Annotated in this window: 162 protein-coding genes (1 of these 162 only partly in view); 94 read left to right on the top strand and 68 right to left on the bottom strand. The window is 70.4% G+C overall.

Annotated features, from left to right (window positions below):
• The first annotated feature begins 311 nt into the window (after positions 1-311).
• The 15 genes from ACLJRM_RS06395 to gntA all read left to right on the top strand — a co-directional run bounded on the left by ACLJRM_RS06395 (position 312) and on the right by gntA (position 71565).
• Positions 312-6707 (top strand): SDR family NAD(P)-dependent oxidoreductase, encoded by a 6396-nt coding sequence (locus ACLJRM_RS06395; protein WP_410662557.1) that lies wholly within the window; start codon positions 312-314, stop codon positions 6705-6707.
• Positions 6707-6928 (top strand): hypothetical protein, encoded by a 222-nt coding sequence (locus ACLJRM_RS06390; protein ID WP_101606869.1) that lies wholly within the window; start codon positions 6707-6709, stop codon positions 6926-6928. The genes ACLJRM_RS06395 and ACLJRM_RS06390 overlap by 1 nt, the downstream gene beginning before the upstream one ends.
• Before the next feature lie 11 nt (positions 6929-6939).
• Positions 6940-16764, top strand: a complete 9825-nt coding sequence (locus ACLJRM_RS06385) for an SDR family NAD(P)-dependent oxidoreductase (RefSeq protein WP_410662556.1) — start codon at positions 6940-6942, stop codon at positions 16762-16764.
• 270 nt (positions 16765-17034) lie between these two features.
• Positions 17035-21393 (top strand): type I polyketide synthase, encoded by a 4359-nt coding sequence (locus ACLJRM_RS06380; RefSeq protein ID WP_410662555.1) that lies wholly within the window; start codon positions 17035-17037, stop codon positions 21391-21393.
• A gap of 40 nt (positions 21394-21433) precedes the next feature.
• Positions 21434-43186, top strand: coding sequence for an SDR family NAD(P)-dependent oxidoreductase (locus ACLJRM_RS06375; protein ID WP_410662554.1), 21753 nt, complete (start codon positions 21434-21436; stop codon positions 43184-43186).
• Positions 43187-43219: 33 nt separating this feature from the next.
• Positions 43220-54256, top strand: a complete 11037-nt coding sequence (locus ACLJRM_RS06370; protein ID WP_410662553.1) for an SDR family NAD(P)-dependent oxidoreductase — start codon at positions 43220-43222, stop codon at positions 54254-54256.
• A 30-nt stretch (positions 54257-54286) separates the two neighbouring features.
• Positions 54287-63028, top strand: a complete 8742-nt coding sequence (locus tag ACLJRM_RS06365; RefSeq protein ID WP_410662552.1) for a type I polyketide synthase — start codon at positions 54287-54289, stop codon at positions 63026-63028.
• Positions 63029-63036: 8 nt separating this feature from the next.
• Positions 63037-65973 (top strand): type I polyketide synthase, encoded by a 2937-nt coding sequence (locus ACLJRM_RS06360; protein WP_410662551.1) that lies wholly within the window; start codon positions 63037-63039, stop codon positions 65971-65973.
• Positions 65970-66815: a 3-hydroxyacyl-CoA dehydrogenase family protein gene (locus tag ACLJRM_RS06355; protein WP_101606876.1), complete on the top strand. Its 846-nt coding sequence runs from the start codon at positions 65970-65972 to the stop codon at positions 66813-66815. The genes ACLJRM_RS06360 and ACLJRM_RS06355 overlap by 4 nt, the downstream gene beginning before the upstream one ends.
• A gap of 100 nt (positions 66816-66915) precedes the next feature.
• Complete coding sequence (locus ACLJRM_RS06350; RefSeq protein ID WP_101606877.1) at positions 66916-67167, top strand: acyl carrier protein; 252 nt, start codon at positions 66916-66918, stop codon at positions 67165-67167.
• 13 nt (positions 67168-67180) lie between these two features.
• Positions 67181-68320: an acyl-CoA dehydrogenase family protein gene (locus tag ACLJRM_RS06345; protein WP_410662550.1), complete on the top strand. Its 1140-nt coding sequence runs from the start codon at positions 67181-67183 to the stop codon at positions 68318-68320.
• Positions 68317-69366 carry an HAD-IIIC family phosphatase gene (locus ACLJRM_RS06340; RefSeq protein ID WP_101606879.1) on the top strand — a complete coding sequence of 350 codons (1050 nt, stop codon included), beginning with the start codon at positions 68317-68319 and terminating at the stop codon, positions 69364-69366. The genes ACLJRM_RS06345 and ACLJRM_RS06340 overlap by 4 nt, the downstream gene beginning before the upstream one ends.
• Complete coding sequence (locus tag ACLJRM_RS06335; RefSeq protein WP_410662549.1) at positions 69363-70109, top strand: thioesterase II family protein; 747 nt, start codon at positions 69363-69365, stop codon at positions 70107-70109. The genes ACLJRM_RS06340 and ACLJRM_RS06335 overlap by 4 nt, the downstream gene beginning before the upstream one ends.
• Positions 70106-70864: a 4'-phosphopantetheinyl transferase family protein gene (locus tag ACLJRM_RS06330; RefSeq protein ID WP_410662548.1), complete on the top strand. Its 759-nt coding sequence runs from the start codon at positions 70106-70108 to the stop codon at positions 70862-70864. The genes ACLJRM_RS06335 and ACLJRM_RS06330 overlap by 4 nt, the downstream gene beginning before the upstream one ends.
• A complete protein-coding gene (gntA, locus tag ACLJRM_RS06325) occupies positions 70861-71565 on the top strand; it encodes a guanitoxin biosynthesis heme-dependent pre-guanitoxin N-hydroxylase GntA (protein WP_101606882.1) in 705 nt (234 codons plus the stop codon). Before ACLJRM_RS06330 ends, gntA begins: the two co-directional genes overlap by 4 nt.
• Positions 71566-71714: 149 nt before the next feature.
• Here the strand turns inward: gntA and ACLJRM_RS06320 are convergent, their stop codons facing one another.
• Positions 71715-74105, bottom strand: coding sequence for a BTAD domain-containing putative transcriptional regulator (locus tag ACLJRM_RS06320; RefSeq protein ID WP_410662547.1), 2391 nt, complete (start codon positions 74103-74105; stop codon positions 71715-71717).
• A gap of 226 nt (positions 74106-74331) precedes the next feature.
• Positions 74332-77115: an AAA family ATPase gene (locus tag ACLJRM_RS06315; RefSeq protein ID WP_410662546.1), complete on the bottom strand. Its 2784-nt coding sequence runs from the start codon at positions 77113-77115 to the stop codon at positions 74332-74334.
• A gap of 173 nt (positions 77116-77288) precedes the next feature.
• On the opposite strand from ACLJRM_RS06315, the gene ACLJRM_RS06310 reads away from it, so the two are divergent.
• Entirely contained in the window at positions 77289-77915 is a 627-nt protein-coding gene (locus ACLJRM_RS06310; protein WP_101606886.1) for a TetR/AcrR family transcriptional regulator, read from the top strand.
• A gap of 2 nt (positions 77916-77917) precedes the next feature.
• Here the strand turns inward: ACLJRM_RS06310 and ACLJRM_RS06305 are convergent, their stop codons facing one another.
• From ACLJRM_RS06305 to fabG, 7 genes are all read right to left on the bottom strand, one after another.
• Positions 77918-78307 carry a hypothetical protein gene (locus ACLJRM_RS06305; protein ID WP_101606887.1) on the bottom strand — a complete coding sequence of 130 codons (390 nt, stop codon included), beginning with the start codon at positions 78305-78307 and terminating at the stop codon, positions 77918-77920.
• Between the two features lie 83 nt (positions 78308-78390).
• Positions 78391-79506 (bottom strand): acyl-CoA dehydrogenase family protein, encoded by a 1116-nt coding sequence (locus ACLJRM_RS06300; protein ID WP_410662545.1) that lies wholly within the window; start codon positions 79504-79506, stop codon positions 78391-78393.
• Positions 79503-80684: an acyl-CoA dehydrogenase family protein gene (locus tag ACLJRM_RS06295; RefSeq protein WP_410662544.1), complete on the bottom strand. Its 1182-nt coding sequence runs from the start codon at positions 80682-80684 to the stop codon at positions 79503-79505. The genes ACLJRM_RS06300 and ACLJRM_RS06295 overlap by 4 nt, the downstream gene beginning before the upstream one ends.
• Positions 80681-81904 (bottom strand): acyl-CoA dehydrogenase family protein, encoded by a 1224-nt coding sequence (locus tag ACLJRM_RS06290; protein ID WP_410662543.1) that lies wholly within the window; start codon positions 81902-81904, stop codon positions 80681-80683. Before ACLJRM_RS06290 ends, ACLJRM_RS06295 begins: the two co-directional genes overlap by 4 nt.
• A 2-nt stretch (positions 81905-81906) precedes the next feature.
• On the bottom strand, positions 81907-82932 hold the full coding sequence (locus tag ACLJRM_RS06285; RefSeq protein WP_101606891.1) for a phosphotransferase family protein: 1026 nt from the start codon (positions 82930-82932) through the stop codon (positions 81907-81909).
• Positions 82933-83023: 91 nt separating this feature from the next.
• A complete protein-coding gene (locus ACLJRM_RS06280) occupies positions 83024-83476 on the bottom strand; it encodes a MaoC family dehydratase (RefSeq protein WP_101606892.1) in 453 nt (150 codons plus the stop codon).
• Positions 83477-83479: 3 nt separating this feature from the next.
• The gene (fabG, locus tag ACLJRM_RS06275; RefSeq protein ID WP_101606893.1) at positions 83480-84241 is read right to left on the bottom strand and encodes a 3-oxoacyl-ACP reductase FabG; all 762 of its coding nucleotides are present in this window, start codon (positions 84239-84241) and stop codon (positions 83480-83482) included.
• A gap of 215 nt (positions 84242-84456) precedes the next feature.
• Here fabG and ACLJRM_RS06270 point away from each other — a divergent pair, with 215 nt between their 5' ends.
• A complete protein-coding gene (locus ACLJRM_RS06270; protein ID WP_410662542.1) occupies positions 84457-87765 on the top strand; it encodes a S8 family peptidase in 3309 nt (1102 codons plus the stop codon).
• 453 nt (positions 87766-88218) lie between these two features.
• Here the strand turns inward: ACLJRM_RS06270 and ACLJRM_RS06265 are convergent, their stop codons facing one another.
• Genes ACLJRM_RS06265 through ACLJRM_RS06250 form a run of 4 tightly spaced genes read right to left on the bottom strand, consistent with a single transcriptional unit; the run spans position 88219 to position 91883 of the window.
• On the bottom strand, positions 88219-89310 hold the full coding sequence (locus ACLJRM_RS06265; protein WP_410662541.1) for a thiamine-phosphate kinase: 1092 nt from the start codon (positions 89308-89310) through the stop codon (positions 88219-88221).
• Positions 89294-89890, bottom strand: coding sequence for a dCTP deaminase (gene dcd / locus ACLJRM_RS06260; RefSeq protein ID WP_410662540.1), 597 nt, complete (start codon positions 89888-89890; stop codon positions 89294-89296). Before dcd ends, ACLJRM_RS06265 begins: the two co-directional genes overlap by 17 nt.
• Positions 89881-90597: a hypothetical protein gene (locus ACLJRM_RS06255; RefSeq protein WP_410662539.1), complete on the bottom strand. Its 717-nt coding sequence runs from the start codon at positions 90595-90597 to the stop codon at positions 89881-89883. The genes dcd and ACLJRM_RS06255 overlap by 10 nt, the downstream gene beginning before the upstream one ends.
• On the bottom strand, positions 90597-91883 hold the full coding sequence (locus ACLJRM_RS06250) for a helix-turn-helix transcriptional regulator (protein ID WP_410662843.1): 1287 nt from the start codon (positions 91881-91883) through the stop codon (positions 90597-90599). Before ACLJRM_RS06250 ends, ACLJRM_RS06255 begins: the two co-directional genes overlap by 1 nt.
• A 363-nt stretch (positions 91884-92246) precedes the next feature.
• Here ACLJRM_RS06250 and ACLJRM_RS06245 point away from each other — a divergent pair, with 363 nt between their 5' ends.
• Together ACLJRM_RS06245 and ACLJRM_RS06240 are read left to right on the top strand one after the other, a co-directional pair.
• Complete coding sequence (locus ACLJRM_RS06245; RefSeq protein ID WP_101606899.1) at positions 92247-92579, top strand: hypothetical protein; 333 nt, start codon at positions 92247-92249, stop codon at positions 92577-92579.
• The gene (locus ACLJRM_RS06240) at positions 92576-93232 is read left to right on the top strand and encodes a hypothetical protein (protein ID WP_101606900.1); all 657 of its coding nucleotides are present in this window, start codon (positions 92576-92578) and stop codon (positions 93230-93232) included. The genes ACLJRM_RS06245 and ACLJRM_RS06240 overlap by 4 nt, the downstream gene beginning before the upstream one ends.
• On the opposite strand, the gene ACLJRM_RS06235 is transcribed toward ACLJRM_RS06240, so the two are convergent.
• The gene (locus tag ACLJRM_RS06235; RefSeq protein WP_410662538.1) at positions 93126-93779 is read right to left on the bottom strand and encodes a class I SAM-dependent methyltransferase; all 654 of its coding nucleotides are present in this window, start codon (positions 93777-93779) and stop codon (positions 93126-93128) included. The genes ACLJRM_RS06240 and ACLJRM_RS06235 overlap by 107 nt on opposite strands.
• A gap of 113 nt (positions 93780-93892) precedes the next feature.
• Positions 93893-94570: a DUF998 domain-containing protein gene (locus ACLJRM_RS06230; protein ID WP_410662537.1), complete on the bottom strand. Its 678-nt coding sequence runs from the start codon at positions 94568-94570 to the stop codon at positions 93893-93895.
• A 235-nt stretch (positions 94571-94805) separates the two neighbouring features.
• Between ACLJRM_RS06230 and ACLJRM_RS06225 the strand changes: the two genes are divergently transcribed.
• A complete protein-coding gene (locus ACLJRM_RS06225) occupies positions 94806-97304 on the top strand; it encodes a M14 family zinc carboxypeptidase (RefSeq protein ID WP_233224068.1) in 2499 nt (832 codons plus the stop codon).
• A gap of 104 nt (positions 97305-97408) precedes the next feature.
• On the opposite strand, the gene ACLJRM_RS06220 is transcribed toward ACLJRM_RS06225, so the two are convergent.
• Positions 97409-98488 carry a J domain-containing protein gene (locus tag ACLJRM_RS06220; RefSeq protein ID WP_410604639.1) on the bottom strand — a complete coding sequence of 360 codons (1080 nt, stop codon included), beginning with the start codon at positions 98486-98488 and terminating at the stop codon, positions 97409-97411.
• 151 nt (positions 98489-98639) lie between these two features.
• Here ACLJRM_RS06220 and ACLJRM_RS06215 point away from each other — a divergent pair, with 151 nt between their 5' ends.
• Positions 98640-99506, top strand: coding sequence for an alpha/beta hydrolase family protein (locus ACLJRM_RS06215; RefSeq protein ID WP_369862444.1), 867 nt, complete (start codon positions 98640-98642; stop codon positions 99504-99506).
• Here the strand turns inward: ACLJRM_RS06215 and ACLJRM_RS06210 are convergent.
• Both ACLJRM_RS06210 and ACLJRM_RS06205 read right to left on the bottom strand, forming a co-directional pair.
• On the bottom strand, positions 99503-100402 hold the full coding sequence (locus tag ACLJRM_RS06210; RefSeq protein ID WP_410662536.1) for a hypothetical protein: 900 nt from the start codon (positions 100400-100402) through the stop codon (positions 99503-99505). The genes ACLJRM_RS06215 and ACLJRM_RS06210 overlap by 4 nt on opposite strands.
• Positions 100399-100908: a hypothetical protein gene (locus ACLJRM_RS06205; protein ID WP_410662535.1), complete on the bottom strand. Its 510-nt coding sequence runs from the start codon at positions 100906-100908 to the stop codon at positions 100399-100401. The genes ACLJRM_RS06210 and ACLJRM_RS06205 overlap by 4 nt, the downstream gene beginning before the upstream one ends.
• A 214-nt stretch (positions 100909-101122) precedes the next feature.
• Between ACLJRM_RS06205 and ACLJRM_RS06200 the strand changes: the two genes are divergently transcribed.
• From ACLJRM_RS06200 to ACLJRM_RS06180, 5 genes are all read left to right on the top strand, one after another.
• Positions 101123-102532, top strand: coding sequence for an APC family permease (locus tag ACLJRM_RS06200; RefSeq protein WP_410604635.1), 1410 nt, complete (start codon positions 101123-101125; stop codon positions 102530-102532).
• Positions 102529-103428, top strand: coding sequence for an ROK family protein (locus tag ACLJRM_RS06195; protein WP_410662534.1), 900 nt, complete (start codon positions 102529-102531; stop codon positions 103426-103428). The genes ACLJRM_RS06200 and ACLJRM_RS06195 overlap by 4 nt, the downstream gene beginning before the upstream one ends.
• A 101-nt stretch (positions 103429-103529) precedes the next feature.
• Positions 103530-104102: an NADPH-dependent FMN reductase gene (locus tag ACLJRM_RS06190; protein ID WP_101606909.1), complete on the top strand. Its 573-nt coding sequence runs from the start codon at positions 103530-103532 to the stop codon at positions 104100-104102.
• Positions 104103-104126: 24 nt separating this feature from the next.
• Entirely contained in the window at positions 104127-105107 is a 981-nt protein-coding gene (locus tag ACLJRM_RS06185; RefSeq protein ID WP_410662533.1) for an ATP-binding cassette domain-containing protein, read from the top strand.
• A complete protein-coding gene (locus tag ACLJRM_RS06180; RefSeq protein ID WP_101606911.1) occupies positions 105104-105955 on the top strand; it encodes an ABC transporter permease in 852 nt (283 codons plus the stop codon). The genes ACLJRM_RS06185 and ACLJRM_RS06180 overlap by 4 nt, the downstream gene beginning before the upstream one ends.
• Positions 105956-106145: 190 nt before the next feature.
• Here the strand turns inward: ACLJRM_RS06180 and ACLJRM_RS06175 are convergent, their stop codons facing one another.
• A complete protein-coding gene (locus ACLJRM_RS06175; protein ID WP_410662532.1) occupies positions 106146-109271 on the bottom strand; it encodes an ATP-binding protein in 3126 nt (1041 codons plus the stop codon).
• Between the two features lie 256 nt (positions 109272-109527).
• Here ACLJRM_RS06175 and ACLJRM_RS06170 point away from each other — a divergent pair, with 256 nt between their 5' ends.
• Positions 109528-110802, top strand: a complete 1275-nt coding sequence (locus ACLJRM_RS06170) for a cytochrome P450 (protein WP_168214285.1) — start codon at positions 109528-109530, stop codon at positions 110800-110802.
• 3 nt (positions 110803-110805) lie between these two features.
• On the opposite strand, the gene ACLJRM_RS06165 is transcribed toward ACLJRM_RS06170, so the two are convergent.
• The 3 genes from ACLJRM_RS06165 to ACLJRM_RS06155 all read right to left on the bottom strand — a co-directional run bounded on the left by ACLJRM_RS06165 (position 110806) and on the right by ACLJRM_RS06155 (position 113110).
• Positions 110806-111432 (bottom strand): alpha-ketoglutarate-dependent dioxygenase AlkB, encoded by a 627-nt coding sequence (locus ACLJRM_RS06165; RefSeq protein WP_410662531.1) that lies wholly within the window; start codon positions 111430-111432, stop codon positions 110806-110808.
• A gap of 84 nt (positions 111433-111516) precedes the next feature.
• On the bottom strand, positions 111517-112074 hold the full coding sequence (locus ACLJRM_RS06160) for an HAD family acid phosphatase (RefSeq protein ID WP_410662530.1): 558 nt from the start codon (positions 112072-112074) through the stop codon (positions 111517-111519).
• A gap of 115 nt (positions 112075-112189) precedes the next feature.
• Entirely contained in the window at positions 112190-113110 is a 921-nt protein-coding gene (locus tag ACLJRM_RS06155; RefSeq protein ID WP_410662529.1) for a hypothetical protein, read from the bottom strand.
• 118 nt (positions 113111-113228) lie between these two features.
• Between ACLJRM_RS06155 and ACLJRM_RS06150 the strand changes: the two genes are divergently transcribed.
• Entirely contained in the window at positions 113229-114062 is an 834-nt protein-coding gene (locus ACLJRM_RS06150) for an MBL fold metallo-hydrolase (RefSeq protein WP_410662528.1), read from the top strand.
• Between the two features lie 37 nt (positions 114063-114099).
• Complete coding sequence (locus ACLJRM_RS06145; protein ID WP_410662527.1) at positions 114100-114879, top strand: alpha/beta fold hydrolase; 780 nt, start codon at positions 114100-114102, stop codon at positions 114877-114879.
• Here the strand turns inward: ACLJRM_RS06145 and ACLJRM_RS06140 are convergent.
• Positions 114851-115426, bottom strand: coding sequence for a hypothetical protein (locus ACLJRM_RS06140; RefSeq protein WP_101606918.1), 576 nt, complete (start codon positions 115424-115426; stop codon positions 114851-114853). The genes ACLJRM_RS06145 and ACLJRM_RS06140 overlap by 29 nt on opposite strands.
• A gap of 135 nt (positions 115427-115561) precedes the next feature.
• Between ACLJRM_RS06140 and ACLJRM_RS06135 the strand changes: the two genes are divergently transcribed.
• Positions 115562-116167, top strand: coding sequence for a hypothetical protein (locus ACLJRM_RS06135; RefSeq protein ID WP_101606919.1), 606 nt, complete (start codon positions 115562-115564; stop codon positions 116165-116167).
• A gap of 126 nt (positions 116168-116293) precedes the next feature.
• On the opposite strand, the gene ACLJRM_RS06130 is transcribed toward ACLJRM_RS06135, so the two are convergent.
• On the bottom strand, positions 116294-117229 hold the full coding sequence (locus ACLJRM_RS06130; RefSeq protein WP_410662526.1) for a pseudouridine synthase: 936 nt from the start codon (positions 117227-117229) through the stop codon (positions 116294-116296).
• 194 nt (positions 117230-117423) lie between these two features.
• On the opposite strand from ACLJRM_RS06130, the gene ACLJRM_RS06125 reads away from it, so the two are divergent.
• Positions 117424-118362: a hypothetical protein gene (locus ACLJRM_RS06125; RefSeq protein ID WP_410662525.1), complete on the top strand. Its 939-nt coding sequence runs from the start codon at positions 117424-117426 to the stop codon at positions 118360-118362.
• An 82-nt stretch (positions 118363-118444) separates the two neighbouring features.
• On the opposite strand, the gene ACLJRM_RS06120 is transcribed toward ACLJRM_RS06125, so the two are convergent.
• Positions 118445-118840 (bottom strand): DUF5313 domain-containing protein, encoded by a 396-nt coding sequence (locus ACLJRM_RS06120; protein WP_101606921.1) that lies wholly within the window; start codon positions 118838-118840, stop codon positions 118445-118447.
• 115 nt (positions 118841-118955) lie between these two features.
• Between ACLJRM_RS06120 and ACLJRM_RS06115 the strand changes: the two genes are divergently transcribed.
• Positions 118956-119399, top strand: a complete 444-nt coding sequence (locus ACLJRM_RS06115; protein ID WP_101613097.1) for a MarR family winged helix-turn-helix transcriptional regulator — start codon at positions 118956-118958, stop codon at positions 119397-119399.
• 100 nt (positions 119400-119499) lie between these two features.
• Entirely contained in the window at positions 119500-119931 is a 432-nt protein-coding gene (locus tag ACLJRM_RS06110) for a DUF6292 family protein (protein ID WP_101606922.1), read from the top strand.
• On the opposite strand, the gene ACLJRM_RS06105 is transcribed toward ACLJRM_RS06110, so the two are convergent.
• Together ACLJRM_RS06105 and ACLJRM_RS06100 are read right to left on the bottom strand one after the other, a co-directional pair.
• Positions 119932-120444 (bottom strand): YceI family protein, encoded by a 513-nt coding sequence (locus ACLJRM_RS06105; RefSeq protein ID WP_410662524.1) that lies wholly within the window; start codon positions 120442-120444, stop codon positions 119932-119934.
• Positions 120441-121037, bottom strand: coding sequence for a hypothetical protein (locus ACLJRM_RS06100; RefSeq protein WP_410662523.1), 597 nt, complete (start codon positions 121035-121037; stop codon positions 120441-120443). Before ACLJRM_RS06100 ends, ACLJRM_RS06105 begins: the two co-directional genes overlap by 4 nt.
• A 112-nt stretch (positions 121038-121149) precedes the next feature.
• Between ACLJRM_RS06100 and ACLJRM_RS06095 the strand changes: the two genes are divergently transcribed.
• Positions 121150-123876: an ATP-binding protein gene (locus ACLJRM_RS06095; protein ID WP_410662522.1), complete on the top strand. Its 2727-nt coding sequence runs from the start codon at positions 121150-121152 to the stop codon at positions 123874-123876.
• Here the strand turns inward: ACLJRM_RS06095 and ACLJRM_RS06090 are convergent.
• Positions 123866-124612 carry a thioesterase II family protein gene (locus ACLJRM_RS06090; RefSeq protein ID WP_410662521.1) on the bottom strand — a complete coding sequence of 249 codons (747 nt, stop codon included), beginning with the start codon at positions 124610-124612 and terminating at the stop codon, positions 123866-123868. The genes ACLJRM_RS06095 and ACLJRM_RS06090 overlap by 11 nt on opposite strands.
• A gap of 159 nt (positions 124613-124771) precedes the next feature.
• Here ACLJRM_RS06090 and ACLJRM_RS06085 point away from each other — a divergent pair, with 159 nt between their 5' ends.
• A complete protein-coding gene (locus ACLJRM_RS06085; RefSeq protein WP_410662520.1) occupies positions 124772-125662 on the top strand; it encodes a TIGR03854 family LLM class F420-dependent oxidoreductase in 891 nt (296 codons plus the stop codon).
• Between the two features lie 78 nt (positions 125663-125740).
• Here the strand turns inward: ACLJRM_RS06085 and ACLJRM_RS06080 are convergent, their stop codons facing one another.
• Positions 125741-127261 carry an MDR family MFS transporter gene (locus ACLJRM_RS06080; RefSeq protein WP_410662519.1) on the bottom strand — a complete coding sequence of 507 codons (1521 nt, stop codon included), beginning with the start codon at positions 127259-127261 and terminating at the stop codon, positions 125741-125743.
• 111 nt (positions 127262-127372) lie between these two features.
• Here ACLJRM_RS06080 and ACLJRM_RS06075 point away from each other — a divergent pair, with 111 nt between their 5' ends.
• The 3 genes from ACLJRM_RS06075 to ligD are packed head-to-tail and all read left to right on the top strand — an operon-like array spanning position 127373 to position 130647.
• Positions 127373-128524, top strand: coding sequence for a DUF1015 family protein (locus ACLJRM_RS06075; RefSeq protein ID WP_101613099.1), 1152 nt, complete (start codon positions 127373-127375; stop codon positions 128522-128524).
• A gap of 39 nt (positions 128525-128563) precedes the next feature.
• A complete protein-coding gene (locus ACLJRM_RS06070) occupies positions 128564-129643 on the top strand; it encodes an ATP-dependent DNA ligase (protein WP_199193089.1) in 1080 nt (359 codons plus the stop codon).
• Positions 129640-130647 carry a non-homologous end-joining DNA ligase gene (gene ligD, locus ACLJRM_RS06065; RefSeq protein WP_101606928.1) on the top strand — a complete coding sequence of 336 codons (1008 nt, stop codon included), beginning with the start codon at positions 129640-129642 and terminating at the stop codon, positions 130645-130647. Before ACLJRM_RS06070 ends, ligD begins: the two co-directional genes overlap by 4 nt.
• Before the next feature lie 14 nt (positions 130648-130661).
• On the opposite strand, the gene ACLJRM_RS06060 is transcribed toward ligD, so the two are convergent.
• Both ACLJRM_RS06060 and ACLJRM_RS06055 read right to left on the bottom strand, forming a co-directional pair.
• A complete protein-coding gene (locus tag ACLJRM_RS06060; RefSeq protein ID WP_101613101.1) occupies positions 130662-130928 on the bottom strand; it encodes a hypothetical protein in 267 nt (88 codons plus the stop codon).
• 119 nt (positions 130929-131047) lie between these two features.
• Entirely contained in the window at positions 131048-132064 is a 1017-nt protein-coding gene (locus ACLJRM_RS06055; RefSeq protein ID WP_101606929.1) for a CobW family GTP-binding protein, read from the bottom strand.
• Positions 132065-132452: 388 nt separating this feature from the next.
• Between ACLJRM_RS06055 and ACLJRM_RS06050 the strand changes: the two genes are divergently transcribed.
• From ACLJRM_RS06050 to ACLJRM_RS06035, 4 genes are all read left to right on the top strand, one after another.
• A complete protein-coding gene (locus tag ACLJRM_RS06050) occupies positions 132453-133661 on the top strand; it encodes a nitric oxide synthase oxygenase (RefSeq protein ID WP_410662518.1) in 1209 nt (402 codons plus the stop codon).
• A gap of 88 nt (positions 133662-133749) precedes the next feature.
• Positions 133750-134256, top strand: a complete 507-nt coding sequence (locus tag ACLJRM_RS06045) for a flavodoxin domain-containing protein (protein WP_168214289.1) — start codon at positions 133750-133752, stop codon at positions 134254-134256.
• Between the two features lie 39 nt (positions 134257-134295).
• Complete coding sequence (locus ACLJRM_RS06040; protein WP_101606931.1) at positions 134296-134565, top strand: DUF1905 domain-containing protein; 270 nt, start codon at positions 134296-134298, stop codon at positions 134563-134565.
• On the top strand, positions 134566-135036 hold the full coding sequence (locus tag ACLJRM_RS06035) for a hypothetical protein (RefSeq protein WP_410662517.1): 471 nt from the start codon (positions 134566-134568) through the stop codon (positions 135034-135036).
• 400 nt (positions 135037-135436) lie between these two features.
• Here the strand turns inward: ACLJRM_RS06035 and ACLJRM_RS06030 are convergent, their stop codons facing one another.
• Positions 135437-136924 (bottom strand): sialidase family protein, encoded by a 1488-nt coding sequence (locus ACLJRM_RS06030; protein WP_410662516.1) that lies wholly within the window; start codon positions 136922-136924, stop codon positions 135437-135439.
• 177 nt (positions 136925-137101) lie between these two features.
• Between ACLJRM_RS06030 and ACLJRM_RS06025 the strand changes: the two genes are divergently transcribed.
• Both ACLJRM_RS06025 and ACLJRM_RS06020 read left to right on the top strand, forming a co-directional pair.
• Positions 137102-137695, top strand: a complete 594-nt coding sequence (locus ACLJRM_RS06025; RefSeq protein ID WP_101606934.1) for a hypothetical protein — start codon at positions 137102-137104, stop codon at positions 137693-137695.
• Between the two features lie 48 nt (positions 137696-137743).
• Positions 137744-138304: a hypothetical protein gene (locus tag ACLJRM_RS06020; RefSeq protein ID WP_101606935.1), complete on the top strand. Its 561-nt coding sequence runs from the start codon at positions 137744-137746 to the stop codon at positions 138302-138304.
• Here the strand turns inward: ACLJRM_RS06020 and ACLJRM_RS06015 are convergent.
• Both ACLJRM_RS06015 and ACLJRM_RS06010 read right to left on the bottom strand, forming a co-directional pair.
• Positions 138276-138974, bottom strand: coding sequence for a Crp/Fnr family transcriptional regulator (locus ACLJRM_RS06015; protein ID WP_101606936.1), 699 nt, complete (start codon positions 138972-138974; stop codon positions 138276-138278). The genes ACLJRM_RS06020 and ACLJRM_RS06015 overlap by 29 nt on opposite strands.
• 61 nt (positions 138975-139035) lie before the next feature.
• Positions 139036-140460, bottom strand: coding sequence for a PLP-dependent aminotransferase family protein (locus tag ACLJRM_RS06010; protein ID WP_410662515.1), 1425 nt, complete (start codon positions 140458-140460; stop codon positions 139036-139038).
• On the opposite strand from ACLJRM_RS06010, the gene ACLJRM_RS06005 reads away from it, so the two are divergent.
• Together ACLJRM_RS06005 and ACLJRM_RS06000 are read left to right on the top strand one after the other, a co-directional pair.
• Positions 140459-141355: a DMT family transporter gene (locus tag ACLJRM_RS06005; RefSeq protein ID WP_101606938.1), complete on the top strand. Its 897-nt coding sequence runs from the start codon at positions 140459-140461 to the stop codon at positions 141353-141355. The two genes, ACLJRM_RS06010 and ACLJRM_RS06005, sit on opposite strands and share 2 nt — an antisense overlap.
• Before the next feature lie 62 nt (positions 141356-141417).
• On the top strand, positions 141418-142593 hold the full coding sequence (locus ACLJRM_RS06000) for an MFS transporter (protein WP_410662514.1): 1176 nt from the start codon (positions 141418-141420) through the stop codon (positions 142591-142593).
• Here ACLJRM_RS06000 and ACLJRM_RS05995 read toward each other — a convergent pair.
• Positions 142571-143560: a YeiH family protein gene (locus tag ACLJRM_RS05995; RefSeq protein WP_410662513.1), complete on the bottom strand. Its 990-nt coding sequence runs from the start codon at positions 143558-143560 to the stop codon at positions 142571-142573. The two genes, ACLJRM_RS06000 and ACLJRM_RS05995, sit on opposite strands and share 23 nt — an antisense overlap.
• Before the next feature lie 71 nt (positions 143561-143631).
• Here ACLJRM_RS05995 and ACLJRM_RS05990 point away from each other — a divergent pair, with 71 nt between their 5' ends.
• The 7 genes from ACLJRM_RS05990 to ACLJRM_RS05960 all read left to right on the top strand — a co-directional run bounded on the left by ACLJRM_RS05990 (position 143632) and on the right by ACLJRM_RS05960 (position 158718).
• Positions 143632-144537 (top strand): LysR family transcriptional regulator, encoded by a 906-nt coding sequence (locus ACLJRM_RS05990; RefSeq protein ID WP_101606941.1) that lies wholly within the window; start codon positions 143632-143634, stop codon positions 144535-144537.
• Between the two features lie 462 nt (positions 144538-144999).
• Positions 145000-151476, top strand: a complete 6477-nt coding sequence (locus ACLJRM_RS05985; protein ID WP_410662512.1) for an SDR family oxidoreductase — start codon at positions 145000-145002, stop codon at positions 151474-151476.
• A 36-nt stretch (positions 151477-151512) separates the two neighbouring features.
• The gene (locus tag ACLJRM_RS05980) at positions 151513-155754 is read left to right on the top strand and encodes a beta-ketoacyl synthase N-terminal-like domain-containing protein (protein WP_410662842.1); all 4242 of its coding nucleotides are present in this window, start codon (positions 151513-151515) and stop codon (positions 155752-155754) included.
• Positions 155744-156043, top strand: a complete 300-nt coding sequence (locus ACLJRM_RS05975) for an acyl carrier protein (RefSeq protein ID WP_410662511.1) — start codon at positions 155744-155746, stop codon at positions 156041-156043. Before ACLJRM_RS05980 ends, ACLJRM_RS05975 begins: the two co-directional genes overlap by 11 nt.
• A 2-nt stretch (positions 156044-156045) precedes the next feature.
• On the top strand, positions 156046-156843 hold the full coding sequence (locus ACLJRM_RS05970) for an alpha/beta fold hydrolase (RefSeq protein ID WP_410662510.1): 798 nt from the start codon (positions 156046-156048) through the stop codon (positions 156841-156843).
• Positions 156844-157986 carry a glycosyltransferase gene (locus ACLJRM_RS05965; RefSeq protein ID WP_410662509.1) on the top strand — a complete coding sequence of 381 codons (1143 nt, stop codon included), beginning with the start codon at positions 156844-156846 and terminating at the stop codon, positions 157984-157986.
• Between the two features lie 186 nt (positions 157987-158172).
• Complete coding sequence (locus ACLJRM_RS05960; protein WP_101606947.1) at positions 158173-158718, top strand: bifunctional nuclease family protein; 546 nt, start codon at positions 158173-158175, stop codon at positions 158716-158718.
• An 81-nt stretch (positions 158719-158799) separates the two neighbouring features.
• On the opposite strand, the gene ACLJRM_RS05955 is transcribed toward ACLJRM_RS05960, so the two are convergent.
• The gene (locus tag ACLJRM_RS05955; protein ID WP_410662508.1) at positions 158800-164286 is read right to left on the bottom strand and encodes a carboxyl transferase domain-containing protein; all 5487 of its coding nucleotides are present in this window, start codon (positions 164284-164286) and stop codon (positions 158800-158802) included.
• A 353-nt stretch (positions 164287-164639) separates the two neighbouring features.
• Here ACLJRM_RS05955 and ACLJRM_RS05950 point away from each other — a divergent pair, with 353 nt between their 5' ends.
• A complete protein-coding gene (locus ACLJRM_RS05950; RefSeq protein ID WP_410662507.1) occupies positions 164640-164801 on the top strand; it encodes a hypothetical protein in 162 nt (53 codons plus the stop codon).
• Between the two features lie 191 nt (positions 164802-164992).
• Here the strand turns inward: ACLJRM_RS05950 and ACLJRM_RS05945 are convergent, their stop codons facing one another.
• The 4 genes from ACLJRM_RS05945 to ACLJRM_RS05930 all read right to left on the bottom strand — a co-directional run bounded on the left by ACLJRM_RS05945 (position 164993) and on the right by ACLJRM_RS05930 (position 170613).
• Positions 164993-166165: a DUF222 domain-containing protein gene (locus ACLJRM_RS05945; protein ID WP_410662841.1), complete on the bottom strand. Its 1173-nt coding sequence runs from the start codon at positions 166163-166165 to the stop codon at positions 164993-164995.
• A gap of 196 nt (positions 166166-166361) precedes the next feature.
• Positions 166362-167804, bottom strand: a complete 1443-nt coding sequence (locus ACLJRM_RS05940) for a glycosyltransferase family 39 protein (RefSeq protein WP_410662506.1) — start codon at positions 167802-167804, stop codon at positions 166362-166364.
• A gap of 24 nt (positions 167805-167828) precedes the next feature.
• Positions 167829-169127, bottom strand: coding sequence for a sensor domain-containing diguanylate cyclase (locus ACLJRM_RS05935; RefSeq protein ID WP_369862443.1), 1299 nt, complete (start codon positions 169125-169127; stop codon positions 167829-167831).
• 241 nt (positions 169128-169368) lie between these two features.
• Positions 169369-170613 carry an MFS transporter gene (locus ACLJRM_RS05930; RefSeq protein ID WP_410662505.1) on the bottom strand — a complete coding sequence of 415 codons (1245 nt, stop codon included), beginning with the start codon at positions 170611-170613 and terminating at the stop codon, positions 169369-169371.
• A gap of 127 nt (positions 170614-170740) precedes the next feature.
• Here ACLJRM_RS05930 and ACLJRM_RS05925 point away from each other — a divergent pair, with 127 nt between their 5' ends.
• A complete protein-coding gene (locus ACLJRM_RS05925) occupies positions 170741-171031 on the top strand; it encodes a hypothetical protein (RefSeq protein ID WP_410662504.1) in 291 nt (96 codons plus the stop codon).
• An 18-nt stretch (positions 171032-171049) separates the two neighbouring features.
• Here the strand turns inward: ACLJRM_RS05925 and ACLJRM_RS05920 are convergent, their stop codons facing one another.
• The gene (locus ACLJRM_RS05920; RefSeq protein ID WP_410662503.1) at positions 171050-171988 is read right to left on the bottom strand and encodes a GlxA family transcriptional regulator; all 939 of its coding nucleotides are present in this window, start codon (positions 171986-171988) and stop codon (positions 171050-171052) included.
• A gap of 92 nt (positions 171989-172080) precedes the next feature.
• Here ACLJRM_RS05920 and ACLJRM_RS05915 point away from each other — a divergent pair, with 92 nt between their 5' ends.
• Positions 172081-172497: a DUF6010 family protein gene (locus tag ACLJRM_RS05915; protein WP_410662502.1), complete on the top strand. Its 417-nt coding sequence runs from the start codon at positions 172081-172083 to the stop codon at positions 172495-172497.
• An 84-nt stretch (positions 172498-172581) separates the two neighbouring features.
• Here ACLJRM_RS05915 and ACLJRM_RS05910 read toward each other — a convergent pair whose 3' ends face one another.
• Entirely contained in the window at positions 172582-173466 is an 885-nt protein-coding gene (locus tag ACLJRM_RS05910; protein ID WP_410662501.1) for an NAD(P)-dependent alcohol dehydrogenase, read from the bottom strand.
• Positions 173467-173558: 92 nt separating this feature from the next.
• Between ACLJRM_RS05910 and ACLJRM_RS05905 the strand changes: the two genes are divergently transcribed.
• The 3 genes from ACLJRM_RS05905 to rnhA all read left to right on the top strand — a co-directional run bounded on the left by ACLJRM_RS05905 (position 173559) and on the right by rnhA (position 176099).
• Entirely contained in the window at positions 173559-174263 is a 705-nt protein-coding gene (locus ACLJRM_RS05905; RefSeq protein ID WP_410662500.1) for a TetR/AcrR family transcriptional regulator, read from the top strand.
• A gap of 135 nt (positions 174264-174398) precedes the next feature.
• A complete protein-coding gene (gene dinB / locus ACLJRM_RS05900) occupies positions 174399-175589 on the top strand; it encodes a DNA polymerase IV (protein ID WP_410662499.1) in 1191 nt (396 codons plus the stop codon).
• A gap of 21 nt (positions 175590-175610) precedes the next feature.
• On the top strand, positions 175611-176099 hold the full coding sequence (gene rnhA / locus ACLJRM_RS05895) for a ribonuclease HI (RefSeq protein ID WP_410662498.1): 489 nt from the start codon (positions 175611-175613) through the stop codon (positions 176097-176099).
• Here the strand turns inward: rnhA and ACLJRM_RS05890 are convergent.
• The 4 genes from ACLJRM_RS05890 to ACLJRM_RS05875 all read right to left on the bottom strand — a co-directional run bounded on the left by ACLJRM_RS05890 (position 176096) and on the right by ACLJRM_RS05875 (position 179559).
• Complete coding sequence (locus ACLJRM_RS05890; RefSeq protein ID WP_174720401.1) at positions 176096-176770, bottom strand: hypothetical protein; 675 nt, start codon at positions 176768-176770, stop codon at positions 176096-176098. The genes rnhA and ACLJRM_RS05890 overlap by 4 nt on opposite strands.
• A 196-nt stretch (positions 176771-176966) precedes the next feature.
• A complete protein-coding gene (locus ACLJRM_RS05885) occupies positions 176967-177461 on the bottom strand; it encodes a GerMN domain-containing protein (RefSeq protein WP_101606958.1) in 495 nt (164 codons plus the stop codon).
• Entirely contained in the window at positions 177461-178870 is a 1410-nt protein-coding gene (locus ACLJRM_RS05880) for a sensor histidine kinase (protein WP_101606959.1), read from the bottom strand. The genes ACLJRM_RS05885 and ACLJRM_RS05880 overlap by 1 nt, the downstream gene beginning before the upstream one ends.
• Positions 178867-179559, bottom strand: a complete 693-nt coding sequence (locus ACLJRM_RS05875; protein WP_101606960.1) for a response regulator transcription factor — start codon at positions 179557-179559, stop codon at positions 178867-178869. Before ACLJRM_RS05875 ends, ACLJRM_RS05880 begins: the two co-directional genes overlap by 4 nt.
• Before the next feature lie 110 nt (positions 179560-179669).
• On the opposite strand from ACLJRM_RS05875, the gene ACLJRM_RS05870 reads away from it, so the two are divergent.
• Positions 179670-180617 carry a phosphatase PAP2 family protein gene (locus ACLJRM_RS05870; RefSeq protein ID WP_101606961.1) on the top strand — a complete coding sequence of 316 codons (948 nt, stop codon included), beginning with the start codon at positions 179670-179672 and terminating at the stop codon, positions 180615-180617.
• Positions 180618-180788: 171 nt separating this feature from the next.
• Here the strand turns inward: ACLJRM_RS05870 and ACLJRM_RS05865 are convergent, their stop codons facing one another.
• Positions 180789-182282, bottom strand: a complete 1494-nt coding sequence (locus ACLJRM_RS05865; protein WP_410662497.1) for a diguanylate cyclase — start codon at positions 182280-182282, stop codon at positions 180789-180791.
• A gap of 141 nt (positions 182283-182423) precedes the next feature.
• Here ACLJRM_RS05865 and ACLJRM_RS05860 point away from each other — a divergent pair, with 141 nt between their 5' ends.
• Positions 182424-183644, top strand: coding sequence for a cytochrome P450 family protein (locus tag ACLJRM_RS05860; protein WP_410662496.1), 1221 nt, complete (start codon positions 182424-182426; stop codon positions 183642-183644).
• On the opposite strand, the gene ACLJRM_RS05855 is transcribed toward ACLJRM_RS05860, so the two are convergent.
• Positions 183641-185923 carry a tetratricopeptide repeat protein gene (locus ACLJRM_RS05855; RefSeq protein ID WP_410662495.1) on the bottom strand — a complete coding sequence of 761 codons (2283 nt, stop codon included), beginning with the start codon at positions 185921-185923 and terminating at the stop codon, positions 183641-183643. The genes ACLJRM_RS05860 and ACLJRM_RS05855 overlap by 4 nt on opposite strands.
• A gap of 456 nt (positions 185924-186379) precedes the next feature.
• Here ACLJRM_RS05855 and ACLJRM_RS05850 point away from each other — a divergent pair, with 456 nt between their 5' ends.
• Positions 186380-187315, top strand: a complete 936-nt coding sequence (locus tag ACLJRM_RS05850; RefSeq protein ID WP_101606965.1) for a DMT family transporter — start codon at positions 186380-186382, stop codon at positions 187313-187315.
• Here the strand turns inward: ACLJRM_RS05850 and ACLJRM_RS05845 are convergent.
• Positions 187240-187719: a GNAT family N-acetyltransferase gene (locus tag ACLJRM_RS05845; protein WP_410662494.1), complete on the bottom strand. Its 480-nt coding sequence runs from the start codon at positions 187717-187719 to the stop codon at positions 187240-187242. The genes ACLJRM_RS05850 and ACLJRM_RS05845 overlap by 76 nt on opposite strands.
• A 149-nt stretch (positions 187720-187868) precedes the next feature.
• Between ACLJRM_RS05845 and ACLJRM_RS05840 the strand changes: the two genes are divergently transcribed.
• On the top strand, positions 187869-188069 hold the full coding sequence (locus ACLJRM_RS05840; protein ID WP_101606966.1) for a hypothetical protein: 201 nt from the start codon (positions 187869-187871) through the stop codon (positions 188067-188069).
• A 466-nt stretch (positions 188070-188535) separates the two neighbouring features.
• Here the strand turns inward: ACLJRM_RS05840 and ACLJRM_RS05835 are convergent, their stop codons facing one another.
• Together ACLJRM_RS05835 and ACLJRM_RS05830 are read right to left on the bottom strand one after the other, a co-directional pair.
• On the bottom strand, positions 188536-188895 hold the full coding sequence (locus tag ACLJRM_RS05835; RefSeq protein WP_101606967.1) for a VOC family protein: 360 nt from the start codon (positions 188893-188895) through the stop codon (positions 188536-188538).
• 36 nt (positions 188896-188931) lie between these two features.
• Positions 188932-189543, bottom strand: coding sequence for a TetR/AcrR family transcriptional regulator (locus ACLJRM_RS05830; RefSeq protein ID WP_410662493.1), 612 nt, complete (start codon positions 189541-189543; stop codon positions 188932-188934).
• Between the two features lie 109 nt (positions 189544-189652).
• Here ACLJRM_RS05830 and ACLJRM_RS05825 point away from each other — a divergent pair, with 109 nt between their 5' ends.
• From ACLJRM_RS05825 to ACLJRM_RS05805, 5 genes are all read left to right on the top strand, one after another.
• Positions 189653-190876 carry a lipase family protein gene (locus ACLJRM_RS05825; RefSeq protein ID WP_101606969.1) on the top strand — a complete coding sequence of 408 codons (1224 nt, stop codon included), beginning with the start codon at positions 189653-189655 and terminating at the stop codon, positions 190874-190876.
• A 19-nt stretch (positions 190877-190895) separates the two neighbouring features.
• A complete protein-coding gene (locus tag ACLJRM_RS05820; protein ID WP_410662492.1) occupies positions 190896-191423 on the top strand; it encodes a hypothetical protein in 528 nt (175 codons plus the stop codon).
• A gap of 44 nt (positions 191424-191467) precedes the next feature.
• A complete protein-coding gene (locus ACLJRM_RS05815) occupies positions 191468-191944 on the top strand; it encodes a DIP1984 family protein (protein ID WP_410598143.1) in 477 nt (158 codons plus the stop codon).
• 355 nt (positions 191945-192299) lie between these two features.
• The gene (gene fgd / locus ACLJRM_RS05810) at positions 192300-193304 is read left to right on the top strand and encodes a glucose-6-phosphate dehydrogenase (coenzyme-F420) (RefSeq protein ID WP_101606972.1); all 1005 of its coding nucleotides are present in this window, start codon (positions 192300-192302) and stop codon (positions 193302-193304) included.
• 101 nt (positions 193305-193405) lie between these two features.
• On the top strand, positions 193406-194776 hold the full coding sequence (locus ACLJRM_RS05805) for an LLM class flavin-dependent oxidoreductase (RefSeq protein ID WP_101606973.1): 1371 nt from the start codon (positions 193406-193408) through the stop codon (positions 194774-194776).
• A gap of 22 nt (positions 194777-194798) precedes the next feature.
• On the opposite strand, the gene ACLJRM_RS05800 is transcribed toward ACLJRM_RS05805, so the two are convergent.
• Entirely contained in the window at positions 194799-195212 is a 414-nt protein-coding gene (locus tag ACLJRM_RS05800; protein WP_101606974.1) for an SsgA family sporulation/cell division regulator, read from the bottom strand.
• 538 nt (positions 195213-195750) lie between these two features.
• On the opposite strand from ACLJRM_RS05800, the gene ACLJRM_RS05795 reads away from it, so the two are divergent.
• The 6 genes from ACLJRM_RS05795 (at position 195751) to ACLJRM_RS05770 (ending at position 201447) form a co-directional block, all read left to right on the top strand.
• Positions 195751-196674 carry a tetratricopeptide repeat protein gene (locus ACLJRM_RS05795; RefSeq protein WP_101606975.1) on the top strand — a complete coding sequence of 308 codons (924 nt, stop codon included), beginning with the start codon at positions 195751-195753 and terminating at the stop codon, positions 196672-196674.
• Between the two features lie 60 nt (positions 196675-196734).
• The gene (locus ACLJRM_RS05790; protein ID WP_101606976.1) at positions 196735-197250 is read left to right on the top strand and encodes a winged helix-turn-helix transcriptional regulator; all 516 of its coding nucleotides are present in this window, start codon (positions 196735-196737) and stop codon (positions 197248-197250) included.
• A gap of 48 nt (positions 197251-197298) precedes the next feature.
• On the top strand, positions 197299-197817 hold the full coding sequence (locus ACLJRM_RS05785) for an SRPBCC family protein (protein ID WP_410662491.1): 519 nt from the start codon (positions 197299-197301) through the stop codon (positions 197815-197817).
• Positions 197817-198854: an LLM class flavin-dependent oxidoreductase gene (locus ACLJRM_RS05780; protein WP_101606978.1), complete on the top strand. Its 1038-nt coding sequence runs from the start codon at positions 197817-197819 to the stop codon at positions 198852-198854. Before ACLJRM_RS05785 ends, ACLJRM_RS05780 begins: the two co-directional genes overlap by 1 nt.
• Positions 198855-198997: 143 nt before the next feature.
• Entirely contained in the window at positions 198998-200743 is a 1746-nt protein-coding gene (gene kstD, locus ACLJRM_RS05775; RefSeq protein ID WP_410662490.1) for a 3-oxosteroid 1-dehydrogenase, read from the top strand.
• Between the two features lie 134 nt (positions 200744-200877).
• Entirely contained in the window at positions 200878-201447 is a 570-nt protein-coding gene (locus ACLJRM_RS05770; protein WP_410662489.1) for a TetR/AcrR family transcriptional regulator, read from the top strand.
• A 94-nt stretch (positions 201448-201541) separates the two neighbouring features.
• On the opposite strand, the gene ACLJRM_RS05765 is transcribed toward ACLJRM_RS05770, so the two are convergent.
• Positions 201542-202234, bottom strand: coding sequence for an IclR family transcriptional regulator (locus ACLJRM_RS05765; protein ID WP_101606981.1), 693 nt, complete (start codon positions 202232-202234; stop codon positions 201542-201544).
• A 229-nt stretch (positions 202235-202463) separates the two neighbouring features.
• Here ACLJRM_RS05765 and ACLJRM_RS05760 point away from each other — a divergent pair, with 229 nt between their 5' ends.
• Positions 202464-203858: a serine/threonine-protein kinase gene (locus tag ACLJRM_RS05760; protein WP_101606982.1), complete on the top strand. Its 1395-nt coding sequence runs from the start codon at positions 202464-202466 to the stop codon at positions 203856-203858.
• Here ACLJRM_RS05760 and ACLJRM_RS05755 read toward each other — a convergent pair.
• Positions 203839-204696 (bottom strand): LLM class F420-dependent oxidoreductase, encoded by an 858-nt coding sequence (locus ACLJRM_RS05755; protein ID WP_410662488.1) that lies wholly within the window; start codon positions 204694-204696, stop codon positions 203839-203841. The two genes, ACLJRM_RS05760 and ACLJRM_RS05755, sit on opposite strands and share 20 nt — an antisense overlap.
• Before the next feature lie 26 nt (positions 204697-204722).
• Positions 204723-205913, bottom strand: coding sequence for a cytochrome P450 family protein (locus ACLJRM_RS05750; protein ID WP_101606984.1), 1191 nt, complete (start codon positions 205911-205913; stop codon positions 204723-204725).
• 97 nt (positions 205914-206010) lie between these two features.
• Between ACLJRM_RS05750 and ACLJRM_RS05745 the strand changes: the two genes are divergently transcribed.
• A complete protein-coding gene (locus tag ACLJRM_RS05745) occupies positions 206011-207096 on the top strand; it encodes a TetR/AcrR family transcriptional regulator (RefSeq protein ID WP_410662487.1) in 1086 nt (361 codons plus the stop codon).
• Here the strand turns inward: ACLJRM_RS05745 and ACLJRM_RS05740 are convergent.
• A complete protein-coding gene (locus ACLJRM_RS05740) occupies positions 207093-207617 on the bottom strand; it encodes a GNAT family N-acetyltransferase (protein ID WP_101606986.1) in 525 nt (174 codons plus the stop codon). The two genes, ACLJRM_RS05745 and ACLJRM_RS05740, sit on opposite strands and share 4 nt — an antisense overlap.
• A gap of 78 nt (positions 207618-207695) precedes the next feature.
• Here ACLJRM_RS05740 and ACLJRM_RS05735 point away from each other — a divergent pair, with 78 nt between their 5' ends.
• The 3 genes from ACLJRM_RS05735 to ACLJRM_RS05725 are packed head-to-tail and all read left to right on the top strand — an operon-like array spanning position 207696 to position 209494.
• A complete protein-coding gene (locus ACLJRM_RS05735) occupies positions 207696-208070 on the top strand; it encodes a winged helix-turn-helix transcriptional regulator (RefSeq protein WP_410662486.1) in 375 nt (124 codons plus the stop codon).
• Between the two features lie 32 nt (positions 208071-208102).
• On the top strand, positions 208103-208699 hold the full coding sequence (locus ACLJRM_RS05730) for a TetR/AcrR family transcriptional regulator (protein ID WP_410662485.1): 597 nt from the start codon (positions 208103-208105) through the stop codon (positions 208697-208699).
• Positions 208700-208732: 33 nt separating this feature from the next.
• Positions 208733-209494, top strand: a complete 762-nt coding sequence (locus tag ACLJRM_RS05725; protein WP_410662484.1) for a glucose 1-dehydrogenase — start codon at positions 208733-208735, stop codon at positions 209492-209494.
• Between the two features lie 3 nt (positions 209495-209497).
• Here ACLJRM_RS05725 and ACLJRM_RS05720 read toward each other — a convergent pair whose 3' ends face one another.
• From ACLJRM_RS05720 to ACLJRM_RS05705, 4 genes are read right to left on the bottom strand one after another with little or no spacing between them, the layout of a single operon-like run.
• Positions 209498-210787, bottom strand: coding sequence for an NAD(P)/FAD-dependent oxidoreductase (locus ACLJRM_RS05720; RefSeq protein ID WP_410662483.1), 1290 nt, complete (start codon positions 210785-210787; stop codon positions 209498-209500).
• Between the two features lie 2 nt (positions 210788-210789).
• Positions 210790-211056 carry a DUF4235 domain-containing protein gene (locus tag ACLJRM_RS05715; RefSeq protein ID WP_101606991.1) on the bottom strand — a complete coding sequence of 89 codons (267 nt, stop codon included), beginning with the start codon at positions 211054-211056 and terminating at the stop codon, positions 210790-210792.
• Complete coding sequence (locus tag ACLJRM_RS05710; RefSeq protein ID WP_101606992.1) at positions 211053-211358, bottom strand: DUF3618 domain-containing protein; 306 nt, start codon at positions 211356-211358, stop codon at positions 211053-211055. Before ACLJRM_RS05710 ends, ACLJRM_RS05715 begins: the two co-directional genes overlap by 4 nt.
• A complete protein-coding gene (locus tag ACLJRM_RS05705; RefSeq protein ID WP_410598163.1) occupies positions 211355-211753 on the bottom strand; it encodes a phage holin family protein in 399 nt (132 codons plus the stop codon). Before ACLJRM_RS05705 ends, ACLJRM_RS05710 begins: the two co-directional genes overlap by 4 nt.
• Before the next feature lie 135 nt (positions 211754-211888).
• Between ACLJRM_RS05705 and ACLJRM_RS05700 the strand changes: the two genes are divergently transcribed.
• Together ACLJRM_RS05700 and ACLJRM_RS05695 are read left to right on the top strand one after the other, a co-directional pair.
• Complete coding sequence (locus ACLJRM_RS05700; protein WP_101606994.1) at positions 211889-212350, top strand: SRPBCC family protein; 462 nt, start codon at positions 211889-211891, stop codon at positions 212348-212350.
• 97 nt (positions 212351-212447) lie between these two features.
• On the top strand, positions 212448-212912 hold the full coding sequence (locus ACLJRM_RS05695; RefSeq protein WP_101606995.1) for a hypothetical protein: 465 nt from the start codon (positions 212448-212450) through the stop codon (positions 212910-212912).
• A 532-nt stretch (positions 212913-213444) separates the two neighbouring features.
• Here ACLJRM_RS05695 and ACLJRM_RS05690 read toward each other — a convergent pair.
• The 3 genes from ACLJRM_RS05690 to ACLJRM_RS05680 form a co-directional block, all read right to left on the bottom strand.
• Positions 213445-214233 (bottom strand): SigB/SigF/SigG family RNA polymerase sigma factor, encoded by a 789-nt coding sequence (locus ACLJRM_RS05690; protein ID WP_101606996.1) that lies wholly within the window; start codon positions 214231-214233, stop codon positions 213445-213447.
• Positions 214230-214682 (bottom strand): anti-sigma factor, encoded by a 453-nt coding sequence (locus tag ACLJRM_RS05685; RefSeq protein WP_101606997.1) that lies wholly within the window; start codon positions 214680-214682, stop codon positions 214230-214232. The genes ACLJRM_RS05690 and ACLJRM_RS05685 overlap by 4 nt, the downstream gene beginning before the upstream one ends.
• A gap of 64 nt (positions 214683-214746) precedes the next feature.
• A complete protein-coding gene (locus ACLJRM_RS05680; protein WP_101606998.1) occupies positions 214747-215079 on the bottom strand; it encodes a plasmid stabilization protein in 333 nt (110 codons plus the stop codon).
• A 110-nt stretch (positions 215080-215189) separates the two neighbouring features.
• On the opposite strand from ACLJRM_RS05680, the gene ACLJRM_RS05675 reads away from it, so the two are divergent.
• Both ACLJRM_RS05675 and ACLJRM_RS05670 read left to right on the top strand, forming a co-directional pair.
• Positions 215190-216152 (top strand): TIGR03557 family F420-dependent LLM class oxidoreductase, encoded by a 963-nt coding sequence (locus ACLJRM_RS05675; RefSeq protein ID WP_410662482.1) that lies wholly within the window; start codon positions 215190-215192, stop codon positions 216150-216152.
• A gap of 118 nt (positions 216153-216270) precedes the next feature.
• Positions 216271-216462 (top strand): hypothetical protein, encoded by a 192-nt coding sequence (locus tag ACLJRM_RS05670; protein WP_410662481.1) that lies wholly within the window; start codon positions 216271-216273, stop codon positions 216460-216462.
• Positions 216463-216482: 20 nt separating this feature from the next.
• Here ACLJRM_RS05670 and ACLJRM_RS05665 read toward each other — a convergent pair whose 3' ends face one another.
• Positions 216483-218276: a sigma-54-dependent Fis family transcriptional regulator gene (locus tag ACLJRM_RS05665; RefSeq protein WP_410662840.1), complete on the bottom strand. Its 1794-nt coding sequence runs from the start codon at positions 218274-218276 to the stop codon at positions 216483-216485.
• A gap of 344 nt (positions 218277-218620) precedes the next feature.
• Here ACLJRM_RS05665 and ACLJRM_RS05660 point away from each other — a divergent pair, with 344 nt between their 5' ends.
• The 8 genes from ACLJRM_RS05660 (at position 218621) to groL (ending at position 227425) form a co-directional block, all read left to right on the top strand.
• A complete protein-coding gene (locus tag ACLJRM_RS05660; RefSeq protein ID WP_410598169.1) occupies positions 218621-220270 on the top strand; it encodes a methane monooxygenase in 1650 nt (549 codons plus the stop codon).
• Between the two features lie 69 nt (positions 220271-220339).
• Entirely contained in the window at positions 220340-221380 is a 1041-nt protein-coding gene (locus ACLJRM_RS05655; protein ID WP_410662480.1) for an FAD-binding oxidoreductase, read from the top strand.
• Positions 221377-222546: a toluene hydroxylase gene (locus tag ACLJRM_RS05650; RefSeq protein ID WP_410662479.1), complete on the top strand. Its 1170-nt coding sequence runs from the start codon at positions 221377-221379 to the stop codon at positions 222544-222546. Before ACLJRM_RS05655 ends, ACLJRM_RS05650 begins: the two co-directional genes overlap by 4 nt.
• Positions 222543-222914 (top strand): propane 2-monooxygenase effector subunit MimD, encoded by a 372-nt coding sequence (gene mimD / locus ACLJRM_RS05645; RefSeq protein ID WP_101607005.1) that lies wholly within the window; start codon positions 222543-222545, stop codon positions 222912-222914. Before ACLJRM_RS05650 ends, mimD begins: the two co-directional genes overlap by 4 nt.
• 33 nt (positions 222915-222947) lie before the next feature.
• Entirely contained in the window at positions 222948-223985 is a 1038-nt protein-coding gene (locus ACLJRM_RS05640) for an amidohydrolase family protein (protein ID WP_410662478.1), read from the top strand.
• Complete coding sequence (locus ACLJRM_RS05635; protein ID WP_410662477.1) at positions 223982-224680, top strand: iron-sulfur cluster assembly protein; 699 nt, start codon at positions 223982-223984, stop codon at positions 224678-224680. The genes ACLJRM_RS05640 and ACLJRM_RS05635 overlap by 4 nt, the downstream gene beginning before the upstream one ends.
• Positions 224677-225702 carry an NAD(P)-dependent alcohol dehydrogenase gene (locus ACLJRM_RS05630; protein ID WP_410662476.1) on the top strand — a complete coding sequence of 342 codons (1026 nt, stop codon included), beginning with the start codon at positions 224677-224679 and terminating at the stop codon, positions 225700-225702. The genes ACLJRM_RS05635 and ACLJRM_RS05630 overlap by 4 nt, the downstream gene beginning before the upstream one ends.
• A 31-nt stretch (positions 225703-225733) precedes the next feature.
• A complete protein-coding gene (gene groL, locus ACLJRM_RS05625; RefSeq protein ID WP_101607009.1) occupies positions 225734-227425 on the top strand; it encodes a chaperonin GroEL in 1692 nt (563 codons plus the stop codon).
• Here the strand turns inward: groL and ACLJRM_RS05620 are convergent.
• Both ACLJRM_RS05620 and ACLJRM_RS05615 read right to left on the bottom strand, forming a co-directional pair.
• The gene (locus ACLJRM_RS05620; RefSeq protein WP_101607010.1) at positions 227422-227634 is read right to left on the bottom strand and encodes a helix-turn-helix domain-containing protein; all 213 of its coding nucleotides are present in this window, start codon (positions 227632-227634) and stop codon (positions 227422-227424) included. The two genes, groL and ACLJRM_RS05620, sit on opposite strands and share 4 nt — an antisense overlap.
• Complete coding sequence (locus ACLJRM_RS05615) at positions 227634-228113, bottom strand: DUF2975 domain-containing protein (protein ID WP_410662475.1); 480 nt, start codon at positions 228111-228113, stop codon at positions 227634-227636. Before ACLJRM_RS05615 ends, ACLJRM_RS05620 begins: the two co-directional genes overlap by 1 nt.
• Positions 228114-228507: 394 nt before the next feature.
• Here ACLJRM_RS05615 and ACLJRM_RS05610 point away from each other — a divergent pair, with 394 nt between their 5' ends.
• Together ACLJRM_RS05610 and ACLJRM_RS05605 are read left to right on the top strand one after the other, a co-directional pair.
• Entirely contained in the window at positions 228508-228915 is a 408-nt protein-coding gene (locus ACLJRM_RS05610; protein ID WP_101607012.1) for a VOC family protein, read from the top strand.
• 144 nt (positions 228916-229059) lie between these two features.
• Positions 229060-229413 carry a hypothetical protein gene (locus ACLJRM_RS05605; RefSeq protein WP_233224307.1) on the top strand — a complete coding sequence of 118 codons (354 nt, stop codon included), beginning with the start codon at positions 229060-229062 and terminating at the stop codon, positions 229411-229413.
• Here ACLJRM_RS05605 and ACLJRM_RS05600 read toward each other — a convergent pair.
• Positions 229410-229958 (bottom strand): dihydrofolate reductase family protein, encoded by a 549-nt coding sequence (locus ACLJRM_RS05600; protein WP_410662474.1) that lies wholly within the window; start codon positions 229956-229958, stop codon positions 229410-229412. The two genes, ACLJRM_RS05605 and ACLJRM_RS05600, sit on opposite strands and share 4 nt — an antisense overlap.
• A gap of 90 nt (positions 229959-230048) precedes the next feature.
• On the opposite strand from ACLJRM_RS05600, the gene ACLJRM_RS05595 reads away from it, so the two are divergent.
• Positions 230049-230534: a winged helix-turn-helix transcriptional regulator gene (locus tag ACLJRM_RS05595; protein WP_410662473.1), complete on the top strand. Its 486-nt coding sequence runs from the start codon at positions 230049-230051 to the stop codon at positions 230532-230534.
• Between the two features lie 76 nt (positions 230535-230610).
• Here ACLJRM_RS05595 and ACLJRM_RS05590 read toward each other — a convergent pair whose 3' ends face one another.
• Positions 230611-230686, bottom strand: partial view of an MmcQ/YjbR family DNA-binding protein gene (locus ACLJRM_RS05590; protein ID WP_101607015.1) — the 3' portion only. 275 nt of this gene lie beyond the right edge of the window; the window shows 76 of its 351 coding nt (coding positions 276-351); the start codon falls outside the window, past its right edge; its stop codon occupies positions 230611-230613.

Here is a 230686-nt window from a genome sequence, read left to right as displayed (position 1 = left end):
TTACCTCCGGCACTAGTTCTGGCGTCGCGCGGACGACCCGGCCGGCACGGCGGACGCCGGCGTTCTCGTGCGGCCACGGGTCTGTGCGCTGAAATCGGGGCACTGAAATCCGGTTCGCCGAGAGCCACGTTAACGATTCCGTTCCGGAGCGACGGATACCTTTTCCACCGCTTGCCCACGGCACGGAAACCCGGCGGAGGGGCGGGCGGTTACCCGGCGGTGGAACAGTTCCGTCCCGCTCGCCCGGCCCGCTGTGGATAGCTGGAGCACGACTTCCCTGTGCCAGGCGACCCGAGGTGGCGAGTGCGCGCATGACCGAGCTGGATTCCCTGCGACAGCTGGAGAGCAGGCCGCGCGCCGAGCGGCGCCGCACGCTGCTGGGCCTGGTGCGCCGGGCGACGTCGGCGGTGCTGGACGGGCCGCTCCCGGCCGGCCGCACCTTCGCCGACCTGGGGTTCGATTCGCTGCTGGCGGTGAAGCTGCACGCGTGGCTGAGCGCCGGGACCGGACTCGAACTGCCGGTGACCCTCGCCTACGACCATCCGGGGCCGGAGGCGCTGGCGGACTTCCTCGACGAGCGCCTCTTCGGTGCCGGGCCCGAGGACGCCGCGGACGGTGGCGCGGCCACCGGCGAACCCATCGTGATCGTCGGCATCGGCTGCCGCTTCCCCGGCGGCGCGGACTCGCCCGCCGCTCTCTGGTCCCTTGTGGACGAAGGAAGGGACGTCGTCACGGAATTCCCCCGCGACCGCGGCTGGGACGTCGACGGCCTGTACGACCCCCGGCCGGGCACCCCGGGCAAGACCTACGTGCGTCACGGCGGTTTCCTGCCCGGCGCGGCCGAATTCGACGCGGGGTTCTTCGGCATCTCGCCGCGCGAGGCGCTGGCGATGGACCCGCAGCAGCGCCTCGTGCTGGAGACGGCGTGGGAGGCGCTGGAACGCGCCGGGATCGACGCCGGGACCCTGACCGGCAGCCGCACCGGGGTGTTCGTCGGCGCCGAGCCGCAGGAGTACGGCACCCGCCTGGCGGACGCGCCCGAAGGTCTCGACGGGCTCCTGCTCACCGGCAGCGCGCCGAGCGTCGTTTCCGGCCGGATCGCGTACACCCTCGGCCTGCAAGGGCCCGCGCTGACCGTCGACACCGCGTGTTCCGGCTCGCTGGTCGCCCTCCATCTCGCGGTCCGCGCGCTGCGCAACGGTGAATGCACGCTCGCGCTCGCCGGCGGGGTGGCCGTGCTCGGTACGCCCGGTCCTTTCGTGGCCTTCTCGCATCAGCGCGGCCTGGCGCCGGACGGGCGCTGCAAGCCGTTCTCGGCGGCGGCGGACGGTACGGCGTGGGCCGAAGGCGCCGGGATGTTCGTCCTGGAAAGGCTTTCCGACGCCGAACGCCACGGGCATCCGGTGCTCGCGGTGATCCGCGGCAGCGCGGTCAACTCCGACGGCGCGTCGAACGGGCTCACCGCGCCCAACGGTCCGTCCCAGCAACGGGTGATCCGCGCCGCGCTGGCCGACGCCGGGATCGCCGCGTCCACTGTGGACGCTGTCGAGGCGCACGGCACGGGGACCACCCTCGGCGACCCGATCGAGGCGCAAGCACTGCTTTCGACCTACGGCAAGGACCGGGAAGCCCCGCTGTGGCTGGGTTCGGTGAAGGCCAACATCGGGCACGCGCAGGCGGCCGCCGGAGCGGCCGGGGTGATCAAGATGATCATGGCGCTGCGGCACGACCGGCTGCCCCGCACCCTGCACGGCGCCGACCCGACACCGGCGGTCGACTGGTCCGCAGGCGCGGTTTCGCTGCTGGCCGAGCCGGTGGAATGGCCCCGCGGTGAGGAACCGCGCCGGGCCGCCGTCTCGTCGTTCGGCATCTCCGGCACCAACGCCCATCTGATCCTCGAAGAACCGGCGCCCGCCGCGTCCGAAGCGCCCGCACCCGAGGTGCCGTCGCCGATCGCGGTCGCGTTCTCGGCCGCCGACCCGGACGCGTTGCGTGCCCGAGCGAAGCAGCTCGCCGCCGTCGAAGCGAACCCCTCGGACCTGGTCTTCTCGCTCGCCAAGACCCGGGCGACGCTGGCCGAACGTGCCTTCGTCCTGGCACCGGACGCCACCGGCCTGACCGAGGCCCTGACCGCTTTCGACGAGCGAGTGCTGCGCGGTGGCCCACTCCAGGAGCCCGCCGAACTCGCTTACCTGTTCACCGGACAGGGCGCCCAGCGGATCGCGATGGGCCGGGGACTCTACGACACCTACGACGTCTACGCCGAGGCATTCGACGAGGTCTGTGCCCACGTGGACCTGCAGCTCGATCCTCCGTTGCGGGACGTGGTGTTCGGCGGGGCGGACCCGGCGCTGCTGGACCGCACCGACTACGCGCAGCCCGCGCTGTTCGCCGTCGAGGTCGCCCTGTTCCGGCTGCTGGAGTCCTGGAGCGTCGTCCCGGCCTACCTGTGCGGGCATTCGGTCGGCGAGTTCGCGGCCGCGCACGTCGCGGGCGTCCTGTCGCTGTCCGACGCGGCGATGCTGGTGACCGCTCGCGGCAGGCTCATGCGCGAGCTGCCCGAGGGCGGCGCGATGGTCTCCCTCCGTGCCACGGAAGAAACGGCCCGCGCGCTGCTGACCGGATACGAGAGCAGCGCCGGGATCGCCGCGGTCAACGGCGGGGAAGCCGTCGTGCTGTCCGGCGCGCGTGCGACGCTGGAAGCGGCGATCGCCGGATTCGACGGCAAGGTCAAGTGGCTCAACGTCAGTCATGCCTTCCACTCGCCGTTGATGCGGGACATGCTCGACGACTTCGCCCGGATCGCGCGGCTCGCCGAGTACCACCCCGCGAACCTGCCGATCGTCTCGACGGTCACCGGCGAGATCGGCGGGCACGACGCGGCCGAGTACTGGATCCGCCACGTCGAGGCCACCGTCCGCTTCGCCGACGCGCTGCGCGTGCTGCGGGACAACGGCTGCGGCACCTACCTGGAACTGGGCCCGGACGGCGTGCTCTCGGCGCTGGTCGACGACGGCGTCGCCCGGCCGCTGCTCCGCCGTGACCGGCCCGAGGTGCCCGAAATCCTGACGGCCCTGGGCACCGCCCACGTACGCGGGGTCGACGTCGACTTCGCGGCTCTAGTCCCGGGCGGGCGCCGGATCGCTCTGCCGACCTACCCGTTCCAGCGGTCGCGCTACTGGCTCACCCCCGGTCCGGGGAAGGACGCGCGCGGGCTCGGCCTGCGCGACGCCGGGCACCCGCTCCTCGGGGCGGTGGTCCCGGTCCCCGGCGGCGACACCGTTTTCACCGCCCGGCTCTCGGTGGCCGAGCAGCCGTGGCTGAGCGGGCACCGGGTCGGCGACGACATCCTGTTCCCCGGCACCGGTTTCCTCGAACTGGCCCTGCACGCCGGAGCCGAGACCGGCTGCGGCTGCGTGGAGGAGCTGACCTTGGGCGCGCCGCTCGTCCTCGCGGCCCCGGTCGAAGTGCAGGTGGTGGTGGCCGCCGCGGACGACGACCGCCGTCGCGCGGTCACCGTCCACTCGCGACCGGAGCACGGCGAGGAGTGGACCAGCCACGCCAAGGGCACTCTCGTCCCTGACACCGGTGCCGTCCCGACAGCTGTCGCGTGGCCACCGCCGGGAGAATCCCCCTCCCTGGAAGGCTTCTACGACGACCTGCCCGGATTCGGCTACGAAGGCGTGTTCCGCGGCCTCCAGGCGGTGTGGGTGGACGGCGACGACGTCCACGCCGAAGTCGCGCTTCCCGCCGACGTCGAGGACGGAGGCGGCGGTTTCGGCATCCACCCGGCCCTGCTGGACGCCGGGCTGCACGCGATGTTCTTCCGCGAGTCGGCGGAGTCCGCCGGTGGACTGCCGTTCTCCTGGTCGGACGTCCGCCTGCGGGCGAGCGGTGCGACAGCGCTGCGGCTGCGGATCACCTTCCACGCGGCGGACACCGTGTCGCTGGTCGCCGTCGATCCGTCGGGCGCCGAAGTGCTCAGCGTCGGCTCGCTGACCGTCCGCCGTCCGTCCGAGCGTGGCCGGGAACTCCCCGCCGGGCTGTTCACCGTGGACTGGACGCCGGTCGCGGCCGCGGAACCGGTGGCGTGCACGACGTATCCGGAGGTCGTCCCCGGCAAACCCACCGTGCTGTCGCTGAGGTCCGAAGGTGACCCGGTCACCTCGGCGCACGAGCTCGGCACCCGTGTGCTGGAAGTGCTCCAGGACTGGGTGACGCGGGAAGAGTCCACTTTGGTCGTCCACACGCGACACGCGGCGGGACCCGATGCCGCGGATCCGGCGGCGGCCTCGATCTGGGGCCTGGTGCGCAGCGCCCAGGCCGAACACCAGGGCCGGTTCGTCCTCGTCGACGCTTCGCCCGAGGAGGTCCCGATGGCCGTGGCGACCGGGGAACCGCAGGTCGCGGTGCGCGACGGTGTCCCGCTCGTCCCGCGGATCGCCGAGGCGGGCGCGGGGGTCCTGCTGCCGCCCGCCGGGCCATGGCGGCTCGACAAATCCGGCGAGGGGACCGTCGAAAACCTCGCCCTGACCACGATCGACGAGCCCGGCCTCGGACCGGACGACGTCCGCATCGCCGTCCGGGCGGCTGGGCTGAACTTCCGCGACGTCCTCAACGTCCTGGGCATGTACCCGGGCGAGGCCGGGCCGCTGGGCTGCGAGGTCGCCGGGACCGTGCTGGCCACCGGAGCCGCGGTGACCGATCTGGCACCGGGCGACCGCGTGATGGGCATGGTGCATGGCGGCATCGGCCCGGTCGCCGTCGGCGAGCGCCCGTTCCTGACCCGGATCCCGGACGGCTGGACCGACGAGCAGGCCGCGACCGTGCCGCTGGTCTTCCTGACCGCCTACTACGCTCTCGTCGACCTCGCCGGGCTCAAGGCGGGCGAGTCGATCCTGATCCACTCCGCGGCGGGCGGGGTCGGGATGGCCGCGACCCAGCTCGCACGGCACCTGGGGGCGGAGGTGTTCGGCACCGCGAGCGAGGGCAAACAGCACGTCCTGCGCGCCGCCGGGCTGCCGGACGACCACATCGCGTCCTCGCGGACCCTCGACTTCGCCGCCGAGTTCTTGACGGCCACCGGCGGACGCGGTGTCGACGTCGTGCTCAACTCCCTCGCGGGCGAGTTCGTCGACGCCTCCCTCGGCGTGACCGCGGCCGGCGGCCGGTTCCTCGAAATGGGCAAGACCGACGTCCGCGCGCCCGAAAACGTCGCCTACCGGGCCTTCGACCTGATCGAAGCGGGCCGGGCGCGCACCGCCGAGATCTGGACCGAACTGCTCGCGCTGGTCGACAAGGGCGCGCTCACCCCGCTGCCGGTGCGGACCTGGGAGGTCCGGCACGCGCCGGACGCGTTCCGGTTCGTCAGCCAGGCCCGGCACATCGGCAAGGTCGCGCTGACCGTGCCGCGGGCGCTGGATCCGGACCGGCCGGTGCTCGTCACCGGGGGCACCGGCGGACTCGGGGCGCTCGTCGCCCGGCATCTCGTGACCACGCACGGAGTCCGCAAACTGCTGCTCACCAGCCGCCGCGGCCCGGACGCGCCGGGCGCGGGCGAACTCGACGCCGAGCTGACCGGGCTGGGCGCCGAAGTCCGGATCGCCGCCTGCGACGTCGCGGACCGGGACGCGCTCGCCGCACTGCTGGACGGCGTCGAGCTGACCGGCGTCGTGCACACCGCGGGTGTCCTCGACGACGGCGTGCTCACCGGGCTGACCCCCGAAAGGCTCACGAAAGTGTTGCGCCCCAAGGTGGACGCGGCCTGGCATCTGCACGAGCTGACCCGCGGCCACGACCTCGCGCTGTTCGCGCTCTACTCCTCGGTGTCCGGGATCGTCGGTTCCGCGGGGCAGGCTTCCTACGCGGCCGCGAACACGTTCCTGGACGCGCTGGCCGCTCGACGCCGCGCACAAGGCTTGCCCGCCGTCTCGCTCGCGTGGGGCCTGTGGCGCGAGGGAATGGGCAGCGGATTGGCCGAGAACGACGTCGACCGCATGGCCCGCGAAGGACTTCCGCCGCTGACCGCGGAGTCCGGGCTCGCCCTGTTCGACGCCGCCCTCGACGGCGGGTTCACCGCCGTCCTGCCGATCGAACTGGACCGGGCCGCGCTGCGCGCCCACGCCAGGACCACCGAAGTGGCGCCGGTGCTGCGCGGGCTCGCGAAGGTCGCGACCCGGCGCGTCGCGGGACCCGCGACGACGGGTGGCGCCGGCCTCGGCGAGCGGCTCACGGCACTGCCGGACGAAGAACGTTCGGCCCTGCTGATCGATTTGGTGCGGCACAACGCCGCGGCCGTCCTCGGCCACGAGGCGGGCGGCATGATCGATCCGGCGCGCGCGTTCAAGGACCTCGGGTTCGACTCGCTGACGTCGGTGGAACTGCGTAACCGGATCAACACCGTCACCGGGCTGCGCCTGTCGGCCACCGCGGTGTTCGACCATCCGACCGTCGCCACACTCGCCGGGCACCTGCTGACCGAACTGGCCCCGCCATCGCTCAGCGCGGCCGACGCAGTGCTGGCCGAACTCGACGCGCTCGAGGCGCGCCTGAGCGGGGTCGACGACGACGGCCGCACGGCGGTCGCCGGACGGCTGCGGGCCCTGCTCGACGGCATCACGCCGGGAACGGACGTCGGCGGGCGCCTCGAAGACGCGACCGCGGACGAAGTCGTCGACTTCCTGGCCACCGAACTGGGGATTTCCTGATGGCGGACAAGAAAGCGGTCGCCAAGGTGCTCGCTGACATCGAGCGGCTGAGTGAGCGCTTGAGCGACCTGGACACCGAAGACCGGAAGAAGGTCGCCAAGCCGCTGAAGAAGCTGCTGCTGGCCTACGCGGCCGGAGACAAGGACGACGAGTTCGACGACCTGCTCTTCGACGCCGCTGTCGACAAGGTCTTCGACTTCCTCACCGACGAGATCTTCTGACCAGCGAGGGTGTGATGGCGGACCAAGAGAAGCTTCTCGACCTGCTCAAGCGAGTGACCGGGGATCTGCACCGGACCCGCGAACGGCTGCGCGACGCCGAGGACGGACGGCACGAGCCGGTCGCGATCGTCGGCATGGCCTGCCGGTTCCCCGGCGGGGCCGACACGCCCGCCGCGCTGTGGGACCTGGTCGATTCCGGCCGCGAGGGCATCGGCGAGTTCCCGGCCGACCGCGGCTGGGACACCTCCGGCCTGTTCGACGACGACCCCGACCACCGCGGCACCACCTATGTGCGCACCGGCGGTTTCCTGCCCGGCGCCGCCGGATTCGACGCCGAGTTCTTCGGGATCTCACCGCGCGAGGCGCTGGCGATGGAACCTCAGCAGCGGTTGCTGCTGGAGGTCGGCTGGGAGGCCGTCGAACGGTCCGGTCTCGACCCGGCCGCGCTGCGCGGCAGCCCCACCGGGGTCTACGTCGGTGTTTCCGCGCAGGAATACGGGCCACGGCTTCACAATCCGGGTGACACGGTGGACGGCTACCTGCTCACCGGCACCACCTGCAGTGTCCACTCCGGACGGATCGCCTACCAGCTCGGCCTGGAGGGCCCGGCGGTGTCGATCGACACGGCGTGCTCGTCGTCCCTGGTCGCGGTGCATGCCGCGGTGCGCGGCCTGCGCGCGGGGGAGTGCACCCTGGCGCTGGCCGGCGGCGTCAACCTGATGGCCTCGCCGGGGATCTTCGTCGACTTCGCCCGTCAGCGCGGCCTGGCCCCGGACGGGCGCTGCAAGTCGTTCTCCGACGACGCCGACGGCACCGCCTGGGCCGAAGGCGTCGGAATGCTCGTACTGGAGAAGCTCTCCGATGCCCAGCGCAACGGTCATCGGATCCTCGCCGTAGTACGGGGTTCCGCGGTGAACTCCGACGGCGCGTCCAACGGGCTCACCGCGCCGAACGGCCCGTCGCAGCAACGCGTGATCCGCGCCGCGCTGGCCGACGCTCGACTGTCCACTTCGGACATCGACGCGATCGAGGCGCACGGCACCGGGACCAGACTGGGCGACCCGATCGAGGCCGAGGCGCTGATGGCCACCTACGGCCGCGACCGCGATCGCCCGCTGTTCCTGGGCTCGGTCAAGTCGAACTTCGGCCACGCGCAGGCCGCGGCCGGGGTCGCCGGGATCATCAAGATGGTCGAGGCGATGCGGCACGGCGTCCTGCCGCCGACCCTGAACGTCGGCACGCCCAGTCGCGAGGTCGACTGGTCCGCCGGACCGGTCTCGCTGCTGACCGAAAGCACACCGTGGCCCGAGACCGGCCACCCCCGGTCGGCGGCGGTGTCGTCGTTCGGTATCAGCGGCACCAACGCGCACGTCGTGCTGGAGCAGGCTCCCGCGACGGAAACCGCCGCCGTGCGGGACGCGCCCGCGGTCGTGCCGCTGCTGCTTTCCGCGGCGACCGAATCGGCGCTGGCCGCCCAGGCTTCTCGCCTGCTGTCGGCCGCGGGAACGGCGGAGCCGATCGACGTCGCTTACACGCTGACCACCCGGGCGGCGCTGCCGTACCGGGCCGTCGTCACGGGCACGGACTGGGAGACCCTCTCGGCGGGTCTGTCCGAAGTGGCCGGTGGCGGCGGTGTCACCGGCAAGGTCACCGAAGGCGGACTGGCCTTCCTGTTCACCGGTCAGGGTTCGCAGCGCCCCGGCATGGGAACCGAGCTGTACGCGGCGTTCCCGGTGTTCGCGGCCGCGTACGACGAAGTGCGCGCGTTGCTGCCGGAGCTCGGGGATCTGGGCCGGACGGAATTCGCGCAGCCCGCGATCTTCGCGCTGGAAGTGGCGTTGTTCCGGTTGGTGGAGTCGTGGGGGGTGCGGCCCGATTTCCTGGCGGGGCATTCGATCGGTGAGATCGCCGCGGCCCACGTGGCGGGCGTGCTGTCGCTGGAAGACGCGGCGAAACTCGTCGTCGCGCGCGGCCGGTTGATGCAGGCCCTTCCCGAGGGCGGCGTCATGGTCGCGGTGCAGGCGTCCGAGGACGAACTCGGGGAGTTGCCCGACAGTGTTTCGCTGGCCGCGGTGAACGGTCCGTCGTCGGTGGTGCTGTCCGGCGCCGAGGAACCGACGCTGGCCTTCGCCGCCCGGTTCACGGACCGCAAGACCAAGCGGCTGGAGGTGTCGCACGCGTTCCATTCGGTGCTGATGGAACCGATGCTGGACGACTTCGCCGCGGTGGTGCGGGAGCTGACGTTCTCGGAGCCGCGTATCGCGATGATGTCGCCCGTGACCGACCCGGCCTACTGGGTCGCCCATGTCCGCGAGACCGTGCGGTTCTCCGACGCGGTCCAGAGCTTGACGGCCACCGGGGTCACGAAGTTCCTCGAACTCGGGCCGGACGCGGTGCTCAGCGCACTGGTCGACGGCGGGGTTCCCGCACTGCGCCGTGGTCACGACGAACCCCGGCAGCTGGTCACCGCGCTCGGCACCCTGCACACGCGCGGTGTCGCCGTCGACTGGTCCGCCTACCTCGACGGCAGCGGGCGGTTCACCGAACTGCCGACCTACGCCTTCCAGCACGAGTACTTCTGGCTCGGCCAGGAAAGCGACGCCGACGTAACGGCGGCCGGGCTCGCCGCCGCCGACCATCCGCTCCTCGGCGCGGCGGTGTCCGTGGCCACCGACGACGGGGTCCTGCTCACCGGGCGCCTTTCGCTCGACCGGCATCCGTGGCTGGCCGATCACGTCGTCGCGGGCCGTGTGCTCGTGCCCGGCACCGCGTTCGCCGAACTCGCCGTCCGCGCGGGTGACGAAGCGGGCTGCGCGGGCGTGGAAGAGTTGATCCTGCAAGAACCGCTCGTCCTCGAACCCGGTGCCACGCCGGAGGTCCAGGTCGTCGCGGGCGCCGCCGACCAGCACGGCCGCCGCCCGGTGTCGATCCACTCGCGGTTGCCTGAGCATCCGTGGACCACCCACGCCACCGGCTTCCTCGGCACGCCTCCGGTGTCCACTGTGGACCTGGCTTGGCCGCCGGAGAACGTCGAGTCCGTGGACCTCGATGACGCTTACGACCGGCTCGCCGCCGCCGGGCTGGCCTACGGGCCGATGTTCCGCGGCCTGCGCAAGGTCTGGCGTCGCGGCGGCGAGGTCTTCGCCGAGGTCGCCCTGCCGGATCCCGATCAGGCGGCGAAGTTCGGCCTGCATCCGGCGCTGCTGGACGCCGCGCTCCAGGCCACCGCGGTCCTCGGCGAAGACCGGGGAGCGGTGCCGTTCGCCTGGCGCGACGTCGTGCTGCACGCGCGGGGCGCGACCGAACTGCGCGTGCACGCGCGGCCGGGTGCCGACGGCTCGTTCGAGTTCGACCTCGCCGACGGCACCGGCGCGCCGGTCGCCACGATCGGCGGGCTGAACGTCCGCGCCGTGACGGCCCCCAGTTCGGTGCAGGACGGCCTCTATCGTCTCGAAGACGTCCCGCTTCCCGCTGGTTCTTCGGACGTCACGCCCGCAGGGGTCCTGGAAGCCGATTCGCTCGACGCCACTCTCTCCGCGCTGCAGGACTTCCTGGCCACGGACGAGCCCGGCCCGCTCGTGGTGCTGACCGGGCGCGAAGGCGCTGTCGAAGGCCTGGTCCGGACCGCGCAGGCCGAGCATCCGGGTCGGATCGTCCTGGTCCGCGGTACCCGCGCGGACATCGACGCCGCGCTCGCCACCGGCGAACCCGAAGTGCACGCGCTCGACGGCATCCTGTCCGCGCCACGTCTCGCCAGGGCCGGCACCGGTGAGTCCACATTGGACACCTCCGGCACGGTCCTGGTCACCGGCGGCACCGGCGGGCTCGGCGCCCGTCTCGCCCGGCATCTGGTCGCCGAACACGGCGTCCGGCATCTGCTGCTGGTCAGCCGTCGTGGTGAGACGGCGCCCGGCGCGAAAGAACTCGCCGAGGAACTCGGGGCCCGGATCGAGGCCTGCGACGTCGCCGATCGCGATCAGGTGCGCGACCTGCTGGACCGGGCCGAACCACCGGTCACCGGGATCGTCCACGCGGCGGGGGTCCTCGACGACGGCGTCCTCACTTCGCTCACTCCCGAGCGGGTCGCCGCGGTGTTCCGGGCGAAGGCCACCGCCGCGCACGTCCTCGACGAACTCGCCGGCGACCTCGACTTCTTCGTGCTGTTCTCGTCGATCGCCGGGGTGTTCGGCTCGCCGGGACAGGCGGCCTACTCGGCCGCGAACGCCGCCCTGGACGCGCTCGCAAGGCAGCGCCGGGCCGACGGGAAGCCCGCTCAATCGCTCGCCTGGGGCCTGTGGCGGGACGGCATGGGTGCCGCGCTGAGCGGCACCGACCGGGACCGGATCGGCCGGGACGGCTTCGGCGCCCTCGAACCGGAAGAGGGCCTCGCGCTGTTCGACGCCGCGGTGGCCGACGGCGGCGCCGTCCTCGTCCCGGTGCGGCTCGACCTCGCGACCGTGCGGAACGCCGGGGTACCGCCCCTGCTGCGCGGGCTGGTCCGCGTCCGCACTCGCCGCGAAGCCGCCCGCCGCACCGACACCGGACTGGCCGGACGGCTCGCCGGGCTGCCCGAGGGCGACCGCGAAGCCTTGCTGGTGGACCTGGTGCGGGCCCGCGTCGCGGCCGTCCTCGGCAGGGCGGGCGCGGACACGGTGGAGGCGTCGCGACCGTTCACCGAACTGGGTTTCGACTCCCTGACCGCCGTCGAACTGCGCAACGAGCTCACCTCCGAGACCGGTCTGCGGCTGCCCGCGACCCTCGTCTTCGACCACCCGAGCCCGGCCGCGGTGGCCGCGTTCCTCGGCACCGAACTGCTCGGCGCCCCGGAACCGGTCCGCCCGGTGGTGACCCGGCGTGGCGCCGCCGACGAGCCGATCGCGATCGTCGCGATGAGCTGCCGTTACCCCGGCGGCGTCCGGTCGCCCGAGGATCTCTGGGACCTCGTGGCCGCGGGGACCGACGCGATCTCGCCGTTCCCCGGCCGCCGCGGCTGGGACGTCGACGGCATCTACGATCCCGAACCCGGTCTGCCCGGCAAGACCTACACGCGGCACGGCGGATTCCTGCACGACGCGGGCGAATTCGACCCCGAGTTCTTCGGGATCGCGCCCCGCGAAGCCCTCGCGATGGACCCGCAGCAGCGTCTCCTGCTCGAGATCAGCTGGGAAGCCTTCGAACGCGCCCGGCTCGACCCGGCCTCACTGAAGGGCAGCGCCACCGGTGTGTTCGCCGGGATCATGTACTACGACTACGCCGCGAAACTGGCCAGCGTCCCCGACAGTGTCGCCGGGTTCCTCGGGACCGGCACCTCGGCCAGCGTGCTGTCCGGGCGGATCGCCTACACCCTCGGGCTTGAGGGCCCGGCGGTGTCGGTCGACACGGCGTGTTCGTCGTCGCTGGTCGCCCTGCACCTGGCCGCCCGGTCGCTGCGGGCGGGAGAGTGCGACATGGCGCTCGCCGGCGGGGTCACCGTGATGGCGACGCCGGAGACGTTCCTCGACTTCTCCCGCCAGCGCGGACTTTCCCCGGACGGCCGCTGCAAGTCCTTCTCGCAGGACGCCGACGGCACCGGCTGGTCGGAAGGCGCCGGCGTCCTCGTGCTGGAGCGGCTTTCGGACGCCCGCCGCAACGGGCATCCGGTCCTGGCCGTGGTCCGCGGTTCCGCGGTCAACCAGGACGGCGCGTCCAACGGCCTCACCGCGCCGAACGGTCCTTCGCAGCAACGCGTGATCCGCGCGGCGCTCGCCGACGCCGGTCTGTCCACTTCGGACATCGACGCGGTCGAGGCACACGGCACCGGTACGAGGCTGGGCGACCCCATCGAGGCACAGGCGCTCATCGCGACCTACGGCGCCGAACGGGACGAGCCGCTGTGGTTCGGTTCGGTCAAGTCGAACCTCGGCCACACGCAGGCCGCGGCCGGGGTCGCCGGGATCATCAAGATGGTCGAGGCGATGCGGCGGGGTGTGCTGCCGCGCAGCCTGCACGCGGCGGAGCTGTCGGCCGAGGTCGACTGGGACGCCGGGGCGGTGGAACTGCTCACCGAGCCGCGCGAGTGGCCCGGAACCGGCAGGCCCCGGCGCGCCGGGGTGTCGTCCTTCGGGATCAGCGGGACCAACGCGCACGTCGTCCTGGAACAGGTCCCGGCCGAGAAGCCCGCCGAGCCCGCCTCGCACGGTGTCGTGCCGTGGGTGCTTTCGGCGAAAACCGACCAGGCTCTGGCCGAGCGAGCGCAAGCCTTGCTGTCCCTTGTGGACTCCGCAGACCCGCTTGACGTCGCTTATTCGCTGGCCACGACGCGGACCGCGCACGAACGCCGGGCCGCGGTCGTCGGGGCGGACGCGGACGGTTTGCGTGCCGGGCTCGAAGCCATCGCCGAAGGTGGCGGCATCACCGGCAAGGTCAAACAGGGCAAGCTCGCCTTCCTGTTCACCGGCCAGGGTTCGCAACGTCCCGGCATGGGAACCGAGCTGTACGCGGCGTTCCCGGTGTTCGCGGCGGCTTACGACGAGGTGTGCGCACTGTTGCCGGAGTTCGGCGACCTCTCGAGGACGGAGTTCGCGCAGCCCGCGATCTTCGCGCTGGAAGTGGCTTTGTTCCGCCTGGTGGAGTCGTGGGGGGTGCGGCCCGACTACCTGGCGGGGCATTCGATCGGTGAGATCGCGGCGGCTCATGTCGCCGGGGTGTTCTCGCTGGAGGACGCGGCGAAGCTCGTCACGGCGCGCGGCAGGTTGATGCAGGCCCTGCCCGAGGGCGGGGTGATGGTGGCCGTGCAAGCGGCCGAGGACGAACTCGGGGAACTGCCGGACGGTGTTTCGCTGGCCGCGGTGAACGGCCCGACTTCCTTGGTGCTTTCGGGTGCGGAGGAGCCGACGCTCGCTTTCGCGGCCCGGTTCAGCGGCCGGAAGACCAAGCGGCTGGACGTTTCGCACGCGTTCCATTCGGTGCTGATGGAACCGATGCTGGACGACTTCGCCGAGGTGGTGCGGGAGCTGACGTTCTCGGAGCCGCGTATCCCGCTCGTGTCGCCCGTGACCGACCCGGAGTACTGGGTGTCGCACGTGCGCGAGACCGTGCGCTTCGCCGAGGCTGTCGAGACACTCCGCGCCGACGGGGTCACGAAGTTCCTCGAAGTCGGCCCCGACGCGGTGCTCTCGGCGCTCACCGACGGGATTCCGTTGCTCCGCAAGGGCCGGGACGAGGCCGTCACGGCGACGACCGCACTCGCCACGCTGCACGTCCAGGGTGTCCGTGTCGACTGGGACGGCGTCCTGCCCGGCGCGCGTGCCCTTGATCTGCCGACCTATCCCTTCCAGCGCAAGCATTTCTGGCTCGAACCCGCGCCCGTCGCGGACCTCACCTCGGCCGGGCTGGACTCACCGGGACATCCGCTGCTCGCCGCCGGGCTCTCGCTCGCGGAGGGCGACGGCACGGTCCTCACCGGACGGCTTTCGCTCGCGACGCACCCCTGGCTCGCCGGGCACACCGTGCACGACACCGTCCTGCTGCCAGGGGCGGCGCTCGCCGAACTCGCCGTCCGGGCGGGTGACGAGGCCGGGCGGCCGCGCCTGGTGGAACTGACCCTGCACGCGCCCGTCGTGATTCCCGAGAGCGGGCCGATCGAACTGCAGGTCGCGGTCAGCGGTGCGGCGGCGGTGACCGTGCACTCGCGGATTCCCGGCGAGGAGTGGGAACTCAACGCGCTCGGCCTGCTGGCGGAGGCGGAACCACCCGCCAAGGGATTCGCGTGGCCGGACGGTCTCGAGCCGATCGACCTCGGCTCCTTCTATGACGACCTCGCAGACCGCGGGTTCGCCTACGGCCCGCTGTTCCAGGGCTTGCGGGCGGCCTGGCGGCACGGTGAGGATCGCTACGCCGAGATCTCCCTGCCGGAGGAGGCGCAGGAGGACGCGGCCCGCTTCGGTATCCACCCCGCACTGTTCGACGCCGCCCTGCACGGCATGTTCCTCGGCGAGGGCGAGGAATCGGGCGCGCTGCCGTTCAGCTGGAGCGACGTCAGCCTGTACGCGACGGGCGCCACGACGGTCCGTGCGCGGCTGCGGTTCATCGGGCCCGGTGAGGTCGCCGTCGACCTGACCGATCTCGCCGGAGCGCCGGTGCTGTCGGTCGGCTCGCTGGTCGTCCGCGCGGTCACCGGTGAGCAACTGCGGGCGGGTGAAGACCGGTCGCTGTTCCGCGTCGAGCACATCGCGGCCGAGGCATCGGTGACCACGCCGGTGCCGTGGGCGCGGTGGGACGAGGTGACCGAACCGGTTCCACCGGTGGTCGTCCTGCCGGTTCCCCCGGAGGGAATCCACGCCGTCCTCGCCGCCCTGCAAAGCTTCCTTGCCGAACCCCGGTTCTCCGGCTCACGGCTGGTCGTGGTCACCGGACCCGGGCTCGACGACGCGGCCGCCGCCGGGCTGGTGCGATCCGCTCAGGCGGAAAACCCCGGCAGGTTCGTCATCCTCGACGGCGAAGTGTCCGATGTGGACATCGCACTCGCGACCGGGGAACCCCGGGTCCGGGTGCGCGACGGCCGGGCCGAGGTACCGCGTCTGGTCCGGGCCGAGCCCGGCCCCAAACCGGACTGGGAGTCCGCGGGCACGGTGCTGATCACCGGCGGCACCGGAGGCGTCGGGGCCAAACTCGCCGAACGGCTCGTCACCGGGCACGGCGTCGAACGTCTCGTCCTCACCAGTCGTCGTGGCCTCGCCGCCCCCGGCGCTCGAGAACTGGCCGACCGGCTGGGCGAACTGGGAGCCGAGGTGCGCGTCGAAGCGTGCGACGTCGCCGATCGTGACGCCGTGGCCGTCCTGCTCGACGGAATCCCCGGCCTGTCGGGGATCGTGCACGCGGCCGGCGTGCTCGACGACGGTGTCGTCACCGCGCTGACCCCCGAACGCCTGGACCGCGTGCTCGGCCCGAAGGCCGACGGTGCCCGTCACCTGCACGAACTGACTATCGACCGGCCGCTGACCGAGTTCGTGCTCGTCTCGTCGGTGTCCGGCGTGCTCGGCGGGCCGGGACAGGGCAACTACGCCGCGGCCAACGCCTACCTGGACGCGCTGGCCGAGCAGCGGCACGCCGACGGCCTGCCCGCGCGGTCGCTCGCCTACGGGATGTGGGCCGCGGAGGGGATGGGCGGCGTTCTCGACGAGGCGCTGATCGACAGGATGCGGCGCGACGGCTTCGGCGCTCTGAGCCCGGAGGAGGGCGCGGTCCTGTTCGATCTCGCTCCCGGTCCGGTGGCCGTCCCCGTCAAACTCGACCTGGCCGGGCTGCGCGACCAGGCCCGGGCGGGAGTGCTGCCCGCGCTGCTCACCGGACTCGTCCGGCTCCCGGTGCGGCGGACGGCCTCCCCGGTCGCTGACGCCGGTCCGCTGACGCCGGACGCGCTGGAAGACCTGGTCCGGACGCAGACCGCGCAGGTACTCGGCTTCGCCACGGCGGGCGAGGTGGATCCGGAGCACGCGTTCACCGACCTCGGGTTCGACTCGCTGACGTCGGTCGAGCTGCGCAACCGCCTCGCGGCCGCGGCAGGCCGTCCGCTGGGGGCGACGGTGGTGTTCGACCACCCGACCCCGGCGGCGCTCGCGGCCCACCTCGGCACCCTGCTGTTCCCCGAAGTCGCGGTGCCGGACGAGGCACGTCTGCGCCGGGCCCTGGCGGGCGCGTCGCTCGACAGGCTCCGTGAGCTGGGCGTGCTGGAGGCGTTGGTGCAACTGGCCGAAGAACTGCCTGCGGACACGCCCGCGGTGTCGGCCGAGGCCATCGACGACCTGGACGTGGGGGACCTGATCAGCCGCGCGATGACCTCGTCCGGCCAGAGCTGAAGGGGCCTTTCCCCGCATCGGACGCGGTGAAGGGCGCTTTCCCCACGTGAGATGCGGGGAAAGCGTCCTTCAGCCCCCGCCGCACCCAGTACGTGAAGGCCCCCTTCGTTGCGTCTAGCGCAGTGAAGGGGGCCTTCACGTACTGGAGTGGGTCTTCGGTTACCGGGGAATGGGGCCGGGGTGGCGAACAGCGCGCGGGGGGAGCGGTGCTCGCGCCCAGGATGAGGCCATGCCCGAGCTGCGCCCGTCTCGTCCGGTCCGGAGAATCTGATGGCGACACCCGAAGAGCTGGTGACCGCGCTGCGGGAATCGGTCAAGGAGAACAGCAGGCTGGCCGCGCGCAACCGCGAACTCGCCGAAGCGGCGCGGGAACCGGTCGCGATCATCGGCATGGGATGCCGCTACCCCGGTGGGGCCGATTCGCCCGAAGCGCTGTGGGAGCTGGTGGCCGACGGCCGCGACGCGGTCTCGGAGTTCCCCGCCGATCGCGGCTGGAACCTCGCCGAGCTGTTCCACCCCGATCCCGACCATCCCGGCACGTCCTACGCGCGGGAAGGGGGATTCCTCCACGAGGCCGGCGAATTCGACCCCGAGTTCTTCGGTATCTCGCCGCGTGAAGCGCTCGCGATGGATCCGCAGCAGCGGCTCCTGCTCCAGATCAGCTGGGAAGCGATCGAGCGCGCCGGGCTCGACGCCTCGGCGCTGAAGGGCAGCGCGACCGGTGTGTTCGCCGGGATCATGTACCACGACTACGGAACCGGCGTCACCGAGTTGCCCGAGGGCGTCGAAGGCTTCCTCGGTACCGGCACGGCGGGCAGCGTGCTTTCCGGTCGTGTCGCGTACACCTTCGGCTTCGAAGGCCCGGCCGTTTCGGTCGACACGGCCTGCTCGTCGTCGCTGGTGGCCGTGCACCTCGCCGCGCAGGCGCTGCGGGCGGGGGAGTGCTCGCTCGCCCTGGCCGGTGGCGCGACCGTGATGGCCGTCCCGGACACCTTCGTCGAATTCTCCCGTCAGCGCGGGCTCGCCCCGGACGGCCGCTGCAAGTCGTTCGGCGCGGGCGCCGACGGCACCGGCTGGGGCGAGGGCGCCGGGGTTCTGGTGCTGGAGAAGCTGTCCGACGCAGTCCGGAACGGCCACCGGGTGCTCGCCGTCGTCCAAGGCTCCGCGGTCAACTCCGATGGCGCGTCCAACGGCCTCACCGCGCCGAACGGCCCATCGCAGCAACGCGTGATCCGCGCCGCGCTGGCAGGCGCCGGTCTGTCCACTTCGGACATCGACGTCGTCGAAGCGCACGGCACGGGCACGAAACTCGGCGACCCGATCGAGGCCGACACCCTGCTCGCCACCTACGGCCGCGACCGTGAGGTCCCGCTGTACCTCGGTTCGGTCAAGTCGAACCTCGGTCACACGCAGGCCGCGGCCGGGGTCGCCGGGATCATCAAGATTGTCGAGGCGCTGCGCCGCGGCGAACTGCCGCGCACGCTGCACGCCGACGCGCCGTCCCCGCACGTCGCCTGGAATTCCGGTGCGGTCGAACTCCTCACCGAGCACCGGCCCTGGCCCGAGACCGGCCGCCCGCGCGCGGCCGCCGTGTCGTCGTTCGGGATCAGCGGCACCAATTCGCACGTCATCCTCCGCCAGGCCCCGGAACCGGCGCCCGCGGTCGAGTACCTCCCGCGAGCCCGGGTCCCGTGGGTGCTGTCCGCGCGGTCCGAGGCCACGCTGCCCGAGCTGGCGGACCGGCTGCGCCAGACCGGGGGACACCCCGCCGACCTCGCTTGGTCGCTGGCCACCGGAAGGGCCGCGCTGCCGTACCGCGCGGTCGTCACCGGCGCCGATGAAGAAGAACTCCTCGCCGGACTCGGCGCCTTGGCCCGCGGCGAGTCCGCGCCCGGCGTCGTCACCGGCCGCGCGGGCAGCGGCAAACTGGTGTTCCTGTGCACCGGGCAAGGCGCGCAGCGGCTCGCAATGGGCACCGCGCTTTCCTCGGCGTTCCCCGTCTTCGGTGAGGCTTTCGCCCGCGTCGCGGAACGGCTCGACGCGCACACCGGCTTCGAACTCGCCGAAATCCTGTCCTGCGAAGACCAGACGAGGATCGACCGGACCGACGTGGCGCAGCCCGCGTTGTTCGCCTTCGAGGTCGCGATGGCCGAGCTGGTGCGGTCCTGGGGCGTCGAACCCGACTTCCTGCTCGGACATTCGATCGGTGAGCTCACCGCCGCGTACCTCGCCGGCGTGTGGTCGCTCGACGACGCCGCCCGGCTGGTCGCCGCCCGCGGCCGGTTGATGCAGGCCCAGCCTTCCGGCGGGGTGATGGTCGCGCTGCAGGCCACCGAAGCGGAACTGGACCTGCCCGGCGGCGTCAGCATCGCCGCGATCAACGGTCCGTCGTCCGTCGTGCTCTCCGGCGAGGAAGCCGCCGTCACCGCCCTGCTCGAAGCCTTCCCGGGCCGCCGCACCAAACGGCTTTCGGTCAGTCACGCCTTCCACTCCGCGATGATGGACGGGATGCTCGACGACTTCCGCGAGGTCGCCGAGAGCGTGACGTATGCCGAACCCCGGATCCCGCTCGCCTCCGGGGACGTTCGCGACCCGGAGTACTGGGTACGGCAGGTGCGCGAGCCCGTCCGTTTCGCCGAGGGCATCGCGACCCTGCACGCGCGCGGCGTCCGGCGTTTCGTCGAGATCGGCCCGGACGCTTCGCTGACCGCGCTCGGCGCGGACTGCGTCAGCGACGGCACTTTCATCGCCACGCAACGGAAAGACCGCGACGAGGCGGCCGCCGCCGACCTGGCGCGAGCGAGGTTGTTCACCGCCGGGGTCCGGCTCGACTGGGCCGGGATCCTCGGCGGCGGCGCCCGTGTCGACTTGCCGACGTATCCCTTCCGGCGGGACCGCTTCTGGCTCGCCGCCGCCGACCGGAGCACGCCACCGGCCCGGCGTTACGAGGTCGTGTGGCGCCCGATCGAACCGGTGGCGACGTCGGAAGCGTGGACCGTCTATGCCCCCGAATCCAGCGCTTGGGCCGAAGCCGCCGCGAAGGCGCTCGATGCGCCCCTGGTCACGGAAGTGCCCGACACCGGGCCGGTCCTCGCCTTCCCGGAGGACGGCGCTGCGCTCGCCGCGCTCCTGCGGGACACCCCGGCGAAGGTCTGGTGCGCCACCGGCGATCCCGGCGTCGCCGCCGTCGCGAGGGTGGCGGCGATCGAACAGCCCCGCCGCTGGGGCGGCTCCGTGACGCTGCCCGATCAGCCGGACGACGGCGTGGTAGCCCGGCTGCGCGAAGTGCTCGGCGGTCCGGAAGACGAGGTCGCCATCCGGGAAGACGGGATCTTCGCCCGCCGGTTCGTCCCCGCCGCTCCGGTGCCGGCCAAGGAATGGACGACTTCCGGCACCGCGCTGGTCACCGGCGGTACCGGGGCGCTGGGCGCGCTCGTGGCCGAACGGCTGATCCGCGCCGGGACGGATCACGTCGTGCTCCTTTCGCGCCGTGGTGGAGACGCGCCGGGCGCGGCGGAACTGCGCGAACGGCTGGAAGGTCTCGGCGCCCGCGTCGACATCCACGCCTGCGACGCCGCCGACCGCGACGCACTGTCCACAGTGGTCACCGGCCTGGAGGACCTGCGCGTGGTCGTGCACACCGCCGGTGTCCTCGACGACGCTCTGCTCGACGACGCGACCCCGGACCGGTTCGAAGCCGTCGCCCGGCCCAAGGTGACCGGCGCGCGGAACCTGCGCGAAATCACGGAAGACCTCGACGCGCTGGTGCTGTTCTCCTCGGTCGCCGGGGTGCTCGGCAACGGGGGCCAGGCCGCTTACGCCGCCGCGAACGCGGAACTCGACGCGCTCGCGGCCCAGTGGCGGGCCGAGGGCGTCAAGGCGCTGTCGATCGCTTGGGGCCCGTGGGCCGAGGGCGGGATGGCCGAGGATGTCGACGAAACCGTCCGTCGCAAGGGTTTGCGCCCGATGACGCCGGAGGTCGCGGCGGAGGAGTTCGTCCGGGCGATCGCCGCGGACGACACCTGCGTCACCGTCGCGGACTTCGACTGGCCGTCGTTCTTCGAGGACTTCCGTACCGCTCCGATGCTCGCCGAACTTCCCCGGCCGGAAACCGCGGCGGCCGAAGCGCCGGTGGCGGATCTGCGGTCCCGGCTGGCCGGGCTGATCGAGCCCGAACAGCGACGGCTGCTGCTGAAGGTCGCCCGCGAGACCGTGGCCCGCGTGCTCGGCCATCCGGACACGTCGGCGATCGGGCCGGACCGGGCGTTCACCGAACTCGGGTTCGACTCGCTCACCGCGGTCGAACTGCGCAACCGGCTCGACGCCGCGACCGGCCTCGCCGTGCCCGCGACGCTCGTCTTCGACCATCCGACCCCGCAGTCCCTCGCCGCCTACCTCTGGCAGGAACTCGCCGCGGCGGACGGCGCGGACAGTGCTGACACCGCAGACGTCGACGACCTGCTCGACGGGCTGGAAGCCGCGCTGGGCCGCCTCGATCCCGGCGGCGACGAGCACGCCAGGGCGGGCGAACGGCTTCGGAAACTCGCCGAGCGCCTGGACGGGCCCGGCTTCACGCCGTCTTCGGACGACGAACTCTTCGCCTTCATTGACCAGCAACTCGGTGCTTGAGCCCGAGTGCACGCGACCTCGACCGATGAGTGGGGACACCGTGGGTGAGAACGACAAGCTTCGCGACTACCTGACGCGAGTCACCGGCGAACTGCAGCGCACGCGCGGCAGGCTCGCCGCGCTGGAAGACCGCGCCGCCGAACCGATCGCCATCGTCGGCATGGGCTGCCGCTTCCCGGGCGGCGTCCGGTCGCCGGAGCGGTTCTGGGAACTGCTGACCGCCGGGGACCACGGGATCACCGGGTTCCCCGACGACCGCGGCTGGGACGTCGGCGCGCTCGTCGACCCGGATCCGGACCACCTCGGCACCAGCTACGTCGACCGAGGCGGTTTCGTCGACGGCGCCGGGGAATTCGACCCCGAGTTCTTCGGCATCTCGCCGCGCGAGGCCGTCTCGATGGACCCGCAGCAACGGCTGCTGCTGGAGACGTCGTGGGAGGCGCTGGAGCGCGGCGGGATCGACCCCGCGTCGCTGTCCGGCAGCCGCGCCGGGGTCTTCGTCGGCACCAACGGCCAGGACTACGGCCGCGACCTGCCCAAGGGCGTCGAAGGGGTCGAGGGCTACCTCGGCACCGGGATCTCCGGCAGTGTCCTCTCCGGACGGATCTCCTACGTCCTCGGGCTGGAAGGCCCGTCGGTCACCGTCGACACGGCGTGCTCGGCGTCCCTGGTCACGCTCCACCTCGCCGTCCGCGCCTTGCGGGCGGGGGAGTGCGACCTCGCGCTTTCGGGCGGCGCCACCGTGATGGCGAGCCCGGACGCGTTCATCGAGTTCTCCCGCCAGCGCGGTCTCGCCCGCGACGGCCTGGTCAAGGCGTTCGCCGCCGGGGCCGACGGCACCGCGTGGGGCGAGGGCGCCGGCATGATCGTGCTGGAGCGGCTGTCCGACGCCCAGCGCAACGGCCACCCCGTTTTGGCCGTCGTGCGCGGCTCCGCGGTCAACCAGGACGGCGCGTCCAACGGCCTCACCGCCCCCAACGGTCCTTCGCAGCAGCGCGTCATCCGCCAGGCGCTCGCCGACGCTCGTCTGTCCACGAAGGACGTCGACGTCGTCGAGGCGCACGGCACCGGGACGACGCTGGGCGACCCGATCGAGGTCCAAGCCCTGCAGGCCACCTACGGTCGCGACCGCGGCGAGCGGGGGCCGTTGCTGCTCGGTTCGGTGAAGACGAACATCGGCCACACCCAGGCCGCGGCCGGGGTCGCCGGGATCATCAAGATGGTCTTGGCCCTGCGCAACGGAATCCTGCCCGCGAGCCTGCACATCGACGCGCCGAGCCCGCAGGTCGACTGGTCGCCGGGAACGATCGAACTGCTGGCGTCGGCGCGCCCTTGGCCGGAGGGGGAGACCCGCCGGGCGGGCGTCTCGTCGTTCGGCATCAGCGGGACCAACTCCCATGTGCTGCTTGAGCAGGCGCCCGCCGTCGAGCCGTCCACAGTGGACGCCGTCACGCCGCCGGTGATCCCGTGGGTGCTGTCCGGCCGTACCCCGGCGGCGTTGCGCGCCCAGGCTCGCGCGCTGCTGGACGTCGAGGGCGACCCGGCCGACATCGGCTGGTCGCTGGCCGCGACCCGGTCCGCCTTCGAGCACCGTGCCGTCGTCACCGGCCGCGACGAGGTCACCCTGCGCGCCGGGCTGACGGCGGTCGCGGAGGGGGATTCGAACGTCGGCGAAGCGACCGACGGTGCCCTCGCGGTGTGCTTCACCGGCCAGGGCTCGCAGCGACTCGGCATGGGCCGCGAGCTCTACGAGGCGTATCCGGCCTTCGCCGCCGCGTTCGACGAGGTCTGCGAGCTGCTGCCCGGCGTGCGCGAGATCGTTTTCGGCGAGGACGCCGAAGCCCTGAACGACACCGGGAACGCCCAGCCCGCGCTGTTCGCGCTGGAGGTCTCGCTCTACCGCCTGGTCGAATCCTGGGGTGTCGTCCCGGATTTCCTGATCGGTCATTCCGTCGGTGAACTCGCCGCGGCACACGTCGCCGGCATCTGGTCACTGGACGACGCCGCCGAACTGGTCACGGCACGCGGCCGCCTGATGAGCGCTTTGCCGCGCGGGGGCGCGATGTGCGCCATCGAAGCGACCGAAGACGAGGTTCGCGCCGCCCTGGTGACAGGGGCGGACATCGCGGCCGTCAACGGACCGCGCGCGATCGTCGTCTCCGGTACCGAGGACGCCGTGCGGACCGTCGCCGCCGTGTTCACCGAGCAGGGCCGCCGGACCAAGAACCTCGCTGTCTCCCACGCGTTCCACTCGGCGCTGATGGACGGCATGCTCGACGAGTTCGCCGCCGTCGCCCGCCGCGTCACCTACCAGACGCCGAAGATCGCCTTGGTTTCGAACGTCACCGGCCGCATCGCCGAGACCGCCGAGATCCTCGACCCGGCCTACTGGGTCCGGCACGTGCGCGAGGCCGTGCGGTTCGCGGACGGTGTCGGCGCGCTGGCCGAGGCGGGCGTCACCCGCTTCCTCGAACTCGGTCCGGACGGCGTCCTTTCCGCGGCGGGTCAGGAAAGCGCGGACGGCCTGTTCGTCCCGGCCCTGCGCCGCGACCGGCCCGAACCCGAGACCTTCGTCGCCGCGCTGGCCGCCGTGTACACCGACGGCGGCAAGGTCGGCTGGGCCGCCGCGTTCGACGGCGCGCGTCCGGTCGAACTGCCCACGTACCCGTTCCAGCGCGAGTTCTACTGGCTCCCCGCGACGCACGCCGCCGGTGACGCGGCGGGTCTCGGTCTCGGCTCGCTCGACCATCCCCTGCTCGGTGCCGCCGTTTCGGTCGCCGACGCGGGCGGATTCCTGTTCACCGGAAGCCTTTCGCTGCGGACGCATCCGTGGCTGGCCGAGCACGTGGTGCACGGGCAGGTCGTCGTGCCCGGTACCGCGCTGGTCGAACTTGCGGTGCGAGCCGCCGACGAGACCGGCCTCGCGGTGCTGGAAGAGCTGACGCTGCAGACGCCGCTGGTGCTCCCGGAGAGTGGCGCGGTCCAGGTCCAGCTGTGGGCCGGGACGCCGGAGGAAACCGGCCACCGCCCGCTCACCGTGCACTCGCGTCCCCATGGCGCGGGGGAGTGGACGCTGCACGCCACCGGCGCGCTCGCCCCGGCTTCGTCCACGCCCGACTGGGACCTGGCGGAGTGGCCGCCGCCCGGCGCCGAGGCCGTCTCTCTCGAAGGCCGCTACCCGGAACTGGCCGCGCTCGGCTTGGAGTACGGCGAGATCTTCCAGGGCCTGCGGACCTTGTGGCGCGACGGCGAGCACACGTACGCCGAGGTCTCCCTGCCCGACGACGCCCGCGACCAGGCGGCTCGATTCGGCCTGCACCCGGCGCTGCTCGACGCGGCGCTGCACGCGCTCGCCGCCGACGGTGACGGCCCCGCCCGGCTGCCCTTCGCCTGGAGCGACGTCGTGCTGCACGCCTCCGGCGCGGCCGAACTGCGCGTCCGGCTCACCCCGGCCGGCACCGACGCGGTCACCCTGCGCGTGGCCGACGGGACCGGTGCGCCGGTCGCCACCGTCGGCTCCCTGGTCGTCCGCCCGGTTTCGGCCGGACAGCTGCGTCCCGCGACCACTCGCGAGGGACTGTACGAACTGGCTTGGCGGCCGATCGCCACACCGGACGGCGAAGCCCCGCGCTGGGCGCGGTTCGCCGACGTCACCGATGAGGCCCCCGAGGTCGTCGTGTACCGCGCGGAAGGCGACGACGTCCACGCCGTCACCGGCGCGACCCTCGACGTGCTCCGGACCTTCCTCGCCGAAGCCCGCTTCGCCGAAGCGAAACTGCTCGTCCACACCGGACAGTCCGATGCGGACCCAGTCGCGGCCGCGGTGTGGGGGCTGGTGCGCAGCGCGCAGTCCGAGCACCCGGACCGGTTCCTGCTCGCCGACGCCGAGGAGCTCACCGACGCGGTGCTGGCCGCCGGGGAACCGCAGATCGCCGTCCGTGAGGGCGAACTGCGCGTCCCGCGCCTGGTCACGCCCGAATCCACCGGACGCCTGCTCCCGCCGCCGGGCAACTGGCGGCTCGGCCTGTCCGGCAAGGGCACCTTCGACCACCTGACCCTGGAACCGCTGCCCGACGAGCCGCTCGGCCCGCTGGGTGTCCGGGTTTCCGTCCGCGCCGCCGGGCTCAACTTCCGCGACGTCCTCAACGCGCTCGGCATGTACCCCGGCGAGGCCGGACTGCTCGGCAGCGAGTTCGCCGGGACCGTCCTCGTAGTCGGCGCCGACGTCACCGACCTGAGCCCCGGCGACCAGGTGATGGGCCTCGTCTCCGGTGGCGCCGGGCCGATCGCGATCGCCGAACGGCCGATGATCACCCGCAAGCCCGCGGACTGGACGTACGAACAGGCGGCCTCGACGCCGCTGGTGTTCCTGACCGCCTATTACGCGCTGGTCGACCTGGCCGGGCTCAAGGCGGGCGAGTCGATCCTGATCCACGCCGCCGCCGGCGGAGTGGGCATGGCCGCCACACAGCTCGCGCGCCATCTGGGCGCCGAGGTGTACGGCACCGCGAGCGAAAGCAAGCAGTACGTGCTGCGCGACGCCGGACTCGACGACGCGCACATCGCCTCGAGCCGCACGCTGGAGTTCGAGGAGCGGTTCAGCGGTATCGACGTCGTCCTGAACGCCCTCGCCGGGGACTTCATCGACGCCTCGATCCGGACGATGACGCCGGGCGGCCGTTTCCTGGAGATGGGCAAGACCGACATCCGCGAGCCCGAAGGCGTCCACTACCGCGCCTTCGACCTGATCGACGCCGGGCCGGAGCGGACGGCTCAGTTGTGGGACGCGCTGACCGACCTCTTCGCCTCAGGTGCGCTCGCCCCCTTGCCGACCCGGACCTGGGACGTCCGCGAGGCCAGGGAAGCGTTCCGGTTCCTCAGCCAGGCCAAGCACATCGGCAAGGTCGCGCTCACCATGCCGAGGGCACTCGACCCGGACCGGACGGTGCTGATCACCGGCGGCACGGGCGGTCTCGGTGCCCTGGTCGCCCGCCATCTGGTGACCAAGCACGGAGTCCGGAAGCTCCTGCTCACCAGCCGCCGGGGCCTCGACGCGCCCGGAGCGGCGGAGCTGGTGGAAGAGCTCGACGCCGAAGTCCGGGTCGTCGCTTGCGATGTCTCCGATCGTGACGCCGTGGCGGCGCTGCTGAACGGCGTCGACCTGACCGGTGTCGTGCACGCCGCCGGCGTGCTGGACGACGGCACCATCGACGCGCTCACCCGCGAACGGCTCGACTTCGTGCTCGGCCCGAAGGCCGACGCGGCCCGGCATCTGCACGAACTGTCCGGCGACCCGGACCTGTTCGTCACGTTCTCCTCGGCCGCCGGGGTGCTCGGCGCCCCGGGGCAGGGCAACTACGCGGCGGCCAACGGCTACCTCGACGGTCTCGCCGCCCACCGCCGTTCGCTCGGTCTCGCCGGGCAATCGCTGGCCTGGGGCCCGTGGGCCGCGGGCATGGCGGAGACGCTCGGCGAAGCCCACCTGGCGCGGCTGCGCGCCGGTGGCACTCCCGCGCTCGCCGTCGAGGACGGTCTCGCGCTGTTCGACGCGGCCATCGCCGCCGGAGCGCCGCTCGCCATCCCCGTACAGCTGGACCTGCCGGTACTCGCCGCGTCCGGACCGCTCCCCCCACTGCTCGGCACGCTGGTCAAACCCGGCCGCCGGACCGCGAAATCGGGCGGCGGCCAGGACTCCTCGCTGGCCAGGCGGCTCGCCGGGCTGACCGAAGCCGATCAGGACCGTGAGCTGCTGGACCTCGTCCGCACGCAGGTCGCCCTGGTGCTCGGGCACGTCAACGCGGCCACGGTCGAACCCGGCCGCGGCTTCATGGACCTCGGTTTCGACTCCCTGACCGCGGTCGAACTGCGCAACCGCCTCGGTTCCGTGACCGGGCTGCGGTTGCCGTCGACGGTGATCTTCGACCACCCGACCCCGGTCGCCCTCGCCGGTTACGTGCGCTCGGAACTGCTCGGCGACCTCACCGCCGGACCTCGTGTCCGTGCCCGGGTCGTCGACGCCGGTGAGCCGATCGCGATCGTCGCGACCAGCTGCCGGTTCCCCGGCGACGTCAACACGCCGGAAGACCTGTGGCGCCTGGTTTCCGAAGGCCGCGAAGGCCTGACGGAGTTCCCCACCGACCGCGGCTGGGACCTGGCCGCGCTGTTCGACACGACCCCGGGCAAACAGGGTGTGTCGAACACCCGCACCGGCGGCTTCCTGCCCGACGCGGGGGACTTCGACCCGGAGTTCTTCGGCATCTCGCCCCGCGAAGCCCTCGCCATGGACCCGCAGCAGCGGTTGCTGCTGGAGATCGCGTGGGAGGCCTTCGAACGCGCGGGCATCCCGCCCGGCACCTTGCGCGGCAGCGACACCGGTGTCTTCACCGGCGCGATCTACCACGAGTACGCGTCCAGGCTGACGAAGATCCCGGAGGAGGTCGAAGGTTTCCTCGGCACCGGCACGTCCGGCGCGATGATGTCCGGCCGTGTCTCCTACACCTTCGGGTTCGAGGGACCGGCCGTGTCGGTGGACACGGCGTGCTCGTCCTCGCTGGTCGCGATGCATCTGGCGAGCCAAGCCCTGCGTTCGGGGGAATGCTCCCTCGCACTGGCGGGCGGCGTCACCGTGATGGCCAACCCCGACCCGTTCGTCGACTTCAGCAAGCAGAACGCGATGGCGATCGACGGCCGCTGCAAGGCCTTCGCCAACGGCGCCGACGGCGTCAGCTGGGGTGAGGGCGCCGGGTTCGTCCTGCTGGAGAAACTGTCCGACGCGCGCCGCAACGGTCACCCGGTCCTCGCCCTGCTCAAGGGTTCCGCGATCAACCAGGACGGCGCGTCCAGCGGACTGACCGCCCCGAACGGGCCGTCGCAGCAACGCGTGATCCGGCAGGCGCTCGCCAACGCCGGACTGTCCACTTCGGACATCGACGTCGTCGAGGCACACGGCACCGGCACCAGGCTGGGCGACCCGATCGAGGCACAGGCGCTGCTGGCCACCTACGGCCAGGACCGCGAAGAGCCGTTGCTGCTCGGCTCGGTGAAGTCGAACTTCGGGCACACCCAGGCCGCCGCCGGGGTGGCCGGGGTGATCAAGATGATCGAGGCGATGCGGCACGGCGTCGTCCCCGCGACGCTGCACGTCGACGCGCCCTCGGCCCAGGTCGACTGGGAGGCCGGCGCGATCCGCGTGGCCACCGAGGCCGCGGGCTGGCCGGAGACCGGCCGTCCGCGCCGGGCGGGCGTGTCCTCGTTCGGGTTCAGCGGGACCAACGCGCACGTCGTGCTCGAACACGTTCCCGCGCCGGAGACCGAGGAATCGACTGCCCGGCCCGCGATGCTGCCCTGGGTGCTGTCCGGCCGGTCCGAGGAGGCCCTGCGGGCACAGGCCGCGCGGCTCGCCGACCTGACGGCCGACCCGCTCGACGTCGCCTGGTCGCTGGCGACCGCCCGCACCGCGCACGAGCGGCGCGCGGTCGTCGTCGGCACCGATCCGTCCGTCCTGCGGGCCGGGCTGGCCGCGTTCGCCGACACCGGCCGGGCGGTCAACGTCGTCTCCGGCCGCGCGGTCACCGGACGGCTCGCGTTCCTGTTCACCGGGCAGGGTTCCCAGCGAATCGGCATGGGCCAGGGCCTTTACGAGACTTTCCCCGCCTTCGCGGCGGCGTACGACGAGGTCGCCGCGCTGCTGCCCCTCGACGGCGACCTCGACCGCACCGGTACCGCGCAGCCCGCGATCTTCGCCCTGGAGGTGGCGCTGTTCCGGCTCTACGAGTCCTGGGGTGTGACCCCGGACTTCCTGGCCGGGCACTCGATCGGTGAGATCGCGGCGGCACACGTCGCCGGCGTGTTCTCCCTGGAGGACGCCGCGAAACTCGTCGAGGCACGCGGCCGGTTGATGGAGGCGCTGCCCGAAGGCGGCGCGATGGTCGCGGTGCAGGCGTCCGAAGACGAGGTGCGCGAGTTCCTGACCGACGAGGTCAGCCTCGCCGCTGTCAACGGGCCCGACGCGGTCGTACTGTCCGGTGTGGACGGTCCGGTCCGCGCGGTCGCCGCCAGGTTCGCCCAGGAAGGGCGTCGCACCAAGCATCTCGTGGTGTCGCACGCGTTCCATTCGGCGCTGATGGAGCCGATGCTGGCGGAGTTCGCCGAGGTCGCGGAGTCGCTGGAGTACGCCGAGCCGCGGATCCCGATCGTGTCCACGGTGAGCGAATCGGCCGATCTGACCGACCCGGGTTACTGGGTGCGCCACGTCCGTGAAACCGTGCGGTTCGCCGACGGCCTCGCAGCGCTGACCGCCGAAGGTGTCACGGCGTTCCTCGAACTCGGCCCCGACGCCGTGCTCTCCGCGATGGGCAACGAAGGCGTCTTCGTCTCCGCCCTGCGCAAGGATTCCGACGAGGCCCGGTCCGCGATGACCGCGCTGGGCACGGTGCACGCGGCGGGCGCCCCCGTCGACTGGGACCGCTTCTTCGACGGCAGTGGCGCGCGACCCGCGAACCTGCCCACCTATCCGTTCCAGCGCCGCCGCTTCTGGCTGCTGGCGCCGCCGGGCTCCGGCGACGCCACCGCGCTGGGTCTCGGCGCGCTCGACCACCCGCTGCTGGGCGCCGCCGTCGCGCTGCCCGAACGCGGCGGGCTGGTGCTCACCGGACGGCTTTCGCTCGACGAGCAGCCGTGGCTGGCCGGGCACCGCGTCCGCGACGCCGTCTTGCTGCCGGGTACCGCGTTCGCCGAACTCGCCGTCCGGGCGGGCGATGAGGTCGGCTGCGGCACCGTCGAAGAACTGACGCTGCAGGCGCCGCTGGTGCTCACCGCGGCCCCGGTCCAGCTGCGAGTGTCCCTTTCGGACGGTGACGGCCGCCGCACGCTGGCGGTGCACTCGCGTCCTCAGGACGGCGAATGGACGTTGCACGCCACCGGCTCGCTGATCGCGACGGACACCGAACCCGCGGCCGAACCGGAATGGCCACCGGCCGGTGCCGAATCCGTTGACCTGGAAGGCTTCTACGCGACACTCGACGAAGCCGGACTCACCTACGCGGACCCGTTCCGCGGTCTGCGCGCGGCCTGGCGCCAGGGTGACGAGATCTTCGCGGAAGTCGCGCTGCCCGAGGGCACCGACGTCCGCGGGTTCGGACTGCACCCGGCCCTGCTCGACGCGGTCCTGCACGCCGTCGGCTTGACCGGCGGCCCGGCCCGGCTGCCGTTCTCGTGGACCGGATTGGCGTTGCACGCCACCGGTGCGACCACGGTGCGGGCCCGGCTCACCCCGGCCGGTCAGGACGCCGTTTCCTTGCGTGTCACCGACGGCACCGGTGCTCCGGTGCTCTCGGCCGGCTCGCTGAGCCTGCGCCCGGTGGGCGACAGGCCGCTGCCCAGCGCCACCACCGACGCGCTGTTCGGCATCGACTGGATCCCCGTCGCGACGCCTTCGGAGAGCGAAGACATCGCCGTGCACGAAGCCACGTCGGTCGAGGCCGCACTCGAGGCGCTGCAGACGGCCGAAGACCGGCTCGTCGTGCACCTCACCGGTGACAGCCCGGAGCACGCCGCCGTCGCCGGACTCGTGCGCAGCGCGCAGGCCGAGTACCCGGACAAGTTCGTCCTGGTCCACGGCACCGGCGACGTCCGGATCGCGGCCGCGACCAGTGAACCCGAGGTCGCCTTCACCGAAGAGGGCCTCCGCGTCCCGCGGTTGACGCGGTCCCGCGCCACCGCCGACCCGGACTGGACCCTCGACGGCACCGTGCTGGTCACCGGCGGTACCGGCGGACTCGGTGCGCACGTCGCCCGGCGGCTCGTCGAGCGCCACGGCGTCCGGCACCTGCTGCTCGTCGGACGCCGGGGAGCGGACGCCCCCGGCGCCGAAGCCCTGCGGGAGGATCTGGTCGCGCTCGGCGCCGAGGTGACGATCGCCGCTTGCAACGTCGCCGACCGTTCCCAGCTCGAGTCCGTGCTCGCGCTCGCGGAGGAGCCGCTGAGCGGCGTGGTGCACGCCGCGGGCGTCCTCGACGACGGCGTCCTCGCCGCGATGACACCCGAACGGCTCGCCGCCGTCGCGGGCCCCAAGTCCGAGGCCGCACGGCATCTGCACGAACTGACCAGCGACCTCAAGCTGTTCGTCACGTTCTCCTCGATCGCCGGCGCCCTCGGCGCACCCGGCCAGGCGAACTACGCCGCGGCCAACGGCTACCTCGACGGGCTCGCCGCCCACCGGCGCGCCCAGGGCCTCCCCGGCACCTCGATCGCCTTCGGCCTCTGGGAAACCGGCATGGGTGAAGGTCGCGGTGGAGCGGCCTTGCCCGTCGAAGCCGGGCTGGAACTGTTCGACCTGCTGGCCTTCGGCGACGACCCGCGTCCCGTCGCGACCAAGCTCGACCTGGCCGCGCTGCGTGCCGAAGCCGAGGTCCCGCACGTGTTGCGGAGCCTGGTCCGGCCACGGCGCCGTCGTGCGGCGGAGGAAGCGGAAGCGGCCGGGCTGCGCCAGCGGCTCGCGGGAGTGCCCGCCGGCGAACGCGTGCGGCTGCTGACCGAACTGGTCCGCACCGAGGCCGCGCACGTCCTCAGCCACACCAGCCCCGACGCCGTCGAGGCCGATCGCGCCTTCGGTGACCTCGGGTTCGACTCGCTCACCGCGGTCGAGTTCCGCAACCGCCTCGGCACGGTCACCGGGCTGCGCCTGCCCGCGACGCTGACCTTCGACCACCCGACCCCGCTGGCGCTGGCCGAATTCCTGCTCGCCGAACTGCTCGACGAACCCGCCGACGCGACCCCGGTCTTCACCGCGGCCCGCGCCGACGGCGACCCGATCGTCATCGTCGGCATGGCCTGCCGCTACCCGGGCGGTGTGACGTCGCCGGAAGAGCTGTGGGACCTCGTTTCCGGCGGCAAGGACGGGGTGACCCGCTTCCCCGAGGACCGCGGCTGGGACGTCGACGGCATCTACGACCCCGACCCCGACCGGCCGGGCAAGACCTACACCCGCGAAGGCGGATTCCTGCACGACGCGGGCGACTTCGACCCGGAGTTCTTCGGGATCTCGCCCCGGGAAGCGCTCGCGATGGACCCGCAGCAGCGGTTGCTGCTCGAAGTCGCCTGGGAGGCGCTGGAACGCTCCGGCACCGATCCGACGTCGCTCAAGGGCAGCCCGACCGGCGTGTTCGCCGGGGTCATGTACCACGACTACGGCACCCGGCTCGGCAACGACGTCCCCGACGACGTCGAAGGATTCCTCGGCACCGGTACCTCGGGCAGCGTGCTGTCCGGCCGCGTGGCCTACACCCTCGGCCTGGAGGGGCCCGCGGTGTCGGTCGACACGGCCTGCTCCTCGTCGCTGGTCGCCCTGCACTGGGCGACGCAGGCGTTGCGTTCGGGGGAGTGCTCGCTGGCGCTGGCCGGTGGGGTCACGGTGATGGCGACGCCGGAGACGTTCATCGGCTTCTCCCGTCAGCGCGGCCTCGCCGCCGACGGCCGCTGCAAGTCCTTCTCGTCCGACGCCGACGGAACCGGCTGGGCAGAAGGCGCGGGAATGCTCGTGCTGGAAAGGCTTTCCGACGCGCGCCGCAACGGGCACCGCGTGCTGGCGGTGGTCAAGGGCTCGGCGGTCAACTCCGACGGCGCGTCCAACGGCCTCACCGCGCCCAACGGTCCCTCACAGCAGCGGGTGATCCGCCAAGCGCTGGCCGCGGCCGGTGTCCCGTCGTCCACTGTGGACGCTGTCGAGGCACACGGCACCGGTACGACGCTGGGTGACCCGATCGAGGCGCAGGCGCTCCTGGCCACCTACGGCCGCGAGCGCGACGGCGAACCGCTGTACCTCGGCTCCGTGAAGTCCAACTTCGGTCACACCCAGGCCGCCGCGGGGGTCGCCGGGATCATCAAGATGGTCCAGGCGATGCGCCACGGTGTCCTGCCGAAGACGCTGCACCTCGGCGAGGTGACCCCGCACGTCGACTGGGAAGCCGGTGACGTCGAACTGCTCGCCGAGGGCCGGGACTGGCCGGAAACCGGGCGGCCGCGGCGATCCGCCGTGTCGTCGTTCGGGATCAGCGGGACCAACGCGCACGTCATCCTCGAACAGCCACCGGCCGAAACCCCGGCCCCGCGCGAGGTCGTCGCTCCGGCTCTCGTGCCGTGGGTGCTCTCCGGCCGCGCCGAAGACACCCTGCGGGAGCAGGCCGGACGCTTGCTCGGCCGTGACGGCGAGCCGGTCGACGTCGGCTTCGCACTCGCGACGACGCGCACCGCGCACGAACGGCGTGCCGTCGTGCTCGGCGCCACGGACGCGGATCTCCGCACGGGACTGGAATCCCTCGCCGAGGGCACGGCCACCCCGTCGGTCGTCACCGGCCGCGTCCTGTCCGGCCGGACGGCGTTCCTGTTCACCGGACAGGGATCGCAGCGGCTCGGCATGGGCGAAGGGCTCTACGCCGCGTTCCCGGTGTTCGCCGCCGCCTACGACGAGGTCACCGCGCTGCTCCCGGCCGGAGGCGACTTGAACCGCACCGGCACCGCGCAGCCGGCGATCTTCGCGCTGGAAGTCGCGCTGTACCGGCTCGCCGAATCCTGGGGCGTCGTCCCCGACTTCGTGGCCGGTCATTCGATCGGCGAGATCGCGGCCGCTCACGTGGCGGGTGTGCTTTCCCTGGAGGACGCGGCCAAGCTCGTCGAAGCGCGTGGCCGGTTGATGGAGGCGCTGCCCGAGGGCGGCGCGATGGTCGCGGTCCAGGCGAGCGAGGAGGAGGTGCGCGAGCACCTGACGGCCAAGGTGTCGCTGGCCGCCGTCAACGGCCCGGACGCGGTCGTGCTTTCGGGTGCCGCCTCGCCGACGCTGAAGCTGGCCAAGAAGTTCGAAAAGCTCGGCCGCCGCACCAAGCGGCTGGAGGTGTCGCACGCTTTCCACTCGGCCCTGATGGAGCCGATGCTCGACGAGTTCGCCGCCGTGGTGCGGGGACTGGAGTTCTCGGCCCCGGTGATCCCGTTCGTGTCCACAGTGGACGGCGAGAGGACCGGCAGGGTCGCCGAGCCGGAGTACTGGGTGGAGCACGTCCGCGCCACCGTCCGGTTCGCCGACGGACTGGCGTGGCTGCGCGAGGCAGGCGTGACCCGGTTCGTTGAGCTGGGCCCGGCCGCCGTCCTGACCGCCCTCGCCGACGACGGCCCGGACACCTTCGCGGCGTCGTTCCTGCGCGCCGACCGTGACGAGGCGGAAACCGCGCTCACCACGCTGGCCGCCGCGTACACCCGCGGTGCCGGAGTCGACTGGGCCGCGGTGTTCCGCCCGACGGGCGCCCGCGTCGTCGACCTGCCGACGACGGTGTTCGACCGCCGCCGCTTCTGGCTCGCCGCCGGATCCGGCGCGGGCGACGTCACCACGGCGGGGCTCCAGCCCGCCGGGCACCCGCTGCTGGGCGCCGCCGTGCCGTTCGCCGACGGCGACGGCTGGGTCCTCACCGGACGGCTTTCGGTCGCCACGCATCCGTGGCTGGCCGGGCACGCCGCGTTCGGCGAGGTCCTCGTCCCCGGCACCGGACTGCTCGAACTCGCCGTCCGTGCCGGTGACGAAGCCGGTTGCGCGGGCGTGGAGGAACTGACCCTGGCCGCACCGCTGGTGCTGCCGCCGCACGGCGCGCTCGACGTCCAGGTGCTCGTCGGAGCGGCGGGCACGGGCGGGCGACGACCGGTTTCCGTGCACTCGCGTGCCCCGCAGGGGGAGTGGACCGAGCACGCCGCCGGGATCCTCGTCCCGGAAACGGCCGCCGTGCCGTCCGGGCTGACCGCATGGCCGCCCGCCGCGGAACCCATCCCGCTCGACGGGCTCTACGCGGACCTCGCGGCCGCGGGTCTCGACTACGGCCCGCCGTTCCGCGGGCTCACCACCGCCTGGCGCGACGGGGACACCGTGTTCGCCGAGGTGGAACTGCCCGAGGGCACCGAAGTCGGTGGCTTTGGGCTGCATCCGGCGCTGCTCGACGCGGCGCTCCACACCCTGGGTCTCCTCCCCGGTGAGGGCACCCGGCTGCCGTTCCTCTTCGGCGACGTCACCCTGCACGCCACCGGCGCCACCGCGCTGCGCGTCCGGGTCACGCCGACCGGGTCGGGCACCGTTTCCCTGCTGGCCACCGACACCACCGGCGCGCCGGTGATCACCCTCGGCACGGTGAACGTCCGGACCGCGGAGGCCCCGAGGCCGCGCGGCACCGACTCGCTGTACGAGCTGACCTGGGTCGAGGTACCCGCCGACGGTGAAGCGGCCGAGGACGTCCAGGTCTTCACCGCGCCGGACGGCGAGCCGCGTGACGCGCTGGCCGCGACCCTCACGGCGATCCAGGAGTTCCTGGCCGACGGCGGGACACGTCTGGTGGTGCGCACCGGCGACACCCCGGCGGGGGCCGCCGTCCGCGGTCTCGCCCGCACCGCCGCCTCGGAACACCCGGACCGGTTCGTCGTCCTCGAAGGGGACGACGTCGATGACGTGGCGACCGCACTGGCCACCGGCGAACCGCAGGTCCGGATCCGCGACGGTGTCGCGGAAGTCCCGCGCCTGACCCGGGCGACGCCGGGAGAGGCCGCGATCTGGGGCGAGGGCACGGTTCTCGTCACCGGCGGCACCGGCGGGGTCGGGGCCGCGATCGCCCGGCACCTCGCGCCGCAGGTCACCAGGCTGGTCCTCACCAGCCGCCGCGGCCTCGGCGCGCCCGGCGCCCCGGAGCTGGCGGAAGAGCTCGGCGCCGAGGTCGTCGCCTGCGACGTCACCGACCGCGACGCGCTCGCCGCGCTGCTCGACGGGATCGAAGACCTCACCGGGATCGTGCACGCCGCCGGCGTGCTCGACGACGGCGTCGTCACGGAACTGACCCCGGAGCGCTTCGACACCGTGCTGCGGCCCAAGGCCGACGCGGCGCTCGCGCTCCACGAACTCACCCTCGGCAAGCCGCTGACCCAGTTCGTCCTGGTGTCCTCGGTGTCCGGGATCCTCGGCGGTCCGGGGCAGGCCAGTTACGCCGCGGCCAACGCCCTGCTCGACGACCTCGCGCGCCGGCGTCACGCGGAGGGGCTGCCCGCCCGTTCGCTGGCGTACGGCCTGTGGGCCAACGGCATGGGCGGACAGTCCGATGTGGACCGTCTCGCTCGCGCCGGGTTCGGCGCGCTGACCGACGAAGAGGGCCTGGCGTTGTTCGACGCCGCCTTGGCCGCCTCGACGCCGGTTCCGGTCCCGGTGAAGCTGGACCTGGCGACGCTGCGCACGCTGGCCCGCACCAGCGAGCCCGCCCCCGCGCTGCGCGGCCTGGTCCGGGTGCCGAAGCGGCGGGGCGCGGCCAACGCCGCGGCCGCCGCCGGGCTGACCGCGACGCTGACCCGGCTTTCGCCCGCCGACCAGCTCTCGCATCTGGTCGATCTGGTCCGGGGGCACGTCGCCGACGTGCTCGGACACGGCACGGCGACGTCGGTCGAGGCCGGTCGCGCGTTCACGGAACTGGGCTTCGACTCACTCACCGCCGTCGAACTGCGGAACCGGCTCGGCGAGGCGACCGGGCTGCGGCTGCCCGCCACGCTGGTGTTCGACCACCCGACCCCGGTGGCACTCGCCACCTACGTCCGGTCCGAGCTGGCCGGTGACGAAGCAGGTGTGGACATCGAACCGGTGCGCGTGACCGAACCGGACGAGCCCATCGCGATCGTCGCGATGAGCTGCCGGTTCCCGGGCGGTGTCAGCTCACCGGAGGATCTGTGGCGCCTGGTCGCCGAGGGGACCGACGCGATCACGCCGTTCCCGTCCGACCGCGGCTGGGATCTCGACGGGCTGTACCACCCGGACCCCGACCACCCCGGCACCAGCTACGCCCGCGAGGGCGGTTTCCTGCACGACGCCGCCGACTTCGACGCGGAGTTCTTCGGCATCTCGCCGCGGGAAGCGGTCACCGTCGACCCACAGCAGCGGTTGCTGCTGGAGACCGCGCAGGAGGCGTTCGAACGCGCCGGGATCGACCCGGTCTCGCTGCGCGGCAGCGCCACCGGTGTGTTCGCCGGTGTCATGTACGACGACTACGCCTCCCGTCTGGCCGCCACCCCGGAGGGGATGGAGGGCCTGCTCGGCACCGGCAGCGCGAGCAGCGTGCTGACCGGCCGGGTCGCTTACACCTTCGGGCTCGAAGGCCCGGCGGTGTCGGTCGACACGGCGTGCTCGTCGTCGCTGGTCGCCCTGCACTGGGCGGCGCAGGCGCTGCGTTCGGGCGAGTGCGGACTGGCGCTGGTCGGCGGCGCGACCGTGATGGCCAGCCCCAACCCGTTCATCGAGTTCTCCCGTCAGCGCGGCCTGGCCGCCGACGGCCGCTGCAAGCCGTTCGCGGCGGCGGCCGACGGCACCGCCTGGGCCGAGGGCGCGGGTTTCCTGCTCCTGGAAAGGCTTTCCGACGCGCGCCGCAACGGACGTCGCATACTGGCCGTCGTCAAGGGGTCGGCGGTGAACCAGGACGGCGCGTCCAATGGCATGACCGCGCCCAACGGTCCCTCGCAGCAGCGGGTGATCCGCCGCGCGCTGGCCGCGGCGGGCGTCGAATCGTCCACTGTGGACATCGTCGAGGCACACGGCACCGGTACGGCGCTGGGTGACCCGATCGAGGCGCAAGCGCTGCTGGCCACCTACGGCCAGGACCGCGAGGAACCGCTGTGGCTCGGCTCGGTGAAGTCCAACATCGGCCACACCCAGGCCGCCGCCGGGCTCGCCGGGATCATCAAGATGGTCGAGGCGATGCGGCACGGAGTGCTGCCCGCGACCCTGCACGTCGACGAGCCGTCACCGCACGTCGACTGGAACGAGGGCGAGGTCCGGCTGCTCACCGAGGCCCGGCCGTGGCCCGAGGCCGGACGGCCGCGGCGCGCGGCGGTGTCGGCGTTCGGCATCAGCGGGACCAACGCGCACGTCATTCTGGAGCAGGTTCCGGAACCCGCCGCACCGGCCCGGATTCCGGCGCCGCCGTCGCTTCTGCCGTGGGTGCTGAGCGCCCGCACCGAAGACGCGCTGCGGGCCCAGGCCGGGCGGCTGCTCGGCACCGTCGGATTCGCCGACCCGCTGGACATCGGCTACGCACTGGCGACCACCCGGACCGCGTTCGAACGTCGGGCGGTGCTCACCGGCGACGCCGACGCGCTGCGCACCGGTCTGGCCGCGCTGGCCGGCGGCCGGACCACCCCGCAGGTCGTCACCGGCCGCTCGGCCGAAGGCAAGCTCGCCCTGCTGTTCACTGGCCAGGGTTCCCAGCGGCTCGGTATGGGCGAAGGGCTCTACGCCGCTTTCCCGGTGTTCGCCGAGGCTTACGACGAGGTCGCCGCGCTGCTGCCTCTCGCTGGTGATCTCGACCGCACCGGCACCGCGCAGCCCGCGATTTTCGCTCTCGAGGTGGCGTTGTCCCGGCTCGTGGAGTCGTGGGGGATCCGGCCCGACTTCCTGGCCGGTCACTCGATCGGCGAGATCGCGGCCGCCCATGTAGCGGGCGTGTTCTCCCTGGAGGACGCGGCGAAACTCGTCGAGGCGCGAGGACGGCTGATGGAGGCGCTGCCGGAAGGCGGTGCGATGGTCGCGGTCCAGGCGACCGAGGACGAGGTGCGCGAACACCTGTCCGACGACGTCTGCCTGGCCGCGGTCAACGGACCGCAGGCGATCGTGCTGTCCGGTGTGGACGGTCCGGTCCGCGAGGTCGCCGCCCGGTTCGCCGGGGAAGGACGCCGTACCAAGGCTCTGGTCGTCTCGCACGCGTTCCACTCGGCGCTGATGGAGCCGATGCTCGCGGAGTTCGCCACGGTGGCGGAGAGCCTGAGCTACGCCGAACCACGGATCCCGATCGTCTCCACCGTGACCGGCCGGGTCGCCGACGAACTGTCCGACCCGGGTTACTGGGTGCGGCATGTCCGCGAGCCTGTCCGGTTCGCCGACGGGGTTCGCGCACTCGCCGAAGCGGGCGTCACCCGGTTCGCGGAGTTGGGCCCGGACGGCGTGCTCTCCGCGATGGGAGCCGACAGCGCCCCGGACGCGGTGTTCGTCCCGGTGCTCCGCAAGGACCGTGACGAGCGGCAGACCGCCGCGCTCGCCTTCAGCCGACTGATCGCGGCGGGTACCGACGTCGACTGGACGGCGTTCTTCGACGGCACGGACGCCCGCGCCGTGTCGCTGCCGACCTACGCGTTCCAGCGTGAGCGGTTCTGGCTCGACCCGCCCGCCACCGCGGGCGACGCCGCCGGGCTGGGCTTGGCCGCGGCCGGGCATCCGCTGCTCGGCGCGACCGTGCCGACGGCGGGCGAGGACGGGCTGGTCGGCTACGGCCGGTTGTCCCGCGCCGCGCAGCCGTGGCTGGCCGACCACGCGGTGCTCGGCACCGTGCTGGTCCCCGGCGCGGCACTGGTCGAGCTCGCCGTCCGGGTGGGCGACGAACTCGGCTGCGCCCGCGTCGCCGAACTGACCCTGGCCGCGCCGATGGTGCTGCCGGAGACCGGCGGACTCGCCGTGCAGGTCGTCCTCGGTGCTCCGGACGACGACGGACGGCGTCCGGTGTCGATCCACTCCCGCCTCGGCGAGGCTCCGTGGACCGAGCACGCGACCGGCCTGCTCGCCCCCGGGGACGCTCACCCGGCGGCCAAGGACGCCGCGTGGCCGCCCGCCGGGGCCGAAGCCCTCGACGTCACCGAGCTCTACCCGGGGCTCGCCGAAGCGGGCCTGCAGTACGGGCCGGTGTTCCAGGGCCTCACCGCCGCGTGGCGGGTGGGCGACGACGTCTGCGCCGATCTCGAACTGCCCGCCGCCGCCCACGGCGACGCCGGGAAGCTCGGCCTGCACCCGGCACTGCTCGACGCCGCGCTGCACGCGATCGGCCTGCTGCCCACCGGGGACACCACGACCACGCGGCTGCCGTTCCTCTGGCGCGACGTCGTCCTGCACGCGGTCGGTGCCACCGCCGCCCGCGTCCGGGTCTCCGCCACCGGCACCGACTCGGTCCGCCTGGAGCTCACCGACGGCGCCGGAGCACCGGTGCTGACGGTGGGAGCGCTGCTGCTGCGCGAGGTCACCGACCTCGGCCCGGCCGCTCCGTCCACTTCGGACGCTCTGTTCCGGCTCGGCTGGGCGCAGGTGACGAACGAGTCCCCGGCGACCCCGAGGGAAATCCTGTCGGCGGTACCGGAGACCGGGGACACCCCGGCGGCCACGCACGCGCTGCTGCTGAGCACGCTGGCGAAACTGCAGGAGTGGCTGGCCGAGGAGAAGGACACCACGCTCGTGGTGCGCACCGAGAACGGTGTCGCCGTGTCTACTTCGGACAGTGTCGACCCGGCTTCGGCCGCGGTCTGGGGCCTGGTCCGCAGTGCTCAGTCCGAGCATCCCGGTCGTCTGGTGCTGCTCGACGCGGCCGAGGCCGACGTCGACACCGCGCTGGCCGTGCTGGGCGACGAAACCCAGCTCGCCGTGCGCGACGGCGTCGTCCATGCCGCGCGGCTGCTGACCGCGGCGTCGTCGCCGGACCTCGTGCCGCCGTGGCACGAACCGGCCTGGCGTCTCGACAGCGTGGTCAAGGGAACCCTCGACAGGCTCTCCTTCGAGCCGTACCCGGACGTGCTCGAACCGTTGCTGCCGCGTGAGGTCCGGATCGCCACCCGCGCGGCCGGGACGAACTTCCGCGACGTGCTCAACGTGCTCGGCATGTACCCGGGTGACGCGGGCCGGATCGGGTACGAGGCCGCCGGTGTCGTCACCGACGTCGGGTCCGAAGTGGACGATCTCGCCGTCGGTGACCGGGTGATGGGCCTGGTGCACGGCGGGTTCGGCCCGCTCACCTTCGCCGACCGGGCCCTGCTGGCCAAGATGCCGGAGGGCTGGACGTTCGAAGAGGCCGCGTCGGTGCCGCTGGTGTTCCTCACCGCCTACTACGCGCTGACCGACCTCGGTTCGCTGAAGAAGGGCGAGTCGGTGCTGATCCACGCCGCGGCCGGTGGCGTCGGGATGGCCGCGACACAGCTCGCCCGGCACGTCGGCGCGGAGGTGTTCGGCACCGCGAGCGAGGGCAAGTGGGACGTCCTGCGCGCGGCCGGGCTGGACGACGACCACATCGCGTCGTCGCGGACGCTCGACTTCGAGGACCGGTTCCGCGAGACCACCGGAGGGAACGGCGTCGACGTCGTCCTCAACGCGCTGACCGGCGACTTCATCGACGCCTCGATGCGCCTGTTACCGCGCGGTGGGCGGTTCGTGGAAATGGGGAAGACCGACGTCCGTCCGGACGGCGGCGCCGCGGGGCACCATCCCGGTGTGACTTACCAGGCGTTCGACGTGATCGAAGCGGGCAACCGCCGGATCGCGCAGATATGGGAGGAGCTGATCGTCTTGTTCGACCAGGGCGCGCTCACCCCGCTGCCGGTCCGCACCTGGGATCTGCGCCGGGCACCGGAGGCGCTGCGCTTCCTGTCGCAGGCCAAGCACGTCGGCAAGGTCGTGCTGACCGTGCCGCGCCGCCCGATCGGCGGCACGGTGCTGGTCACCGGCGGTACCGGCGGCCTCGGCGCGGTGCTGGCCAGGCATCTGGTCACCGAGCACGGCGTCACCAGCCTGGTGCTCACCAGCCGTCGCGGTCCGGACGCGCCCGGCGCGGCCGAACTGACGGCGGACCTGACCGCGCTGGGCGCCACCGTGCGGATCGAGGCGTGCGACGCCGCCGACCGCGCCGCGCTCGCCGCGGTCCTGGACCGCACACCGGAACTCGCCGGTGTGGTGCACGCGGCCGGCGTCCTCGACGACGGGCTGCTGACCGCGCTCACCCCCGAGCGGCTCGAGAAGGTGCTGCGGCCCAAGGTGGACGCGGCGTGGAACCTGCACGAGCTGACCCGCGGCCACGACCTGACCATGTTCGTCCTGTTCTCCTCGGCCGCCGGGGTGCTCGGCGCGCCGGGACAGGCGAACTACGCGGCGGCGAACACGTTCCTCGACGGGCTGGCGCACCACCGCCGCGGTCTCGGCCTGCCCGCGACGTCGCTCGCCTTCGGCCTCTGGGCCGACGGGATGGGCGACTCGGCGGACGCGGACCGGATGGGCCGCGACGGGGTCGGCAGTTTCGACCCGGTCGAAGGACTGGAGCTGTTCGACCTGGCTACCGGCCTGGCCGAGCCGGTCTCGGTGCCGGTCAAGCTCGACGTCGCCGGGCTCCGCACGATGACCGGACCGGTGCCGCCGCTGCTGCGCGGTCTCGTCCGCGGTTCGGTGCGGCGTGCCGCCACGGTGGACGCGGCGGCGCAGGCCGACGGGCTCAAGCGGCGGCTCGCGGGGCTTGCGCAGGCGGACGCCGAACTGGTGCTGCTCGGGGTGGTGCGCGGTCAGGCCGCGGCGGCCCTCGGGCACGACGGCGCGGACTCGATCGAGCCGGGCCGGGCGTTCACCGAACTGGGCTTCGACTCGCTCACCGCGGTCGAGCTGCGCAACGGGCTCGACGCGGCCACCGGGCTGCGCCTGCCCGCGACGCTGATCTTCGACTACCCGACCCCGGACGATCTCGCCAAGTTCCTGCAGTCCGAGATGGACGCTGCGGGACCGGCGGCCCCGGCCGGGGAAACCGGCCTGGCGTCGGGCATCGACCGGCTCGCCGCCGAGCTGTCCACAGTGGACATCGCGGCCGCGGACGGTGCCGAGGTCGAGGCGAAGCTGCGGAACCTGGTCGCCCTGTGGCAGGACCGGGTCCGGCCGTCCGGCGGCGACGCGGATCTGGAAGTGGACACCATCGACGACATGTTCGCCCTGCTGGACAACGAACTCTGACCCCGGCCCGGCGCCGCGAGGAGGACCACCGTCATGACCACCGACGAGCGGACGCTCGACTACCTCAAGCGACTGACCGCCGAACTGCGTGAGACGCGGCGCCGTCTGCGAGAAGCCGAGGAGAGCGGCTCCGAGCCGCTGGCCGTGATCGGCATGGCCTGCCGGTTCCCGGGCGGGGTCACCTCGCCGGAAGGACTGTGGGATCTCGTCGACGGCGGCGGGGACGGGATGACGGGATTCCCGGCGAACCGGGGCTGGGACACCGACGGGCTGTACCACCCGGACCCGGAACACCGGGGCACGAGCTACAGCGATCAGGGCGGATTCCTCCACGACGCCGGTGAGTTCGACGCGGGCTTCTTCGGCATCTCGCCGCGGGAAGCGCTGGCGATGGACCCCCAGCAGCGGTTGCTGCTGGAGGTCACGTGGGAGACGTTCGAACGGGCGGGGCTGGACACGGCCGCGTTGAAGGGCAGCGCCACCGGGGTGTTCGCCGGTGCGATGCGCAGTGAGTACGTCTCCGGTTTCGACGGCGGATCCGAAGAGGTCGAAGGGTTTCTCGGCACCGGCTCGTCCAACAGCGTGCTGTCGGGCAGGCTCGCCTACACCCTCGGCTTGGAGGGGCCGGCGGTCACGATCGACACGGCGTGCTCGTCTTCGCTGGTCGCGGTCCACCTCGCGGCGCACGCGCTGCGGTCGGGGGAGTGCTCGCTCGCACTGGCGGGCGGGGTCACGGTGATGGCCACACCGGAGACGTTCGTCGAGTTCTCGCGGCAGCGCGGGATGGCGCCGAACGGGCGCTGCAAGGCGTTCGCCGCCGGGGCCGACGGCACCGGCTGGTCCGAGGGCGCGGGCATGCTCCTGCTGGAGCGGCTGTCCGACGCCCGCCGCAACGGGCACCGGATCCTCGCCGTCCTCAAGGGATCCGCGGTCAACCAGGACGGCGCGTCCAACGGCCTGACCGCGCCCAACGGCCCGGCCCAGCAGCGCGTCATCCGTGCCGCGCTGAAGAACGCGAAGCTGACCGCCGCCGACGTCGACGCCGTCGAGGCACACGGCACCGGCACCACCCTCGGCGACCCGATCGAGGCACAGGCGCTCTTGGCCACCTACGGCCGCGAACGGGAAAACCCGCTGTGGCTCGGGTCGATCAAGTCCAACATCGGGCACACCCAGGCCGCCGCGGGCGCCGCGGGGATCATCAAGATGGTCGAGGCCATGCGCCGCGGCGTCCTGCCGCGCACCCTGCACGTGGACGAGCTCTCCCCGCACGTCGACTGGACGGCGGGCGCCGTCGAACTGCTCACCGAACCGAAGCCGTGGGACACCGGCGACCGGCCCCGGCGGGCCGGGGTGTCGTCCTTCGGCATGAGCGGCACCAACGCGCACGTCATCCTGGAGCAGGCCCCCGAAAGCGAGGACGCCGAGCCGGAGCGGACCCGGCCCGCCGTCCAGACCTGGCCGCTGTCAGCCCGCGGGCCCGCCGCGCTCAAGGCCGCCGCGGCCGACCTGCTGTCCACTGTGTCCAATTCGGACGACGTCGACCCGCTCGACCTCGGCTGGTCACTGGCCACCACCCGGACCGCGCTGGAGTCCCGCGCCGCGATCGTCGGCAGCACGCCTGACGACCTCAAGGCCGGACTGACCGCGCTCGCCGCGGGCGAACCCGCCCCCGGCGTCGTCACCGGCGAACCGCTGCTCGGGCGCACCGCGTTCCTGTTCTCCGGGATGGGCGCGCAGCGCTGCGGCATGGGCCGCGAGCTGTACGACACCTTCCCGGCCTACCGTGCGGCCTTCGACGAGGCGTGCGCCGCCCTCGACACCCACCTCGACCGCCCGCTCGCCGAGGTCGTCTTCGGCGACGACCAAAAGCTGCTCGACCGGATGACCTACGCGCAGCCCGCGATGTTCGCCCTGCAGGTCGCGCTCTTCCGCCTGCTGGAGTCGTGGGGTGCGCGCCCGGACTACGTCGTCGGCCACTCGGCGGGGGAACTCGCCGCGGCCCACGTCGCCGAGGTCTGGGACCTCGCCGGTGCCGCGCGGATGATCACCGCGCGCGGCCGCCTGATGGAGGCCCAGCCGCCGGGCGGCGCGATGATCGGCATCCAGGCCACCGAAGAGGAGGTCGCGGCCGAACTGACCGACGGCCTCGCCATCGGCGCGCTCAACGCGCCCGACTCGGTCGTCGTCTCCGGTGAGGAGGCCGCCGCCGAGGCGCTGGCCGCGAAATTCGCCGAACGCGGCCGGAAGATCAAGCGGCTCAACATCTCCCACGCGTCGCATTCCGCGCGGATGGACGGCATGCTCGCCGAATTCGGCGCGATCGCCGAAGAGATCCCGCACGGGACACCGTCGATCCCGGTGGTGTCCAACGTGACCGGGCGTCTCGCCGGACCCGACGAGGTCACCGTGCCCGGCCACTGGCCGCGGCACGTCCGGCAGCCCGTCCGGTTCGCCGACGGGATCGGTTTCTTGCGCGGCGAAGGGGTTTCCCGGTTCGTCGAGATCGGCCCGGATTCGGTGCTGGCGGGGATGGTCGCGCGGACGCTGCCGCCCGAAGGCATCCTCACCGTCCCGGTGCTGCGCAAGGACCGCCCCGAAGCCCGGACGGCGATGACCGTGCTCGCCGAACTGCACGTCCGCGGCGCCCGCGTCGACTGGACCGTGTTCCACGACGGCACCGGCGCCCGCACGATCGACCTGCCCACGTACCCGTTCCAGCGCGAGAACTACTGGCTGCGCGGCGGACTCGGCGCGGGCGACCCCGGCGGGCTCGGCCTCGCCGACGCCGCCCACCCGCTGCTGGGCGCGTCCGTCCCGCTCGCCGACGGTGCCGGGATCGTCCTCACCGGCCGGATCTCGCCGTCCACCCACCCCTGGCTTTCCGACCACGCGGTCGCGGGCACCGTCATCGTCCCCGGCACCGCCCTGGTCGAGCTGGCGCTGAGGGCCGGTGACGAAGCCGGCTGCGCGCATCTGGAAGAACTCACCCTGCGCGAGCCGATGGTCCTCGCCGGTCCCTTGGACGTCCAGGTCGTCCTGGCGGCCCCGGACGAGAGCGCCCGCCGCGCCGTCGCCGTCTACTCCCGGGCCGGTGAAGGCGCCTGGACGCTGCACGGTTCGGGAACGCTGGCCCCGCAGGCCCCGGCCGCGGGCTTCGACCTCGCCGAATGGCCGCCGAAGGACGCGACGCAGGTGGACGTCACCGAGGTCTACCCGGTGTTCGCCGCCGCGGGTCTCGAATACGGCCCGGTTTTCCAAGGACTCAAGGCGGCTTGGCGCCTCGGCGAAGAGATCTTCGCCGAGACCGCGCTGCCCGAAGACACCGCGAAAGCCGATATCGACCGGTTCGGCCTGCACCCTGCCCTGCTGGACGCCGGCCTGCACGCGATCGGCCTGCTGGCCGACGAGCCGGGCGGCGCGAAACTGCCGTTCCTCTGGCAGGACGTCACGCTGCACGCCACCGGCGCGTCCGCGCTGCGGCTGAAGCTCACGCCCGCCGCGTCCGGCGCCGTGACCCTGCGCGCCGCCGACGGGACCGGCGCGCCCGTCGTCACCATCGGTTCCCTCACCCTGCGCGAACTCGCCCCGGTCACCTCGGCGACCCCCGGTCTCGACTCGCTGTTCCGCCTCGACTGGACCCCGATCCCCACCCCGGCCGAGCCGGCCCCGGCCGAATGGGCCTACCACGGGCGGATCGGCGGCGGCGCCGTGCCACCGGTGGTCGTGCTCCCGGTCTTCACCGACCCGGCGGGCGCCCGGATCGCCACCCGCGAGGTCCTCGCCGTCCTGCAGCAGTTCTCCACCGAAGACCGGTTCGCCGACGCGAAACTCGTCATCGTCACCTGCGCCGCGATCGGACCCGGCAAGGTCGACCCGGCGGCCGCCGCCGTCTGGGGCCTCGGCCGCTCCGCGCAAAGCGAACTGCCGGGCCGCGTCGTCCTCGTCGACACCGAGACCGGCGACCTCGCCGACACCGAACTCGCCGCCGCGCTCGCGACCGGCGAACCCCAGCTCACCCTGCGCGACAGCGGGTTCGCCGTGCTGCGCCTCGGCCCCGTCCCGGGAACCGACGAACTGAGCCCGCCCGCCGAACCCGCGTGGCGCCTCGGCATGGCGGCTCGCGGCACCCTGGAAGAACTCCGCCTGGAGCCCTGCCCCCAGGCCTTGGAACCGTTGGCGCCCGGGCACATCCGGGTCGCCGTCGCCGCCGCGGGGCTCAACTTCCGCGACGCGCTCAACGTCCTCGGCATGTTCGAGGGCGAACCCGGCCCGCTCGGCAACGAGATCGCCGGTGTCGTCCTCGAAACCGGGTCCGACGTAGAAGGCACAGGCGATCTCAAACCTGGAGACCGCGTCATGGGCGTCGCCATCGGCGGCATCGGCTCCATCACCACCGCACAGCGCTCGATGTGCGCACGGATCCCCGACGGCTGGACGGACGAAGAAGCCGCGTCCGTGCCGCTGGTGTTCCTCACCGCCTACTTCGGGCTCAAGGAACTCACCGGTCTGAAGGCGGGGGAGTCCGTGCTCGTCCACGCGGGCGCCGGTGGCGTCGGCATGGCCGCGATCCAGATCGCGCGGCATCTCGGCGCCGAGGTCTACAGCACCGCCAGCCCCGCGAAGCAGCACGTGCTGCGCGAGGCCGGGCTCGACGACGCCCACATCGCCAACTCCCGCACCCTCGACTTCGAACAGCACTTCCTCACCACCAGCGAAGGACGCGGCGTGGAGGTCGTCCTCGACGCGCTCACCGGCGATTTCGTGGACGCGTCCCTGCGGCTCCTGCCGCGCGGCGGCCGGTTCCTGGAGATGGGCAAGGCGGGTCTGCGCGATCCCGAAGAAGTCGCCGCTCGGCACCCCGGCGTCGAGTACCGGCCCTACGACCTGATCGAGGCGGGTCCCGAGCAGTTCTCCCGCATGTGGGCCGAAGTGCTGGACCTGTTCGCCACCGGTGTCCTGAAGCCGTTGCCGCGCCGCGTCTGGGACGTCCGCCGGGCGCCGGAGGCGTTCCGGTTGCTCAGCCAGGCCAAGCACATCGGCAAGGTCGTGCTCACCATCCCGCGCGGCCCGGAGCCCGAAGGCACCGTCCTGATCACCGGCGGTACCGGTGGTCTCGGCGCGATGCTCGCCAAGCACCTCATCGCGGAGTACGGCGTCCGGCATCTGCTGCTGACCAGCCGCCGGGGTCCGGCCGCGCCCGGCGCTTCCGAGCTTTCCGCCGAACTCGAAACCCTGGGCGCGACCGTCACCATCGCCGCCTGTGACAGCGCGGACCGCGACGCCGTCGCCGCGCTGCTGGCCTCGATCCCCGAAGAGCACCCGCTCACCGGCGTCGTCCACGCGGCCGGTGTCCTCGACGACGCCCCGATCGACGCGCTCACCCCCGAACGTCTCGACCGTGTCCTGGCTCCCAAGGCGGACGCGGCCTGGCATCTGCACGAGCTGACCGCAGGGCTCCCGCTGCGCTGGTTCGTCCAGTTCTCCTCGGCGGCCGGTGTGCTCGGCAACCCGGGCCAGGGCAACTACGCCGCCGCCAACGCCTTCCTCGACGGCCTCGCCACCCGCCGTCGCGCCGAAGGTCTCGCGGCGCAGTCGGTCGCCTGGGGCCTCTGGTCCGGCGGTATGAAGGGCGAACTCGGCGACGCGGGCGAAGAACGCATGCGCCGCAGCGGTTTCCCGCCGATCGACGCGGGAGAGGGCCTGGCGATGTTCGACCGCGCGGTCGGCCTCGACCACGCCGTCCTGCTGGGCCTCAAGTTCGACCGCGCGACCGTGCGCGGCAGCGACGCCCCGATCTCGCCGCTGATCCGCGCGCTCGTCGGCGGCTCCGGCCGCGCCAAGGCCAAGACGGCCAGCGCCGAACAGGCGGGCGAACTGCGGCGCAAACTCGCCGGGCTGCCCGCGCCGGACCGGGACGAACTGCTGCTGGACCTGGTGCGCCGCGAGGTCGCGCTGGTGCTCGGCCACGCCGACGCGGCCGGGATCGCCGCGACCCGCGCGTTCAACGAAATCGGCTTCGACTCGCTCACCGCGGTCGAGCTGCGCAACCGTCTCGGCGCCGCGACCGGTCTCCGGCTGCCCGCGACGCTCGTCTTCGACCACCCGACACCGGACGCGCTGAAGGTCTTCCTGCGCGGCGAGCTCGTCGGGGACGAAACGCCGGCCCCGGTCGTGGTACCCCCCGCCACGGCCGGGGCCGGTATCCACGACGACCTGGTCGTCATCGTCGGCATGGGCTGCCGCTATCCGGGTGAGGTCACCTCGCCCGCCGAGCTCTGGCAGCTGGTCGCCGAGGGCCGCGACGGCGTCGGAGACTTCCCGGCCGACCGCGACTGGCCCCTGGACTCCCTGTTCCACCCGGACCCCGACCACCGGGGTACCACCTACGCCTCCGAAGGCGCCTTCCTGTACAACGCGGGCGACTTCGACGCCGAGTTCTTCGGGATCTCGCCGCGTGAGGCGCTGGCGATCGACCCGCAGCAGCGGCAGGTCCTCGAGACCGCGTGGGAGGCGCTGGAGCGCGCGGGTATCGAGCCCGGCTCCCTGCGGGGCACCAGCACCGGCGTGTTCGCCGGGGCGCTGTCCAACGACTACATCTCGCGGCTGAGCGCGATTCCCGAGCAGGTCGAAGGCTTCCTCGGCACCGCGTCCTTCAGCAGTGTCGTCTCCGGCCGGGTCGCCTACGCGCTGGGACTGGAAGGCCCGGCCGTTTCCGTCGACACCGCTTGCTCTTCGTCCCTGGTGGCCGTGCACCTGGCCGCGCAGTCGCTGCGGTCGGGGGAGTGCTCGCTGGCACTGGCGGGCGGTGTCAACGTGATGGCCTCGCCCGACATGTTCGTCGAGTTCTCCCGTCAGCGCGGATTGGCACCGGACGGGCGCTGCAAGCCGTTCGCCGGGGCCGCCGACGGCACGAACTGGGCCGAAGGCGTCGGAATCCTGGTGCTGGAACGCCTTTCCGACGCTCGCCGTAACGGACACCGGGTGCTGGCGGTGGTCAAGGGCTCGGCGGTCAACCAGGACGGCGCGTCGAACGGCCTCACCGCCCCTAACGGTCCCTCGCAGCAGCGGGTGATCCGCTCGGCGCTGGCGAACGCGGGCGTGGAGGCGTCCACTGTGGACGTCGTCGAGGCGCACGGCACCGGCACGCCGCTGGGCGACCCGATCGAGGCACAAGCCCTGCTGGCGACCTACGGCCGTGACCGCGAGCGGCCGTTGCTGCTCGGTTCGGTCAAGTCGAACATCGGCCACACCCAGGCCGCCGCCGGGGTCGCCGGGATCATCAAGATGGTCGAGGCGATGAACCACGGTGTCGTCCCGGCGAGCCTGCACGTGGACGAGCCGACCCCGCACGTCGACTGGACCACCGGCGACATCTCCCTGCTCACCGAGCAGAAGCCGTGGCCGGAGACCGGTCAGCCACGCCGCGCCGGGGTGTCGTCCTTCGGCATCAGCGGCACGAACGCCCACATCGTCCTCGAACAGGCCCCGGCCGAAGCCGAGCCCGAGCCTTCGGGATCGCTGCCTGTCGTACCCCTGGTGCTCTCCGGTCGTACCCCGGAGGCCCTGGCCGCTCAAGCTTCTCGTCTGTCTACTGTGGATTCTTCGGTCGACGCGGGATTCTCGCTGGCGACCACCAGGACTCACCACGCGTACCGCGCGGTCGTCGTCGGCGAGCCCGGCGCCGGGCTGCGGGCACTGGCCTCCGGAGGATCCGCGGGAGGCGTCGTCACCGGCGAACCCGCGACCGGCCGACTCGCGTTCCTGTTCACCGGACAGGGTTCGCAGCGCGCCGGGATGGGCCGCGGCCTGTACGAAGCCTTCCCCGCCTTCGCGAAGGTTTACGACGAGATCGCCGCGCTTCTCCCGATCGACGGCGATCTCAGCCGGACCGGGACCGCCCAGCCCGCCATTTTCGCTCTGGAAGTCGCGCTCTACCGGCTCTTCGAGTCCTGGGGTGTGCGTCCCGCCTACGTCACCGGGCACTCGATCGGTGAGATCGCGGCCGCGCACGTCGCAGGCGTGTTCTCGCTGGAGGACGCGGCGAAACTGATCGAAGCCCGCGGCAGGCTGATGGAGGCGCTGCCGGAAGGCGGCGCGATGGTCGCCGTGCAGGCGACCGAGGCCGAGGCCGCCGAGTTCGGCGGGGTCGCCGTCGCCGCGATCAACGGGCCCGACGCCATCGTGCTCTCGGGCGCGGAGGAACCGGTGCTGGCCGCCGCGTCGGCGCTGGAAGCCCGTGGCCGCAAGGTGAAGCGCCTCGACGTCTCCCACGCGTTCCACTCGCCGCTGATGGACCCGATGCTCGAAGACTTCGCCGAAGTGGCGCGGAGCCTGACCTACGCCGAGCCGAAGATCCCGGTCGTCTCGGCCGTCACCGGCGCCGTCGCCACCGAGCTGACCGATCCCGTGTACTGGGTGCGGCACGTGCGGGAACCGGTCCGGTTCGCCGACGCGCTGACCGCCCTCTCGGCCGAAAACGTGACCACTTTCCTCGAAATCGGACCGGCGGCGGTGCTTTCGGCGCTGGCCGCGGGGTCCGGCGAGGCGATCCCCGCCCTGCGCGACGATCGGGACGAGCCCACCGCGGCGGTCACCGCGCTGGCCCGGCTGCACGTCCGCGGGATCGACGTCGACTGGCCCGCGTTCTTCGCCCCCGCGAAACCGCGCGTGATCGACCTGCCGACCTACGCCTTCCAGCACGAGCGGTACTGGCTGCGTGAACCGGCCGTGGCGCGGGTCGCCGGCGGCCTGCGCCATCCGGTCCTGGCCTCCGCGGTCACCTCGGCGGGCGACGGCTCGGTCCTGTGCACCGGGGTCCTCCCGTCCGACCCCTCGGACACCCTGCTCGTCGAACTCGCGATCCGCGCCGGTGACGAGGCCGGTGCGGGCACCCTCGCGGAGTTCGCCATCGAGGCGCCGCTGACCGGGGACCGCGAGGTCCAGGTCGCCGTCGGCCCCGAGGACGGCGGCCGCCGCCCGGTCTCGATCCACACCCGCGCCGGGAAGGACTGGCAGCGCCACGGCACCGGATACCTGGTCACCGCACCCGCCCCGGCACCGGCCGCCCCCGACGTCCTGACCGAACTGACCGTGCCGGACGACATCCCGCAGCTGTTCGGTCTCCACCCGGGCCTGATCGACCCGCTGCTGACCGAGTACGGCTGGCCGGTCGCCTGGCGGAACGTCACCCTGCACGCCACCGGCGCCACCACCGTCCGGGCGAGCCTGAGCCCGGCGGGGGAGCTGGCGGTCTTCGACCTCGCCGGTGCCCCGGTGCTGTCCGCCGAGGTGACCTTCGGGGAACGCCCGGCGGCCGTGACGGCGCCGAGCGAGTCGCTCCACCGGATCGTCTGGACACCGGTTCCGGCGGTCGACGGCGAAACGTCGTGGGCCCGCCACGAAGACGTCGGCGCGGACCTGCCCGACGCCGTCGTACTGGAACTCGCCGAGCCCGACGGCGACGTCGCCGACGCGGCCCGGACGGCGACCGCGACCGTGCTCGCCGCGCTCCAGGACCCGAAGTACGCGGAGACCCGCCTGGTCGTCCTGACCGCCGGTGCGGTCGCACTGTCCGAAGAGGACGGTGCCGACCCCGCGGCCGCCGCGGTCTGGGGTCTGGTGCGTGCCGCGCAGTCGGAGAACCCCGGCCGGTTCGTCCTCGTCGACGGCGATGGCGACACGACGATTCTCGGCAGGGCCCTGGCCACCGGTGAGGACCAACTGCTGCTGCGCGAAGGAAAGCTGTACGCGCCGAGGCTCGCGCAGGTGCGTGACTCCGCCGCCGAGGCACCGGAGCTGGCAGGTGGAGCGGTGCTCGTCACCGGCGGCACCGGTGGGCTCGGCGCCCACCTCGCGCGGCATCTGGTTCAGGCGTACGGGGTCCGCGACCTCGTGCTGACCAGCCGTCGCGGGCCGGACGCCCCGGGCGCGACCGAGTTGTCCGACGAGCTGAAGGTGCTCGGCGCCGACGTCCGGATCGAGGCCTGCGACGTAGCGGACCGCGCCGCTGTCGAAACCCTGCTGGCCGGTATCCCCGGACTGACCGGGATCGTGCACGCGGCGGGTGTCCTCGACGACGGTCTCGTCGACACGCTCACCCCGGATCGGCTCGCGACCGTGTTCGGCCCGAAGGCCGCCGCCGCTTGGCATCTGCACGAACTGACGAAGGGTCACGAGCTCGCGGCGTTCGTCCTGTTCTCCTCGGCCGCCGGGGTGCTCGGCAACGCCGGGCAGGGCAACTACGCCGCCGCCAACGCGTTCCTCGACGGTCTCGCCGTGCACCGCCGGGCGCTCGGCCTGCCCGCCCGCTCGCTGGCCTGGGGCCGCTGGGCCGACGGCATGGGCGGCGCGCTCGGCGAGCAAGCCGGGCAACGGCTGAGCCGCAACGGTTTCCCCGCGCTGAGCACCGACGAAGGCCTGGCGCTGTTCGACGCGGCACTGGCCACGGACCTGGCGGCGTCGGTCCCGGTGAAGCTCGATCGAGCCGGGCTCGCCGCGGCCGGGCAACTCCCGCCGGTGCTGCGCGATCTGGTCCCCGCGGTGCGGCGCCGGGCCGCGGCGGCCGACGCCGGCGAACTGCGTTCCAAGCTCGCCGGGCTGGCCGAGGCGGAGCAGGAGCGCGCGTTGCTCGACCTGGTGCGCGGGCAGGCCGCGGCCGTGCTCGGGCACGCCGGGGCGGCCGCGATCGCCCCCGGACGCGGCTTCCTCGACCTCGGTTTCGACTCGCTCACCGCGGTCGAGTTCCGGACCGCGCTGGCCGCCGCGACCGGGCTCACCCTGCCCACGACGGTCGTCTTCGACTACCCGGCGCCGGACGCGCTGGCCAAGTACCTCCAGACCGAACTCGCCCCCGAGACCGGCGCCGGTGCCGCGGTGACCGAACAGATCACCCGGCTCGAAGCCCTGCTCGACGGCGCCGACCCCGGCGACGCGGAGATCGACGGACGGCTGAAGCGGCTGGTGTCGGCCTGGGCGGCGAAGAAGCCCGCGCACGCCACCGCCGACCTCGAAGCCGCGTCCCCGGACGACCTCCTCGCGCTGATCGACAACGAGTTCGGCCCGCGCTGACCCGCGACAGACCCTCAGGAGCCGTGACCCATGCCTTCGGAAGAGCAGTACGTCGACTACCTCAAGCGGATGGCGGCCGACCTGCGTGAGAGCCGCCGCGAGCTGGCGGACGCGCGGGAGAAGGAGACCGAGCCCATCGCGATCGTCGCGATGAGCTGCCGGTTCCCCGGCGGTGTCCGCACCCCGGAACAGTTGTGGGACCTGGTCGATTCGGGCGCCGACGCGATCTCGCCGTTCCCCGTCGACCGCGGCTGGGACACCGACGCGATCCACGACCTCGACGCGTCCGTCCCGGGAACCAGCTACGTCCGTGAAGGCGGCTTCCTGCACGACGCCGCCGAGTTCGACAACGAACTGTTCGGTATCTCGCCGCGGGAGGCCGAGGCGACCGATCCGCAGCAGCGGCTTCTGCTCGAGACCGCGTGGGAGGCCGTCGAGCGGGCCGGGATCGACCCGCTCTCGCTCAAAGGCAGCGCCACCGGCGTGTTCGCCGGGGTCGGGTTCACCGACTACGCCTCGCGGCTGACCGCCCTGCCCGAGGAACACGAGGGCTACCTGGGCATCGGCACCTCCGGCAGCGTCGTCTCCGGCAGGGTTTCCTACGCCCTCGGCCTCGAAGGACCGTCGGTGTCGATCGACACGGCGTGCTCGTCTTCGCTGGTCGCGGTCCACCTCGCGGCCCGCGCGCTGCGGTCGGGGGAGTGCACGCTGGCACTGGCCGGCGGGGTCACGGTGATGGCGACGCCGGGCGCGTTCGTCGAGTTCTCGAGGCAGCGGGGGCTCGCGCCGGACGGCCGCTGCAAGCCCTTCGCGGCCGCCGCCGACGGCACGAACTGGGCCGAGGGCGCCGGGATGCTGGTGCTGGAACGCCTTTCCGACGCCCGCCGCAACGGCCATCCGGTCCTCGCGCTCGTTCGCGGCAGCGCGGTCAACTCCGACGGCGCCTCCAGCGGCCTGACCGCCCCGAACGGTCCCTCTCAGCAGCGCGTGATCCGCGCGGCGCTGGCGAACGCCGGGATCGAAGCGTCCACTGTGGACGTTGTCGAGGCGCACGGCACCGGCACCGCGCTGGGTGACCCGATCGAGGCGCAGGCGTTGCTGGCAACCTACGGCCGGGATCGGGAAACCCCGCTGTGGCTGGGTTCGGTGAAGTCGAACATCGGCCACACCCAAGCCGCCGCCGGACTCGCCGGCATCGTCAAGCTGGTCGAAGCGATGCGCCACGGAGTGCTGCCCGCGACCCTGCACGTCGACGCGCCGTCCCCGCACGTCGACTGGTCGGCCGGTTCCGTGGAACTGCTCGACAAGGCCCGACCGTGGACCGCCACCGACCGGCCCCGCCGCGCGGGTGTGTCCTCGTTCGGGATCAGCGGCACCAACGCGCACGTCGTCCTGGAGCAGCCGTCCGACGAACCCGCCGCGGACCGCGAGATCGCAGCCCCGCCGGTCGTTCCCTACGTCCTGTCCGGCGCTTCCCCCGAGGCCGTCCGCGCACAGGCCGCCGCACTGTTGTCCACTGTGGACGAGTCCGGCGCCGAGCCCGTCGATGTCGCGCTGTCGCTGGCCACCACCCGGGCCGGGATGGAGCACCGCGCCGTCGTCACCGGCGCCGACCGTACCGAACTGGCCGCCGGTCTCCGCGCCCTCGCGGGCGGCGAGGCGGGCACGGTCACCGGCAGCGACACCGCCGGACGCCTCGCCGTGCTGTTCACCGGCCAGGGATCGCAGCGACTCGGCATGGGCCGCCGTCTCCACGAATGCTTCCCGGTGTTCGCCGACGCCTTCGACGAAGCCTGCGCGCAGCTGCCCGGCGTCCGCGACGTCGTGTTCGGCTCCGACGCCGCGCGGCTCGACCGCACCGAATTCGCCCAGCCCGCCCTGTTCGCCTTCGAGGTCGCGCTCTTCCGGCTCGTGACGTCCTGGGGTGTCACCCCGGACTTCCTCGCCGGGCACTCGGTTGGCGAGCTCGCGGCCGCGCACGTCGCCGGGGTGCTTTCCCTGGAGGACGCGGCGAAGCTGGTCCTGGCCCGCGGTCGGCTGATGCAGGCGTTGCCCGAAGGCGGCGCGATGATCGCGCTGGAGGCGACCGAGGACGAGGTGCGCCCGTACCTGTCCGAGGACGTCGCGCTCGCGGCGGTCAACGGACCCCGCGCGGTCGTCCTTTCCGGCGCCGAGGCGGCGACGACCGCGGTCGCCGAACGCTTCCCGGGCCGCCGCACGACCCGCCTGTCCGTCTCCCACGCCTTCCACTCGGCGCTGATGGAGCCGATGCTGGCCGAGTTCGCCGCGGTCGCGCGGACCCTGACCTATCGCGAGCCGGCGATCCCGGTCGTCTCGACGCTGACCGGCCAGAACGCCGACAGGCTCACCGACCCGGAGTACTGGGCCGAGCACGTCCGCGGCACCGTCCGGTTCGCCGACGCGGTGGAAACCCTGCACGGCCAAGGCGTCACCACGTTCCTCGAGCTCGGCCCGGACGCGGCACTCACCCCGATGGGCCGTTCGGTCCGCCCGGACGGCGTTGTCTTCGCCGCGACCCAGCGCAAGGACCGCGACCAGGCGGCCACGCTCGTCACCGCGCTGGGGCTCGCGCATGCCAACGGCGCCCGGGTCGACTGGGCCGCCTACCTGGGCGGCAGTGGCGCGCGGGTGGTCACGCTGCCGACCTATCCCTTCCAGCGCAAGCGTTTCTGGCTGGAGGACCCGGGTGCGGGCGCGCCCGTCGCCGCCGAGGACGGCCGGTTCTGGTCGGTCGTCGAAGCGGGTGACGTCGGCGAGTTCGCCGCCGAGCTGAAGCTGTCCGACGTCGAAGCCCCACTCGGCACCGTCCTGCCCGCTCTGTCGCGCTACCGCCGTGCCCGGTCGCTGTCGGCCGAAGCGGCTTCGCTGGCCTATCACGTTCGCTGGCAGCCCTTCACTCCCGCGTCGACCACGGCCACCGGCCGCTGGCTGCTCGTCACCTCCGCGAGGGAACACCCGTGGATCGAGACCGCGGCCGAGGCCTTGGCCGGAGCCGAGATCCGGCGGCTCGTCGTCGACCGGCCCGATCGCGTGGAACTGCCCGACGAGTCTTTCGACGGCATCCTGTCCTTGCTGGCCCTCGACGAGACCGAGAGCGACGGACTGTCCTTCGGTGCCGAGGCCACCATGACGCTGGTGCGGGAATTGGCCGCACGTGATCCTCAAGGTCCACTGTGGACGCTGACCCGCGGCGCGGTCTCGACCGGCGCCCATGACGCACCGGACGCGCCCGCGCAGTCCCAGCTGTGGGGCTTCGGCCGCGCGGCCGCACTGGAGAACCCCCAGGCGTGGGGCGGGCTCGTCGACGTCCCGGCCGAGGCGGGGGAGCGGGTCGTGGCCCTGCTGCGCGGCGTCCTCACCGGTCCCCGCGGTGAGGACCAGGTCGCCGTCCGCGCGACCGGCGCTTTCGGCAGGCGGCTCGCGCACGCAGAACCCGCCGAGCCCAAGCGGTCGTGGAAGCCGCGTGGCACCGTACTCGTCACCGGTGGCACCGGCGGCCTGGGCGGGATCGTCGCCCGGTGGCTGGTCGAGCACGGCGCCGACCACGTCGTTCTCGTTTCACGCCAGGGAGAAGACGCACCCGGCGCGGCCGAACTGGCAGGCGATCGCGTCACCATCGCCGCCTGCGACGTCGCCGACCGCGATGCCCTGGCCGCGGTCATCGAGCCGGTCCGCGACGACCTCCGCGCCGTCTTCCACCTCGCCGGGGTACTCGAACTCGGCCTCATCGAGACGATGGACCGCGAGCGCTACGCCGACGTCCTGCGCCCCAAGGTGGCCGGGACGCGCAACCTCGAAGAACTCACCGAAGGACTCGACCTCGACGCCTTCGTGCTGTTCTCCTCGATCGCCGCTTCCATCGGCAACGCGGTCCAGAGCGCTTACGGCGCCGCGAACGCGCACCTCGAAGCGGTCGCGCAACGGCGCCGGTCGCGCGGCCTGCCCGCGACGTCGATCGCGTGGGGCCGCTGGGGCCGGGTCGGCATGGGAGTCGGCGCGGACCTCGACGAAATGCTCAGCGGACTCGGCGTTCCCGCCATGGCACCCGAAACCGGGCTCGTCGCGCTCCGCCAGGCGCTCGACCGCGACGAGACCGCGCTGACCGTCGCCGAACTGACCTGGGAGAAGTTCGCGCCGCCGTTCGCCGCGCTGCGGCCCAGCCCGCTGCTGGCCGACCTGCCCGAGGTCGCCGCCATCGCCGCCGCCGAAGCAGCACAGGCCGCCGAGGGCGCGGAAGCCGCCGACGCGTGGCGCACCCGGCTCGCCGGACTGCCCGAGGCCGAACGCGAACGCGTCGTCACCGAACTGGTCCTGACCCACACCGCCGCCGTCCTCGGGCACACCGACGGTGTCCCGGCCGGGCAGCAGTTCACCAAACTGGGCATCGATTCGCTCACCGCCATCGAACTGCGCGGCCGGATCAACACCGAGACCGGGCTGGCGCTGCCGCCGACCATGGTGTTCGACCACGCGACCCCGGCCGCGCTGGCCGCGCATCTGCTGGCCGCGCTCACCCCGTTCGCCCAGGAGACCCGGACCGTCGTCACCGGCCCGGCCGCCGCGGGCCAGGACGTCGCCGTGGTCGGCCTGTCCTGCCGGTTCGCGGGCGGCAGCGACACTCCCGAGAAGTTCTGGGAGAACCTGGTCCAGGGCAAGGATCTCGTGCGCGAGGTGCCGCCGGACCGCTGGACCGCCGCCGACTACTACGACCCCGACCGCACCGCGCCGGGCAAGGCGTACACGCAGCAGGGCGCGTTCGTCGACGACATCGCGGGCTGGGATGCGGCGTTCTTCGGTCTGTCGCCCCAGGAAGCGCGGCGGCTCGACCCGACGTTCCGGCTGCTCATGGAGCTGGTGTGGGAGGGCATCGAGGACGCCGGGCTCACCGCGGACGAACTGCGCGGCAGCCGCACCGGCGTGTTCGCCGGCCTGATCGACACCATGCAGTACAGCATGCGGCAGCTCGAAGCCGACGGCATGGACGCGGCCGACGACCCCTACTTCGGCCTCGGCAGCTCGCTTTCCGCCGCCGCCGGGCGCATCGCGCATCTGCTCGACCTGCGCGGGCCCTGCCTGACCGTCGACACCGCCTGCTCGTCGGCGCTGAGCGCGGCACACCTGGCCGTGCAGAGCCTTCGCCGGGGCGAGTGCGACATCGCGATCGTCGGCGCGGCCTCGGCGATGATCAACCCGGACGTCTTCATCCAGTCCTGCAAGATGAGCATGCTCGCGGTCGACGGCCGCACCAAGACCTTCGACGAGAGCGCCGACGGCTACGTCATCGGCGAAGGCGGCGGCGTCGTCGTGCTCCGCCGGGCGGGCGAGGTCGGCCCGGGCAGGCGGACGCGGGCGGTCATCCGCGGCACCGCGACCAACCAGGACGGCCGCAGCAACGGCCTCACCGCACCGAACCGCGCGGCGCAGAACGCGGTCATCCGGGCGGCGCTGGCCGACGCCGGGGTCGCTCCCGACGAGATCGGTTACGTCGAGGCGCACGGCTCCGGCACCCAGCTCGGCGACGCGATCGAGTTCACCGCGCTCGGCGAGATCTTCGGTGAGCGCAACGCGCCCGAGCCGCTCTACGTCGGCGCGGTCAAGACGAACGTCGGCCACACCCTGGCCGCGGCGGGCATGGCCGGGCTGATCAAAACGGTGCTGTCACTGGAAAACGGAACCCTGCCGGGCAACCTGCACATGAGCACGCCGAACTCGGTGGTCACCGTGGACGGCACGGTGCGCCCGGTCCCCGAAGCGCGGCCGTTCCCCGCCAACGCCGACGGGATCCTGCGCGCGGGCGTCAGCTCGTTCGGCTGGTCCGGCTCGAACGTCCACTTCGTCCTCGACCAGGCCGCGCCCGCCCCGGCCGCCACCCCGGGCGGGGAATGGCAGCTGCTCACGCTGTCCGGGCAGAGCGAAGCCGGGCTGCGCGCCACCGCGGAAGCCCTCGCCGCCCACCTGACCGAAGACGCCGAACTGGCCGACGTCGCCTTCACCACCCAGGCCGGACGCAGCGCTCTCCCGCTCCGCAAGGCGGTGCTGGTCCGCGACCACGGCGACGCCGTCACGGCGCTGAACTCGGTCACCGGCGGCACGGCCGTCACCGACAAGCGTCGCTTCGGGCTCCTGCTGTCCGGCACCCGCCACGGCTGGCAGGGCACCACCGACGAGCTCTACCGCACCGAACTCGCCTTCCGCGCCGCGATCGACGACTGCGCGGCCCTGCTGGACGGCCGCGCAGACCTGCTCGGCGCGCTTTACGGCACCGCCGAGGCCGACGAACGGGCCGTGGTCTTCGCCGTCGAGTACGCCTTCACCCGGCTGCTGACCGCGTGGGGCCTCGAACCGGCCGTGCTGCTGGGCCGGGGGACCGGCGAATGCGTCGCAGCCGTCGCGGGCGGCCTGTTCGGGCTCGCCGAGGGCCTCGAACTCGCGCTCGGCGGATCGGTTCCGAAGGCGGGAACGCCGACGGTACCGGTGATCTCGCCCCGCACCGGCGCGGTGCTCACCGCTGCCGAGGCCGCGGATCCGGCGCACTGGCGGATCGCGGACGACCGCTTCGAAGACGGCCTGCTGGCGCTGGCCAAGTACGCCGGTGTCCTGGTCGAAGCCGGGCTCGGGGACGACGGCGCCGAGGCAGCCGGTCGCTACCTGCCGCAGACCCCGGTCGTCTCCCTGCTGCCGGAGCCGGTGGCCGGGGCCGGACGGCGTGCCTGGCTGACCGCGCTCGGCGCGCTGTGGGAACACGGCGTCCAGATCGGCTGGGCGAAGGGCGCGGGGCCGGACCGCCGGTTCGTTTCCCTGCCCGGGTACCGCTTCCAGCGGACCCGCTACTGGCCGGAGGTCGCCTCCCGCGGCAACGGCTGGTCGCTGACGCAGATGTCCGCCGGTGAGGCCGCGCCCGAGACCCCGGTCCGTTCGGGCCTCGCCGCGCACACGCCGACCTGGCACCGGGACACCACCCGCCGAGTGCCCGCGACCCCGGGCGACTTGGTTCTGTTCGCCGAGCCGGGCAAGTTCGCCGACGGCTTCGCGGCCGCCGCGGAAGCCGCCGGGCACCGCGTCACGGTCGCGTCCGATGTGGACCGCCGAGCGCTCGCCGGTGACGGACCGCTGCGGATCGTGCACGCCCTCGGTCTCACCGCGAGCGGCCTCGAATCCGGCTTCTACAGCCTTCTGGAACTAGGCAAGGCCATCGGTGCCGAATGCGCCGGGCGTCGCGTCGACCTGCTCGCCTTGGGACACAATGGTTTCGACGTCCTCGGCGGGGACGCCACCGACGCCTTCGCCCCGACCATCGCGGCCACGGCCGATGCGATCGCCGCCGAGTATCCGTCGGTCCACGCGCAGTACGCGGACTTCGACCGCACCGGCGACAAGGTCGCCCAGGCCACCCACGAGCTCGACCTGCTCGCGGCGTCCACAGTGGACACGGTCGACGGGGTCGCGGTCGCCGCCTGGCGCGGCGGACGGCGCTGGCTGCGCGGCTTCGACGTCGTCGAGCTGCCGGAGACCGACGACGCACTGGCCTGGAAGCCCGGCGGTACCTACCTGATCACCGGTGGGCTCGGCGTCCTCGGCCTGGCCCTGGCCAAGCGTTTGGCGCCGCTGGGCGTGAACCTCGCGCTGGCAGGCCGCTCCGAACTGCCGCCGGAGGAGACCTGGGACGCCTGGATCTCCGACCACGGTGTCGACGACCGCACGAGCGAAGTCCTGCTGGCGGTGCGCGATCTGCGTGCCCTCGGTGCCGACGTCCTGACGCTGCGAGCCGACGTCAGCGCTCCCGGCGAGGCCGCCGCGCTGCTGGCCGAGGTCCGCGGCTACTTCGGTTACCTCGACGGCGTCGTGCACGCCGCCGGGATCGCCGGTGGCGGCCTGCTGCAGAACAAGACCCGTGAGCAGGCGGCCGCGGTGCTGGCGCCGAAGATCGACGGCACCCTCGCCCTGACCGACGCGCTGCGCGTCGAACCGGTCGACCTGCTGGTCCTGTACTCCTCGACGGTGACGCTCACCGTGGGCGTCGGCGAGATCGACTACTCCGCGGCGAACGCCTTCCTCGACGGTGTCGCCTCCGCCGCCGCGGGCGGACGGGGCCCGGCCAAGCAGGTCGTGTCGGTCGCGTGGGGGCCCTGGCAGCTGGACGCCTGGACGTCGTCCGGGCTGTCCGGCTCCACCGAAGCGCAGGAAGGGTCGCGCAAGTTCCGCGAGGAGTTCGGCATCGGCGCCGAAGAAGGCACCGAACTGCTCTCGCGGATCGTCGCCTCCGGCGAGCCGCTGGTGACCGTGCTGCCGCTCCCGTTGACCGACGTGCTGGCCGCGCTGGCCCGGATGGGTTCGGTCGACGCGCTGGTCGGCGCCGACGCCGCGATCCCCACCGGGGAGCGGTACCCGCGGCCCGAACTGCGCACCGCGTACGTCGCCCCGCGCACCCCGGCGGAGGAACGCGTCGCCGCCGCCTGGTGCGACTGCCTCGGCCTGGAAGAGGTCGGCGTGCACGACCCGTTCTTCGACCTCGGCGGCACTTCGCTGATCGGCCTGGTGCTGATCGGCCGCGTCGCCAAGGAATTCGGCGTCGAGCTCGCCCCGGCGAGCCTGTTCGAGAAACCGACCATCGCCGAATTCGTCACGCTCCTCGGCGAACCCGGCGCACCGCAGGTGACGGCCGAACCCGCCGAAGACGTCTCCGCCCGCGGCGAACGCCGCCGCGCCCGCACCGCGAAGCTCCGCAAGCGCCCGAGCCGGACCGGAAGGTGAACCACCCCATGACCACACGAGAACGGGACACCGGCGACGACATCGCGATCGTCGGCATGGCCGGGAACTTTCCCGGCGCGCCCGACATCGGCAAGTTCTGGGCCGATCTGTGCGCCGGCCGCGACGGCATCACCCGGATGACCCGCGCCGAACTGCTCGCCGCGGGTGTCCCCGCCGAAGTGGCCGACGACCCCGCGTTCGTCCCCGCGGCCGGGTTGCTGCCCGGGATCGACCGCTTCGACGCCGACTTCTTCGGCTACAACCGGACCGACGCCGAACTGCTCGACCCGCAGCACCGGCTGTTCCTCGAATGCGCGTGGCACGCGCTGGAGGACGCGGGTGTCGACCCGGACCGGATCGAGGGCCTGGCCGGCGTGTTCGCGGGCGGCGCCCCGAGCACCTACCTGCTGTCGAATCTGCTGTCCAACGACGTCACCGCGCTGACCGTCGGCCCGGACCAGCTGATCCTGCAGAACGAAAAGGACCTGATCGCGTCCAGGCTCTCGTACGCGCTCGACCTGACCGGCCCGTCGGTCAGCGTGCAGAGCTGTAGTTCGACCGCGCTCGCCGCGGTCGCCCAGGGCTGCTCCAGTCTGCTCACCGGTGAATCCGACCTGGTGGTGTCCGGCTCGGTTTCCGTCGTCGTGCCCCAGGAACCGGGCTACCTCTACCGTGAGGGCAGCCGGTTCGCGCCCGACGGGATCAACCGGATCCTCGACGCGGGCGCCAACGGCAAGGTCCCCGGCAACGGTCTCGGTGTCGTCGTCCTGCGGCGGCTCGAAGACGCGCAGGCCGACGGCGACCGGATCTACGCGGTGATCCGCGGCTGGGCCATCCACCACGAGGGCAACCGCGCACGTCAGGGCTTCAACCTGCCGGGCGTCCCCGGCCAGGCCGCCGTCGTCGCCGAGGCGATGGCCGCCGCCGACGTCGAGCCCGCCGCGATCGACCACATCGAAGTGTCCACTTTGGGCACCCCGTTCGGTGACGTCGCCGAGATTTCGGCACTGCAGAAGATCTTCGACGTCGACGGCGTCGAGCGGATCACGCTCGGCTCGATCGACGCGAACCTCGGGCACATCAACCAGGCGGGCGGGATCGCCCGGCTGATCAAGGCCGCGCTCGCCCTGCACCACGAAAAGCAGCCGCCACCGGTCAACTTCGAGAAGCCGAACCCGCAGCTGGCCCACAGCGGTGACAAGCTGGTGGTGCAGAAGGAACTGACCGACTGGCCGCGCGGCGAGCGGCCGAGGCTGGCCGGGGTCAGCGCTTACGGCTTCGGCGGCACCGACGCCCACGTCGTCATCGAGGAGGCGCCGGAGGACTTCCCGGAGCGCCCGGCCGCCCGGCCGCATCAGCTGCTCGCCTGGTCCGCCCGGACCCCGGAGGCGGCGGACGCGATGACCGGCCGACTCGCCGCGGTCCGTCCGGAGTGGACGGACCTGGCCGACGTCGCCTACACGCTGCACAACGGGCGGAAGGCCTTCGGCCACCGCCGGATGACCGTCGTGTCCACTGTGGACGATGCCGCCGACGCGTTCGCGTCCGAGACCCGCGTGGTCGCCGAAGCGGACACGAAGCCGCGGAAGGCGGCCTTCCTGCTCGCCGGGGTCGGGGAGCAGTACCGGGGAATGGCCGGAGGCCTGTACGACAGCGAGCCCGAGTTCAAGGCCGCCGTCGACGAGTGCGCCGCGCTGTTCAAGTCCCATCTCGGCGTCGACCCGACGGAGAGCCTGCACGGTGCCCGCGGTGCGGACGGCGGTGACCTGGCCCGGCTGCTGGGCCGCGCGGCCGACAGCGAGGACGCGGCGCCGTCCGTCACCCAGCCCGCCGTGTTCACCCTCGGCTACGCGCTCGGCCGTCTGCTGCGCGCCTGGGGCGTCCAGCCCTCCCTGCTCGCCGGGTACAGCGTCGGCGAGTTCGCCGCAGCCGCGCTCGCGGGCGCCCTGACACTGGAAGAAGCCACCGCACTGGTGGCTACTCGCGCGCGGCTGATCGAAAAGCTGCCGACCGGCGCGATGGCGGCGGTGCCGCTGGGCGCGGACGAACTCACCAAGCTGGTGGGTGACGTGACCGCGTTCGGTGTCGACGTCGCCGCGGTGAACGGGCCGCGGATGATCGTGGTGTCCGGCGCGGGCGACGGCGTCGAGAAGCTGGCAGCCGCGCTCGCCGGACACGGCGTCCCGGCCCGGCCGCTGCGCACGACGCACGCCTTCCACTCGCGTGCCCTGCGCCCCGCCGCGGCCGAGCTGACCGCGTGGGCGCGGAAGAACCTCACCCCGCGCGAGCCGGAAGTCCCGTACCTGTCGAACGTCACCGGCGCGCCGATCACCGCGAAGCAGCTGAAGGATCCCGGCTACTGGGCCGAGCACATGTGCCGCCCGGTGCGGTTCGCCGCGATGATCGAGCAAATTGCCAGTGCTTCCCCGGATACCGTGTTGCTGGAACTGGGAGCCGGGCAGTCGCTCGGCTCGATGTTCCGCGGCCACCCCGATTTCCCGCAGACCTCGTGGCCGCTGCTGGTACCCACCCTGCCCGGCGAGGCCGACCCCCGCCAGGACACGGCCGTGCTCACCGAAGCGCTCGGCCGGGCCTGGCTTTCCGGGGCGGACATCGACTGGCGGGCCTATCACGACGGCCGTGACCCGCGGAAGACCACGTTGCCCGGTTATCCGTTCCAGCGCGACCGCTACTGGATCGAGCCGACCCAGGCCGCCGCCGACGTCGCACTCGGCGCCCGGTCCGCGCGGCCGGTCTACCTGATCGAAGGCGAACTCGACGTCACTGCCCGGGATCTGGCCGCCCGGCTGGGCGCCGAACTGGGCGCGACCGTCGTGTTCGCCGAGGAACACCCCGGCGGTGCCGAGGCCGTGCGTGCCGCCCACGGCCGGCTGGACGGCGTGCTGGACCTGACCACGAGCAACGCAGCCAAGGAGGAACGATGACCCTCGTCGGAGTCGTCGGCGCCGGTGTGATGGGCACCGGGGTCGCGCAGAATCTCGCCACCAGCGGGCACGAGGCCGTGCTCATCGACGTCGACCCGGGCAAGCTCGCCGACGCGCGCGACCGGATCGAACTCGAATGCCGGATGAGCCGCATGCTCGGCGGGCCGGAGATCGACGCCGCCGCCGTGCTCGGCCGGATCACCTTCGGCACCGAACTCGACCTGCTGGCCGAAGCCGAAGTCGTGATCGAGAACATCACCGAGAACTGGGACCTGAAGTCCCGCCTCTACCCGAAACTCGACGAAGCCTGCAAAGCCGACACGGTGTTCGTCGTCAACACCTCCGCCATCCCGATCACCAAGGTCGCCGCGCTCACCCGGCGGCCGGACAAGGTGATGGGCGTGCACTTCATGAACCCCGTGCCGATGAAGCCGTCGTGCGAGTTCATCCCCGGCTACCACACCAGCGAGTCCACCAAGGACATCGTGCGCGAGCTGCTGCTGTCGATGGGGAAGAAGCCGATCCCGGTCAACGACGCCTCCGGGTTCGTCTCCAACCGCGTGCTGATGCTCACCGTCAACGAGGCCGCTTTCCTCGTGCACGAAGGAGTCGCGGACGCGGAGACCGTCGACGAGGTGTTCCGCGGCTGCTTCGGGCATCCGATGGGCCCGCTCGAGACCGCCGACCTGATCGGCGTCGACACGATCCTCTACAGCGTCGAAGTGCTCTACGACGAGTTCAACGACAGCAAGTACCGCCCCTGCCCGCTGCTCAAGCAGATGACCGCCGCCGGACTGCACGGTCGCAAGAGCGGCAAGGGTTTCTACAACTACAGCGGCTGAAGGACGCTTTCGCCGCATCTCACGCGGTGAAGGGCGCTTTCCTCGCGTCGCATGCGGCGAAAGGCCCCTTCAGCTCCCTCTAACGAGAAAGGCATCCACCATGTCGCAGGACGTCCGAGGCGAGATCCGCGCCTTCATCGGGGCGAAGTTCCCCAGTCTGTCGTTCACCGACGAGCAGGACATCTTCGCCTTGGGTTTCGTGAACTCCCTGTTCGCGATGGAGCTGGTCATGTTCATCGAGAAGGCGTTCGCCACGCGGATCCCCAACGAGGACCTGAAGCTGGACAACTTCCGCACCGTCACGCGGATGACCGAGCTGGTCGAGCGGCGCACCGCCGCGGCCGCGCACTGAACGAGGAGCAAACGTGAGGGCGAGGACACGGCCCGAAACCCCCGAAGCCGAGGTGGTCGGGCGTTTCGTCGACGAGGAGGTCGGCCCGCACGCGGACGCGTGGGACCGGGCCGAGAGCATCCCCGGTGACGTGCTGCGGCGGGTGGGGGAGCTGGGACTGTGGGCCCCGTTCCTGCCCGCGGAGGCGGGCGGCGCCGGACTGGACATGGTCACCCTCGGACGGCTGCACGAGGAGGTCGGCCGCGGCTGTTCGTCGCTGCGGAGCCTGCTCACCGTGCACACGATGGTGACCGCGACGGTGCAGCGCTGGGGTGACGACGAACAGCGCGATCGCTGGCTGCCCGTGCTGTCCGAAGGCGCCACCCTCGGCGCGTTCTGCCTGACCGAACCGGACTTCAGCGGAAGCGACTCGACGGCCGCGGGAACCGTGGCCGTCGCCGAGAACGGCGTCTGGACGCTGAAGGGCCGCAAGACCTGGATCACCGGCGGCCAGGTCGCCGGGCTGCTGCTGGTGTTCGCCGGCACGGCGACCGGGATGAGCGCGTTCCTCGTCCCCGCCGACCATCCCGGGGTCACGGTGACCCCGGTCCGGCACATGCTCGGCACCACCGCGAGCATGCTGGCGACCATCGAGTTCGACGACGTCCGGCTCGACCCGTCCGCGCTGGTCGGCCCGCCGGGCTGGGCCGCGGGAACGGTGATGACCGGCGCGCTCGACCTCGGGCGCTACAGCGTGGCGTGCGGCTCGGTCGGCATCATCCGGGCCGCGCTGGCCGCGTCGGCCGCCTACACGTCGGCGCGTTCGGCGGGTGGCGGGCTGTTGCGGGATCTGCCGCAGATCCGCGCCAAGATCAGCGAAATGGTCACCGCGCGCGACGCCGCGCGGCTGCTGTGCGAGAAGGCGGGCAGGCTCAAGGACGCGGGCGACCCGGCGACCATCATGGCGACCTGGGTCGCCAAGTACTTCGCGTCCACCGCCGCGGCCAAGGCGGCTTCGGACGCGGTCCAGATCCACGGCGCGAACGGCTGCGGCCCGGACTATCCGGTGGCCCGGCTCTACCGCGACGCGAAAGTCATGGAAATCATCGAGGGCAGCACCCAGATCCAGGAGCTGACCATCGCGGACGAGGCGTACCGGGAGGTGGCGGGATGAGCGAGGTCTTGGAGAAACCGAAGCGCGGCCGCATCAAATGCGTGGTGTGGGACCTGGACAACACGGTGTGGGACGGCACCCTGCTCGAAGACGGCGAGGTGACCGTGCGCCCCGACGTGGTCGCCGAGATCCGGCGCCTCGACGAGCTGGGCGTGCTGCATTCGGTGGCCAGCCGCAACGACCACGACGCGGCGATGGCGCGGCTGAAGGCGGCCGGGCTCGACGAATACTTCCTGTACCCGCAGATCACCTGGAACCCCAAATCCGGCTCGGTGGAACGGATCGCGAAGGCGCTCAACATCGGCCTCGACGCGATCGCGTTCGTCGACGACCAGCCGTTCGAACTGGCCGAGGTCGCGCACGCGCTGCCGTCGGTCAAGACCGTCGACGTGGCGGAACTGGGGGAGACCCTGGCGTCGGAGGAGTTCCGGCCCAAGTTTGTCACCGACGAGTCGCGGGTGCGGCGCGACCTCTACCGCGCGGCCGCCGTCCGGGAGCAGGTCGAACAGGACCACGAGGGCACCAGCGAGGAGTTTCTGTCCACTTTGGACATGAAGTTCACGATCGCCCGCGCCCAGCGGGAAGACCTGCAGCGGGCCGAGGAACTCACCGTCCGCACCAACCAGCTCAACTCGACCGGCCGGACCTACTCGTACGAGGAACTGGACGAGTTGCGGACCTCGCCCGACCACGTGCTGCTCGTCGCGTCCCTTTCGGACAAGTACGGCGGTTACGGCAAGATCGGCCTGGCGCTGGCCGAACGCGGCGAGGAAGCCTGGCATCTGCGGATGATGCTGATGTCGTGCCGCGTGATGTCGCGCGGGGTCGGCACGGTCCTGCTCAACCACATCATGGGGCTGGCCAAGGAAGACGGCGCGAAACTGCGCGCGGACTTCGTCGAGACCGGGCGCAACCGGGTCATGTACGTGACCTACGCGTTCGCTGGTTTCACCGAGATCTCGCGCGACGGTGACCGGCTCGTCCTCGAGTCCGACCTGAGCACCATCCAGCCGCCGCCGTCCTATCTGACGATGGAGCTGCGATGACCGCACCGATCACGGCGCGGCCCTGGCTGCCCGGCGGGATCCCGCCGGGCGCGGTGACCAAGCTGTTCTGTTTCCCGCACGCCGGCGCGAGCGCGGCGGTCTACCGCGACTGGATCCCGGTGGCGGGCGACGAGCTGGTCGTCCTGCCGGTCCAGCTGCCCGGCCGGGCCGAACGCGGCCGCGAGACGCCGCACGAAGACGTCGAAAGTCTTGTCGAGGCGGCGATCGACGGCCTCGGCGACGCGCTGACCGGTGACTTCGCGTTCTTCGGTCACAGCGTCGGAGCCCTGACCGCGTACCTGCTCACCCGGCGGCTCGTCGAGCGCGGGGCCACGTTGCCGAAACACCTGTTCGTTTCGGGAAGGGCCGCGCCGCAGCTGCCCGACACCAGACTCCAGCTGCGAGCACTGCCCGACGAGCGGCTCGCCACCGAACTGCACGCCCTCGGCGGGCTGCCGGAGGTCCTGCGGCGGGAACGGGAGCTGCTGGCGATGTTCCTGCCGCTGATGCGGGCCGACCTCGCGGTCAACGAGACCTACCGGCACACGCCGGGGGAGCCGCTGCCGGTGCCGCTGACCGTGTTCGGCGGCGATCGCGATCCGCGGGCCGATCTGGACGAACTGGCGGCGTGGCTCGAACTCGCCACCGACGCGACGATGGTCACCTACCCGGGCGGGCACTTCTATCTCGAACAGCGCGTACCGGAGCTCCTGGGTGTGATCCACCGGAAGCTGGGCCGATGACGACGCAGTGGTTCCCGGCCTGGAAGCAGCCTTCGGGCGCGCTGGGCGAACGGCTCCGGCCCTGCCGGGACGCGCACGTGTGGCGGGTCCCCCTCGGCAGGGTGCTCGCCCCCGGCTCGTCCGAGCTGTACGCCCTGCTCGGCGCGCTCTCGGAAGACGAGCTGCGCCGGGCGGCCGCCATCACCGTGGACGAGGAACGGGCCCGGTTCCTGGCCTCGCACGTCGCCCTGCGCGACATCCTCGCCTCCTACACGGGCACCGCTCCGGCAGCGCTGCGGTTCACCCGCGACGGTGACCGCCCGGCGCTGGCCGGTGCGACGGGGATCGAGTTCAGCCTGTCCCGTTCCGGTGACCTGGCGCTGGTCGCGGTCGCCGCCGGGGTCCGGGTCGGCGTGGACGTCGAGGAGGTCCGGGAGGTCGACCACGACGGCCTGGCCGCGCGGACGCTGCGCCCGGAAGAGGCCGCGGCCGTCCGCGAACCCCTGACGTTCTTCCGGTACTGGACCTGCAAGGAGGCCTACCTCAAGGCCGAAGGCACCGGCCTCGCCGGACTGCCGGGCCCCTCCTTCACCCTCACCGGCGGCGACGTCGCACTCGACGACCGTCCTGAGTGGACGATCACGGAACTGGACGCCGGAGCGGGCAACGCGGCCGCGCTGGCGGTCCCGGCGCGCCCGGTCACCGTGCGCGCCTTCGACTGGCTCCCCGGCGGGCCGCGACCGGCCGCGGAGCACCGGAAAGGCGGAGTGAAATGAGCGACCCGAAAGCGGAGCTCGAAGCGTTCATCCAGACCACGGAGTTCAGCTGTCTCGGCGCTCGCGCGGCGCTGAAGAAGGGCTCGATCGTCCACGGCCACTACCCGGCGCTGGGTGACCCGGAGTCGGCGCGCGCCCACTACCGCGACATGCTCGGCTACGCCCGCGACATCCGGCCCACGTTGTCGGACAAGAGCTTCCGCACCTTCGTGTCCACCTTCGAGGAGCCCGGCGGGATCCTCGACGAGGAAGAGCACGAACGCCTGCTGTGGCGCCATCTCCAGCTCATGCACGACATCGACAGCCGCACCTACGGCCTCGACGACGGCGCGACGTCCGACCCCGACGAGCCGAACTTCGGCTTCCACGTCGCCGGGCACTCGTTCTTCGTCGTCGGCATGCACCCGGGCGCGTCGAGGGCGAGCCGCCGGTTCCCCCGGCCGGCGATCGCGTTCAACTCGCTGATGCAGTTCATGCTGCTCGGCGACAAGTTCTTCTCGATGCAGGACGCGATCCGCAAACGGGAGACGACCAACAACGGCTCGGTCAACCCGAGTTTCACCACGTACGAGTACCAGATGCCGTCGCGCCACTTCGCGGGGCGGATGACCGAAGACGACTGGAAGTGCCCGTTCACTTCGCGGCATGAGGCGTCTTCGGTGAAGTACACGTCGGACGTGATGCAGCGCCCCACCGGTTGAGCGGTGGCGAGGAAAAGCCCCTGGTCGCTTGGCGACCGGGGGCTTTCTCGTCGGTACAGAGTCGTGAGTGGCGCCGACCTCGGGTGTCGCGAAAGCCACTTTCGGGACATCTGATGTCCCGAAAGTGGCTTTCGCGACGCTGCCGGGCCTCAGGCGAGGGCTTCGATGCGGTGCACGGCCGGGCGGCGCAGCAGCGCGGTGCGGGTCGCGCGCGGGATCCGCTGGTAGACCAGCTCTCGCAGAGTCGCCCGGCGGAACGTGTAGCCGGCGTCGTCGTCTTCGCGCCGCAGCACCGCGAGACTCGCGAGCCGGGACAGCGTTCCTTCGATCTCGGCGGTGTCCCGACCACAGACGGCGGCGACGTCCTCGGCGGTGAACGCGTCCCCGGTGAGGCTGGCCGCCTTCAGAAGGGATTTCTCGGCCGCGGGTAGGTTGTCGAGCTGCGCGGCGAGCGTCCGGCGGACCAGCGGGGGCGTCATCGCCTGGCCCAGTCCCGGAAACGGGGTGGTGCGGCCGTGCACCCCCTGGGCGTACGCGTGCGCGAACCGGGGGTTCCCGCCGATCCTGCCGATCAGTTCCTGCCTGCCGCGGATGAGCCGGGCGGTGCCGGGCAGCAGCTTGTCGAGCAGCTTGCCGACGGCGTCGTCGGCAAGCGGGGCGAGGGTCACCGTCGTCCCGCATCGCTCGCCGTGTTCGGCACCCAGCAGCCCGGGCCTGGCGGACGCGACGATCAGCACCGGCAGTCCCGCGCAGGCTTCCCCGAGCCGGACGACAGCGTCGCGGGTCTCGTGGTCGGCGCGGTGCAGGTCGTCGGCCAGCACGACCAGGGGCCCGTAGGCGGTCAGCTCGGTGGCGGCGGCTCGAAGTGCCGAATCCCCGCCTTCGGTGCGCAGCCGCGAGGCGGTCTGGGGGAGCAGTCCCGGAACGACGGCGAAGGCTTCGGTGACATCGGCCCCGGCGTCCAGCACGCGGACGCGGGGTTGCTCGGACAAGGTCTCGGCGAACTCGGCGAGGAGGCGGCTCTTGCCGATCCCGGGCTCGCCGAGCACCGTCACCCGATGCGGGCGGCCGCCGCGCTCGACGAAGCCGAGAAGGTGGTTCAGCAGATCGCGGTCGTGGTCACGGCCGACGAAACCGCCGGGGTCGGCGGGCTCGGCCACCGGATGCTGACGGGCCGAAACGGCGTGCCACCAGCCGGGCGAGTCCTCCGAAGCCTCGTGCACCACGGCGGGCTCCGAAGCCTCGCGTACCGCGTCCGACACCCGGATCCGGCCTTCGGGTGCCCGCAGCGCCGAGCGGACACAGCGGTCCAGCACGGGGCCCGCCACCTGTCCGGGACCGGCGGCGGTGAACTCGACGAGGACGTCACCGCTGTCGACGCCGATCTGACCGGCGATCCCGGCCGTGGCCAGCCGGTCGAGGATCCGCAGCGCGGTCCGGGTCGCGTGGACGGCGTCGTCGTCACCGGTCCGGGGCAGGCCGAACAAGGCGAGCACGACCGGGCCCGAATCGCCGGGCAGATGCGCGCCCGCGGCGAGGGCCTCCTCCTCGACGACGTCCCGCAGCCGTGCCTGGATCTCCACGGCCTCCTCGGGATCGTCGTCCGGGGTGGCGGCGAGGGCGACACCGATCGCGACGACCGGCTTCCGCTCGCTTTCGACGGGCTCCGTACGGGGCAGGGCGATCACCGGGGCCGGGGTGAACGGCAGCGGCGCGACCACCGGGGCAGGCTCTTCCGCCGGCTCGGGTCCGGGGCGCGGCGCCGGATCCGGCCGCCGGGTGAGCAGGGTTTCGTCGTGCTGGAGGATCGCGCGTTCCAGCTCACGCAGCTCCTTGCCCGGCTCCAGGCCGAGACCCTCGGCGAGACTGGCCCGCGTCGCCCGGTAGACCTCGAGCGCGTCGACGTGACGGCCGCAGCGGTAGAGCGCGGTCATCAGCTGGGCGTTGAGCCGCTCGCGATTCGGGTTGGCCTCGGCGAGCCCGCGCAGGTCGGCGAGCACTTCGTGGTGATGCCCGCGGTCCAGCTCCAGACCGAAAAGGTCCTCGTGGACGGCGATCCGCTGGTCCTCCAGCGCGACCAGCTCGGGCCACACCACGCCGGTCTCGGTGAGGTCGGCGAGCACCGGGCCCCGCCACAGCGCGAGAGCCTCCCGATAGGCCGAAACGGCCCGCTCGACGTCGCCGCCCGCCTGTGCTGTCCGGCCGTCTGCCGCGAACCGCCGGAACCGGGCGGCGTCGACCTGGTCGCTGTCGACGCGCAGCAGGTAACCGGGCGCGTGGGTGAGCAGCATCGCCTGCTCGGTGGCGCCGGCCCGCTGGGCCAGCGTGGAGCGCAGCCCCGAAACGGCGTTCTGCACCATTTTGCGCGCGGTGGCGGGGATCTCGTCCGCCCAGATCGCCTGCAGCAAGGTGCTGGTGGCGATGACCTCGTTGTGGCGCAACAGGAGATAGGCGAGTACGGCTCGCTGGGTCGCGCCGCGCAGCACTACCGGACGTCCGTCGTGCACGACGTTGAAGGGGCCGAGTAGGTCGAAACGCACGGGGTCACCACCTTGCTTGGAGCTTCCGAAGACGATCTCCACCGTGGCCCCGCACCCCACCCCCCGACAACGGTGTGGCGCGGATACTGGCTCGGTGCCAGTGGCACCCGAGAACGATGCCAGTTACCGCCCGATGTGTTGACTGTGGACGTTCTCACCTGCTAGACGCGCGCGGCGCACCTGTACCCGCGCATTTAGTCCTCTGAATGCGATCCCACCGCGAGGGTCAGGTCAGGTATTCGCCGGTCAGGATCGCCGCCGCGAGTTCCACGCGCGACGTGTACCCGGTCCGGGAGAACAGCCTGCTGAGCCTGCCCTCGACACTCTTCTCGCTGGTTTCGAGGACGACCGCCAGTTGCCGGTTGGTGAGGCCCTCGGCGACGAGGATCGCCAGCAGCCGCTCGTTCTCGGCGGTCGTCTCCGTCCGGCCGGGACCGGCGAAGCCGTTGTCGCGCAACAGTTTCCGCACTCGGCCGCGCCAGAACCAGGCTCCCACCACACCGAACAGTTCGTACGCCTCGGTCCACGACTGTTCCGGCCGGTGCCCGGCCAGACCCGCTCGCAGGAGCGTCATCGCCGACTCGTACGGGACGTCCCGGCGTTCGCGCGCGATGGCCGCGGCACGCCGGGCCGCGGCGGGCTCGCGATGGACGGCGGCGCGCGCCAGGTAGTGGTTCTGGTGGGCGCGGGCGGTGTCGAGCTGGGTCGCGGTGCGCGCCGCGCGCCGCACCCAGTGTTCCCCTTCGCGCTGCTTGTTCCGCACCAGCGCCGAGCGGGCCAGGTCGGCCCAGAGGTCTTCGGTGCCCAGCAGATAGCCACCCGCGTCGGCGCTGCGCGCGGCCGAGTACAGCAGTGCGTCGGCGCCCTCGGTGTCGCCGAGCAGGCTGAGCACGGTGAACTCGGCGTGGTCGACCGTGTGCTGCATCCCGGACTGACGGCTGTCGGCGGCCAGCGCCCGCGCCCTGGCGAGCCAGCCCTGCGCGCCGAGGATCCGGATCGCGCACTGGGTCAGCAGGCTGTGCAGCGGCCGGGCGGGGTCGGTGCCGCCCAACATCGTGCGGCGGGCCAGTTCCATCGCTTCCGGCCAGTCCCCGCCCAGATAGTTCAGCGCGAACCGGTTCGGCCCGGGGAGCTGGTCGAGGGTCATCCCGGTCTCGGCGATCCGCCGTCGCGCCTGCTGGAGTTCTCCCAGCTGCAGCAGCATTTCCACTTCGAACCGGCGCTGTTCGATGCCGTATTGCGGCAGATGTCCAGACCGCCACAGTTCCGGATGGGCAACGAGGGTGTGCAGCTGGGACGTGTCACCGAGCACGACGCCGCAGGCCGCGAGGAACATCGTGCCGAAGTCGGCGGTGATGTGGTTGCTCCCGGTCCACACCGCGCGTTCCCGTTCGAGCAGGTCCCTGGCCTCGATCCAGCGACGGCTCAGCAGCAGGGCGTACGCCCGGTTGATCACCATCAGGGCTGGGTCGTCCGGCAGCACCGGGGACGCGCCCGCGGCGATTTCGGCGAGCTCCCCGAGGTCGCCGCGGGCCGCGAGCCCGGTGATGAACACGGTCGAGAGTTCCTGCGCCTGCGCCGGTTCCAGATGGCCGAGATGCTTGCAGAGCACCTGCCGCGCGCATTCCCCGGCCTCGGCGGCGCGGTAGTGCAACGCCTTCGCCGCGCTCAGCAGCATCAGCACGACGGTCCGCGCCGGCGGTTCGGTCACCCAGGACAACGTCGCGTGGAGCCAGCGTTCCGCCTTGGCGCCGTCGGTGAACAGGACACGTTTGCCGTTCTCGAGGAGTTCGGCCGACGCGCGGCGCGTGTCGACGAGCGACCCGGCCTGGGTGATCCAGTCGAGCACCAGATCCGGGTCGGAGACGGTCGCGGAACCCGACCACACGGCTTGGACCGCTTGTGCGGACATGCTTCGCGAGGCGTACGGCCCGATCCCGGTCAGCAGGGCGTCCCGGACGGCGGGGACCCGGAACCGGTATCCGCCGTCCCGGTCCCGCACCAGGACGCGTTCGGCGACAAGCCTGTCGAGCACTCCGCGCAGGTCGTCCTCCCGCCACCCCAGCGTGGTCGCGGCCAGCCCGGTGGCGGAGGCACCGAGCGGGCCGAGCATCGCCATCGTCTCGGCCGCTTCCCGCACTCCGCCACCCGCCTCGGTCACCGCCCGCAGAAGCGGATGGTCCACGGTGGCCACCGGTTCGTCGACCCTTTCGACGCGGTACGCGGTGCGGTCGACGATCCGCAGGGCCCCGGCGGACCGGTAACCGTGCACGAGCGCGGTCAGCGCGGCGGGGTTGCCCCGGGCGGCGGTGTGCAGTTCGGTCACCAGCCCGTCGTTCGGCAGGGCCGAGACCAGCCCGGTCAGCAGGGAGCGCGACTGGGCTCGCGAAAGCGGCCGGAGAAACCGCAGCCTCGCGCGCCCACCCGCCCGCAGCCGCGCGAAGGCGCCGCGCAGCGCGGGGCTCCCGGACATGTCGTCCCCCGCGCCGATCCGCAGCGTCGCCACCACGCTGATCGGCGTCTCCGCCGAACACCGGTGCAGCAGCGGGCTCACCAGCCGTGCGGTGTGCTCGTCGAGCCACTGGACGTCGTCGACCAGGACCACCAGCGGGGTCTGGGTCCGCAGGAGCGCGAACACGGCTGTCGCGATCTTCGCGACGGTCTCCGGGGTCGGCGTGGTTTCGCCCGCCCTGGCGAGCATGGCCAGCACGGATCGCCGCGCGGGCTCCTCCTCGGCCCGGTCCGCGCCGAGGAGGACGAGAAGCCGGAAGATCGCGCCGTAGGGGAGCGTCCGGTCGAGTTCGGCGAGCCGCAGCACCAGCACCTTGGCCGACGGGGTGAGCTCCTCGGCGAGCCTGTCGAGCACCGTGCCGCGACCGCAGCCGGGTTCGCCCGCGAGCACCGTGAGCGGGGTCGTGCCGAGACCGGCGTCGTCCCGCAGGATCCCCACCTCCTCGACGCGGACGTCCGTCCGCAGACCCGTCCCGGTGTCCGTGTGCCTGGTGCTCATGCGCCCAGTTCACCAGGACGGAGCCCGGCTGACCGTCACCCAACCGTATGAACCGGGCAGTCGGGGCCGTGTCAAGTTCCCAGTGGCCGGTAATTCCCGCCCGGTACCGGCGGTTCCCGGGGCGTCGACAAACCGGCCGGTATGCTGAGCGTCCGCACGAGAAGGAGCCGGCCATGACACGAGCGACCACCCGCAAGGCGGGGACGGCGGAGGCGAGCGGCGAAGACCAGGCCGCCGTGCCGCGCCGTCTGCTGTCGCACGCCACGAAGCTCTTCGCCAAGAAGGGTTTCGACCGCACCTCCGTGCAGGAGATCGTCGAGGCGGCCGGGGTCACCAAGGGGGCGATGTACCACTACTTCGGCTCCAAGGACGACCTCCTTTACGAGATCTACGCCCGGGTGCTGCGCGCGCAGACCGAGCAACTGGAAAAGGTGGCCTCGAGTGAGGCGCCGCTGCGGGAGCGGTTGCGCTCCGCTGCTTCCGACGTGGTCGTCAGCACGATCGACAACCTCGACGACAACACGATCTTCATGCAGTCCATGCACCAGCTCAGCGTGGAAAAGCAGAAGGCCGTCCGCGCGGAACGGCGCAAGTACCACGAGCGCTTCCGCACGCTGATCGAAGAAGGCCAGGAGTCCGGCGAGTACCGCGCGGACAAACCGGCCGACGTGATCGTCGACTTCTTCTTCGGCTCGGTGCACCACCTCGGTTCCTGGTACCGGCGCGGTGGCGCGCTCTCGGCCCGCCAGATCGGCGACCACTTCGCCGATCTCCTGCTGGCCGCGCTGCGACCCGAATAGGTTCAGCCTGGTGGTGCGGGCACGAGCCGTTCCGCGAACCATTCGCTGCGGCGTTCGAGCACCGCTCCCACGTCCCATCCGGCGGTGAAGGCGAGCAGTCCTGTCGCCACTTCGTCGGCGTCGGCGGGCCAGCCCTGGGCGGCCAGGCTCGACCGCAACGCTTCGGCGTAGTCGGAGTAGGTGAAGTCGGGTAGCTCCGCGACGAGTGCCGTCGTCGTCCCGTGGTGCGAGTTCAGCCCGGCGAAGGACCGGCTGCACCCGCATTCGGAATCGGGGGAGTCTTCGCCGTCGTCGCAGCACGGGGCGATCCAGATCAGTTCGCCCTCGATGCAGTGGTTGAAGTCGTTTTCTCGCGCACCCTGGGTCTTCGAGGTGGCCACGAGCAGTTTCATGATGACTCCCTGTTCGATCAGATGTTCGAACAGGTATACCGGCAGGGTCCGACACTTTCCGGTGCGGACCCCGCCGGGAGGAATCAGGCGGGCAGGTCGATCAGCGGTGCGAGGGCCGCGCGATGCCGCCCAGGAGTGCCCAAGGCGATCTCGTCGCTCTTCGCGCGCTTCAGGTACAGGTGCGCGGGGTGCTCCCAGGTCATGCCGATCCCGCCGTGCAGCTGGATCGCCTCTTCGGCGGCGTGGACGGCGATGGGGGAGTTGCGCGCCTGCGCCACCGCGACGGCGATCGCGATGTCGTCGCCGGAAGCCAGGCAGTCGGCGGCGTAGCGCGCGGTCGCCCTGGCGTTCACCAGATCCGTGTACAGGTTCGCCAGCCGGTGCTTCAGCGACTGGAAGGACCCGACCTGACGCCCGAACTGGTAGCGCTCCTTGAGATACCGCACCGTTTCGGTCAGCGCCCATTCGGCGATCCCGAGTTGTTCCGAAGCGAGCAGTCCCGCCGCGGTCAGGAGTGCCGTGTTCAGCGCGGACTCCGCCGCAGAGGAGCTTGCGACCTGCTTCGCGGCCACGTTCTCCAAGGTGACGTCGGCGATGCGCCGCGTCAGGTCCAGCGAAATCGCCTCGGTGACCGTCACTCCCGCCGAAGCCGCGTCGACCGTGAAGAGGCCGGGGCCATCGGGCCCGACCGCCGGGACGACGATCAGTTCGGCCACCGAAGCGTCGACGACGCTGCGGACCTGGCCGCTGAGCGTGCCGTCCGCGGCGGCGGTGACCGTCGAGGGGAACTCGGCGCCGGGCGCGGTCGACAGCGGTACGGCCAGCGCGCCGACGAGCGCGCCCGCGGCCAGCTTCCCGAGCTTCTCCACCACTTCCGCCTGCGCAGTGTCGGTGGCCAGCAGGGCCGACGTCGCCAGCACGGCACTGCCGAGATAGGGGACGGGGGCGACGCTGCGCCCGAGTTCCTCCATCACGACGGCGACTTCACGCGCCGAAGCGCCGTGCCCGCCCAGCGCCTCCGGCACGGCGAGACCCGCCGCGCCCAGGTCGGCGGCGAGCGTGCGCCACAACGTCAGGTCGTACGGTTCCGCCGTCTCGGTCCTGGCGATCAGGGCCGCCGGTTCGGCGCGGTCTTTGAACAGATCGCGGACGCTGGCGCGAAGGTCCTCTTCGACCTCGGAATACAACAGGTCGCTCATCGGGGCAGGTCCTTCCAAGCGACGTCCTTGTCGATCCGCGGCTCGGACGGCAGTCCCAGCACGCGTTCGGCGATGATGTTGCGCAGGACCTCCGAGGTGCCGCCCTCGATCGAGTTCCCCTTCGCGCGCAAATAGCGGTAGCCGGCCTCGCGGCCGAGGAAGTTCACGCCGTCGGGACGACGCATCGTCCAGTCGTCGTAGCGCAGGCCGTCGTCGCCGAGCAGTTCGATCTCCAGCCCGGACGCGGCCTGGTTCAGCTCGGAGAACGCGACCTTGACCGCCGAACCCTCCGGCCCCGGCGCTCCGGCGGCGAGTTGCTGCCGCAGCCGCGAACTCACCAGGCGCAGGCTTTCGCCCTCCACCCACAGTTTCAGCAGGCGGTCGTGCAGTTCGGACGTCCGCAGCTCCGGGCGCTCACGCCAGGTTTCCGTGACGACGCCGACCATGCCGCCGTCACGCGGGAACTCGGCCCCGCCGATGGCGACGCGCTCGTTCATCAACGTGGTCTGCGCGACCTTCCAGCCCTCGCCGACCGCGCCGAGGCGGTGCGCGTCGGGGATCCGGACCTCGCTGAGGAAGACCTCGTTGAACTCGGCCTCGCCGGTGATCTGGCGCAGCGGCCGGACCTCCACCCCCGGCGCGGTCATGTCGCAGACGAAGTACGTCATGCCGTGGTGCTTCGGCACGTCGGGATCGGTGCGGGTGACCAGGATGGCCCACTGCGACTTGTGCGCGCCCGACGTCCACACCTTCTGCCCGGTGACCACCCAGTCGTCGCCGTCGCGCACCGCGCGGGTGCCCAGCGCGGCCAGGTCGGATCCGGCGCCCGGCTCACTGAACAGCTGGCACCACACCTCCCGTTCGGTCCACAGTGGACGCAGGAAGCGCTGATGCTGCTCGGGGGTGCCGAAGGCGAGAATGGTCGGCGCGGCCATGCCGAGACCGATCCCGATCCGCCGTTTGTCGTTGTCCGGGGCGCCCGCCGCCGCGAGCTCCTTCTCCACGACGGACTGCAACGAACGCGGCGCGTTCAGGCCGCCCAGGCCCTCGGGGAAGTGGATCCACGCCAGCCCGGCGTCGAACCGCGCGTCGAGGAAGTCCTGCCGTGGCGTGCTTTCCGGCGGGTACGCGGCCAGCAGATCGGCCACGCGCTGTTTGAGGTCCTGTGGGGTAGTCACTTCTTGGCCTCCGTGCGGTACTTCTTCAGTTCACGGTGCGCCAGCGAACGCTTGTGCACCTCGTCCGGGCCGTCGGCCAGCCGCAGTGTCCGCACCTGCGCCCACATCTCGGCGACCGGGAAGTCCTGGCTGACGCCGCCCGCGCCGAACAGCTGCACGGCCTTGTCGAGGATCCATTCGACGGTGATCGGGGTGGAGATCTTGATGGCCTGGATCTCGGTGTGGGCGCCCTGGTTGCCGACGGTGTCCATCAGCCACGCGGTTTTGAGTACCAGCAGCCGCTGCTGCTCGATCTTGACCCGTGACTCGGCGATCCAGTCCTGCACCACGCCCTGTTCGGCGATCGGCTTGCCGAAGGTCTCGCGCGAAAGCGCCCGGCGGCACATCAGTTCCAGCGCGCGTTCGGCCATGCCGATGGCGCGCATGCAGTGGTGGATCCGACCCGGTCCGAGGCGGGCCTGCGCGACCGCGAACCCGTCGCCCTCACCGGCGATGAGGTTCTCCGCCGGCACGCGGGCGTCCTCGAAGGTCACTTCGGCGTGGCCGCCGTGGTCGCCGTCGGTGTAGCCGAACACGTGCATGCCGCGTTTGACGGTCATGCCGGGGGTGTCGCGGGGGACCAGGATCATGCTCTGCTGCTTGTGCGGGGGTGCGTCCGGGTCGGTTTTGCCCATCACGATGAAGATCTTGCAGTTCGGGTTCATCGCGCCGGAGATGTACCACTTGCGGCCGTTGATGACGTACTGGTCGCCGTCGCGCCGGATGCTGGTGGCGATGTTGCGCGCGTCGGAGGAGGCGACGTCGGGCTCGGTCATCGCGAACGCGGACCGGATCTCGCCGTCCAGCAACGGCTGGAGCCACTGCTTCTTCTGCTGTTCGGTGCCGAACATGGTGAGGACTTCCATGTTCCCGGTGTCCGGGGCAGCGCAGTTCAGCGCGGTCGGCGCGAGCCGGAGGCTGCGGCCGGTGATCTCGGCCAGCGGCGCGTACTGCAGGTTCGTCAACCCGGCGCCGTGGTCACCGGGCAGGAAGAAGTTCCACAGCCCACGTTCCCGGGCCTCGGCCTTGAGCTCCTCGACGATCGGCGGCTGCGACCATTCACTGTCGCGCTCGGCCAGCTGAGCCTCGAAGACGGCCTCGGCCGGGTAGATGTGCGAATCCATGAACTCGAGGAGTTTCCCCCGCAGTTCCTCGGTTTTCGCGTCGAAGGCGAAGTCCATCTCTATCCCTCTTCCTTGAGAGTCTCATTGCCGTGCGCGATCAGGGGGACGACGCCCGCGCCGATGCCGTCGAACCCGGCGCCGACGGTCTGGCCCTTGCTGTAGCGGAGGTGGATGCCTTCCAGGATCACCGCGAGTTTGAAGAAGGCGAAGCCCACGTACCAGTTGAGCCGGGAGACGTCGCGGCCCGAGCGCTCGGCGTACCGGGCGATGACCTCGTCGTTGCGCGGATACCCCGGCGCGGAACTGGCGTTGGACACGAACTGCAGTGACACCTTGTCCCGCTCGGCGTAGGCCACCAGCAGCGCGAGGTCGGTCAGCGGGTCTCCCAGGGTGGACATCTCCCAGTCCAGCACGGCGGTGATCCGGTCGTCGGCGTTCACCAGCACGTTGTCGAGCCGGTAGTCACCGTGGACGATCGACGGCCTGCCCGAAACCGGCACGGTCGAGGCGAGCCGCTCATGCAGTTCGTCGACGCCGGGGAGGTCGCGGCTGCGGTTGCCGTCGAGCTGCTTCTTCCAGCGCCGCAACTGGCGTTCGAGGAAGCCCTCCGGACGGCCGAAATCGCCCAGCCCCACCGATTCCGGATCGACAGCGTGCAGCTCGACCAGCGTGTCGACCAGTTCGTCCGCGATGGCCTTCGTCCTGGCCGGTCCCAGCGCGGCCAGCTCGGTGTCCGAGCGGAAGGGCGTGCCCTCGACGAACTCCATCACGTAGAACCGCGAGCCGATGACGTCGGTGTCCTCGCACAGCAGCACGGTTTCCGGCACCGGGACGGCCGTGCCGTGCAGGCCGGAGATCACCCGGAACTCGCGGCCCATGTCGTGCGCGGTCGGCAGGACGTGGCCCAGCGGCGGGCGGCGGACCACCCAGCGGGACCGGCCGTCGCCCACGATGTAGGTGAGGTTGGACCGGCCCCCTTCCACGACCTGGCCGCTCAGGTCGCCCTCGACGAGACCCGGCCGGTGCTCGTCCAGATGGGACTTGAGCCTGGCCAGGTCGAGGCCCGGCAGGTCGGACTGGTTCATCGTGCCTCCAGCGTCTCGCTTTCCGGTTACAGTACCGACCAGTCGGTATGTCGGGTAGGGGAGGTCCGGCGAGGTGCCGGAGGTCACTTCCTCAGGCGATCAGCCGGACGACCATCTCCGCGACACACGCCGGTTTGGGCTCGCCGTCGATCTCGATCGTCCACCGGACGATGGCCTGCTTGCCACCGGTGACGTCGGTGACCTCGACCAGTTCGGCGCCCGCCCTGATCTTCGATCCCACCTTCACCGGCTGGGGGAAGCGGACCTTGTTGAGGCCGTAGTTGATGCCCATCTTGAGCCCGTGGACCCGGTAGAGCTTCCCGACGAAGCCCGAAATGAGCGACAGCGTCAGGAAACCGTGGGCGATCGGCGCCCCGAACGGGCCCGCGGCCGCCTTCTCGACGTCGACGTGGATCCACTGGTGGTCGTCGGTGGCGTCGGCGAAGAGGTTCACCCGTTCCTGGGTGAGCGTCAGCCATTCGCTGTAGCCGAAGTGCTCGCCGACGGCGTTCTCGAACTCCTGCAGGGAGGCGAATTCGCGCATGACTCAGTCCTTCGGTCCGCCGGCGACGTAGATGACCTGCCCGGAGATGAATCCGGCGCCGTCGCTCACCAGGAACGACGCGAGGTTGGCGATGTCGTCGGGCGTGCCGACGCGCTGGACCGGGATCTGCGACGCGGCCGCGGCCTTGAAGTCCTCGAACGACATGCCGATCCGCTCGGCGGTCGCCGCGGTCATGTCGGTGGCGATGAAGCCGGGGGCGATGGCGTTCGCGGTGACGTTGAACTTGCCCAGTTCGATCGCGAGGGTCTTGGTGAAGCCCTGCATGCCCGCCTTCGCCGCGGAGTAGTTGACCTGCCCGCGGTTGCCCAGCGCCGAAGTGCTGGACAGGTTGACGATGCGGCCCCACTTCTCCTGCGTCTGGTACTTCTGCACCTCACGGGTCATCAGGAACGACCCCTTCAGGTGAACGCCCAGCACCGAGTCCCAGTCCTGCTCGGTCATCTTGAACAGCAGGTTGTCGCGGGTGATGCCGGCGTTGTTGATCAGCACGGTCGGCGCGCCGAGTTCCTCGGCCACCCGGGTCACCGCCGCCTCGACCTGCGCGGCGTCGTTGACGTCCAGTGCGACACCGACGGCCTTGCCGCCCTCGGCGACGATCTCCTCGGCTCCCTGCTTGACGCCCGCTTCGTCGAGGTCCAGCAGGCCGACGGCGAACCCGTCGGAAGCGAGGCGCTTGGCCACGGCCGCGCCGATGCCTCGGCCTGCTCCGGTGACGATCGCTACGCGGGAGGGGTGTTCGGTCACGGGTCTGCTCCTCGTCGTCGAGTTGAAGTGAAAGGGAGTCTGCCGTACTAAGCGGTCGGTCTGTAGACATGCGGGGGATTAGCCCGCATGTGACCGTAATCACGGCGTGCCCGAACGGCTATTCTGGGTGACCTGATCGGCCCCGACGTATAGCGCTCCCACCTGCACTTCCGAAAGCCTCGGCGCACCGATACGAGTGCAAACGGAGGTGCCACATGCGCCGAAGAGCCCATGTCCTGGCCGGTCTGCTCCTGGTGACCATGCTCGGGGTGACCAGCGCACAGACCGCGCAGGCCGCTTCCGACCCGGCACCGCCGGAGAACGCGGCGATGCCGGGGCCTCGCACCCTCACGCTGATCACCGGCGACCGGATCACCGTGCAGGAGCGTCAGGGGGACGTGCCCGCGCTCTCGGTGCAGCCGGGACCCGGCCGGGAACGGATGGGATTCCAGCGCAGCCAGGACAAGAACGGCTGGTCGGTCTTCCCCGCCGACGCCCTCCCGCTGGTGGCGAAGGGCGTGCTGGACGAGCGGCTGTTCCGGATCGACCGGTTGCTCGCCGACGGCTACGACGACGGCGCGCGGCCGACCCTGCCGCTGATCGTGCAGCAGGACGGCGCGGTGGCCGGCGCGGGCGCGACCGCGGTGCGGCGGCTGGACAGTATCGGCGCGACCGCGTTCGCCCAGCCCAAGGACCGCGCGGGGGAGTTCTGGTCGGCCTTGACCGGTCCGAGCGCGGCTTCGGTGCGGAAGGTGTGGCTGGACCGGAAGGTCAAGGCGAATCTCGACCGCAGTGTGCCCCAGATCGGTGCGCCCGAGGCGTGGCGGAGCGGGTTCACCGGCAAGAACGTCAAGGTCGCGGTGCTGGACACCGGTGTCGACGGCAAGCATCCGGATCTGGCGGGCAAGGTGGTCGCGGCCAAGGACTTCTCAGGTGGCGGGGACCCCACTGACCGGCACGGTCACGGCACCCACGTCGCCTCGACGATCCTGGGCTCCGGCACGGCTTCCGCCGGGCGGCTCAAGGGTGTCGCTCCCGACGCCGGGCTGCTCGCGGCCAAGGTGCTCGGGGACGACGGCAGCGGCGGCTGGTCGGAGATCATCAGCGGCATGGAGTGGGCCGTCGCCGAGGGCGCCAAGGTGATCAACCTGAGCCTCGGCGGCGATGACACCGAGGATGTCGATCCTCTCGAGGCGGCGGTGAACCGTCTCACCAAGGACAACGGCGTGCTGTTCGTGATCGCCGCAGGCAACGACGGGGACCGCGGAGCGGGCACGGTGGGCTCACCGGGCAGCGCCGACGCGGCCCTCACCGTCGGCGCGGTGGACCGGGCCGACGCGCTGGCGTCGTTCTCCGGCAAGGGACCGCGACGAGGGGACAACGCGGTCAAGCCGGAGATCACCGCGCCGGGCGTGGGGATCGTCGCGGTGAAGGCGGGTGGCGACTATCAGCCGATGTCGGGCACCTCGATGGCGACGCCACATGTCGCCGGAGCGGCGGCGCTGCTCGTCCAGCAGCACCCCGACTGGCGTCCCGAGCAGATCAAGGCCGGGCTCACGAGTACCGCGAAACCGGCCGAAGGGCCGACCGTCTTCCAACAGGGAGCGGGCCGGACCGACCTCGCCAAGGCGGTCGAGCAGCGGGTGCACGCCGACGTCACCACGGTGGCCTTCGGCACCGTCCCGGCGGCCGACCCGAAACCGCTGACCCGCGAGATCACCTACCGCAACAGCGGTGACCGGCCCGTCGATCTCGACCTGCGGCTGGACGTCCGCGACGAGAACGGGAAAGCGGCGGCCGACGGCCTGTTCACGGTGGACCGGCCGAAGGTCACGGTGCCGGCGGGCGGGACCGCGACGGCGGCGATCACGGTGAACCCCGGGCAGAAGCCCCGCGCTGCCTACGGCGGCACCCTGCTCGCCACCTCCGCCGACGGTGTCGAGGTACGCAGCCTGATCGGCGCGGACCTGCAGCGTGAGGTCTTTTCGGCCGACGTCAAGCTTTTCGACCGCAAGGGCAACGGCCCCGGTCCGCAGGGGCCGAGCGGCTTGCTGATCGTGACCAATTTGGACAGTGGCGACATGAAGATCTTCGTCGCGCAGGAAGGCGGAGGTCCGATCCGGTTGCCGCAGGGCCGGTACCTGTTCGTCTCGGAGATCTCCGAGTCGCCGGGGTCGAGTTTGGTCGCGGAACCGGGTTTCGTGCTCGATCGGGACCGGGAAGTCGTGCTGGACGGGCGATTGGCGAAACCCGTGACGGTGCGGACCGATCGCCGGGACGCCAGTTCGAACGGTCAGATCGTCGCCTTCACCGAACAGATCGCGGGCCGGGGGGTCACGAGCCATTCGTGGTACCAGCCGAGGCTCTTCCACGACGTCCAGTACTCCTACGTCGCCCCCACCCGTACTAACGTGCCCGACTTCGACTTCCTCGTCACGACCATGCTGAGCAAGCAGACCGGCGAAGGCAGGTCGGAGAACAGCCCCTACCTGTACAACCTGCAATTCCCCAGCAACGGCAGGGTTCCCGACGTCTCCGCCTACCGGGTGCGTGACCACGAACTGGCCAAGGTGAACGCCGGCTACGCCAGTACCGGCAAGCAATGGGGCAACCTGCACGTGCTGCCGTCGCCCTACGACAACGAAGTCGCCCTCGGCAACGCCTGGTTCCTCACCGCCCAGGCCCAGCTGCCCTCGACGCGGGAAGAGTTCTACAGCACCGGGAAGATCCGGTGGCTGAAGCGGCTCTTCGTGGACCGGCTCGGTACCAACGGAACCTGGAGCGACACCGAGGAAACGGCGGCAGGCGTCGAGTACCGGGCGGGTCAGCGCTCCCGGGAGGACTGGAACCGCGCGGTCGTCGGCCCGACGCTGGCGAAGCTGACCAAAACGGTGCGCGACGGGGACACCCTCAGTCTCCTGTTCCCGCTGCTCGCGGCCAGTGGTGACCACGTCAGCCTGTCTGCGGTGGAGGGCACCACCCGGCTCGTGCGGGACGGCAAGGAGATCGGTTCCGTGCCCCGGGTGCCAGGCCACCTCTGGCCGAACAACGGCCCGGTGACCTTCACCGTGCCGCCGGAAGCGGGCGAGTACACGCTGACCATCGACGCGAAGCGGCCGGAAGGCGCCAACGCCGAGTTGTCCGCCAACGTGGTCACGTCATGGAAGTTCCGCTCGCAACGGGCTGCGGGCGAGAAGCCGCTTCCGCTGATGGCGCTGAGGGCCACTCCGGCGCTCGGCTCGGCCAACGACGCCTGGCGTCTGCTGCCGCTCGCCGTGCCGATCGAGGTCCAGCGCCCCGCCGGGGTGACGGGCACCGTCCGGCAGGTCACCGCCGAGGCCTCCTTCGACGGGGGCAAGAGCTGGCATCGGCAGCCCGTCGTCGGAAGCGGTGAGCACCGGCAGGCCTTCGTCGTGGCGCCGCTGTTCAGTTCGTCGCCCTTCGTCTCGTTGCGGTTGTCCGCGACGGATTCGGGCGGTGGTTCGGTGACGCAGACGATCATCAACGCCTACCGCCTGCGGTAAGCGACACCAGCTCGTGAGTGGCGATTCGGGTGGACCGGTATTTGCCTGCCCACTGGATCCTGATGTCATCTCGGTGAGCTTGTGGGGCTTTGTTCTGGATGCCGATGTGGGCGAGTGGGGAGGATTTGAGACGTTCAACGTCCCAAATCTTCCCCACTCGACTGCCATCCGCGAGACCACGGTCTTGATCAACGGAGGATCGGGGACGTTGAGTGTCCCCGATCCTCCGTTGATCAAGTACCAAGACCGGAGCGACCCCTCGACGATGAAGGATTCGGGACGTTCAACGTCCCGAATCCTCCACACTCGAACCTGTCGCGGTGAGATTCCGGTGTCATCGAACTCCGAGACCGGACCGACCCCCTCGACTACCGCACCACACCTTCGCCCTGGTCACGCATAGCTAGGCAAACACCGGCCCGCTCTAACCGTCCTCACCACTCACGAGCGTGTTCAGCCTGCGCGCCTGCCCAGGACCTCGGTGATCAGCTTCGGCAGGTCGCCGCCGTGCCACGAACTGGGCGAGAACCGCTCCTGCGCGATCCCCTCCCAAAGCTCGGTCGTCTCACCGTCGTCCAGCGAGACGCCCTCCTCGCGGGGCACGAGAGTGCCGATCTCCTGCGCCGCGACGCCTTCCCCCGCAAGGGTTTTCTTGGCGAGCTCGACGTCTTGCGGCCGGACGGCGACCACGAGCGTCCAGTCGCCCCAAGCCTGCGCGAGCTCGAACCGGCCGAGTCCCGACTGCTTGCAGACGTCGACGAGCGCCTCGTCCAGATGGATGTCCGTCGTGACGCGCGCGCCGAGGCCGTTGGCGCCGCAAAGGGACCGCACGGTCGGGAAAAGCCCGTCGGACACGTCCATCGCCGCGCGTGCCAGCCCTGCCGTGGCGAGCGTCCTCCCGGCGGTCACCTGCGCCATCGGGCGGCAGGCACGTTTCCGGATTTCGGCGACGAAGGACTCGGGAAGCCGCGCCTGCTCTTCGACGAGCAACGCGTACGACCAGAGGTAGCCGGGCGAACCGACCAGCAGCAGCCGATCGCCGACTTCCGCGCCCGCGCGCCCGAGCCTGCTCCCGGGGACGCACCGGCCGATCGCGGTCGCGGTGAGCTGCCGGACCGGGCCGTCCCGGAGATCGCCGCCGACGACCTTGGTCCCGTGCATCGCGGTGCAGTCGTCCACGCCGTCGAGCAGCCGCCGGAACTCGCCCGCTGTGGTGGTCTTCGGCAGCGTGTAGTTGACGACTAGCCCGAGCGGGGTGGCGCCGGCCGCCGCGAGATCGGACAGGTTGATCGTCGCGAGCAGCCAGCCCGCGTGATACGGATCCGTTTCACCCAGGATGGTGACCAGCGGGGTGGGGCAGCTGTCCGTGGTGGCGACCAGTTCGCCGCGAAGCCCTTCCGAGGCGTCGAGGACGGCGCAGTCGTCACCGAATCCGCGGACACCGCCGTAGCGCGGCCGCAGGAGGTGCTCCAGGATCGCGTGCTCGCCGAGGTCGCCGAGGCGGACGTGGTCGCCGACGGGCGAGAGGTCAGTTACGCCCGACATGATCCGCCAATCGGGACGGGGCCACGGAGTGGTCGCTGGAGTAGTTGTGCGGCAGCGTGCCGTAGGGCTGGTCGCTGCCGGTGGTGGCGAACAGCATGAGGTTGCAGATCCGCGTGCCGGGGTGCAGGAGTACCGGATGCCGCAGGTGGTTCACAATCTCCAGGGTCAGCACGGCGCCCTTCTCGCGGCCGAAACCGGGACTGACCTGACCGCACAGGACGACGCTGATGCCGAGCCGCGCGTAGTCGCTCGTACCGTCGACGAGCCCGGCGAGTTTCTCCGAGAGCCCGATTTTCTCCAGTGTCGGCGCGAGAACGACTTCGCCGGGTTCGATGCGCAGCCTGCCGTCGGCGTCGAGTTCCTTCTTCCGGAGGTCCGGATAGGTGCTCCTGTCGGCGATGTCGACGGTGCCGTTGGAGTCCAGCGCGAACGCCTCGTCGCCGAGCCGCAGGCTGATCGCGGCGGGCCGGACGAGGTCCGGTTCGAACGGGGTGACGGTGAGTTCCCCGGTCCGGTGCGCGCGTTTGATCGCCTTGTCGGTCAGCACTCCGCGGCGATGGACGGGCCAGGTCAACGGCATGACGCCACCGCTTTCGCGACGGAACCGACGAGCAGCCGGAAATCGGTCTCGGTCAGTTCGCCGTTGGGCTGGTCTTCGGTCTGGCCGGGTTCGCAGTAGACGACGGTCGTGCTGGTGCGATGCGGGCCCTGGATCACCACCGTCGCGGTCAATCCCGCGTCGATCGGCCGGACGGTGTGCACGATCGCGGTGTCGCACGAGTAGACGTCGCCGCGCCGGACGCTCGGGGTGTTCTCCACCTCGAGGCGGGCTTCGCCGTCCGCGAGCAAGGCGGCCGGGTTCGCCGGATCGGCACCGTAGCGGTACCGGTCGTGCGCCTTCCCGCCCTCGGTGGTTTCGCGGAACTCGGCCATGTGCAGGCCTTCACCGGCGATGATGGTCGAGGCGAATTCCCACCGGTGGCTGTGCGGATTGGATTCGCCACGGGACGGTTCCGCGGATTCCGGCCAGACGTGGAGCCGGATCCGGAAATCGGCGGAGGCATGGAGCACCATTTTGGCGAACCCGTTGGGGTGCCAGTAGGAACGCTTCGCCGCGGCTCGGACGGCTTCTTCGTCATCGAGGATTTCTTCGAGCCACGAAAGGAAAGTACCGGGAGCGTCCTGGATCCGGTGCGCCACCGAGCGCAGCCAGGGCAGGTCCGCGTCGCCGTCGCCGGGTCGTGTGCCGGTGACACCGCGGAGGAACGCGGGCGGAGTGTCGATCATCAAGTACCTGGGGTTCCTGGAGGACTGAGCGGGGGCGCGGCGACGGCGAGCGCGGCCGCGCGGAGGGAGGTGACGGCGTCGAGCGTCTGCCAGATGGGTAGATCCCCGCTTCCCCAGGCCCACAGCCCTTGTTCGGCGTCATAGCGCTCCCAGAGGGTTCCGAGCGCCCGGTTGAGCCGGGGGAGTGGCAGGAGCGGGGCGGTGGCGAGTGCTTGGACGACCCAGGCGGCGGTGAAGTGCCGGATGATGATCCGGGTGGTTCCTTCACCGTCGGGGCGGGGCCTCTCGAGATCTTCGGCCACGCCGTCGTCCGAGTGCGACCGTTCGATGAGCCATTGTGTGGCTTCGTCGGCGGCGTCCCGGACGTCGTTGCGATCTTCACGGCTGCGCAGAACGTCCCGGAGGGCGACGACCGATCGCGCGGTGTGGACCACCGAAGCCTCCGGGGCGACGAGGCCTGCTTCGTTCTTCTCCGGCCACAGCTGTGAGCCGTCGAAGTCGAGCCGGGCCGCCAGGAGGGCGTCGATCAGCCGGTCGGTCAGCGGGGCGTCCGGCCGCAGCCGGACCGCCGTGTGCAACACGGCGGACAACAGGTACGGACGGGTCCTGCTGTACGGGTCGAGTGACCCCTCGAGCAGGCCCAGCCCTTCGTCGGCGGACATGGTGCTGGTGCGGAACAGCGCGTCCACCACCGACGCGGTGGTCTCCGGCCGCTTGCCGCCCGAGCGGCCCCGCCAGCCGTGCTCCGACTGCAGTGCGTAGAGATCTTCGGCGAGCGTATGTAGGTCGATGTAGGGATCGCCTACCACGAGCATCGCGTTGATCCCGTACGCGGTGCTCAGCGCCTTCGGGCCGGTGTTCTTCTGCAGGTTGTGCCGCCAGCCGAGCGGTTTGCCCTCGGCGTCGCGGATCAGGTGCCCGGCGAGTTTGGCGCCGACGGTGTGGAAGACCTGCAGCAGCGAACGGGACGTGTCCACGGCGCCCGCTTCGCCGATCGCGGGCGGGGTGTGGTCCTGGGGTGATCGGGCCCTTTCCACCAGCGTGACCAGCGCGTTCGCGGCACGGAAGTGGTCGTCGAGCTGGCGGGCGTTGTGCGCGGACGGCAGGTACTTGCCGGTCTCCCACTGGGTCAGGTTCGCCCGGGTGACCCCGATGACCCTGGCGGTCTCCGCCTGCGTTTCGCCCGTGGCCTTGCGCAACCTTCGCAGCTCACGGCCGACACCCGACGCGGTAACGGTTTCCGCATCAGGGCTTACCGGCTGGTCCCCAGTCGATGTAGGCTTTATGTAGGCACTAGACACGGGCTTACCTACCTCTGGTAGGCAATGTAGGGCGGTGACTGAACGTGCACACAACGGCGAGAGTACAGCAAGCGAATCGGACCGTGATGGCGCCTTGGTCAACGTCGTGTCACAACGTGCGAAATGCCGCACCGGGACCTGTTCTGCCAGGTCCCGGCGTTCGTGACCCACCCGGCGACCAGGGCCGGTATGACCCGGGCGCGACCGGAAAGCGGATGCTGTCAGCCATCTGAATGTGACGCTGCGCATCCGAACCGGCTCGAGCCGTCTGCGGGCCACACGAATGCCGTAGTAGGCGTCGTGTGTGCCGACCCGAGTCCGCGCTTCGCAGCATCGGGGGTGAACCCCATGACCCACCACGAGAACCACACGTCAGCATCCCGAACTTGGTTCGATCGACTTGCCGATCGCTTCCACGAATGGCTTTTCGCGACCGGCGAAGACGCCAGAGCCGCCGAGCGCGGCTGGCAGGTGACCCGCGTACCGAAAAGCAGGCGACGCGTCTATCGCGACCCTCGCTGGGACACCGTGCACGCGTGCGAACCGTGCGGGGGCACGGGGTGGTGGCCCTACGAGGACGCCGTTTGCCCGGACTGCGCCGGCGTCGGTGTCGTCCGCTCCATTCCCGCGGCGGCGGTGGCCGCCGAGCACACCGCCGGACGGACAGGAGGAAGGTCATGAACCGTTGGCAGGAACCACAGGCGATCGCCGAACTGGCCAGAGAGGTCACGGTGGTCAGGAGGCCCAACCCGTTCACCGCCCTCTATCACTGGCGGTACGAGATCGGCGCGCTGATCGTCGTCCCGTACGCGCTGTTCTCCCTGTTCCAGGCCGTCGGCCCGATCTGGGCCGCGGTCGTGCTGTTCGGCGTCGTCAACTGGCTGTTCTACTGGAAATCGGCGCGACGCTTCGTTCGTGACCGGCTCCGGTCGGTCGTCGTGCAGCACCGGTTGCGGACCGGGTTCGCCCGGGCGCGGGTGTGCACGCTCGACGGCAAGCTGCCGGTGATCCTGTGGACCAAACCGAGGGGCGACGAAGTCGAGGTCACCCTGTTCTGCCCGGCGGGGGTCGGCTACGAGCGCATCGAGCAGCGGCGGGCGCTCCTCGCCGCGGCGTGCTTCGCCACCGACGTCCATGTGTACCGCCATCACAAGCGGGCCAACGTGGTGCACCTTTCGGTCTGCACGGCGCGGTTGCGCAAGGACGCGGACGAGGACGGCTTCGAGCTCACGCCCGGTCTGCCGCCCGCGCGACGATATGCCGGGCAAGCGGCCGATGTCGCCATTCCCCTGCCGGGGCACGTCGCAGGAATTCCTCGCGCAGCGCGGCGATGAACGCTTCACCGCGCGCGTTCGCCAACGGCCGCATCGGGCCGGAGCGGGTGTGCGCGGTGAAGAACGTGTCCGCGTCCGGATGGACCATCGGGAACGACAGCGGCTCGTCCTGTTCCAGTACGGCGTCCTCCAGCGCGGGTAGGAGCCGGTCTTCCCAGGAGCGGTCCCCGGCGGGGACGTGCTCCCGCAGGACGTCGGACAGCACCGTGAACGGCCCGCCCGGCTCGGTGCTGTGTGGCCAGTAGACGACCGAAAGCCATCCGCCCGGCCTCAGCGCGCCGGCCCAGGATCGGAGCGCGGCGTCGGGTTCGGGAAGTTGCTGCAGGCCGAAGACCGATACGACGGCCGCGGCCGTGAGGTCGAGTGCCGAGGCGTCGCCTTCGACGACGCGCACGAGCGGGTTGCCCGCCGCCCGCCGCCGGGCCAGCGCGGCCATGCCCGCAGACAGGTCGATACCGATGATTTCGCGGCCCGGCAGCCGTTCGGTGAGCAGGTCCAGTTCCGGGAAGGTCCCGCAGCAGGGGACGAGAACGGGGCCGTCGGGCAAGGCCTGGGGGAGGGCCCGTACCGCTGCGGCGACCCAGGGCGCGAACCGGGGGACGTAGTAGGCCTCGTACCCCTCGGCGGCTTCGTCCCATCCCCTGGCGAGGCCTCCGGTGGTCAGGACACGACCTGCAAGGTCTCGGGCTCGGTGGCGACCACCCGGGCCGGGATCAGGAGCGACGCCAGCGCGATCAGCCCGGTCAGCGCCATCGCGCGTTCGACCAGCCCCAGCGGGATCGCCTGCCACCACGGCCTGCCGCCGTTCATCGACACCACGATCGCGCCGAGGATCACGCCGAACCAGGCCAGCGCCGCCACCGCGAGCACCCGCGTCACCGCGCGGCGCGCTGGGGAGGACGGGAAGACGGCCTTCGCGGCGAACCACACGGCCAGCGGCAGGCAGACGAAGGCCACCACGCTCGCGATCCGGTGCACGGTCCCGCCTGCGCTCGGCCCGATCGCCCAGTTGTTCTTGGGGAACGCCACGATCACCACCAGGCTCAACGTCCAGAGCGCGCAGAAGACCGACGCCGCGGACAGCGCCGGAAGGTGCCTGCGGCGGATCAGCGCGCCGAAGCCGATCGCCGAACCGAACGCGACCAGCAGGACCGCGACGTCGAAGATCCACTTGTTCTCGCTCAGCGCGTATTCGCTGATGGTGCGGCGGACCGGGCTGATGCCGCTGGTGGCGGGGAGGACCTGCAACAGCAGGATCAGCAGCGCGCCACCGGCGACCGAGACCACGGCGGCGAACAGGGCCAGCGGGGATCTGGCGGTGACCTGGGACGTCGTCATGGTTGAAAGGTAACCACCCAACCTGAAGGTTTTCTTAGGCCGACCTGTCGGAATCGACAGGAAAGTCCCATTCTACGGCGCACGTGATGGTGATCGTTCCGGCACGGTCGGTGAGATCGTTGGGCCGAAAGGGGTGCAGGCGACTTGTGGCGGGTCCCTCAGGTGGGGTCCCGGGTCTAGGGTCTCGCTACCGGTGACCTCACCCGGTCACCGGACTGTCCAAGGAGGTCAGTCTGTGGGGTATTCACCAAACCGGCGAAGAGCGGGATGGACGGCGGCGACACTGGTGCTCGCCGGCACCTTCGTGGCACTTCCGTCGGCCACGACGGCGGGGGCCGCGGACAACGTCGTGCGAGCCAACCAGGCCGTGGCACGGTCCTGTTTCGCCGCGTTGCAGAAGCCGGGTGCGTCCGGCACCGATCGCCGGGAGTTCACGTCCACTGTAGACGGTCTGCTCCAGGCACGCCTCGCGCCGCGTGGCGGCAACGAGGGTGACTGGGACCTCGCCGTCTTCGACAAGGCCACCGGCGCCGTGGTCGCCGCGTCCGCCGCGTTGCGCAGCCACGAGCTCGCCGAAGGCTTCGTGAAGAAGGACCAGAAACTGGTCGTGCAGACCTGCCGGTACGACGGGCAGACACGCGACGCGGTCCTGGGTGTCGACTTCCTCGCGCTCACGCCGCAGGGAACACCGACCGGCGCCGTGCCCCCGCCGCAGCGCGCCGAACTGGTCCGGGTCGAGACCCCGGCCAAGCAGGACAAGGACAAGCTGCTCCGGCTCGGCCTGGACGTCACCGAGAAGGCCGACGCCACCGGCGTCGAGGTCGTCCTCGCCAACGACGCCGACCGGAAGACGCTGGCCGACAACGGCTTCAAGTCCAAGGTCGTCGACGCAGACCTCTCGGCCCGGTCGATCCAGAACGCCAAGACCGACCGTGAGTACGCCGCGAAGACGCCGGGCTCCACGCTGCCGTCCGGGCGCACGAGCTACCGGCACCTCTACGACTACCAGTTCGAGGCCAAGGAACTGGCCCGCAAGAACCCCAAGCTCGTCACGGCGTTCACGCTGCCGCAGCCGACCTGGGAAGGCCGCGACGTCATCGGCCTCGAGATCGCGAGCGACGTCAAGAACATCGCCGACGGCAAGCCCGTCAACTTCACCATGGGCGTGCACCACGCCCGGGAGTGGCCCGCGGGCGAGCACGCCATGGAATGGGCGCACGAACTGGTCAAGGGCTACACCGGCAACAACGCCGAAATCCGCGGCCTGGTCGGCCGGACGCGCAACATCGTCGTGCCGATCGTCAACCCGGACGGCTTCGAAATCTCCCGTGAAGCCGAGCCCAAGGGCGATTTCTCGCGCTTCGACTACGAGATGAAGCGCAAGAACTGCAACGTCAACGACTCGCCCAAGGAGTTCGCGACCGGCGTCTGCAAGGCGAACCCCGGCGGCCGTGAACGCGGCACCGACCCGAACCGCAACTACGCGGGCTTCTGGGGCGGCGCCGGTGCGTCGACCGTGTGGCGCAACGACACCTTCCGCGGGGCAGGGCCGTTCTCCGAGCCGGAGACGCAGAACATCCGCTCGATCGTGTCCAACCGCCAGGTGACCAACCTGATCACGCTGCACACCTTCTCCAACCTGGTGCTGCGTGTCCCGGGTGTCGCCGCCGTCCGCCCGCCGCTCGACGAGCCGGCGTACAAGGCCCTCGGCGACAAGATGGCCTCGCGCAACGGGTACACCAGCCAGCCGTCGTGGGCGCTCTACGACACGACCGGCTCGACCGAGGACTGGTCGTACTGGGCCACCGGTGGCTGGGGCTTCACCTTCGAGATCGGCAACACCGAGTTCCACCCGCCGTTCCAGGCCGGTGTCGTCGCCGAGTACACCGGCGTCGCCCCCGCCGCGGGCGCGGGCAAGGGCGGCAACCGCGGTGCCTTCATCGACATGTTGGCCAACACCGCCGACCCGGCGGCCCACTCGACGCTGATCGGTACGGCGCCGAAGGGTTACCAGCTGAAGCTGCACAAGACGTTCCAGACGCCGACGTCGCCGGTCGTGCAGCCGGACGGTTCGACGAAGCCGCCGATCTACGTGACCGACAACCTGAACTCGTCGCTGTCCTCGACCGGCGGCCGGTTCGCGTGGTCGATCAACCCGTCGACCAGGCCCTACGTCGCGGGCCGCTACGGCCGCGAGCCGCAGGGCCCGGCGCAGGCGAACATCGCGGTGGCGAACCCGGCGGGCGTGCCGGCGATCAACACCAACTACCCGGCCGATCCGGCCTCGGAGAGCTTCACGTTCCACGTGGACGGGCTCCCCAAGGTGGACAACGGGAAGTTCAGCGTCGACGTCAAGTGGGCCAGCCCGGACACCGACTGGGACCTGTACGTCTTCGACGCCGCGGGCAACATGGTGTCGTCGTCGGCGAACGGCGGGACCACGGAGGAGCACGCGACCCTGTTCGACCCGCCCGCCGGGGACTACCGGGCCGTGCTGGTCAACTTCGCCCAGGCCAACCCGTCCACTGTGGACGACTGGACCGGCGGAGTGTCGTTCCAGTCGCCGATCCCGCCGACCTACGGCCCCAAGGAGGCGTACCAGCTGACCTGTACGTCGCCGAAGGGCAAGCTCGTCGGGCTGGCGGACGTCTACATCGACCGCGGCCAGACGGTCGACGTCGGTGAGGTCTGCACCCGTTCCGCGCGCGCCAAGAAGGAGCGCTCGGGCCGGTAATCAGTAGTTGCAACGGGCTGAAGGGCCCTTTCCCGGCATACGATGCGGGGAAAGGGCCCTTCGTCACGTAAGACGAGGTGAAGGGCCCCTTCGGCCCCCGGACCTCAGACGGTGCCGACCACCCGGTCGCGCACCACCCGCATCGTCGGTGAGTCCACAGTGGACGGCTCCGCCGCCAGCCAGCCGCCGATCTCGTGCAGGAACTGCTCCGGCGTCATCGGCGGTGCGGGGGAGGGATCGTCGTGCTCGGTGGTGATCTCGCCGGTCCGGCTCGGGTACACGATCATCGCCCCGCGCAAGGTGACCCCCGGCAGGATCCGCCGGTACTCGGCGAGGCTTTCGGTCAGCCTGCTCCCGCCGCCGCGGAAGGCACGGCCGTTGCGCAGCAGGCGGTCGTCGTCCCCGGTTTCGTAGTGCCCCGGCAGCCACAGCTTCGATTCGATGAGCACGAGCCGCTTTCCGCACAGCACCGCGTGGTCGACGTCGGCGAACACCGAGTCCGGCCACGAGAGGCCGTGGAAGATGCGGGCGCCGGGCAGCCGGGTCAGATAGCGCTCGAGCAGGTCGGCGGTGAGCCGCTCGGCGAGTTCGTCGGTCTCGGTGCCGGGGGTGCCGAACACGCGCTTCCCGCCGAACTCGGCGGCGAACCGGTTCTTGGCGCGGGAGGCGGCGAGGTAACCGCGAGCGAGCCGCTGCACCAGCAGGGCCGTTCCGGCGGTCAGGATCAGCCAGATGATCAGCGTGGGCGCGGAGAAGCCGACGCCGGTCAGCACCGGCAGCAGGACCAGCACCATCCCGCCGACCGCAGCCACGACCGGGGTGTGGCCGGGGCCGCGCCGCCGTCCGTGGCGCACGCGCTCGTCCTGCGCGGCGAATTCCCACCATTCGAGGTCGTCCGGATCGATCACGACCTGTTCGGGTTCGTAGCCCGGTTCGTCGCCGAAACGACGTCTCGGCCGCGGCCGGATCGGCGCGCGCACGGAGCGCCCGCCCGCGTCGTAGCCCGCGCGCCTCAGCGGATCGCTGAGCGTGTCGTAAGCCTCGCGGACCAGCTGGAACGTGAGCGCGGAACCGCCGGCGTCCGGGTGATGCGACTTCGCCAGCCGCCGGTACGCGGTTTTGATCTCGTTGACCGAGGCGGCCTTGCCCACGCCGAGCACTTCGTAGTAATCGACAGCTGGCACGGGCGGTTCACCTCCAAAGGGCCGGGCCGCAACACTATTCGGCCGCCGCCGGTCGCCCGCAACCACCTCCGCGGCGCGTCGGGGTGACCTCGCGGGCATACTGTTTCGCCTGTGGCGGAACGAGGTCCGCCTCCGGCGCGTCCTGGATATCGTGGAGATCGACAGCGTACGAGGAAGGACAGCCGTGGAAGAACCGATTACCGGCACGGCCGCGGGGGTGCCGTTCACGGTCTTGCCGCCATCGGCCGAGGTCAGCGGCCCCGCGCCGGTGGTCGTCGCCTGGCACATGATCGACGCGCCCCGCTCCGACGCCGCGTTCGCGGCCGCGTTGCCGCTGGCGGGGGTGCCCGCGTGGCGCGTGTATCTCGGAATGCCCTTGTGCGGCGCGAGAATGGTCGACGGCAGCATGGACGCGCTCGTGGAGCGGGCCGTCCGTGACGCGATGCTCGCCTACATCGACCCCATCGCCGCGCAGGCGGCGCTGGAGTTCCCCGCCGCCCTGGCCGAACTGCGCGAACGCTTCGGTTTCGACACGTCCCGGATGGCCGTCGTCGGCGGTTCGCTCGGTGGCGCCGTGGCGCTGACGATCCTGACCACGCGGGAGATCCCGGTCCGCGCGGCGGCCCTGATCAACCCCGCCGTGCGGGCGCGTTCGGTGATCGGCGTGGTGGAAGGCATGCTGGAGCAGCCTTATCCGTGGAACGACGAGGCGGATCAGGCGGCGGACCGCCTCGACTTCGTCGCACGATCGGGTGAAATTTCGGCCAGGGACACCCAGGTTCCGTTGCTGGTGGTCAGCGGCGAAGAGGATTTCCCCGCTTTCCGCACGGACGCCGGCGAACTCGTCGAGGGATTGCGCGGGCAGTACGCCGAGCCGGACGACGTCCGCCTGACCGGAGTGCCCGGTCTCGCGCACCCGCTGGCCGAAGAACCGGGAATCGAACCCGCGCCGCAGCTGCCGATCGCGAAGGTGGTCGACGACGCGGTCACCGAATGGCTGGTGCGCCACCTGGGCTAGCAACCAGCGGGCGGCGCCGACCGGGCGGGGCCGAATTCCAGCCGGAGTTTGTCGGTCTTGGGGATCACGAACGCGACACCGCTGTTCGCCCGCCAGTCCGACGGCACGAACACGTACTGGCCACCGGACTGAAGCAGTAGTTTCAGCCCGGTGTACCGGTATTTGTAGGCGGCGTCGGGATCCGCGCATTTCACCTGGAGGACACCGCCGGAGGTGAGGTTGAGGCTTTCGGCGCTGTAGAGCGTCGCGGCGGGGCGTGCGGGGAGCTGCGCCGCGACCTCGAATCCGCGCCGGACGCCGATGGCGGCCGAGTAGTCGCTGACGGCCCAGAACAGCCCGATGCTGACCAGCGCGTACCCGAGGACGAGTTCCAGCAGGCTCGATCGCAGCGCCGAAGCCCAGTGCCGCCAAGCGAACAGCAGCATCAGCACGCCGAGTGCGAAGCCGAGTCCCGGCAGGCCCGGGCGGTCGCGGAACGGCTCCGGGTTCAGCGTGACGAACACGGTCGCGCAGACCAGCAGGGCACCGAGTCCGGCCGCGACCGGGGCGCAGATCCGGAGCAGCCGGGCCCACGCACGCTCGGTCAGCCGCAACCGCAGGATCCGGACGGCGATCACGAAACCGAGCACGGCCCCCGCGGCACCCGCCAGCGGCAGGTACAACCCGTCGACGCCGCGCGCGAAGATCTCGTCCGGGGTCTGGGCGAGAAGCGTGTAGTGCACGCGGAAGTACGCGAAAAGCACCTGCGTCTCGACGAGTCCGAAGAAGTACAGCAGCGCGGTGAGCAGCGTGGTGTTGGCCAGTACCGCACCGACCAGCTTGAGGGCCTGTGGCGGCCCGGGGTCGGGCTCGGCGGCCGTGGGCGCCGGCCGCCGCAGGCCGCGCCGCGCGGTCATCCCGACGTGGTCTCGGTGGGTTGCTCGCTGGTGGACGCCGGGCTTTCCGAGGTCGTGGTCTCCTCGGTGACCTCGGGCGGGCACGCCTTGGCCTTGATCGTCACCGTCCCGCCGGGTTTGACCGGGGACTGGGTGATGCTCGCGGTGCACTCGCCCTCACCGACGACGACGACCTTCACGCCGCACAGGTTCGGGCCGCAGGCCTTCCTGATGTCGCCCTGGATGTCCGACTGGGCGATCGCGGGTGCGGCGCCGAGGCGGGTGTGGTCGTAGATGATCGGGCTGCCGGGCACTCCCGGCGGCTTCGAATCCTCGGTGTGACCGCCGCCCCCGCCGGACGACGCGGACGACGTCGAGCCCGCCGACGCGGTCGGGGCGATCTCCGTCGTCACGCCGCCAGTGGTCTGGTCTGCCGGAGCGGTGTCGCGGGGAGCGGAAGCTCCGCCGCAACCCGCCGCGAACCCGAGGGCGGCGATCGCCATCGCCGCGCTGAACAGCCGTTTCATGGACCTCACCGTCCTTGGAAGACGTCCTTCTGGGTAAGGACGCGGAATGACGGCTCCCTGATACGTCCCGGATTGGTCCGTTCGGGGGTATTTCGCTGAATCCGCCCTTTCGGGCAATTCCGGGTGGACCAGTGCGCGACAACTTCGCCGCCCGGCCTTCCGACACGCCCGAAAATATGTTAAGAAACTTTACTAACTAACAGGGAGGCGCGTTTTGAGTTCACCCCCGCAGCCGGGGCTCGAGCGGAAGATCGGGCCGCTGCAGGCGACCGCCATCAACATGACCCAGATGTGCGGGATCGGCCCGTTCGTCACCATCCCCGCGATGGTGGCGACCCTGGGCGGCCCGCAGGCCATGTTCGGCTGGCTCATCGGCGCGGTCATCGCGCTGGCCGACGGCCTGATCTGGGCCGAACTCGGCGCGGCCCTCCCCGGCGCCGGCGGCACCTACGTCTACCTTCGCGAGGCCTTCGGCGTCCGTACCGGCAGGCTCATGCCGTTCCTGTTCGCCTGGAGCGCGGTCCTGTTCATCCCGCTGATCATGTCCACCGGCATCATCGGCCTCGTCCAGTACCTCGGGTACCTGATCCCGGGGGTGGCGGACGAGGCGGGGACCACCGGGCTCGGCAAGGTCATCGGGCTCGGCGTCATCGTGCTCGTCGTGCTGGCGCTGTTCCGGCGGATCGGCGAGATCGGGAAGCTGACCACCGTCCTGTTCGCGATCATGCTGTTCGCCGCGCTTTCGGTGATCGTCGCGGCCTTCACGCATTTCGACGGCGCGCAAGCGTTCGCGTTCACGCCGGGCGCGTTCTCGTTCGGCGGCGGCGCGTTCTGGGCCGGGCTCGGCGCGGGCCTGATCATCGCGATCTACGACTACCTCGGCTACAACACCAGCGCGTACCTCGGCGGCGAGGTACGGGACCCGGGCCGGACGCTGCCGCGGTCGATCATCTTCTCGATCCTCGGCATCATGAGCCTGTACTTCCTGCTGCAGCTCGGGGTGCTGGGCTCGATCCCGCTGGAGGAACTGAAGAGCGCCACGTCGGTCGCCTCCACCGTGCTGGAACAGGCGTGGGGCACGGGCGCGGCCAAGATCATCACCGTGTTCATCGTGATCGCCGCGATCGGCTCGGTGTTCGCCGGCCTGCTCGGTGGCTCGCGGGTCCCGTTCGAGGCCGCGCGCGACAAGGTGTTCCTGCCGGTGTTCGCCAAACTGCACCCGAAACTGAACCTGCCGACCGCCGGTGTGCTGACGATGGGCCTCATCACCGCGATCGGGTCGCTGTTCACGCTGACCGCGGTGATCAACGCGGCGGTGACGGTGCTGGTGATCGTCCAGTCGCTCGCGCAGGTCGCGGCGATCGTGGTGCTGCGGCGACGGCGTCCGGAACTGGACCGGCCGTACCGGCAGTGGCTCTACCCGATCCCGACGATCATCGCGTTGCTCGGCTGGGTCTACATCTACTTCTCGGCCACCTGGCTCTCGATCGGGCTTTCGGTGGGATGGATCGCGCTCGGGGTGGCGGCGTTCCTCGCCTACGCGAAGGCGGAGCGCGTCTGGCCGTTCGGGCCCAAGGGTGTTCAGGAATCGTTCGCGGGGGCGGCAGAGGGGAACGGGAAGTGACGGGGGAAGAACTGATCCTGGGGATCGACTTCGGCGGGACGAAGGTCGCGATCGGGCTGGCGGACAGAACCGGGAACCTGCTGGTCACCCGGCGGCTCGACACCGACGCGCAGGCGGGCGCCGAACAGGTGGTGAGCCGCGCGCTCGCCGCCTCGCGGAAACTGCTCGCGGACGAAGGCGCCGCCGACGAGCTCGTCGCGATCGGCGTCGTCAGCCCCGGCATCGTGCTGGAGGACCGCATCCTGCTGGCCCCCAACGTGCCGGGCTGGGAGGAACTGCGGTTGCGGGACCTCGTCGCCGACGAGTTCGGCGGCGTCCCGATCTCCGTGGGCACCGACGCCAAGGCGGCGGCGCTCGCGGAATGGCGGTGGGGGGCGCTGGCGGACACCGATCCGGCGGTGTTCCTGTCACTGGGGACCGGGATCGCGGCGGCGGTCCTGGTCGGCGGCCGGCTGCTGGCCGGCGCCAACGGAGCTGCGGGCGAGATCGGCTACAACCTCCGCTCGCCGCAGGACACCGACGGGTTCGCCAGCGGAGCGGCGCCGCTGGAGGAGGTCGTCGGTGGGCGTGGGCTGGGCGGCCGGGCGAGTGAATCGCTCGGCCGCCCGGTAACCGCGGGCGAGCTGTTCGGCCTCGCCAGGGAGAACGCGCAGGCCAAGGAACTGGTCCGCGCGGCGCTCGACGAACTGTCGATGCACGTCGCGAACCTCGCCATCGCGCTCGATCCTCAGCGCATCGCCGTCGGCGGGGGACTGGTGCGTTCGGCCGACGTCCTGCTGCCCGCGCTGCGCGAACGGCTGGCGCAGGCGGTGCCGTTCCCGCCGGAGCTGGTGTCGGCCAAGTTCGACCAGGACGCGTCCCTGCTGGGCGCGATCGCGATCGCGCTGGACGCGTAGCGAGATCACCGACCGAAGCCGCCGGGCTTTCGCTAGATCCGATCTAGCGAAAGCCCGGCGGCTTTCTCGCGCCCAGGGGGTGAGGCGAGAGGAGGTCGGTCATGAACTGCAGTCCGCTGCGGGTCGCGGTGATCATCGGCAGTACCCGGGAAGGACGGGTGGGGGATGCCGTCGCCAAATGGTTCACCGGTCGCGCGGAAGACCGGGACGACCTCGTTCTCGACGTCCTCGACCTGATCGACTTCGGCCTGCCCGCCGGGCTGCCGGAGCAGGCGACCCCGGAGATGAAGCGGTTCATCGCGCGGATCGACGACGCGGAGGCGTTCGTCGTCGTCACCCCGGAGTACAACCGCAGCTTCCCGGCGTCGCTCAAGCAGGCGATCGACTGCGCTTACGACGAGTGGCGCGCGAAGCCGGTGGGCTTCGTTTCGTACGGCTACCGCTCGCAGGGCCTTTACGCGGTGGAGCAGCTTCGCTCGATCTTCACCGAGCTGCACACCGTGACCATGCGGGACACGGTCGCCTTCAACCTCCTCGACGGCACCTTCGCCCGCGATGGCACCCCCATCGACGACGACGGGCAAGGGCAGGCCGTGACCACCTTGCTCGACGAGCTCGTCTGGTGGGGCCTCGCCCTGCGCGAAGCACGCACCGCCCGTCCCTACGTCTGCTGAAAGCTTCTGAAAGGAACAAGGAAAATGAGTGAACTGGCCATCGAAGCCTCGGGGCTGGTCAAGGTGTTCGGAGAGAACCGGGCGGTCGACGGGATCGACCTGAAGGTCCCCGCGGGCACCGTGTACGGCGTCCTCGGGCCCAACGGCGCCGGCAAGACCACCGCGGTGAAGATGCTCGCGACCCTGCTCCGCCCCAACGGCGGCGAGGCTCGCATCTTCGGCAAGGACGTCGTCCGCGAGGCGGACGCTGTCCGGTCCATGGTGAGCCTGACCGGGCAGTACGCCTCGGTCGACGAGGATCTGACCGGGACCGAGAACCTGGTGCTGATCGGCAGGCTGACCGGGCACCGCAAACCGGCGGCTCGTGCCCGCGCGGAGGAGCTGCTGGCGGCGTTCGGCCTGTCCGAGGCGGCGGGGCGTCAGGTGAAGAACTACTCCGGCGGGATGCGACGGCGGATCGACATCGCCGCGAGCATCCTCAACACCCCGGACGTGCTCTTCCTCGACGAGCCGACGACCGGGCTCGATCCCCGCAGCCGCAACCAGGTCTGGGACATCGTGCGCGCGATCGTGCAGCACGGCACCACCGTCCTGCTGACCACGCAGTACCTCGACGAGGCCGATCAGCTGGCCTCCCGGATCGCGGTCATCGACCACGGCAAGGTCATCGCCGAAGGCACCAAGGGCCAGCTGAAGGCATCGGTCGGCGCGGGCGCGGTCCACGTCCGGCTGCGCGAAGCCGATCAGCGCCCGGAGGCCGAAGCGCTGCTCGTCCGCATCCTGGAGGCGCAGGTCCAGCTCGAATCGGACCCGCTCGCGCTGACGGCCCGCCTCTCGGGTGACAGCACCGAACAGGGCGCCGCCGAACACGCCGCCCGCGCACTGGCCGAACTCGCCCGCGCGGGGATCGTCGTCGACACCTTCTCCCTCGGCCAGCCGAGCCTCGACGAGGTCTTCCTGGCCCTCACCGACCGCACCGCCACGCCTGAGGAGAGTGCAGCTTGAGCACGACAGCAGTCAAAGAAAACGAACCCGTTCTCGCGGCACCGAAGGCGGAGGATCTCGCCGCCGTCCTGATCGCGAAGAACCGCCCGCAGCGCCCCACCGCGCTGTCGGCTTCGGTCACCTTCGGGTGGCGTGCGATGTTGAAGATCAAGCACGTGCCGGAGCAGCTGTTCGACGTCACCGCGTTCCCGATCATGATGACGCTGATGTTCACGTATCTGTTCGGCGGCGCGCTGTCCGGCTCGCCGACGGAGTACCTGCAGTTCGTGCTGCCGGGCATCATGGCGAGCAGCATCCTGATGATCACCATGTACACCGGCATCTCGGTGAACACCGACATCGAGAAGGGCGTGTTCGACCGGTTCCGCACGCTGCCGATCTGGCGGCCCGCGGCGATGGTCGGATACCTCCTCGGCGACATGCTGCGCTACCTCATCGCGTCGGTGGTGATCCTCGGCGTCGGGCTGATCATGGGCTTCCGTCCCGGCGGCGGGGTCGGCGGCGTGGCCGCCGCGATCCTCCTGCTGCTGGCGTTCTCGTTCGCGTTCTCGTGGATCTGGACGATGTTCGGCCTGCTGCTGCGCAGTGAGAAGTCGGTGATGGGGGTCAGCATGATGGTGCTGTTCCCGCTGACCTTCCTCAGCAACATCTACGTCAACCCGGAGACGATGCCGGGCTGGCTGCAGGCCTTCGTCAACGTCAACCCGGTGACCCACGTGGTCGCGGCGGTCCGCTCGATGATGGAAGGCAACTGGGACGGCGGCGAGATCACCTGGGTGCTGATCGCGGGCGGGGTCATCCTCGCGATCTTCGGAACGCTGACGATGCGCCTCTACAACCGGAAATAAGCTGGGGGTGCTAGGCGCCGTCCGGTAAGTCTGGTCGCGGTCTTCGCGCCCAGGCGGCCCCTGACGGCACGGGCGGATGCGGCCGAGTACGACCCGGTACGAGGCCGATCCGCCCGCACCGTCAGGAACCACCTGGATCACGAAGCCCATCGACCAGACTTACCGGACAGCGCCTGGGTCCCCTGGCGGCTCACAACCGCCAGGGGACCTTGCCGTCCGGTGCGTAGCGGCAAGAAGACCCCGTGGTGACCGACGCGCGCAGGTGCGCGGCCAGTGCCGGATGCTGTTCGTCGAGTTTGCGCAGGGTGTCCCGGATCCGGGCGGTCACCGTCTTGCGGGCGCGCTCGGCCTCGTCGCCGAGCCGCCGGGTGCGGCCACCGAGGCCCGCGGCGGACCGCAGTTCCGCCAGCAGCGCGTCCCGCTCGCGGTCCCAAGCGGCGGCGCGGGCGTCTTGCCCCAGTCCCGTCGCGGTGTCGATCAGGTCGTCGAGTTCGTCCAGCCGGGCGCGATACCGGGCCTTCGCCTCGTCATCCAGGACGGCGTCCCCGCCGAGGCTCTTGGCGGCGACGACCACCTCGCCGCCCTCGGGATCGAGCAGCCGGACGGCCGCCACTTCCGAACCGGGCCTGCCGAGCAGGAAATGCAGGTCCCGCAAGCCTTTCGAATCCGGAAGATGTGCGGTGACGCCGTCGAAGTGCAAGGTCCACACGGCTTCGTCGCGACGGAACTCGGCGAGCGGGGCGGCCGGGACCCGCGTGCGATCCCGCAGTTCGGCGACCCTGGCCACGACCTGCCGCATGCCGATCGCGGTGGCCTCTCTGTCCACTTCGGACAGCAGGGTGGCCGCGGTGATCGCGTCCCCTTCGTGACTGCGGCCGAGCAAGGCCATCGCCAGCCAGGACTTGGCCTCGATCGCCCAGGCCGTGGTCCTCAGCCGGTCCGCGGAGAGCGTGGCGTCGCGCAGCCTGGCCACCGCGTCGGCCCAGCGTTCCTGCGCCAGGTCCAGCCTGCCGAGCCAGAGGTCGACCGGGCCGGAGATTTCGCAGCCGTACAGGGAAACCAGCCACTCCCCGCTGTAGGGCTCGAGAAGCACGCGCGCCGCTTCACACCGTTCGGGGTCGCGAGAGACCGCCGCCGTTTGCGCCTGGCAGCGCAACCACAGCGCTTCCAGATCGCGGGGGTACGGTTTCGTGTCGGCGGCGAGATCGGTGAGCCGCACGGCTTCCGCGGCGTCACCCCGGTGGGCGGCGGTGATCGCCTCCAGCAGCCGGCCGTAGGCGTACCCGTTGTCGTGGATCTCGCGGTGCAATCCGACGAGATCGTCGAAGCGGCCCTCGAGACACCATCGCGTCCACCGCTGCAACTGGTTCAGATCGCCGAAATGGGGATGCTCGTCTCCTTCGTGACAGGAGATCACCTGCTGGATCAACGCCTCGGCTTCGGCGAACCGGCCTTGGAGCGTGGCGATGATGCTCTGGTCGATCCGGGAGGCCAACTGCGAACTCGGCGCCCGGCCGGTGCTCGCCAAGGCGACGAACTCCTGGTACTGCTCGAAATACCGGGGATCGCCGCGTTCGAGCAGCGCCACCCATTTGAACGACGCCGCGTAGTGCTCCAGTTCCGGATTCGACGTCCGGCGGCCGACCACGACCAGTTCGTCGGTGAGCCGTTCCCGTTCCGCGGCGCTGCCCGGCCCCCAGATCGCGTCATGGCGGGCCCACAAACCGAACAGCAGCGCGGAATCGTCCTGATCGTCGCGGGCGGTCATCATGATGTGCGCGGTCAGATCCTGCGTCATTTCCTGGACGGTGAATTCCTGACCGGGCTCGCGGACGCAGAGTCGCTTGTGCGCTTCGGTGAGCACCAGGATGGTCTCGTCGACCCGCAGTCCCTTGTGATCGGCGCGGATCAGGGTCAGCGCCAGCCTGGCGAGGAGATCGTCGTCGTCGAGTTCGTGGATGAGCGTGGAGACCTCGTCGAGAACATGCCTGCCCTCGTCGGTTTCGTGGTGACGGGTCAGATGCGCGCCCAGTTCGAGTGCGATGACCGCCTGTCGCCGTCGATCCTCGGCGACCTCCATCGCCCGCCGGTAGTGCGTGGCCGCCTCCTCGGCCGCCATCCGGCCGGTGGCGTCGATCGCCGCGGCCAGCAACAGTTCGACGGCCAGGTTCGGATCGAGCTCCCGGCCGGCGAGCAGCGCGTGCCGGGCCAGGTCCGCGGGAAAGATCCGGTCCGGTGACCTCGGCATCTCGCGGACCGCCGCGACGACCGCGGCGTGCTGATTCCGGCGCTCCGCTTCGGGCAGGTTCGCGTACAGCGTCTCGCGGACGAGGTCGTGGGCGAACGCGAACCGGCCCTGCCCCTGCACCACGGCCAGCCGCGCCGCGACGGCCTGGTCGAGCAGCCGGTCCACCTGGGGAACGGGTGCGGACGCCACCCCGGCGAGCAGCTTGCGGTGGAACTCCCTGCCGAGTACGGACGCGGTGGTCAGCAGATCGAGAACCGGCCGGGGGAGCAGGGAAAGCCGTCTCTGCAGGGCGTCGGCGACGCCGGGCGCGATCGTCTCGGCGGAGCCGCCGCTGTGCCACAGCCGCGCCGTCTGCTCGACGAAGAACGGGTTGCCTCCGGTGCGGCGATGGACCTCGGAGACCAGCGCGTCGTCCGGTTCCGTGCCCGCCGTCCTGGCCATGAGCGCGCTGACCTCGTCCGGTTCGAGACCGGTGAGCGTCACCGAAGTGGCCTTCGCGAGCAACGGCAGCATCAGCGAGCGGAGCGGGTGATCGGTCGTCTCGACCTCGACGTCCCGGTACGTGCCGATCAGCAACAGACGTTCGAACCAGGTGTGCTGCGCGGCGAACTCGAGCAGCCGCAGCGACGCCGGGTCGGCCCAGTGCAGATCGTCGAGCACCACCACGACCGGGCGTTCCTGGGACGCGGCCACCAGCGCGCTCGTCACCGCGTCGTAGAGGCGGAAGCCGTCGGCCGCGCCGTCGCCGCGGGCCTCGCCGAGCAGGACGTCCAGTTCACTGTCCGCCATCGCGGCCCAGCGGCCCGGCTCGACCGAACGCCGCAGCCCGCGGACCACCTGCGTCCACGGCCAGTAGCCCGGCGCGCTGGCCGAGTCCCAGCACGACCCGTTGAGCACCAGGGCGCCGAGTCGCTTCGCCTCTTCTGCGGCGCCGGTGACGAGCGTGGTCTTCCCGATCCCGGCCTCGCCGGTGACCAGCACCAGGCCGCCATGGCTTTCGGCGGCACGGGCTGTCTCCGCGCGGAGTACACCCGCGGGATGGTCGCGTCCGATGAGCGAGGCTGGCATGTCCGAATCCTCCCAGTAAGGTCCGACAATTTCACGACGCCGGCCGCTTGTCAGGCGTTACTCCATGTTCGTCGTGACCGACGGTGACCGAGGTCTCCCACCCGCTGGGAACCGTGCCCGGCCCGAATCCGACCTTCTGGACGTGACGAATCGAGTGGGACGACGGGTGAACGGCCGTCGAAATTCCTGCCCCGACGGCCGGAGGCGACCTGTTGTGCCAGGTCAGGTGGTCGGCGGCTGGAGTAGGGTGCGAAGTATGGGGAGCATTCGCTCGCGCGTGCTGGCATGGATCGGCCGTCGCTACCTCGCGCGCCAGCAGAAGAACGGTTTCGACCTGTCCAAGATGTCGATCATCCCGGACAACCTCCTGACGCCGCTGAAACGCGACGGTCTCGACCCGGTCGCCGAGCTGGGCCGGACCCGCGCGGAGGAGCCGATCAGCAGGCTGGACCTGCCGTTCGGGATGAGTGGCTGGCTGGTCACCGGCTACGACGAGGCGAAGGCCGTCCTCGGCAAGGTGACCGAGTTCAGCAGCGACTTCACGAACCTGGTCGGCAGCGCGGGGGTGACCGAGGACCAGAACCCCGGCGGGCTCGGGTTCGCCGATCCGCCGGTGCACACCAGGCTGCGGCGGCTGCTCACGCCGGAGTTCACCATGCGGCGGCTTTCGCGGTTGACGCCGCGGATCGACGAGATCGTCGCCGACCAGCTCGACGCGATGGAGAAGGCGGACGGCCCTGTCGACCTGTGGGAGGCCTTCGCGCTGCCGATCCCGTCGCTGACGATCTGCGAGCTGCTGGGCGTCCCGTACGAGGATCGCGACGAGTTCCAGCGGCTGAGCACCGCGCGGTTCGACCTCTTCGGCGGGGCGGGCGCGTCACTCGGCGCGATGACCGAGTCACTGTCCTATCTGGACGACATCATCAAGAAGCAGCGCGAGAACCCGGGCGACGGCTTGCTCGGCATGCTCATCAAGGAGCACGGCGACGAGATCGACGACCGCGAACTCGCGGGCCTCGCCGACGGTGTGCTCACCGGCGGGCTGGAGACCACGGCGAGCATGCTCGCGCTCGGCGCGCTCGTGTTGCTGAAGGACCGATCGCTTTTCGAGACCGTGCGCGGTGACGACGAGGCCGTCCACAAGTTCGTCGAGGAACTGCTGCGGTACCTGACCGTCGTGCAGATGGCCTTCCCGCGGTTCGCCAAGGAGGACATGGAGATCGCGGGCGTCCGGATCGCGAAGGGCGACATCGTGCTGGTCTCGCTCAGCGTCGCGAACCGTGACGGTGTCCTCGGCGAGGACATGGAGAAGTTCGACGCGACCCGCGAGCCGACGTCACACCTCGCCTTCGGCTGGGGCATCCACCGGTGCATCGGCGCCGAACTGGCCAGGATGGAACTGCGCACCGCGTATCCCGCACTGGTCCGCCGGTTCCCGGAGATGCGGCTGGCGATAGACCCGGACGAGGTGGGCTTCCGGAAGGTCTCGATCGTCTACGGCGTCGACGCGCTGCCCGTGCTGCTGGATTGAGTCTCAGGCGACCCCTCTCGGGCGGAACTGGACGCTGATCCTCGGCCCGACCGGTTTGGCGGTCTTGGGGACGGCGTGTTCCCAGGTCCGCTGGCAACTGCCGCCCATGACGATCAGATCGCCGTGGCCGAGGGCGTGCCGGACGGTCTCGCCCCCGCCACGCGGGCGCAGCGCCAGCTGCCGGGCCGCGCCGACCGAGACGATCGCGATCATGGTGTCTTCGGTGCGGGAGCGGCCGGTGTCGTCGCCGTGCCAGGCGACGCTGTCACGCCCGTCCCGGTAGAAGCACAGACCGGAGGTCACGAACGGCTCGCCGAGCTCGTCCGCGTAGTGCGCCGAGAGCGTCTCTCTCGCTTCGGTGAGGATCGGGTGGGGGAGCGGCACGCCCTCGCCGTAGTGGCTCAGCAGCCGGGGAACGGCGACGACACGGTCGTACATCTGCCGTCGTTCGGCGTGCCACGGCACGTCTTCGGCGAGCCGGGTGAACAGTTCGTCCGCGCCGGTGAGCCAGCCCGGCAGCACGTCGATCCAGGCACCCCGGGTCAGTTCGGTGCGCCGGAGACCGTCGAGCGAGCCGAGTCCGAGGGCGGCGCACTCGTCGAAGAGCGAGGCTTGAAGCGCGGGGGTCATGGCAACCGAACCTACCCCGGCTTCCGGTCTTTGTCGAACGCCTGTTCGATCGACGTGAGGGCCCTCACGTCGATCGTCGACCGGCTAGGAAAGCTGCTCGTTGTAGTCAGGCAGCTTGAAGCCCTTTTCGTAGTTGCCGCCGGTGAAGTCGCCGGGGCGGTTCCCGACGTTGGCGATGATGGTGTACCCGGCGGCGGCGTACTCCTTGCGGCAGCGCTGTTTCGTGTCGGTCGCGTGGGACTCCGAGCTCTTGCGCACGCAGACGCGGTCCACCGGGTATCCGGCGTCGGTGAGCGCCTCCTTCGCGCCGCTCGCGCTGGAGCGGTAGCTGGCCACCAGTACCGAGACACCCTTTTCCTTGGCGTGCTTGATGAAAGCGAGCACGTCCGCGGTCGGTTCGCCGGGGTTGTAGTAGGTCTCGAGCGCGGTGTTGTCGATGTCGGTGACGACGGCCAGTTTCGAGCCGCCCTTGGCGATCCGCTCGTCGAGGTACGCCGTGCCGCCCTGCATCGCCGTGTGCACGTCGGACAGCCAGGTCCGGTAGCTCGGTACCGCGCTCGCGGAAGCGCTCGGAGCCGCGATGCCGAACGCCGCGCCGGTGAGGGCGGCGACAGCCAGGACGCGGGTGGTTCTGCTGTTCACTGTGGACCTTCTTTCGTCGCGGTTTTCCTGTGGCACAAGAACTGTGTGTCTCGAACATAACGAGACGGCTCCTTGTGGGAAACCCTCGGTGAAAGAATCCGTAAACAGAGAAACGCTATTCCCAGGTCCAGTGGAGACCGTGGATTCCGGGTGCCGCGTTCCGCCGCGACACGTGGACGGTGCGCCTGGCGTCGGGCCGCACGGTGGTCCACCCGGTGGTCCGGTTTTCGGGCGTGCGGGCACGCCAAGTCCGGCATGAGACCGGCTCCGCTCCGGGGGCGAAGACGACTTCACCGTGGTAGTGCCCCACGGATTCCGCGATCCTGCGGTGGTGGTTCTCGGCGACGATCGGCTGCGGATACTCCTGGACGAAGCCGATGGCCAGCCGTTCACCGCGTCGCAAAGTCCTGTCCAGCACCAATTCCGTCAGCGAGAAGCCCTCTTCGTCGAGTGTGAGCACCGTACCGGGACGGCAACCGCTGCCCTCGACCACCAGAGGCGGCGCAACGCCCGGCATGCTTCTGGCCGCGAAGATCATCGTGCGCGTCCGATCCTGTCTGGCCTCGACGAGCTCCCGCACCACGAGGCGGCCGGTGCAGCGGTCCGGCCGCACATGGAACGTCTCGTGCAATTCGATCTTGCGGACCGGCTTCATCAGGCTGTCCCTGAATTCTTCGAGCAAGGGCGGCAGAAAGGCCGGATGTCCCCACGCCCGATGCCGTCGATGGAGCGGTACCGCGGATCGCACACCGCGACCTCGTGGTCGCCGGGAACCGACCAGCCGGCGCAAGGAGCCCGTTGGCAACGCGAGCACTTCTTCCAGGATTTCCACCGCTCGAAGCGATTCCTCGCGTTCCGGCACGCTCCGGCCGCTCTGCCAATGGCTCAGGGTCATCGCGCTCACCGAGGCGTCTCGGGCGCGGAGGCGGTAGTTCAGCTGCCGGAGGCTGAGGCCTCGTGCCTGCGCCGCCATCGACAACGCGCGGCAGAACGGCCCGGTCCGCAGAGCCTCGGCGAATTCGTCGTTCTCGGTCATGGCTCACCTCGCCGCGACAGTTTGCAACGAGGGTTCACGGCACGCCACCGTCTTTCGCCGGTTGACAGCCGGGTGAATACGCTAAGCTCCGGCCTCCGATCACGAACGGGGGAGTCCCATGCTTGAGCGGGTCGCGGACGGCGTGCTGGTCCACCAGAGCGAACTGCTCCGGAACAACACCATTGTCGTGCAGGGCGAGGATGGCGTGTTGCTCGTCGATGCCGGGATAACCGGCGGGGAAATGGTCTGTCTCACGAATGATCTTCGTGAGTTGGGCCAGCCCGTCGTGGCGGGTTTCTCGACGCATCCCGATTGGGATCACGTGCTCTGGCATGCCGAACTCGGCGATGTGCCTCGTTACGGCACGGCCCGCTGCGCCGCCGACATGCGCGATCTGCGGTCGGACGCGGACTGGAAGGCTCGCGCGGCCGAGGGATTACCGCCGGAAATCGCCGGGGAGACGCCGCTGGACCTGTTCGGTCTCATCACCGGTCTGCCCGCCGGAACCGCGCGAATTCCTTGGAACGGAACGGAAATCCGGATCATCGAGCATCCGGCGCATTCCCCGGGCCACGCGGCGTTGCTGATCGTGGAACGAGGGGTGCTCGCCGCCGGCGACATGCTCTCCGATGTCTTCGTCCCGATGCTCGACAACTTCAAGAGCACCAATGACCCGGTCGAGGAGTATCTCGTCGGGCTGCGGCTGCTCGAAGAAGTAGCGGACGACGTGGCCGTCGTGGTTCCCGGCCACGGATCCGTCGGCAGGGGTGACCAGGTACGCGCGCGGATCGAGCAGGACCGGGCGTACGTGCGCGCCCTGCGTGACGCCCGGACGCCCGATGACCCGCGTATCGGCTCCTCGGCCGAGCCCGGCTGGGAGTGGGTGAGCGACATCCATGAAGGGCAGGCCCGGAGCGTCGCGGCGCGAGAGGACCCGGCCGGGAAAAATTGACCTGCGCCCGCCGGGAAGGCGGGGCACGATGGTCTCCATGATCGACACAGTCACGTCCGAGGATGGAACGCCGATCGCGCTCGAACGGCGCGGGGCGGGTCCGCCGGTCGTCGTCGTGGCAGGCGCGGCCAACGATCGTCACGGCGACGAGCCACTGGTCGCGGAGCTGACGGCCGAGTACTCCGTGGTGACCTACGACCGGCGGGGCCGGGGCGACAGCGGGAACAACGAACCGTACGCGGTCGAGCGCGAGATCGAAGACCTCGCCGCGGTGGTCGCTTCGCTCGGTGAGCCGGTGATCGTGCACGGCATCTCGTCCGGCGGCGCGCTGGCCTTCCTCGCCGCCGCGGCGGGAGTGCCGATGGCACGGCTTTCGGTCTTCGAACCGCCTTATCGTGGCGAAGCGGAAGAAGTCCCCGAGGGGTACGCCGACGAGATGCGCGACCTGGTCGCGGCGGACCGCTGGGACGACGCCGTCGCGCTTTTCATGACCTCCGCGGTCGGCTCGCCCGCGGAGGCCGTCGCCGAGGCCAAGGCGACACCGATGTGGGCCGAGCTCCGGTCGTTCGCGCCGACTCTGGTCCACGACGCCCGGGTGATGGGCGATTCGAAGGTGCCGGGCGGGCTGGAGTCGATCACGGCGCCGGTCCTCGTGGTGAACAGCAACGGCAGCACGGACTGGCTGAAGGCCGCCGCTCTCGCCGTCACGAAAGCGATTCCCGGAGCGAGGCAAGTGGAGCTGGACGGCGAGTTCCACAGTGTCCCGCCGGAGCGGCTCGTCCCGGAACTCAGCGCGTTCTACCGCGATCCTCGGTGAGCCGCAGGTAGGCCGCGCCGCGAGGGGAGATCCGGTAGCCGACTTCGAGGCTGAGCGTCAGGCCGAGGTCCTTGAGTTTGCGGATGTCGACCTTCAGTGCCTCCTTCTCACGGCCGAGAAGGTCGGCGAGCTCCTGGGCCCGGCGCCCGGGGTTGTCGTTGATGAGCCGCAGGGTTTCGCGGGTCCATGAGCGGCGCCTGTCCATCTTGGCCAGTCGTTTGCCGATGGCCTCGGTGTCCTTTTCGGACAGTTCGGTCTCCGCGCTGAGCGCGCGCCGCGGATCGGGGCCGAGATAGCGCAGGCGGATGCGGTAGACCGGGGCGTCCGCGGGGCCGCGCAGAGTCCCGCGGACCGCGTTCGCCGAGTCCGCCCCGGAGCGGCGGGCGTCGGCGTCGGTGATGGTGGCCGGATCGACGATCTCGACCGAGTCGACCTCGATCACCCCGGCCTCCAGGCGCATGACGTCACCGGGGTGGACGTTCTGTTTCGGCCAGCGCCGGAACGCCAGGTCGATCGTCCCGGCCGCGAGTCCTTCGAGGACCGTCATGGAGAGGATCACCGTCGTTACCCAATCAGCGGGACGGCGGAGCGTCAACATCTTGTCCGATGACGGTTCGTGCTCGTACAGTCGCAGCCTGGTCCTGGTCTGGACCACCGCCGCCCTGAGTGTGCAGGAGGCAGGATGCGGAGACGACTTCGGACCGCAGGGGTGGTCGCGGCGGCCGCTCTCGGCCTGGTGGCGTCGGCGATGCCGGCGAACGCCCAGGTCGGAACCGGGCCGTGGACGGCGGAGAACCCCTCGTTCAACGTCCAGGAACGCGGCTGCGGCAACGTCGACGGGCTCAACTTCGAACTGACCTGTTCGACCGGGAGCGGTGACCAGCGGGCCGAACGGCGCTACGTGACCTACACCGGCGGGACCCGGCAGTTCGAGGGCTCGTTCCGGATCACCAGCATGGCGGGCACCCGGATCAGCCTGAAACAGACCTTCCGTGACGCGCCGACCGCCGGTCCGTACTTCATGCTCGCGGTCGAACGCGGCGGGCGGCTCTACGCGGTCCACGGCGGGGAGACGCTGGGCAGCGGGGCGACCGTCGGGACGTCGGTGCGGGTCAACACCGTGCACCAGGTCGGGAGCACGCACAAGGTGTACATCAACGGCTCGCTGAAGCAGACAGTGAGCAGCAGCGGCGGCAGCTACTACGACAAGTTCGGCGCCTATCGGACGGCCAGTGGCGCCGGTCCGGTGAAAGTGACCTGGAGTGGGATCAAGTTCTGGCGGAAGTGAGCGGGGCCGCTGTCCGGTGAGGCTTCGTCGTCCGGCGGGGCTTCGGTCGGGTTGGTCGTGAGTGGCGTTTCGGGTTCTAACCCGAAACGCCACTCACGACCACCTGTACCGACGCGTTCCGGCACCTCACGGACCGCGGCGCCACCCGTCGAGATCCGTCCACGCTTCGAGGGTCTGCCCGCTCTCGAACCGGCGGCGTTCGCGGGTGATCGGATCGGTGAACTCGAGGACCTTCGCCAGCAGTTGCAAGGGTTCGGTGAAGTCGTCGAGCGGGGTTTCGGTCAGGTCCGGGTAGAAGTCGTCGCCGAGAATCGGCAATCCGAGCCCGCTCATGTGGAGCCTGAGCTGGTGGGTGCGGCCGGTCGCGGGGAGCAGGCGGTAGCGGCCGAGGCCGTCGCGGTGCTCGATGAGTTCGACGCGGGTTTCGGCGTTGGGCGGCCCGTCGACTTCCTGCGCCGCGATGACCCCGCGTTCCTTGACGATGCGACTGCTGATCTCGCGCGGCATCGAGACCGACGGATCGTAGCGGGCGATCGCCTCGTATTCCTTGTGTACCAAGCGATCCCGGAACATCGTCTGATACCTGCCGCGGACTTCGGGAGTGATCACGAACAGGACGAGTCCCGCGGTGACCCGGTCGAGCCGGTGCGCGGGGATGAGCATCGGGAGGTCGAGTTCGCGGCGGAGGCGGACCAGCGCGGTCTGCAGAATGTGCCGCCCGCGGGGGATCGTCGCGAGGAAATGCGGCTTGTCGGCGACCAGGAAATGCTCGTCGCGGTGCACGACGGAGACCTCGAACGGGACTTCGACCTCGTCGGGCAGATCGCGATGAAACCAGATGAACGAGTCCGGCACGAACGGCGAATCGACGTCGAGCGGCCCGTCCAGTCCGACGATGCGCTCCTCGCGGAGCATCTCCTCGATCCGCTCGGGCGAGACCCGGGGGAGCCGCTCGACGAGGTGTTCCCGCAACGTCGTCCACGGCCCCTCGGCGGGCATCTTGAGCCTCGCGGGGTCGAGCCCGTGACGGGGCGGGAGCGGCGGGCGGAGCTTGCGTCTCATCACCGCTCAGCCTAGTCGTGACCAGGTCAGGGGATCGTCGCGCGTTGCGAAAGCCACTTTCGCAACCTTGAGCGTTGCGAAAGTGGCTTTCGCAACATCCTGGGAGTTGTCCACAGTGGGGCTGGTGTGGCGAGTTGTCCACAGGTCGGCGGACGGGGGTGGTGCGCGATCGGTTGCGTGCCGACGATCATGGCGTGAAAACCGGAGACTGGGCCCGTGATCCCGAGGGGCTCTATCAACACAGTCGTGGTGGCGTGATCACCGTCGCCCGGCTCGGGGAACTCGGTGTCCCATCCATGACCGCTTATCGCCGATGCCGTCCGGGAAAGCCGTGGCAACGACTGCTGCCGGGCATCGTGCTTCTGCACTCCGGAACGCCGACGCGGCGGCAGCTGGTCGATGCCGCACTCTTGTACGCGGGGCCGGACGCTGTGGTGACGGGAGCGGCTTCCTGCCGACGACAAGGGCTGCGGGCCTTGCCGGGCCATCCTTTCCGTGTCCATGTGCTTGTTCCGAACTCGCACAAGGTGGGCGCTTCCGGGTACGTGATCGTCGAGCGGACGTTCCGGATGCCGCAACCGATCGTCGAGGCGGGAGTGCCGCTGGCGCCTTTGGTCCGGTCGGTTCTCGACGAATGCCGTCGGCTTGGCTCACGACAGGAGGTTTCGGCTCTGCTGGCCGAGGCGGTACAGCGCGGCCTGAGCCTTCCGGAACTGTTCGCCGAACTCGACGCCGGGAGCAGTCGGGGCACGGCGATCCCCCGCGAAGCGTTGCATCGGATCGCCGACGGGGCTCGGTCGGCGGCAGAGGTCGATGCCATGAAGGTATGGCGAATGAGCGGTTTGCCGGAGCCGCAGTGGAATCACGAGCTACGGGAGGAGAACGGCGAATACATCGCGACCCCCGATGGCTACTTCGTGGCGGTGGGACTGGCCTGGGAGATCGATTCGTACGACTTCCATTTCGGCAAGCAGCAGTACGCCGCGACGGTGGCTAGAAACGCCAGGTACGCGGCCGCCGGAATCGCGGTTCTCCAAACCCTGCCCAGTCGACTGCGAACGGAACCGAAACGTGTTGCCGCCGAACTCGTCGCGGCCCATCGGGCAGCCATCGCCCGAAGCAGGGCAGCCTGACCCGCCGTCGCGCGTTGCGAAAGCCACTTTCGCAACCTTGAGCGTTGCGAAAGTGGCTTTCGCAACGCCCGGGCGAGCGGGGTCAGGCGTTCGGCGAGCGATAGCGCGCGAGATACCGCTCGGTGATGTCCGCCTCCGCGACCGCGATGGCCTCGGCGCGGGTCCGGCGGCCGGTGCCCGGCGGGAAGCCGTTCTTGGCGAGCCGGTGCTCGATGCTCTCCTCCATGTAGGCCATCGAGTAGAAGTACGCCACGAGCGCCGCCATCAGCACGATCGCCAGCCGCAGGGGGAGCGGGCCGGGCAGGAGCAGCCACACCGCGCACAGCGGGGCGATCATCACCGTGCTGCGGGCGACGTGCCGCCAGCGCCAGCTTCCGGTGGTCGCGTCGTGGAGGATCCAGTCGTGGTAACGCTCGGGCAGCCTGCCGCCGAGTGAGTACCACAGCCAGCGGAACACATCCGGGCGCTTGCGGGGCATCGGACGACTCCCTTCCTTCGATGTTCGCCACAGTACACTAACGGTTAGTACGCTAATCATTAGTGTTGTGCACGCCACGGCTAGGATCGGCGGCATGAACTCGGAAGGGCCGGAGATGAAGTCGATCGATCTGGGCGAGGACCCGCTCGCGCTGGAACGTCAGGTGTGTTTCGCGCTGTCGGTCGCGTCGCGCAGCGTCATCGCCATCTACCGTCCGCTGCTGGAGCCGCACGGGCTCACCCATCCGCAGTACCTCGTCATGCTGGCGCTGTGGGAGCGGGGACCACAGGCGGTGAAGGACCTCAGTGTCGCTCTGCGCGCCGAGCCCGCGACGCTGTCACCGCTGCTCAAGCGGCTGGAGGCGATCGGTTACGTCACTCGCCGGCGTAGTGCCGAGGACGAGCGGCTGCTGACGGTCGAGCTGACGGAATCGGGTCGCGCGTTACGCGCGGAGGCCGAGAAGATCCCGTACCGCGTAGTGGAGAAGCTGGGCATGGAGGTCTCCGAGCTGGAGGCGCTGCACAAAGCACTGACTCGCGTCATCGAGGCCACGGCTTGAGCGAACCGAAACCGGGGTGTGACGAAATGAGGGTGTGAAGCCGCGCCCGGGTGGGTAATTCCCGTCACGCCAACTCAAGATGACAGGAAGCTGAGGGACCGTGACCACCTCGACCCCCGCCCCCACGGAAGCAGGTCTGGATCTCATGACCAGGCTGAACGCCTATCTGGAGGACGTGGCATCGGCGCTGGGGATACGGATGGATTCGTGCACGGCCGACCTCACCGGCCCGGTCACCGCCCGGATGAGGCTGAACTGGCGCCTTCCGGGTTTCCCCGAACGCGACGTCGATCTGCTGTGGCACGAGGAGCACGGCTGGTCGGCCGCGGTCGCGACGCACGCGGGCGACGAGCACCACGTCGTCGTCGCCTATCTCGGCGGACGGTCGGCCGCGTCGCCGCCGCGGCTGGTCGCGCGGTTCGCCGAGACCCTGCGCACCGGCGACCACCAGGACTGCTGGCCCGGTCCGCCGACGCTGCGCACCGCCGGCGGACCGTCCGCACTGGCCAAGGAGCTCTCCGCCTGGGCCTGATCACCCGGGCGGGGCGAGGACCACGTCGAGCGCGATCGCGATCTCCCGGCCGATCAGGAACCTCGGCGCGCGGAGACCGATCGCCTGCTGGTCGAAGACGCCCCGGGCACGCACCCGCCAGGTGCCGTCGCCGTTGTCTTCCGGCCCGGTCGCGGTCAGCGTGAGCGAGCATGACTCGCCGCGCGCGCCGAGAGTGCCTTCGATCGACCACTCGCCGGGGCCGCCTTCGATCCGGTCCGCCGCGAAAGTCAGCACAGGATGTGCGTCGAGCGCGAGCAGACCGGGTTTGCGCAGGTCGGCGTCGCGTTTGGCGTGCCCGGTGTCGATCCGGTCGAGGTTCAGCGCCGCTTCCACCGCGGTGACACCGCTCGCGGAGACCTTCACCGAGCCCAAACTGACCGGGATCGAGCCGTGGACCTCGCGGAATCCGAAGTTCCGGACGGTGAACGCGGCCGAGGTCCGCTCGGCGAGCACGGTCCAGGTGCCGGTGCGCGAGGACGTCCCGGCGGTCATCGCGGCTCACCCACCAGGCCGTGTGCGGGCAGGGACGTGTGGAGCACGCGGTGGACGTCGACCCGGTCCGGGCCGGGGAGCAGCGCGGGATCCTCACCGGGCAGCAGCTCCGTGCTCATGACCGCCTTCTGGACGGCTTCCAAAGCCTCGATCGAGTCGGTGAAGCCGAGCACGAGGCTGGAACGGTCTTCGGCGGTCAGGACGTAGAACCCGCCGACCCCGTCGAGCTTCCGGACGGCGGGCCAGATCCGTTCACGTCCGCCGAAGTCGGCGGCGTCGGCCTCGGCCCGGGTGAGCGGGCGGTCGAACCAGGTCGCCTGCGCGATCCGGGGTTCGGCCGCGCCGCTTTCGACGTCGGAGACCTCGTACACGCGAGCATCGGACGTGCCGGGAGTGCGGCGGTCGGCGGCGGCGAGCGCGGACCCGCGGTCGCGCCACAGCGCGACGACGAGCCCGGTCGTCCCGCCGACCTGGGCGAGGGTGCAGGTGCCCGGCGAACCGGTGCCGGGGTGCAGCTCGGCGGCGAGGGCGTGGCCCCAGCCGTCGGACTCGTCGGCGTGCGAACGCCGGAACTGGTGGACGGTGGCGTACATGGGCTTTCCTTTCCCGTCGGACACCCCGACTCTGCGCCGGCGGAGGCCCCCGGACATCAGTGCCAGTACGCAGGGCGATACGGAATCGGGCCCGGAGAGCGATACTCCTTCCGTGAACCGGGAACCGTTCGTGGGCCGTACGGGCGAACTGGCGAGCCTGCGCGGCAGGCTCGCCGACGCCGCCGCGGGCTCCGGCGGGCTCGTGCTCGTCTCCGGGCCGCCCGGGATCGGCAAGACCCGGCTGGTCGAGGAGGCGACGGCCTCGGCGTCCGGAGTCGTCTGGGGGCGGTGCGCCGACGACCCGGGCGCGCCGCCGCTGTGGCCGTGGCGGCGGGTCGTCGAGGCGCTGCCGTCGGTCGATTCGGCCGTGACGGCCGCGTTCGCCGAGACCGAGGGCGACGCCGACGTCCAAGCGGCACGCTTCCGGCTGGTGGCGGCCGCGGCCGACGCGCTGGTGGCCGCCGCGGAGCCGTCGGGCCTGGTCGTCGTCCTCGAAGACCTCCACTGGGCCGACGAGGCTTCCTTGCGCCTGCTGCGGCATCTCGCGGGGGAGTTGCGGCGCTCGAAGCTGGCTGTGATCGCGACGCATCGGGACACCGGGCACACCCCCGCGCTGGACGCCGCCCTGCCGGATCTCTTGCGCCGTCCTGGCGCGCGCAGCATCTCACTGCCGCCGCTGGCCGAGCCCGACGTCCGGGTGCTGCTCGCCGAACTGGCGGGATCGCCGCCCGCCGAGGGAGACGTCCGCGAGGCGCATCGCCGCTCCGGCGGGAATCCGCTCTATCTCGGCGCGATCGCGCGTTCGGCGGGCAGATCGGAACTCGGGCACCTCGTGCGCGCCGCGGTGGCGGCTCTGGAGCCCGGAGTGCGGCGGCTGATCGCCATCGCGGCGGTCCTCGGCGAGGACGTCGACGCCCCCGTGCTGGCGGAGGTGTCCGGTCTTCCGCTCGGAGACGTCGTCGACGGACTCGACCAAGCCGTCCAGGCCGGGGTGCTGGGTTCCGGCCGGTTCGCGCACGCCGTCGTCCGTGACGGTGTCTACGCGGATTTGGGCCAAGGTGAGCGGGAAGCGTTGCACGGCCGGGCCGCGGCCGCGCTCGAGGAACGCGCCCGGCGTGATCCCGCCTTGGCCGGGACCGTCGCGGGTCATTGGCTGCGCTCGGCGTCCGCGCCGGAGAAGACGGCGGAGTGGGCGGCGCTCGCTGCCGCCGAAGCGAACCGGGCGCTGGCCTTCGACGAAGCGGCGCGATTCCTGGCGATCGCGCTGGACGCGCGCGCGAAGGCCGGACTGTCCGAAGTGGACCGTGGCGGGCTGCTGCTCGATCTCGCCGTCGCCGAATACCGGACCGGCCGGTTCGCGCGCAGTCTCGACCACGCCCGGCGTGCCGCCGATGCCGGTCTGGTCGCTCGTGCGGCACTGGTGGTCCGCGACGTCGCGGCGCCGGATCTCCTGCCGGGCATCCGCGATCTCGCCGCCCGCGCGCTCGCCGCGGCCGGGGTCGACAAGACGACGCGGGCCCGCCTGCTGGCGCACAGCGCGTCGGTGGAAGCCGACTACGGCCGGTTCGCCGAAGCGGGGAAACTCGCCGACGAGGCGTTCGCGCTCGCTGAAGAGGACGGTGATCCCGAGGCGCTGGTCGACACCGTCCGCGCGCGGATGAAGGTCGCCCCGGAGACCCTGCCGCCGGCCGAGCGGCTGCGCCTCGGGGCACTCGCGGCCGAACTGGGCGCGCGGACCGGGCAGCCGCTGGTTTCCTTGTGGGGCCACAAATGGCGGATCGACGCCGCGCTGGAGGACGGGCGGATGGCGCTCGTCGACGACGAACTCGTCGCGGTGACGACGCTGGCGCGGCTGACCAGGCTGCCGCTGATCCGCTGGCACGATCTGCGGCTGCGCAGTTCGGTGCTGGCGTTGCGGGGAGATCTGGCCGAGGCACGCGAACTCGACTTCGAGGCGGAGGAACTGGCGGACACCGAACTCGCGGACGACTTCTCCGCGAAAGGGATGTCCTACGCGTTCCGTACCCAGCTCGTGTTGCTCACGGGGGATCCTCGCGATCTGCGAGGGGACTACGCGGCTTTGCTCGACCGGGCCCCGCATCTGCCGGTCACACTGGTTTCACGGCCGTTGCTGAGCCTGATCACGGGCAACGTCGACGAGGCGAGGGTCCGGTACGAGCAACTGGTGCCCTTGGTGCGGAGCCCGGAGTTCGCACTGCACACGACCGGCGCGCTGCCCAACCTCGTGCCGCTGGTCGAGGCCTTCGGCGACGTCGAGATGGCGGAGTACCTGTTGCGGCGCCTCGAAGAGGTGCGGCCGATCGTGTCCGGCGGCGCCGGCGTCTTCTGCACCGGTTCGACGCTGGAACAGCCCGCGCGGCTCAACGCCCTTCTCGGCCGCCACGACGAGGCGGTGCGGCTGTACGAGCAGACGATCGTCGTCAACGAAAGCATCGGCGCCCGGCCGGGTGTCGCTTCGGCGAGGCTGCTGCTCGCCGAAGTCCTGGTCGCCCGGGGCGATCTCGTTCGTGCGCAAGGGATCGCGCGCGAAGCTCTCGACGAGTTCCGTCGGCTGGTGATGCCGGGCCCGCTCGCGCGGGCCACGGCACTGCTCGACCGGATCCGCGCCGGACGCCGCGCCGCCGACCCGCTCACCGGCCGGGAACGCGAGATCGTCGTTCTGCTCGCCGACGCGCTGAGCAACCGCCGGATCGCCGAGAAGCTCGTGCTTTCCGAACGCACGGTGGAAAGCCACGTCCGGAGCATCCTGGCGAAACTGGGGCTGGCGAACCGGACCGAGGTCGTCGCGTGGGCGAGCAGGGAAGGCGTCAGGGACTGACGGTCAGCTTGCCGAGGACGCGGGCCACGATGGCGTCCAGATGGTCGTCGAGGAAGAAGTGCCCGCCCTTGAACACCTCCGTCTCGAAGGTGCCGGTGGTGTGCTCGCGCCAGTTTTCGAGATCGGGTACGTCCAGGACCGGGTCCGCGTCGCCGGCGAGCGCCACGATCGGGCAGCTCACGTCGGGGCCCGGCCGGTAGCGGTAGGTCTCGACGGCCTTGTAGTCGCCGCGCAGCGCGGGCAACGCGAGGGCACGGATGTCCGGGTCGTCGAGGATCATCGCGGCCGTGCCGCCGAGACGGCTGACCTCGGCCAGGAACGTGGCGTCGTCGGCGAGATGGTGCATTTTTTCCTTGTGCAGGTCCGGTCCGCGGCGGGCCGAGACGAACAGCGCCGCCGGAACCAGGCCGCGCGCTTCGAGCAGCCGGGCGACCTCGAACGCGACGATGGCGCCCATGCTGTGGCCGAAGAGGGCGAAGGGCTTCGGGAGCGCGGCGACGACGTCCACCAGCTGCTCGGAGAGGGCGTGCAGATCGTCGATGACCGGCTCGCCCATGCGGTCCTGCCGTCCCGGGTACTGGGCGGTGTGCACCTCGAGGGTGGGGGAGAGGGCCGCCGAAAGCGGGCGGTACGCGCTCGCCGAGCCACCGGCGTGCGGGAAGACGACGAGCCGCGTCTCGGCCGCCGGTGCCGGGTGGAAGCATCGCGTCCAGCCGCGTAGAGCCTGCCCTGCCATCGAAAAATCCCCCAATCCGTGCGGGAACGGCCCGCACAACACTGGAATGTACGGGGGATTCGCGGGGCGAGTCCATGCTTGTGCGGGGTTGTTCACGCCGGGGCCGGGTGGGAACACTGGACACCGGCCCGCATCCAGGGCCCGCGGAAGGGAGCGAGTGTGGCGGAGGACCTGAAGATCAGGGTCGGCGCGGGATTGGGGACCGGGACGGCGCCCGAGGAGTTCGGTGCCGCTGTCGACCTGCTGGAGCGGGCGGGCATCGATTCGCTCTGGCTGCCCGAGGCGGTGTACTCGCCCAGGATCGACCCGGTCGTCGGGCTGACGCACGCGCTCGCCCGCACCTCGAAACTGAAGGTCGGCACGGGCGTGATGGTGCTGCCCGGCCGCGACCCGGTGCTGGTCGCCAAACAACTCGCCTCCCTCGCCGCGCTCGCACCGAAAAGAGTCCTCCCGGTCTTCGGCCTGAAGCCCGCGCGCGACGCGGAACTGCCGCTGTTCCCGGTGCCGCCCGGCCGCCGCGCCGCGGTGTTCGACGAGTCGTTGCTCCTGATCAAGGCGCTGCTGGAACAGGAAGAGGTGACCTTCGAGGGCGAATTCTTCCGGGTCGAGGGCGTGGGGCTCGGCATGCGCCCGCTGAAACGGCTCGACCTCTGGCTCGGCGGGAAGGCACCCGGCGCGCTGCGGCGGATCGGCAGGCTCGCGGACGGCTGGCTGGCAAGTTTCCTCACGCCGGAGGAGGCGCGCGCGGGCCGCGAGGCGATCCAGGAGGCCGCCGCCGAGGCGGACCGGGAGGTCGAGGCCGACCACTTCGGGATCAGTCTCATCGTCGCCGAAAACGGGATCCCGGACGCGCTCGCGGCCTCGGTCGCGGCACGGTCCGACGCGGATCCGTCGCGGCTGATCGCGGGCAGCTGGAGCGCCGCCCGCGACCTGATCGCCGAGTACATCGACGCCGGGCTGAGCAAGTTCGTGCTCTACCCGGCCGGACCGGAGCCGATCGAGCGGTTCGTGGAGAGCTTCGTCGAGCACGCCGTCCCGATGCAGAACTAGCCGGGGGCAAGGCACTGCCCAAGTACGTGAAGGCCCCCTTCCTTGCGCCTAGCGCAAGGAAGGGGGCCTTCACGTACTTCAGTCGAACTTCAGCTCTTCGGTCCGCCGCGGCATCAGCAGCAGCGCGCCGACGCTGAGCACGGCGACCACCAGCATCGCCAGGAAGACGTGGTGCGTGGCGTCCGCGAGGGCGCCGCGCACGAACGTCGTCGTCGGGGTGTCCGGGCCATGGCCCTCCAGGACGACGCTGGTCGCGTCGACGCCGGACGGCAGGCCGACGACCCCGGCGGGCGGGTTCGCGAAGCGGTTCGCGAGGGTGGCGTTCGCGATCGCGCCGAACATCGCCACGCCGACGGCGCTGCCCAGCGAGCGGCTGAACATGTTGGTCGCGGTGACGACGCCGCGGCGTTCCCAGCCGATGGTGGACTGCACGGCGATCAGTGTCGGGCTCGACGCCAGGCCCAGCCCGATCCCGAGGACGAACGCGGCCGCGGCCGCCAGCCAGATCGACGAACCCGCCGCCAGGAACACCGTGAGCGCCGCGCCCGCGATGACGATCCCGCTGCCGATCAGCGCGGTGTCCCGGAACCCGATCCGCATGTAGACCCGGCCCGCCAGCGACGCCGAGATCGGCCAGCCGACGGTCAGCGCCGCCAGCGCGAATCCGGCGACGAGCGCGCCGGTGCCGAGCACACCCTGCGAGAAGGTCGGCAGGTACGAGGTGAGGCCCATCAGCAGCATGCCGACGACGACGGCGACCAGGTTCCCGCCGATCAGCGTCCGTTTGGTGAAGATCCACAGCGGCAGGACGGGTTCTTCGGCCTTGCGTTCCACGAACACGAACGACACCAGCAGCACCACAGAGGCGGCGAAGATCCCCAGGCTCGGTGCGGACGCCCATCCCCAGGCCACCCCGCCTTCCAGCAGGCCGAGGATCAGCAGCGAGCAGCCGAGGGTGAGCAGCGTGGCGCCGAGGTAGTCGATGCGGTGCGAGCGGCGTTCGACGCGCTCGCGGAAGTTCCGGTGCAGCATCCACGCCGCCAGCGCGCCGAGTGGCAGGTTGATGAAGAAGATCCAGCGCCAGTCGAGGTACTCGGCGAACACGCCGCCCAGTGTCGGGCCGATCACCGACGAGATGGCCCATACGCTGGCGAGATAGCCCTGCACCCTGGCGCGTTCCTCGACGGTGTACATGTCGCCGACCATGGTCAGCGCGATCGGCTGGATGGCGCCCGCGCCGATGCCCTGCACCGCGCGGGCGGCGATCAGCACCGGCATGCTCCAGGCCGCGCCGCAGAGCACCGAGCCCAGCAGGAACGCCGCGATCCCGAAGAACATCACCGGCCGCCTGCCGAGCACGTCGGCGAACTTGCCGTACAGCGGCACGGTGACCGCCTGGGTCAGCAGGTAGATCGAGAACAGCCACGGGAACTGCGAGAACCCGCCCAGGTCCGCGACCACCGACGGGACCGCCGTCGCGATGATGGTCGAGTCCAGGGCGATCAGGCCGGAGCACAGCATCACGGCGATCAGGACGGGGCCGCGTGCGGAGCGGAAACCGACCCCTTCCTTCGCGGTGACCGGGGCCGGGGTGGTCATCTGTGGCGGTCTCCTCGGGCTCATGAAGGTCGTCAACTGCTTCGCATGGGTAAGCATTCCATGGAGACACCCGGTCATGGGATCGATTTGTTCCGTGAGGTTTCCCGCAAAATGGGTCGGATGAGCACTTGGATCCGCCCGATCGACCGTGGCTGGGTTGTCCGCGACACCGTCCCGGGGCCCGACGTCGACGAGTTCGCCGACCCGGACCGGGTCGTCGCCGCACTCGCGGAGGCGCGAGGTGACACCCTGCTGGCGGTCCAGCATCCGGCCAGAACCCCGGCCGCGCTGGCGGGCGGCCTCTCGATCGAGGCTGCGCTGCCGCAGGCCAGAGCGACGTTCGAGCGTATCCGCGAACGGCACTACCGTCCGGTCACCGCCGTCGTCGCGCCGTACCGCATCGACGGGCCGGACGGGGTCGCGCTGGGCGTGCTGTGCCTGGTCGACCCCGCCGCGGTCCGGGACGACGGGGTGACGCGGGTCCGGCACACCGAGGACGTCTATCCGGATGTCGTCGCGGAGCGTGCCGCGATGCTCGCCGGACTCGGGGTCGCCACGAGCGCCGCCATGCTGGTGCCCGCGACCGGTGGCCGCGAGCTGACCGCGCTGATCGAACGGACCTGCCGGGGGCAGGTGCCCACGCTGTCCACAGTGGACGGCGTGGGCCGCAAACACCAGCTGTGGCTCACCGGTCCCGGCGACGGCCAGTCCGAGCTGCTGGCGGCCCTGGACGAGATGGATCTCCTGGTCGCGGACGGCAACCACCGCGTCGCGGCCGCCGCGGAGTCGGGGCGCGGCGCGCTGCTGGCGCTGGTCACCGGGGGACCGGGACTGCGGATCGGGCCCATCCACCGGGCGCTCACCGGCACCGGTCTCGACGCGGGCACGCTGGTCCGGCGATGGACCGAGGCGGGGTTCGACGTGCACCCCGGCAGTCCGGAGCCGCCCGCCGAGGCCGGTGAGGTGACCGTGCTGGCGGGAGCGTCGGCATTCCGGGTCGTGCTCGGCAAGGCGGGCCTCGACCACGCCCTGGTCGAGCAGGAGTTGCTCCGCGGGGCGCTCGGCGTCGATCCGGAAGGGCCGAACCTGCGGCCGCTGCTGCCGGGCGCCCCGGTGCCCGAAGACGCGGACGCGGTGTTGCTGCTGGCCCCGGTCCCGTACGCGGAGGTGCTCGCCGTGCACGCGGCCGGGTCGCGGATGCCGAGGAAGGCCACCTATTTCACGCCGAAACCACGCAGCGGATTGTTGCTGGCGGAGCTCTGACGTCGCGCTTTTGTCGGTGGCCCGGCCTAGGATCACCTCGTGGAACTGCCCGTGATGCCGCCCGTGAAGCCGATGCTGGCCAAGGCCGTGCACGAATTGCCGCGCACGCCGGGCCTGCTGTACGAGCCGAAGTGGGACGGCTTCCGCTGCGTGGTCTTCCGCGACGGTGACGAGGTCGTGCTGGGCTCGCGCAACGACAGGCCACTGACGAGGTACTTCCCCGAACTGGTCGGCCTGCTCAAGGAGGCCCTGCCCGAGCGCTGCGTCGTCGACGGCGAGATCGTGCTGGTCACCGAGGGCGGGCTCGACTTCGAGGCGCTCCAGCTTCGCCTGCACCCGGCGGCGTCCCGGGTGAACAAACTGGCCGAGGAGACACCGACGAGTTTCGTGGTGTTCGACCTGCTCGCCCTCGAAGACCGGGATCTGACGCCGGAGCCGTTCGGGGAGCGGCGGAAGCTGCTCGAAAGCGTCGTCGACACGAAGTTCGCCCGGGTGCACCTCACCCCGCTGTCCGAGGATCCCGACGTCGCCCAGGACTGGTTCACCCGCTTCGAAGGCGCGGGTTTCGACGGGGTGATGGCCAAACCCGCCGACGCACCGTACGAACAGGACAAGCGGGTGATGTGGAAGGTCAAGCATCAGCGGACCGCGGACTGCGTCGTCGTCGGGTTCCGGTGGCACAAGGACGGTGTGGGCGTCGGTTCGCTGCTGCTCGGGCTCTACAACGACGAAGGCGTCCTGCACCATGTGGGCGTCGCGAGCAGCTTCACTGCCGCGAGGCGTCGTGAACTGGTGGACGAACTCGCGCCACTGCGGGAGAACGCGTTGGAGAACCACCCCTGGCGCGAGTGGGCCGAGGCCCACGAGGAGGCGGGCGGCCGCATGCCCGGCGCGGGCAGCCGGTGGGCGCCGCAAAAGGATCTGAGCTGGGAGCCGCTCCGCGTCGAATGGGTCGCCGAGGTCCGCTACGAGCACGTCGAGGGCACGCGGTTCCGCCACGGCGGCAGGCTCGTGCGGTTCCGCCCCGACCGCGAACCGGCCTCCTGCACGTACGCGCAACTCGAAGAGGTCCCGCCCGCCGAGCTGGCCACGTTGTTCACCGAGCTGGGGGAAACATGAAGTCGGAACCGGTCACGCTGGACCTCGAAGGCGTCGAGTTCACGGTCTCCAATCCCGGCAAGGTCTACTTCCCGGAGAACGGCGAGACCAAATTGGACCTCGTCGAGTACTACCGCGCGGTTTCGGTGCCGCTGCTGGCACAGCTCGGTGGACGGCCCTTGCTGCTGGAGCGCTATCCCGACGGCGCGGGCGGGAAGTCCTGGTTCCAGAAGCGGGTCCCGAAGAACGCGCCGGACTGGCTGACCACGACGGTGGTGTCCACTCCGAACGGCACCACGTCGGACGCGCTCGTGGCGAAAGACCTCGCGCACGTCATCTGGGCGGTGAACCAGGGCTGCCTCGGATTCCACGTCTGGCCGAACCGGGCCGACGCGCCGGACATCAGCGACCAGCTGCGCGTCGACCTCGATCCGTCGCCCGGGATCGGGTTCCCCGAGCTGAGGCACGGCGCAGTCCTGACGAAGAGGCTGCTGGAGGAACTCGGCATCACCGCGCAGCTGAAGACGTCGGGCTCGCGCGGCCTGCATCTTTACGTGCCGCTGGAGCCGAAGTGGGACGCCTACCAGGTCCGCGCGGCCGCCGTCGCGCTCGCTCGCGAACTCGAGCGCCGCCATCCGGAGGAGATGACGGCGCAGTGGTGGAAGGAAGAGCGCGGCTCCCGGGTGTTCGTCGACTTCAACCAGAACGCGCCGCACAAGACGGTGTTCGGCGCGTGGTGCGTGCGGCCGCGGGTCGGCGGGCAGGTTTCGACGCCGATCGGCTGGGACGAACTGGAGACCGTCGAGCCGGACAAGCTCACGCTGTCCACCGTTCCCGCTCGGTTCGCCGAACGCGGGGACCCTTGGGCGGAAACGAAACCGCAGTCGATCGCGCCGCTGCTGGAGATGTCCGAAAAGGACATGGAGAACGGGCTCATGGACGCGCCTTGGCCGCCGGTCTACCCGAAGATGCCGAACGAGCCGCCCCGGGTCGCGCCCAGCAGGGCCAAGAAAGAGAGCAACTAGAGGACGAAACGCGGTCAGAGCGGTAGGTCGAAGGCGAGTTGCGTGTTCGCGGCCGGCTCGGCCTTGCGGGTGGAGCGGTGGCCCGGCAGCGTCGCGGCGCACCTCGGGCACGGCGCGACGTCGGTGGTGGTGAGATCCACCGGCGTCCACATCCGGGATTCCTTGTCCCCGCAGGCGGAACGCCGGTAGCGAAGGTCTTCGGAGCGGGTCATCAGGTGCGCGGCGGGAGAATCCTCCGGCAGCGCGCCGACCAGGTACCAGCGTCCGGCGGTGTTCGTCATGGAACTGTCCTCCCGATACAGGTGGTCCAGCTCGAGATTCCTTCCGGAAAACAGTGTCAAGCAGACGCGCCGCGATTCCCGGTATTTCGGCCTTCGGCGTGTCAGTCTTGTCGGTCTTGTCAGTCCTGAATGAAACGCAAGACGCGCAGCATGCCTCGCTCGTCCACGACGTCGGAACCCTCCGAGACGCATTCCTCAAGACGCGCGGTGACGGCCTCGGTGTCGATTCCGGAGCCGATCAGCACCAGTTCGCTCCGCCGCGGGCCGCCGGACGGCCACGCCGACCGTTCCAGCTGGATGAACGAGCCCACCGTGTGCAGCCCGAACCGGGACCGCGGGCCGTTCGGGCCGAAGTCGAGGAAGCCCTTGATCCGGTAGAGGCCGCCGGGGCGCTGTTCGAGGAAGTCCATCAGCCGTCGCGGGTCCAGCGGGCGCTCGGCGGTGAAGGCGACGCTGTCGTACGCGGTGTGGAAATGGTGCTCGTGGTCGTGCTCCTCCTCGCGGAGGTCGTCGAACGACATCTGCCCGGCCCGGTCGCGCGGCCGGGCGTCGAAGAAGAGGGCGGGGTCGATCCGGCCGTGGGAGGTCGCGATCACCGGGGTGCCGGGCGCGATCTCGTCGATCGTGCCGCGCAGCTTGGCCAGGGCATCCTCATCGGCGCGGTCGGTCTTGTTGAGCACGACGAGGTCGGCGAACCCGAGGTGCTCGTCCAGTTCCGGGTGCCGCTTCCTGGTCGCCTCGAACTCGGCCGCGTCGACGAGTTCGACCAGACCGCCGTAGGCGATGGCGGGGTTCTCGCTGGCGATCATCAGGCGGATGAGGTCACGCGGTTCGGCGAGGCCGCTGGCTTCGATCACGATGACGTCGATGCCCGCCTCGGCCTCGGACAGCTTGGCGAGCATGGCGTCGAGACCGCTCGCGTCGACGGCGCAGCAGAGGCAGCCGTTCCCGAACGACATCATGGTGTCGACCTGGCCGGAGACGGCCATCGCGTCGACCGCGATGCTCCCGAAGTCGTTGACCACGACACCGATCCGCGCGCCCTGGCGGTTCGCCAGCAGGTGGTTGAGCAGGGTGGTCTTCCCGGAGCCGAGGAAGCCCGCGACCAGGATGACCGGAATCCGCCTGTCCACCACGAGCCTTCCTTTCCGCCGGAGATCACCGCACTCTAGCGACGGCGGGCACGGGTCACTACACCGGCACCAGGAAAGAGGAGAAGACCTCGTGAAAGAATACGCTCGAAAGAGTGAAGAATATCTTCTGATAGAACGATCGTAAGGTGATCTTGTGGCGTGTGATCATTTCTCCGGATCCCATTCCGTGAATATCCCGCGAAGTCGCACTCAATTCCAAATGTTGTCGTCATCAAGCTTTCTACCTGCGTAAATGTCATCCTGGGTGGAGTCTCTGCCATTTGGTGGATCGGACTCGTCTTTCTGTGGGGTATCGTCTTTCGTCTGGTCCGGACCCGGCCGTCTCGCCGCTCAGACGTGATCCTCCGGGCATTTCCGAGTGCAGGAGGAAATGGTGATCGTTCCCGCCGCCGGTGCCGGCGTCGAATTCGGAGAGTGGGAGGCCGAAGTATCGACGGCCTCCATGCGGGTGACGGATATCCCCCGCTTGCCTCCGGAAGTGAGTCCGCGGGGACGGAGCGTGGACCTGGCCGAGGCGGAGGACTTCCTCCGGCTCTTCCACGCCGAGACGGAGGCCGGGGAGATGCGGCTGCGCGAACGATGGGACGGGGTCCGCGCCGAGATCGACGAGACCGGCACGTACCGGCACACCACCGACGAACTGGAGTTCGGCGCCCGGGTGGCCTGGCGGAACTCCGCGCGCTGTATCGGCAGGCTCTACTGGCAGGGATTGAAGGTGCGGGACCGCCGTGACGCCGCGGGCGCCGCCGCCATCGCCGACGAGTGCGTCACCCATTTGCGCGAGGCGACCCGGGGCGGCCGGATCCGTTCGACCATCACCGTGTTCGCGCCGGACGGCCCCGCCGGTCCCGGGCCGAAGATCCACAACGACCAGCTCATCCGCTACGCGGGTTATCGGCTCAGCGACGGCTCGGTGCTGGGCGATCCGCGCCACGCCGACTTCACCGAGACCGTCCGGGAGCACGGGTGGCGCCCGCCCGAGCGCAAAGGCTCGTTCGACGTCCTCCCGCTGCTCATCGAGTCCGAGCCGGGGGAGCGGCGCCTGTTCCGGCTGCCGTCGGACGCCGTCCTGGAGGTCCCGCTGTCGCATCCCGACCACCGCTGGTTCGCCGGGCTCGGGCTGCGCTGGCACGCGGTACCGGCGATCAGCAACATGCGGCTGGTCATCGGCGGGATCACCTACCCCGCGGCCCCGTTCAACGGCTGGTACCTCGCCACCGAGGTCGGCGCGCGCAACCTGGCCGACACCGACCGCTACGACCTGCTGCCGGTGATCGCGGACCTGATGGGCCTGTCGACGGCGTCGGAGCGCACCCTGTGGCGTGACCGCACGCTGGTCGAACTGACGCTGGCCGTCCAGCACTCCTTCGACGCAGCGGGCGTGACCGTCGCCGACCATCACTCCGAATCGCGGCGGTTCCTCACGCATATCGCCAAGGAAGAACACGCGGGCCGCCGTTGTCAGGCTGAGTGGAGCTGGATCGTCCCGCCGCTGTCCGGCGGGCAGACCGCGGTGTTCCACCGCTATTACGACGAACCCGACCCGGCCGCGAGGCCGGCCTTCCTGCCTCCCGGGTAACGCCCCGACGGGTGAAGAGGTGAGCCGAATGCGGCGTGTCGATGTGCCGGACGGTGGCACGGGTTGCGGCCGCGCGGACAATGGAGGCATGACCGCAGTGCTCGTCGCCCATGCCGGCCGGTCCGGCGGGACAAGGGAGATCGCCGAGGTGATCGTCGCCGAGCTGCGCGAGAGCGGTCTGACGGCCGATCTGCTGGACGCCGCCGAGGTCGAGGACGTCGAACCGTACGGCGCGGTGATCTTGGGGAGCGCGCTGCACCACCGGCGATGGCGGCCGGAGGCGGTGCGCCTGCTCACCGAACACGAGGAAGCGCTCCGGAACCGCCCGGTCTGGCTGTTCCACAGCGGGCCTTGCGGACCGCTCGCCGCGGGCAAACGGGTCAGCCTGCCCGCGGGGGTCGCCCTGCTGGCCGCACGGATCGACGCCGAGCGCACGGCCACCTTCGGCGGCAAGCTCACGCCCGCCACCGCGAGCGGCCTGTTCTGGAAGATCATGGCGATGGGCCCCTGGGCCGGAGACTTCCGGGACTGGCCGTCGATCCGGGCCTGGGCACGCGATGTCGGCCGACGCGTGCGTATTCGCGTCACCCTTTGACAGCACAGTTTGATAAGTGTCCTGTTGTAGGGTGTTTCCATGGACAAAAAGTTCACCGCGAAGCTGCTCAAGAGCCCGGAGAAGGGCGGCTGGACGTACGTGATCATGCCCGGCTCCGCCGAGTACTTCGGCACCAAAGGGCTGGTGAAAGTGCGCGGCACCATCGACGGACATCCGTTCCGGAGTTCGTTCATGGCACTCGGCGACGGCACCCACAAACTCCCGGTGAAGGCCGACGTGCGCAAGGCGATCGGCAAGGGAGAGGGTGACACGGTCGACGTCGTCCTGCTCGAACGGTTAGAGGGCTGAGTGGTCGCGGACTGGAAGCCTTCCCCGGTCATCAAGATCTACGAGGCGCTCGGCGCGGTGGCCGACGGGCGGGTCGAGGTCGACGGTGACACGGCGCGCGTCGCGTCGTCGGACAAGGCGAAGACGTACGACGTCCGCCACGATCCGGCCGCGGGCTCGATCACGGCCAACGACAACGGGTCCTACTGGCAGGGATACCTCGGATACCCGGGTATCGCGTACTTGATGGTGCGCGGCGTGCTGACCTACGACAGCGGCCTCGCCGTCGAGCTGGCAGGCGTGCCGTGGAAAGAACTCGCGACCAAGTACCGCAACGACTGGGCGAAGGTCGAGAAGCACGTCCGCGACGACCTGTCCGGCCGGGGCGTGGACCTGGACCGGTTCGACGCCGGGCTCGCGGAGATTTCGGAACAGCTGGAAAAGCTGGCGCTCACCAAGCTTTCCCCACGGTTGCGCCCGCCGAAGTCGTGAGTGGTAAGGACGGTTCTGGTGGACCGGTATTTGCCTACCCCCTGGCTCCTGATGTCATCTCGGTGAGCTTGTGGGGCTTTGTTCTGGATGCCGATGTGGGCGAGTGGGGAGGATTTGAGACGTTCAACGTCCCAAATCTTCCCCACTCGACTGCCGTCCGCGAGGTTGTGGGGTGGCACGGTCTTGATCAACGGAGGATCGGGGACACTCAACGTCCCAATTCCTTCATCGTCAAACATCCTCCACATTCGAACGTGCCGCGGTGAGATTCCGGTGTCATCGAACTCCGAGACCTGAGCGGATCCCCTCGACTACCGCACACCATCTTCGCCCTGGTCACGCGTAGGTAGGCAAATACCGGTCCGCTTTAACCGTCCTTACCACTCACGAGACCCAGTGCTCAGCCGCAGTGTTCCGAAGGGCTGTCGTACTTCGTCCCGCCCGCGGAACCGCCCCACTTCACGCATTTGTCCGCCGCGGCCGCCCGCACCGGACCGGCGAACCACGAGAACGACCCGGAGTCGGTGAGCCGGGCCGACCCCTGGACCTCGAGGTAGGCCGACGTCGCGGTCGCGGTGCCCGCGGACGCGCTCTTCATCGTGCTGACGCAGTTCTGTCCGATGGAAGCGTTGTAGGACAGGTAAACCGTGCCCGCCGTGCCGAGCGGCGCCGAGTCGATCACGCCGTATCCGCTGCCGCACGCCGGGGCGCCGAGCGTCGCCTCGGTGACGGTCGAGAAGCGGATGGTCTCGTTGGCGTTGCCCGCCGGGCCCGCTTCGTACAGCACGCCGACCGAACCCGATGACAGCTGGACCATGTCGGAGTACGCCGCATCGCCGCTCCACACCAGCGTTCCGGCGGAGTTGCCCTGCCAGTTCGCGCCTTCGTCGAACGACGAGCGCACGACGAGTTCCTTGCGGCGGTCGCACACCGACGGTGCGGCGAACAGGATCCGGTTGTACTTGCCCGCCTTGTCGGTCGCGGTCATCCGCGCGGTCGAGGCCTGCACGACCGGGGTGATCAGGTCCTCTTCGAAGGTGAACTTGGTCGAGAAGCTCGCGCCGCCGTCGGAACTGAGGGCGTACGCGCGGTTCTTCGCGCCACCGCTCAGGCACTTGTCGCCGTTGTTGGCCTGGTTGCGCGCCGCGGCGTAGACCCGGCCGTCGAGCAGTTCGGTGACGCTGATCTCCTGCGGGTTCAAGGTCGCCGCCGGGCTGTCGGTGGCGCCGCGTTTCCAGGTGACACCCTGATCGTCGCTGTAGATGAGCGCGCCGCTGTTCTTGCCGCCGGTGGTGTAGCTCATCCCGGCGACGATCCGGCCGGCGTGCGCGCCGCGTGTCAGCACGATGCCGTGCGACGGGCCGGTCGCGAGCCACTCCGGCGCGGTGGCGAACCCGAGTTGCGTGGTGAGCACCTTGGGGGCGGCCCAGGTCTTGCCGTGGTCGTCGCTGATCGAGACGCGCGGAATCCGGTTGCAGTCGGGGTTCTTGACGCATTCCATCACCGAGAGCAGCACGATCCGCCCGGTGGAGGGGATCACGATCGGCGTCGGGTTTCCTTTGGTGTCACCGAAACCTTCGATGACGACCTTCGAGGCGCTCCAGCTCTTCCCGTTGTCGGCCGAGCGTTTCACGACGAGATCGATGTCGCCGCGGTCGTTGCAGAAGCTGGCACCGCCCTTGCGGGCCTCGGCGAACGCGAGCAGTTCGCCGTTGTTCGCCTTGACGACGGCGGGGATTCTGAAACAGTCGTAACCTTCTGTTTTCTCTTTGTACACCACCGTGTTTCCAACGGCGGCGGTCGCGGCCGGCGCGGCGGGGGAGGCGCCGACCGCCGCGATGGCGACGAGGGCCACGAAAAGGCCCTGTGCGACGCGAGAGATCTTCACGGGAATGCTCCGTCCTGGATCGTGTTCCGGGTGACGGGACATCAGAGTCCTTCCCGGTCGTACAAGGCGCGTACAACCCGGTTTCGCGTTCTGTGTCAGGTGACGCAGAACGAGAGGCCGTTCCCTGTCAAAGTTCCTTCAGCCGGCCACGGCGCGACATCGGAAGGGGAGGGCCGCATGAAGGTGATCGATCCCGAGGGGCGTCAGTGGGAGATCATTCGCCGTTTCGCGCCGTGGCGCCGGTGGGTTCAGCCGTTCGCGTTCCTCAAAGGTGGTTACCGGCATTACAAGATCACCGCGGACTGGACGCTGTATCTCAAGGACCTGCCCAACGACGACCCCGAGGACGGGCCCGTGAACAAGGCGGCCGTCGGACTGCTCGGCGTGCTGGTCTTCCTGGAAGCGCTCGTCGAGATCCCGTTCTATCTGCTCTTCGGGCTGCTGCTGGTGCCGGTCCGGTGGCTGGAGATGCTGGCGCAGGGCGTCGCGGGGTCCGTCGCACAGACCGTCCGGTGGTTCCGGAAGGCACCCGAGCGGGTCGATGTCGCCGGTTGGAACAAGGATCGGACCGGCCTGGTCTCGCTGGCGATCCTCAAGGTCCACCGCGATCTCGCCGACCCGTTGACGACCGAACTGCGCGCCCTGTTCCGTGACCGGATCATGTTCGATCCGGGTGACCCCGCGGTGCGTGAAGTACTCGACCGTTTCGACGTGCGAGTGGAGAAGCACCGCACCCTGCTCCGCCGCCGGACTGCCGCGATCGCCACATGACGGCGGGCGATCTGTGCCAGGATCCGGTCACCGGTGAGGGGGAACGTGATGCGGGTGACCGATACCGACGGCGGCGAGTGGCTGATCGTGCGCCGGTTCGCGCCCTGGCTGCGCCGGATCCGCCCGCTCGCCATCGTCACCGAGAGCGAGAGCTACCGGGAAGTGTCGTTCACCCGGCTCCGCGGCGGGCCCGCCGCGGGGAAACGACCGGGCTTCGAGGACTGGCTGATGCTGGGGTTCGCCGTCGCGCAGGCGGCCGGGCTGGCGCTGATCCTGTCCCCGGTCATCCTGGCGGAGCTGGTGGCCTGGGCGGCGGTGGGCGCCTTCCTCTGGCTGGCGAGGCTCACCGGTCTCATCCGGGCCCGGATCGATCTCATCGCGCCGCCGCCGGCCGTGCGCAGCCTCGCGCCGGTGCGGGTCCTGCTGGTGCCGGGGAGCGCCGCGGCCAGGCTCACCCGCGAGCTCGGCGAACTGATCGGGACCACGCCGGACTTCGACCCGGAGAACGAGCCGCGCGTGCGGAAACTGTTCTCCGCCACCGGAGCGCGGGTGGAGCGGCATTTCGGCCTGCCGTGGCGGCTCAGCGGTCGTCGGGTGCCAGCTGCCTGAGGTCCTTCAGGCTCCGGACGACGAGCCGCTGGCGCCCGGTGCTGAGCAGTCCGTCGGTGCGCAAGGTCCGCAGCGTCCGCGCGACGGCTTCCCGTGACGCGGACGCGAGTCCCGCGAGGTCCTGCTGGCTGATCCGGAGAGCGATCAGGGTGCCGTCGGGGACGGGGACGCCGTACCGCTCGGCGAGATCGACCAGGATCGCGGCGATGCGTTCGGCGGCGGTGCTGTCGCCGAATTCGGTACGGCGAGAGTTGGCGTAGCGCAGTCGGGAGGTGATGATCCGGAGCAGGACGACGGAGATGCCGGCGTGTTCGCGGAGCACGGAGTTGAACGCCCGCGAGGACAGCCACAGCCCGGTGACCGGTTCGACGGCGATCGCCGTCGCCGAGCGCAGGGCGCCGTCCATCGACGCCATCTCGCCGATGATGTCGCCCGGATCGCGGACGGCGAGCACCGCGTCGTAGCCGCCGGTGGACACCGACGTGATCTTGACCCGCCCGGTCATCAGGATCAGCACCCAGTCCGACCGGTCGCCCTCGCGGATGATCACCGTCCCGGCCGGGTACCGACGCAGCTCGGCCTCGGCGCGCAACGCCTTGCGCTGGCCGTCGTCGAGCAGTTCCCAGAGCCTGCCGGGTGAATCGTGCGGCTCCGCCGCCGGCTGTGTCATGCCTGTTCTTCGCCTCCGTGCGCGATGGTACGAGCACGGGCCGCATGCCGCTCGGGCAGGGTTAACCCGAGATCTCTTGGTATGCCTGGGAAAGGCGTTTGATCCCGTCCCGCACCTGCGCGCCGGTCGCGGTGCTGACGTAACTCAGGCGCAGATAGGGCCCCGGAGCCTCGGCCGCGAAGTAGAGCCTGCCGGGCGTGACCGCTACTCCGGCGCGGAAAGCGGCGCTGGTCAAAGCGACTTCGTCGACGAAACCGGGCAGAGGCTGCCACAGGTGATATCCACCGGTCGGGACCGGGACGGCGCGCCAGGAGGGCAGGAACTCCCGCAGCGCCGAGACGGCGACGTCGCGGCGTTCGCGCAACGCGACGGCGAGGGTCCGCAGATGGCGTGTCCACGCGGGGGAACTCACCAGCTCGAGGGCGGTTTCCTGCAGCGGCCGCGGGACGAAGAAACTCTCGACGGCGTGGAGCCCGCGCAGCCGTTCCAGTGCCGGGCCGCGGGCGGCCAGCGCGCTGATCCGCAAGCTCGGTGACGCCGGTTTGGTGAGCGACCGGATGTGCACCACGACACCGTCGGGGTCGTCGGCCACCAGCGGTGGCGGGGGAGCGGGGCTGCCGGGGTGTGCCATCAGGCGAGCGAAATCGTCCTCGATGACGAAAGCGCCCGCGTCACGGGCGATCCGCAGGACCTCGGCCCGGCGTTCGGCGCACAGCACGGCGCCGGTCGGGTTCTGGAAGGCGGGCTGGCAGACGAACAGGCGGGCGCCGGTGTCGCGGAAGGCGTCGGCGAGCAGTTCGGGCCGGACGCCGTCGCGGTCGATCGGCACCGGTACCGGCCGCAGCCCCGAAGCCCTCGCGATGGCCAGCATCCCCGGGTACGTCGGCGATTCCACCAGCACCGGCGCGCCGGGGGCGCCGAGCGCGCGCAACGCCGTGGTCAGCGCGCTCTGCCCGCCCGCGGTGACCAGCACGTTCTCGACGTTCACCGGGCTGCCGATGTCGCGGGCGAACCAGGCCCGCAGTTCGGGCAGGCCGCAGATCGGCGGCCGGGTCCACGCGCCGGGACGGCGTCCTGCGCGGGCCGACGCCGTCGCGAGTTCGCGTTCCGGATGGAGGCTTGGATGCGTGTAGCCGCCGTTGAGATCGATGACACCCGACGGCGGGTCGCTCAGCGCCGCGAGTACTCCGGTCGCGTCGATCGCGCGGATCCCGGTCTGTGAGCTCAGCGCCACCTCCTGCCACGAGACGTCGCCGGTCACCGCGACCTCGCGAGGGGGCGGGGCGCGGAAGACGCCGGCCCCGGGACGGCTGGTCACCAGGCCTTCCGCGGCCAGCGCGGCGATGGCGCGCGACACCGTCACCGGGCTGACCTTCAGCTGCCGGACGAGCTCCCGGCTGGACGGGAGCTTTCCTTCAATCGGATAGCGCTCAAGCTCGGACCGCAGCTGGGTGACCAGGCTGGTGACACTGCTACCATCGGACATGAGACTGGATGATAGCGCTATCGCGGACCGGGCAGTAGCGGTCCGCTCCGGGACCGCCCTGGCGGCGCTGGGTGTCTTCGCCTTCTCCTTCACGTTCCCCGCCACCGTCTGGGCGCTCAAGGGCTTCGGCCCGTGGACCGCCACCGGTGTGCGGAGCGTCCTGGCCGCGCTGGTCGCGGCCGCCTGTCTCCGCGCCTTCCGGGTCCCGCTGCCGAAGCGCGAGCAGTGGCGCGGCCTCGCCGTGGTCGCCCTCGGGTGTGTCCTCGCGTTCCCGGTACTGACCACGCTCGCCCTGCAGACGTCGTCGACGGCGCATTCGGCGGTGGTGATCGGGCTGCTGCCGATGGCCACCGCCGTCGTCTCGTCGAGACTCACCGGGCACCGGCCGTCCCGCCGGTTCTGGCTCGCCGCCGCGGTGGGCGCGAGCGCCGTCGTGGTGTTCACCGTCGGCCAGAGCGGCGGCGGACTGTCCACGGCGGACCTGTTCCTGTTCGGCGCGCTCGTGCTGTGCGCGTTCGGGTACGCCGAGGGCGGGCGGCTCGCCAGGGAAATGGCGGGCTGGCAGGTGATCGGCTGGGCGCTGGTGCTCGCGCTGCCGGTGACCGCCGCGTTCGCCGTCTTCGGCCTCGTGACCGAGCCGCTGCACGTCACCGGCGAGGGGATCGCCGGTCTGCTGTACGTCGCGCTCATCTCGCAGTTCGGCGGGTTCTTCGCCTGGTACAAGGGAATGGCCGAGATCGGGGTCACGCGGGCGAGCCAGTTGCAGCTGGCCCAGCCGTTGCTGACGCTGGTCTGGGCGGTCCTGCTGCTCGGTGAGCACCTTCCGGCGGCCGCGCCGGTGACGGCGTTGATCGTGGTCGCCTGCATCGTGGTGACCCAGCGGTCCCGGAGTTAGCAACACGGCCACGTCGCGATTCCGCCAGACCGCGGTGTCCGCGCGGTGATGGGCTGGGGCACATGATCGCCCCGACCCTCGACACCACCGCCCGGACCCCGCTGAAGGGATGGCTCGCCGTCCTCGCGGTGACACTGGGGATCTTCTCCCTCGTCACCACGGAGATCCTGCCGATCGGCCTCCTGACCCCGATCGGCGAGGACTTCCGGATCACACCGGGGACGGCGGGCCTGACCATGACCCTGCCCGGGTTCCTCGCCGCGCTCGCCGCACCGGCCGTCACCGTCGCCGCGGGCCGGATCGACCGGCGCGCCCTGCTGTGCGCGCTGATGGTGGTGCTGGCCCTGGCCGACGTCCTCGCGGCCACCGCGCAGGCCTACTGGGCGGTGCTCGTCTCGCGAGTACTGGTCGGACTGGTGATCGGCGCGTTCTGGGCGATCGGTTCCGGGCTCGCCGCGCGGCTCGTCGGCCCCGCACGCGCGGGTACGGCGACCGCGGTGATCTTCTCCGCCGTGCCGCTCGGCTCCGTTCTGGGAGTTCCGGCGGGAACGTTCGTCGGCGAACTCTTCGGCTGGCGGGCGGCCTTCGCCGTGATGGCCGTCTTCACGTTCGGCGTGCTCGCAGCGCTGGCCCTCACGCTGCCTCCACTGCCGCCCGCGGGCACCACCCGGCTCGACGTCCTGCGCGAGCTGACCCGCGGCCGGGCGACCCGGCTCGGTCTGCTCGTCACGGTGATGGTCGTGCTCGCCCACTTCGGGACCTACACCTACGTCACGCCGCTCCTGCGCCAGGTGACGCAGGTGAGCCCGGAGCTGATCACCGTCTTCCTGCTCGTCTACGGCACCGCCGGGATCGCGGGCAACTTCGTCGCGGGCGTGGCGATCGCCCGCGATCTGCGGCTCACTTTCCTCGCCGCCGCGGGCCTGATCGGTCTCGCGACGCTCGCGTTGCCGTTCCTCGGCGACTCGAAAGCAGCCGCGCTCGCCCTGCTGGTCGTCTGGGGCTTCGCCTACGGTGCGGTCCCGGTCTGTTCGGGAACGTGGTTCGCGAAGGCGGCACCGCAGGCGCCCGAAGCCGCGTCGGTGCTGTTCACCTCGTCGTTCCAGGCGACCCTCTCGGCGGGCGCGCTTCTCGGCGGGATCGTCGTCGACTCGGTCTCCGTCCCGGCCGTGATGGTCGCCGGCGGGGTGGTCGCGCTGCTCGCCGTGGCCGTTCTCAGCCGAGCACGGACAGCGTGACCAGGGCGGTGGTGCCGACCAGCAGGGTGGAGAGCAGGCCGAGCACCAGGGCACGGCCCCCGGTGCGGACGAGCGTGCCGATCCGCACCGCGCAGCCGAGCCCGAACAGCGCTCCGGCCAGCAACAGTGTGCAGGCGACCTTGGCGACGTCGAGCGCGAAACCCGGCACGATCCCGGTGCTGCGCACGGCAGCCATCGCCAGGAAACCGAGGACGAACAGCGGGACCAGCGGCGGCCGCTTCCCGTCGGCGGGACGGTGGCGTTCGGCCACGCCGGCCGCGGCGACCATCGGGGCCAGCAGGACCACCCGGCTGAGCTTGATCACGATGGCGACCGCGATGGCCGCGCTGCCCGCGGGGGTGGCCGCGGCGACGACCTGCGCGACCTCGTGCACGCTGAGCCCGGCCCATTCGCCGATCCGGGCCGCGTCGAGGCGCAGCCAGCCGCCGAGCAGCGGGACGGCCGCGATGGCGAGCCCGCCGTAGAAGGTGACCAGCGCGACCGCGGTCGCGACGTCGGAGTCCTCCCGTTTGACGACGCCTTCCATCGCGGCGATGGCGGACGCGCCGCAGATCGAGAACCCGGTCGCGACCAGCATCGCCAGGCCCCGCGGCACCCCGAGGAGCCTGCCGAGACCGATCGTGCCGAGGAACGTGATGCCGACCGTGAGCACCACGGCGAGCAGGGTGCCGGGGCCCAGCGCGAGGACCGACGGGAGCGAAAGCTGCAGGCCCAGCAGCACGACACCGGCACGAAGCAGCTTCTTGGTGACTCCGGAGATCGCTTTCCGGGTCTCGTCCGACAACGACGGCAGCGAGCCGGCGAGGATGCCGAGCACGACGGCGATGGTGAGCGCGCTGACGACCGGGACCGCGGTGCCGACCAGGTACGCGGCGGCCACTCCGGCGCCGGTGATGGTCAGCGCGGTCAAGTAGGGCTTCGCCGGTCTCACGTGCGTCTTGCTCATGGTTCGAGCCTCGCCCGGCCGGGGTGGCCTCGGTAGCCGTGAGTACCAGGGGTAGGTCATAGACTTGAGCTATGACCACACCCGATCTGGACTCCCTGCGCCTGCTGGTTCTCGTGGACGAACTCGGCAGCATCGGGCAGGCCGCGACCAGGCTCGGGATCGCGCAGCCGTCGGCGAGCAAACGACTGTCCACAGTCGAGCGACGACTCGGACTGGTGCTGGTCGACCGGACGCGGCGGGGTTCCGTGCTGACCCCCGACGGCCAGGTCATCGCGGGCTGGGCGCGTCGTGTGCTGTCCGAAGTCGACGGCCTGCTCGACGGTGCCGAAGCGCTGCGCACCCAGCACGAGGCGCAACTGCGGGTCGCCGCGAGCATGACCCTGGCCGAGTATCTGGTGCCGGGCTGGATCGGCGAGCTCAAACGCGGCGACCCCGGGCTGTACCTCGGCCTGGAGGTCACCAATTCCGATCAGGCCGCCGAACTGGCGAGGGAGGGCAAGGTCGACCTCGGGTTCGTCGAGTCGCCCGGCTCGTTACCCGGCCTTTCGTCGAAGCGGGTGGCCACCGATCGACTGGTCCTCGTCGTGCCCGGAAACCATCCATGGGCCCGCAAGCGACGGCCCGTGACCGCGGCCGAACTGGCGATCACGCCACTCGTGGTCCGCGAACCGGGTTCCGGGACCAGGGAGACCGTGGACACCGCGCTGCGCAAGGCCGGTGTCGGACCGGCGAAACCGTTGCTGGAACTGGGTTCGGCCTCCGCGGTCGGCAACGCCGTGATCGCGGGTGCCGGTCCGGCGGTGATCAGTGAACTCGCCATCGTCCGGGACGTCGCCGAAGGCAGGCTCGTCCCGGTCGCCGTCGAGGGCGTCGACTTCGGCCGGGAACTACGGGCGGTCTGGCCCGCCGGGCGGCGGCTGGCCGGTCCGGCCGCCGCGCTGCTGGCCATCGCGGTGCGGAATGCGAAATCCCGCTGAGTCCTTTCACGTTTCTCTGTGAACGGTCCGTTAATCGCGCGTGATACCGAAAGCCCCGCCGGGGTGATACCGACGATAGGGCGAATCGTCGGCAATTCCCCGGAATGGCGGTGGACCACCATTTCCGGTGGTACTGGCTAAAGCGGAATGGTGAACTCCGGGTAACAGGCCGGATGGCGTATCGGGTGTTGGGACACCTGGTCGTTGACGGTTCTTCCCTGCTACTGCGGGAAAACCGCGCGTCGTGGATGTCCGCCCTGTATCCGGAACGCTAATTTTTCGCGACGATCCTCGCGTTTCGCAGGTCGGCGTACCGCCATCCGGTTCCTGTGACCGGAAACCCTACTGTCGAGTATTGACGTGAAGCCCCGCCTGCGTTTAAGTACGCCCGGTAACCAAATCACTCTTCCGTGTGCTCGGAGGCTTCCCGTGGGTAAGTCGCTTCGTGGCGCCGATGCCTCAATGTCGACCGGTACGGCGGATCTGCTCATCGCGGTGCATCCCTTCGGTGTGCCCTCCGCTCGGTTCGCCGCGGCGGCGACGCGTGCCGGTGCGCTCGGTGTCCTGGACCTGACCAGCGGAAACCGGGCCGCGCGCGAAGAACTGGACTTGGCGGAGAGTCTGCTCGAAACCGGCTTCGGCGTCCGCGTCGCGAGACCGGCGGAGCTTCCCCTGGCGGTGCACACGGTTCTGCTCGCCGCGGGCACCACACTGTCTACTGTGGACTTCGGTGACCGGCGGGTACTCGCCGAAGTCACCAGCCGGGACGAAGCCGTGCGAGCCGTCGCCGCCGGGGCGAACGGTCTCGTCGCCCGAGGTCACGAGGCGGGCGGCAGGATCGGCGAACTCGGCACCTTCGTCTTCCTGCAGCAGTTGCTGGCCGACCCGGCGATCGGGGTCCCGGTCTGGGCGTACGGCGGGATAGGCGTGCATACGGCGGCCGCCGCGGTCACCGGTGGCGCCGCCGGCGTCGTGCTCGACACCGCGTTCGCGCTGCTCCCCGAAGCGGATCTCCCGTCGGACGTCACCATGGCCCTGGAAGGTCTCGACGGTTCCGAGACCATTGTGGACGGCGGAATACGGGGCCTCCGCCGACGTCCGGACCTGGAAGTGGGGCAGGACGCGTTCCTGCCCCAGCGTTTGCGCGACACCTGGGGAACGCTCCCGGCCGCGATCCGGGCCGTCCACGCGTCGATCGCCGGTGGCCTCACCGCTTCCGGCGGTGCCCTGCCGCTCGCGCAGGGTCCGATGACGCGGGTCAGCGATCAACCCGAGTTCGCCGGAGCCGTCGCCGCCGGGGGAGCGCTGCCGTTCCTGGCACTGGCGTTGTCCGGGCCCGCGCAGACTCGCGAGATGCTCGAAAAGACCAAGGCGACACTGGGTGACGCGCCTTGGGGTGTCGGCGTCCTCGGGTTCGCCGCGGAGGAGGTCCGAGCCGCGCAACTGGAGGTGATCCGCGAGGTCCGGCCGAGTCACGTGATCATCGCCGGAGGCCGCCCGGCGCAGGCGAAGGCGCTGGAAGACGCCGGTATCTCGACGTTCCTGCACGTCCCGTCACCGGGACTGCTGCGCCAGTTCCTCGAAGCGGGGGCGCGCAAATTCGTCTTCGAAGGTGCCGAATGCGGCGGGCACGTCGGCCCGAGGGCCAGTTTTCCGTTGTGGGAAGCCCAGATCGGTGTGCTTCTCGAGTACGCGGGCGAGATCGAGGTGTACTTCGCGGGTGGAGTGCACGACGAGCGGTCGGCCGCGATGGTCGCCGCGGCCGCGGCGCCGCTGACCCGGCTCGGCGCGACCGTCGGCCTCCTGATGGGGACGGCGTACCTGTTCACCGAAGAGGCCGTCCGCGCGGGCGCGATCCTGCCGTTGTTCCAGCGCCAGGTCGTCGAAGCCACGCGCACCGACCTGCTGGAGACCGCTCCGGGCCACGCGACGCGATGCGTGCGTTCGGCCTTCACGACCGAGTACGCGGAGCTCAAACGCGAGTTGAAAGACCGGGAAGTACCGGATCGTGCGGCGTGGGAGCGGCTGGAGAAGCTCAACGTCGGACGGCTTCGCCTGGCCAGCAAGGGAATCGAGCGGATCGGGGACGCGCTGAGCCCGGTCGCCGAAGACCGGCAGCTCGCCGAAGGCATGTTCATGGCGGGTGACGTCGCGGTCCTCCGCTCCGAGGTCACCACGATCGCCCGGTTGCACGAAGCCGCCGGTCCCGGGGCGCTGGCGTTCCGCGAAGCCCGTGCCGCCGAACTGCTCGGCGAGCGGGACGACGAGCCAGCCCCGGAACCGCTCGACATCGCCATCGTGGGGATGGCCTGCGTGTTCCCGCAGGCGGGTGATCTCCCGTCGTTCTGGGCGAACATCCTGTCCGGAGTGGACTCGGTCACCGAGGTCCCGCCCCAGCGCTGGGATCCATCGCTCTACTACGCGCCCGATGGTGACGGCGAGAAGACACCGTCGCGGTGGGGCGGCTTCCTGCCGGAGATCCCGTTCGACCCGCTCGACCACGGCATCCCGCCCGCGTCGCTCGCGAGCATCGAACCCGTCCAGCTGCTGGCACTGGAAGTGTCGAGGCGGGCGCTCGCCGACGCCGGCTACGCCGAACGTGCCTTCGACCGGTCCCGCACGTCGGTGATCTTCGGCGCGGAGGCCGGGAGCGACCTGTCCAACGCGATGACCCTGCGGACCGTGCTCCCGTCCTACCTCGGCGAACTCCCGGCCGAACTCGACCGCCAGCTGCCGCGCCTCACCGAGGACTCGTTCCCCGGCGTCCTCGCCAACGTCATCGCGGGCCGGATCGCGAACCGCCTCGACCTCGGCGGCGCGAACTACACGGTCGACGCGGCGTGCGCGTCGTCGCTGACCGCCGTCGACGCCGCCTGCAAGGAACTCGTCACCGGCACCAGCGACCTCGTCCTGTGCGGCGGCGCCGACCTGCACAACGGCATCAACGACTACCTGCTGTTCTCCTCGGTGCACGCACTCTCCCCGTCCGGCCGCTCGGCCACCTTCGACGGCGGCGCCGACGGGATCGCGCTGGGCGAGGGCGTCGGATGCGTCGTCCTGAAACGGCTGGCGGACGCCGAACGCGACGGCGACCGGGTCTACGCCGTCATCAAGGGCGTCGGCAGCGCCAGCGACGGCCGGGCGCTCGGGCTCACCGCGCCGCGGCCCGAGGGGCAGCACAACGCGCTGACCAGGGCGTACCGCAACGCCGGGATCTCGCCGTCGCGCGTCGGGCTCGTCGAAGCGCACGGCACCGGCACCGTCGTCGGCGACCGCACCGAACTCGGCACCCTCACCCAGGTCTTCACCGAGGCGGGCGCCGAACCCGGCCGGTGCGCGCTCGGTTCGGTGAAGTCCCAGATCGGCCACACGAAATGCGCCGCCGGGCTGGCCGGGCTGATCAAGGCGAGCCTCGCGCTGCACACCGGCGTCAAACCGCCGACGCTGCACCTGGAGCGGCCGAATCCCGCGTGGGATCCGACGAGCAGCCCGTTCGCGTTCCACACCGAAGCGCGGCCGTGGGCCGAGGACGAGCGCGTCGCCGGGGTGAGCGCCTTCGGCTTCGGCGGCACCAACTTCCACGTGGTCCTCACCGCCCACGAAGGCGCCGTCCCGCCCGCGAAGACCCTCGACGAATGGCCCGCGGAACTCTTCCTGTTCGCGGGCGAGGACGACGCGGCCGCGATCAAGGCCGCGCAGGATCTCCTGGCCGCCACCGGTGAGGGCTGGCATCTGCGCGATCTGGCGCTCGCCGCGTCCCGCCGGGCGGAAGGGCGGGGTGGCCGTACGAGGTTCGCCGTCCTCGCGTCCACTGTGGACGAACTGGTCGTCCTGCTACGCCGGGCCATCGCGGGGGATCGGGACGAGAACGCGGGGATCTTCACCGCCGACGGCGAACCGGCGGGCGAGATCGCGTTCCTCTTCCCCGGGCAGGGCAGCCAGCGGCCCGGGATGTTCGCGGACCTGTTCGTCGCGTTCCCCGAACTGCGGCGCTACCTCGCGCGCGCCGGGAACACCGTCGACGCCCTGTTCCCGCCCGCCGCGTTCGACGAGGCGGAACGCGAGGCTCAGCTCGCCCGGCTGACCGACACCCGGGCCGCGCAACCCGCGCTCGGGATCGTGGGCCTCGCCGCGCACCATCTGCTGGAGAAGGCCGGGGTGCGGCCCTCGATGGTCGCGGGCCACAGTTACGGCGAACTGGTCGCGCTGACCGCCGCGGGCGCGTTGAGTTCGGCGTCGCTGCTCGCGTGCAGCGAGGCACGGGCGGAGGCGATCCTCGGCGCGACCGGCGGCGGCGACCCGGGAGCGATGGCGGCCGTCGCCGCGAGCGCCGACGACGTCACCGCCGCGCTCGTCGCCGAGGGCCTCGACGAGACCGTCGTCCTCGCCAACCGGAATTCGCCGAAGCAGACGGTGATCTCCGGCCCGACCGCCGCCGTCGGCGTCGCCGTGGAACGGTTGCGGGACCGCGGGGCCGGGGTCAAGACGCTCCCGGTCGCCTGCGCGTTCCACAGCCCCCTGGTCGCCCCGGCGGAGACGGAGTTCGCCCGCGTGCTCGACACCGTCCCGGTCACCGGACCGGAGATCCCGGTGTGGGCCAACCGGACGGCCGGCACCTACCCGTCGTCACCGGACGGGATCCGTGCCGAACTGGCCGCGCAGATCGGCGCGCCGGTGCGGTTCGCGGACCAGATCGAAGCCATGTACGGGGCGGGCGCCCGGACGTTCGTCGAGACGGGTCCCGGATCCGTCCTCACCCGGCTCGCCGCCGCCGTTCTCGACGGCCGTCCACATCGGACGGTCACCTTCGAGAGCGGCCGCCGCACCGGGATCCCCGGTTTCCTCGCCGCCCTGGCCAGGCTGGCGGTCGCGGGCGTGGACGTCCGCACCGGCAGGCTGTTCACCGGGCGCGCGTGCACGGACGCGCTGTCCGCGCGGCCGCCGAAGAAGGCGGGCTGGACCGTCGACGGACAGCTCGTCCGCACCGCCGACGGCCGGATCCCCACCGCGGCACTGCATCCAGCCCAGCGAATCCCCACGGAGGCGATCGTGACATCCCGGCCCGGCACCGACGGCGGTGAGGCGCTCGTTTCGGAGTTCCTCCGCACCAGTCGTGAGATGATCGCCGCGCAACGGGACGTCCTGCTCGGCTATTTCGGCACGGAGCCCGGCGCCCGCCCGGCCCCGCCCGCCGCCCTCCCCGCTCTCCCCACGTCGCCCGAGCCGGTACCCGAGCTCGTTCGCGCCGAGGTCACTCCCGAACGTTCGGTGTTCGACGTCGTCGTCGAGGTGATCGGGGAGCGGACCGGCTATCCGGTCGACATGATCGAGCCCGATCTGGATCTGGAAGCCGACCTGAGCGTCGACTCGATCAAACGCGCCGAGATCGCCGGCGAGCTGGCGACCCGGCTGGGCCTCACCGGCGGCGATCCCGAGGAATTGGCCAAGGCCAGGACCGCGGCCGCCCTCGCGGACCTGATCACCGGCGGCGGCACCGAAGCCGCCCCGCCCGCCGTCGAGACCGACGCCGTCGTCGTGGCGCCCAAGCGCTATCTGATGCGGGAATTCGACCTCGCCGACGCCGTCCCCGCCGACGAGGAGCTCGCCGGGCTCCGCTTCGCCGTCGTGGGCGAAGGCCAGGTCGCCGAGATGCTCGTCGCCCGCCTCACCGGATACGGCGCGGAGACCGAACTGGTCCACGGTGTGCCGGAGCACGGCGCGGACGGGGTGTTCCACCTCGCACCGTCGTTTCCCGACGATTTCCCGCTGTACCAAGCCGTTCTGGCGCGCGGACCGCGCTGGCTCATCGCGAACGGCCCCGTCGACGGAGCCCGGGGATTCTTCCGCACGGTGGCCAGGGAGTATCCGGACACGGTCGCCCGCGTGGTCGAGCAGCACCCTGAATCCACTGTGGACGAACAGGTCGAGACCCTGCTCGCGGAGTTGTCCGCCGGTGATTGGGAACCGGTCGTCGTCCGCCGTGACGGCGCGCGGCGCGGGTTGCGGATGACCGAGGAAGGTCTCGGCCTGCTCGGCAGCACGGGTGCCGGTCCGGCGGGCGACGGGACCGCCGAAGCCGAAGCGCTCGGTCTGGACCGGGATTCGGTCGTGCTCCTCGTCGGCGGGGCGAAGGGCATCACCGCCAGGCTGGCCACCACGCTCGCCTCGGTGTCGCGATGCCGGATCGAGCTCTTCGGCCGCACGGCCGTGCCCATCGAGGGCGAGGAACCGGACATCGCCACGGCGAAGACGACGGCGGAACTGCGCGCGGCCCTGATCGGGAGCGGGCTGGCCAAACCGGCCGAGATCGAGCGGACGATCCGGATCATCGAGGCCGAACGGGAGGTCCGCGGCACCCTGCGGCGGATCGGCGCCCTCGGCAGCCCGGTGCGCTACCACTCGGTGGACATGCTCGACGCGGAGGCCGTGCACCGCGCGGTCAAGGAGATCCACGCGGAGCACGGCCGGATCGACGGCATCGTCTACGCGGCGGGCGTCATCGAGGACAAGCTGATCGCGGACAAGGATCCCGCGTCGTTCGACCGCGTCTTCGGCACCAAGGTCGAAGGGGCGAGCACCCTGCTCGCGGCGGCGGGCGAACTGCCGGAGGCCCCGAAGTTCGCGGTCCTGTTCGGCAGCGTCGCCGCGACGCTGGGCAACCGGGGACAGTCCGACTACGCGGCCGCGAACGACGCGCTGGAGGCGCTCGGGCACCGGTGGGCCACCGTGTACGGCCGCCGCGGGCTCACCGTCCACTGGGGACCATGGGCGCCGACCGGGGTCAACAACGGGATGGTCACCCCGGAACTGATGCGGGACTACGCCCGGCGCGGGATCGAACTGATCGACCCCGAAGAAGGCACGCTGAGCCTGCTGCGCGAACTGGCGTGGGGCGACGAGGACCTCACGGCCGTCACCTACACCGCGTCGGGGTGGTGACCGGTGGCCGAAACACCGCCGATCGCGATCGTCGGGATGTCGGTGCTGTTCCCGGGCGCCCCCGATCTCGAGACCTACTGGCGCAACATCGTCGACGGGGTCGACGCGATCACCGAGGTACCGGCGGACCGCTGGGATCCCGGCTACTACCAGCCCGACGCGGAACCGAGGGCGGACCGGATCTACTGCCGTCGCGGTGGTTTCGTCGGTGAACTGGCCGAAGTGGACGTCACCGGCTTCGGCGTGATGCCGTCGTCGGTCCCGGGCACCGAACCCGATCAGCTGATCGCGCTGCGGGTGGCCGCGCAGGCCATCGCCGACGCCGGTGGCGAGCACCGGCTGCCCGCCGACCGGCAGCGAGCCGGTGTCATCCTCGGCCGCGGCGGCTATCTCACCCCAGGCCTGGTGCGTCTGGACCAGCGGGTCCGGACGGCGACCCAGGTCGTCCGGACTCTCGGCGAACTGATGCCCGAACTCAGCGGTGAGCGGCTGGAGGAACTGCGCCGGGCCTTCACCGACCGGCTCGGCCCCGAAGCTCCTGACGCCGCGATCGGGCTCGTGCCCAACCTCGCCGCCTCTCGCCTGGCGAACCGGCTCGACCTGCGCGGACCCGCGTACACGGTGGACGCCGCCTGCGCCTCTTCGCTCGTCGCGGTCGACCACGCCGTGCGCGAACTGGCGATCGGGCGCTGCGACGTGGTACTGGCCGGTGGCGTGCACCATTGCCACGACGTCACCTTCTGGAGTGTGTTCTCCCAGCTCGGCGCGCTGTCCCGGAGCCAGCGGATCCGGCCGTTCCACCAGGACGCGGACGGGGTGCTGATCGGGGAGGGCACCGGTGTCGTGGTGCTGAAGCGGCTCGCGGACGCCGAACGGGACGGTGACCGGGTCTACGCCGTCGTCACCGGTACCGGCGTGGCCAGTGACGGCCGCACCGCCGGACTGTCCAATCCGGACTCCGCCGGCCAGGTCCGCGCGGTCCGGCAGGCCTGGACCTCGGCTGGAGTCGATCCCGCCACGGTCGGGCTCCTGGAAGCGCACGGGACCGCCACGCCCGCGGGCGACGCCGCCGAACTGGCGACGATCGCGGAGGTCTTCGGGCAGGCCGACGAGCCGACGGCGGTGCTCGGTTCGGTCAAGTCGATGATCGGGCACACCATGCCCGCGGCGGGCGTCGCCGGGCTGGTCAAGGCCGCGTTGGCCGTGTACCACGGTGTTCTCCCGCCGACCCTGCACTGCGAGCGGCCGCATCCGGCGCTGGCCGAGACCCGGTTCGAGACGCTCGACACGGCGAAGGCATGGGAGACCGACGACCGGCGGCCGGTGCGGCGGGCCGGGGTCAACGCCTTCGGTTTCGGCGGGATCAACGCCCACGTCGTCCTGGAACAGGCCGCGACGCGAGCGGTGGCGGAGGTCCGAGAACCCGAACGGGTCCTGCGACTGTCCGCGCCGACCATCGCCGAGATGGGCTGCCTGCTGGAGCGGGACGACCTCTTGACCAGCGGTGACATCGGCCGCGGCCGATGCAGGCTCGGCCTCGTCGACCCGACGCCCAAGCGGCTCACCCTGGCCAGGAAGGTGGTCGCGAAGGGCAGACCCTGGCGCGGCCGCAACGACCTCTGGTTCGTTCCACGACCGCTGCTCGGCGCGGGCCGCGGCAAACTCGCGTTCGTCTTTCCCGGTCTGGAGAACGAATTCGAGGCCGGCGCCGACGACCTCGCGCGGCATTTCGGCGTTCCCTGGGAAACGCCGGACGTCCTCGTCGGCGACGTCGGCAGGCACGGCAAAGGCGTGTTCCAGCTGGGCAGGCTTCTCGACACGGCGCTACGCGGGCTGCGCGTGACCCCGGACGCGCTCGCCGGGCACAGCCTGGGGGAGTGGACCGCGATGGCCGTCGCCGGGATCCACGCCGGCGACGAGGTCGACGCGTTCCTGGCCGCCTTCGACCCGGACACGCTCAAGGTGCCCGGACTGGCCTTCGCGGTGATCGGCGCGGGCGCGCCCGCGGTCTCCGAAGTCCTCGAAGGACAGTCCGAAGTGGTCCTTTCCCACGACAACGCGCCCAACCAGGCGATGATCTGCGGCCCGTCCGAAGCCGTCGAAGGCTTCGTGCGCGGCTTCCGTGCCGAGGGAGTGATCTCCCAGGTCCTGCCGTTCCGGTCCGGGTTCCACACCCCGATGCTCGCGCCGTATCTCGGTCCGATCCGTGAGGCGGCCGAACGCTATACCCTGCACCCGGCGAAACTCCCGGTCTGGTCGGCCACGACGGGAAGGCCCTATCCGGCGGCGGCCGGGGAGGTCCGCGAGCTGTTCGTCCGGCATCTGCTGGAACCGGTGCGGTTCCGCGGTCTCGTCGAGAACATGTACGCGGCCGGGTTCCGCGCGTTCGTGCAGACGGGCGCCGGTCAGCTCGGCTCGCTGATCGGGAACACCCTGCACGACCGCGAACACCTCGTCGTCGCCGCTCATTCCGCGCACCGGCCCGGCCTTCCGCAACTGCTGCGGGTCGCCACCGCCCTGTGGGCCGACGGCGCCGATCCGGCTTTCGAACTCCTGCCAGGCCAAAGCGGCGGGAAACGCGGCCGGGCGATCCGGCTCGACCTCGGGGGCGCGCTGGTCTCACTCGACGAGAGCGTCCGGCGCGGCTTCCGGCCCGGCACGGCCAAGACGTCCACTTTGGACAAACTCGGGGAACGGAACCCGCTGGCAGCCGAGTTTTCCGGGCTGCTGGCCGACACCGCCGGTCTGGCGGCGGAACTGTTCGCCGCCAGGCCGGTGCCCCGGATCCGGCCGTTGCGCACCGAACTCCGGGTCTCGGTCGAGACGATGCCGTATCTGCTCGACCACTGTTTCTTCAAGCAGCCACCGGGTGCGGATCCCGCCGACTCGTGGCCGGTCGTCCCCGCCACGACGGTGATCGGGCACCTGATGGACTTCGCCGAACAGGCGGCGCTGGGCAGGCGCGCGGTCGCGCTGGAGGACGTCCGGCTGAACCAGTGGATCGCCGCGACACCCGCGCTGGACGTGCCGGTGACCGTGGTGCCGGAAAGCCGGTCCCGGGTCAGCGTGTCCTTGGGCGAGTACTCGCGGGCCGTCATCGAGCTGGACGACGGATTCCCCGCCGACCCGCCCGCGCCGTGGACGTTCCCCGCCGAGGACGAACGGACGCCGGAGCTGCGCGCCGAACAGCTCTACACCGATCGCTGGATGTTCCACGGCCCGAAGTTCCAGGGTGTCGCGGAACTGGTCGCGGTGGGGGAGCGGCACGTGCGCGGGACCCTGCGGACGCCGGAGGCGCCGGGGGCGCTTCTGGACAACGCCGGTCAGCTGCTCGGGTACTGGATCATGTCGAGGCTTCCCAGCCGCACCACGGTGTTCCCGGTGGGGATGCGGCGGATCCGGTTCTACGGCGAGCATCCGGTGCCGGGGGAGTGGCTCGACTGCGTCGTTCGCATCGTCTCGGTCACCGACGCGGAACTCGAAGCGGACGTCCAGCTGATCCGTGGCGGCCGGGTCTGGGCGGAGGTCGAGGGCTGGCGCGATCGCCGGTTCGACAGCAATCCGGCGATCCGCGCGATGGACCGGCGGCCGGAACGCGCCACGCTGTCGGAAGACCGGCCCGGCGGCTGGGCGCTGGTCCGCGAGCAGTGGCCGGATCTGGCGACGCGGGACCTGATCATGCGCAACGTGCTGGCCGGTGGGGAACGGAAGGACTACGCCGTCCAGCAGCCACGCGGCAAACGGGCGTGGCTGCTCGGGCGGATCGCGGCGAAGGACGCCGTGCGCCGGATGCTCTGGCGGGACGGCGAAGGCGACATCTTCCCCGCCGAACTCCGGGTCGGGAACGATCCCTCCGGAGCGCCGGTCGTCTCGGGCGCCTATGGCCGCGAGCTGCCCGGCCTCACCGTCTCGATCGCCCATCGGGACGCGCTCGGTGTCGCCATCGCGCGCCCCGGGCCGTGCGGGATCGACGTCGAGGCCGTGGAAGACCGGACGGAGAGCACGCTCGACGCCGCGCTCGGCGACGCGGAACGAGCGCTGCTGCGCGCGCCGGAAGCCTTGTGGTTCACCAGGTTCTGGGCCGCGAAGGAGGCCGTCGCGAAACGGCTCCGCACCGGCCTGCGCGGCGACCCGCGCGCTTTCGCCGTCGTCGGCGCGGACGGCGGGCGGCTCACCGTGGAGGTGGGCGGTACCCGGTATCCGGTGTGGCACACCACGATCGCCACGCCCGCGAAGGACTACGTCGTGGCTTGGACGGAGAACGAAGATGACCACTGAAACCGTGCCGGCCGAGACGGTCTTGGCCGACATCGCCGTGATGCTGCGTGAACTGCTCGAGGAATACGGGCTGGACGACGCGGACATCGGCCGGGACACGAAGTTCCACGACGACCTCGAACTGGAGAGCATCGACCTCGTCACGCTGTCCGGCAGGCTGCGGGACCACTACGGCGACAAGGTCAACTTCGCCGAGTTCATCGCCGAACGCGAACTGGACGAGATCATCGCGCTGACCGTGGGCGAACTCGTCGACCACGTGGTCGCGTCCCTGACCGGGAGGGCTTGAGCGTGGCGAAGGTCAAGGTCGGAGACCTCGACGTCCATGTCCAGCGCCTCGGGCCCTCGGACGGCGAAGCGCCGGTCGTGGTGTTCGTCCACGGCCTCCTCACCGACAGCCTGGCGAGTTACTACTTCACCCTCGGGCATACCTTCGCCGAGCAGGGGATCGACGTCGTCATGTACGACCTTCGCGGGCACGGGCGCACCACACGGCCCGCCACCGGCTACCGGCTGGAGGACTTCGTCGGCGACCTCGACGGCCTGCTCACCGCGCTCGGGATCGACCGACCGGTGCACGTGGCCGGGAACTCGTTCGGCGGCTCCGTTGCCTTCGGGCTCGCGGCTTCACATCCCGAACGCGTCGCGAGCGTCATCGCCATCGAGGCGGAACCACCGGTGCGGGCCTGGCTCGGGCATATGACCGAAGGGCTGGCCGACGCCAAGAACCGGCTCGCGCACGACGAGGTGATCGGCTGGATCGCGGAGAACCACGGCGCGCACACCGCCCGGCTGTCCAAAGCGGCGTACAAGATCCTGGCGGCCACCACGCTGGCCGAAGACATCCCGCTGAGCCGGACCATCGAAGACGACCTCGCGGCGGTGCGCTGCCCGGTGTTCGCGCTGTTCGGCGACCTGTCCGGGCTCGCGGCGCAGGTCCCCGACCTGGAGGCGAACCTCGGCACCTGTCTCACGGTCGTGCTGCCGGACCAGGGACATTCGGTACTCGTCGAGCGCACCGAGGAGACGTCGGAGCTGATCCTGGGCTGGCTCCGGGAGCACACGCGCGAAACGGTGAGGGCCGAGTAGGTGGGCAGATTCCTCTTCGTCACACCGCCGCTGACCGGGCACGTCAACCCGGCGGTGGGGGTCGCGGCGGCGCTGACCGCGCGCGGGCACCAGGTCGCCTGGGCCGGGCAGCCGGAGGTCATCCGATCGCTCGCGGGCGCCGGTGCCGAGGTGTTCCCCTGCGCCGTCCCGCGTGGCCTGCCCGAACGCGACGCGAGCCTCAAAGGGCCGGCGGCGTTCCGGTTCCTGTGGGAGGAGTTCCTGATCCCGCTGGCCGAGGCGATGGCGCCCGGTGTCCGTGCCGCGATCGGCCGGTTCCGCCCACAGGTGGTGATCGCCGACCAGCAGGCCATCGCGGGCGGTCTCGTCGCCGACGGGCTCGGCCTGCCGTGGGTCACCTCCGCGACGACGTCCGCGGAGCTCGTCGACCCCCTGGCCGGGATGCCGAAGGTGGCTGCCTGGCTCGACGACCTCCTCGATGGCCTGCGCACGCGGATCGACGGCGGCCCCGCCGACCCCAGGATGTCCCCGCACGGCGTACTCGCCTTCACCACCCGGGAACTGCTGGGCCCGGCCACGCTGCCGAAGCGGGTCCGGCTGGTCGGGCCGTCGATCGGCGGTCGCGCGGCCATCGGCGACTTCCCGTGGGACCGGCTCGACCCGTCGGTGCCGACGGTGTTCGTCACCCTCGGGACCGCTAACGCCGACGCGGCCGGGGACTTCCTCGCCGCGGCCGCCCGGGGACTTTCCCGGGTCGGCGGGATCCGGACCGTCATCGCCGATCCCGGTGGTGCCGTGGGGCGTACGGGGGACACGGTGCTCGTGGTGCCGCGGGTGCCCCAGATGGCGCTGCTGGCGCGCGTGGACGCCGTCGTCTGCCACGGCGGGCACAACACCGTCTGCGAAAGCCTGTGGCATGGCGTGCCGTTGGTGGTCGCGCCGATCCGGGACGACCAGCCGATCGTCGCCGGGCAGGTCGTCGACGCGGGCGCGGGCGTCCGGGTGCGGTTCGGCCGCGCGAAACCCGACCGGATCGCGACCGCCGTGACCAGGGTGCTGGACGATCCGGCGTACCGTTCGGCCGCCGAGAAGGTGGGTGCCTCGTTCCGGGAGGCGGGCGGCGCCGCGACGGCCGCCGACCACCTGGAGGCTCTACTCCTCTAGCTCTTGAAAAGCGGGCGTGTAGGGACTCTCCTGGAGGGGTACCAGCTTTCCGAAGGTGTGTCCTCGTGCTGGGAGTCGTCGTGACCACAGTGAAGACATCGCCCCGCGCCGCCAAGGGCTTGGCGCTGCCGTACGCGACCCCGGCCGGTGTTCGAACTCCGCGACCGAGGGAATGAGGTACCGCGCATGATCCCGATGGACGTCGAAGGGATGGCAGTGCTGGCTCCGGAAGCGGCACCGGTGATGCTGCTGCGGGAGCGGGAGGGCGAACGCCGCTGGCTGGCGATCACGATCGGCGGCCCCGAGGCGAGCGCGGTGGCGCTCGCGCAGGAGAAGATCCGGCTGCCCCGTCCCGGCACGATCGAACTGATCGGCCAGGTGGTCGAGTCCTTCGGGCACCGGGTCACCGGGGTCGAGGTCACCGCGCTGCGGGACGGCATCTTCTTCGCCGACCTGGTGCTCGATTCCGGCATCCGCGTCTCGGCCCGGCCGAGCGACGCGGTCGCGATCGGCCTGCGCGCCGGGGTGGGGATCAAGGTGGCGGACTCGGTGCTGGAGGTCGCTTCGGTGCGGGTCGAGATCGTGGGGTCCGGGCCCGACGCGGAACTGCCGTCGGTGCCCTCGGATCCGGTCGAGCAGGAACGTGAGGTGGAGGAGTTCCGGGCGGCTTTGGACAGGATCGCGCCGGAGGACTTCGGGGAGCCGCCGCCCGATCCTCCCGCTGATTCTTAGGGCCAGGGACGCTATGAAAGGCCCGTTACTTGCAAAATTTGCAAGTAACGGGCCTTTCATAGCACTGGGGGGAGCGGGAAGTTACTGCTTCGCCAGGCCCTGCTCGATCGCCTCGATGATGCGCGGCCGCATCTCGGCCGCGCTGATGATCGCGTCCACCGAACCGACCTTCACCGCGCGCTCGATGCTGTGCACGCCGTCGAACTCGGCCGCGACCGCGCCCAGCTTCTCGGCTCGCACCGACGACCGGACCTCGGCGAGTTCCGCGGCCAGCGCGGCGCGTTCGGCACCGGTCGCGCCGCTGAGCTTCTCCGACAGCGACCGCACCCGCTGATCCGCCGCGGTCCGCGCGTTGACCTCACCGGCGAACACGACCGCCGCGGCGGGCGCGCCGCCGAGCACGGAGGCGAACGAGCCTTCCAGCGCCAGCACGGTCATGTTCGGGTTCAGCGCCTTCGAGAAGACCACGAACGCGCCGCCGTGGTACCGCGAGATCACGGTGAACACGATCGGGCCTTCGAAGTTGACGATCGCCCTGCCGATCTCCGCGCCGTACTCCAGCTGCAGTTTCCGCATCGACTCCGGCGAACCGTCGAAGCCGGACAGGTTCGCCAGCACCACCAGCGGCCGGTTGCCGCTGGCCGCGTTGATCGCCCGGGCCGCCTTCTTCGACGAACGCGGGAACAGCGTGCCCGCGGTGTAGGTGTCCGGGCCGTCGGTGGGCGGGAAGCCGCGGCGCGGCACCGAACGCGACTCGATCCCGAGCAGGCACACCGGCCGCCCGCCGAGGTGCACGTCCTGCACGGCCGCGGTCTCCGCGTCGGCCATGCCCGGCCAGCGCTCCAGCACCGGGTGGTCCTGGTCCGACAGCGCGCGCATCACGGTGCGGATGTCGAACGGCTTCTTGCGGTCCGGGTTGGCCTCCCGCGAGAAGATCTGGCCGACCGTGGTGAAGTCGCTGTCGACGGCCGCGTGCGGGAACGGCGAGATGTCCCGCTCGATCGGGTCGTTCGTGACCGCCTTGCGCGGGCCGGTCTCGTCCGGCGCCACGTAAGTGTGGTCGTAGTGCGACATCAGCACGTCGCGGGCCGCGGCGAGGTTCGGCGCCCAGTACTGCGCCTGGCCGTTCGGGCCCATGACGCGGTCGTAGCCGCCGATGCCGAAGTTGTCCTCGGCCGAGACGCCACCGGAGAAGTCGAGCGACTGCTTGCCGGTCAGCACCATCGCGGAATCCGGCGTCATCACCAGGATTCCCTTGGTGTGCATGAGCATCGTCGCTTCGGCGTTCCAGTACGGCTGGGCGCCGACGTTGATCCCGGCCACGACGATGTTGATCTCGCCGCCGTCCTGGGTGAAGTGCACGATCCGCTTGAGCGCGGCCGCGACCCAGTCCATGTTCTCGGTGCCGGACTCCATCGAGATCCGGGCGCCCGCCGAGAGCGCGTACCACTCCAGCGGAACCTTCAGCCGCTCGGCGAGGTCCAGCGCCGCGATCACCCGCGAGCACTCCGGCTCCGAGAGCGCGCCGAGCGCCTTCGTCGGGTCGCCCAGCAGCACGACGCGCTTGACGCCCTCCGGGTGACGTTCGGTCGGCGTGGTGACCACACCGGCGACGATCGCCGCCGTGTTGCGGCCCTTCTTCCGGTCGACCGGAACCAGCGTCTTGCTGTCGTCCATGTCGTACTCGGTGAACGAACCGAGCATCTTGGTCAGCTCGTACGGGTACACCGTGTCGCGGCGGCGGGCCCGCAGGACGTTCTGGCGGTAGTCGTCGAGCGGGAGGATCGGCTCGGTCGTGGGCTCGGACAGCGACATCTGCACGCCGCCGCTGACGTCGTAACCGATCCGCACGGCGATCTCGCCGACCTCGCCGGTCGCGCGATCGCGCTGCCTGCCGAGGAACTGGACCTCTTCGAGGCCCGCGCCCGCCGTCGACGGCTGCACGCGCTGCGCGACCGTGTCCAGCTCCTCGCCGGTGAGTTCACTGGTCGGCCACACGTACAGCATGATCCGGTTGGTGTCGAAGCGCTTCTTCGGCGGAAGTTTCGCCTGCACTTCGCGGATCGCGTCGAGGCAGCCCGCGAGGGTGCCTTCGACCGCGGGCAGGGCCAGCAGCTTGCCGTCGTTGTCCCGCAACGGGGTCAGGTCACGGACCTGGGCGAGCGCGACCAACCGCTGGTCCGACGGGTTCATCGGCGCGACGCACTTGAACAGGTACACGTCCTCGTCGCCGGACGGCAGCCGCGTCAGGTCGAAGTTCGCCAGCCGCTGCAGCTGCATCCGCTGGGCGATCAGCGGGTGGAGGCCGCGGATCAGCCTTTCCTCGCTGAAGCCGGTCGAGGACGGGCGGAAGGTGAAGTGGTGGTGCATCACCGCGCCGCTGTGCCCGGCGACCGTGGTGGTGATGCGCCGGATCCGGCTCGGCAGCGACTCGGCCGTGAGGATCTCGCGCAGCCCCGCGGCCATCGCGTCGTCGTCGGCCGACTCGTCGTCCCAGGTCAGGTAGAGATCCGCCTCGACGTCGGTGTCGGCGGGCAGCCCGGCGGCGAGATCGGCGACCGCCTTGATCGCCCCGGGCAGCCCGGCGCGGTCGACGGCGGTGGTGGCCATGTGGAACCGCTCGTCCTCGTCGGTGTAGTCACCGGTGACGAAGGTGCAGCCGCCAACGGTGACCTGCTGGACACCGGTGAGCGCGCGGTTGCCGTAGTAGCGGCGGCTCAGCACCTCGAGCAGCGGGGTGTGGTCGGTGCCGGGACGCCCGATCCGCTGCCCGAGCAGGCGCACCAGCGGTTGCGCGCTGGCCAGCATGCTCGCGATCCGCTCGGCGCGGTCCGGCGAATCCGGGTGCTGGTCGAGGTGACGCAGATGCTTGCGGACCTCGCTGTACACCTCGGCGCGGGTGCGGCGGAGCAGCGGCTGGGCGAACCAGCGGAACACCACGCTGCGCGCGAGGTCGCTGACCACCGGGAAGCGGAGCTGGGTCGCGGCGATCAGCTGCTCCAGCGCCTTGCCCGCCGGTTCGCGCATCGCCTCGAACGGCTGCGCCTCGGTGAGCCACTGCCGCAGCAGCGCGGTGACGACCGTGACGTCCGAAGCGGTCCGCTGCTGGGCGAGGAAGATGCGGAAGACCGCCTCCTCCAGTTCCGGCGTCCGCTCCAGGTCCTTGATGCCGTAGTGCGCCAGCACCTTCTTGAGCTTGTTCTGGAACGACTCCGACAGCCCGGCGCGTTCGACGTCGAGGCTCTGCAGGTAGGTGTGGAAGAACTCGCGGGCGCTGTGCACCCGGGTGTCCGTCTTGGCCTCCTCGCGCGCCGGCTTGTTGCGGATCAGCTCGGACAGGTCGGCGAACACGGTCAGCAGTTCGACCTCGCCCTCGAGCGGGCGGTCGCCGTTGGCCTCGAGTTCGGCACGGGCGGCCAGGTACGCGCTGAGCGTGCGGCGGTCGTCGTGCGGGTCGACGTCGAAGCCGAGCAGGAGGCTGCGCAGGTCCTGCTGTCCCCGCGTGATCCGCTGCGCCGTCGAAGCGCCGTCCGGTTCCACGGGCAGCTCGATCTCGACGCTGCCGGCGTCCTCGGCGACCTCTTCGCCCTCCTCCGCCAGCGGTTCGAGCCGCAGCAGGGGGGCGCCGGTCTCGACCTGGCTGCCGACCGAGACGACGCACTCGCGCAGCTTCGCGCGGAACGGCGCGCGAAGCACCGTCTCCATCTTCATGCTTTCCAGCACCAGCACGGGTGCGCCGGCCTCGACCTCCGCGCCGACCTCGAGCGGCGTCGCGACGACGAGCGCGGGCGCGGGGGAGCGGACGACGCCGCCCTCGTCACGGCTGATGCGGTGGGTGACGCCGTCGACCTCGACCAGGTGGATCGGCCCGTGCGTGCCGGTGACCAGGCGGAAGCGGGTGCCGTTGACGGTGATCTGGCCGGTGTGCTCGTCGAACCGGTCGACCTCGACGTCGGCGGGGTGGATGTCGCCGCCCGCGGAGACGCCGACGCGGAACCGGCGGTGACCGATCCTGGCCACGCTCACGCGGTACGCGGCGCCGCGCAGCTTCAGGTCGAGCGGACGGCCGCTCTCGTGCTGCACCTGCGGGCGGCCACCGTGCGCGGTGGAGAGAAGCCGTTGGCGCTCAACGGCTTCCTCGTCCTCGTAGGCCTCGATCGCGGCGGCCGCGAGCGCGATCGCCGAGTGCCGGTGGGTGACCAGCTTGCCCTCGCCGCGGACCCGGTCGATCCAGCCGGTGTCGGCGCTGCCGTCGATCACTTCGGGCTGGTCGAGCAGGTCGAGGACGAAACTCTTGTTGGTCGCGCCGCCCTCGATGATGACCGTGGTCTGCGCCATCGCGCGGCGCAGGCGGCCGAGAGCCTCGTCGCGGTCGCGGCCGTAGGCGATGATCTTCGCGATCATCGAGTCGAAGTCGGCCGGGATCGTGTCGCCTTCGCTGACCCCGGTGTCGACGCGGATGCCGGGTCCGGCGGGCAGGTCCAGGCGCGCGATGCGGCCGGGCGACGGTGCGAAGTCGCGATCCGGGTCTTCGGCGTTGAGCCGCGCCTCGACGGCGTGCCCGAACTCGGCGGGCTGGGGGCCTTCGAGCTTGCCGCCGGAAGCGACGTGCAGCTGGGCCTTGACCAGGTCCATGCCGGTGGTCAGCTCGGTGATCGGGTGCTCGACCTGCAGGCGGGTGTTGACCTCGAGGAAGGCGAACAGCTTGTCGCCGGGGTGATAGAGGAACTCGACCGTGCCGGCGCCGCGGTAGTCGACAGCGAGCGCGAGCCGCTCGGCGGACCGCTTGAGCTCGTCGGCCTGCTCGGGGCTCAGCACCGGGGAAGCGGACTCCTCGATGATCTTCTGGTTGCGGCGCTGCACCGAACAGTCGCGGACGCCGAGCGCCCACGCGGTGCCCTGGCCGTCGGCGATGACCTGGACCTCGACGTGCCGGGCGCCGGTGACCAGGCGCTCCAGGAACACGACGCCGCTGCCGAAGGCCCGCTCGGCCTCCATGCTGGTGCGCTCGTAGGCGTCCTCGAGCTCGTCGGCGGAGGTGATGACGCGGATACCGCGCCCGCCGCCGCCGGCGGTCGCCTTGAGCATCAGCGGATAGCCGATCTCCTCGGCCGCCTTGATGGCCGCGTCGAGGTCCGCGACGGCGCCTCGGCTCCACGGCGCCACGGGCACGCCGACCTCTTCGGCGATCAGCTTCGCGCCGATCTTGTCGCCGAGCTGGCGCATCGCGTCCGCGCTCGGGCCGATGAAGGTGATGCCCAGCCGCTCACACAGCTCGGCGAAGGCCGGATCCTCGGCCACGAAGCCCCAACCGACCCAGGCCGCGTCGGCCCCGGTCTCGGTCAGCGCCCGCTCCAGCACGGCGAAGTCCAGATACGGACGCGCCGACGCGGGACCCAGGTTGTGACTGAGGTCGGCTTCCCGCACGAACGTCGCCGACCGGTCGGAATCCGTGTAGAGAGCGACGGTCTCGATCCGCTGTCCGGTCTCCGCCGAAAGCTCGCGGACGGCGTGGATGAGCCGCATCGCGGCTTCTCCGCGGTTGACGATGGCGACACGACTGAACACCGACTGAGCCTCCCAAGTACACAGCACATCAGGTGACATCCCGCCGGATCACGCGCGGGACAGTCCCCTCTATCTGCCTACAGCCTGCCTCTTACCGGCCGGTACGAGAATGTCGTCGGTGACGCATGCCGAGGGCCGGGGCTTGTAGGAACCCGCCAAAAAGTGTCCTGGAACACCTAGTCGAGGGGGCGAATGACGTCATGAAGTGGACAATCGGGGGCTGGAGCGGGTAGCCGGGTCGGGCGGGTGTCACCAGGTGTTCACGCCGGTTTCATCGGGGTTGGCGGGGTGGACCCCGGCTGTGAGCGTTCGCTGGGTGGGAGTGGGCTTCGGGGTCTCGCGCGGAGGGGGCGTTGCCGTCATTCGGCGACGGGTGGCGATCCACGGTCGCTGTCGTCGGGGGTTCGGTGTGGGTGCCTGTGGCCGCGATCGGGCCGTGGCCGTTTTCCGGCAACGGCTGGCGGCAGGCGGTCGTAGGTTCGCTGATCGCGATCGATCTCGTGTCGGGGCCGTAGCCGTTTTACGGCAATCGCTCAGGACGGGGGTGGCTCTCCGGGCTCGAGGTGCGGGATTGCCGTGCTGCGGTGGCCGATTTTCGGCAACGGTGGCCACTCTCCGCTGGAGGTGCGGTGTTGCCGTGACATGGCGACGGCAGTGGTCGTGAGGTCTGCTCCTGCAGGAGCCGTGGCCGTTTTGCGGCGACGGCTCAGAACGGCGGTGGTTCCTCAGCCGGGCGGGGTTCGTGCAGCGGTGGCGGTGTGCTGTCGTAGGACTGCCCAGTAGGCGTGGTGATGGTCAGGGTGCCGTCAGCCGCGAGCCGATAGACCCACCCAGGCTCATCCTTCAACCGATGATCACGACGGCACAGATCGATCAGATCAGCCGCATCGGTGTGGCCGCCGAACTCCCACGGCACAGCATGGTCGAGATCGCAGGCCTGCGCCGGCCGGTGACAGCCCGGTCTTCGGCACTCACGATCCCGCACCCGAACAAACTCGCCTTGGCCCGCCGACGGCCGATACCGACCCCGGCCCAGATCCAGGACCTGCCCGGACAGCGGGTCGGTGATGATCCGCCGCAACACCGTCTCCGACCCCGTCGCGATCCGGCGGGCCAACGACGCCGGGATATGACCGTGTCCGGCCAGCTCCGCCGGATCCTCGTTCACCCCGAGATAGGTGAACAAATCCATATAGAGGAACACCTCGGCGCGTTCGCCCTTGCCACCCTGACCACCGAGCAGGAGATCGAGTGCGACGTCGGCCCGTAACTGGTCGAGCGTGCGGGTCTCGTCGCCGGTCTTCAACGCTCGTGCTTCACGGTCGATCCGGACATATGCGGCGGTGACTTTTTCGACCGGGCCGTCCTCGACCTCGATCGACGCCACCCCCGTCTCACCCTGCCGCACCGCCAACCGGCGGCCTTCACGATGGTGCTCGACCCGCCGAGCAGCGCCCTCACGATCCACCGTCAACGCCGCATGACTCGCCGCCTTGCGGATCTGCTCGGAATTCCTTTCCTCCAAACGATCCTCCAACAGGGCGTCAGCGGCCAGAGCGTTCTCGTCCGACAGCCACGCGGTGGCAGCGGCGACCTTCATCGCCCCGAAACCACTCACCCTCCCCTGCTCCATCAACCCCAGCGTGCGGGGCAGGCGGGTGGTCAACGCCTCGGCCGCCGAGACCATCGTACCCGCGTGACTGTCCACAAGAGACAACGCGAACGCGACCTCCTGCGCCACACTCCGCGCACCTTCGCGATGCCGCGACAACTGCGCCAGCGCCCGGAACCGCACCGCCTCCAACCGCGCGATATCCGCCGACACCGCCTGCGCCAAAACGACACATTCCTCGGCACCCAAAGCGCGAGGATCAGGCATTTCCTTTAACAGAGCCGAAAAGGCTTCAGTGGTATCCACGTCAAGAACCTACAACCGGCCACCGACACTTTTGGCACTCAAGAACGCCGTCGCCGGAATTCGGCAACACTTGTTGAGGGAAAGCCCAAACGTGGCGCGGACATGTCACCCGACAGGACCACGGCCGCCTTGCCCCTCAATAAGAACCCGGCCCCGCTCAGTAGAAGCGCCGCAGCTCGGGCCACAACGAAGACCACTGCCGAGAAGGCCCGGTACACAAGGAAATCTTCACTCCCTGCTCCTCGTTGTCCACCCCGAGACCGTTGTCGTGAACCGCCCTCTCACGACATCCGGCGAACCACTCCGGACGATACTGACCCACCACGACGACCGGGCCGAAGGAGCTGTTCGGCGGCGGCCCCCAGTCCGCATAGGACATATGTCCCGAGTACACCGAGGGGAGGCCGTAGTACTGCAAAGCGCCTGCCTGCCCGTAATTCCGCGTGAAGATCACCGAGATCGAACGTCGCTCCGCGGGGATTTCCGACCAGACCCGGCTGACCGTCGTGGCCAGTTCGGGCCAGCCCGCCTGCTCGCCTTGTTCTTTGTTCACCGCCAGAATCGGCCCCAGCGCCGAGACCGGCAGCAGCGGTAGCCCGACCAGGAGTGACACGGCCGCGCCTTCGACAGCGAAGAGGATGGCCACTACGCGGCGCCAGGTCCGGTCGAGCCAGCGTAGGCACGGTTCCGCGCCCGCTGCCGCGAGGAGCAGCAGGAACGGCGCCGAGTAGTACGGTTTTCCGCCCAGTAGCAACAAAAGTACGCACAACACCGGATAGGCCACGGCGAAGGAACGTGCCCAGCGCAGCTCGGGATCACGCCAGAGCCGGAGGGCGCCGGCGATCCAGACCGGCACGACGACGGGGGAAAGGTAGAGCAGTTGCATCGGCACGAACAGGATCCGGTTCTCCGCGCCGTCGTCCACGCTGATCCCGTGAGCCACGCTCAGCATCGGGAGATCGTGGGCCATTTGCCAGACGAACCCGGGTGCGGCCAGCGCAAGCGCGAGGAGGATCCCGACGGGGAGCCAACCACTGCCGAGCACCGTCCGCGGGCCGACGGCGAGTACCGCGAGGCCGATCGAGGCGATCATCAGCAGGACGAGCCACTTGCTCTCCATCCCGATCCCGGCGACGGCGCCGATCGCGAGCCACCACCGTCCGTCGCCGATGCGGAACAGGCGCAGGAAGACCAGGCCCAGTGCGCTCCAGACCAGCATGTCGACGGTGGTCGTCGACAGCATGTGCCCGTCGACCACGACGAACGCCGCCAGCGCCGTGATCGCGGCGGTGAGTACCTGGGGTCCGCGTCCGCCGCCGAATTCCCGGGCGACCAGGGCCAGGGTGATCACCGTCGCGGCCGCGCACAAGGTCGCTGCCACGCGCAGGCCGGCAGGGGTCTCGCCGAAGATTTCGGTGGAGATCCGCGCGAGCAAGGGCGTCAGCGGTGGTTGATCGGTGTAGCCCCAGGCAAGCCGCTTTCCGGCGGCGAGGAAGTACAACTCGTCCCGGTGGAAGCCGTATCTTCCTGAAAACAGGGTCAGCACCACCGCCTGCGCAGCGACGACCAGACCGACCGGAACCCAAGCGAATCGCTTCATGGTGCCTCCCCAGAGGAGGGAACCTTACTGCGTCGGCTGAGCCAGTTCGACCCTGTTGCGGCCACCTTGCTTCGCGCGGTAGAGCGCGGTATCGGTGGCCACGAGGAGGTCGTCGACGCTGCTGATGTTGGCCGCCGGGTACAGCGCCCCGCCGATCGACACGGTCAGATCGGTCAACACCGTGTCGCGATCGGGCAGCGCGACAGAGACCACCGCCACCTGGTGCCGGATCCGTTCGGCCACCTGGCGCAGGTTCTCCTCGCTGTGGACGTCCGGGATGACGATCGCGAACTCCTCGCCGCCCCACCGCCCGCAGACGTCCTGTTCGCGGATCTCGGCGCGCAGCGCGTCACCGACGGCGCGCAGGACGAGGTCGCCGTTGGGGTGTCCGTAGGTGTCGTTGATCGTCTTGAAGTTGTCGAGGTCGAGGAACAGCACGCCGAGTTTGCGCCCGGCGCGTGTCCGGCCGAGGAGCTCTTCGGCCAGCTGACGCCAGCGGCGTTTCGTGACGAGCCCGGTGGTGGCGTCGGTGTGCGCGTCGCGCCGGTACTGCGTCAGCAGCAGCCCGCGGTGCAGCGCGACCAGCGCGATGACGACCCCGACCAATACCAGCGGGTTGGCCTGGACGAGGACGACGGCCGTCACCAGGCCGAGGCCGAGAGCGCCCGCTTCGAGGATCTGGTCGCCGAAGCCGGAGAACAGTTCACCGATCGACTTCGGCGGCGAAGACAGCGCGATCGCGATCATCACCAGCACGGTGTTGATCGCCCAGCGCAGGGCCGCGGCCACGATGATGACGGCGAGGTCGCCCAGCCCGGCGAGCAGTCCGGAGTCGGGCGAGCCGGGGTAGTGGCGCATGCCGAGGCTGAGGACGACGACGGCGGCCTGCGTGCCGCAGAGCACCGTCGCGGCGGAAAAGATCCACCGATGGGGGAGAACCGGCCGTTGGTGTGGCCAGATCCGCAGCCATGCGATGGTGTAGGTCACCACGACCATCGCGGCGGCGAGCACCGGCGGCAGCGCGATGACGGCGGCGACGCTCCAGACCGCCTTGGTGTCGACGTAGGCGACCGACGGAGCCCTGTCGTACTCCCGTTGGCGTTCGATCTGCCGGGTGCCCTCGATCGCGATGGCCGCGCACAGCGTCAGCACGCCGAACCGGACCAGGTCGGTGCCGGTGACCGGGATCAACCGGGCCGTGGCGGCGGTCGAGAGGACTGCGATGAGATTCACGACCAGGACGTAGGAACGCACAGGTCGCGGCAGGCTCCACAGGTGCCAGGCCTTGAGCCGCCGTCGCGCGCCGCCTAGTCGTCCGTTCACGCACCCTCTTCCGTCGGTGATCTACACCGTAATCGAACCGGGACGGCGACGACCGTCGTTGCCCGGACGATAAGAAGCGCGGCCGGGAATTCCCCCGGACAGCCCAACCAAAACCAAGGAGGTGCACCGATGCAGGACAACAACTGGTGAACGTTTTGCCGGATAGATCGCAATTTCGAAGGAGGTGAACGGCATGCGGGACAACAACTGGACCACTCGGCGTGACAACAACTGGACGTGATCAGGAACCGTGCTCACCCACGGGTGTCGTCCCGCCGACCGGATCCACCGGATCCCCCTGGCGGGACGACACCGCCCGTGACCAGCCCGCCCCGGCGACGCAGGCGACCACCACGCCCGCGACCGCCGCGACGGTGATCACGGTGGTCGGCGCGAAGACCTGCGCCATCAGCCCGGCGGCTGCGATACCGGCCGCCTGTGCCGCCCGCAACGTCGCGATCGCGACCCCGATCACCTGGCCTCGCCGGTCCGGCGGCGCGGCGAGGCTGTACTGCGTCTGGGTGATCATGTCGTGCGCGGAGAACACGCCCGAGATCGTCCACAGCACGACGATCGTGACCAGGCCCGGCGCCCAGGCGGTGGGGATCAGCACCAGGCTGCTCGCCACCGCGAGCACGCCCAGCACCCGGACCTGCCGTTCCCGCGGGATCCGGCTCAGCAGGATCCCGCCGAGCACCGAGCCGACCGGGTTCGCGGCCAGCAGCCAGGGCAGCGCGCCCGTGCCGCCCAGTTCGGCGGCGACCGGGACGGCGAGGCCTTCGGGTACGACGTAGAAACCGCAGCAGCAGGCGATGAGCAGCAGCCACCGCAGTTTGCGGTCCCGGGCGACCAGACGGCAGCCCGCGATCAGCGACGGACGCCGGTGGTGGCTTGGCGCCGAGGGCGGATATCGCTCGATGCCGAAGCGGAGCATGAGCGCCGACAGGGCGAAAGTCCCCGCGTCGATCAGCAGCGCACCGGGTACGCCGAGGCCGGTGACGACGGCGGCGCCCGCGCCGAAGCCCACCACCAGTCCGGCCTGGTACGTCGACGAGATGACGGCCTGGCCGACGACCAGCCGGTCCGGGTCGAGCAGATCCGGCAGCATCGCCTGGCGTGCCGCGTGGAACGGGCCCGCCATGAGCTGCACGAGGAACAAGAGCGCGGCCGCGGCGGGCAGCGGCAGGCCGGGGACGGCCATCAGCGCGATCAGGACGGCGCGGCCGACGTCGGTCACCACCATCACGGTGCGCCGCGAGAACCGGTCCGCGATGCCACCGAGCGCTCCGCCGAGGAGATCGGGCACGAACGTCAGCGCGTACGCCGCCGAAGCCCAGCCCGCCGACGACGTCCGGTCGAACACCAGCACCGTGAGGGCGACCCTGGCCAGCTGGTCGCCGGCGACCGAGAGCAGATGCGCGAGCCAGATCCGGCGGAACCCGGCGACCGCGAACACGCTGCGGAACGACGCCGCCCGGGCTGGCATGCGCTTCAGGCTGTCGTGAAGCGGCCACTTTGCGCAACCCCCGAAGAAGTTCGAAAAATATCCGTGGCCGTGTCGAACCGCGGGGTACCCGTTCGACGTGTCAGTAAGAGAAGGAACGGAGAATCCGATGTCGCATTCACTGGGGCCGCTGGCGAACAACCTGGCCGCCTATGCCATCTACTCGACCGCGCAGACCGAGATGCGCCACGCCTACAAGCTGATCGAGGCCGGTGACTACCTCGGCGCCGCCACGGAGATCGATTCCGCCGCGCACGCCGCCGAGGTGCTCGCCCGCGCCACCTCCGATCTGGACGCGGAGCGCTCCGAACGATGGCTCAGAGTCGTCGCCGCCCGGAGGCGGTTCGCCGAACAGGCCAGGGTCCGGGCCTCGGACCTCACGTTGCCGCTCGCCGCCTGACCCGGACACCTCGCCGTATCAACGGAAAGCCCGCCGGTAGGTGACCGGGCTGACGCCGGTCGTGCGTTTGAACCGGTCGCGGAACGACGTGGGCGAACCGAAACCGACTTCGGCACCGATCCGCTCGACGGCGTCCTGGGTGGTCTCCAGCAGGTGCTGCGCCTGCCGGACACGCGCCCGGTGCAACCACTGCAACGGTGTCGTCCCGGTCTGTTCGCGGAAATGCCGGATCAGGGTGCGCGTGCTCGTCCCGGCGTGCGCGGCGATGTCGGTCAGGCTGAGGTCGCGCGCCAGGTTTTCCTGCATCCACAGCAAAGTGGGTTCCAGCGCCGAGCCGCGAGGAGCCGGGGGATGCCGCAACGCGATGAACTGCGCCTGGCCGCCCTCGCGTTCCAGCGCCATCACCGAAAGTCGGGCGGCGTCGGCCGCGATCGCCGAGCCGTGGTCGCGGCGGATCAGGTGCAGGCACAGATCCAGCCCCGCGGCGGCACCCGCCGACGTCAAGATCTGCCCGTTGTCGACGTAGAGCACGTCCGGGTCGACCTCGACGTCCGGGTAGGTCTCGGCGAGCAGGCCCGCCGCGACCCAGTGGGTGGTGGCACGGAGGCCGTCGAGCAGCCCCGCGGCGGCGAGGACGAAGGTGCCGGAGCAGATCGAGGCGATCCGCGTGCCTTTCGCGGCGGCCGAGGTGAGCGCGTCGTGGACGGCTTCCGGCAACGGCCGGGCCGGTTCGGCGGTACCGGGCACGATGATCGTGTCGGCCTCACGCAGCGCTTCGAGCCCCCACGGCGCGCGCAAGGTGAAGTGCCCGGCGTCGACTTCCGGATGTTCGGCGCAGACGAGCAGCCGGTAACCCGCGCTCCCGTCCGCCAGCCGTGTCCTGGTGAACACCTCGATGGGCGTCGACAGATCGAACGGGATCACCTGGTCCAGCGCGAGCACGGCGACGGTGTGCATGACCGCACGCTAGCGCGCGCGTGGCGAGATCCCGTCGGAAGGCGTCGTTCACGCCACTGGGAGCGGACGTGGCGCGGTTCTAGCGTCGGACCATGATGATCATCGCGCCGATTCTGGTCGGCCTCACCTACGTCGTGCTGATGTCGCTGATCCACGAACCGCATCGCCGCCGCTTCAACGCGATCATGGTGGCGGGCGCCGGAGCCGCGTATCTGAGCGGCGGCGGGCTCGGGATCTGGGAGCTGGTCTTCACCGCGGTGATGGCCTACGTGGCGTACCGCGGCCTCGAGTCCTGGACGTTCATCGGCGTCGCCTGGCTGCTGCACACCGCTTGGGACGTCGTGCACCATCTCAAGGGCGCCCCGATCATCCCGTTCCTGGGCGACTCCTCGTTCGGCTGCGCGATCTGCGATCCGGTGATCGCCGTCTGGTGTTTCGCCGGCGGTGGTGGTCGAGCCTGGGCCGGTGTGGTCGCACGCGTGCAGCTGGGTGGATCTGGCGTGGAGTGAGTCGTCGTTCGTCGGTGGCTCTGCGCGGCTGCCGCCTGGAGCGCTAGCTCATCGGGATCGTCGTGTGTGCTTATTCCTGCAGGTTCAGGCGATTTGCACGACGATCTTGCCCTGCACGCCTCCGTGCTCCAGTGCACGATGTGCGGCAGCGATGTCGGCCAGTGGGAACACCCGGTCGACCTGCGGGCGGATCGCCCCGGCATCGACCCACCGGCCCAGTTCGGCCATTAGCGAGGCGGTCGGGTTGCCACTGAAGCCCCGAACCCACCGTCCGCGGCGCATCGCGTGGGCCGCGATATAGCCCAGTGAGCGGACCGGGCGGTCGAGGTCGAACGCGATCGCCACCATCCGCCCGTGCCGGGTGAGCAGCCGGCGGAAGGTGGGCAGGCCGGTGCCGACGGTGTCGAAGATGACGTCGAAGGAACCCAGGTCTCCGGGCGCGCGGTAGTCGATCGCCTCGTGCGCGCCGAGTTCGGTCACCAGGTCCAGGTTGTTCGCGCTGGCCAACCCGGTGACGTGCGCGCCCATCGCTTTCCCGAGTTGTACGGCGATGTAGCCGACGCCGCCGGTTGCTCCTCTAACGAGCAGCCGCTCGCCGGGCGCGAGCGCGGCCATGTCGCGCAGCGCAGTGATCGCCGTGGTTCCGACGGGCAGCGCGGCAGCCTGCACCGCGTCGAGCCCGGCGGGGACGTGGTCAAGTCGCTCGGCCGGCACGGCGACGTACTCCGCGGCTGATCCCAGCCGCCGGGGCAGCCCACCCCAGACCAGGTCACCCGCCGCGAACCTGCTGTTCTCCGGCGCGACGACCTCGCCGACCAGATCGATACCCATGCGTTTAGGGAACCGCTTACCGCTGAACGGGCGTAGTCGCCCGGCACGGATCGCGAGTTCGCCACCATTGACCGACACCGCCCGTACCTGGACCAGGACCTCGCCGGGGCGGGGCTGCGGAACGGGCCCTGTGGTCACGGACAGGACCTCAGGAGGCCCGTACCGGTCGTAGGTCGCAAGCCGCATCGAAGTGGAAAGCATGCTCCAACTTCTAGCGCCAGAACCGGACGATGTCATCCACTTCGCTTAAAGTGAGAGCGGTGTCGACGACATCGCCTCGCTTGCGCACGGACGCGGCCGCCAACCGGACCAAGATCCTCGATACGGCACGAGAGGTGTTCGCGGCGGAAGGACTAGGGGTCCCGATGAGCGAGATCGCGCGCCGCGCCGGGCTCGGCGTCGCGACCCTCTACCGCCGGTTCCCGACGAAGGAGGACCTGGTCGCAGAGGCCTTCGCCGAGCAGATGGGCGAGTGTGTCGGCTTGCTTGACACCGCCCTCGCCGACCCTGATCCGTGGCGCGCGTTCTGCAAGGTGATCGCGCAGGTGTGCGCGATGCAGGCCCGAGACCGAGGGTTCTCCAGGGCATTCGTCACGGCCTTCCCGCACGTAGCGGAGTTCAGGGCGCTACGCGAGAAGGCCGAACGGGGGTTCGCGGAACTGGTGGATCGCGCACAGGCGACTGGCGCACTGCGCCGCGACTTCGACCCGGCCGACCTCGCACTCATCCTGCTAGCCAACGGCGGGATCCGAGCCGGCACACCCGAAGCGACCATGGACGCCTCCCGCCGGCTCGTGGCCTACCTGCTGCAGGCGTTCCGGGCCGACAGCGCCACCCCGCTTCCTCGACCCGCCACCATCCCACTGGACGCGGCACTCCCGCTGAGCGCTTCGCCGGTCAACCTTCGAACTCAACCGGCCAACTGCAGCGCTTGATCACACTTGGTCGGTCACACATGACCAACGGCATGCCAACAAACGCCGGGAGATGCCAACTATCGCCTGTCGTCACACCGGCGGGCGCTCGCCGGGAGCTTGGTCCTTGGGCCGATCGATGCGAACATATGTTCTATGACGACCGAGGGTCCCATCCTGCACGCCGACCTGGACGCGTTCTACGCGTCGGTCGAGCAGCGTGACGACCCTCGCCTGCGCGGGCGGCCGGTCATCGTCGGCGGCGGTGTCGTCCTGGCGGCCAGTTACGAGGCCAAGGCGTATGGCGTCCGGACGGCGATGGGCGGTGGCCAGGCGCGGCGGCTGTGCCCGGACGCGATCGTGGTCCCGCCCCGGATGCGCGCGTACTCGGAGGCGAGCAAGGCGGTCTTCGAGGTCTTCGACAACACGACACCGCTGGTGGAAGGCATCTCGATCGACGAGGCATTCCTCGACGTCGGCGGGCTGCTGAAGATCGCGGGCACGCCGAGCCGGATCGCCGCGAAGCTGCGGAAGGACGTCCTGGAGCAGGTCGGCCTCCCGATCACCGTCGGCGTGGCCAGGACGAAGTTCCTCGCGAAGGTGGCCAGCGGCGTCGCGAAACCCGACGGCCTGCTCGTCGTGCCGCACGACGGGGAACTGGAGTTCCTGCACCCGCTGCCGGTCGAGCGGCTGTGGGGCGTGGGCAAGGTGACCGCCCAGAAGCTCCGCGAGCGCGGCGTGACCACGGTCGGGCAGATGGAAGGGTTCGGGGAGAAGGAACTCGTCCGGATGCTCGGCCGGGGCGTCGGCACCCACCTGCACGCCCTGTCCCACAACGACGACCCGCGGCGAGTGCAGACGGGCCGTCGTCGCCGGTCGATCGGGGCGCAGCGCGCGCTCGGCAGCAGGCCGCGCTCACCCGCCGAGCTCGACGCGATGCTGCTGACCCTGGCCGATCGCCTCGCCCGGCGGCTGCGCGCGGCGCACCGGGTGTGCCGGACCGTCGTGCTGCGGATGCGGTTCGCCGATTTCACCAAGGCGACGCGTTCGCACACCCTGCTGGAGGCGACCGAACAGACCGGCGCGATCGTCGCGGCGGCACGACACCTGCTCGCGGCGGCGAGACCACTGATCGACGAACGCGGGCTCACGCTGATCGGCCTCGCGCTCACGAACCTGTCGAAGGACGACGCGATCCAGCTGGCGTTGCCGTTCGGGGCGAAGCCGAGGGACGCGCTCGATTCGACGCTCGACACCGTCCGGGACCGCTTCGGTTCGAAGTCCATCACCCGGGCGGTGCACCTCGGACAGGCCGAGGAGCCGTGGGTGCCACTGCTGCCGGACTGAACCCGTCGCTAGGGTGTCCCGGTGGCGGAAGCATCAGTCGAGATCTACACCGATGGCGCGTGCAGCGGGAATCCCGGCCCCGGAGGCTGGGGAGCGGTGCTGCGGTACGGCGACGTCGAGAAGGAGATCTACGGCGGGGACGCCGGGCCGACCACGAACAACCGGATGGAGCTGATGGCGCCCATCGAGGCGCTCGAAAGCCTCAAGCGCCGGGTCACGGTGAACCTCTACACCGACAGCACGTACGTCCGGAACGGCATCACCAGCTGGGTGCGGAACTGGAAGAACAACGGCTGGATGACCTCGGCCAAGACGCCGGTCAAGAACGCCGACCTGTGGCGCCGCCTCGACGAGGCCGCTTCACAGCACGACGTCGAATGGCATTGGGTCAAGGGCCACGCCGGGCATCCGGAGAACGAGCGAGCGGACCGGCTCGCCGTCAAAGGCGTGGAAGAGGTCATGGGGCGACCCGTGGTCCAGCCCGGCGAACGGTCCGCTCGGCGTCGTTAGCAGCTGACGCTGACCTTGGCGCTCTTGGAGAACGACACGTGGACGTGGTCCATGTGGTTGGCGGTCGCGCCGCCGCGGTCCTCCATGGTGTCCCAGCCGCTGCCGTCGTTGTAGCGCTGGCGCCAGATGACGTAGCTGACGCCGAAGTCCTTCTGGTTCGCCAGGATGTAGTCGGCGATGGCGTTACCGGTGGCGGTGTCCACCATGAAGTCCAGCGCGAGGCCGGAGGGGTGGTCGCTGGCGTTCGCACGCCCGGCGACGCCGCCGACGTTCTTGACGCCGAACTTCGCCTTGATGTGGTTGCCGACCTGGGCGACGTGCGGCTTGGTGCCGGCGAGGCTGGTCGAACACGAAGCCGTCGCGGCGGGCACGGTCTTCTTCACCGGTGCGGGGGCCTTGGTCGACGTCGTCGGCTTCGGGGGAGCGGCGGTGGTCGACGGGGGCGGGGTGGTCGTCGAGCTGGGGGGCGGGGTGCTGCTGGTCGACGGCGGGGGAGTCACGCTGGAGACCGGGGGAGCCTGCAGCGCGAGCGCGGCACTGGCCGCTTCGACGTCGGGGGAACCCGCGGTGGTCAGCCACATCGACGCCGGGAGCGCCGTGGCGACCGCTGCCGCGATACCCGCGGGGAGCTTCCACTTCGGGGCTTTGGTCTTGCGATGTCTGCCGGCCATTTCTCTGATCACTCACCAATTCGGGGACGGGAGCTCACGTCGGGGGCCGCGAGCTCCGGGCAACATTACGAAAAGGACACGGCAATGTCACGCCCGAGTGTGCTCGCCCACAGTTACCTTGATCGTTGAACCGAACAGGGCTCACGTCCGTACAGACACAAGAAGTGCTTTTATATGAGCACTGTGAGTGATCGGTTCAGCCGGCTTTGCAGGCTTGGTAGTACATTTCCCCGGCCGGCGAGGTCACGTTCATCCCCGGAGCGGCCGGAGCCCGCCCCGTCGACGCCGAGGCCGCCGTCGCGGTGCAAACCAGCTGGTTGAGGGCTTGGCTCGACAGTTTTCGCGTGGTGTACGGCAGCACCATGGTCCCCGGTTCGCCCGAGTACACCTCGACCCGCCCCACCTCGGGGGGAACGAACGTGGTGAGCCCCTGCGCGGCTTCCCGTTCCGTCGGTCCCTTCATCAGCAACGTGATCGCGCCCTCGGGGGAGAGGAACCCTTCGGCGGGCCGTGTCACCGGGATGACCCGGCCGTCGGAGACGAAGTACAGCGTCACCCCGCCCATGACGGAGGTCCCCTCGGTGGCGCGGATCGACGGCCCCGGTCCGGCCGGGACGACACCGGTGGGCTGGACGCCGCAGGCCGCCACCAGCGCCGTCGCGGAGAGGACGGCCATCAGGGTCTTCCTCATCAGGCAGTCCCTTCGGCTCGGTTCGGCAGGCGCAGGACGAACCGGGCGCCGGTCCCGCTGTTGGCCGCCGTGATGTCACCGCCGTGCAGCCGGGCGTTCTCCAGTGCGATCGCCAGGCCCAGCCCGCTGCCTTCGGACCGGGCGCGGGAGCTGTCCGCCTTGGTGAACCGGTCGAACACATGCGGCAGGATCTCGGGGTCGATGCCCGGACCGTGGTCGTCGACCTCCACGGTGACGCCGTGGTCGTCGGCGCGCAGGTGGATCTCGACCGGGGCGGAGCCGTGCCGGAACGCGTTGCCGACGAGGTTGGCGACGATCAGGTCGAGCCGCCGCCGGTCGACCCGTGCGGTGACGCCCTCTGGCAGGTCGGTGACCAGGTCTTCGCCGTCCCGCCAGCCCCGGGCGTCGAGGCTGTCGCGGATCGCCGTCGCGAGATCCCATTCGTCGAGCACGAGTTCGGCGCGGCCCGCGTCGAACCGGGAGATCTCGACCAGGTCCTGGACGAGCCGGGTCAGCCTGCGAGTTTCGCCCGAGACCAGCCGTGCCGCGACGGCCGTGTCCGGCGGCAGCGTTTCGGCATCCTCGTCCAGCACGTCGGTGACCGCGTTCATCGCCGCGAGCGGGGTGCGGAGTTCGTGCGAGACGTCGGCCACGAACCGGCGCGCGTCGGCTTCCATGGCCCGCAGCTCGCCGACCGTGCGTTCCAGCTCGGCGGCCGTGTTGTTGAAGGTCGTGACCAGTTCGGCCAGTTCGTCGGACCCCTTGGCGGGCAGCCGGACGTCGAGCCTGCCCTCGCCGAGCTGGGCGGCGGCGGTGTTGAGCGCCCGGACCGGCCGTAGCACCTGCCTCGCCGCGAGCAGGGCCAGCGCGGCGGCCAGCGGCAACGCGAGCGCGGCCATCTGCCAGGCTTTTTTCGCGAGTTCCTCGATGGCTTGCTGCTGCTGGACGAGCGAGGTGAGCGAGTACACCTCGACGCCGCTGGCTCCCATCGCCCCGTTCGGTTGCCGCGCCAGCACGGGCATGCCGACCAGGAGCTGGGGATTGGCGTTGCGGTCCAGCCGCTGGAACTGGATCCGGGTGTCGGCGGCGACGGTCCGCCGCAGTTCGGGCGAGAAGATGGTCAGGTCCGGGCCGTTGACCGACCGCGTGTCGCGGTAGACCGCGACGGCGGTCAACCGCAGGCTGCCCGCGAAGTCGTTGAGCTGTTCCTGGGTCGGTGGAGTGGACAGCGGGCGGCCGTAGGCGCTGACCCGGTCCTTCAGCTGGTTCATCGCCGCGTCCTGGACCGCTTCGAGGATCGCGTTGCGGGCCGAAACGTAACTGGCGCCCGCCGCGGCCGCCGCCCCGATGATCGTCATCGCCGCGAAGGCCAGGATGAGCCGGGGCCGGAGCCCGGAGAGCAGCCTCATGAACGGCCGAACCGGTACCCGAAGCCCCGGACGGTCTGGACGTGGTCGGGTTTCGCGGGCACGTCTTCGATCTTCGCACGCAACCGCTGGACACAGGCGTCGACCAGCCTGGAGTCGCCGAGGTAGTCGTGATCCCAGACGGCGGAGAGGATCTGCTGGCGGCTGTAGACCTGCCCCGGCGTGCGCGACAGTTCCAGCAGCAGTTTCAACTCGGTCGGGGTGAGCGAGACCGGCTCGCCGTTCTTCGTGACCACCAGCCCGGCCCTGTCGATGACCAGGCGGCCGTGCCGTTCTTCGGCAGGGTCCTCCTCGCTCGAGGGCTTCTCGCTCACCGCGCGCCGCAGCACCGCCCGGATCCGGGCGTCGAGCACCCGGGGTTCGATCGGCTTGGTCACGTAGTCGTCGGCGCCCGCCTCCAGCCCGGCGACGATGTCGAAGTCGTCGCTGCGGGCGGTGAGCATGATGATCGGCACCTCGCCGGCCGAGCGGATCCGGCGGCAGGTCTCGAAGCCGTCGATCCCGGGCAGCATCAGGTCCAGCACGACGATGTCGGGCTGGTAGACCCGCAGTTTCTCCAGCCCGAGCTCACCGCTCTCGGCGGTGTGGACGGTGTGCGCCTGACGGCGCAGCGCGAGTTCCAGACCCTCCCGGACGGACGCGTCGTCTTCGATCAAAAGGACACTTGCCACGCCGCCATTATTCGGATATCGCCGCGCGTGTGCGACTCGGCTCGATCTTGTAGCAGAACCATGACATTGTGCGGACCTCACGGCGAAACGGCGTGGGGAGAGTGGGACACATGGCCGTACTCACCCACGAAGCGAAGCCGACCCCCGCCCACCGCCCGCTGCCGGGACGGCACGCGGAGACCAGGCGCACCCTGTCCAGGGCCGTGTTCCAGCTCGCCACCGGACTGGGACTGGCCACCGCGTTCATCGTGACCTACGTGCTGTTCGTGCACACGTCGGCAGGCCAGCTCGCCGAGAACGGCGTCGTCCGCAGCGCGCAGTCCGGCCAGTGGTCCACAATGGACTGGGCGGGGCCGCTGCGGGAGCAGGACATGGTGCTCGTGATCGGAGCCGCCGCCATCCTGTTGATCGGCCTGGCGCTCATCCGGCGCAAACCGGGTCTTCTCGTCCCCGCGCTGAGTGTCCTCGTGTTCCCGCTCATCGCCGCGCAGCTGCTCAAGCTGTACGTCCTCGAACGCCCCGAACTGCCTGACGGTGGTTACGGACCCGGGCACAACAGTTTCCCGAGCGGACACGTCAGCGCCGCCATGGCGATCCTGATGGCCTTCGCTTTCGTTCTGCCCCAACGATTCCGCCCGGCGATCATCGGGATCGGCGGCGTCGCCGTGGCCTGGGTCGCGTCGTCGACCATCGCGCTGGGCTGGCACCGGCTGAGCGACACGGCGGGCGCCTGCCTGCTGGGAGCGTCGTTCGCCTGCCTCCTCGCCGCCTGGCTGACCACCCGGCGCCGGGACCTGCGCCGCACGCCCGCCGCCCTGGTGGCGCTGGCCGCGATACTGCCGACCGGGATCGTGCTGATCGGGTTCGCGGTGCTGCACACGGCGACCGAGGGCGCCGCCCAGTTCGTCGCCGCGCTGGTGCTGGCCGCGTTGGCCGCGGTGGGGGTCGTGCTGGTCGCGCTGTGGCCGTTGCGCGGATCCGCGTTCGAACGGCGAGCCGGTGTGGAGACCCGCGTGGTCGACGACCTGCTCGAGACTCGCCTCGTGACCCGCCGCTGACGCGGGTTTCCCGAGGTGCCCCCGAATGTCACGTATGGGACGTTTCCCGTCTCATACGTGACATCGGTGCTTCAGGGGTTCCCGTGCGGCGGGCTGAAGGGGCCTTTCGCCGCGTTGGATGCCGCGAAGGGAGCTTTCGCCGCGTTGGATGCGGCGAAAGGCCCCTTCAGCTCAGGACGTGAGTCCTCTGCTCATCGGCGACGTGGGAGCCCGGGGCGCAGGAGGACCCGCGGCGAGTGAAGGCGCCAGGACCACCCGGTTCCGTCCGCTCCGCTTCGCTTGGTACATCGCCGAGTCCGCCGCGCGGAAGAGCTCGCCGTAATCCGTCGAGTGCTCGGGGGAGAGCCCGACGCCGATCGACACGGTGCATCCGTGGATCGGCCCGACCGCGCGGGGTTCGTTGGTGGCGTGGCCGCTGGCGAGTTCCGTCAGCCCGGTGATGGCGGTCTTCGCGACCGCCTCCCGGATCCGCTCGGCGACCCGCACGGCCTCCTCGCAGGTGGTGTCCGGCAGCAGCACCGCGAACTCCTCGCCACCCCACCGCCCGACGACATCGCGAGACCGCGTGTTCTGCCGGAGCACCGCGCTGACACAGCCGAGCACGATGTCGCCGCCGGAATGCCCGTACTTGTCGTTCCACTGCTTGAAGTGGTCGAGATCCAGCATCAGGAACGCGGTCGGCCGACGATCGGTCTGGTCTTCGAGCAGGCGCAAGGCGGCCGGGGCGTGGAAGGAGTCCTCGGTCAGCAGGCCGGTCTTCCGGTCTCGCTGGCTGCGCGCGATCGTGTCCGCCAGCGCCTGCGAGAGCCGGGTCGAGCGCAGCGCGACCCCGATCATCACCAGCGGTACCAGCGCGATGTTGACCGCGCCGAGGATCGTGGTGCACGCCGCGAGCTGCAGCGCGTAGACGAAGTCCGCGTTGTCCGCCCAGCTGCCGATCAGCTTTTGCCGCCGCCAGCCGCCCCAGGCCAGACCACGCGCGATGCTGATCAGGAGCGTTTGCGACGCGAAGTACCAGAGCGCGGCGCCCACCAGCGCGACGGCGGCGAGCGCGATGTCGCCCGTGCCCTGCGGGAGCATGCCCGATTCGAGCCAGGTGTGCAGTGACGTCAGTTCCGTGAGCGTGTGCACGCCGAGGATGGACGCGGCGTGCGCGGCGGTGGTGAAGAGGAACGTCGTCATCGCCTTGTGCGCGATGGAGTAACGCTGCACGCGCACCATCAGCAACAGCGCGAGCGAGAGGGTGGGCGGCAGCAGGACGGCCGCGCTGCCCAGCCAGACGGCGGTCTGGTCGATGTGCTCGCCGCGCCGGTCGTCGGCACGGCGCTGCTCCTCGGGATGCTGCGTCTGGAGGAGATACCAGATGGTGCAGCCCGCGATCACGCCGAAGCGGACGAGGTCCGTGGTCGTGACAGTGACCTTGAAGGCGCTGTAGAGGGCCCAGATCGCGACCGCGATCTCGGTGCCGAGCATCCAGAAGACCGCCGCGGGCGGAAGGCGCCACAGTTCCCACCCCGCCGGATGCCGCAGGGTGTTCCAGGCACGACCACGCAGCCGCCAGACGCGGGCGGAGGCGAGGCCGACGGTGTCGGCGAAACCCCGGAGCGAACCGGCCGGCCGCTCGGAGTCCTGTTTACCCAACTCGCTGACGAGGGTCACCTCCATCCGTTACGCACCGCACCCGCTTCGATCTTGCTGGGTAACCGCAAGGGGGTGACAGGGGGACCGCGTTGACGATCGCGTGAGACAGGCCAATGCCTGCGTTCGCCGGACGCGATACCGCCACAAGCTGGCAGGGTGGCTCGTATGCCTGACGCCGCATACGACGACGCCGCGGTCCCCGTGATGTTCGGCCCGGAATTCGACAGGAATCCTTCGCCCGCTTACGAATGGCTTCGTGCGAACGCCCCGGCGTTCCGGCTTCCGTTACCCGGCGACACCTGGACCTGGCTGCTGACCCGGCACGCGGACGTCGTTTCCGCGATGGCCGACCCCCGGTTGTCGAAATGCCCGTCCGTGGCCGCGGACCACTGGCGCAAGGCCAATCTCGGCCTGCCCGCCGACCATCGCCCGACCCTCATCGGGCATATGAACAACGTCGAGGGCGACGAACACGCGCGGCTGCGCAAGGCCTGTGCCGGCGCGTTCGGCCCGCGGCGGCTCCAGCACATGCGCGACCGCACGCATCAGCTGGCGAACGAACTGCTCGACCCGATCCTCGACCGCGGCGAAGGCGATCTCGTCGAGGATTTCGCCTACCCGCTGGGAATCCGGTCGATCTGCGAGCTGATCGGCATCCCGGACAGCCTGCTCGACGAGGTCCGCCCACCCGCGCTGGTGGTCGCCGCCGGCGACGTCACCGACATGGCGTCGATGCTCAAGGCGACCGACGATCTGGACAAACTGCTCGCCGACGTCGTCGCCCGGAAACGGGCCGAACCGGGGGCGGATCTGATCAGCGACCTGCTCGCGCAGGAGGCCGACGGGAAACTCACCGACGAAGAGGTCGCGGCGACGGCCTTCCTGTCGCTGATCGCCGGGCACGAGACGACGATCAGTCTCATCGCCTCGACCGCGCTGACCCTCATCACGCATCCGGAGGAAGCCGCCCGCGCCCGCGCCGACGGTGCGCATCTGACCCTCGTCATCGAGGAGGTCCTGCGCCGCGACACCCCGCTGCAGAACACCAGCTGGCGCTTCGTCACCGAACCGATGGAACTCGCCGGGCAGCCGATGGAGGCGGGCGACCCGATCCTCTTGTCGTTGCTGGCGGCCAATCGCGACCCCGAAGTCCACCCCGAACCGCTCGCTTTCCGCCCGGGCGAGCGGCCGGTGCGGCATCTGGCCTTCGGGGTCGGCCCGCATATCTGCATCGGTGCCGCGCTCGCGCGGATGCAGGCGTCCGCGGCCCTGGAGACGTTGTTCGACCGCGCGCCGTCGATGACGCTGACCGTGCCCGAGGACAGGCTCGTGTGGTGGCCGAGCGCGATCACCCGCGGCCTGCACAACCTTCCCGTGAAGCTTTAGGCGCTGCCTTCGAGCCTGCCGCGCAGCACGCTCGCCTTGCGGTCGTCGAGATCCATGACGAGCTGGAGCGCGTCGCGCCAGACCGTCATGGCCTCTTCACGGTGACCCTGGGCGGCCAGCGCACAGCCGCGTTCGTCGAGCGCGTCGGCCTGGCCCCAGACGTCGCCGCAGTTCCGGTACGCGGTCAACGCCTGCTCGCAATAGTCGAGCGCGTGCTCCGGATCGCCGAACCGGCGGCAAGTCCGCGCGAGCGGCACCAGCGCGAAGCCCATGCCGTGCTGGTCGGCGTCCTTCGCGTAGGTGTCGAACGCGCGCAGGCCGTGTTCGAGCGCCAGATCGCGTTCGCCGAGATCGCGGTAGGCGCGGCCGAGGTGGACCCGCGCGGTCGCTTCGCCGAGCTGATATCCGATCCGCGTGTTCACCTCCACGCTCTGCTCGACGAGCCGCACGGCCTCGGCGTAGTCCTCCCGCTCGTGCGCGATGTTGCCGAGTCCGACCAGTGCCCAGCCCAGGCTCGGGTTCTCGCCGATCTCGCCGGAGATCTCGACGGCCTGCCCGAACAGCTCGTGCGCGCGGTCGAGGTCGCCGCGCCGCCGGTGCGCCTCGGCGAGGTTGATCGCCGACCACGCCAGCCCGCCGAGGTCGCCGCCCGCCTTCGCGGACTCGATCGCCACGTCGTGGCTGGAGATCCACGTCTGCCACGGCCTGCCGAGCAGGTGGTAGTCGAACAACTCCACCGGCAGCCGCCAGCCGATCTCGTACAGCCCGTGATCCAGCGCCAGTCGCGCGACACCGGTGATGCTCGGCATCTCCGACGCGCACCAGATGTACGCCTCGTCGAAGGTGGCGAACCGGAGCGGCTCGACACCTTCGGGGGCGGGACCGAGGTCGATGTGGTGGTCACGGGCGGGCGTCAGCGTCCAGCTCGCGGCGTTGGCCGCGTAGAGATACCAATGGGTGAGCCGGGAAACCGCCGCCTGCCGCTCATCGCGCCATTGCTCGGCGGCGGCCTCTTCGGCGGCGTAGACACGGAGGAGGTCATGGAACCGGTAGTACCGGGCGCCGACCTGCTGGACGAGATGCGCCTGCACGAGCTTGTCGACGAGCCGCCGCGCGTCGTGTTCGGGCAGCCCGGCGAGCGCGGCCGCCGCGCCCGCGGTGAAGCGCGGGCCGGGGTGGAGGCCGATCAGCCGGAACATGCGGGCGGTGTCGGCCTCGAGCGCGCGGTACGACCAGCTGAAGGCGGCCCGGACCCCGACGGCGTCGTCGTCGACGGCGAGCAGCTCCAGCCGGCGGCCCTCGGCGACGAGCTCGCGGGCGAGGTCGCCGACACTCTGATGGGGATGCGTGGCGACCCGCTCGGCGGCGATGTTCACCGCCAGCGGCAGCGCCGCGCACAACTGGACGAGCTTGCCGACGCCTTCGGGATCGCCCGCCGCGCGTTCGTCGCCGATGAGGTCCGCCATGAGCCGGGTCGCTTCGAGATCTTCCAGCGGCTCCAAGGAAACCTGGACCGCGCCGCTGCCGACGACCAGTCCGGAGAGCCGTCGCCTGCTGGTGATCAGGACGGTGGTGTCCGGGGTGCCGGGCAGCACCGGCCGCACCTGATGCGAATCGAGGGCGTTGTCCAGCACGACGAGCGTGCGCTGACCGCGCAGCAGGCCACGCAGGAGCGCGAGTCGCATGTGCTCTTCGGCGGGAACGCGGTCGGGCCGGACGCCGACGCACCGGAGAAGGTCGTCGAGGATGTCGGCGGGTTGCGCGGGGGAGCCCGCCGCGTAGCCGCGCAGATCCGACCAGAGAACGCTGTCGAACTCTTCCTGCCGCCGGTTCGCCCATTTCAGCACCAGCGCGGTCTTCCCGACCCCGGGCGGTCCGGCCACGAAGACCACTTGGGCCGGTCCGCCGAGCACTTTCTCGTCGAGCAGGGCGAAGTGTTCTTCGCGGCCGACAAAATGGGCCGGTGGCGAGGGAAGGTGGACATAAGGTTCCGCGCGGGCGGCTTCGGCGAGCACGATCAGCGTCCCGCCCGCCTCCAGCGCGCGATCGCAGGCTTCGGCGAATTCCGCACTCGGCGGGGTGAGGCCGCGTTCGGCCCGGCTGATGAGACTCTTGTCGACATAGGCGAGTTTCTGGAGTTCGCGCAGTGCCAGTCCTTTGGCCTGCCGCCGCTGCCGCAGTGCGCGCCCGAAAGCCAGTGCGGCCGTCGAAACCGGCTTCGGTTCCGCGCGTGCTTTCCCGGTCTCCCCGGATCTGGCCGAGCCGGAATTCTCGGTCACCAGAAGCACCTTTCTCCCTGCTCCGCGGCAGATCGTGCCACAACGGCGCGACGGCGGGCAGGGCCATCTGCCGATTCGCCGCTGGGCGGAATGGCTCCGCGTGCGACAACCTTCCCATTACATGGGTCACAACACGGCCACCGGGTGTGCGGACGTGCGAAGACAGCCCCCAAACTGTGCGAGAACGCGCCCGTTCCCCTCCGGTGCGCCAGTCGAAAGGGAGGTGGATCATGCGCGACCGCGAAATGTGAGCAGGCCCTTGTTCCGCCTTGCGAGCAACCGGGCGAGTACTGATCTCCTCGCAAGCCGGTCGTGGCCGTCTTTCCCGGCGGCCACGGCCGTGACCTTGTGGAACATGTAGAACCGCTTAACGTCGGTGTAGATCTTTTCACTTGTCCTGATGAGTCGTCCGAGGCAGCTTGGAGAGGTATCGAGCAGCCCGGCGAAAGGATCGAAGTGAGCATCGGCGCGCCAGGAACCCTGGTCCGGATGGGCGTTCTCGCCCTGTTGTGGGGATCGGGGTTCCTGTGGATCAAGCTTGCGCTGACCGGGCTGCCGCCCGTTCAGGTCACTGTCATCCGCTGCGCGCTCGGCGCGGTGGTCCTTCTCGTCCTGAGCCGCTGGGCCGGGCAACGCCTCCCGCGTGACCGCCGGATCTGGGGAAGGCTCCTCGTCGCCGCCTTCTTCTGCAACGCCTTGCCGTTCGCGTTGTTCAGCATCGGCGAACTGACCGTGGACTCCGGTATCGCCGGGGTCATGAACGCGACGACTCCGTTGTGGTCGCTGCTGATCGGCATCGGGATCGGCACCGAACGCCGGATCACCGTGATCCGGGTGGGCGGGCTGGCCCTCGGGTTCGCCGGCATCCTGCTGATCTTCGCGCCATGGCAGAAGAGCGGCCTGCTCGGCTGGGGGACGCTGGCCCTGCTCGGCGCCGGAGTCAGCTACGCCATCGCTTTCGCTTACATGGGACGGAAACTCGTCGGCCAGGGCGGTCCGATCGCGATCTCCGCCGCCCAGTTGCTGACCGCCACCGTGTTGAGCGCGCTCGCCCTGCCGTTCGACGCGGCACCGTCCGGGCCGCTGAACGTGACCGCGCTGATCGCCGTCGTCGTCCTCGGAATCTTCGGCACCGGCATCACCTTCTACCTCAACTACCGGCTCATCGAGGACGAAGGCGCGACCTCCGCGGCGACCGTGGGCTACCTGCTTCCGGTCGTTTCGGTGGCGCTGGGCGCGATCGTGCTCGGGGAGGAACTGGGCCCGCGGGTGCTCGCCGGGATGGCGGTGGTGCTGCTCGGAGTCGCGCTGACGCGCTACGTGAGGTCTTCGGCGAGCAAGTCCATCAGCAGTCCGTCGTGCCAGCCGTCGCCGACGGTGTCGCGTTCGTAGCCGCGCATGACCCCGACCTCCCGGAAACCGACGGCCTTGTAGCAGCGGATCGCGGCCTCGTTGTCCACGGCCGGATCGATCACCAGCCGGTGATGCCCGCGATCGTGCACCAGATGGCGGGCCATCGCGCGGACGGTGTCCGTGCCCAGCCCCCGGCCGTGCGCCGCCGGGTCGAGGAAGAGGTCGACCGACGCGTGCCGGTACATGGGATCCTCCTCCTCGCCGTACTGGACGAAGCCCCGGACGACTCCGTCCTCCAGGACGGTGAAGCGGGTCGTCGTCGGATCGTCGAACGGCCAGGTGGGGGAGTCTTCGACCGAACCCCAGCGCGCCCTGACCTCGGCCGTGCCGCGAATCCGCCGCAGGTCCGGGACGTGGGCTTCGGTGACCGGGGTCAGGATCACGATCTCCCCGTGCAACTCGGTGGTCAGTTCCCGCTCCGTCCGCTCGTTCGAGTGGCGCCAGTCTAGGGAGGCGCGGCCAGGACCGCACGAAGACAGGCGGACATCTCAGCCGGGATCGGGTATCACTAAGGGGAAGGTGGAGGTGGGTCATGGGGAACCTGTACGAGGAACTGCGCCCGGCCACGGAACTGGTCGACGGCGGGGCGACCGCCGTGCGCGCGGCGGTGCTGCGCAAGGCGACCGAGGCGGTCGTCGCGAACGCCCGGGACGCGACGGACTGCCGGATGCTGCTGGAGATGCTGGGGCTGCACTCCGAGCCCGCGACCCGGTCCGAGGACGAAGCCGCCTGAGGCTTCGGCGCCGGGGGCCGTGAGTGGGGATTCGGGTTATTGAGGAAGGTCAAAAGTGGCGTGTTCGGGCGGGATGGGCGTTCACGTGTGTTCGGGCGGCGATCACGTGTGATCAGAGACGGATCACGTGTGCTTGGAGCCGGATCTCGTGTGATCGGGCGACGTTCACGGAGTTCGGCGTCTGATCACGCGTGATCCGTCTTCAATCACGCGAGTCACGCTTTCGCTCACCTTGGGTTCAGCCACAACGCCACAGTGAGGGCCACGCCAGCCTCCCGGGGCGTCGCGAAAGCCACTTTCGGGACATCAGACGTCCCGAAAGTGGCTTTCGTGACACGGCCGCTCGGCATCGGACGCGGCGAAGGACGCCTTCATCCCGTCGCCGGCCCGGCCCGCGAACACGCCGCCTTTGCCTCGCCGCTCAATAACTCGAATGCCCACCCACGACCACCCCGACCGACCCGTCTCAGTGCCGGGGCAGCACGCAGAACTCGTTGCCTTCCGGATCGGCCATGACGACCCAGGGATCCGACTCGGGGTCGTCGACGACCTTGGCGCCGAGCGAAACGAGCCGGGCGACCTCTTCGCGTTGCTCGAGTTCGTTGGAGGCGAGGTCGAGGTGCAGCCGGTTCTTGCCCGATTTCTCCTCGGGCACCGGCTGGAAGAGCAGACTCAGGACGTCCGGGCCCTTCAGTTCGACGTAGGTCACCCCGTGCCCGTCCGTCCACCGGGACGTTTCGGGGTAACCGAGCGCTTCCTTCCAGAACGCGGCCAGCGCTTCGGCCTCGCGGCAGTCGACGGTGACGGCGAGCATCCGGGTTCGCATGAAACCACGGTGCCACGGGAAAGCGAGATTCGCCGATCAGGCGGGGCGAGGCGTGATCAAGAGTCGCAGGACGTCGGTGAAGAGTGTTTCGGGGACCGCGCCGGCGTCCACTCCGCGCTCGACGGCGAGGCCGTTCGACAGCGCGAGGATCACCACCGCGAGTTGTTCGGCCGGGATCGGCAGTTCCACCGAGTGAGCCCCGGCGGCCTTGCGGATCGCGCGGGTGATGGCCTCCCGCAGCCGGGCCCGGCGTTCCGCGAAACCCGCGTGGATCGCCGGATCCCGCATCGCCAGGCCCCAGTACTCCAGCAGCAGCCGATGCCAGGTGGCGTCGGTGCCGATTCCGCTCAGCAACCGGGCACCCGCCTCGGCCGTCGCCTCCTCCAGATCGGCGATCTCGTCGAAGACCGCGGTGGCGGCGCCCATCCGCTCGACGATGTGCTCTTCCATGATGGTCAGCACCAGATCGTCGCGGCCACTGAAGTTGGAGTACACGGCGCCCTTGGTGAGCCCGGCTTCGGCCGCGATGTCGTTGAGCGAAGTTCCCGCGATGCCTTGACGGGCGAACACGGCGGTCGCCGCGTCGAGCACGCGCCGCCGGGTTTCGGCCCGGCTCGGGCGGGTGCGGGGAGGACGGGAAGCGGCCATGGATCCGGAGGGTACAACCCGCTGAACTCGGGTTCTGAACATTGACTGTGATCTGGCCCATATGGTACTCAGACAACTCGATACCGCTCGGTATTGAGTTGGAGGTCCCGTGTTCGCAGTCACCGTCGACGTGCGCCGCGCCATGGCCGTCCTGGCCGCAGCCTTCGTCGCCCTCGCCACCCTGGTGGTCGCCGCACCACCCGTCCGTGCCGCCGACTTCCCCCAGAATCCCCGGAACGATCCCTTCTACGCCCAGCCGTCGCCGTTCCCCGACGTCGCGCCGGGCACCGTGCTCGACTCCCGGCCGGTCACCGTCCGGGCGCTCGCCCTGCCGCTCCCGATCCGGGCCTGGCAGGTCAAGTACAAGTCCACCGACACCCGGGGCAGGCCGATCGCCGACGTCGCGACCGTCCTGCAGCCGCTCGTCCCGCCGCCGGGGCCGCGCAAACTCGTCTCCTACCAGACCGCGCAGGACGGTCTCACCACCGATTGCGCGCCGTCGTACGTGCTCCGGACCGGGCTGGCCCTGCCCGCCGAGGAACTCGCCCTGATGGTGCCGCTGCTCGCGGCCGGGCACACCGTCGTCACCGCGGACTACCAGGGACCCGATTCACAATGGACGGCCGGGCTCAACACCGCGCACGGCGTCCTCGACGGAATCCGTGCGGCACAACGGTTTGCGCCCGCGCGACTGAACGGCGCGGCCACGCCGACCGCGTTGATGGGCTATTCCGGTGGCGCGCTGGCGAGCCAGTGGGCCAACGAGATCCAGCCGTCGTACGCGCCGGAACTGAAGTTCGCCGGTGTCGCGGCGGGCGGGGTCCCGGCCGACATGGGCTACATCGCGCGGCAGATCGACGGCGGACCGTTGTCGGGTGTCTACATCGGAGCGGCCGTCGGACTCAGCAGGGCGTATCCGGAGATCGACCTCGCCACTCTGCTCAACGCGCGCGGCAAGGCGGCGTTCGCCGAGGTCGGGAAGCAGTGCATCGACCAGTTCAGTGTCGGGCAGGCGTTCCGTCGTATGGCCGATTACGTGACCGTGCCGGAACTGCTCGACGTCCCGGCGGTGAAACGGGTGATCGCCGAGAACGTCATGGGCGGGCACGAACCGGGTTCGCCGACGTACTTCTACCAAGGGATCTTCGATGAACTGACGCCGATCCCGCCGGTCGACAAGCTGGTCGCGAAGTACTGTGCGGCGGGCGTGAAGATCAAGTACGACCGGATCCCCGTCGGCGAGCACGTCACCGTCGCGGTCCAGGGCGCACCCGGCGCGCTGGCCTACGTCAACGATCGGCTCGCCGGGAAACCGGTGCCGAGTTCCTGCTGATCACCGGCATACTCGCCGGATGGCTTTCTTCGACATCGAGGGTTACGAACCCGTGTGGCTCTCCGGACTCAAGGAGATCCGGAGGGCACACGGGGACCGGTTGCGCGCACTGGTGGGCAAGCGGCTCCAGCACGTCCACCTGACCTGGTACGTCGAATACGGCGAATGGCTCCAGGACGCGCCGGTCGTGCTGGACTTCGGGGACGAACGGCTCGAGATCACGCACTGGAAGTTCGACGAGGTTTCCCTCACCTGGAACACGATCGACCCGTTCGGCAAGGCGGAATGGAACTGGGGCGATCCGGCCGAACCGAGTCCGCTCCGGTGGCGGCAGGACATCTACCCCGAACTGTCCGCTTTGGAGGGTCAGGTGCTCCAGGACGTCGAACTGCTCGAATCCCTGTACAAGGGTGTGGCCGGGAGCATGGTGGCGCTCGGCTTCGTGTTCCCGGGCGGGCGGTTCACCGTCTTCAACGCCATGGACGAGAACGGGCTCGAGTACACCGAGCCCGGTGAGGACTACCGGAAGCATTCCCTGGCGGGCTGAAAAACCGGATGCCCCGGCCGTCGATCTTCGTGATACTTCCCGGCATGTCCCGGATCAAACTGGCCGAAGCGCTCGCTCTGCGCGCCGACGCGACGAAGAAGGTGGAGGCGCTGCGCTCCCGGATCGTCGACAACGCGCGCCACCAAGAGGGCGAGGAACCGGCGGAGGACGCGTCCGCGCTCCTCGTCGACGTCGAAACCGCGCTGGGCGACCTGGAATCGCTGATCCAGCGGATCAACCGGACCAACGCCGCGACTCCGCTCGGGGAAGGCACGATCACCGACGCGATCGCGCACCGCGACGTCCTCCGGCTCAGGCACGGCGTCCTCACCGCGGCCGCCGACGCCGCGGCCGGCCGCAACCAAGGCGGCTACGGCCGTCAGCTCCGCTCGGAACTCCGGTATCTCTCCGCGCTTCCGGTCGCGGAGCTGCGGTCCCGCGCGGACCGGGTCGCCGGCGAGATCCGGGTGGTCGACGTCGAGATCCAGCGCACCAACTGGGAGACCGACCTCCTGGACTGAACGTGGAAAGCAGGTAGCCCTCCGGGAAGCGGGCACAAGCCGAGAGCCGGCGGTACACCGGCTCACCTCCTGGTACGTGGCGGGCAGCGTGGGGTTCGACTCCCCGATCACAACTCAGCCCAGCACGGCGCACAGGTGACGGCGCAAACGGCACAGTTCATCACCACGTGCCGGTCCCGGAAGGCGAGGGTGGGCACGGGGCCTTTCCACGTCCGGACGAGGTGCTCGGCACCGCATTCCCGTTGCCCGAGTGGCGTTCCCGACACAGCGGCGAAGCCGATCCATGGGCGGACCCGATCGACTCTGTGCCAAGGTGAAAAGCGGAACAACCCAAGAGCCCAGGTGGTGACCCCGGATGGCACTGAAGATCGGTTACAAGGCGTCGGCCGAGCAGTTCGGCCCGCGCGACCTCGTCGAGTACTCCGTGCTCGCCGAGCAGGTCGGGCTGGACAGCGTGATGGTCAGCGACCATTTCCAGCCCTGGCGGCACCAGGGCGGGCACGCGCCGTTCTCGTTCGCGTGGATGGCGGCTGTCGGCGAGCGCACCGAGCGGGTGGTTCTCGGTACCAGCGTGCTGACGGCGACCTTCCGCTACAACCCGGCCGTGGTGGCGCAGGCGTTCGGCACCCTCGGCAGCCTGTACCCCGGCCGGGTACTGCTCGGGGTCGGCAGCGGCGAGGCGCTCAACGAGGTCGCGGTCGCGCGGATCGAGTGGCCCGCGTTCAAAGAGCGGTTCGCGCGGCTGCGCGAGGCGATCGAGCTGATGCGCAAACTGTGGTCCGAAGAGCGCGTCACGTTCGAGGGCGAGTACTACCAGACCACCGACGCCACCGTGTACGACCGACCCGAGGGCGGCGTGCCGATCTACATCGCGGCGGGCGGTCCGGTGATGGCGAAGTACGTCGGCAAGCAGGGCGACGGTTTCATCTGCACGAGCGGCAAGGGGATGGACCTCTACACCGACAAGCTGCTGCCCGCGGTCGCGGAAGGCGCGGAGCAGGTCGGCCGGAGCACCGGCGACATCGACAAGATGATCGAGATCAAGCTGTCCTACGACCCGGATCCGGCGCAGGCGCTGGAGAACACCCGGTTCTGGGCGCCGCTCTCGCTGACGCCGGAGCAGAAGGCGGGCATCGAGGACCCGTCCGAAATGGAGAAGGCCGCGGACGCGCTGCCGATCGAGCAGGTCGCGAAGCGCTGGATCGTCACCTCCGACCCGGCCGACGCCGTCGAGCAGATCAAGCCGTACGTCGAAGCGGGCTTCAACCACCTCGTCTTCCACGGCCCCGGCCACGACCAGGAGCGTTTCCTGCGCTCGTTCTCCGAGCAGGTCGTCCCGGGTCTCCGCGAACTCGGCTGACCGGCTCGGGTGGCGGCATCGCGCGGGCGGTGCCGCCACCCGGCTCCCGGCTGGTGAGACCTCGTTGACCGGTCCGGCCGCCGCTGGGTTTCCTTTCGTCCATGCCCGCGAAACGAATTCGTCTCAACGCTTTCGACATGGCCGTCACGGGCCATCTCGCCCCCGGCGTGTGGACCCATCCCGACGATCAGGCCCATCGGTACAAGGATCTCGAATACTGGACCGAACTGGCGAAACTGCTGGAGCGCGGTAAATTCGACGGCCTTTTCCTCGCCGACGTCCTCGGCGTCTACGACGTCTACCGCGATTCGCGGGATCCCGCGGTGGGCACGGGCACGCAGGTCCCGGTGAACGATCCGCTGCTGTCGGTTTCGGCGATGGCCGCGGTCACGAAGCACCTCGGGTTCGGCGTCACGGTTTCCCTCACCTACGAACAGCCGTATGCCCTGGCGCGCAAGTTCACCACTCTCGACCACCTGACCAAGGGCCGGGTCGCCTGGAACATCGTGACGTCCTATTTGGACAGCGCGGCGGTGAACCTCGGCCTCGACCAGCAGATCACCCACGACAACCGGTACGACATCGGCGAGGAGTTCCTCGAGGTCACCTACAAACTGTGGGAGTCCTCCTGGGAGGACGACGCCGTGCTCGCGGACAAGTCCACCGGCCGGTACGCCGATCCGGACAAGGTCCACCCCATCGAACACAAGGGGGAGTACTACTCGGTTCCCGGCGTGTTCCTCGCCGAGCCGTCGCCACAGCGGACACCGGTGCTCTATCAGGCCGGGACGTCGACCAAGGGGCGCTCCTTCGCCGCCAAACACGCCGAAGCGGTGTTCATCATGGGCCATTCGACCGACGTCGTCGGCCGGAACGTGGCCGACGTCCGCCGTCAGGCCGCGGACTTCGGCCGGGATCCGGAGAGCGTCAAGTTCTTCGCGCTGGTGACCCCGATCGTCGCCGAGACCGACGAGGCCGCGCAGGAGAAGTTCCGCGACTACCTCGGCCGGGCGAGTTACGAAGGGGCGCTCACCCTGTTCGGCGGCTGGACCGGCATCGACCTTTCCGGCTATTCGCCGACCGAAATCCTCGAACACGTGCACAGCGAGGCGATCCAGTCGGTGGTGGAGAACTTCTCCAAGGCCGATCCGACGCGGACCTGGACGCCGGAGGAGATCGGGAAGTTCCTCGGCATCGGCGGACTCGGCCCGGTGATCGTCGGCTCGCCCGCGACCGTGGCCGACGAACTCGAGCGGTGGATCGACGAGGCCGACGTCGACGGCTTCAACGTCGCCTACGCGACCACGCCGGGCACCTTCGCCGACTTCATCGACCTCGTGGTGCCTGAACTGCGGCGGCGAGGGCTGGTGTGGGAGGACTACGAGGGCGACACCCTGCGGGAGAGCATCTACGAACCGGGCCAGGTGCGGCTGCGTGACGACCACCCTGGCGCCCGGTACCGGCGGGTTTAGTCCTCTGGTTGCGGTCCGGGCCTCAGGACTCGGTGACGAGCTTGCCGATCTCCTGGTCGAAGTCGAACCACTCCGGCTCGGAACCGGCGGGCACGACGTCGTAGGTGCGGTCGAGGAACTCGGCCAGTTCCTGCGCCTGCGCTTCGAGGACCGCGCAGCCGTCGGGTGCGCTGAGGGCGAAGATCACGATCGAGGTGTCGTCGGCCGGGCTGATGATCACGTCGCCCTCACCCGATGGAGTGAGGAGGCCGTCCGCGAGCAGGTCACGGCCGAACATCCAGCGGACCGTCCCGCCGCCCGAGTGGTAGGCCACCACGACGGCGTAGGGATCTTCGGGGTCGTACTCGAGGTCGGCGTTGACGGGGAGGGGGTCCGCACCGAAAGTGCGCAGGCCGAAGACGATCGTCCCCCGGATGAGGTCGTTTTCCTTGTCCAACGCTTCAGCCCCTTACGTTCGGTTGCTGTTGATCTTCAGCTATTGATAACGCAATGTGAAGCCTTTTCGTGACCCGAGTCGACAACTTTCACACGTTCGGCTGAGAGCTGTGTCTCACGTGCTCACGGACGGTTCCGGCCGTGCACGTGCGGTGAGCAAGCGGGAAATGTGATCATTCGTGCAAAAGAAAGAGATTCCGCACGTGCATATTCCGGTGAATGAAAATAGCCAACCATTCGGCGGAGTGAATCGGTAATTCTCGCGGTTAACATCATCCTGCGTCGTTCAAGTATTTCTCGGAGACCGGCGTGGATCCGTCCTGGACCTCGGCGAATTGGATCGTTGCGGATCGGGAGGGGACTGACAATGGGCGTACGAATCACCGTCGCCATTCCAAGAGAAGAGCCGGTGCGGCGTGACGCGGTTTACGGGCCGCGGCGGCGAGCCGTTCCGGGACGAGTGCCGGCCCCGTCCGGCGCCGGTACCGAACCGGCGGTGCCGCGCGTCCAGGGGCGCCGCCGTGATTGACCGGCTCCCGATGCGTGTCGGGCGGGCCGACATCGATCGGCTGGAGGGCGTCATCGCCGCACTCCGGGCGCGCGACTATCGGGAAGGCGGCGGGTCCTGCCGGGAACTGCTGCGGGTGCTGGAGCCCTACGGAGCCGCTCTGCGACGGGGAATGATGTCCGAGACGCAGGCCCGGCGCCTGGCGGGCGTGGTCGCGGATCTGCACAACCTGCAGGGCTGGACGGAATTCGACTCCGGCCGCCCGATCAGGGCGGAGCGGCACTTCCGCCGTGCGCTCGAACTGGCGGCGGAAGCGGGCAACGACGACCTCACCGCCAACATCCACTACCGGCTCGGCCGGATGTACCTGCATCACCGCTCGCCGGCTGAGGCGCTCGAACAGTTCGGTAAGGGGCAGCTCGCCGCACGCAGGGCGGGAAGGCCGCTTTCGCAGGCGATCCTTTCGGCGAACGAGGCATGGGCCTACGCGCTCCTCGGTGACGTCCGCCAGGCGCTGGACAAGCTTTCCCTTGCCCCGGAACAGTTCGCCAATTCCCTCGGGGACACCGTCCCGTCGTGGTCCGCCTTCTTCGCGGCCAACGACCTGGCCGCGATGATCGGCACCGTGCGCACCGAACTCGCCAGGCTCGTCGACGTCCGCCACAGCCGGGAGGCCATCCCCGCGCTCACCGAGGCCATCGAGGGCTACGGCCCGGACATGGTCCGCAGCCGGTCGCTGACGATGATCTGGCTCGCCGTCGACCACGCCTTGGAAGGCGACCTCGATCGCGCGGCCGAGGTCGGCCTGTCCGCGATGGAGATCGCCGGCGGAATCCGTTCCGCGCGGACGCGGGACCGTTTACGGCCGCTGTCGGAATGCGTGCGGAAGCGGGTCGGCGATATCAATGCGCGGGATCTTCTTGACCGGATCGCAACATTTCGCGCCAGCGCCTGAGCGCCGGGGAATAGGTGGAGGAATGACCGGATCAATTTCACCGGGCGTAGGCTCGCGGACATGAAACGGACTTCGTTCGCGCAGTGGCCGTGCTCGATCGCGCGCACCATGGACCTGCTCGGCGACTGGTGGACGCCGCTGGTCCTGCGGGAGGCGTTCTACGGGATCCGCAGGTTCGACGAGTTTCAGCAGGAACTCGGCATCGCGCGGAACACCCTCGCCGACCGGCTGCGCCGCCTGGTCGGCGAGGGGTTGCTGGAGAAGCGGGCCTACCAGACCGACCCGGTCCGTTACGACTACGTGCTGACCGAGAAGGGCGCGGATTTCTACGGCGTCCTCGCCGCGATGTCGCGCTGGGGCGACCGCTGGCTCGCCGAGGAAAGCGGGCCGCCGATCACCCTCCACCACGACACCTGCGGGCACGACACGCACGCGGAGGTCGTCTGCGCGCACTGTGCCGGGCCGCTCACCGCCGAGAACACGCGGGCACGGCTCGGGTCCGGCTACCCGCCGAAGCTCGCGAACCGCCCCGACGTGGTGCGCCGCTTCGCCGCGCAGGAGGGTTTGACAAGGTAAGTCCATCTACGCAACTATCGAGGTCACGAGCACGGGAGGGCGACCACGATGGAGTGGACGGGCGCCAAGTACGCCGACAGGCCGACGGTCGAGGTCGAGGCCTGGGTCGACGCCGACCCGGAGCGGGTCTGGTCGATCGTCTCCGACGTCCGGCTGATGCCGGAGATGAGCGGGGAACTCCAGTCGGTCGACTGGTGCGACGGCGAGGACGGTGACGCCGCGGTCGGCAGGCGGTTCGTCGGCCGCAGCAGGCACGACGCGCTCGGCGAATGGGAGACGACGTCGCACGTCGTCGAATGCGACGAGCCGCGCGTGTTCACGTGGGCGGTGCACGACCCCGAGACGCCGACGGCGTTGTGGCGCTTCACGCTGGAGGCCGAGAACGGCGGTACGAAGCTCCGGCAGTGGATGCAGCTGGGGCCGGGGCGGTCCGGCCTGTCACTGGCCATCGACCAGATGCCGGACAAGGAGGAGAAGATCGTCTTCGTCCGGCTGCGTGAATTCGAGAACGCGATGACCGGGACCCTCGCCGCGATCAAGGAGCGGGCCGAGGCGGCGCGCGCGTGATGCGGACGGCGACCACGGTCGAGGCCTCGCGCGGCTGGCGGGAGACGCTGGATTTCGTGCTGGAGGCGGAGAAGCTCGGTCTCGACGACTGCTGGGTCGCCGAAGCGTGGGGTTCGGACGCTCCGTCGGTGCTCGGGTATCTCGCCGCGCGGACCGAGCGGATCCGGCTCGGCTCCGGGATCATCCAGCTCGGCACGCGGAGCCCGGTCGCGATCGCGCAGGCCGCGCTGACCCTCTCGATGCTGTCCGACGGCCGGTTCGCCCTCGGGCTCGGCGCCTCGGGGCCGCAGGTGATCGAGGGCCTCCACGGCGTTTCGTTCGCCCGGCCGCTGACGCGGATGCGGGAGACGGTCGCGATCATCCGTCAGGCGTTCGCGGGGGAGAAGATCTCGCACTCCGGCAAGGAGTTCGAGATCCCGCTGCCGGGTGAGACCAGGCCGATGCGGCTGTCGACGACGCCGAATCCGGACATCCCGATCCACTTGGCCACGCTCTCGCCGAAGTTGCTGGAGCTGACCGGTGAGATCGCGGACGGCTGGCTGGGCACCAGTTTCGTCCCGGAAGGGGCTCAGGCCTACTTCTCACATCTCGACGCAGGTCTCGCGAAGGCGGGCCGGACGCGGGCGGACCTGGAGGTCTGCCAAGGCGCCGAGGTCGCCTTCGCCCGCGACGAGGACGAGTTGCGGGGGATGGTCGCGGGCCGCAAGGCCGAACTGGCGTTCAGTCTCGGCGGGATGGGTTCGGCGAAAACGAACTTCTACAACAACGCCTACAGCAGGCAGGGCTGGGCCGAGGTCGCGGCGGCGGTGCGCGAGCGCTGGCAGTCGGGCGACCGCGAAGGCGCCGCCGCGCTGGTGACCGACGAGATGGTGCTCGGCACGACGCTGATCGGCACCGAACCGATGGTGGCGGAGCGGCTGCGCGTCTGGCGTGACGCCGGGGTCGACACGGTCCGGCTGTACCCGGCGGGGGAGACGGTCGCCGACCGGCTCACCACCCTCGGCCGCGCGCTGGACCTGGTCCGCGCCCTGGGGTGAGGAGTTGGCCCGAATGCCCGCGCCGGTTGAGGTGACCGGCCGAGTGCGGGCGGCCGCGCCTGCTCCAAGCGGGTAGAACTTGTTTCACTTTTGCCTCCGGCTGGAGAACATGACCTCGCTCGATCGCCACGCGAGGAGGCCCCATGAAGCCCGACCCCCGACTTTCCCGGCGCCAGGTTCTGCGCGGCAGCGCCGGGCTCGCGCTCGCTTCGGGCCTGCCGTTCGCCGGGACGGCCACGGCGAGCGCCGCGGTGATCGGCGAGTACGACGTCGTCGTGGTCGGCGCGGGCGCGGCGGGGATGACCGCCGCGCTGACGGCGGCCAAACGCGGGCTCAGCTGCGTCGTACTGGAGAAGGCGGCGAAGTTCGGCGGTTCGGCGGCCCGCTCGGGGGCGGGGATCTGGATTCCGTGCAATTCGGTGCTGGCCGCGGCCGGCGTCCGTGACACCCCGGACCAGGCCGCGCGGTACCTGGCCGCCGTGGTCGGCCCGTCGATCCCCGCCTCGCGGCAGCAGGCGTTCCTCGCCAACGGCCCGGCGATGCTCTCGTTCGTGATGGCCAACAGCCCGCTGCGGTTCCGGTGGATGGAGGGCTACAGCGACTACTACCCGGAACTGCCCGGCGGGATGCCGGACGGCCGCTCGATCGAACCGGACCAGCTCGACGGGAACGTCCTCGGCGCCGAACTGGCCAACCTGAACCCGCCTTATCTCGCCACGCCCGCGGGAATGGTCGTCTTCAGCGCCGACTACAAATGGCTCGCGCTGGCCGCGGTCAATCCGAAGGGTGCCGCGGTGGCCGCCGCCTGCCTCGCCCGCGGCACCGCCGCCGCGCTCGCCGGGCAGAAACCGCTCACCATGGGCCAATCACTGGCCGCGGGACTGCGGGCCGGGCTGCAGCGCGCCGGTGTGCCGGTCTTGCTGAACACGCCGTTGACCGATCTCGTCATCGAGAACGGGAAGGTCACCGGAGTGACCGTCGCGGGTGGCGTCGTCAAGGCCCGGCGCGGTGTCATCGTCGGCTCCGGCGGGTTCGAGCACAATGCCGCCATGCGGGCGGTGTACCAGCGCCAGCCGATCGGTACACAGTGGACGGTCGGCGCCCGGTCGAACACCGGAGACGGGATCCTGGCCGGAAAGCGGGCAGGCGCGGCACTGGACCTGATGGACGACGCCTGGTGGGGCCCGGCGATCCCGCTGCCCGGCGAGCCGTACTTCTGCCTCGCCGAGCGGACCCTGCCCGGCGGGCTGATGGTGGACGCGGCGGGCAAACGGTTCGTCAACGAAGCGGCGCCGTACAGCGACGTCGTGCACACGATGTACGACCGGAACCCGACTTCGCCGACCATCCCGGCGTGGCTGGTCGTCGACCAGCATTACCGCAACCGGTATCTCTTCCGCGACGTCGCGCCGCTGCTGCCGCTTCCCGACGAGTGGTACTCGGCGGGCGCGGTCAAGAAGGCGTGGACCGTGGAGGCGCTCGGCAGCGCGATCGGTGTTCCGTCGAAGGCGTTGCGCGCCACGGTGAACCGGTTCAACGGACAGGCACTGTCCGGTGTGGACAGTGACTTCCGGCGGGGCGCCAGCGCCTACGACCACTACTACACCGATCCCTATGTCCTGCCGAACTCGTGCCTCGCCCCGCTCTGGGAACCGCCGTTCTACGCGTTCAAGATCGTCCCGGGCGACCTCGGCACCAAGGGCGGGATGCGCACCGACGCGCGGGCGCGGGTCCTGCGGGCGGACGGTTCGGTCATCTCCGGCCTGTACGCCGCCGGGAACGCCAGCGCGGCGGTGATGGGCCCCAGCTATGCGGGAGCCGGGTCGACGATCGGCCCGGCGATGACGTTCGGGTACGTCGCGGCGAACGATCTCGCCGATCACCCGTGAGCTGAAGGGGCCCTTCGCCGCATGTCACGCGGTGAAGGGCCCCTTCGTCGCGTCAGATGCGGGTATGGCGTCCTTCGGCTCCCCCTCCGCTAAGGTGAGACGTTCGCGTGGCATCAAGGGCTGGGGGGTCCGCCATGGTCGTCAAACGTTCCTATCACCATGGGGACCTTCGTCGTGCGCTCGTCATGGCCGCGCGTGAGGTGCTCGTCGAGCGGGGTCCCGAGGGGGTGAGCCTGCGCGGCGCGGTCGCGAAGGTGGGCGCTTCCACCGCGGCGCCGTACCGCCATTTCCGCGACAAGGACGCGCTGCTGGTGGCCGTCGCGCTGGAGGGGCACACCGAATTGCAGGCCGCTTTGCGGGGCTGCGGCGCCGGGACGGTGACCGCGCTCGGACATTCCTACCTCGCCTTCGCGCTGGAGAATCCCGCGTTGTACCGGTTGATGGCGGGGGCCGGGATCGGCGACCGCGCCGCGCATCCGGAACTCGCCGAGGCGCACCGGGAGACGTGCGCGGTGCTGGCCGGGCGAGTGGGGGAGCGGAGCGATCCGGGCGGCTTCGCCGTCACCCTGTGGTGCTTGCTCCACGGGCTGGCCACGCTCGTGATCGACGGTCACGTCGAGCGCGGCTCCGCCGTCGCGGAGGCCGAGCGCAGTCTCGCGTTGCTGAGCGGCGGCGCGGTCGGGACCGCGGACGCGCGTCCGTAGACGACCTTCCCCAAGTACAGGAAGGACCCCTTCACTGCGCTAGACGCAAGGAAGGGGGCCATCACGTACTTCGGGTGGACAGGGCACGACCACCTCACCCGGCCCGGTTCGGTTGCGAGTACTCGGCGAGCGCGGCGCTGAAGGAACGCGCGGTGCGCGCCAGTCCGGCGACCGCCGAAAGCGGGTCGCGCCGGGCGGGCAGGACGGCGGCGAGTGCCGCGCCGACCCGGCCGTCCGGAGTCCTGATGCCGACGGCGGCGCAGCCGAGCCCGGCCGTGATGGTCTCCGATTCGGCCGCGTACCCGGCCGACCGGATCTCCAGCGCGTCGGCGTCCGGTTCCGCGAGTGCGGCGTGATGGGCGGCGAGGAGCCGTCCGGCGGCGGTCCCGGGTGGCAGCGGGCTGCCCGGCCACACGGGGACGTCGTCGGAGGGCAGGACGGCGCCCGCCGCGACCAGTGCGCGGCCCTCCCGCGGGACCACGAGCACGAGGCTGACGCGCATCCGCGCCGAAAGCACCGGCAGCCACTCCTTGGCCAGGTCCCGCAGTTCGGGCTGCCAGAACCGGCCGAGCCGGAACACCCGCGAGCCGATCCGGTAGTTGCGGTCCGCACGCTCGACCGCGCCGAGGTCGGCCAGCTGTTCGAGGAGCCGGTGCACGGTGGTCTTCGGGAGCCCGGTGGCCCGCACGAGCTGGGTCAGCCCGGCCTGCCCGCCGTGCTCGTTGAGCGCTTCGAGCAAGGCGAAGGCGCCTTCGAGCACTCCGCGTCCGCCAAGGGGTTCTCGCATCGCCGCCCTTTCTCGAGATCAGGCCACACCGAAGAAGTAAAGTGCGTCCCCAGCCGTCCGGGATACGAACTTTCGGGCAGCCGATGGGGTGGGGTTCCGCTGAACGGCCCAGCCCCCGACGTGACCGACACCGCGACGGAAACGACCGTGCCGGGTCCTGCGTCCCGGCGCGTTCCTGGCATGCTGGCAAGGTTCGCGCGAACACCACAGCTCCAGGGGGACGTCGATAATGGAGGAGATCCGCCGCCTCGCCGACCGGTTCGATCTCATCGAGCCCGTCGGTGGTGGCTCGATGGGCACCGTGTGGCGGGCGCGCGACGACAACCTGGAGCGCACGGTCGCGGTCAAGGAACTCCTTCTGCCGCACGGACAAGGGGAGCAGAAGGCGGACGAGGCCAAGAACCGCGCGCTGCGCGAGGCCAGGATCGCCGCCCGGCTGGTGCATCCGCACGCCATCACCGTCTTCGGCGTGATCGACGAGCAGGACCGCCCGTGGATCATCATGGAGTACCTCCCCTCGATCAGCCTCGCGGACAAACTGCGCGAAGGGCCGATGGAGGTCGACGACGTCATCCGCCTCGCCATCCAGTTGTGCTCGGCGCTGGCGGCCGCGCACCGGGCGGGCATCGTGCACCGCGACATCAAGCCCGGCAACGTCCTGCTCGGCGAGGACGACACCGTCAAGATCACCGACTTCGGGATCTCGCGGGCGATGGGCGACGTCCAGCTCACCGCGACCGGCGAAATCTCCGGGACGCCGGCGTTCCTGGCGCCCGAGGTCGCCCGAGGTGAGGACGCCACTTCCGCTTCCGACGTGTTCTCGCTCGGCGCGACGCTGTACACCGCGCTCGAAGGCGGCACGCCCTACGGCACGGCGGAGAACCCGATCGCGTTGCTGTACCGCGCGTCGAGCGGGGAGATCACCCCGCCGGTCAAGTCCGGCATCCTGACGCCGCTGCTGACCCGTCTCCTCGACGTCCGGCCGGACAGCAGGCCGACGATGACCGAGACCGAGCGGGAGCTGCGGGCCCTGGCGGCGGGGGATCCGACGACGCTCGTCGCCGAGGAGCCGCCACCGAAGGCGCGCAAGGGCATGCTGATCGGCGTACTCGCCGGGTTCCTGGTGCTCGCCGCCATCGCCGCGGCCGTGGTCGTCGTGCTCACGCGCGGCGAGGACACCCCGACGGACGCGGCACCGCCGCCGGCCTCGCAGTCGCAGGCCGTCACCCCGCCGCCGTCGACCGCCGCCGAACCGCCGCCGTCCTCTTCGGCGCCTCCGTCGTCGTCACCGCCCCCGGCCACGTCGTCTTCGGCTCCGCCGCCTCCGGCGCAGACGCCCGGCCAGGCGCTTTCGGCGTACTACTCGCTCATCCCGGGGAATCTCCAGGCCGGGTTCGCGACGCTGACCGACAACTTCAAGCGCACCAAGAACCAGAGCTTCGAGCGCTACTCGAACTTCTGGAAGGACTACCGCGGGGTGGCGGTGTCGAACGTCGTCGAATCCGGGAACACGGTGTCGGTGACGCTCACCTACACCAGGGCCGCGGGCGGGACCATGACGGAGAAAGCGACCTTCGTCATGGTGCAGCAGGACGGGCGCTACCTCATCGATTCCCAGCGCTGAGGCCGAGCTTCCCGGCGAGGCGCTGAAGCCAGGCTTCGACCTCCTCGGGGGACCGGTCCGGGAGGCCGAAGATCGTCTCGGTGACCCCGGCCGCCTCCAGTTTGGCCAGGTTCTCCGGATCCGGGCGGACGCCGAGCGCCGAAATCTCCGGCTCGCCGGAGCGGCCCTCTTCGCGCCAGATCTCGCGCAGGCGCCGCGCCTTGTCCTCGATGTCCGTGTCGCCCGGGGTGGTGAGCCAGCCGTCGGCGGACCTCGCGATCCAGCGGAACGTCTTCTCCGTCCCGCCCGCGCCGACGATCACCGGGATGTGGGCTTGCGCCGGTTTCGGCCACGCCCAGCTCGCGCCGAACGAGACGAACTCACCCGCGTACGAGGCTTCGTCGTCCGTCCAGAGCGCGCGCATCGCCTCCAGGTACTCGCGCAGGACCGTCCGCCGCTTGCCGCCGGGGACGCCGTGATCGGCCAGTTCGTCGACGTTCCAGCCGAAGCCGACGCCGAGGGTGACCCGCCCGGCCGAGAGGTGATCGAGGCTGGCGATCGTCTTCGCCAGCGTGATCGGATCGCTCTCGACCGGGAGGGCGACCGCCGTCGCGAGCCGGATCCGCGTGGTCACCGACGCCGCCGTGGCCAGCGCGACCCACGGGTCCAGCGTGCGCAGGTAGCGATCGTCGGGCAGCGACGCATCGCCGGTGCGCGGATGCGGGGCCTCCCGTTTGACCGGGATGTGCGTGTGTTCGGGCACGTGGAAGGCGTCGAAGCCCGCGGCCTCCGCAGCCTGGGCGGCGGCCGCCGGAGTGATGCCCCGGTCACTGGTGAACAGCACTATCCCGTGTCTCACAGCCGGTCACATTATTAGAACGTGTTTCAGTTTGCAACCGTTGCATGCAGCGTGACCGGCAGTGCGTTCAACCGCCAGGTGCCCGGATCCGGGATCCGCAGCAGGCCGTCGGCGAGCGCCAGATCGGGAAAACGGCGCAGTAGCGCGGTGAGCGCGACTTCGGTCTGGACCCTGGCCAGCGAGGCGCCGAGACAGAAATGCGGTCCGTGCGCGAACGCCAGGTGCCAGGCGGGCCCCGCCGCGCGCCGGATGTCGAAGACGTCCGGTTCGGGGAACGCCCTCGGATCCCGGTTCACCGCGGCGATCGCGACGGTGACCGGTGCTCCTTCGGGGATCGCGACGTCGCCGATCCGGACGTCCGTGGTGGTGATGCGGGGGACCGTCAGGAGTTGCGGGCTGCACCAGCGCATCAGTTCCTCGACCGCGCCGGGCATGAGAGCCGGGTCTTCGCGGAGCTCGGCCAGCTGCGCGGGGTGGGAGAGCAGGATCTCGACGGCGTTGGCGATGAGGTTGCCGGGCACCTGACCGCCCAGGACCAGTTGCCAGACCAGGGCGACCAGTTCGGTTTCGCTGAGCCTGTCGCCGTCTTCGGCCTGGATCTGAAGAAGTTGCGAGACGACGTCCTCGGCGGGCTCGAGCTTCCGTTTCTCGATGGCGGCGAGCGAGTCCTCGACGATCGCCGGGACCGCCTTCGAGAGTCCCGGGCCGTCGCCCGCCGCGACCATCGTCCCGTACTCGCGCCAGCGTGGGCGGTCCGCTTCGGCGATGCCGACCAAGGCGCAGATCACGTCGACCGGAAGCGGGCGCGCGAAGGCCGTGACCAGGTCGATCCGCTCTTCTCCGGCGAGGCTGTCGAGGAGGTCGTCCACGAGCCGCTCGATCCCCGGACGGAGCGCGGCGGCCTTGCGCGGGGTGAACGCGGGGGCCACGAGGCGCCGGAGCCGGACGTGTTCCGGGCCTTCGACCTCCTGCATGCTCCGCATGTACGGACGGCAGTGCTCGGGGATCTCCATTCGCTGGTAGCTGGCCGGGCTCAGCGCGAAGCGCGGGTCGCTCAGCATCTTCCGCGCCTCTTCGTGGCGCAGGATCGCCCACATTTCGAGCCCCGGCGCGACGAGCTTGGCGATCGGGGAGCGCTCGCGGACCGGGCTGTACGCGGTGAACGGATCGCGCAGGACCTCAGGGTCGGTCAGGTGGATCTCGGGAACGTCGGACAAGAGGGCTCTCCCAGTTCGGATGTTCAATTCAGATGTTCTCATCATCTGAATGCCCAAGGTATCTTGATCCGGGTCCGCAGGCAACGACGGGGGAGTGATGGTCCGGCTGAGCAGGGCGGAGACGCAGGAGCGCAATCGCGCGAAGGTGCTGGCCGCCGCGCGCGACGAGTTCGCGGAGCAGGGCTTCCGCGACGCCAAGATCGACGTCATCGCCGAACGGGCGGAGCTCACCCGCGGCGCCGTCTACTCGAACTTCCCCGGGAAACGCGCGCTGTACTTCGCCGTCCTCGCCGAGCTTGCGGAACACTCCGCCGGAGCGCCGCACGCCGTGCCGGGCGAGACGCTCCAGGACGCGCTGGGGGCGCTGGCCAGGGCGAGAATGGCGGCGTTTCCCCTGGGTGAGGACCAGGCGGGCCTCGCGCGCGACCTGATGCCGGAGGTACTCGCGGACGAGCGGATCCGGCGCCCGTTCGCGCAGCTGGTCAAGCTCAACGGGCTGTTGCTCGGGCTCGCGCTGGAGCGGCTCGACCCGCCGGAACGCCCGGAGGGCGCGCCGGTCCCACGTCGTGTCCGGCTCGCGGAGACCGTGCTGACCGTGCTGCACGGGGCAGGCCAGCTGGCGGCCGCCGATCCAGGTCTCGTCGAACCTTTCGACGTCGTGAGCGCCGGCGAACGGCTGGCGGGGCTGGCCTTCAACGACTGGTGGGCGCCGCCGGTGATCGCGCCCGCCGCGCAGGCCGCCGATCGGCCGTGGTCACCGCCCGGGGCCGTGGACCTCGTCCGTGCCGAACCGTTCGTGCCCGCCGACGGCGTGGTCGTCGTGCTCGGCACCCATCGGATCTCCGCGGCCGAGGAGGCCGTCCGGGCCCACGATGGCGACGTCACCGTCGCCGTCGTGACCAGCGAGCCCGACGAACTCGTCCCGCTGACCCGGCTGATCGTCGCGGAGTTGTGCGGCGGTCTGCGGCAGGCCTTCCCGGAGCGGGCGTGGCCGGGCGTGCGTGTGGTGTGCGACGTGACCGGGACACTGGCCGCGTCGGCAGGGGTGCTCGCGGTCAGCGACGAGACCGAGGCCGCGGTCCGCGTCGAGCAGGGCCGGATCGTCGCCACGGCGGACGGGCGCGGCGCGGGGCAGGCCGTCTCGACGACGGGCGAAGTGTCCCGTGTGGACGATCGCCGCTAGAGGACGTCGGTGTGCCGGATCCGGTACACCTGCAGGCGAAGCCCGTAGTACTTCTCGGTTTCCCCGACCCAGACCATTCCGAGCCGTTTCGCGGTCGCGATGGCGCGCACGTTGTTCGGCCGCGCGACGGCGAAGAACTCGTCCGTGTCCTGGGTGAACGCCCAGCCGAGCAGCGCACGGGCGGCCTCGGAGGCGTAGCCCTCGCCCCAGGCGTCCGGATGCAGCTGCCAGCTGATCTCCAGGTCCTCTTCGTACGGCGGCAGCAGATGGATGCCCAGTCCGCCGACGACGGCGCCGTCTTCCTTGCGCTGCACCGCCCATCTTCCGCGCGGGGGCACGAGATTGGGCTGCGCCTGCTGCCAGGCCTGCAGAACCGAACGCATGGCCGCGGCGTCGGTGACCCGGTCCATCGCCGGGGTGAGCCAGCGGGTCACGTCAGTGGTGCCGTAGATCGCCAGAGCGGCTTCGGCGTCGTCCTCGGACCACTCGCGGACGACGAGCCTTTCGGTGGTCAAGTCCATAACAGAACGTTACGCGCATAGGTGGGGTGATGGGGTGTCTCGATCATGACAACTCGGCAAACCGCGTACCGTGGCTCCATGCGCGCCGACGCTTCGACCACCCCGGAACAGGCCTGTCCGATCGCCCCGGTGGTCGACCTCGTCTTCAGTCGCTGGACGACGCCGATCCTGTGGGCGCTCAACGAATTCGGCAGGCAGCGGTTCGTCGAACTCGAGCGCCGGATCGGGACGATCACGCCGAAGGTGCTGACCCAGCGGCTGCGGCAACTGGAACGCGACGGACTCCTCACGCGGACCTATCACGCGGAGGTGCCGCCCCGGGTCGAGTACGAGATCAGCGACCTGGGCCGGAGCCTGGCGCCGCTGTTCGCGACCCTCGCGGACTGGTCGGCGGAGAACCTGCCGAAGGTGGAGAAGGCCCGGTCGGTCTACGACTCCGACCAGCTTTCTTGACCGATCGGTCCAGATGTGGCTAAGCTTCTCTCGTGTCCCGGGTGAAGGAATTCGACGTCGACGCGGCCTGCGATGCCGCGCTGGAACTGTTCTGGCGGCAGGGGTACGAGGCCACCTCGGTCAGTGATCTCGTCGCCGGACTCGGCATCGGCAAGGCCAGCCTCTACGCGACGTTCGGTACCAAGCATCAGCTGTACCTGACAGCCTTGAACCGCTACATCGCCCGGGGCAACGAGCGGTTCGTCGCGGACTTCGCCGGACCGGGGCCCGCCCTCGACGGCGTGCGGCGGCTCATCGAGCGCTATGTCGCCGAGATCCTCGACGAATCGGGGCGCAAAGGCTGTTTCGTGGTCAACGCCGCGATGGAAATGCTGCCGAAGGATCCCGAGGTCGCGCGCGTGGTCGAGCGCAGCTGGGACGCGCTCGAACTGGCGTTGCGGATGGCGTTGAGCCGGGCGAAGGCGCAGGGCGAAATCGGCCCCGGCGCCGATCCGGAAGCGCTCGCCGGGTTCCTGCTCACCGTCCTGCAGGGAATGCGGGTCCTGGGCAAGGGGCTGGATCACGCGGCACGCGTCCGGGCGACGGCGAAGCAGGCCATCGCGGTCCTCGAAGCCGCTCGTCAGCGCTGATAATAGAACGATCGGACCAGAAAGTTGGGTACTGTGGGGAAGCGATTCAGCGACAAGGTCGTCCTGGTCACCGGGGGAGGTTCCGGGATCGGCCGCGCCACGGCGGCGGCCTTCGCGCGCGAAGGCGCTCAGGTCGTCGTTTCGGGCCGGGACGGCGAGAAACTGCGCCAGACGGTGAAGGAGATCGAGGCCGAAGGCGGCGCGGCCGACGCGGTGACCGCCGACGTGAGTGTCGGCACCGAAGTCGAACGTCTCGTCACCGAGACCGTGCGGCGGCACGGGAAACTCGACGTCGCGTTCAACAACGCGGGCATTCTCGGCAGCCCCGCGCCGACCGCGGACCTCGACGAAGACGGCTTCGACGCCGTCGTGCAGACCAACCTCACGGGGACCTGGCTGTCCATGAAGCACGAGATCGCGCAGATGCGGGAGGGCGGCGGGGGAGTCATCGTCAACATGGCGTCCAACATCGGCTCGCACATCCGCCTCCCCGGAATGGCCGCCTACGCCGCTTCGAAGGCCGCCGTGGACGTGCTGACCCGGACCGCCGCCCGCGACCACATCGCCGAGGGGATCCGGATCAACGCGGTGAGCCCCGGCGCCACCGACACCGGCATGTCGTTCCGGCCCGGTGAAACCGAGGCCGACCGCGCCGAACGGCTCGGCGCGGTCGTCCCGCTCGGCCGGATCGGCGCGGTCGAGGAGATCGCCGCGGCGGTGCTGTGGCTGGCCTCCGAGGAATCCGCGTACGTCGTGGGGCACGACATCGTCCTCGACGGTGGCGCGAGCGCCTGATCTTCAGTGGCGGGGCGGTTCCGGGGAGCCGGTGTCGAGCGGTACCGCCGCCGACCTGACGAGTCCTAATTGGACAGTCTGTCGTTTCGTCACCGCCTCCAGTGCCCAGTCGGTGGCGGTGCGCAGCCGGTTTCCCGGCATGGCCAGCAGGTGGTACCCCCGCGTGACCGCCTTGGCGGCGAGCCCGGAAAGGGGGATGTGCAAGGGATTCGCCGCGGCCTGATGACCGCCGAGGTCGACGACGAAGCCGAGATCGTGGTGCCGGTAGGTGCCGTGCGAGCCGTGTCCCAGTGACGCGGCGACGTTCCGCCCGGCGAGCCTGCCCTGCCGCTCGGCGTGCTGGGCCGTCATCGGCGTGTATTCGCCCGGCCTGGTCAGATCCGGGACGGCGGCCGCGTCGCCGCACGCGTAGACGTCGCGTCGTCCGGGGACGTTGAGTTGCGTGGTGACGACGAGCCTGCCCTTGGCCGTCTCCAGTCCCAGGTCCTCGACCAGCGGATCCGGCCGGACCCCGACGCACCAGACGAGGGTGCGGGTCGGCACGGATTCGCCGGAGGTGAGCGTGACGCCCTTCGCGTCGGCGTTGTCGACCGACGTCTTCATCAGCACCTCGACGCCGCGCGCCCGCAACACCTCGTCCGCGGTGGCGCCGAGCCTGCGGTCGAGTTCCGGCAGGACACGTCCGGCCACGTCCAGCAGCAGCCAGCGGATCTTCTGGCCGTCCAGTTCGGGATGCCGGGCGGCGAGCGCGGCGGTGAACGCCGGCCCCTGGGCGGCGACTTCGGTTCCGGTGTAGCCGGCGCCGACCACGACGAACGTGCAGCGCGCGTCGCGTTCGGCCGGATCTTCGGCGGAGGCCGCGAGCTCTATCTGCCGGGTGACGTGATCCCGCAGGTAGAGCGCCTCGGCAAGACCGCGGAAGCCATGGGCGTACTCGGGCACGCCGGGGATCGGCAACAACTTGTTGACGCTGCCCGCGGCGAGGACGAGGCGGTCGTAGCCGATTTCGTGCTCGCGGTCCTCGGGGTCGGTGTAACGCACGCTGCGGCCGTCGAAATCGACCGAGGTCGCGGTGCCGAGCACGAGGCGCACGCCCCGCAGGGTGCCGGGGATGGAGACCGAGATCCGCCGCGGTTCGAGGATCCCGGCTGCGACTTCGGGCAGCAGGGGAAGGTAGAGGAAGTAGTCGGTCGGGTTCAGCACGACGATCTCGGTGTCGTCGCCGGCCGACTTGAGCAGGGTTTTGGCGGCGTTGTAACCGGCGAACCCGCCTCCGATGATGACTACGCGCATCGTCAGTCCTCGGTGGGCCAGTCGCCGGTCGCCTTGCGGTAGCCGATCGCGCCCGCCCGTTCGGTGGCCGCCTTCACCGCCCCGAAGATCGCGCCCTGCGCAGCGGCCGCGACGAGCACCTGGGTCCAGGTGAAGTCCCGGTCCGTGGCGTTCGGCGCGTCTTCCTCGCCGCTCACGCGTTTCCAGATCTGCTTGAACGCGATCCCGGCGAGCACACCGCCCGCGGCGCTCACGACCATGTTCAGTGGCTTGTATAGGACCTTGTTCACGACGAAGACCTCTTTCGCATGATCAGCCGGATCGTCACGAGCAGTGCGAAAACACCGACGAAGATCGGCAGGGGGTTGGCGCGGACGACTTCGGTGCCCTGACGGAACTTGTCCGCCGCGGGCTCGGAGACCTTTTCGGAGATCTTGGCGCTGGCCTGGTCGACTTTGGCGTCGAGGTTGTCGTTGACCCGGGTTTTGACGTCGAGTTTCTGACCCAAGGCGTCGAGGGTTTCGGTGAGCTCCTCACGCGTCACATCGCGATCGGCGCGGGCTTCTTCCGCGTTCTTGGGAAAATCGGTCATGAGCGCACTCCCTGCTTGACGGTGTCGACATCCTTGCGGACGCCTTCGATGGCCTCTTCCGGCACCGGCGGTGTCGCGCTCGCGATCTCCTTCTTGCCGACGATGGCCGAAAGTCCGCCGATCAGCAGCAGTGCCGCGCCGGTCACCACGGCGGCCAGCCAGGCGGGCATCACCAGGGCGAGCGCCAGTACCACCGCGGCGATGAGGGTGGCCAGGCCGAACAGCGCGAACAGGCCGGCGACGCCGAACAACCCGGCGCCGAGTCCCATCCGCTTTCCCTTGCCCTGCAATTCGACGACGGCGAGCCGCATCTCGTCGCGGACGAGACGTTTGACCTCGTCACTCAGGTCGGAGAGCAATTCGCCGACCGACCGGTCTTCGGTCTTTTCGATCATGGAGCACCTCCTCGGGGCGTTCTGCCCGCCGGGTACCCGGGAGTAAGGGCGATCAATCACGTCGCGTTTCGGCCCTCGGGGTGCCGGGTAGCCGAGGAGTGCCGGCTCGAAAGCACCCAACAATCAGGAGGATGCATGAGCACGATCACCGAAATGGTCGACGTCGACGTACCGGTCAAGACCGCGTACAACCAGTGGACCCAGTTCGAGTCCTTCCCGCAGTTCATGGAAGGTGTCGAGGAGATCCGCCAGGTCGACGCGACCCACACCCACTGGGTGACCAAGTTCGGTGGTGTGAGCCGGGAATTCGACGCGACCATCACCGAACAGCATCCCGACGAGCGCGTCGCGTGGACGTCGGACTCCGGTCCCGACCACGCGGGCGTCATCACCTTCCATCGCCTGGACGACAACAAGACGCGTGTCACGGCGCAGATGGAGATCGATCCGGAGGGCTTCGCCGAGAACGTCGCCGACAAGCTCGGCATCCTCGACCGCCGGGTCAAGGGCGACATGAAGCGGTTCAAGGAGTTCATCGAGAGCCGCGGTCATGAGTCCGGCGCGTGGCGCGGTGACGTGGACCGTCCCGGCAGCTGACCCCCACCCGGCGATCTCCCCCTGGAAAACGGCGTTTTCCAGGGGGAGATCCCGGGTATTTCACGGGTGAGGTCCACAACGAAGGGAGCGTCCCGGCATGACTACCAACGCATACGTAGCCTTCCTCGTCATCGGGGTGGCGCTGGTCATGCTCGACGGCCTGATCATCTACCAGAGCGGTAAGCGCTACCTGCGAGGTTCCTACGGCGATCCGGCGGCCGGGGCGTCCATGACCTGGCTGGTCACGGTGCTGTTCCACCTCGCGACGCTGGGCGTCCTGGCACTGCTGTCGACGATCGACATCGGGGGCAGCGACCTTCCGGGTGTGGTCGGCAGGCTGGGTGTCCTGTTGCTGGTCCTGGCCATCGCCCACGCGATCACGCTCAGCGTGCTTTCGCGGATCCGCGGCGAGCAGGAGGCCGAAGCGGTCATCAACCGCCCCAGGCAGCGCGTCGAACCCGAGCAGCAGGGCACCACGGTGACGCCGGTGCCCGGGCAGGGAGGCCGGTACCCGACCGCGAGCCCTTCGATCGAGCAGCAGGCGCCGTACACGACGCCGTAGCGCTCGGCCCTTTTGTGTGTGAAGGCCCCCTTTCTCTCGGTCCAGCCGAGGGAAAGGGGGCCTTCACACGCGTGAGGCGGGGGCGGTTACCGGGTGGTCGGCCTTCGTGAGTGGCGATTCGGGTTGCCAGCGCGGTGGCCGCTTGAAGTACGTGATGGCCCCCTTCCTTGCGTCTAGCGCAAGGAAGGGGGCCATCACGTACTTGGGACAGGCGTGAGGGTCGAGTTTCTTCGGCTGAGCCGAGGCAAGGGGCCCTTCACGGCCCGGACTCGTGAACGTCCGCGGCCAGAGGCCGGTAGGTAACCAAGACACCCTTAGCCCTAACCCGAATCGCCACTCACGACTGAGGAGTCGCCGATCCGGGCAACCGTGCGGCAACACCAGCCGCCTCGGGTGTCGCGAAAGCCACTTTCGGGACATCAGACGTCGCGAAAGTGGCTTTCGCGACACTCCCGCTGGGCATGACGAAGTCCGTGAAGGCCTCCTTAACTACCCTCAGGGTAAGTAAGGAGGCCTTCACGGACATGCCGCTCTACTCCGAGAGCTTCCCTCGCAACTGTTCCAGCGTCTGCGAAAGAAGCCGCGAGACGTGCATCTGCGAAATGCCGATCCGTTCCGCGATCTGCGTCTGGGTGTAGCCGCCGAAGAACCGCATCACGAGGATCGCGCGTTCGCGCTTCGGGAGTTCCCGCAGCAGCGGTTGCAGCGCCTCGTGGTTCTCCACCAAGGCCATCTCGTGGTCCTCCTCGCCGATCGTGTCGGCGAGTGAAAGAGCCTCGGTGGCGTCGTCGTGAACCGGCTTGTCGACCGACAACGTCTGGTACGCCTGGCCGGCGAGCAGGCCTTCACGCACTTCGTTGACCTCGAGCCCGAGGTATTCGGCGAGTTCGGTCGGTGTCGGCGCGCGGCCGAGTCGCTGGGACAGCGCGGCCGTGCCCTGGCTGAGCGAAACGTGGAGTTCCTTGAGCCGCCTCGGTACCCGGACCGACCAGCCGGTGTCCCGGAAGTGCCGCCGGACCTCGCCCATCACCGTGGGGACGGCGAAGGAGAGGAAGTCGTGGCCCCGTTCGGGATCGAAGCGGTCGACCGCGTTGATCAGGCCGATCCGTGCCACCTGCACCAGATCCTCGCGGGGTTCGCCCCGGCCGGAGAACCGGGTGGCGATGTGCTCGGCGAGCGGGAGCAGTTCGGTGACCAGGCGGGCTCGCACCTCTTGGCGGCGAGGGGAGTCCTCCGGGAGGGCGGACAGCTCTTCGAAGAGGGGTTCGCAATGGGCGTAGTCATCCGCCTGGCGGGCGGTCGACCTGCGCTCGGCGTTCACCCGTCGCTCGTTCCCGGTGTCAGGACGAGGTCGATCGTCGTCGTGCTCCCCGTTTCGCCGGGAATCGGCTCGCAGCGAGCCGCCACCGACCGGGTCAGGGTCGTCAGCACGTGCCATCCGAACGTCGTTTCGCTCGGGAGATGGGCTTTGGCCGTCCGAGTGGAGATCGAAACGGCTATCCCTTCCGGGATCTCGTGAAAGACGCAACACAGGGTCGCTCCCAGTTCTGCGGGCTGGACCAGCTGGGAACAGGCTTCGTCGACGGCCATCTTCGCGTCTGAAATGGCGTCCAAGCCGAAGTCCGCACGTGCCACCACTCCGTGGGTGAGCGTGCGGACGAGGGGGATCTGTTCCGCCTCGGCGGGGAGACGGAGTTCCACTCGATCGAGAAATCCGTCCTCTTCATGGCGGGTTTCAGGGGTGAGGCTGCCCCGTGCGTGTGAATCCATTACGTGACCTATCCGTCCATGGCCGTGGGGCAACCGCGGTGGGGACCCGCCGCGGGACAGGCGATCAACGGCCAAGGGCGCGCTGAAGCTCCTTTTTGGACATCTTCGACCTGCCCTCGATATCGCGCTTCTTCGCTTCGTTGTAGAGCTGGTCCTTGGTGGGGCCGTTCGGGCCCAGCCGATTGCCGGACCGCAGGCCGCCTCGCCTCTGCGGGGACATGTCCTGGGTGGAGGTCTTACTCGCCTCGCGCGACTCGCCCGATTGCGCGCGGTTCTTGTTCACCGTGCGTGCGGCGATCTCCTCCGCGCGGTCCGTGCTCGCTCCACGGTCCTTCGCCGAGTCCTTGATGTGTTCGTACTGTCGTTCGCGTTTGTCGCTCCAACTCCGCTGAGGCATGACTGCTCCCTTCTCCTCAGCTCAGGTACCCCGATCGTTTCGCTGAATAAACCTCCGGTTGACCGCCGTAGCGGGCGGGTACGCGGAGGTCAGACGCGAAGGAGGCTCCGATGCGCATCGGCTACACGCTCATGACCGAGCAGACCGGGCCGAAGGACCTGGTGGGGTACGCCGCCGCGGCCGAGCGGGCGGGATTCGACTTCGAGGTGATGAGCGACCATTACTCGCCTTGGCTGGACGAGCAGGGCCATTCGCCGTACGCGTGGAGTGTGCTGGGCGCGGTCACCCAGAGTACCGAACGGATCGAACTGATGACCTTCGTGACGTGCCCGACCATGCGCTACCACCCGGCGGTGGTGGCGCAGAAGGCGGCGACCGTCCAGGAGCTCTCGGACGGCCGATTCACCCTCGGGCTCGGAGCGGGGGAGAACCTCAACGAACATGTCGTCGGACGCGGCTGGCCACCGGCGAACGTCCGCCACGAGATGCTCGCCGAAGCGATCCAGATCATCGGCGGGCTGTTCGACGGCGGGTACTTCAACTACGCGGGCGACCACTTCCGGGTGGACTCGGCGAAGCTCTGGGACCTCCCGGAGCAGCGTGTCCCGATCGCCGTCGCGGTGTCCGGGTCTCAGTCGGTCACCCGGTTCGCGCCGATCGCCGACGCGATGATCGCGGTGGAGGCGAACGAGTCGCTGGGCCGGGAGTGGGACGCCGTCAAACCCGGCCCGCCGACCAGGAAGATCGCCCAGCTGCCGGTGTCCTGGGGCGAAGACCGCGACGCGGCGATCCAGCGGGCGCACGAGCAGTTCCGGTGGTTCGCCGGTGGCTGGAAGGTCAACGCCGAACTGCCGGGGCCCGCCGGGTTCGCCGGGGCCACCCGGTTCGTCAAACCGGAGGACGTCGCCGCGGCCATCCCGTGCGGGCCGGACGTGGATCGGATCGTGAAGCAGGCAGGCGAGTTCGAGGCGGCCGGGTTCACCGATCTCGCCCTGATCCAGATCGGCGGCGACCAGCAGGAAGGCTTCCTGCGCTTCGCCGAAGAGACGCTGCTCCCGGCGTTGCGAGGCTGATTCACACGGACGGAGTAAGGCGGCCGTGTCTCTGCGCACCCGAACGGGGACACCTGTGTTCAAGCCCGCGATCGTGGGTACCAAAGTGACACGTCGGCCTTCATCCAAGGGGGAATTGATGAGAAACGAACTCGGACTGCACCCGGTACCCGACCTGCTGTCGGACGGCCTGGACTCGCCACAGCAGGAGGAGATGCGCCGCAAGGCGGCCCTCACCGTGGCGTCTCGGGCGACGAGCGCCGATGACTGCGCGACCCTGCTGGACATGCTCGGCCTGCACGACGGCGGCCGCACCTTCGAAGTGGCCTGATTCAGCGGGGCGGCGGCTGCTCAGGAGGTCCGCGCAGGCGCGACGATGCCGTACTCGTGGATTTTCCGGTAGATCGTCGCCCGGGAGATGCCGAGAAGCTGGGCCGCGCGCATCTTGTTGCCGTCGGCGTCTTCGAGACCCCGCACGATCGCGTCGCGTTCGATCACCTCGAACCGGTTGAGCGGGCGTCGCGTCACGGCGTGGAACTCGGCGGGAAGGTCGCCGGGCACGATGGTCCCCGAACGGCGGCGTTGCGCAACCTTCCGCAGCACCTGGTAGAGCTCACCCGCGTTCCCCGGCCACTCGGCCCGCATGAGCAGGTGCAGCGCGGCGGCCGAGCAGGTGAGCCGCCCGCCGTAGCCGAGTTTGCTCAGGAACAAGGGGATGAGCTCGGTGAGGTCCTCGGCATGGTGACGCAGGGGCGGGACCTGGACGGTGCGCGGGAAGAACTTCAGCGGTTCCGCCAGCTCGGGCACGGTTTCGGTACCGGGGGCGAGGGTCAGCACCACCCACGGCCCGCCCTCGTCCCGCAGGTCCCGCAGCAAGCGGACGAACGGCTCCGCGGCGGCGGCCGAAAGGCGGTGCGCGTGCCGGACGACGAGGGTGGCCGGGGGATGGGTACGGAGTTCGTGGCGCAAGTCGTCGGCCCACGCCGCGTCCACCGCCCCCGATGCGTCCACTGTGCACAGTCGTGCCGCCGGGCTGCGCCGCATGTGCATCCCTTTGGCCAGAGCGTGCTTTCCCGTTCCTGGGCCACCTTCGAGGACGACCCATTCCTTGCGGCCGAACCCGGTTTCCAGCTCGTGTCCGCACCGCAGCCACAGCGGCGCGGAGCCGACGACGCCGGGGAGGTACATCGGCAGCAGCGGAACGGTCCCGGCGGTGGTCTCGCCGGTTTCGAGAAGCTTGACCGACAGCACCCCGCCCGCGACGTCGCCGTCCCGCCGTCCGGGGACACGACGGCAGAACACGCGGACCCGCTGACCACTCGACAGCGCGAGTTCCGCGGTCGTCCTGCCGCCCGACTCCAGCGCTTCGGCGGCGAAGCCGAGCAACACCGACTGGTCGGACGGGTCGAGCAACTGCCGCGCCCGGTCGTTCATCATCACGATGTCCTCGTTGAACGCCAGCACGATCCCGGTCCAGCGGCGGCAGGTCTGCAGATACGCCTGGAACAGCATCATTTCGTGCAGGTCGCTGTGCCGCAGCATCGCCTGGCGGATCTGCTCGGCCGTCGAGCGGGCCAGCGCCAGCAGCAGCCCGCCCGCGTCCTTGTACCAGCAGGTGAGGTCGACGGCACCGATCTTCTTGCCGGAGAGGGGATGGAGGATCGGGACGCCGGCGCAGGCCAGGTTCTCCAGGTGCTCGGCGTAGTGCTCGTGCCCGAACACCTGCGTGGCGCGGCCGTCCTCGAGCGCCGTGCCGATGCCGTTGGTGCCGACGGACTGCTCCCCGTAGCTGAACCCGGGGACCAGTTCGACCTTTTCGAGATGGCGTCGCAGTTCGTTGTCGCCGGTGCTCTGGGTGAGGACGACCCCGTTCGGGTCGGTGAGGATGAGGCTGATCGGCTGCCCGTCGAACTGTTCGCCGAGTTTGGCCAGCACCGGTTCGGCGCCGCGGATCAGCGGGATGTCGAGGTTCTGGTCGCCGAGATACCGCGGGTCGATCCGGTCCGCCTGCACCCGGAGGTCCCGCGACCGGCGCCACGACGCCAGGATCGGCTGCCGTACGCAGCCTGATTCGATCGGTTCCTCGGTGAGGAACCGGACCCTCGTCCGTGCGAGTCGTTCGTCGGCGACGACCATGCCGTCCACGTGACCTCCCGCGAGTCCCGCGGCCCGCGTGGGTGCGGGCACACCCTCGTGCCGCTCCACCCAGAGTAGAGGCGGGCGGCCTGGGGTGGTGTCTCAAATTGAGACGACTACCTGTCCGCGAGCGTGGGTGAAAGGGACGAGCTGAAGGGGACTTTCCCCGCATGGCATGCGGGGAAAGCGCCCTTCGCCGCGTGGGACGCGGGGAAAGTCCCCTTCAGCTCGTCGTGGCCGAACTCCGCGCGAGCGCCAGGCGGGTGTCTCACATTGAGACCCGCGAGCGTCGCGAGCAGCCCTCTAATGGTGAGCGGGAGCCGTCGGAGGGTGCCACGGAGAAGGAGTGATCCATGAGCCGCCAGAGTGTGGCGAAAGCCCACCAGAAGATCCAGGAACTGTCGTGGGAACCGGCGTACCACACACCGGTGTCGCATTACGGGACCGACTACACCTTCCGCAAGGCCAAGAAGAAGGACCCGCTCAAGCAGGTGTTGCGGTCCTATTTCCCGATGCAGGAGGAGAAGGACCACCGCGTGTACGGCGCCGAGGACGGCGCGATCCGCGGCAACATGTTCCGCCAGGTCCAGGAACGCTGGCTGGAATGGCAGAAGTTGTTCCTGAGCATCATCCCGCTGCCCGAGATCTCCGCCGCGCGGGCGATGCCGCTGCTGTTCCGCACGGTGCCGAACCCGGAACTGCACAACGGCCAGGCGATCCAGATGATCGACGAGGTCCGGCATTCGACGATCCAGCAGAACCTCAAACGCCTGTACATGCAGAACTACATCGACCCGGCGGGCTTCAACTCGAGTCTGCGCAATTTCCAGAACGACTACTGCGGCACGATCGGCCGTCAGTTCGCCGAGGGGTTCATCACCGGGGACGCCATCACCGCGGCGAGTGTCTACCTCACCATCGTGGCGGAGACCGCGTTCACGAACACGCTGTTCGTCGCGATGCCCGCCGAAGCCGCCGCCAACGGTGACTATCTGCTGCCGACGGTGTTCCACTCGGTGCAATCCGACGAATCCCGCCACATCAGCAACGGATACGCGACCCTGCTGATGGCGCTGTCCGACGAGAGCAACCACCAGCTGCTCGAACGCGACCTGAGGTACGCGTGGTGGAACAACCACGCCGTCGTCGACGCGGCCATCGGCACGTTCATCGAATACGGCACCAAGGACCGCCGCAAGGACCGCGAAAGCTACGCGGAGATGTGGCGCCGCTGGATCTACGACGACTACTACCGCAGCTACCTCGTCCCGTTGGAGAAGTACGGTCTCGTCATCCCGCACGACCTCATCGAAGAGGCGTGGAACCGGATCTGGAACAAGGGCTACGTGCACGAGGTCGCCCAGTTCTTCGCCACCGGCTGGCTCGCCAACTACTGGCGGATCGACCCGATGACGGACAAGGACTTCGAGTGGTTCGAGTACAAGTATCCGGGCTGGTACGACAAGTACGGCAAGTGGTGGGAGAACTACAACCGCCTCGCCACCCCGAACGGGCACCACCCGATCGTCGCCGAGGACGTCGACTACGTGTACCCGCACCGGTGCTGGACCTGCATGGTCCCGTGCCTCATCCGCGAGGACATGGTCACCGACAAGGTCGAGGGGCAGTGGCGCACCTACTGCTCGGAGACCTGCCGCTGGACCGACGCCGACGCTTTCCAGCCCATCTACCAGGGCCGCAACACGCCGAACATGGGCAAGCTCGTCGGCGCCCGCGAATGGGAAACGCTGTACCACGGCTGGAACTGGGCCGACGTCGTCTCCGACATGGGTTTCGTGCGTGACGACGGCAAGACCATGGTCGCCCAGCCGCATCTGGACCTCGACCCGAAGAAGATGTGGACGCTCGACCACCTCCGCCGGATGCCCGAGGTGCAGTCGCCGAACGTGCTGCTGAACCAGATGACCGACGAGCAGCGGGCCGCGTTCCAGGCCGACTACAACCGCCAGGGCCCGGCAGGCCGCCCGGCGCCGCGCGCCTAGAGACCAAGTGGGAGGGCGGACCCCTCCGCGACACAACGCCCTCCCACCCTCTCCGCCGGACGAGGAGCCATGGACAAACACCGCGTGCGGTTCGAGCCCGTCGGCATCGAGATCGACGTCAGCGAGGATCAGACGATCCTGCGCGCCGCCGCCGAGCAGGGCGTCATGCTCATGCACGGCTGCAAGGAAGGGCAGTGCGCGTCCTGCAAGTCCTTCATCCTCGACGGCGACGACGTCGAACACGACCGGTACTCCACGTTCGCGCTGCCCGACTACGAAAAGGAGGAGGGCTTCACGCTGCTGTGCCGCGCGCACGCCTACGAGGACCTCACGATCGAACTCCTCAACTATGACGAGGAAATGATCCAGGCAGGGCTGCCCATCACCGACGCGGTCGTGGAGGTGGTCTCGAACGAGAACGTCACCCGCGACCTGCGGCATCTGGTCGTGCGGCTCGTCGAACCGGAGACGCTGAAGTTCTTTCCCGGCCAGTACCTGGACTTCAAGATCCCCGGCACGGACGAAACACGGTCGTTCTCGATGGCCAACACCTCCGCGCGGGACGGGTTGCTGGAGTTCGTGGTCAAGATCTACCCCGGTGGGCTGTTCTCGGAATTCCTCGACAGCAAAGTCAATGCGGGCGACCGACTGGAGGTCACCGGACCGTTCGGGGTCTTCACGCTGCGGGACGCGCCCGGCGCCGAGGTGGTGTTCGTCGGCGGCGGCGCCGGGATGGCGCCGATCCTGGCGTTGCTGCGGTCGATGGCCGAACGCGGGATCGACCGCAAGGCCACCTTCTACTACGGCGCCCGACGGCGGCACGACCTCTGCTTCGAGGACGAGCTCGGGGCACTCGCCGGAACTCTGGAGAACTTCCGTTACCTGCCCGCACTTTCCGAAGCCGGGGACGAGGGCTGGGACGGCGAGACCGGGTTCGTCACCGAGGTGCTCAAGCGTGCCGGACACGATCTCTCCGGCGCCGACGCCTACGTCTGCGGGCCACCGCCGATGGTGGAGGCGGCCCTGGAGCTGTTGCCTTCCCTCGGAGTCGCGGAGAAACGCGTGTTCTACGACAAGTTCACCACTACCGGTGAGGAAACGAACCCATGACAGCCACCGAAGAACGCAGTGTGCCGAAGCCGGTCTTCACCGATGCCGAAGCCGGAGCCAAGGTGTTCCCGGACTCGGACGCGCGCCGCTTCAACTACTACAACTCGGCCAAACGCAAGCAGAGTCACTACGAGGACGTGACCGTCGAAGTCCAGCCGGACCCGCGGCACTATCTCTCGCAAGGCTGGCTGTACGCCTTCGCCGACGGCAAGGGCGGCTACCCGCTCGAGTGGACGGCCTTGAAGGCGTGGGGTTCGGACCGGCCGGAACCGGAACGCGGTCCCGGCTCGGGCGGCAAGGGTTACGACTGGCCCGCGCACGGCTGGCACGAATTCCGCGATCCCAACGAGGAATGGGAACTGACCCTCTACCGCTACAACGCGAACGTCGTCCGCCAGCTGAACCAGAACGTCGACGCCGCGCGGCAGGCGAAGGCCTTCGAGCAGTGGAACCCCAACTGGGTCGACTTCGTGGCCAAGCACGTCGGCGCGTGGATGCACGTCGACCACGGCCTCGGGCTGTACCTGTTCGCCAACGCCAACCGCCGCGCGCCGACCAACATGCACAACAACGCGATCTCGGTGAACAGCATGCACCGTATCCGCGCCGCGCAGGACCTCGCCCTGTACAACTTCACGCTCACCGAGGAGATCGAGGGCTTCGACGGGACCGCGCATCTGGAGACGTGGAACTCCGATCCGGCGTGGCAGGGTGTCCGCGAGACGGCCGAGCAGCTCACCGGGATCTGGGACTGGTGCGAGGCCATCTTCGCCGCGAACGTGGTCTTCGAGCCGCTCGTCGGTGAACTGTTCCGCAGCAACCTGGTGCAGCAGGCCGCGCCCGCCAACGGCGACTTCGTCACCCCGACCCTCGTCGGCGCCGGGGAATTCGACTACTCCGAGCGGGATCTCCGCTACACCAAGGCGATGTTCGACCTGCTCGTCAACGATCGCCAGTACGCCGAGCACAACAAGGGCATCCTCCAGGGCTGGCTGGAGGACTGGGTTCCCCGGTGCATCGCCGCGGCCCGCACGCTGCAGCCGTTGTGGTCGCAGCCCGACGCCAAACCGACCCGGTTCGAGGACGGCCTCGACCGGGCGAAGAGCCGGTTCGGCGGCATCCTGTCCGATCTGGGTCTCAAAGCACCGAAGGAGCTGGGCCAGTGACCTCGTTCAAGACGTCGGAAAGCCCGTTCAAGGCCAACAACACCGCGTCCAACAGGTGCGGTTTCACCCTGATGAACAACCAGGTCGGCGCGATCATCGCGGAGGTCATGGGCCAGGCGGACAACGTGACCATCACGCCGTTGCCCTCGATGATCCGCGTCGACGCCACCGGCCGGACGGACCTCGTGTACGCCGACGTCGACGAAGCCGCCGGCGAGGAGGAAGGGTGGTTCACCGCGGCGGAGTTCGAAGAGAGCATGTCCACCCACTACGGCCGGATGGTGCATCTCGACGACCGCACGATCATGTTCGCCAACCCCGAGGACGCGGCCGAGTACCTCGACTTCGACCTCAAGCCCATCCGCTGACGCTCCGCCCACCACCCAGCCGGAGGCACGTTCATGTACACAAAGGACGGAGAGCAGTACTTCGTCGTCGACGCCCACACCCACTTCTGGGACGCGAGCCCGGAGAACTGGGTCGAAGGCCAGGAGGAGTTCGCCAAGGGCTGGATCGAATGTTTCCACGCCTACCAGGGACTCGGCCCCAAGGAGACCCACTGGCCGATCGACCGGTTCCAGAAGTACTCCGAAGAGCTGATGATGCACGACCTGTTCGAGGCCGGGCACGTCGACAAGGCGATCTTCCAGCCGACGAACCTGCGGCAGTGGTACAAAAACGGGTTCAACACCACCGAGGCCGACGGCGCGTTGGCCGAACGGCATCCCGGCAAGTTCCTCGTCAACACCACGTTCGACCCGCGTGAGGGCGAGGAGGGACTGAAGGCGTTCGAGGAACGGGTCAAGCGCTACGGCGCGAAGGGCGTCAAGCTCTACACCGCCGAGTGGCGCGGTGACTCGCGCGGCTGGAGCCTGAAGGACCCGGAAGCCGCGCGGTACCTGGAGAAGTGTGAGGAACTGGGCGTCAAGAACGTGCACGTCCACAAGGGACCGACGATCTGGCCGCTGGACAAGGACGCCTTCGACGTCTCCGACATCGACCACGTGGCGACGAACTTCCAAGGCCTGAACTTCATCGTCGAACACGTCGGCCTGCCGCGGATCGAAGACTTCTGCTTCATGGCGACGCAGGAACGCAACGTCTACGCGGGACTCGCGGTCGTGGTCGGCGGCCTGCTGCACGCCCGGCCGAAGTTCTTCGCGAAGGTCATGGGCGAGCTGATGTTCTGGATCGGCGAGGACAAGCTGATCTTCGGCGCCGACTACGCGATCTGGGAGCCGAAGTGGCAGGTCGAGGGTTTCGTCGACTGGAACATGCCCGAGGACGCCGAGCTTTCGGATTTCGCCCCGCTCACCGTCGCGCAAAAGAAGAAGATCCTCGGCCTCAACGCGGCCCGGCTCTACGACATCGAGGTCCCGCCCGAGCTGCGGCTGGAGCAGGAGACCGAGGTCGAACCGGTCGGCGTGCAGCAACCATGACCGTCGTGGCGGCCGTCTGGTCCGCTTTGCGCACCGTCCGTGATCCGGAACTGGACGAGCCGTTGCCGGAGCTCGGTTTCGTGGCCCGGTGCGAGGTCGATCCGGCGGGCGGGGCACGGGTGGAGCTGCGGCTGCCCACCTACTTCTGCGCGCCCAACTTCGCCTTCCTCATGGTCGCCGACGCCTACGACGCGGTGGCCGGGGTCAGGGGAGTGACCAGGGTGGAGGTGGTGCTGCTCGACCACTTCGCCGCCGACGTCATCAATCGGGGAGTGGCGGCGCGCGAAGGCTTCGTGGCGTCGTTCGACGGGGAAGCGGCCGGCGAACTCGATGGATTGCGGGCCGATTTCGTCCGTAAGGCCGTCCTCGCCGGAACCGACCGGGTATGCCGGGCGCTGCTCGCCGAAGGCGTCGATGCCGCCCGGCTGCCCGGGCTCACGCTGGGCGACGTCCCGGCCGGGCCGGATCTCGACAGGTTGCGACGGCGGCGGAATGAACTGTGCCTGCCCGCCGGTGACGAGGACGCGCTCTTGCTCGACCCGGTGACGGCGCTGCCGATCACGCCGTCGGAGGCGAAGCGGCATCTCGCTTTCGCCCGGCTCACCCGGACGAGCATGGAGGCCAATTCCGGCGTGTGCCGCGGCATGCTGCGCGTGCGGTACCCGCGAATCCAGGAAGAGGAGAACACGGGATGAAAGCGGTCCGCCTGCGCTCGTACCACCGGCGACCCGTCGTCGAGGAGGTCCCGGAACCCCGCGCCACCGGCCCGTTCGACGTGGTGGTGAAGATCGGTGGGGCCGGCGTGTGCCGCACCGATCTGCACATCATCGAGGAACAGTGGGCGGAGAAGTCCGGTGTCACGCTGCCTTACACGATCGGGCACGAGAACGCGGGCTGGGTGCACGAGATCGGCCCGGCGGTGTCCAATGTGGAGGTCGGGGACACGGTCATCCTGCACCCGACACCGACCTGCGGACTGTGCCACGCCTGCCGGGCGGGTGACGACATGCATTGTCCTAACGGGACTTTCCCCGGGATCGACACCGACGGCGGGATGGCGGAGTACCTGCTGACGTCGGCGAGGGCCTGCATCAAACTCGATCCGGAGACCCGGCCCGAGGACGTCGCGGCACTGGCCGACGCGGGGATCACCGCCTATCACGCCGTGCGCAAGGCTGTCCCGCTGTTGCCGCCGGGCACGGTGTGCGTGGTGAACGGCGCCGGCGGGCTGGGGCACATCGGCATCCAGTCGTTGCGCGCGTTGACCGCCGCGACCGTCGTCGTGGTGGATCGCAACGCCGATGCCCTCGGCCTGGCGGCGAAACTCGGCGCCGACCACACGGTGCTCGCCGACGGGAAACAGGTCGAAGCCGTGCTGGACCTGACCGGCGGCAACGGCGCCGAGGTCGTCCTCGACTTCGTGGCCGAACAGGGCGCGCAGCAGGACGCGTTCGCGATGACCCGCCGGGCCGGTTCGCAGTTCGTCATCGGCTACGGCAGCAACATCGACATCCCGACCATCGACCTGATCTCCACCGAACGCAACGTGATCGGCAATCTGGTCGGCACCTACAACGACCTCGTCGAACTGATGGTGCTGGCCCAGACCGGCCGTGTCACGCTGCACACCAGGAAGTACCCGTTGGACGCGGCGCTCGACGCCCTCGCCGATCTCGACGCCGGCCGGGTCCGCGGCCGCGCGATCCTCACCCCCTGAACCCGCCCGAACCGATCGAGGAGCACGCACGATGGCCAAGGAACTGCGTTTCGGCTCGGACGCCCGCGACCTCCTCCTCGCGGGGGTCGACAAGCTGGCGGAGGCGGTGAAGTCGACGCTGGGACCCAAGGGGCGCAACGTGATCATCGAGAAGATCACCGGTTCGCCCGTGGTGACCAACGACGGCGTCACCATCGCGCGGGAGATCCACCTCAAGAACCAGTTCGAGAACATGGGCGCGCAACTGGTCAAGGAGGCGGCGATCAAGACCAACGACGTGGTCGGCGACGGGACCACCACGGCGACGGTGCTGGCACAGGCGATCATCCGCGCGGGGATGCAGGCCATCGGCCGCGGCGGGAATCCCGTACTGGTCAAACGTGGTATCGACCACGCCGTCGGAAGGCTCGTCGACCATCTGGAGAAGCAGGCGCGCCCAGTGGTGTCCGAACAGGACTTCGCGCGGGTCGCGGCCATCTCGGCCAATGACGACGACGCTGTCGGCGAGGTCATCGCGAAGGCGCTGCACACGGTCGGAGAGGGCGGCGTGGTGACCGTCGAGGAGTCGGCGTCGCTCGGGATGAGCGTCGATTTCGTCGAGGGCTTCGAATTCGACAACGGCTACCTCTCGCCGTACCTGGTCACCGACCCGGGACGGCTGGAGGCGGTGCTCGAAGATCCGTACATCCTCATGTGCAGCGAGAAGATCACCCAGGTCCAGCAGCTGATGCCGTTGCTGGACAAGGTGATGCGGGCGCCGAGGCCCCTGGTCGTGATCGGGGAGACGGTCGAGGGGACCGCGCTGTCGATGCTGGTGCACAACCACGTCAACGGCACCTTCCAGTCGGTGGCCGTGCGCGCCCCGGGCTTCGGTGACCGGCGGTTGCACAAGCTGGAGGACCTCGCGGCCGTCGTCGGTGGTGCGGTGCTTTCGCGGCAGGCCGGGTTCTCGCTGGAGACGATGACGCTCGAACACCTGGGGCGCGCCAGGCAGGTCCGGGTCACCGAGAACAAGACGACCATCGTGGGCGGGGCCGGTTCCGCCGAAGCGATCGACTTCCGGGTCGGGCAACTGCGGGCCGAACTCGAGCGGGCGCAGTTCGGTGTGGACGAAGAGGTGCTGACGGAACGGATCGGCGCGCTGACCGGCAAGGTCGCCGTCGTCCGCGTCGGTGCGGCCACCCCGGCCGAACTCAAGGAACTCCAGCACCGGGTGGAGGACGCGCTGTCGGCGACCCGGGCCGCGATGGCCGAAGGCATCGTCGCGGGCGGCGGCGCGGCGCTGCTGCACGCGGAGAAGGCGCTGGACGACCTCGGGCTCGACGGCGACTACGCGATCGGCGCCGAGATCGTGCGCCAGGCGTTGAGCGAACCGGCGTACCTGATCGCGTTCAACGCCGGTCACCCCGCGCACGAGATCGTCGCCAGGACCAGGGAATTGGGCGACGACGAAGGTTTCGACGCCCTGAACGACCGCTACGGCGACATGATCGAACTCGGCGTCGTCGATCCGTTGCGGGTCTGCCGGTCGGCGGTGCAGAACGGTGCCTCGGTGGCGGGGCTGCTGCTGACGACGAACTCGCTGATCGCCGAGGAACAGACACCGTGGGGCGGGAGCGCGGCACTGATGACCGAATTCGGGCCGCTGGACGGCGGGTTGCACCAGCCGTCGCCGGATGCCAGCACACCACAGTCGCTGGGGATGGGGCCGTCGGTGGGCTAAGGCTCCTCGTCCACCCATTCGAGCAGGTCGCCGGGCTGGCATTCGAGGACCCGGCACATGGCTTCCAGGGTGCTGAACCGGACGGCCTTGGCGCGGCCGTTCTTCAGCACCGCCACGTTCGCCGGGGTGAGCCCGACGAGCTCGGCGAACTCGCCGACACTCATCTTGCGCTTGGCCAGCTCGACGTCGATGCGGACGACGATCGGCATCAGATCACCTGTTCCAGATCGGAGCGCAGCGTGGTGGCCTGCCGCAGCAACGTGCGCAGCACGATCATGAGGAGGCCCAGCACGGCGACGCCGACCAACGCCAGGAACAACAGCAGCGGCAGAGCCGGATCACCGGCGTTGAAGCCGACGTAGAGGAACACACTCGCCAGCACCACCCAGCCGGCGAGGATCGCCCACACGATGGCGTCCACCCACCTCAGGGATGCTTCGGTGAAGATCCGGTCCTTCTTGACCAGGGTGAGCAGCTGCCAGGTGGCGACGATCACGACCTGGACGCAGAGCACCCAGAAGACGGAGACGGCCGTCGCGGGCCAGCGCAGATACGCCATGTCCGGGTCATGCCGGGCCATGTACGCGAACTGGCCGGGCAGGGACATGGTCTGGAAGAGGACCAGGATCCCGAACAACACCACGAGGAACACTCTGAGGGGCGCGACCGCCCGCTGCGCTGTCAGCATGCATCGAGTTTCGCGCGTTATCTATCGAAAGTCAATCGGTAGCTATCGTGGTTCGGGCGGTGGCGAGGCGTCGGCAGGTGTTGCGAACGTGGCCTTCGCAGCGTCCGCGGCGGCACCCGCCAGGAGTCCACTGTCCGCGAAGGCCTCCTTCCCTACTCTCACGGTAGGCAAGGAGGCCTTCACGGACGGATCCAGTGCGTGTACGACGCCTGAAGCGGCGGTCAGGACAAGGCCCCGCCCACTGTCGGAGCGCATTGGGGAAATCGCTCACCGCATTCGGTGAACGGGGTTGAATTTTCGTCGCGTGAAGGAATTCACCCGGCCGTAGTTCCGCCATTGTCGCGTCCGGTGCCGTCTGTCAGGATGCTCGTGACTCGACCCGAAGGAGTGTCCAGTGGCTTCCCGTCTCAACCCTTACATCAGCTTCGCCGGCGATGCCCGGCAGGCGATGGAATTCTACAAGTCGGTGTTCGGCGGAGAACTGACGCTGAACACGTTCGGCGAGTCCGGTATGGCGGGTTCGCCCGTGGAGGACCAGATCATGCACAGCCAGCTCGATTCCCCTGGCGGCTACACGATCATGGCGTCGGACACACCGCCGGGAATGGAGCACAAGCCGGGCACCAACCTGTCGGTCAGCCTCAGCGGTGATGACGGGGAGGAATTGCGCGGATACTGGGAGAAACTCTCCGCCGACGGCACCGTTTCGGTGCCGTTCGAAAAGCAGATGTGGGGTGACGAATTCGGTGCCTGCACCGACAAGTTCGGCATCTCCTGGATGGTGAACGTCATTCAAGGCTAGGGCATTCCGGCCCGGTGCGATCGGTGCCGAAGCTCCCGACTTCCGGGGACTTGCGGCTCCGATCGCGCGAAACCTGTCATGCCGCCGGTGAAATCGCCGATCACCCCTGGTGAGGATTCGGTGGTTCCATCAGGAGGCAGGGATATGAACAGAATGGTCGCGGCACTGCTGGTTTCGGCGGGTGCCGCCGCGGTGCTGGGTGGTTGCGGGACGGCGGGATCCGGCTCGCCACCGGTCACCGTGGTGCGGGAGATCTTGCCGCCGTCGACGACCACCGCCGTCGCACCGCCCGCCACTTCGGTGGTCGTGGTGGAGCCGCCGGTGACGGTCACGCGGGTGCCCGTGGCGCCGAGTCTCACCTCGTGTCAGCGCCTCCTCGCCGACGGATTCTCCTATGCGTATGCGTTCGACGCCTGGGTGAACGCGGGCCGTCCGCTGAGCTGGGACGCCGATCGCGACGGGTATCCCTGCGAGCAGTCCTACGGGAACCGGAACTAGACCGGCTCGCAGCGAACATCGATGGTGCCGCGCGGGTCTTCTTGCCCGAGTGCCCGCAAGTGAATCGGTGTCCCACCGGGATTGTCGTACAGCCGGATGCCGTCGCCGAGCAGGACCGGCGCGATGTGCAGGTCGATCTCGTCGATCAGCCGCAGTTCCAGCAGTTGACGGCCGATGTCCGGAGAGAACACTTCGAGGTTCTTCCCGTTCGCCGCCTCCAGTCCGATCCGGACCGCTTCGGCCGGGCCGCAGTTCAGGAACGTGACGCCCTCCGTGGGAGTCGCGTCCTCGGGATGGTGGGTGAGGACGAAGAGCGGTCCTTTCCAGGCGCCGCCGTAGATACCGCTCGGGTCGGGGTAGGCGTCCCAGCCGTCGCGGCCGCCGAGGACGGCGCCGGTGGTCGTGGCGTATTCGTCGATCAGGGTCGGCCGGGACGTGATGCCCGCCATCCAGTCCATGCCGTGGCCCGGTCCCGCGACGAAGCCGTCGAGGGACATCGTGAAGTGCCAGAGCACTTTCCCGCCCGCGGTCTGTGGTTCGAGCATTCCGCCTCCTACTGCTTGCGTTTTGCAATCGGTCGCTTCACGGTAGGCGGAGTGATGGTAGATTGCAACCACTTCGACCGGAGGTGAAGGATGGCGGAACCCGCCCGTTCGGGCTGTCCGATCAACGCCGCGATCGAGGCGTTCGGCGACAGCTGGAGCCTGCTCGTGCTGCGGGACATCATGTTCGGCACGCGGCGCTATTTCCGGGAACTGCTCGCCGGATCCGAAGAGGGGATCGCCTCCAACATCCTGGCCGACAGGCTGAAGCGGCTGGTCAAGGCCGGCCTGCTGACCCGTGAGGACGCCGGTCCCGGCAAGCGGGCCGCGTACAGCCTGACCGAGGCGTCGATCCAGCTGGTGCCCGTGTTCGCCCAGCTCGGTTCGTGGGGGCTCAGCCATCGGCCGACCACGAAGCGCTTGAGGGTGCGGGCCGAACTGCTCGCCGCGGGCGGGCCGGAACTATGGGCGGAGTTCATGACCGAACTGCGGGTCGTCCATCTCGGCGCTCGGGCGCCGGAGCAGGATGGGCCGGGCGTGCTGGAGCGTCTCGCGGCCGCCTATCAGGGCGCCCTCTGATGGCTTCTCGTTCCGGCAATTCACGCGACCGAAAAGGGCAGCCGATGGGGCTGAACGGCTCAAGCCGGTGGAGTATTCAGTGCGGGTTCCTTTCCCGGTATTCCGCCCAGACCTTCTTCGGCACGCACATTCGCCACGCGTCGACGATCAGC

The sequence above is a fragment of the Amycolatopsis sp. lyj-84 genome, assembly GCF_046549075.1.
Lineage (GTDB): Bacteria > Actinomycetota > Actinomycetes > Mycobacteriales > Pseudonocardiaceae > Amycolatopsis.
The sequence above is the reverse complement of the archived record's forward strand: the minus strand, read 5'-3'. Positions and strand labels throughout refer to the sequence as shown.

Coding starts and splice junctions, on each gene's coding strand:
- ACLJRM_RS05640 (WP_410662478.1), top strand. CDS start 222,948: ATGTACACAAAGGACGGAGAGCAGTACTTCGTCGTCGACGCCCACACC.
- ACLJRM_RS06000 (WP_410662514.1), top strand. CDS start 141,418: ATGATCGCCCCGACCCTCGACACCACCGCCCGGACCCCGCTGAAGGGA.
- ACLJRM_RS06255 (WP_410662539.1), bottom strand. CDS start 90,597: ATGATCGACACTCCGCCCGCGTTCCTCCGCGGTGTCACCGGCACACGA.
- ACLJRM_RS05795 (WP_101606975.1), top strand. CDS start 195,751: ATGCGTGTCGGGCGGGCCGACATCGATCGGCTGGAGGGCGTCATCGCC.
- ACLJRM_RS05985 (WP_410662512.1), top strand. CDS start 145,000: ATGTCGACCGGTACGGCGGATCTGCTCATCGCGGTGCATCCCTTCGGT.
- ACLJRM_RS06145 (WP_410662527.1), top strand. CDS start 114,100: ATGATCGACACAGTCACGTCCGAGGATGGAACGCCGATCGCGCTCGAA.
- ACLJRM_RS05930 (WP_410662505.1), bottom strand. CDS start 170,613: ATGCCAGCCCGGGCGGCGTCGTTCCGCAGCGTGTTCGCGGTCGCCGGG.
- ACLJRM_RS05735 (WP_410662486.1), top strand. CDS start 207,696: ATGCGCGCCGACGCTTCGACCACCCCGGAACAGGCCTGTCCGATCGCC.
- groL (WP_101607009.1), top strand. CDS start 225,734: ATGGCCAAGGAACTGCGTTTCGGCTCGGACGCCCGCGACCTCCTCCTC.
- ACLJRM_RS05880 (WP_101606959.1), bottom strand. CDS start 178,870: ATGAGGCTGCTCTCCGGGCTCCGGCCCCGGCTCATCCTGGCCTTCGCG.
- ACLJRM_RS05885 (WP_101606958.1), bottom strand. CDS start 177,461: ATGAGGAAGACCCTGATGGCCGTCCTCTCCGCGACGGCGCTGGTGGCG.
- ACLJRM_RS05890 (WP_174720401.1), bottom strand. CDS start 176,770: ATGGCCGGCAGACATCGCAAGACCAAAGCCCCGAAGTGGAAGCTCCCC.
- ACLJRM_RS06105 (WP_410662524.1), bottom strand. CDS start 120,444: ATGACCGCCGGGACGTCCTCGCGCACCGGCACCTGGACCGTGCTCGCC.
- ACLJRM_RS06380 (WP_410662555.1), top strand. CDS start 17,035: ATGGCGACACCCGAAGAGCTGGTGACCGCGCTGCGGGAATCGGTCAAG.
- ACLJRM_RS06330 (WP_410662548.1), top strand. CDS start 70,106: ATGACGACGCAGTGGTTCCCGGCCTGGAAGCAGCCTTCGGGCGCGCTG.
- ligD (WP_101606928.1), top strand. CDS start 129,640: ATGAAGTCGGAACCGGTCACGCTGGACCTCGAAGGCGTCGAGTTCACG.
- ACLJRM_RS05925 (WP_410662504.1), top strand. CDS start 170,741: ATGTCGCATTCACTGGGGCCGCTGGCGAACAACCTGGCCGCCTATGCC.
- ACLJRM_RS05630 (WP_410662476.1), top strand. CDS start 224,677: ATGAAAGCGGTCCGCCTGCGCTCGTACCACCGGCGACCCGTCGTCGAG.
- ACLJRM_RS05710 (WP_101606992.1), bottom strand. CDS start 211,358: ATGACCGATTTTCCCAAGAACGCGGAAGAAGCCCGCGCCGATCGCGAT.
- ACLJRM_RS06305 (WP_101606887.1), bottom strand. CDS start 78,307: ATGAAACTGCTCGTGGCCACCTCGAAGACCCAGGGTGCGCGAGAAAAC.
- ACLJRM_RS05620 (WP_101607010.1), bottom strand. CDS start 227,634: ATGCCGATCGTCGTCCGCATCGACGTCGAGCTGGCCAAGCGCAAGATG.
- ACLJRM_RS05780 (WP_101606978.1), top strand. CDS start 197,817: ATGCGGACGGCGACCACGGTCGAGGCCTCGCGCGGCTGGCGGGAGACG.
- ACLJRM_RS05745 (WP_410662487.1), top strand. CDS start 206,011: ATGGTCCGGCTGAGCAGGGCGGAGACGCAGGAGCGCAATCGCGCGAAG.
- ACLJRM_RS06045 (WP_168214289.1), top strand. CDS start 133,750: ATGACCGCAGTGCTCGTCGCCCATGCCGGCCGGTCCGGCGGGACAAGG.
- ACLJRM_RS05990 (WP_101606941.1), top strand. CDS start 143,632: ATGACCACACCCGATCTGGACTCCCTGCGCCTGCTGGTTCTCGTGGAC.
- ACLJRM_RS05770 (WP_410662489.1), top strand. CDS start 200,878: ATGGTCGTCAAACGTTCCTATCACCATGGGGACCTTCGTCGTGCGCTC.
- ACLJRM_RS05980 (WP_410662842.1), top strand. CDS start 151,513: ATGTCGGTGCTGTTCCCGGGCGCCCCCGATCTCGAGACCTACTGGCGC.
- ACLJRM_RS06270 (WP_410662542.1), top strand. CDS start 84,457: ATGCGCCGAAGAGCCCATGTCCTGGCCGGTCTGCTCCTGGTGACCATG.
- ACLJRM_RS06290 (WP_410662543.1), bottom strand. CDS start 81,904: ATGGACTTCGCCTTCGACGCGAAAACCGAGGAACTGCGGGGGAAACTC.
- ACLJRM_RS05820 (WP_410662492.1), top strand. CDS start 190,896: ATGGCTTTCTTCGACATCGAGGGTTACGAACCCGTGTGGCTCTCCGGA.
- ACLJRM_RS06025 (WP_101606934.1), top strand. CDS start 137,102: ATGAAGGTGATCGATCCCGAGGGGCGTCAGTGGGAGATCATTCGCCGT.
- ACLJRM_RS06390 (WP_101606869.1), top strand. CDS start 6,707: ATGGCGGACAAGAAAGCGGTCGCCAAGGTGCTCGCTGACATCGAGCGG.
- ACLJRM_RS06310 (WP_101606886.1), top strand. CDS start 77,289: ATGACACGAGCGACCACCCGCAAGGCGGGGACGGCGGAGGCGAGCGGC.
- ACLJRM_RS05840 (WP_101606966.1), top strand. CDS start 187,869: ATGGGGAACCTGTACGAGGAACTGCGCCCGGCCACGGAACTGGTCGAC.
- ACLJRM_RS05860 (WP_410662496.1), top strand. CDS start 182,424: ATGCCTGACGCCGCATACGACGACGCCGCGGTCCCCGTGATGTTCGGC.
- ACLJRM_RS05700 (WP_101606994.1), top strand. CDS start 211,889: ATGAGCACGATCACCGAAATGGTCGACGTCGACGTACCGGTCAAGACC.
- ACLJRM_RS05905 (WP_410662500.1), top strand. CDS start 173,559: ATGTCATCCACTTCGCTTAAAGTGAGAGCGGTGTCGACGACATCGCCT.
- dinB (WP_410662499.1), top strand. CDS start 174,399: ATGACGACCGAGGGTCCCATCCTGCACGCCGACCTGGACGCGTTCTAC.
- ACLJRM_RS05975 (WP_410662511.1), top strand. CDS start 155,744: ATGACCACTGAAACCGTGCCGGCCGAGACGGTCTTGGCCGACATCGCC.
- ACLJRM_RS05605 (WP_233224307.1), top strand. CDS start 229,060: ATGAACAGAATGGTCGCGGCACTGCTGGTTTCGGCGGGTGCCGCCGCG.
- ACLJRM_RS05675 (WP_410662482.1), top strand. CDS start 215,190: ATGCGCATCGGCTACACGCTCATGACCGAGCAGACCGGGCCGAAGGAC.
- ACLJRM_RS06360 (WP_410662551.1), top strand. CDS start 63,037: ATGACCACACGAGAACGGGACACCGGCGACGACATCGCGATCGTCGGC.
- ACLJRM_RS06240 (WP_101606900.1), top strand. CDS start 92,576: ATGAACCGTTGGCAGGAACCACAGGCGATCGCCGAACTGGCCAGAGAG.
- gntA (WP_101606882.1), top strand. CDS start 70,861: ATGAGCGACCCGAAAGCGGAGCTCGAAGCGTTCATCCAGACCACGGAG.
- ACLJRM_RS06365 (WP_410662552.1), top strand. CDS start 54,287: ATGCCTTCGGAAGAGCAGTACGTCGACTACCTCAAGCGGATGGCGGCC.
- ACLJRM_RS06340 (WP_101606879.1), top strand. CDS start 68,317: ATGAGCGAGGTCTTGGAGAAACCGAAGCGCGGCCGCATCAAATGCGTG.
- ACLJRM_RS05870 (WP_101606961.1), top strand. CDS start 179,670: ATGGCCGTACTCACCCACGAAGCGAAGCCGACCCCCGCCCACCGCCCG.
- ACLJRM_RS06150 (WP_410662528.1), top strand. CDS start 113,229: ATGCTTGAGCGGGTCGCGGACGGCGTGCTGGTCCACCAGAGCGAACTG.
- ACLJRM_RS05815 (WP_410598143.1), top strand. CDS start 191,468: ATGTCCCGGATCAAACTGGCCGAAGCGCTCGCTCTGCGCGCCGACGCG.
- ACLJRM_RS05995 (WP_410662513.1), bottom strand. CDS start 143,560: ATGAGCAAGACGCACGTGAGACCGGCGAAGCCCTACTTGACCGCGCTG.
- ACLJRM_RS05615 (WP_410662475.1), bottom strand. CDS start 228,113: ATGCTGACAGCGCAGCGGGCGGTCGCGCCCCTCAGAGTGTTCCTCGTG.
- ACLJRM_RS05695 (WP_101606995.1), top strand. CDS start 212,448: ATGACTACCAACGCATACGTAGCCTTCCTCGTCATCGGGGTGGCGCTG.
- ACLJRM_RS06165 (WP_410662531.1), bottom strand. CDS start 111,432: ATGACCCCCGCGCTTCAAGCCTCGCTCTTCGACGAGTGCGCCGCCCTC.
- ACLJRM_RS06355 (WP_101606876.1), top strand. CDS start 65,970: ATGACCCTCGTCGGAGTCGTCGGCGCCGGTGTGATGGGCACCGGGGTC.
- ACLJRM_RS06090 (WP_410662521.1), bottom strand. CDS start 124,612: ATGGCAGGGCAGGCTCTACGCGGCTGGACGCGATGCTTCCACCCGGCA.
- ACLJRM_RS06280 (WP_101606892.1), bottom strand. CDS start 83,476: ATGCGCGAATTCGCCTCCCTGCAGGAGTTCGAGAACGCCGTCGGCGAG.
- ACLJRM_RS06130 (WP_410662526.1), bottom strand. CDS start 117,229: ATGAGACGCAAGCTCCGCCCGCCGCTCCCGCCCCGTCACGGGCTCGAC.
- ACLJRM_RS05660 (WP_410598169.1), top strand. CDS start 218,621: ATGAGCCGCCAGAGTGTGGCGAAAGCCCACCAGAAGATCCAGGAACTG.
- ACLJRM_RS05830 (WP_410662493.1), bottom strand. CDS start 189,543: ATGGCCGCTTCCCGTCCTCCCCGCACCCGCCCGAGCCGGGCCGAAACC.
- ACLJRM_RS06040 (WP_101606931.1), top strand. CDS start 134,296: ATGGACAAAAAGTTCACCGCGAAGCTGCTCAAGAGCCCGGAGAAGGGC.
- ACLJRM_RS06020 (WP_101606935.1), top strand. CDS start 137,744: ATGCGGGTGACCGATACCGACGGCGGCGAGTGGCTGATCGTGCGCCGG.
- ACLJRM_RS06015 (WP_101606936.1), bottom strand. CDS start 138,974: ATGACACAGCCGGCGGCGGAGCCGCACGATTCACCCGGCAGGCTCTGG.
- ACLJRM_RS06115 (WP_101613097.1), top strand. CDS start 118,956: ATGAAGTCGATCGATCTGGGCGAGGACCCGCTCGCGCTGGAACGTCAG.
- ACLJRM_RS06245 (WP_101606899.1), top strand. CDS start 92,247: ATGACCCACCACGAGAACCACACGTCAGCATCCCGAACTTGGTTCGAT.
- ACLJRM_RS05945 (WP_410662841.1), bottom strand. CDS start 166,165: ATGCCTGATCCTCGCGCTTTGGGTGCCGAGGAATGTGTCGTTTTGGCG.
- ACLJRM_RS06210 (WP_410662536.1), bottom strand. CDS start 100,402: ATGACCGCGCGGCGCGGCCTGCGGCGGCCGGCGCCCACGGCCGCCGAG.
- ACLJRM_RS06185 (WP_410662533.1), top strand. CDS start 104,127: ATGAGTGAACTGGCCATCGAAGCCTCGGGGCTGGTCAAGGTGTTCGGA.
- ACLJRM_RS05865 (WP_410662497.1), bottom strand. CDS start 182,282: ATGGAGGTGACCCTCGTCAGCGAGTTGGGTAAACAGGACTCCGAGCGG.
- ACLJRM_RS06050 (WP_410662518.1), top strand. CDS start 132,453: ATGGTGATCGTTCCCGCCGCCGGTGCCGGCGTCGAATTCGGAGAGTGG.
- ACLJRM_RS05635 (WP_410662477.1), top strand. CDS start 223,982: ATGACCGTCGTGGCGGCCGTCTGGTCCGCTTTGCGCACCGTCCGTGAT.
- ACLJRM_RS06315 (WP_410662546.1), bottom strand. CDS start 77,115: ATGAGCACCAGGCACACGGACACCGGGACGGGTCTGCGGACGGACGTC.
- ACLJRM_RS06395 (WP_410662557.1), top strand. CDS start 312: ATGACCGAGCTGGATTCCCTGCGACAGCTGGAGAGCAGGCCGCGCGCC.
- ACLJRM_RS06265 (WP_410662541.1), bottom strand. CDS start 89,310: ATGTCGGGCGTAACTGACCTCTCGCCCGTCGGCGACCACGTCCGCCTC.
- dcd (WP_410662540.1), bottom strand. CDS start 89,890: ATGCCGTTGACCTGGCCCGTCCATCGCCGCGGAGTGCTGACCGACAAG.
- ACLJRM_RS06120 (WP_101606921.1), bottom strand. CDS start 118,840: ATGCCCCGCAAGCGCCCGGATGTGTTCCGCTGGCTGTGGTACTCACTC.
- ACLJRM_RS05655 (WP_410662480.1), top strand. CDS start 220,340: ATGGACAAACACCGCGTGCGGTTCGAGCCCGTCGGCATCGAGATCGAC.
- ACLJRM_RS06060 (WP_101613101.1), bottom strand. CDS start 130,928: ATGACGAACACCGCCGGACGCTGGTACCTGGTCGGCGCGCTGCCGGAG.
- ACLJRM_RS05680 (WP_101606998.1), bottom strand. CDS start 215,079: ATGCCTCAGCGGAGTTGGAGCGACAAACGCGAACGACAGTACGAACAC.
- ACLJRM_RS06285 (WP_101606891.1), bottom strand. CDS start 82,932: ATGAACCAGTCCGACCTGCCGGGCCTCGACCTGGCCAGGCTCAAGTCC.
- ACLJRM_RS06175 (WP_410662532.1), bottom strand. CDS start 109,271: ATGCCAGCCTCGCTCATCGGACGCGACCATCCCGCGGGTGTACTCCGC.
- ACLJRM_RS06155 (WP_410662529.1), bottom strand. CDS start 113,110: ATGACCGAGAACGACGAATTCGCCGAGGCTCTGCGGACCGGGCCGTTC.
- ACLJRM_RS05835 (WP_101606967.1), bottom strand. CDS start 188,895: ATGCGAACCCGGATGCTCGCCGTCACCGTCGACTGCCGCGAGGCCGAA.
- ACLJRM_RS05600 (WP_410662474.1), bottom strand. CDS start 229,958: ATGCTCGAACCACAGACCGCGGGCGGGAAAGTGCTCTGGCACTTCACG.
- ACLJRM_RS06190 (WP_101606909.1), top strand. CDS start 103,530: ATGAACTGCAGTCCGCTGCGGGTCGCGGTGATCATCGGCAGTACCCGG.
- ACLJRM_RS06300 (WP_410662545.1), bottom strand. CDS start 79,506: ATGAGCGACCTGTTGTATTCCGAGGTCGAAGAGGACCTTCGCGCCAGC.
- ACLJRM_RS05765 (WP_101606981.1), bottom strand. CDS start 202,234: ATGCGAGAACCCCTTGGCGGACGCGGAGTGCTCGAAGGCGCCTTCGCC.
- ACLJRM_RS06170 (WP_168214285.1), top strand. CDS start 109,528: ATGGGGAGCATTCGCTCGCGCGTGCTGGCATGGATCGGCCGTCGCTAC.
- ACLJRM_RS05595 (WP_410662473.1), top strand. CDS start 230,049: ATGGCGGAACCCGCCCGTTCGGGCTGTCCGATCAACGCCGCGATCGAG.
- ACLJRM_RS06370 (WP_410662553.1), top strand. CDS start 43,220: ATGACCACCGACGAGCGGACGCTCGACTACCTCAAGCGACTGACCGCC.
- ACLJRM_RS05705 (WP_410598163.1), bottom strand. CDS start 211,753: ATGATCGAAAAGACCGAAGACCGGTCGGTCGGCGAATTGCTCTCCGAC.
- fgd (WP_101606972.1), top strand. CDS start 192,300: ATGGCACTGAAGATCGGTTACAAGGCGTCGGCCGAGCAGTTCGGCCCG.
- ACLJRM_RS06350 (WP_101606877.1), top strand. CDS start 66,916: ATGTCGCAGGACGTCCGAGGCGAGATCCGCGCCTTCATCGGGGCGAAG.
- ACLJRM_RS05720 (WP_410662483.1), bottom strand. CDS start 210,787: ATGCGCGTAGTCATCATCGGAGGCGGGTTCGCCGGTTACAACGCCGCC.
- ACLJRM_RS06075 (WP_101613099.1), top strand. CDS start 127,373: ATGGGTCGGATGAGCACTTGGATCCGCCCGATCGACCGTGGCTGGGTT.
- ACLJRM_RS05760 (WP_101606982.1), top strand. CDS start 202,464: ATGGAGGAGATCCGCCGCCTCGCCGACCGGTTCGATCTCATCGAGCCC.
- ACLJRM_RS06230 (WP_410662537.1), bottom strand. CDS start 94,570: ATGACGACGTCCCAGGTCACCGCCAGATCCCCGCTGGCCCTGTTCGCC.
- ACLJRM_RS05940 (WP_410662506.1), bottom strand. CDS start 167,804: ATGAAGCGATTCGCTTGGGTTCCGGTCGGTCTGGTCGTCGCTGCGCAG.
- ACLJRM_RS06100 (WP_410662523.1), bottom strand. CDS start 121,037: ATGTACGCCACCGTCCACCAGTTCCGGCGTTCGCACGCCGACGAGTCC.
- ACLJRM_RS06010 (WP_410662515.1), bottom strand. CDS start 140,460: ATGTCCGATGGTAGCAGTGTCACCAGCCTGGTCACCCAGCTGCGGTCC.
- kstD (WP_410662490.1), top strand. CDS start 198,998: ATGAAGCCCGACCCCCGACTTTCCCGGCGCCAGGTTCTGCGCGGCAGC.
- ACLJRM_RS05920 (WP_410662503.1), bottom strand. CDS start 171,988: ATGCACACCGTCGCCGTGCTCGCGCTGGACCAGGTGATCCCGTTCGAT.
- ACLJRM_RS05805 (WP_101606973.1), top strand. CDS start 193,406: ATGCCCGCGAAACGAATTCGTCTCAACGCTTTCGACATGGCCGTCACG.
- ACLJRM_RS06140 (WP_101606918.1), bottom strand. CDS start 115,426: ATGACGGTCCTCGAAGGACTCGCGGCCGGGACGATCGACCTGGCGTTC.
- ACLJRM_RS05740 (WP_101606986.1), bottom strand. CDS start 207,617: ATGGACTTGACCACCGAAAGGCTCGTCGTCCGCGAGTGGTCCGAGGAC.
- ACLJRM_RS06005 (WP_101606938.1), top strand. CDS start 140,459: ATGAGACTGGATGATAGCGCTATCGCGGACCGGGCAGTAGCGGTCCGC.
- ACLJRM_RS05960 (WP_101606947.1), top strand. CDS start 158,173: ATGATCCCGATGGACGTCGAAGGGATGGCAGTGCTGGCTCCGGAAGCG.
- ACLJRM_RS05785 (WP_410662491.1), top strand. CDS start 197,299: ATGGAGTGGACGGGCGCCAAGTACGCCGACAGGCCGACGGTCGAGGTC.
- ACLJRM_RS06205 (WP_410662535.1), bottom strand. CDS start 100,908: ATGAAACGGCTGTTCAGCGCGGCGATGGCGATCGCCGCCCTCGGGTTC.
- ACLJRM_RS06080 (WP_410662519.1), bottom strand. CDS start 127,261: ATGACCACCCCGGCCCCGGTCACCGCGAAGGAAGGGGTCGGTTTCCGC.
- ACLJRM_RS06135 (WP_101606919.1), top strand. CDS start 115,562: ATGCGGAGACGACTTCGGACCGCAGGGGTGGTCGCGGCGGCCGCTCTC.
- ACLJRM_RS05685 (WP_101606997.1), bottom strand. CDS start 214,682: ATGGATTCACACGCACGGGGCAGCCTCACCCCTGAAACCCGCCATGAA.
- ACLJRM_RS05790 (WP_101606976.1), top strand. CDS start 196,735: ATGAAACGGACTTCGTTCGCGCAGTGGCCGTGCTCGATCGCGCGCACC.
- ACLJRM_RS05650 (WP_410662479.1), top strand. CDS start 221,377: ATGACAGCCACCGAAGAACGCAGTGTGCCGAAGCCGGTCTTCACCGAT.
- ACLJRM_RS06335 (WP_410662549.1), top strand. CDS start 69,363: ATGACCGCACCGATCACGGCGCGGCCCTGGCTGCCCGGCGGGATCCCG.
- ACLJRM_RS05915 (WP_410662502.1), top strand. CDS start 172,081: ATGATGATCATCGCGCCGATTCTGGTCGGCCTCACCTACGTCGTGCTG.
- ACLJRM_RS05670 (WP_410662481.1), top strand. CDS start 216,271: ATGAGAAACGAACTCGGACTGCACCCGGTACCCGACCTGCTGTCGGAC.